Here is a 230,686-nt window from a genome sequence, read left to right on the forward strand (position 1 = left end):
ATCGCACGGTTCATGAGTCCGCTGGGACTCAAGGTTTGCATGCATAATCATGCTGCCGCTTATACCAAGGCGGAAGGGGATCTTCGCTCTGTCATTGATTATGCCGACCCCATCGTCGGGCTTTGTGTGGATACCGGATGGGCTCACACGGCCGGACACGATCCGCTCGAGTGGATGCTTCGATATCCGGACCGCATCACCGCCCTGCACTTAAGAAATCAATTCGGCTCCACGCCTGCCGAGGATTTGCTCGAGGGGGACATTGACATGTCCAGGCTGATCGGTACTCTGCAGAAGATCGGATACTCCGGTTGGATCGGGATGGAGCTATGGCACCCGCCCAAGACGAACCCTCAGCGCTCGATGTTGGAAGACGTTCAGCGGTCGGTTCAGTATTTGAAAAACTTGGTCCATTCGTTATAGTATCGCTTACCGGGGGGCGAGCGTAGTACGCAGAGCTTCGGCGAATTTCCGGATGCCCGTCTCGATCTCCTCTTCCCGAGGCCGGGCATACGATAACCGGACATACCCGGACTCGGAGCCGTACACGCTCCCTGGGACGAAGAGGACGCCTTGCTTGATGCCCTTCTCCAGTAGCTCGTAATCGCCTACCGGCTTGTTGACCTTGCACCATAGATTCAAGCCTCCGTTCGGCAATTCAAACGTGATCTCCTCGGGGAGCTCTCGGATCAGCGCATCCACGAGGAGATCCCTCCTGTGCCGAAGAGAGAGGCGAAGTCCATCCAAGTGACGGGCCAATTCGCCCGAATTCAAAAAATGCGCTGCGATCCATTGGGGAAAGATGCTCAGCCCGAAATCCATTTGTTGCCGGGCATCGGCCAGCCGGTGGATCACCGATTGCGGGGCGACCATCCAACCGATTCGCAGGCCGGAGGCGGCTATTTTGGAGAGCGATCCGACATAGATCACCGTGCCGCCATGATCCAGCGTTTTGAGCGGCATCGGGGGATCGGTTTCCAGAGACGTCATGCTGAAGGCGTCGTCTTCGACGATCGGGATGCCCAGCTGTTCGCAGCAGGCGACAATTTCCAATCTGCGGGCAGGTGCCAATACCGTACCGGTAGGGTTCTGGTAATTCGGATTCAGAAACACCATTCGAATTCGATGCTGACGATATAGCGTTCGAATCTCCTCCGGGTTCACACCATGCTTGTCAACGCTCAGCCCGAAGAGACGCAGACCTGCGGATTGAAACATGGGCAGGGAGTAGCAATAGGACGGATTCTCGATCGCGATGGCATCGCCCGGACTCAGCAAGCATTGCGTAATCAAGTACAACGACTGCTGCGATCCCGACGTGATGAGGATGGATTCATCGGTGGCTTGAATTTGCCGATACGTCCGCAGGAACGAAGCCAATTGCACGCGCAGAGGGGCGTATCCTTGCGGATCGCCATAACCGAGCGTCTCTTCGAACGGGTGCTGTGTCATAATCGTCCGGACCGCTTCATTCGGCGCCAATTCCGGGGCCAGCTCGCCGCTCGCGAAGTTTATGTGGTTCTCCCCGCTCTGAATACTTTCCCGGATCCTTCGCATGAACGGCAAGTTCGGCAAGAAAGTGCCGCCCTCCACATAACGGCTCCAGTTCGGCACAGACAACGGAGTCATCCCCCATAGATGTTTGCTAACCCGGGTTCCGCTCCCGGGCACCCTCTCAATGACACCCGAAGCGCGAAGTTCATCATAAGCCTGGACCGCCGTACTCCGATTGATCCCATATTGCTCCGCCAGCTTCCGTTCGGAGGGAAGGACGCTTCCCGGCGGCAGTTCGCCAATCGAGATCCGCTGCTCGATATGCTCCGCGATTTGCCGATATAGCGGTTTATTCGTACTGCGCTCCGGCTTCCACATCGGCCGACACCTCGTTTCTAGACTGGACAACACTCACTCTCAGTGTACCAATTGCTTCTGGGAGCGGTGAGCGGGGGTTGCGAACACTCCGTGACGAAATTGTTGCATTTCAATGAAAAGTGGATGGGGCAATTCCCGTCCAATTGGATGGTCCCATATGGAGTCTGTCCAACTATGATGAATTTACAACGATACGGGCTAAGAAGAAAGGGAGGCCATAACAATGGTATCGACTTCGGTTATTTTGATCGCGGTACTGCTACTTATAGCCATCGCAGCGACGATAGCGGTAGGGATGTCCAAGGAAAATCGAGAAGGGAATCCCGATTACGAGAAACGAACGAAAGGCAATTGGACCCGTCTCACGCTGCATTATGTCATTACCGGCATTGTTGGTGTAGTAGCGATCATTGTATTCGTTACATCGAGATAGGGGATCCCACGTTCGTACAAAAACGGCGTTGCTGGATTGCGATATCAGAAGAAATAAAGATGCAGCAGCCACCGACGTCGGCGGCCTGCTGCATCTTTATTTGTTATCCGCGTTTATAGCCATCGCATCACGCATGAATTCGGCTAGACCGTCTCCGAACTGGTCGATACTTTTCGTGAACCGGTCGTCTTCTACATACAACTGTCCTAATCCTTTGAAGGCTTCGAGCGAGTAATGATAGTCGCCGCTATTCAAATAACTATACCATTCGCTTATAGCAGCTTGAGCTTTTTGCGATTCTGGAGCAAGGTTGCGAACGGAGGCGAGTTTCTCGTAAATCCCAACCATTTTTTCAGCCATCCCTTTTTGTTCCTCTTTGGATAGGCGCTCGATTACATAGGCGACTCTATCAACAGCTTCGTACCCCCAACGCTCTCTGGCTTCCTGCTCGTAAGGGTTATGGCCGAAATCAAAGCCTTCAAATCTTTCTTTGGTGGACATTCGAATTTCTCCTTTCGTGTGCCGGATCGTCTTATCGATCGTTCTGATCATTCTATCAAGCCGCTCGCGTTTCTCCAGCATCAGCTTCCGATGCATCTCCAATGCCTCGATTCGATCGAATGACGGATCGTCGACGATCTCTTTGATTTTTTTCAATGGGAGGCCTCATCGGGGAAAGACCTCCTTCAAAACTGATAATAACGTATACCGCAACGTGAGGGTCAATACCTTGTTAATCGTAAAAAATACCATGCGTGTCATAAATAAACCAATATACAGTAATTTAGCCGATTGATTATGATGTTCTTGTAAGCGTTTACCATAATCCGAGAATGGTTTACAAGAGGAGGGATGGCATTCCAAAAAGCCTGCAAAATGATTCCATTCACAAAAAAAGAAGGAGGATTGTAAAGATGTTGCTGAAGCGGTGGAAGCCTCAAGCTCGAAAACAAGCATTAAGCCGAATTGTTTCATTTGCTCTTACCGTATCCCTGATTCCTTTGTCCGCTTTTTCCGTCTCCACGGTCCACGCAGCTGGCTCAGACGCCCAAATGCCTGACGCATCGGTAACGAATGCCGTCTACATACCGGCCGCGCCAGGCTCGGTCAATCTGGTGGATCCGTCCCGGTTCACTCCTCAGCCGGGCGTGAATCTGAAGGCAAGCTCGGAAGCCGCGGATCATCCGGGAGCGGACGCTTTTCGCACGGGGGGCAGCGGGTACTGGCGCAATTCCAGCCCGAATGTCTACATGACCGACTATTCGCCGTCTACCTTGGCCTTAACACTTGATTTGGGCGCCCCCAAAACGATCGATAAGCTGTACCTGGAGCTCCCTAACTCGATCTCCAACATCCAAAGCAACGCCACTAGATTCGAGGTCTATTATTCGAACGACCCCGCATCTTGGGCTAGTGCACCGACCGCTTCCGATTCCGCGTACAATTACGACTGGAGAGGGCACGGCTGGACGCTGGCCGGCGGGACGGAGACGGAAGGCTTGTGGTCATATGTCACGTACAACGGGCAGCAGTGGGGATACGACACGAAGACATTCCTATACCCGTTCACGGCCCGTTACGTGATGATCAACACGGTCCTGGTTGGTCCCCGCGACAAGCGGGTGAACGATAGCAGCTCGATGATAGGACTATCCGGCTTGGCCATCTATGGCAAAGACAAGGTGGCGAATGCAACCTCTCTGTCACCGGAGAAAGCCACTTACAGTACGTGGGATCAGTCCGCCCCTGTTTCTACTCAAATCAACCTTGCGGCCGGACAGATCCTAACGAGTGTGACGAAAGGCGAAACTACACTTCGTTCTAATGTGGATTACTCGGTTTCGGGCAATACGGTAACATTTGCTCACCCATACTTGGCCAAGCTGCCGCTCGGCACGAATGAGTTTGCCTTTCATTATAACAACGGCGCGCCTTCCATTTTCGCACTGGACGTTACCGCGCGCGGGTACGGAGACCATTACAAGACGATCAGGATGAATGCGATTGAAGGCGTCTCTCCCTACAACGTATTGGGCGGCGCCATGAGGACCGACGAGCCGGTGGAGGGGCTGACCAAGCGGATCCGGGACGCCTATCACGCATATTACGGTGATCAACCTCAGGCGACAGCCGCCGATAACCACATACAGAGTGTTTGGGACAGCACCTTGCAAAAACAAGTGTTCCAGATTACGGCACACGGCCGAGGCTTGAATAACGAATATCTGGATCGTGTGCGCGATGGAGAATATGGGCATAAAGGTGTGTTTGACTGGAATCTAGGCTATGTCGTCGACGGAGCGGCATTCAATGACCGGCAACGGATCGAAATTCGCCCTAGCGAAGATTCCACCGGTGATTTCGTAGCTTATGAAGGCGATCTGGTCTCCTACGGATGGCTCTGGAATATTCCGGACGGCAATCAATGGAATCAATCGAACTTCCGGCATCTTTTCCAGCTGAAGGCGGTGAACCGCCAATTGGCGGATACATTGCCCGGAGGCAACAGCGGCGGCGAGAACGGTGCCTATATCCTCGCGATGTCGATCTCCGGTACTACTAACCGGGATCTCGTCGTGAATCATAACCGATATGACGGCGACAAGACGCTGATGAGAATTCCACTCAAGGACATCGGCAGCCACTGGATTAAGGTGGAGCTGAACGCATTGATTTCCGACAGCGGCTGGTTAACGATTAAGATTACCGACATGGTAACCGGCAAAGTATACACCTATGACAGCCCGGACGTGTATCAAGTGTTCACGAATAAGGGCGCGACAGACGGAGTCAAAGACTTGTGGAGAAGACCGGAGCGAAGCGGAGGCTTCGAGACGGAATATCCGGCGGCATTCGATCAATATTTGCGGCCGAAATGGGGCATCTACCGCAGCTCAGCGAACGGCACGAATTCTGCGTACGACGCCGGACTTCAAATCGCCGACATCACCATAAGCAAGGTGGCGTCCGGACTGTCCTCCGTCAACCTGGCGCTGAATAAAAAAGCGTACAATGCAGGCTCCACCGCCGGTGCGAACCCGATTCAATTGCAGTCGGCTAGTGCCAATGAATTCGGCAACGCGAACAAGCTGACCAACGGCGTATTGGAAGACCCGACCAAATGGAATGTCACGAATGTGACCGCATTGGAGCAAATTGGAAATTATTCCTGGCTCGGTACCGACGGAGCGAGAAAAGGCAGCTTCATCCTCGATCTCGGTCAGGCGATGGATTTTAGCCAAATCCGGCTTTTCGCTAAATCCACCCGATTAAAAGGCGCCACCGTCTACGTATCGGACGACTACGGAACCCATACTGCGGCCGCCGAATTGGACGCGATGACGTTCAAGCAGGTGGATCGACGGACTGTTGAAGGCTACACGTTCGCAACGGGCAACACGAATGGAGGGGCAGATACGGAGGATGCCTCCTATCCGATCAATCTAGGGAAAACGTATCATTCCCGTTATATCAAAGTCACCGTGGAGAACGCGTCCGGCGGCAATGCAGGCACGGATTTGACCGGGCCCCCGCGCCTCACCCAGGTTCAAGTGTTCAATGCGCCGAGTCCTCCGCAAAATCTTGTTCTGGATACCAGTGGTCCAGCTAAAACGTTGAAGTGGGACGCCGACGTTATGAGCGAAGGCTACATGGTCTATAACGGCACTGCGGTCCTGTCCGATTTGCCCCAAGGCGCAACAAGCTATACGTTGCCCAGTACATTAGCCGATGTGTCCAAAGTAGCCGTACGCTCGAAGGGAACGGATTCGTATTCCCGCAAGGTTATGATTTCGGCGCCGGCCTTAGTGGCAGATCCGCAGGATACAACCTCTCCGGCGACGGAAGCACGCATCGATCCGGCTGTTCGGAACGGTTGGGTGAACAAGAACGCGTCGGTCACGCTGGCGGCTCATGACGCTCTCTCCGCCATAACGAAGACGGAGTATAAGGTAGGCGATACCGCGGATTGGCAGCTGTACACCGGGCCGATTGCTTTCCAGAATGACGGCGTCTACTCGTTGCTGTACCGTTCGGCGGATGGCGCAGGCAACGTCGAGCAGCCGAAGGAACTCGCCGTTCGGATCGACCAAACCAATCCGAGCTATGAATTGACGGCCAACGGGTCACCGCTGGCGGAAGGAGCAGTCTTTGCGGACGACCGAATGCTCACGCTGCTCTTGACGGCGAACGACGCGTTGTCCGGCATTGAAAGCCAGGAGTTGGCCTTGGACGGCCAGCCTCTAGCGAACGGAGCTCCCGTTGATCTTGCCGGCCGGCTAGGCGTCCATACGCTGAAGATCGTAATTACCGACAAGGCCGGAAATGTGACGGAGGCTTCTGTCGCATTCACCGTCGCGACTACCGCCGAAGGGATTGCGAGCCTGATGGACCGATATATCGAGACCGGCGCATTGAAGGGTCCGCTCGTTCCGCAATTGCGCAACAGCCTGGATCAGGCTCTGCACCAATTAGGCAAGGGTGATTCCGAGAAGGCGGCCAAACATATGGAAGATTTCCTGAAGCATCTGAATAACGAGGCGATGGGGGATCACGTTTCCGGCGCTGCGAAGGCTGTCCTCACGGCTGACGCCAACGCGTTGATTTCAGCTTGGTCGGCGAAGTAGAGAAGCCTGATAGCAGGCTGCATCGAGCAACAAGGAGAAGGAAGAGAGATGTCGAACTTCATAGTGAGGTGAAGTGCGATATGGTCAATAATGTCAACTGGGCAGGGAACTACAAGTATAACGCATCGCAACTCCAAGTGCCCGAGAGCATGGAACAAATTCAGGATCTGGTGGCGCGCCACAGTCAAGTGAAGGTGCTGGGCACGCGTCACTCGTTTAACAGCATTGCCGACACCAACGGCTGTCATCTGTCGCTTCAGCAGTTCAATCGGGTGACCGCCTTGGACCGCACGCATCATCGAGTAACCGTCGAAGCTGGTGTCCGGTACGGAGACTTGTGCCGCTACCTTCACGATCACGGCTATTCCCTTCACAATCTGGCCTCGCTCCCGCATATCACCGTTGCAGGCGCTTGTGCGACGGCGACGCACGGATCGGGGGATCGGAACGGCAACCTCTCTACCGCGGTTCATGCCCTGGAGGTCGTGAAAGCGGATGGAGCGTTAGTCGAGTTCTCCCGCGATCAACGGAACGAGGATATCGACGGTGCGGTCGTTGGGCTCGGGGGATTGGGTGTAGTCACCAAACTCACATTGAACGTGATCCCGGCATTCCGGATGAGTCAGCGTGTCTACGAGCAATTGCCGTTGACGCAGCTGGAACGGCACTTGGACGATATTTTCTCCAGTGCCTACAGCGTCAGTCTTTTCACGGATTGGAAGCACGCGGCGTTCAATCAAGTTTGGCTGAAAGAAATCATAGCCGATCAAGCCTCCGTCGAGGATCGGCCTGAGTTTTACGGCGCGACCCGCGCAAACGTGCATCTCCACCCGGTGCCCGGTCTCACGGCGGAGAATTGCAGTGAACAGTTGGGCATTCCCGGTCCCTGGTACGAACGGCTTCCGCACTTTCGCATGGAGTTCACCCCGAGCGCCGGAGAGGAGCTGCAATCGGAATATTTCGTTCCGCGCCACGAGGCGTATTCGGCCTTATGCGCGATTGACCGGCTGAGGGAGCGCATAGCGCCATTGCTCCATGTATCCGAGATTCGAACGATCGCCGGCGACCATTTGTGGATGAGCCCGTGCTACAAGCGGGACTCGGTTGGGATTCATTTTACTTGGAAGGCGAACTGGGAGGCCGTCCGGCAACTATTGCCGGTTATCGAGCGCCAGCTTGAACCTTTCCATGCCCGTCCTCACTGGGGCAAACTGTTCGCCATGCCGCCGGCTCATGTACAATCCCTTTATGAAAAGCTCCCAGACTTTCAGCACTTGCTCCTGCGCTGCGATCCCCGAGGCAAGTTCCGCAATGGCTTCTTGAGCCAATACGTGATGGGACAATAACGCATAAAAGCGCTGGCCGCCGATCACAATACTTGTTAGGCGCCGGGTCGGCGACCACTACGATCAGGAGGACGTATCCAAATGGCAAAGCCGGACAATCGCGCGGATAACGTAGAGCATCTGCAGGAGCATATTCAGAATACGCTGCAAAACCTGGACGAGGCCGAGGAGTATCTAAACGAATTCGGTTCCGAAATCAGCAGCGAGGAGAGCAGCCAGATTCAAGAGAAGAACGAGCGGCGCAAACAAAGCATAGAGAACTTCCGCGAGGAACTGAAGGACGAAGCGAATCGATAAATGCAAATAAAGGTTGATCTACATCCCAGTAGGTCAACCTTTATTGATGTTTTAGTCCTCCTGCGTTAGGTCCACATACAGGCGGGTCACCGACGTGGATTCCCCCCGCTGCACTTCTTCCTCGGATGCTTTCTCTTCCAGCTCGTCGTGCATGTTCATGCCTGGCGCGATTGTAGGTTCTTCATGTTTGTTCTCCAATGGGATCACCTCCGTGGATATCATTGGCCGAATGGCTGGAAGTCATACATGTTTAGCTCATAATCCCGGTTCCGACAATCCTCACGTTAATTTGAGGCTCGAACCGAACTTTGGGGTACTCCTCGTCCCACTTCATCCGTTTCCACTGCTTCGGGTGAAAAGCTTGCACGATCCGTCCGATGCCGAGTGCGTCGCATTTCCCGGCTTGCAGCTTTTCGAATATACGCTTCGCCCGGTCGGTCAGTTGTTCCTCATACTCCCGCTCCAATTTACGTTGCCGTTCTTCTTGTTCCAGTTTGTCCAACGGATATTCAAGCATTTGTAAATCCAGGTTCAGGCTGAGTTTGGCGGATACATGTCCGTTTTTCGAATCGACGTCCAAATCCCGCTTCATGTGAACCGTATTGGATGTCGCATACCCTTTGATCCCCGATGCTTCTCCGGTGTGAATTTTGAGTTGAACCGTGTCGGCCAGCTCCCCCTTCATCAGCAGGAGAAGCTCGGTATCGTCTTTCGAGAGCTTACCCGTATAATACTCCTGATGGAACATGGCGCTTCCGCCTATAACAATCTGTTTAGTGTCATCCATCGTTAAAAACGGAAGCAAGTTGTCTTGTCCGTTATCGAATAAGATCGTACACGTGTTCTGGACATTCGTTTTAGGGATCGAAGTCGACTTTTCCATGGATGTGAAGAAACCGTCGAATTTACGCATGGCGGGACTGTCGGCATATTGGTTCAGCATCTTTTCCACGGTTCCTTCAACAATTCCGATTTTCGCGTTCAAAGCGCTTTTAGGATCTCGGTATAGCACGTCCAAGTATGGATAGATCCCTTTTTTCGCCGCTTCTTCGGAGATCAGCACGACCCGATTTTTGGAGGAATCTATGTTGCCCGGCAACCGCTGGTTTGCATGCAGCTTTGTGTCCCTTGGCGTCTCGCCCTCGACGCTCGTAACGATTGTTTTTTTATTGCTTGTAACCAGCGTAAAGGTCGTTCTTACTTTCCCGTTCTCCGCCAGGTCCACGCCATACCCCAGTTGAATAATCGACCGGCTCAGCAAGTTTTGGTCCCAACAGCCCGAGAGCAGGGGAAGGATGAGCAGCCATAGCCATTTGCCTTCAGAATGATTACTCATAGGAGTGCACCTCCGTTCGCTTCCGGAACCGGGCTACGATGAGCAACAACGCCGGAATCCCGGCTAAAACGACAAAGGAAGTATATTCCAATATTTTCCTAAGGAGCTTCATTACATCTTGTCCGGTCGCGAATAATGCGATGAGATAGCAGGCGAGGCATATGGCGATAATCACCGGCTTGCGTTTCAATCCCAATAACCGATGGATCGCTGACGAAGCGAGAAACAAATAGCCCGCGCTCGTTCCCAATATGATGATCAACCACACGGAAAAGAACAGAAGGTCGGGCCGTTCGGCGATTTTGAACGAGACCGCCTTCAACATATACAGCACCGGCTCCGGGACAAGCTTGCTTTCCTCGGAGCTGAAAGCCACGGTGCCGGCAATGGCCAGATAGACGTAATAAAGCATAACGGCTGCGTTAGCAGAACAAATGACCCCAAGCTTCTGCGCAGCCGTCCCTCGCGAGAGGGCATACGTGACGAAGATCGATTCGAAGCCGAGGAAGCCGAAGAACGCTTCTTTAGCCCCTTTCATAATCGGAACGAATCCGGCATCTCCGACAGGAAGCAGATAGAGCCAATGCCCGTGCACCATAGGGATGAAGCCCAGTACTAGCGGGAAGAGGAGCAGCAGGGAGCTAAGCGTCAAAAATCGGGCTAGCACTCGAGCCGGTTCAACGGCCACATAGCCGATACATAGCACCGGGAAGAAGAGCAGAGCCCATTGAGGCGTTAATGGAAGCACCCAGACGTGTATCAGACGTGTGATCTCGATCAGCGTATACTGCACCAGAAGGCAAAAATAGAACGCGCACAGGACGATCGCCAGTTTGCCTCCAAGGCGTCCAAGCAGTTTTACCGCGATCTGAAACAAGTCCTGCCGCGGATATTGGCGCATCAGCAGCCAGATGAGGAGAATCAATAGCTGTGTAGCCACACCTGCCGCTAAAACGGACAACCATCCATCGTGCCCAGCATTTTTTCCCGTGATATACGAAATCCGAAGGGCCGCGAATCCGATCTGAATATTGATAGTAACGAAGAACAGCTGATGCAAATAGAGACTATTTGGTTTTGCGTTGCTTGCTTTCATGACCGGCCCACTTTCTTGTTGAGGCTTGGGAACGTTTCCGTCGAGTGCGCAAGAAACTAGGTCTTGTGTTCATGAGCCATTGAGGAAGCCGAACGAATGTATCCTTAATATCGCTCCACTTGAACGGTGCGGTGCCCGCCAAGAAGGGGGTCCCGAACGACTCCAGCTTACATAGGTGGATGCAAACCAAAGTAAATCCGAACGAGATGCCGAGAATCCCGAAGAGCGAAGCCAGAATCATGAAAGGGAAGCGGAGCAGTCGAACGGCCAAGCTCATTTCATTGGATGGTACGACGAAGGACGCGATCGCCGTTACTGCCACGACGATAATCATCACGCTGGAGACAAAACCCGCTTTTACAACGGCATCGCCGATGACGAGGCCGCCCACGATGCCGATCGTCTGGCTGATCGGGGTAGGAAGCCGAATCCCCATCTCCCGCAGCAGCTCGATTGTAATCTCCATCAGCATCGCTTCCACGATCGGGGGAAACGGGATGTCGCGCACTGCACTCTGCATAGGCAAAATAAGCTCATTCGGCACAATTTCGAAGTGATAGGAAATAACGGCTATGTAGATGGCGGGCAAAGAGAAGGCCAAGAAGAAACTGAACACGCGAATCATCCGGAAAAAGGAGCCGACCATCCATCTAGAGTTATAGTCATCCGGCGATTGATATAAGGCTGCGAACGTCACCGGCATAATAAGCGAAGTGGGCGAGCCCTCCATCAGGACGGCTACACGACCCTCCATCAAATTGGCGGCAACCCGGTCCGGTCGTTCGGTGTGCAAGATTTGAGGGAAGAGCGACCAAGGATTTTCCTCGATCAGATCCTCCGCATAGTCGGCCGAGAACGCATCGTCGCTATGGATCGATTTCAACCGCCGCTCCACCTTACGGACGAGACGGGGGTTTACGATTTCATCCATGAATATTACCGCGGTTTTCGTTTTTGTTTCTGTGCCTAAGAAATAATATTTGATCGTAAGCTTCTCGCTCGTAATTTTTCGGCGGATCAAATTCAGATTGATCGACATCTGTTCGACCATCCCCTCGTGCGAGCCCCGCACGACTTTCTCGTTCTGCGGTTCCATGATGCTGCGGGTGTATGTAGTGTCGACTTGTACGGCCGCCCCCAACGGCTCGGTTTCCGAACAAACCAAGCAATATCCGAGCAGAACGAGGTCTATGGCTTGTTTCAGGGTCGTAACCGGTGCGACATTCGTTCCCCCAAGAGCATGCAAGATTGGCATGCCTAATGCTTGGGACAGGGGAAGAACGATCGAATCTCGGATTTTGTCGGAATCGACCAAGGGCTCCAGATAGACGAGAACGGTTCTCGAATCCAGCGTACTCGACTGCAGAACACTAAGTACGAGATCGTCCGTGTGGTGAAAAGCCTCTTGCAATTGTTGCAGCCGTTGCTCCAGTCCGATAGCGGGGGCCGGTTCCATAAGATCCCTCCTTACGAGCATAGTTTCTCAGCGGTGGAAGGGAAATATGCAGGAGCAGCTGGATTCGCTGCATCAGACGAAAAAGACCGTCGATTGCATTCGACGGCCCATTCAGCCTGTTCACAGTGCAGCTACTTCACATCGACAACGATGCTTTCGATCAGGCGCCCGTTCACGAACGGCAACAATCGCCATAAACCGGGTTCTGGGAGTGACATCGAGGAAGGGAAGTGACGGTCGGCCCCATTATTCTCACCGGCAAGCGCATCAGCGGAGAAGACGTCGATCATCTGGTCGTCGCCTTGTTTCACCGCTTTCACGACGAATTTGCCGTTTAATTCCTCCGGCGGCCCCCAGAAATGCCACATGTATTTATTCGTCTTGCCGGCTAAAAAGCCGGGATCAATGAATCCCACTTTGTTCGCCACCCCCCTCATGAGATAGGTGCCGGATCGGAATTCCGGGCTGACTTCCCATGAAGGCTCCTGAACGGTCAGTTCGACGTTCGCATACGCTTGGCCGTCCAGCTCGAACTCATACCGCCATATTCCGCCGAGAGGCAGCGCGAACCGGGCGGTGAAGCGCCCCAAGCTCGGGTATCCGGGACTAGGCTCGGTGACAACCGTAGGGGGGATCGCTTGAACCGATTGTCCCGAACGCACATGGACGGCGCGGAGCGCCAGCCGCTTGCCTTGGAAAGCTTCGAACGGAGCCGTGAACGAGAACATATACCCTGCGGTTTTGCCGGCTTGCAGCTCCGGATCGGGAAAAGCGGAGAGCAGCAGCTTCCCGTGATCGTAGTATTGAGTCTTCTCTATAATTCTGGAGCCCGGGGGTGGTGAGTCTATACGGGCTTTCTCGTCATGAGGCAGCGCCAGCAAGGCGATCAGAAGCGAAGCCCCGACGGTGAGCAGGGAGGCGGAGATCAGGAATCCTTTTCGCTTGGACCGGCGCTTGGCAATCCGGCTTATCACCTTCGCTTGCCGGTCGGCAGTGAAACGTGTTTTGACGAATGGAGACGGCTTCATCCGCTCCGCCCATACCCATTGCGGCTGTTCGTTCGGCTCCATGGCTTCAATCTCCTTTCCGCGCATCGTCCATGTACTCGGCAAGCTTGTTTTTCGCCCGGTTCGCTCGGGACTTGACCGTACCTTCGGACACCTGCAGCATTCCCGCGATTTCTTTGACGGACAACCCATAATGATATGACAGGATGAGAACCTCGCGGAATTTGCGAGGCAGCTTCATCACTTGCGTCCACAATTCCCGGCTCTCCAGCCGGTCGAACAGCACCTGCTCCGCGGAGGGAGCCTGCTGCCCGGGGAAGAGGACGCCGAGAAGCGTTACTTTCCGGATAAACGAGCTTTTCATATAATTCAACGACTTGTTGCGTGTGATCGTGAGCAGCCAGCTTTTCACGGAGCAATCCCTACGGAAGGCGTAGAGCCGCGTATAGGCGATCAGGAACACATCTTGGGCAATATCATCGGCCAGATCGGACCGGCGCGTCAGGAAATAAGCGAACTTCCACACATCTTCGCCATACGTGACCATTAAGTCGCGGAGCACTTCATCCCGGTCGAACCCAGGCGCTAGATGCTGCAAGTAATGGGGATCGGAGTCCAAGTTGAGATCACCTCACCATATAAGACCACTCAACTCGAAAAAAGTTCCCGAAACTGACGAAGGAAGCATCTGGATTGGATAGGCTCGTTCAAGTGCTGCGGGCGTCGCCCGTCAAGGTGTAGGCTGATGAAGCACGGCATGAATACGCTCGCAGGCCCATTCGAGCTCCTCTCGCGTAATGACGAGCGGAGGGGCGAGCCGGATGATATTGCCGTGCGTCTCTTTGCAGAGTACGCCTGCCAACATGAGCTGCTCGCAGTAGGGTCTTGCCGGCACCGACAGCTCGAGGGCGATGAACAATCCGCGGCCTCGGACTTCGGTCAGGTGCGGGTTGCGAACGGCGGACAGCCGCTGCAGGAAGTAGGCGCCCAGCTCCGCCGAGCGCTCGGCGAGGTTCTCGTCTCGCATCACTTGCAGGGCGGAAGTCGCAACCGCGCAGGCTAACGGGTTGCCGCCGAAGGTCGAACCGTGTGAGCCCGGGTCGAACACGCCGAGCACTTCGCGGTCGGAGGCTACTGCGGAGATGGGGAATACCCCGCCCCCGAGCGCTTTGCCGAGGATGTAGACGTCCGGGACGACGTCTTCCCAGTCACAGGCGAAACGGCGGCCGGTTCGTCCGAAGCCGGTCTGGATCTCGTCGGCGACGGTGAGGACGTTATGGCGGCGGCACAGGTCGACGGCTTCGCAAACATAGCCCTCGCGAGGAATGCGGATGCCGGACTCGCCCTGGATCGGCTCGAACAGGAACGCCGCCGTGTTCGGACGAATCGCTTGCTGCAACGCTTGGATGTCGCCGAACGGGATGCTGGTGAACCCGGGTGTGAAGGGGCCGAAGCCGCGCCGGTACTCCGGGGACGATGAGAATGAGGTCACCGTGATCGTCCGGCCGTGGAAATTGCCGTCGCAGACGATAATTTCGGCCTGCCCCTCCGGGATGCCCTTGACATCGCAGGCCCAGCGGCGCACGGCTTTCAAGGCCGTCTCGACCGCCTCGGCACCCGTGTTCATCGGCAAGAGCTTCGGCTTTCCCGTATACGCGGCGAGCTGCTCCAGGAACGGGCCCATTGGCTCGTTGTGGAACGCCCGCGAAGTGAGCGTCACCTTGTCCGCCTGCTCCTTCAGCGCCCGGATGATCGCTGGGTGGCGGTGTCCGTGATTCAGCGCCGAGTAGGCGCTCAGCATATCCATATAACGCCGGCCGTCGGCATCTTCCACCCAAACCCCTTTGGCCCGGGAGATGACGATCGGGAGCGGATGGTAGTTAGAGGCGCCATAGATCTCCGTTTGCTTTATCGCACGGGAAGAGAGTGGCCCTGATTCAATTGGCTCTTCCATAGGTCATCCTCCACTTCTCACAAGATTTGCTGTCCCAGCAAAGAGCAGATAAGCCCAACGGCGAGGTGCGCCGTCTTCTCGTTCACATCCAGTGCGGGATTCACCTCCACGAATTCGGCGGACGTGACGATCCCGGCTTCGTACAGCAGCTCGAGGGCCAGATGCGCCTCGCGGAAGCTGAGCCCGCCGTTCACCGCCGTTCCGGTCCCGGGAGCTTCGAGCGGATCGAGGCAGTCTACGTCGAAGCTGAGGTGTACGCCGTCCGTTCCCGTACTAACACGCTCCATCGCTTCCTCCATGACACGGCCGATCCCTTTGCGATCGATGTCGTGCATCGTATAGCACGTGATGCCTTGGGAGCGGATGAACGTCTTCTCGGCAGGATCGAGCGAGCGCACTCCGATGAGAACGATATGCTCCGGCTTGATTTTGGGAGAGTCGCCTCGGATCCCGGTGAGAGCGGGGTGCCCCAACCCGAGACTGACCGCGAGCGACATGCCGTGTATGTTGCCGGAGGGGGTCGAATGCTCGGTGTTCAGATCGGAATGGGCATCGAACCAGATGACGCCCAAATTCCGGTAATGGTCCGCCAGGCCGGCGATCGTACCGATGGCGATGCTGTGGTCTCCGCCCAGCACGAGGGGAAATCGCTTGCCGGCCGCGGCTTGCGCGACCGATTCCGCAAGCGCCGCATTCACCTGCTCCACCTCCGCCAAGTACCGGAGCGTCGAGCTCGCTGCAGAGAGCGAAGCGTCGGGAGTGGCGAACGGAATGTGTCCCGGAACGGGGATGTCCCCCCGGTCGAGCATCGGGACGTTCAACTGCTGCAAGCGGCATTCCAATCCCGCCCGCATAATCGCACCTGGCCCCAAGCTCGCTCCACGGCGACCGGCGCCCAGATCGAACGGAACGCGGATCGTTTCGACCGTACCGACGTATGGCATATCGATCACTACCTCCTGATCATATTTTTCAATACGAACAACAGGTTGGCCGGCCTCTCGGCCAAGCGCCGGACGAAGTACGGATACCACATCCGGCCATAAGGCACGTAGCAGCGGATTTTGTAGCCTTCCCTCGCGAGACGCTCTTGCATCGTCGCCCGCACGCCATACAGCATTTGAAATTCGAAGGAGCTTCGCGGGATGCGCTCGCGGATCACCAAATCTTTCACCCAGTCGATGATGGCTTCGTCATGCGTCGCTATTGCCGTGTACCCCATCCGGCTGCGCAAGCGCGAGCCGATCATGCGCTTGAAGTTCGCGTCCACATCCGCCTTCAGCGGGTAGGCGATGTGCCTCGACTCCTTGTAGGCGCCTTTGACCAGCCGCAGATTGTAAGTGCGCAGTCGGCGTACATCTTCTTCGGTTCGGTACAAGCTCGCTTGCAGAACCGTACCCACATTGGTGAGACCTTCGCCGTGCAACCGGCGCATGATGTCGATCGTGGCGTCGGTGTAAAGCGAATTTTCCATATCGAGCCGGACAAAATTGCCGAGCGCCCGCGCCTTCACCACAATGCTGCGAATGTAAGCCAAGCATGCTTGCGGATCGAGCGCCAGCCCCATCTGGGTCGGCTTCAGAGATACGTTGGCGTTCACCCCGGAGTCGCGGATGCCGTCCAACAGGAGCCAATATTGTTCGCGGTACGAATCCGCTTCTTCCAAGCGGCGGATGCCTTCTCCCAGATGGTCGAGCGTCGCGACAATGCCTTGGGCGTTCAGCCAGCGGACTTGCCTCAGCGCTTCCTCCAGCGTCTCGCCGGCGACGAATTTACCCGCTCCGAGCTGCAGCCCGTACTTTAACGCCAACGACTCGATCGCCCGGTTCCCGGCCAATGCCAAGAGCGAGGAGCGAAACAGCTTATTGCCGATATTTCCGAGTTCCATCTTTTTTCATCCCCCTTACTTGTGACTGACCCGAGTGCGAATTGATCGGATATTTCAGATAATTCAGTGTATTAACGGGCGGCCTTTAAAGTGCTTCGCATGTTTGCCGTACCTTTCTCTTACAATGTTGTATGGACCAAAAACGTGAAACGACAAGGGAGGGCATCCTCATGCTGGAACCGTACCGCAATGAGCCGTTTACCGATTTTACCCTGGAGTCGAACCGACAAGCGTTCGCCGCCGCCTTGCGGCAAGTGGGTGCCGAGCTGGGCCGGGAATACGGCCCTGTCATCGGAGGAGAGCGGGTGTCCGCAGGCGGGCGCCGGGCGAGCTCGATCAACCCGGCAGATACGCAGCAAGTGGTGGGCATCGTCGCACAGGCAGATCGGGCCTTAGCCGAACGAGCGATTCAAGCGGCGGCCGGAGCGTTCGAGACATGGAAGCGAGTGCCGCCGAGTGCCCGGGCCCGCTGCTTGTACAAAGCCGCGGCCCTGCTGCGTCGCCGCAAGCACGAGTTCTCCGCCTGGATGGTGTACGAGGCCGGCAAGAGCTGGACGGAATCGGACATCGATACCGCCGAAGCGATCGACTTCATGGAGTTTTACGGGAGGGAGATGGAACGCCTTGCCGAGAGGCAGCCACTGACGCGCATTCCCGGCGAAGACAACGAGCTCACTTACATTCCGCTCGGCGTCGGTGTCATCATTCCGCCGTGGAATTTCCCGCTCGCGATTATGGCCGGCATGACGACGTCCGCAATCGTATGCGGCAATACGGTCGTCCTGAAGCCCGCCAGCCCTACGCCGGTCATCGCGGCGAAGTTCGTCGCGCTGCTGGAGGAAGCGGGCGTCCCAGCGGGGGTCGTGAATTATTTGCCGGGATCGGGGAGCGAAGTCGGGGATTACCTTGTGGACCATTCGCAGACACGGTTCATCAGCTTCACCGGGTCGCGGGAGGTGGGCCTTCGCATCAACGAACGGGCCGCCAAGACGAATCCGGGGCAGAAGTGGATCAAGCGGGTCATCGCCGAGATGGGCGGCAAGGATACGATTATCGTCGACAGCGACTGCGATCTCGACCTCGCCGCGGAAGCGGTCACCCTGTCGGCGTTCGGCTTCTCCGGGCAGAAATGTTCGGCTTGCTCCCGGGTCGTCGCCTTGCGAGAAGTCCACGATGCCCTGTTAGAGAAAGTAGTCGCGCGCACCCGCCAGCTCATCGTAGGTCAGCCGCTAGAGCCCTCCACCTACATGGGGCCGGTGATTGACGACAAGGCGATGGGCAAAATTATGGGCTACATCGAAATCGGGCGGGAGGAAGGAACCATCGTGCTGGGCGGCGGACAAGGCGACCCGCGCGGCTATTATGTCGAGCCGACGATTATAGCCGATGTCGCGCCTGAGGCGAGAGTGGCGCAGGAGGAAATATTTGGGCCCGTACTGGTCTTCCACCGAGCGGAGACGTTCGACGAGGCGATCGCGATCGCGAACCGGACCGAATATGGATTGACCGGTGCCGTGATCTCGCGGAACAGGGCCCACTTGGAGCGGGCACGTGACGAGTTCCATGTCGGCAATCTGTACTTCAACCGCAAGTGCACCGGTGCATTGGTCGGAGTGCACCCGTTCGGCGGATTCAATATGTCGGGCACCGATTCCAAGGCCGGCGGCCGCGACTATTTGCTGCTGTTCACGCAAGCCAAAGTCGTGTCTGAAAAGCTGTAGTTATCGCATAGACACCGTACGGAGAAAGCACTCGTCAGAGTGCTTATTCCTTTTGGAATGAGCTGCACTTGATTTCAATCGGAGCTATGGTAGACTTTTCCTAGCAGCAGGCAATAGGGAGGGAGCCGTTTCGATGAATTTTGAACTGAAGGAAGCGATTGAGGTTCTGGAGAGTACGCCCCGCTTGTTGGAGCAGTTTTTATCCGGTTTGTCCGAGGCTTGGCTGCAACACCATGAAAAAGAAGGAACATGGAACGTCTCCGAAGTGGTCGAGCACCTCTAAGCCCATCTGGAATTAACGGGCACCCACCATGCATTCGGGGAAGTGAGATTACGGGAATTGTTGTCCACCTGGGTTGTTCATGACCTAACACACCTCTCCCAAATCGTGAGAGTGATGGCCGATCGATATAGGGAAGACGTGGGACCATGGAAAGCATACTTAGGGATCTTGAAGAAATAATAGTTAGGAATGCATGTTGAACCGCAATAAACGATGGCAAAATGACCGAAAAGAAGAAGGAGTTACGATGACAAAAGCAATCATAGAGACCGGTTGGAACTTCGACAACAGCTATGCCCGACTGCCGGAATCTTTATTTTCCAAACTCAACCCTACTCCCGTTCGCGCGCCCAGGCTGATCATGCTGAACGAACCGCTCGCTGCTGCACTTGGGCTGAACGCGGAAGCCTTGCAAGACGACGATGGCGTCGCCGTGCTGGCCGGGAACCGGATTCCCGAAGGGGCGTTGCCGCTCGCTCAAGCCTATGCAGGACATCAATTCGGGTATTTCACGATGTTAGGGGACGGCCGGGCTCTGCTGCTCGGCGAACAGATCACTCCCAAGGGCGAGCGGTTCGATATTCAGCTGAAAGGTGCCGGCCGAACGCCATATTCCCGCCGTGGCGACGGCCGGGCGGCGCTTGGCCCGATGCTGCGCGAATACATCATCAGCGAAGCGATGCACGCGCTTGGGATCCCTACGACCCGCAGCCTGGCGGTCGTCGCGACCGGCGAATCGATCATCCGGGAAACCCATCTGCCGGGAGCAATCTTGACCCGAGTGGCAGCCAGCCATCTGCGTGTCGGCACGTTCCAATTTGTAGCCAAATGGGGCTCACGTCAGGATCTTCGCACTTTGGCGGATTACACGCTGCAAAGGCATTTTCCAGAAGCGGATGGCGAGGAGAACCGTTATCTAACTTTGCTCCGGGAAGTCATCAAGCGACAGGCGGCCTTGATTGCCCAATGGCAGCTCGTCGGCTTTATTCACGGGGTGATGAACACCGACAACATGGCGCTCAGCGGTGAAACGATCGATTACGGTCCGTGCGCCTTCATGGACGCCTATAATCCGGACACGGTATTCAGCTCGATTGACTCGCAGGGCCGGTATGCCTACGGCAATCAACCGCCTATAGCCGCGTGGAATCTCGCGAGATTGGCGGAAGCTATGCTGCCGCTGCTGCATGACGACGAGGAGCAGGCCGTCCAGCTGGCGCAAGATGCGATCTCGGAGTTTGCCGAGTTGTTTCGCCGCCACTGGCTCGCGGGCATGAGGGCCAAACTGGGCCTGCTGAACGAAGAACCGCAGGATGAATCTTTGATCGATGACCTTCTCGCGATGATGCACAAATATAGGGCCGACTATACGAATACATTCCGTGCCCTGACGTTCGATAAGCCCGGGGAGACCGTGCTGACCGGCACTCCGGAATTCGAGTCTTGGCATGCGCTGTGGCAGAAGAGACGGACTGATCAGACGGAACCGATGACCTCGTCCCATCAATTGATGCGCAACAGCAATCCGGCGATAATCCCTCGCAACCACCGGGTGGAAGAAGCACTGGAAGCCGCGGTTAACGATGGAGACTTCAGCGTGATGAAGCGTCTGTTGGAAGCGTTGGCGAGTCCTTACGCGCACACCCTGGAGCAAGAGGAATTCGCCGCCCCGCCCGAGAGCTGCGCCACTCCATACCGAACGTATTGCGGGACATAACCGTCCTTGAGGCCACTCCGTTGAGTGGCTTTTTTTCTGCGCTTCCATGCCCATTTTTCATATTGCTTTCATTTTTCCCTGCTATAGTTAGGTTATAAACTTACGGAGGCCGACTGGTTCGGCCGAGGAGGAATCGTACAATGCGAATTCTTCTGGCGGAGGACGACGAGACGCTGGGGGAACTGACGGAACACCAACTCTTGCGGCGGTATCATGTGGTCGATTGGCTGAAAGACGGGATGGACGCTCGGCAGGCGATGGGGTCCGGCCGATACGACGTGTATGTGCTGGATTGGATGCTCCCCGGCATGACGGGCCTGGATTTGGTTCGGGATATCCGGGAGAGAGAGGACCACACGCCGATCCTGCTGCTCACGGCGCGAGACGCCGTGCAGGATCGTGTGGAAGGTCTTCGCGCGGGCGCAGACGACTATATGATCAAGCCGTTCGCATTCGAAGAGCTGGAAGCCCGTCTTGAAGCGTTGTTCCGGCGTCAGGAGCGCGGCATTCAACCTGATACGCTGCGTTTCGGAGCGTTGACCGCTCATCTGAATCGATACGAAGTGACCCGTGATGGAGAGGCCATTTCGCTTACCCGGCGCGAGTTTCAACTGCTCGTCTGCCTGATGCGTCATGCCGGTCAGGTACTCTCGAGGGAACAGCTCTTGGACCAGGTGTGGGGACTCGGAGCTGACGTTACGCTCAATACTGTAGACTCGACGGTCCGCTTGCTGCGCAAAAAAGTGGACGGGCCTTACCCGATCAAATGCATTCAAAGCGTGTATGGCGCCGGATACCGATTGACGACAGGGGGCGGATCTGATGTTTGAGCGCACCCGAAATCAGCTAACACGATTATTCTCGCTTACGATAGGCATTATTTTAGCGTTATCCGCCATTTTCTCCTTGTGGATGGTGCAATCTATACTTACGTCGAGGGAGAATAATCAGCTCTCGACGCTTAGCCGCCAATACGCCCAAGATATGCAAGGATTTATCAACTCTCCGAAAGGAGCCATATTGCTAGATCCGGCCCAGGATTTGATGAAAAAAAGCGCCGCGTTCGTTTCGAACGGCATGCAGCCTAGCCAGGCCGCTTGGGTACTCAGTCCCCAAGGTCAGATTGTCGTACAATCCACCTCAGAATACGAGAAAGTACAGTTCCCGGATCCTTCGTTATTGCCCGAATTGTTTAAGAGGGCGGACGGCGAGTACCGCAATGTGAGTTTCGAAGGGAGGACGTTTCGAATCGGCGGAACGAAGATCCCTTGGAAGGCAGGCGATAGCTACTTTCTGATCGTTGGGCAAGATGTGACGAATGATGTGGCCCTACTCGTCAAATTGAGGTGGGCGTTCGCCGGATTCGCCGTCGTCTTGCTGTTGGCGGGCGCTACCGCCGGTTACGTGCTCGCCGGTCGGGCGATGGTTCCGATCTCCGACGCCTTCCGGCGGCAGGAACAATTCACCTCGGACGCTTCTCACGAACTGCGTACGCCGCTCAGCATTTTGCGGTCCTCCGTGGAGGTGCTGAACGAGCAGCGAGAGCAGCTTCCCGAGTTTCACCGAAGCGTGCTCGTCAAGACGGGAAGCGAGATTCACCATATGAGCCGGCTCGTCGACAATCTGCTGCTTTTGGCGCGCAGCGACAACGGCCGGATTGAGCTCGCGAAGTCGACGTTCTCTCTGCGTGCTACGGTTCGGCAAGTCATCGAACAATTGGAACCGATTGCAGTGTCCAAGCGCGTGTTGCTGCGCTGGTCGGACGGTCCCGGATGCGCTGACACGGACGATGCACCTGTTCATGGCGACGAGGTGCGGATACGTCAACTTGCCATCATTTTGGCGGAAAACGCCATTCAGTACAATCGGGACGGCGGCTCCGTCATGTTTTCTGTGGAAGCCGGCCCCGATGAAACCTCTCTCGCCGTAACCGATACCGGAATCGGGATCCCGAGCGAACATTTGCCTCATATTTTCGAACGCTTCTATCGCATCGACCAAGCCCGGACGCGCCGCGCGGAAGGCACCGGACTCGGACTGGCCATTGCGAAGCAGATCGCGAACTCGCACCGTGGCAAACTACAAGTTTGGAGCGAGCCACAGGTCGGTACTACCTTCCGCGTGACCTTCCCCAACGTTGCAGACTAGTTTCAGATTGTTCCGTTACAGTTAGTCTTGCAACCGTCGCCAGACGGAATTTTACTTGAAGGAAGGTTGGATTCGATGCAGAAAAAATGGAAAGTTGCCGGAGCCGTACTCGCCCTAGCCGTTGCCATTCCCGCAACCGCTTATGCGGCCGATAGCCTAAGCTCCAAAGGCCCGGGGAAGGAGGGGGCATCCGACAAGACGGCCATTGAGCAGAAGGCGGCCATCGCTCAAAAGGGCACTCTGCCGGCGAAAGGAAAGGAGCTGGATCCGGGCATTTCCGAGCTTGCGGTTAAACTCGGGTTGGACAAAGCGGCTTATGAGCAAGCGATCAAGGACGGCAAATCGCTCGCCGACATAGCCGAAGAGAAGGGGATAGCCGTTCAACCTTTGATCGACCAACAGACCGAGCAGATCATAGCCCAAATCGAGCAAAAAATGAATCCGCAGACTGATGAAGAGAAGAGCAACATAAGGAAGAAAGCTACGCTGGAAGCGGAACGCATTATGAAGACACCGCTGTCCCAGCAGCACCAAAAGAAACCGGTGCTTGATTATAACTTGAAAGCGGCGTTCGACCTGCTCGGACTTGAAAAAGCGTCTTTCATCGAACAATCCGAGTCCGGCAAATCGCTCGCCGACATAGCAGCCGATCGGGGCATTTCTCGTCAACAGCTGATCGAGGCCCTGAGCTCCGATCTGGATACGCAAGCGGCCAAGCTCGTGCAAAGCCAATTGTTGACGCAAGAGCAAGCTGACCAAGTAAAGCAAGAGTTGCTGCAGAACATGGATCGGTTCGTGAACGAAGTCGCGCGGAAGGTCGGTGAGCCTCCGAAAGGAAAAGAGCTTGAGCAACAAAAAAAGCCGGGGCTCGATTATAATATCAAAGCGGCTTTCGACCTGCTGGGTCTTGACAAGGCGTCTTTCATTCAACAAGTGGAGTCCGGCAAATCGCTCGCCGACATAGCGGCCGATCGAGGCCTTTCCCGCCAGCAGCTGATTGATGCCTTGAGCTCCGATCTGGATGCGCAAGCGGCCAAGCTCGTGCAAAGCCAAGCGTTGACCCAAGAGCAGGCGGACAAAGAAAAGCAAGATTTGCTTCAGTCCATTGACAAATTCATCGAGAGTAAAAATGAGCTAGTCCAGAAAAAATAGTTTTCGAGCGCAATTCCTTGATATCGCGCGAGACCGCCGGTCCGATTCGGCGGTCTCTTTTGCGTTTCGCTCGAATGGAGCCTTCATCCGGCTCATATAGTAGAGAAACGCGAAAATCGTCAAACGTTGTCCCCATTAGGCACCGTCAGAGCGGGGAGGGGTAGGATGCACTTTCGATTGGAGGAGGAACAGGAGATGACTCGCTCGGTTGTCCGGGAGTGGGCGGATCAGGAGTTGGAGCCGGGAGCGACGGAGCGTGACGAGGCGGCCCGGTTCGATCGCCGGTTGCTGGAACGGCTGGGGGCTCTGGGTTTGGCCGGTATCCCATGGCCGGAAAATGCCGGCGGTGCGGGAGGAGGTTATGTCGCCTTTGCCGTCGTAATCGAGGAGCTGTCGAGGGTATGCGCGTCGACCGCTGCGTCGCTCATCGCTCATACTCGCAGCAGCTACCCGGTGTTCCGATTAGGAAACCGGCAGCAGCATGAAACCGTCTTGAAAGCGATGGCCGGCGGGAGACTGCTGGGCGCCTGTCTCCTCCCCCTGGAGACGGGAAGGATCGGCGAGGCGGCTGCGGAAGCGGCCGGAGTGGCGGGGGTGCTCGAGGATGAAGCTTATGTGTTGAGCGGAAAAAGCCCTTATGTCGACCTGGCCGGGGAAGCGGACGTCGTCGTCGTATTCGCTCGTTTAAACCTGGGGAAGAACAGGCGGCGTAAGGAATGGTCGGCTTTTCTGTTGGATAAGGGGGCAGAAGGCCTTCAAATCGGAGAGCTGCAGTCAAAGCTCGGGTTGCGCGGGGTGCCAACCGGATCCGTTCGTTTAACGGATTGCCGCATTCCCAAAAGCCGGCTGCTTGGGCACGGAGCGGCCGCCTACGAATGCGCCTTGACCGCGATCGACATCGGCTGGCTCGGATCCGCTGCACTAGCGGTTGGCCTCGCCCAGCGCGCGATGGAGGAAGCGACCGCCTATGCCAAGCAACGGACCCAGTTCGGCAAGCCGATCTCTCAGCATCAGGCCGTCCTGTTCAAGCTGGCTGATATGGCGGTTCAAGTCGAGGCGGCTCGCCTCCTCGTCTATCAGGCCGCTTGGCTGGCGGACGCCGGACTCCCCTTCCGCAGAGAAGCGGCCCTCGCCGGGTCGTATGCGGGTCGGACCGCTGAGAGTGTGACGCTGGAGGCCGTTCAGGTGTTCGGCGGATACGGGTACATGCGGGAGTATAAGGTGGAACGATACATGCGGGACGCCAAATGTTTGGCGGCCGCCGCCGGTACGGGGGCGATGCGGCAGGCATTAGTCAATAGCTCGCTGGGGAGTCCAAACACGGTAGAGCCTTAGAGGCCCCTAGCTGCAACTAGAATCGTGGAAGGAGGGGCGGTATGCAGGAGACGGTCATTGTCGCCGGCGCCCGAACGGCATTCGGCAAGCTCGGCGGGATGTGGAGCGGGCTTACGGCAGTAGAGCTGGGCGGCGCGGCCATTCGCGGCGCGGTTGAAAGAGCCGGCTCAGAGATTGGAGCCGCGGAGCCGCTCCCCATCGATGCCGTGCTGATGGGGATGGCTCTGCAGGCGGGAGCCGGCCAGAATCCGGCGCGGCAGGCGGCTCGACAGGCCGGACTGCCCTGGAGCGTCACGGTGGAGACGATCAACAAAGTGTGCGCCTCCGGCCTGCGCGCGATTACGCTCGCCGATCAGCTGATTCGGGCGGGCGGAGCGGCGACGGTCGTCGCCGGGGGCATGGAGAGCATGAGCCGGGCTCCGCACGCGCTCCCCGCTGCCCGATGGGGGCAGCGGATGGGCGATGCCGCCCTCGTCGACCTGATGCTACGCGACGGCTTGCTGTGCGCCTATGACGGCTTGCATATGGCGGTCCATGGCAGCCGCGTCGCCGCCGAATACGCCATCGGCCGCGAGGAGCAGGACGACTGGGCGCTGCGCAGCCATGAACGGGCGCTCGCTGCCATACGTCATGGACGCTTCGCGGATGAGATCATCCCCGTTCTGTCCGCGCAGCCAGAGACGGATGAAGGTCCGCGCAGCGATACGGACGCAGGCAAGCTGGCCCGGCTGAAGCCGATCTATTCCCCGGCGGGGACGATTACGGCCGGCAATGCCCCCGGCGTGAACGACGGAGCCGCCGCCGTGGTGGCAATGGCGAGGGACAAGGCGATGGAGCTCGGATTGCCTGCGCAGGCGTCAATCATCGGACACGCGACGGTCGGGGCGGAGGCGCCGTATATCGCGACCGTCCCGGCTCTCGCGATTCGCAAGCTGATGCAGCAAACCGGGTATTCACTCCAAGACGTCGACTTGTTCGAGGTGAACGAGGCGTTCGCCGCCGTCGTCCTTACATGCGGGAAGCTGCTGGGTTGGGATGCAGAGAAGGTGAATGTGAACGGCGGCGCTATCGCACTGGGCCACCCGATCGGGGCGAGCGGTGCGAGAATCGTGCTGACATTGATTCACTCGCTGAAGCGCCGAGGTGGGGGACTCGGGATCGCCGCCATCTGCAGCGGCGGCGGTCAGGGAGATGCCGTGCTGATCCGCGTAGACGGCTGAAGGCAAGAGACAGTACGGGATTTGGAGGGAACGAGCATGAGCGTGCAGCCCATACAGACCATTCTGGTAGCCGGCGCCGGCCAAATGGGGAGCGGAATTGCCCAAACCGCCGCTATGAGCGGCTTCGCGGTCCTGCTTCACGATACGTCGATGCAGGCAGTCGACACGGGAATGGAAACGATACGGCGCAGCCTGGAGCGCTTCGTCAGCAAGGGGAAGATGACGAGAGAGCAGCTAAACGACACCTTGGGGCGGATAACCGGTCTTTCGGAGCTCGCCCTGGGGCAGCCAATGGAGCTGGTTATTGAAGCGGTGCCGGAGCGTCTCGAGCTCAAGAAAGCCGTGTTCCAGACGCTCGACCGCCTATGCCCGCCACACACGATTTTGGCCAGCAATACTTCGTCGCTGCCGATTACTGAGCTCGCGTCCTGCACGAACCGGCCGGAACGGGTAATCGGGATGCATTTTATGAACCCGGTGCCGGTCATGCCTCTCGTGGAAATCATTCGAGGGCTCGCTACGTCCGACGAGGTGTGCGATATGATCAAGGCGCTGGCGGAACGGTTCGGCAAGACGCCGGTCGAAGTGAACGACGCTCCCGGCTTCGTGTCGAACCGCATCCTGATGCCGATGATCAACGAAGCCGTATATGCCGTGTATGAAGGCGTAGCCGAACCGAAGGCCGTCGATCAAGTGATGCGGCTTGGGATGAGTCATCCGATGGGGCCTCTGGCGCTGGCGGATCTCATCGGACTGGATACGTGTCTCGCCATCATGGAAACGCTCTGCCAAGGATTTGGCGATTCCAAATACAGGCCGTGTCCGCTGTTGCGCAAATATGTGGCGGCCGGCTGGCTGGGCCGGAAGACCGGCCGAGGCTTTTACGTGTACGAATAGGCTAGACAGGCAGCCGGGAAGGAGCGTCGGTCCATGGAGCTCCGATTCACGAAGGAACAAGAGCAATGGAGAATTAGGGCGCAACGGTTCGCGGAAACGGAAGTCGACCCGGCAGTATCCCGTATGGAGTGTGCCGACGAGTTTCCCGCGGTGATCGTCGGAAGGCTGGCGGAGCTCGGTTTGATGGGCATTCCGATCCCCGCATGCTGGGGCGGCGCGGGCGCCGATTTTATCTCTTATGTCGCGGTCATTGAGGAATTGGCCAAAGCAAGCGCTACGGTAGGAGTGATCTTATCCGTTCACACGTCGGTAGGCACGATGCCCCTAATTCACTTCGGCAACGAAGTGCAGAAGGCCCGCTACGCCGCGAATCTCGCGTCCGGCCGATGGCTCGGGGCGTTCGCCTTGACGGAGCCGCATGCCGGATCGGACGCCGCGGCCATTCGTACTACGGCTCATAAACATCAAGACCACTATATTTTGAATGGAACGAAGGTGTTCATTACGAACGGTGGTGCGGCCGACACTTACTTGACGTTCGCGGTCACGGACCCGGACCGGGGAGCAAGGGGCATCACCGCCTTCCTCGTGGAGAAGGACACGCCGGGCCTCCATGTGGGCCCGCTCGAGAAGAAGATGGGGCTGCACGGCTCGAATACGCGGCAGCTCATCTATGAAGACATGCACCTCCCGGCTGCACAGCGGATCGGCGAGGAAGGGCAAGGCTTCGCCATCGCAATGGGCTCGCTCGACGGGGGCCGTATCGGCATCGCGGCCCAGGCGCTCGGCATCGCCCGGGCGGCGCTGGAGACCGCCTTCCGAGTGCTGGGCCTCAACGCTCCGGCGAGAACCGGTCGGACCGCCGGGCCCGCCAGGAAAGCCCTCGGCGTCCTGGCGTCCGAGTCCGATCGGCTGGCCGAGTTGGCCGCCCGGACGGAAGCGGCCCGCCTGCTCGTGTACCGAGCTGCCTGGCTGAGGCAGGAAGGGCGGCCCTGTACGAAGGAGGCGTCGATGGCGAAGCTGTTCGCCTCCGATACGGCGGTAGCCGTGGCGAGCGAAGCGATCTCGCTGCTGGGTCCCGAGGGCGTCGGGAATGAGCTGCCGCTCGAGCGGCTGTTCCGCGATGCGAAGGTGACGCAAATTTATGAAGGCACGAACGAGATCCACCGCGTTGTCATCGGCAATGCGCGGTTGAAGGAGTGATGGGCTTGAGCGACTCGCGGGGATGGCGCCTGCGTCAGGCGGTGAGCGGGGAACGCCCGCTTCAAGTGGTAGGAGCGGTGAACGCGTACTCGGCGATCATGGCCGAGCGGGTCGGATACCGCGCGTTGTATGTATCCGGGGCGGGCGTAGCGAACACCTCCTACGGCTTGCCGGACTTAGGAATCACTACCTTGAGCGATGTCCTGGAGGATGTCCGGCGCATCGCCGGCGTGACGGAGCTGCCCGTGCTGGTCGACGCGGATACCGGGTTCGGGGGCGCCTTCCAGATCGCCCGGACGATCCGCGAGATGATCCGGGCCGGAGCCGCCGGCGTACACATCGAAGACCAGGTGGCGGCCAAACGGTGCGGCCATCGGCCGAACAAGGCGATTGTCGGTACAGAGGAGATGGTCGACCGGATCAAAGCGGCCGTTGACGCGCGGACGGATCCGGACTTCGTCATAATGGCCCGCACGGACTCCATGGCGGCGGAAGGATTGGACGCGGCGATTGAGCGGGCACGCGCGTATGTCGACGCGGGGGCGGATATGATTTTCCCCGAAGCGGTCACGGAGCTGGATCACTATCGCCGATTCGCCCGCGACGTTCAAGTGCCGGTGCTCGCCAATATAACCGAATTTGGCCGAACGCCGATGTTCACGCTCGAGGAGCTGAAGAGTGCGGATGTAGCATTGGCGCTCTATCCGCTGTCGGCCTTCCGTGCGATGAATGCGGCGGCCTTGCAGGTGTACCGAACCATTCGACTGGCCGGGACGCAGCAGCCGGTCCTCGATCGAATGCAGACCAGGGCGGAGCTGTATGACTTTTTGAACTACTACGCCTATGAACGCAAGCTGGATGTACTGTTCGGTGCGGCGGGGGAAGGGGAGGATGAGGATGGCGGATAAAAAACCAGGCGGACTCGCCGATGTTGTGGCGGGGGAAACCGCGATCTGCACGGTTGGCCATGAAGGCGAAGAGCTGCACTATCGCGGCTACTCCGTCACAGATCTGGCGGAGCACGCATCGTTCGAGGAGACCGCTTATTTGCTTCTGTACGGCAGCTTGCCCCATGATACGGAGCTGAAGCGATACAGACGGACGCTTGCGAGCCTAAGACAGCTTCCTCCCGATGTGCTCGCGATTCTGGAGCGGCTGCCCGGCACCGCTCATCCGATGGACGTCGTGCGCACCGGATGCTCTGCGTTAGCCGTCTTCGAGCCGGAGGAAGCGGGCCGCAGCCAGACCGCCATCGCGGACCGCCTCCTGGCATGTGGGGCCTCAATGCTGCTGTATTGGCATCGGTATCATCGGACCGGCATCCGACTGGAAACCGCCTCCGATTCGGAAGAAGAGAGCGCAGCCGCCCACTTCCTCCGCCTGCTGCACAATCGCAGGCCCGACGAGCTGCATACAAGGGCGATGGACGTCTCGCTCATCTTGTACGCGGAGCACGAGTTCAACGCTTCCACGTTCGCGGCGCGAGTCACGGCTTCCACACTGTCGGATCTATACTCGGCGGTGACGTCCGGGATCGGGACGCTTCGCGGACCGCTGCATGGGGGAGCGAACGAAGCGGCGATGGAGCTGATCGAAGCATATGCGAATCCGGACGAAGCGGAGCAGGGCATTCTGCAGAGGTTGGCGGGCAAGGAGCGGATCATGGGCTTCGGCCATCGGGTCTACAAAGTACGCGATCCCCGCTCGGATATCATTAAGACGTGGTCCAGGCGGCTTAGCGACCAAGCCGGAGATCGCCGATTGTACGATGTGTCGGAACGGATCGAGCAAGTGATGATGCGGGAGAAGCGGCTGTTCCCGAATCTGGATTTCTACAGCGCCTCCGCATATCGCCTGATGGGCATTCCGACTGCGATGTTCACCCCGGTCTTCGTCCTGTCCCGCATCAGCGGATGGGCCGCCCACGTCTTCGAGCAGCGCGCCGGCAACCGTCTCATTCGTCCCAGCGCCGCCTATACCGGCCCGCCCCCCAGCCCTTGGTTGCCGATTGAACATCGGATGTAGCAGCATCGAAAGGAGAGAGGCGAATGTCGGGTAAAATTTCCACACAGGCAAGACCGGATCCCGATCCATTGCTCGTCCGGATCGCCGACTATGCGGCGGATGCCGTGATCGACAGCCAGGAGGCCTATGAGACCGCTCGTCTATGCTTGATGGATACGCTGGGGTGCGGGCTGCTCGCGCTCCGGTATCCGGAATGCACCAAGCTGCTCGGTCCGATCGTCCCGGGAACCGTCGTTCCGAACGGAGCTCGCGTACTTGGCACGCCGTACGAGCTCGATCCGGTCACGGCCGCATTCAACATCGGCTGTCTGATTCGATGGCTCGACTACAACGATACTTGGCTCGCCGCCGAATGGGGCCACCCCTCGGACAATCTGGGCGGCATCCTGGCCGCCGCCGATTATGCGAACCGGCAGCGAGCCTCGACCGGCCGTGATGTCATCACGATGCGGGATGTGCTGACCGCGATGATTAAGGCGCACGAGATCCAGGGCGTGCTCGCTCTGGAGAACAGCTTCAACCGGGTCGGACTCGATCATGTGATCTTGGTGAAGGTGGCCTCTACGGCGGTCGTCACCCACCTGCTGGGCGGCACGAAGGAAGAGATCGTGAACGCGGTCTCCCATGCATGGCTCGACGGGCACTCGCTGCGCGTATACCGGCAAGCGCCGAATACCGGCTCGCGCAAATCGTGGGCGGCCGGGGACGCCACAAGTCGGGGCGTGCGGCTCGCGCTAATGGCGCTGAAGGGCGAAATGGGCTACCCGACGGCTTTGACCGCCGCCATTTGGGGGTTTCAGGAAGTGCTGTTCAAGGGCAAACCTTTAGTCCTGTCCCGTCCATTCGGCTCCTATGTCATGGAGAACGTCCTGTTCAAAATCTCATATCCGGCGGAGTTCCATGCCCAGACGGCCGTCGAGTGCGCGGTTCAGCTCCACCCGCATGTAGTCGGAAGGCTGGATGAGATCGACCGGATCGTGCTGAAAACACATGAGTCCGCCATCCGGATCATCGACAAGACCGGACCGCTGCACAATCCGGCCGACCGGGACCACTGCCTGCAATACATGGTGGCGGTCGCACTGCTCCACGGCGGGTTGAATGCCGATCATTACGAGGACACGGCGGCGGCCGATCCGCGTATCGACGCGCTTAGGCGGACGATGCGAACGGAGGAGGTGCCGCGGTACTCGCGAGATTACCTCGATCCGGACAAACGCTCGATTGCGAACGCCGTTCAGATCCTTTTCAAGGACGGCACATCGACTGAAACCGTAGAAGTGGAATACCCGATCGGGCACCGCCGCAGACGACCGGAGGGCATTCCGCTGCTCGAGCGGAAATTCGAGGAGAATGTGGCGACGCGGTTTCCGGCGAAGCAGACGAAGGCGATCCTGGCCGTCTGCCGCGATCCGGAGCGGCTGGCGCACATGCCGGCCGACGTGTTCGTCAATCTGTTCGTCAGGGATGGAAATTGAAGATATGGCTTCTCCAATTGAAGGCATGTCGTGAACAACGGCTTTCCCCTACAATGAAGCTACTTGTTCTACATAAGGAGAGGAAGCCGTTGATAGGCATTAGAATGGAAATTCACGATTCGCAGTTTACGATTGACGCGGGTCGTTACCGAATGCGGATTATAAGGGATGGGTTCCGCTATGGATTCGAGCAGCCTGGCATTCCGAACACGGTAGTGCCGCATGCCGTATCCGGATTAAGTTTTGCAGCATCCGAAGAGGGAACGCCCCTTCCCGTGAAGACGTGCACACTGCTGTCTCATGACGAAGATGCCGCTTATTTTCAGGTGGAAAATACAGCAGGATCGGTTGCACAAGTCGCCATCCATTTCTACGAGCGGCATATTCGGTTCCAGATCACGCCCGTACTGGAGGGCAGCTGCGTCATCGAAGCGCGCGTAGGCCCGCTGTCGCCCATCTATGGCCTCGGAGACTACGGCTCGCAAGTCGATACGGTCATGACCGAAATGCCTCCTTCCAGAGGAAAGCTGGACATCCCCGCGAGGGAATGCGCCAGTCTAGTCGGCTATATGCGTCATGATATGGTCAATCAAGGGACGAACATGCGGTTTATTTCGAACTTCTCCGTCTGTCCCGCCCACCAATTCGCACAGGTGTTGTTCGAAGAGGGCTCCAAGCGCGTCGCCTTCACGGAGGATCAAACGATGCTGGGCGTCGGCCGGTCGGCCAAGATCGGGAGCCTGTATTATTTCATGGGCGCAATGAACGAGATTTATGCCGATTACAAACGCATTCGCGAGCTCGAAGGATACGTGGACAAGAAACCGAAATACTCGATGTTTCGCGTCGGGTGGGAGGCGTACGGCTCTCTCGGCTGGAACACCAACCAAGCGGAAGTTCAAGGCGCCATTGACGAATATTTGAACCGCGGCTACGAATTGGCCTGGGGCGTCATAGGCTCTGGCTTCTGGAAGGGGGACCGTACCAGCAAGTATGAAGGGGAAACGACGAGCTTCAACATTTGGGACAACGAGTTCGAGGCGGATCGCAACGATGGGCTGCCGAATCCCCGGTTTCCGGATGTGGACGGCCTGCTCACCTTTTTCGAGCAGCGAGGGGTAGAACTGATCCTCGGGCTGCGCAACCATTTCAAAGCTCCGGAAGGCGACGGCGGCTATCATCATGCGCTCTACAACGGCCCGTATATGGAAGAGGCGGCAGCCCGAGGGTACTTGCTCAAGCAAGCGGACGGTGAGCTCGTCCGAATTACAAACGCCCAGTTCCCGACCGGCACGCTGTATGTGCTCGACAGCCGCAACCCGGAGGCGCTCGGCTGGTTCGTCTCGAAAGCCGAGACTTGGAGAGTCAAAGGGTTCAAGGAAGATGCGATGATCTACACGAAGCATTATGCCGACGGCAATTGGAACAAGCTGAACGAAGAGCTGATGGATCGCGGCTATTGCGTCATCGTGCGGAATTCCGCCTATTCGGTGCCGGGCGATCTGATTCGCATTAACGATACGTATTATGGGACGGGGGCCGCCTATCATTTCGATCAAGACCGCGTGCCGATCAATCTGCTTAATATCGCGGCATCGGGCGCTTCGAACTTGTATCCGGATATAACCGGAGGGACGCCCAAAACCGACCCGGCTCTGCCTAGCTACCAGAACTATTTCGTACGGAATGCGATGCTGAACGCGGTCACGCCCGCTATGTCGATGGGGCGCAAGCCGTGGGATATGCAACATCCCGATTATGAAGCGTGGGTGAAGAAGGCGGCCGACTGGCACAACCGGTACGCGCCTTATATTTATAGCGCCGTTCTGGACGGCTATCGGACAGGCTATCCGCATGCGATGACGCCGCTGCACATTGCGTACCCGCATGACCCCGCCACTTATGGCCTGATCAATCGAACCACGCGGCAGTACGAGTGGCTGCTCGGGCCGTCCATGCTTGCCGCCCCGCTCTATGGCAACGACTTCGATACGGCGGAGAAGCGGGACGTTTATTTGCCGGAAGGAAAGTGGATCGATTATGAAACGGGAGAATGCTTCCAAGGGCCCCGGATCTTAAAGGATTATCCCGTTCCAATGTGGAAAATCCCGATCTTTATCGGGGGCCAAGGGGTCGTGGTGTTCATCGAACGCGGGGGAGGGGAGTACTACGCGGAGGTGTATCCGGTCGCTTCTCCAGGCACCGTGTATACATACACGCATGTGGACGGCCGTACCCAATCCTCGATTGTTCATCGGAACGAAGGATGGAATCCGGCCACACTGCGAATCCGTTGTCCCGAAGGTCAAGTGGAGTTCCGATATAGAGCTTTGACCGGCTCCTTTCGATTCCGGTTCAAACCGGGTCAACCGTATGAGATCGTGGGCGGGCTGTAGCACTCGAACCTCGATGCCGAACTCAGATTCGGTACGTACTCCGGTATTCGGTCGGCGGCATCCGAAACTGCTTGGTGAAAATACGGCTTAAGTAAAAGCCGTTCTCGTACCCGCAGCATTGGGCGATTTGATCGACCGTTAAGTATGTCTCGGTCAGAAGCGACCTCGCCTTCTCCAGCCGGAGCCGGGTTAAGTATTTGGTCGGCGTCTGACCGAAACTGGCTTGAAACCGTTTGGTGAGCTGCGCGGGGCTAATATGGAGCTCCTCCGCGATTTGACGAAGCTCGAACCCTTCGAACGCCCGATGCCGGATTCGCTTCTCGGCTTGCTTCATAAGCTCGTCCGCCTTTTGTCTCGCCGCAGCGGGGGAACCCGAGTCGACCGTTTCCTCTTCCAAGCAGTAGGCGTACCAAATATCGCGGAAAAAATGGTTGCGCCGGCGATCCTGCACGAACGTGGAAACGACTGGCATGCTGCGCTGCACGGCGTAATTGGCCGCTAATCGCTCCGTTCCCTGCAGCGTTAATTTCCCGTGCGGCAGCACGGAGGCGGGGTCGACATCGGCCCCTTGCTCATGCTCCCAGGTGACGCGGATAAAATGCAATCGGACCGGCTCGACGACAACCCGGCGAAAGACGATACCGGGCGGGCAGAGGAGCAAATCTCCGAAGGCCGCCGTACCTTTGCGGCCGCCGATCTGATAATAGATGACGCCTTCCTCGATCGCGAATATAGCCCACTCAGCATACCGGTCCTCGTATAGCAAAAATTTGCTCTTCCGCTCATGATAGTCGTAATAAGTGATCGTAGGAACGAATTCGGAAAGCCGGTAAATCTTCATGCGGTCGATGCCTCCTCAGTACCACGAGTTCCGCCCCTATTATAGCATCTCTATTATGGGTCCGTAGAAGATCTGAGCTGCGGTCCCGTTTTTTTGTTGAATGATGTCACAATGAACATGTCCATTAGCCTAAATCCCGAACCAAGGATACCCATATTAATTAGTTGTTTGTGCTCAAATTACCGTGATACGGACAAATTTACCGTTTATTCACGTCCAGTTTACGTTCGTCAAACAAAACTTCACTATTCTATTGCTGACTTCCAATCCATAAAAGGAGTGAGCAAGGATGAAACCCAGATTGTCGAAAAAGTCGGTTCCCGTGTTGGCTACGACTCTGCTGATGACCGCTGCCTTCACCGCACAAGGCTTGTCCGCAGGCGGATTCGGGATCCCGGATGCGCAAGCGAAGGATCAGGAAAAAGCCGAGCGGACATGGCTCGCCGGAGACCACCATATCCACAGCGAGTGGAGCGTCGGCTGGGATGAGACGAAAAATCCGCCGCAGCCGATCCGGGGCGGAGACGCGATCTATCCGATCTCGAAAAACGCGCAGATGGCCAGAAGCTATGGGCTGGAATGGATGGTGTCCACGGATCACGGCGGTCCTAATCACTCCAAGGTGAATCTCGAGCAAGCGTATCCCGAGCTTCTGAAATCCCGGCAAGCGGTTCCGGACCTGCTTCAATTTTATGGCATGGAGTTCGATACGCCTGCCGCCGACCACAGCTCGCTCATCATCCCGCAGAACAAGGAAGAGTCCCAGACCCTGTATAATATCGAGAGTCAATTCAACAAGCGGGACCCTTATCCTACGGATCCGAAACGGGATACCGAGGGGAACATGATCGACGCGCTCAATTACATGAAACAGCTTCCGGAACCTCCGCTCCTGTTCGCGAATCACCCGGCTCGTTCGGCCAAGGGCTTGGGAGCATGGGGTCAGGATACGCCCCAGGAATTCCGCAATTGGAATGATGCCGCTCCTAATGTATCCGTTGGGATGGAAGGGGCTCCGGGTCACCAAGCCGGCGCGTTGAATCGGGACGGTTCGATTGATCCGAATGGGGCTCGCGGCTCCTACAGCAGTGCGCCTACGATGGGCGGGTTCGATCAGATGACGGCCCAAGTCGGCGGGCTGTGGGATTCCATGCTGGGGGAAGGCAGACACTGGTGGATTACGTCGACCTCGGACTCGCATGTGAACTGGCGGGAAGGGGGGAGCGACTTCTGGCCGGGCGAGTATTCCAAGACGTATGTAAAGGCCGAGAAAACATATAGCGATGTGATGGACGGTCTGCGCAACGGACGGGTATTCGTAACGACCGGCGATTTGATCAATGAACTGGATGTCACCGCTTCCCGTGCCGGGAAAGCCCCTGCACACGCGCAGGCCAACGGGAATACGGCTTCCATCGGGGAAACCCTTGTGCTGCCTGGCAACAATGAGAAAGAAGTCACCGTTACGATTCGTCTGCGCGATCCGAACGCTAATAATTCCCATGGAGATAATCCGCAAGTAAAGCACGTTGACCTTATCGTAGGTGAAATCACCGGAGCCGCTGCAGATCGCTCAAGCGCGTCGAATCCGACTACGAAAGTGGTTAAGCGGTTCTACGAGGGGGACTGGCAGCAAGACGGAGAATACATCACGATCTCCTATACATTAGAAAATGTAGCGAAAGACAGCTATATTCGGGTGCGCGGAACGAATACGGACGAGTTGGAACCAAGCGTCGATCCGCGCGGCGAGAACCCGTGGTCGGACCTCTGGTTTTATTCGAACCCGATCTTTTTGAAGCAAAAGTAAGGCGGTTGGAGGTTCACCAAAACCTTTAGTACGGACGGGGAGTCCTCAACAGCTCCTCGTCTTTTCCATTAAAGATTAGTGCGGGGATGTGAATTGGAATTGGCTATTAAACAAGGGTTGGCCGCTCTGCTTTGCATGATCCTTCTCGGACTCCTGGCGCCTGCAGCCGATGCCCACAGCAATAACAGCGAAGGATTTTCAACGATTGTAGTGAAACAGGATGCGATAGATTATGAGCTTCAACTTGATCTGATTGAACTCAATCATGCAATCGATATGGGGATCAATGAAAATGAATCCACGGACACTGGAAAAATGGGCCAAATTGTTGATGCTCGCAAGAACGACATAGCGAAGTATTTGAACGACCGCCTTAAGCTATATGCGGACAGCTTGCCGATCGAGGGGGAAGTGTTAGATACAAGCGTGACGACAGTGAATGATCGTCCTTTTGTGATCCTGAATTTATCTTTCCCTGTGAACGGGATGCCTGAAAGCTTGATTGTGAATTACAATGTATTCTTTGATGAGAGCGACCCGAGTCACGCCAATTTGGCCAAGGTTCTGTTGAATGGAGAGCAGCAAGAGTTCGTCTTCTCCTATGAAGTAAGAGACTTGAAAATTGGAGAGATTACCTTTCTGAGCAAAGCCCGGCAGTTTTTGTCGCTCGGGATGAAGCATATTTTCACCGGCTATGATCATATTTTGTTCGTCATTAGCTTGCTGTTCGGCGCCAGAACGATCAAACATATCCTTTCGTTGGTTACGGCATTCACGCTTGCTCACAGTCTCACTTTGGTTCTGGCCACATTGGAGATCGTCACGCTGCCTGGCCGGTTAGTCGAATCCGCGATTGCCTTAAGCATCATTTACGTAGCGTTGCAAAATATTTTTAATCCCGACTCGAAGCACCATCCCCTCATTGCTTTCGCTTTCGGACTTATCCATGGGTTCGGATTCGCGGGAATCTTAGCGGAAATGCGGTTGGATGGCGGACATATGGCCACAACGCTATTGTTCTTTAACGTAGGGATCGAGATTGGGCAAATCCTAATCGTTTCCTTGATTTTCCCCATTCTCGTGTTGTTGAAGCAAAAATGGAATGTAAGGTGGGTCGTCCCCGGCGTATCCACGGGCGTATTGGTGTTTGGATTCGTGTGGTTCGTACAAAGAGCGTTTCAATAGTGGCGAACTAGAAGTCGCGAAACTCGCGGCTTTTTTACTTCCGTAAAGTAACGATGCCTCCCGTTCCCCCGATTCGCGGGAATTTACGGCTGTTGATCGAATTCGTCAGCACCAGCGACGCTCCGAATACGACTAACGCGGTCCCGATCGAGATCAGCAAGCTCCAGAGCGGCTGCATGCCGATCTGCTGCACATACTTGTACATGTACTGTCCGGCGAATGCCATCGCCGTCATGCAGAGCGCCACCTTCAAGAACCTTCTGAGATCAAAATAAAATCCGATCAGTCCCGAGATGGAAAAGAAGTTGAGAAACGTGATGAAGCAAATCCCGAAGTTAATGCCGAGCACGACTCCGGTAATGCCGAACTGGCTGCCAAGGAAATAAATCGCCGCCGCCTTCATGATCGTCGTCGCTATATAGTTCCACATGGTCGTGCCGGCTCTGCCAAGCCCCAGCAGGACGGCGTGAAGGGGCGCTTCGAAGTAATGCAGGAAGTAGATCGGGGCTAGCAGCCTGAGCAGCGGTCCTGCCTCCGGCGCATTGTAGATCAGCGTCGTCAGAGGCGTCGCCCAGATGTACAAAATGACGGTGGCCGGGGCTCCGACGAACAGCGCGATCCGCATCGCCTGATCCATCCGACGGTGTACATCCATGCTGTTACGGTTCGCCATCGCTTCGCTGACAGCCGGGATGAGCGCGGTCGATAACGAATGCGTGATGAAGCTCGGGAACACCAGCAGGGGGAAGGCGTACCCCATAAGCAACCCGTATTGCTTGGTCGCCATGGCGGTGCCGAATCCGAACAGGGCGAGGCTCTTCGTAACCAGCATCGGCTGGAATGCGCTGTAGATCGAATGGACGAAGCCGAGACCGGTGGTCGGCAAGCCCATCCGCATCAGCTCGGCAAACGTACGCTTGCCGTTCCGCAAATGCTCGGAAGCCTTCTGACGCAATCCGTCGTTCTTCCGATTCCACCTGTAGCTGGTCAACAAATAGAGGAGCCCGACCGCTTCGCTTGCGACTGCACCGGCCATTGCGCCCGCGGCCGCATATTCGATCCCGTACGGAAGCAACAGATGCACGAGGGCGAGCATGCACGCAATGTGGGCGATGTGCTCGAAGACGTCGGACAACGCGATCGACTTCATATGCTGCTTGCCGCGGAAATAGCCTTTCAACACCGCGGAGATAGCGACGATCGGCGCGATCGGCGTAATGGCCAGCATCGCATAGTAGGCTCTTTCATCGGTCAGGAACAGCGCCGCAATATACTTCGAGCATAGCAAGGCAATCAAGGTCAAGATGACGCTTAATGTCCCCGTAATGGCGAGGGAAACGGCGAGAATCCGCTTCTCCTTGAGCTTGTCGCCCTGGACGTCCGCTTCGGCGACCATCTTCGAGATGGCGACCGGCAGACCCAATTCGGTTAAAGTGATGACAAGCGGCACGAGCGGGTGGGCCATCATCAGCAGTCCGATGCCTTCCGCACCCAAGGAACGGGCGAGGAAGATGCCGCTGAGGAAGCCGAGAATTCTCGTGATCAAGGACGATGCCGTGAGAATAAACGTCCCCCGCACAAAGGATTGTTTTTGCATGATACGCCTCTTTTGCTTGGAATCCACATCTTCTCCTATATATATTCGGATAAGCCCGATACATGTCCGACAACTCCGAGCTTAAGAGAAAATGATCCATATGCAAGAAAGAGGGTTCAGCTGAAACTAAAGAAAGGTAAATGTAAAAGTAGTGCCTTTCTTACTGCTATCGACAGTGAGCCGGGCTTCGCCCGGCTAGCCGGCGGGATACCCGTCCAATCCTGTCTATGACAGCCGCATATGATGTGGGGAGTAAAGGAGGAGGAGGAGGAGAGGATGTTTCGTCGATCACATGAAAATGTCGAGCCGGTCAAGAAAAAGAAAAGAAATAAAAGCCTTCAGTCTCAGTCGCTCGTGTTCAAAAAAGTAACCATATTCGAAGGCGATCAAGTCACACGAAACGTACGGAATGCGAAAAAAAGGAAGGAAGCCGCGAAGGTTGGTCCTCCCGGACCGCAAGGCCCTCCGGGACCAGCCGGTCCGCAAGGACCAACCGGCGCGCAGGGACCTGCCGGCATTCAAGGGGAAACCGGTCCTCGAGGTCCTTCGGGGATCGTAGCTTCATTCGTCAACCAACAACTCGTTAACAATACGTTTCCGAACACGTCTGCACGCAATGAAAGCTTCGATCTCGCAGTAACCGTAGGGGAGAACGAAATCGTTAAGCTGGAAGGTTATGTATCCGGCGGGGGAGGGAACAGTATGGCAGGAGTAACCGAAGCCTCCGTTCGATTCGTCTTGCTTAGGGATTCGTCGGGGCTTAATGTAGTTTCGCAGGATTTTATGCGAACCTCAACGACGTTCTTCACTTTCAACGGAACGCCTTCCGTCAGTTTTATCGACAATCCAGGTCCGGGCACTTTCACTTACACGCTAGCACTGGAACAATTCGTCAATCCGATGCAAGCGAACAATTTTATCTCCCTCGATTTTGTCTCCATATCGGCATTAGTGTTCCGCCCTCAACCCTAAAGTACAAAAGCCTGAACCTATTGTGCGAGAGGTTCAGGCTTTTGTTTACATAACTAAATATATGGAAACTTCCGACTTGCTGACGGCGGCTTCTTCAGTTCCGCGTTTTTGCACCGCTGTTCATCTGAAGCAGTACGTGGAATCGATGGAGTTCGAATTCAGCCCGCTCGTCCCGGGGATCTATCAAGCGGAGATTGAAGTAAGCATGCCGTAACTATCTTAGTGGAAAAAACTAAGTGGGGGAATCGTTCCCAATTTGGGTGATGACCCATACAATATGGAAGCATCGAAACCCAAGGAGTGAATGAGTTGCTTACATTGGAAATGGCCAAACAATTGCTCGCCGTCGCGGAACAGAAAGCCCGGCAGATGGGACTCGCCTGCGATATCGCGATCGTCGACGCCGGGGCGAACTTGGTTGCCTTCCACCGGATGGACCATGCCCGGATCGCCGGGATCGAAATCGCCAAGGGGAAGGCGTGGACAAGTGTAGCCATGCAGATGCCGACTGCTAACTTGGCCCAGTCGGCGCTTCCAGGCGGTCCCACTTACGGGATCAACACGACGAACCAAGGGAGGCTCACCGTCTTGGGCGGCGGTATTCCGCTCGTCCGCGACGGCATGATCGTCGGCGGCATCGGCGTGAGCGGAGGTACCAGCGCGCAAGACATCGAAGTGGCCACTGCCGCCGTTCAAGCGTTCGCCGCGGCTCACACGCACCACTCGACAGGTGCGTCACGAACGATCCGGTAATCGCATTGTCGGAATCGAATAGCGATACCTATAGAGGCCCGCCTAACCGGCGGCTTCTTTTTTTCTAGTCTGCGGCGGGGGAGGATGGTATGATCGAAGAATGAACTAGATTCTTATCCGGCATATAGAGTTGGGGTGCACCTTCGTGGGATATGTCTTGCTATTGCTTGCTACGCTCTCCTGGAGTTTCGTCGGGATATTGGTCAAAGCCGCCTCGACGATGGTGGACAGCACGACGATTACGTTTGCTCGGTTCTCCATCGGCGTCGTGTTCCTGGGGCTCTTTCTCCTCATGAAACGCAGGGGGTTACCGCTTCAGTTCCGCATGAAATGGATTTGGTTGGGGGCCATTGGGAAGGCCGTGAATTACTTTTTTGAAAACCTGGGGCTGTCCATCGGGTACTCCTATGGGTATATCCTGGTAACGCCGGTCTCAACCGTCGCTCTGCTGCTAGCCTCCGTCTTCCTGTTTAAGGAGAGGATCACGGCCCGCGGCAAGATCGCTTCGGCGATGTGCGTGATCGGGGTGTTTATCATCAGCTGGAACGGGAAGCCGTTCGAGCAGCTTTTTGGTGGGAACTCCATTACGACCTTGCTATTCATTATTGCCGGCATCGGGGCTACCTTCCATGTACTGAGCCAAAAAATGCTGATAAAGGCTATGGATCCTGGAACGATGAACTACTCCGTCTTCTTCTGGGCTTCCCTCGTGATGCTTCTGCCGCTTCCCTGGCAGTTCGAGTTTCAGGGAACCGTTAGTTTCACGGCAATCGGAGCTTTGATCTTGCTGGGGCTCATTACGGGAACCAGCTTTTATTGGTTCTCGCAAGGGTTGGCCCGGGTGCCGTTCTCCGTTGCGGTTATCGTGAGCAATACGTCGGTGTTGTTCGCGATTTTGTGGAGCTTCCTGTTCTACCGGGATCCGATTACTTGGTATATCCTAGGCGGCGCGCTGTTGTTCTCGGCCGGACTCGTCGTGCTGAACCTCCCGGTGAAGCCGGTGCAACGGAAAGAGAAGCCGGTGAAGGCTTTGGAAGGGTGAAGTTGTTGGGCAATGGGGCTGCCGGTGTAATCGGCGGCCTGTTTTCGTTCTTGGTCGGATAATTCCGTTACACCCAAAGTCGGCACGATCAGCAAAGGATCCTTGTGCTATTCTACGAATGGATTGGAATTCGAAGCAGAGGCGGTGGAAGACCTGACGAGCGAAAAACGGGTTAAACCTCTATTTTTGGTAGTTCCGAAAAAGGGTTTAGAATCTTTGTCTAAAATTCCGCAACTGAATGAGGAGTATCTTTTGAGAACCTATGAACCAGGAGATGAGACAGTACTAGCAAAGCTGTTAGCATCCGAAGGTTGGGGATATGATGACGTGCAGATTAGCGGTTTTTTAGACCATGTTCTGCCGGAGGGTTTATTTTTCGTAGTACATAAACCCACGGGAACCGTTGTGAGTACGGCATCGGCGCTGCATCACCCGGCTTCACCTCATTGGCATTTTCGATTCGGCGGAGCGATCGGGTATGTGATTACCTTACCGGAGCATCGGGGGAAAGGGATTGGATACACGGTTTCGGCTGCCGCTGCCAGGCGTCTCATTCGAGCAGGATATACTAACATTCGTGTAGGGACGAATGACAACCGTCTGGCCGCTCTTAGAATATACCTTAAGCTTGGCTTTGTACCGTTCCTATACTCGGAGGACAGCGAATCGCGTTGGAGTGCTGTGTGCGAAAAGCTTAGTTGGCCCTTCACACCATACACTTGGATTAGACCCGGCGAGGAGGCGTTCCCATGAACGAGACGAACGAATGGGCGATCGACATATCCCTAGTGAAAAGGTTGATTGCCTCTCAATTCCCGCAATGGGCGCACCATCCCCTCCGGCCGCTCGCTTCCTCCGGGACTGACAACGCCATCTATCGGCTCGGAGCGGATATGGCCGTGCGGCTACCCCGAGTCGAGTGGGCGACAGGGCAGGTGGAGAAGGAGCACGTGTGGCTGCCGAAGCTCGCCCCGCTGCTGCCGCTGGCGATCCCAACCCCTCTGGCAATGGGGTATCCGGCCGAGGGTTACCCTTGGCACTGGTCGGTGTACCGGTGGCTGGAAGGCGAGAACGCCATTGTTGGGCGAATCGACAATCCGCGCCAAGCGGCGACCGCACTGGCTCAATTCGTAGCCGCCCTGCAGCGGATCGATGCCGCTGGGGGGCCGCCTCCAGGAACGCATAACTCGGGCCGGGGGGTCCCCCTGGCGATGCGCGACGCGCCGGCCCGGAACGCAATCGCAACCTTGAGCGATTGGGTCGATCCCGATAAGGCAACGGCTGTATGGGAAGAAGCCCTGCAAGCCCCCGTGTGGCACGATGCTCCCGTCTGGCTACACGGGGACCTGCATCCGGGCAACTTGCTGGTCGTACAAGGCCGGGTAAACGCGGTCATAGACTTCGGGACGCTCGGCATTGGCGATCCGGCGTGCGATTTGATGGTGGCGTGGACTATGCTATCCGCCGACAGCCGCGATTTATTCCGAGCCTCCCTTTCGGTCGACGACGCCACATGGACCCGTGGTCGTGGTTGGGCTCTCTCTTTTGGTCTAATCGCGCTTGCCTACTATATGGATACGAACCCCGTCCTCGCCTCGATTGCACGACGCACTCTAGAGGAAGTGCTCGCGGACGGGCAGGAGACTGGCCAAGATCCGAACTAAGCTGCCAAAGGCTATAGTCGTAAACTTGGGTGAGCGCGGGCGGAAAGATGACGTTCTTGTCTGGGAGGCCTGCACAACGATCAATTGCAGACTATTACGCTATTCTACGAGTGCGATTGAAATAGAAGAGGGAATCGAATCTATAAAAATTGTACGATTGATCTATTCCCGCCTTAATAAAATTACATATTTTAATATGGTAGAATATTTTATGAAGAGAGGGTTGATTAAGTTGCCTGAATTCGGTGATGTTCGCATAACAGGAAATTTAACAGTGGATATTGATGCACGAATTAATGGAAATAGCACGTTTCAAGGGAATACTCTAGTTAATGGAAATAGCACGTTTCAAGGGAATACTCTAGTTAGTGGAAATAGCACGTTTCAAGGGGATACATTAATTAATGGAAATAGCACGTTTCAAGGGGATACTCAAACTAATGGAAATACGACGACGCAAGGCCATGCTCAAGTGCTCAAGACTATAAGAGTTGGAGAAAATCTGATTGTGAACGGGAACGGCGCCTTTAGCGGAGGAATAAGCACCACGTCAGACTTTAATGCGGGCAACCGATTAATGGCAACTAAACAGCCAGCGACGAACCCTAATGATTTTATCGTTCAAGAAGTGAGATTCTACGAAATTCCCATTCCAGGGCAGCCAGGATTGGTTTTGAAAGGTACCGACGGACAAAATTATTTGATATTCATCGATAATTCCGGCGGTGTTGGAAATCCAAACATTGGGATTCAAAAAGCATAAGTTTTGTTGATCGTCATCCAGGCGTAATCGTCGGGATGACGTTTTTATTATTGCCTATAGGTCAATCGCAGCGAGTGACAACTAATAAAATAAGGCATTAAACCAAACCAAGCGTGAAAAAGGGACATATTGTAGACTAATGTTTTTTAAAAAGATTGGACCATTAAAGGATCAAGGAGTGGGAAGGTATGGGTGTGGTATTAGGCTTCCTGAAGGACCGCACTAAAATAAACAGCAAATTAAAGAACAACCGGCAGCCATCGACGAGGCCTCAAGAGCGCACAATAAGACTGCTAAGACCGGCCGACATGCCAACAAATGCGCCGATGAAACCGCTGCAAGCAGAGCCGAAAATCATCGCATTTTATCTTCCTCAATTTCACCGGATTCCCAAGAACGATCTTTGGTGGGGCGAAGGGTTTACGGAATGGACGAATACGCGTAAAGCAAAACCGCTCTTCCCTGGACATTATCAACCAAGGGAACCTCAAGGAGACAACTATTATGATTTGACCAACCCGGAAACAAAGCGTTGGCAAGCCGAATTGGCCCGAGAACACGGCATTTACGGGTTCTGCTATTATCATTACTGGTTTAATGGAGAGCTGCTGCTGGAAACGCCGCTGCAGCAATTACTCGAATCCGGTGAACCGGATTTCCCGTTTTGTATATCTTGGGCGAATGAGCCGTGGACCCGGGGCTGGGACGGAGCGGAGTATGAAGTGCTCATGCCTCAAGAGTATGGTAACGAGGACGACTGGAAGCTGCACTTCGAATACTTATTGAGGGCCTTTAAAGATCCGCGCTACATCCGGGTGGACAACAAACCGCTGTTCGCCATTTACCGCCCGGCCAGTATCGAGCATTGTGAGGCTATGATGAACTATTGGCAGCAGTTGGCCAAAGAGAACGGCTTGGAAGGGATTTATTTTGTCGAGACATTGAACGGATTTGATCACAAGCCTATCCGCGGCTTTCGAGCCAGCGTGCAGTTTGAGCCCTTATATACGACTTCGCACGATATTCCGAAGAGAGTCCTCTCCAAGTTCGATATAAGGGCGCGCTCAAAAGACAACAAGATGCGCAAATTGAATTTGTACAGCTATGACCGTATATGGGAACGCATATTAGCCCGGAAAATCCCCGACTCGAGTAAGCCGACGTATTTGGGAGCTTTTGTAGACTGGGATAATTCCCCGAGAAGGGGAGATAATGCTTCTTTTATTTACTGCGGGGCCACGCCGGATAAGTTTGGAGACTATCTTAAGAGACAGATCAGAAGGGCTAAACGGTCGGGAAGCGAATTTGTGTTTATCAATGCGTGGAACGAGTGGGCGGAAGGAACCTACTTGGAACCGGATAAAAAGTATGGACTTCAATATTTAGAAGCGGTAAAAAATGCTTTGAGGGAAGGATTAAAAACAACGCATAAGCGTTCGATCCCATTGAAAAAAAGAAAACCAAAACTGAAGCAATGGAAAAAAAAGGCTTCCGGTTCCGCCAAGAAGAAAAGTGGCACAAAAGTCAGAAAAAAACTTAACTGAGCACCGCCTGGGAAGCAGCCTGCAAGCCCCGTGTGGCATGTGCTCCCGTCTGGTTACACGGAGACCTGCCCTCGGTGAACTTGCTGGTCGAACAAGGCTGGCTAAGTGCGGTTATAGATTGCGGGACACTCAGCGTAGGCGATCCGGCGTGCGATTTGATGGAGGCGTGGACAATGCTGTCCGCCGACACCCGCGAATTATTCCGGGCCTCCATTCGGGTCGACGAGAGCCACATGGGCTCGACGCCGCGGTTTCGCTGTCCTTCGGTCTATTCGCACGCGCCTACTACCTGGAGACGAATCCCGTTCCCGCCTCGCGCTTGGTTTACGCTGGAAGAAATGAAAAACGATAAGCAGGTATCAGAGGTACTTAAGAGTCTGGCAGGAAAATAATGCAATTCTATCGAATTATCCTAACGTATGGAAAAAATAGCGGGAGGATGGTTTGACATGCGGAAAAACTTGAGGGTTTTAAGTATCACAGCAACGATTTGCGGCTTGCTAACGATGGCTTCAACCGCTTGGGGGGCCGATGTCGTCAAATCGGACATGAAGGTGAATGTGAATGGAAAACCGTCGGATTTGGCCTCCGTTTCTCAGCTAGTGGACAGCAGCTTGTACGCGCCTTATGAAAGCGTCGCCAAGTCGCTGAATGTAGAAGCGAAGTGGGATGCCGGGACACGAACGATGATTTTGAAAAAAGACGTGAATGTCATGGAACTCGCCGCGGATGCCGCCGAAGTGAAGCTGAACGGCGTCAAGGTAACCACGGCTACACCGCTGCAGGTCCTAAGCGGCAAACCCTTTTTACCGGTTCGACTGGTCAGCGAAGTGTTCGGCAATACGATCGGGTACGAGGACAAATCGCGAACCGTAAGCGTGTCGATCCCGGACAAGCCCGGCTTCCGACTATTCGGGATCGGCGACCGGCAGGCGCTCGCGGGCAGCGAATTGAGCGTTACCGCCATTACATACAATCACCTTCTGAAAGATTTCGCTCAGAATAAAGATCCGAAGGCAGGGGAAGGTCACGTTCATTTGTGGCTGGATACGGAAACCACTCCGCAAGCGGCGGTCAAATCGTTTAAAGGCGAATCGGTCGTGTTCAAAGATATACCCCCGGGCGAGCATACGCTGACCGTGCAGCTGGTCGGCAACGACCATAAGCCGATTCAGCCCGAAGTGAAGCAGGTGGTCAAGTTCCAATCGGCGAAGGTGTCCATCCTGGCCGATTTGGATCCCGAGAAAGCGACCGGCATGCGTATAGAAGGAGTGACCGGGGACGCGAAAGGCCAATTATACACGGTAGACTCCGATTCCCGGAAACTATTCCGCATCTCCTCCCAGAATGGGAAGGTGGAAGAACTGACCGTACTATCCAGAGCAGCGACGGGGATGGTGTTCGACAAAGCCGGCAATCTGTATATGGCGAGCGGATCGGGGACGGATGGCGGAGCGATCTTGCGGGTGCTGGCCAAGGATTTGGAAGGCGGATCGTTTGACGCGAGTGTCGTGGAAACGTTTGTGACCGGCGTGACCGGGGCGAACGGCATGACCTTTGACGAGAAAGGCAATTTGTATGTAAGCGGCGGCGCGAACGGAAACGTCTACATTGTCTCTCCCGAGGGATCGCTCATCAACACTTGGGGCAGCGGCTTGGTGGCGGAGCGTACGGACCAGCGGATCACCGTTAACGGTCTGGCGTTCGGCCAAGATAGGAAGCTATATATCGCGAATACGAGCTCGGGCGAGATCAGCCGGGTGGCGCTGAATGCCGACGGATCCTTCGGGAAGCCGGAGCTGTTCGTGCGGGATGCGCTGCTGTACGGTGCGGATGGCATTGCATTCGGCACGGACGGCACTCTGTATGTGTGCGCGAACGAGCGCAACGCGATCGTGAAGGTAACCCCGGACGGCAAGGTGATGGAGGTCGCTTCCAATGGAAATGCCGGCCTGCTGGAGTTCCCGGCCAGTGTTCATGTGATTGGGGACACGCTGTATATAAGCAATTTCGATGTCCAGCGGGGAGTGAACAACCCGAACACGCCGGGTATCGGCGCTTCGATCGCGCAAGTGGTGCTCAAGGAGAAGAAGTAACGGCATAGAACGGTCGAGCCTTTGGCTTGGCCGTTTTTCTATTCTCGTTAAATATGGACACCTTATCGACATGTATATGACCTGTTCCCGCGTTGACCATAAAACGCTTCCATGCTACATTAGCGCTGATAATTCCATACTGGCAACGGGAGAGGGTGCGAAATGAGCATTTGGAAAAGCTTGATCGCGGAGTTCGACGCGTCGCTGCCGAGGAGAACCGCGGTCCTATTGAAGGAAAACGAGACGACGACCGCCTATTACTATCCGATGGATTTTGGCAAAATCGGCTATCACCTGGACACCCGAATCACGACTTCTTACGAGGAAAAGCCGACATTCAGCTTTTACTTGGATGACTATGTCCGCGGCGATTTCGTTAACAATCCGGTGTTGGCGTTGAACGCTTTTTTTACGAAACAAATGCGAACCGCCCCTAACTGGCTCCGCCGCGACATCGGGTTCCCTAACGTCGGGCTGGACTTGGAGGAAACTGCGGCCGTTCCATCGGACCAAGGGGTGGTGTGGAGCCTGAACTTCAAGCAGCGCAACCTGCACAAAATCGCCGATCACCGATTTCATCTTGTTGTGACTGGACAAAGTGAGCTTCGGTTGGAAACGTCCGTCCCGCCTGAGCGTCCCGAGCTGAAGGTGCTGCGTCTCACGTCTGAACAGGGAGAATCGCTCGCGATCGCCGTACCGGCGGAAGCTGAGACCGGACTATTCGGCAGTGTGGTGGAGTACCGGGAAGTGATTGCGGGCGAAGCGATTCCTAGCGGTACGATTACCGGCCGTTACCTGGTTATCGGCTTTCGCATCCGTTTCGAAAAGGTGCTGAGCTCGAAGAACTGGAAGCAGCAACGGTTCTCGGTCGCCCTCAGCTCACTTGGCCCGACTGAAGCCGTTGAATCGTACGGAGATGATTACGAGGAGCGGACCGAGTCGCTCTGGAATGGCTTCTTCGACCGGATCCCGAAGCTCGGCTCGGACCGCGAGGATGCCGAGCGGATGTACTATAAGTGTTGGACGGTGATCAAACAGAACTACTACCGCCATCCGGAATGGGGGTTTATGGTTCTCGAAGCGCTGCCGGTGTACAAAGGCGCCTGGATGTGGGGGACGAGTGCGATCGTCTCGAATTCGATCCTCGATCCCGATCACCCTGCCGAATATGCCCGGAACTCGATCAACCTGTTCACCCAGAACATTAGGGAGGACGGGTACCTGACTCACGCCATCTACATCGATGAGAAGGAGCCGGGCGAACGCTGGGGGAGAGGCGAAGGCGTTATCCAGACGCCGCATTTGCCATGGGTGGCTTACTCCTACTACGAGAAGACGAAGGACGTAGAACAGCTTAAGATTTGGTACCCTCTATTCAAACGATTTTACGACTATATCGGCCGGACCCGCGACGAAGGGTTAGACCGCCTGCACCTCTGGGCGGCCAAAACGAGCTTTGACATTGGGCTCGATGTGTCTCCTCAGTTTACGGATATTACGTACTACGGGGAATCTCATGCGTACTCGGCCGTGTTCGCCGCAGAGCGTGTCCGTTACGAGCGGACGATGGGCGATATCGCCGACCTGCTCGGCCATCTGGAAGATGCGGTTGAGTGGAGGAACGCGGCCCAAGTGACCCTGGAAGCGGCGAACCGCAATCTATGGGATGAGGAAGCCGGCTGGTACGGCGCGCGCCGCGCCAATGGAACTCTCGATACGCGAGTTTCGGTAGACGGTCTTGCCTTCTTGGCGTACGGCCTCGTCGATCCGGAACGAGCCCAAGCGATGAAGCCGGGCGTCGAGAAGCTTATTGCGACTTACGGCGTACGCACCTTCGCCCCTGACGAGCCCGGCTATGAGCCGGACGTCTACTGGCGGGGGCCGTCCTGGCCGAAGTCGTGCGCCTGGGGCGCGCAGGCGGTGTGCCGGTATTATCCCGACCTGCGGGAGAGGACGCTGGATGCGCTCATCCGGTTCGCCTTCCGCTGGCCGAACATCTGGGAGTGCATGAACGGGGACAACGGCGAGATCGCTCGGGGCGACATTGGCGTGAAGGCTACGCCAGGAGTATCATCCAACGTGGGAGCCGGTGAGCTCATTACCGCCCTTCGAGCTTTTGGGAGGAAGAATTCCGGTGAGTTGGGTTGAAATTGTAAAATGGGCATGATATGATACACATAATTTCACGATTGGAGTTGAAAAGGCTGATGTAATATTTTCTTGCGCATTATAAATCAATAAAGCATCGCGATCGATTTTCGCCTGTTTTATTATTTATGAGCAAGAAAGTTACATCTTCTTTTCACTCAAACGATACATCCCTGCTAACCCGTAGTGGGTTGGTCCCGCCTGTATTCATTTGAGCTACAAGAAGGTAACTTTCTTGTAGCTTTTCTATTTTTTCAAGCGGGGAGGATTTGTTTATGTCATTAATTAATATATCGAACTTGACCTTTGCCTACGACGGCAGCTACGACAACATCTTTGAGAACGTAAGTTTTCAGATGGATACCGATTGGAAATTGGGCTTTACGGGAAGAAACGGCAGAGGGAAAACCACCTTTCTGAACTTGTTGCTAGGCAAATATGAATACAGCGGAACCATTTCGGCTAGCGTGAGCTTCGAGTATTTTCCCTTCCCGGTCGAGAATAGGGATCATAACACTCTCGACGTGATCGAAGCCATCATTCCGGACTATGAACATTGGCAGCTGATGCGCGAACTCTCCTTGCTCCAGGTATCCGATGATGTCCTGTATCGGCCCTTCGATTCTTTGTCCAATGGTGAGCAGACGAAAGTATTGCTGGCCGCCTTGTTCCTTAAGGACAATAGCTTCCTGTTAATCGATGAACCGACCAATCATCTGGACATGCAGGCCAGACAGCTCGTCAGCGAGTATCTCAGGACAAAGCGCGGCTTCATCCTCGTGTCTCATGACCGGGCCTTCCTGGATCACTGCGTCGATCACATCCTATCCATCAATAAGACCAACATTGAGATTCAAAAAGGGAATTTCTCCGATTGGTGGGACAATAAACAGCGGCAAGATCAAAACGAGCTGGCCGAGAACGATAAGCTGAAGAAGGACATTAAACGCCTGTCGGATGCGGCAAGCCGAACGAGCCATTGGTCGCATGAGGTCGAGAAAACGAAGAACGGGACAAGAAACTCAGGCTCCAAAGTCGATAAAGGGTACGTTGGCCACAAAGCGGCGAAAATGATGAAACGCTCAAAATCGATCGAGCAAAGACAGCACGCGGCGGTCGAGGAAAAGTCCCACCTGCTTAAAAACATTGAATCCTCGGAAGCCTTGAAAATTTCGCAATTAACCTATCATAAAAGCCGTCTGGCTGAATTGGACAAGGTATCGATTTTTTATGGAGACAAGGTCGTTTGCGAGGACATTAGTTTTACGATTGAGCAAGGGGAGCGAATTGCGCTTTCCGGCCGGAACGGTTCGGGCAAATCCAGTATTCTCAAACTCATCTGCGGCGAGCCTATCCCGTATACGGGCGCTTGCCGGATTGGAAGTCAGCTGAAAATCTCTTACGTCTCCCAGGATACTTCGCTTTTGCAGGGCAACTTGACGGATTACGCGAGAGAGCAAGGAATTGATGAAAGCCTGTTTAAATCGATTTTAAGAAAACTGGATTTCGCCAGAGTCCAATTCGAGAAAGATCTGTCCTCCTTCAGCGGCGGGCAAAAGAAGAAGGTGCTCATCGCCAAGAGCCTTTGCGAAAACGTGCATTTGCATGTTTGGGATGAACCGCTAAATTTCATCGATGTCATCTCCCGCATGCAGATTGAGGAGCTGCTGCTCGAATACTCGCCGACGATTCTCTTTGTGGAGCATGACCGTGAATTTTGCGACCATGTGGCAACGAAGATCATCGAACTCTGATGGGTTTCGTGAAGTCGAGCATGGACCGGGCTGGAGTTTTGCATAATAGCAACAGGAGTAATTCATCCATTCAAGCGGGAGTGATCCGATTGGCCAAATTAGATGCTGCCTTTTCCCTGAAAGGGCTTGAACTCAAAAACCGGATTGTCATGCCCCCGATGTGCCAGTACTCGGTGGATGCCGAAGACGGAACGCCGAATGAGTGGCATTATGTTCATTATGTATCCCGGGCTGTTGGGGGAGCAGGGCTCATCATTGTGGAAATGACGGATGTCGAGCCGGACGGCCGGATTACGAACCGGGACTTGGGCTTATGGTCTGATGAACAGATCCCTGCGTACAAGCGCATCGTGTCCGAAGTTCACAAATATGGAACGAAGATCGGCATCCAGATTGCCCATGCAGGACGCAAAGCCCAAGATGCGGAGCAGCCGGTCAGCGCTTCGGCGATCCCAGTAGCGGGTGAAGATTTAACGCCTCCACGAGCCTTGACAACGGATGAGGTGAAGGCGATGGTTATCAAATACAAAGAGGCGGCCAGGAGAGCGGTCGAGGCCGGTTTTGACACGATCGAGCTTCACGGAGCCCACGGCTACTTGATCCATCAGTTCCATTCCCCCGGCATTAATAACAGGACCGATGAGTATGGGCACGATTTGTCCCTTTTTGGAGTGGAGATCATTGAGGCGGTTCGCAGCGTAATACCTGCAGAAATGCCGCTGATCCTGAGAATTTCAGCCGTCGAGTATATGGATGGAGGGTATGGGCTCGAGCATTCCCTCGAAATCGCCAAAAAGTATAAAGCGGCCGGAGTCGATGTGTTCCACGTCTCGAGCGGCGGGGAGGCTCCTCCCGGGCAGGTGAAACCAGGCAACCACCCGGCGTATCAAGTTCCGTTCGCACGAGCTTTCAAGCAAGCGTTGGATGTTCCCGTTATTGCGGTTGGTAAGCTGGATGACCCGTTTGTCGCGGAAGCCACCCTCGCCAATGAAGATGCCGACCTCGTTGCCGTAGGCCGCGGCATGCTGAACGATCCGTATTGGGCTCTTCACGCGATCAAGTCCGTAGCCAGAAAAGTCGACCCGCCTGTCCAATATAAAAGGGGCATTTACGTACACTAATGGAGTTTCATAAAGTCGCTACCCTAGCGGCTTTATTTTTTTTTGTTCATGCGGATGAACAATATAGACGGAAGCGGAGTCCTTTTAGTTATCTCGACCACAAAGGAGACTCCGATATGAAGAAAATCATCGAATCGATCATGCAGCGAGCCGTGATCATCGTTATATGCACCGTTCTGATCCTGGCATGGGGGGCTGTATCGGCCTATCAAATGCAGCGGGATTACTTGCCGGGCATCAATAATACGACGTTAATGGTCTCCCTGCGGGCTTCGGCCTATCAGGCGGATCAAATCCGTCGCGATATTACGCCTCCGATCGAAGACGCCATCCATAAAACGGACGGATTAACGAACGTAGAGACAACCTCCTACGATGGGGGCTTGCTTATGAATCTGTATTACCCGATGAAGTATGATATGTCCAAGGCGGAGAATCAAATCAAACAAGCTTTGAACGACGCTGATTTGCCGAATGGCGTCAACAGCCCTGCGGTCACGCGACTGACGACGAGCACGTTCCCGATACTCAGCTACAGCCTGACGGCTAATGGCAAGCAAGTCGACGAGCTCGCCCTTCAGTCGACCGTTCAGACTGACATTGTTAAGCAGCTGAAGTCCGTCCCCGGTGTCGCCGATGTTCAGACGGTAGGGGGAGCCCAGAACGGGTATGTCATCACCCTTCGGATGAAGGATCTGGTCCAGAACGGGATGACGCTGGACGACTTCAACAAATCGATTGCGGCCGATCTGCCTAACCTGCAAGGCAATATTGCGAACGGGAAAGCTTCTTTCTCGGTTAGGGTGGAAGGCATGGATTTGACGGAGCAACAGGTGGTCAACCTCGCCATCAAGAATAAGGACGGGAAGAGCGTACCGTTATCGGCTGTGGCCGATGAGTCCAAGTCGTTGACTGACGTCAAGACGGTCTCGCGCACGAATGGCCAAGCAAGCGTCCTGATCAACGTAATCAAGACTCCTTCAGCCAATATTACGTCTGTAGCGGATAGCGTGAAACAAAGAGTCGACGCATTACCAGCCGTTCAGAGCGGAGATGTGTCCATGAATCTCGTTTTGGACCGTGCTCATGATCTGAACAACTCCCTGATGGGACTCTTAAGAGAAGGCATCTTGGGCTGTGTATTCTCGATGCTCTGCGTGCTGCTGTTCTTCCGTAATCTACGTTCCACGCTTATTATTGCCGTTTCTCTGCCGATTTCATTATTGGCCACTACGGCAATTCTGAAATCGATGGGCGTCACGCTTAACATTTTGACCGTTTCCGGACTTATTGTGGCCATGGGGCGGATCGTAGACGACGCCATCGTCATCCTGGACAATATGTATCGCAGGGCCCAGGACAATAAGGATAAGCCCATTCTCGGCGTGCTGAGCGCCGCTGCGATCGAGATGCTGCCGGCGATCTTCGCTTCCACAGCGACGACTATCGCCGTGTATGTGCCGATCGCCTTGGTCGGCGGCATTATCGGCGCTTCCTATTCAGGATTTGCGTGGTCCGTAGTAATCGCCCTTGTAGTCTCGTTCTTGGTGGCCATGGTGGTCATACCTACGATGGCTTTTATGGGCTGGAGAATGCCCAATACGAAGGCGGTAACGCTGGAGCCGGTTATGAAGCCGCTCTTGCAATCGGCCTTGAAGCATCGAAAATGGGTCATCAGTGTTTCCCTGATTGTCTTCGTCATCTCGGCGCTGCTCGCCGCCCGACTTCCGTTCAGTCTCCTCCCAAGCCCCGCGACGGGGCAAATTGCGATCCAATTGGAGCTGCCTAAAGGGAGTCCGCTAGCCGATGTAGACCGGGAAGTTAGACGAGTGGAAGGGGTCTTGCAGCAAAATCCACTCGTGGATTCCTATTCGTCCACCTTCGGTTCTTCCTTTACCCCGCAAGCGGACGATGTATTCGATCAAGGCGGAGGCTATATTCAGCAGCCGAACGTGGCGAATTTAGCGGTCTCGATTAAAAATAACGCCGACGTCGATTCGGCCATCGCTGCGCTTCAGTCTTCTCTCTCGGCCGGGTCGAATAAAGCGAAAGTAACGGTAACGAACCAGAGCTTGGCAGGCGACGATTCACAAATCAAAATCACGCTCAGCGGGGCGGATCAGCAAACCCTTGAAACCGCGGCCCAGTCCGTTCGAACCAAGCTGGCCGATGTCCCGGGCTTAAGCGTTGCCGGTAGAACCGATCTCACAAATGGCATTTCCAAATACGCCATCAAGCTCGATCGTACGAAAGTGGAGCAAGCGGGGGTGTCAACAGACGATATTAACCGGATTATGGCTCGATATATGGCGAAGGGGAGCGACTTCACGATCCCGGCTTCAACCGGAGCTATACCGGTAGACGTCTACATCAATCCTGTAAAAACCACAGCAGACGGTAGCACGGTAACGGATTATACACCGGACCAGGTTCTTGCGGTACTTCGTTCAGAGACGGTGACAGGTCGCAACGGAGAACAATACCGTCTCGCCCAACTCGGATCGATCCAAGCGAGCGATGCGCCATCGTCCATTCAAGAACGGGATGGTCAGCCCATTGCCGTTGTCACCGCCCAAATCATCTCCAAGGACATTAGCACCGTCTCCAAAGCGGTGGACAACAAATTAAAGACCGTTCCGTTCCCGGACGGCGTTACGTACTCGCTGGGCGGCATCACGCAGCAAGTGAAGCAGATGATCGTCGAGATGACGATCGCCGTAATCGTGTCTATCCTGCTCGTCCTCCTTATCACGAGCTTCGTGTTCAAAGGCTGGAAAGCGCCATTCTCGGTATTAATCAGCATTCCGCTTGCCCTGTCGGGTGTCGTTCTGTCGCTGTATGCGATCCACGGCCAGTGGAATCTCGCGGCGTTAATCGGCGTCCTGATGCTTACAGGCATCGTCGTCACGAACGGCATCGTGTTAATGGACACGATCGAACGGAACCGTAGAGACGGAATGAGCGTTCGAGACGCCGTTACGCAAGGAAGCTTGTCCAGAGTAAGGCCCATCTTCATGACGGCCGGGACAACGATTCTTACTCTGATTCCGCTAGCTTTGTCCCATAATGCCGACACGGTCGTCTCGCAAATCCTGGGTATTGTTGTGATCGGAGGGATGGTGACTTCCACCTTGAACAGCTTCGTGGTCATTCCGATCTTGTACGAATGGATGTTCAGGGATAAATCACCTCTCCCGCGCTCACAATACCTGATGAGGTGAGGGGTGTGAGTTTTTTAACGAGTTGGCTGGAGCACTATGGATACGTAGTGCTCTTCATAGGACTATTCCTGGAGATGCTTGCCTTGCCCCTTCCCGGAGAATTGTTAATGAGCTATGCGGGCCTGCTTGTGTTCGAAGGGAAGCTGAACACGCTTCTCGCTATAGGCTCTGCCGGCACAGGGGTAATGGCGGGCATTACGGTCTCCTACTGGATTGGTTATAGATTAGGAAAGCCGGTTATTATCAAGTATGGCTCCCGGTTTCATATGGGGGAAGAGAAGTTTGAGCGGATCGACCGCTGGTTCGAGCAATACGGGGATAAGCTGGTTGTAGTCGCGTATTTCATCCCCGGTGTCCGTCATATTACCGGATATTTCTGCGGCATCACGCGAATGCCTTTTAAGAAATATGTTTTGTATGCTTATTCTGGCGCTGTCATCTGGACCGGTTTGTTTATTTCGCTCGGGAAACTATTGGGACCCAAGTGGGAAGAGTATCACCGGACCGTGAACCGCTATCTAATCCTTTTCGCGATCGCATCTGCTGTGATTTCCCTTTTGGTGCTCGTCATCCGACGTTCTCGGCAATCTATTCTGGATACGGCTAATCGACTGCTTGTCCAAGGGATTCAGTATTTCAATTCGTTCGGGAAAGTCCGGTTTCTGGTGCTGGCCGCCTATACGATCTTTGTCTTGTTCGTATCCTTGATGTTGGGATTGATTCAGGATTTCTGGGCGCGGGAATTTACTTCATTCGATACGGTTGCTTCCTACCTTGTTCATGCCGGATTCAATTCCCGATGGGAGGAATGGATGTACTTGTTCCAGCAGCTAGGCACGTATACGTTCTACGTTCCGCTAATCGTGCTTACCGGGATCGGGATCATGATTCGGAGCAAGGACAAGGTACTCGAGCTGCTGTTCCTAGTGTGGGTTGTAGTCGGGGGCGAAGTGTTGGATGAAAGCTTAAGGGCTTTGTTCCACCGAGCAGGCCCTTCCGCCGCAGGCGCTCCCACATTCTACACTTTCCCGAGTGAAGAGACGCTCTCTTCCATTACGGTTAGCGGGTTTGCCGCCTTTTTATTGGTTCGTCATTACAGGAATGTCAGATTGCATGTGGCCGCCATTCTTGTAACGATCGCGTTATGTCTGCTGGTCGGAATTAGCCGGGTCTACTTCAACGTGCAGTATCCCAGCGATGTTATCGCCGGCTATGTGTTCGGCATGGTCTGGCTGAGCCTCAATGTCATCGTCCTCGAAATTCTAAGGAAACTGCAACGACCGACACCCATTATGGTATAACAGAGGGGGGACCGAGTATGACTGCACTTTTTCACAATTATCCGTTAATGGCAGCGCTGTTGGCTATCCTAATGGCTCAGTTCATCAAAGTGCCGCTGTTCCTGGTTATGCAAAGATCGTGGAATCCGGCCATTGCGTTAAGTACGGGAGGGATGCCCAGTTCGCATTCCGCCGCGGTCACTTCGCTCACGACAGCCATCGCATGGAAGGCCGGCGTCTCCTCTACCGGATTCGCCATCGGTGTCGTCCTGAGTGCCATCACGATGTTCGATGCCGCCGGGATCCGAAGACATGCCGGTATTCATGCCACATTTATCAATCGGCTGATGACGGTCATCCGAGATGAAGGACAAGATAGCCATAACCTTCCGGCGTTAAAAGAGATGCTGGGGCACCGGCCGATTGAAGTCATTGCTGGAGCTATATTCGGGATTGCGGTCAGTACGGGGCTTTACTGGTTGTGTTACCGGTAGGAGATGATCGAGTGTGGACGATGAACTGCATCTGATCCTTCAGCGTGCCCAGGATGGCGACCGGGAAGCTTTTGCCGAGCTCGTAACCAGGTATAAGCATCAGGTATACCGGCATGCTATGGGGATGCTGGGGGATCGGATGGAAGCGGAAGATGTCGTACAGGAAGCTTTCGTGAAAGTATTCTATTCGTTATCGAAATTGGAAAGCGCCTACGCATTCTCCTCCTGGATGACCCGGATCGTTTCGAATCTGTGTCTGGATCGCTTGAAGAAGCGCAAGATTACCGCGCCGGTCGCGGAGAGGTACCCTGAGGAGATGGAGCGTATCGGCTACAACGACTCGCATACCAACATGTCTATCGAGGAAGCGATGGATCATCTCTCGGAGGAGCATCGAGCCGCTATCGCGCTTCACGATATTCAGGGTTATCGGTATGAAGAAATGGCTGAAATGCTCGGGATTCCCGTAGGGACGGTCAAATCCCGTTTGTTCGCGGCGAGGCTCGCTCTACGAAAAGAGTGGAAAAAGGATGACTAACATGATAAACCATCCCGATGAACGACTGTCGGCGTATATGGATGATGAGTTGAATGAGACGGAGAGACTTGAAGTAGAGCATCATCTCGCTTCGTGTGAACGATGCCGGGAACTGTTGGAGGATCTGTTGGGCTTGCGACAGGCTGTAGTTGGGGCATATGAGCACATTCAAGCTCCGAATGAGCTGGAGAGTCGAATTCTACAAGCACTCGCTCAAAAGCCGACTCCAGAACCGGCCGCCAAAGGATGGCTTTCGATTCCGTTGGTATCGTTAGCGCTTCTAAGCGTCTTGTTGATTATGGCGGGGACCGTAATCGTGAAGATGTTATCGGGGGTCGTGAAAGTGCTGATCGCCCTCCTGTATTTCGTGTCCCATTTTATCGCAACCGCTCCGGTTTTATCCGGATTAACGATCCTGTTAGCGGTCGGGGTCCTGATGCTGTCGGGTTACTCGCTCCGGCAATTGCTTCTGAGCAATGAGTAGGGGGGTGAAGCTGTGAAAAAGATGCTAATTCCATTATTCGCGATGCTGTTCCTGCTGTTCAGTCCCCAGATGGCGTCGGCGAAAAGTCTGTTTGAACACCAGAATACGATCGTACCCGAGGGACAGACCGTCGACGATGTGTACGTTGTCGGCGGGGATGCGAATATCCAAGGTCATGTGAAGGGGATCGTAGTTGTGGTCAACGGCCATTTGCAATTGGCCGGCACCGCCCAAGTGGAGGGGTTGATTGTCGTAATCGGGGGTGAAGTGAAACAAGAATCGGGAGCCGTCCTTGGGGACGATCTCTATAATTTCTCGTTGGATTCGGCAACTCAGAACAGCTTGCTGCTCGGGGGAGGTCTGGTCCTGGGGTTGTGGATCTTGCAGCTAGCAGGCAGCCTGCTTCTCGTGCTCATTCCGGTGCTCATCTGTGTACTGGGCAGACAGAAAGCTGCTGCTTTCATGAAACGATATGGATCGGGGCCGTTAGGGAAACTGCTCAATCAAGGCTTTTGGAGCGGTTTGATCCTCGCTGCGTTAAGTGTGCTGCTGCTGGTCACAATTATCGGCATTCCGTTATTGGTGCTCGTCCTGCTGGTATTGATCGTAGCCCTGGTCATTGGCGTCACGGTACTCAGTACCCGTATTGGGGAGTGGTTGCCCCTGAACGAGCGGAGGGCCGATTGGTTCAAGGTCCTGACGGGTGCGGCCCTGATTACCGCCTTTGCCAATATCCCCGTCCTCGGGTGGATGGTGCTCGGCGTAGTGATTCTGCTCTCCTTGGGTGTTTGCACTCAATGGCTAACGGGCAAGGTGCGGAGAGGACAATCCAAATGAAAAAAGACACCGATGGTGTCTTTTTTCGCTTAATGGACGAGCACGCGCTCAGGAGCTTGGATGTGGTCCACATATTTCTTAGCCTCTTGCAGGAGGTAGTCATCTGTGGCTTGATCCGCATTGTAGGTTACGAAAGCAGGAAGATAAGTACCGTTGCATCTGGTGAGGGTGGTTTGGATCGGCCTTAGTAGTTCACTTATCGTAAACCAGTTGGAGCCGCCCGAACGGTATCCGTTTTCCGGCCCGCCCGTTGTTGTAGCGATTATATATTGTTTCCCTTTCAGATGATCCCCTCCGGGTCCGAAAGCCCAGCCATACGTTAACACATCGTCGAACCATTTTTTGAGAAGAGGCGGGCAGCTGTACCAGTAAAAGGGGAACTGAAATACGATCCGGTCGAATAGAAGGAGAGTCCGTTGTTCCCGCTCCACGTCGATCTCCCAATTCGGGTACTCCTGATATAGATCGCGGACATAGATGTCCGGGTAGTTATTCAACTCATGAGCCAACGCTTGATTGGCCCGGGACCCTTTCAGATTGGGATGTGCGACAATAACCATAATTTTCATGACTGTTCATCCTTTCTTGATTTTCGTAAAATCGCGATTTACATCCTCATTATTGGGGGGATTTTCATTTTTGCAAAGTACGCAGTTTATTCATACTAGGTCCTGTAAAGGGTACGATAGACCCCGCTTGGTTTCGACTCGCTTAGTACGGTTTACCGTACTAAGTACGAAAAATCCTCGTACTGTTGAAAATCCGGATACTTTGCTATTGTACAGGTAAGACGATCGTCAAAATCGGTCATGAAGGAGCTGGGCACATGCGGGAAGGAATGCGCGACCCGAATACGACACAAGGCATTATGGCTACTCTGCATGTGATCGGAGGGAAGTGGAAGCCGCTCATTTTGTTTATTTTGCTTAACGAGGGAACCAAACGGTTCGGCGAATTGAGACGTCTGCTTCCGAACGTCACGCAAGGGATGCTCACGAATCAGCTTCGCGAGATGGAACGCGATGGACTCCTCGTGCGCCGGGTTTATCAGGAGATTCCGCCCAAAGTGGAATATACTTTGTCCGATCACGGTAGAACGTTAAGCGCGGTGTTGAACGATATGTGCGGGTGGGGATATATGCATCTTGAATATATGGAGAAGCAAAATCAGCGTAAAACCCTGGAGTCATGAACCCACAAGGTGATCGCACACTCTTATTCTCACGTAACTCGAAGGACTCTCGGAAATAAAATGATGCGATCACCTTATTCCCGCGACTCTAACATGAAACTAGCCTTAGAGAATGGATAAGGCGATGCCACAACGTTATTCGGTGAAATTCGGCAAAGTTTCGGCGGATAGGATGATGGCATCACTTTATTGCCTTTACATGCGAAAGGCGCGGGTGAAAAAACGTTGACAGCTTAGTAGTAACGCTAAGGGTAGCAAAAAATGATGGAAAAGCTAGTTTTACAAGCGGGTGCATTCCTGATCCATGTGGATTTGATTGGTTTGTATGCGTGGCGGGGCAATCGATAAATACCCTTTTCAGGAACGAACACCTCCTGTAAGATTGAGGAAGTTCCACAGTAATTGAGGAGGGATCGGCCTTTATGCATACATACCCTGAAGACTTTCAAACATATACCGCTCGCGATGGTGCACAACTTCCATATCGATTTTTCGAAGGTCCCTCTGATGTTGTGCTTATTTTTGTGCACGGGATTACGGAACCGAGTCTATACTTGAGGGAATTCGGCCAATATGTAGCCCGACATCAGCTCGCCACCGTGTACCTGCCGGATCTGCGGGGATACGGCAACAATCCCATTCGCCGCGGCGACATTGACTACATCGGGCAACCGGACGATGACCTTGAAGATTTGTTCCGTTATGTTCAGAAGCGTCATCCCGGTGCGCGGATCCTAGTTGGGGGGCATTCAGCGGGAGGGGCAACGGCGCTTAGACAAGCGATACGACCGATCCATAAAGACATTTTTGCGTATTTACTCCTTTCACCTGCACTGAACCCCAACGGGCCACTGGATCGAAAAGACGGATCGGGCAACGAATCCAAGGTAAGCATCCCGCGATATGTGCTGTTAATGCTGCTCAATGCCCTGGGCATTCGCCGTTACAACCACACCGTTGTATACCGAAGACTCACACCCAGCGACAAGCTGCATGGAACGGAATCGTGCAATTTGAGCTATCGGCTCGCCTTATCGCGTATGGTGGGGAACGACTACGAGAGCTATTTGTCGCAGTTGACCCAGCCGACTTTCGTCCTGGTCGGAGCGGACGATGAGGTATTCGACGCGGCTGCCTATCAGCCCCTCTATGCTAAATTCTGCAAGGCGGAAGTCCGCATCATCCCGGAGCACAACCATGACTCGATCGTAAAAAAAGAAGATGCGCTCTCCAATGTGGGGGACTGGCTCAGAGGGATCCGGGGAGAACGTAAACAAATGGTGTAGAAAACCGGCCACGGCTAGCCTTCGATTGGACTAGTAGAATATTCCATTTTCGCAAATCTAGCAACTTTTTGCCTTTTCTGGACGTCTAATAGAGTTGACCCTCACAGACTGACAGAAAAGGAGACAGAGATGTTCAAGAAACTAATAGGAATGGCCGCCGTTCTCCTGTGCACAACAGCCGGAAACGCGTATGCTTACGACGTCCCTATGACGATTTATCAGGATGTGGCGGACCAGGCTTGGGAAAAAGAGTACGTGTACACTTTATCGGCGCTCGGTATTGTTGATGGGTATGAGGATTCCCGCTATCACTCCGAATTGGCTTTGTCCCGAGAAGCCTTTATCAAGCTGTTGGTCTCTACCGCCAAGCTTAATACGGCCCACACATCAGGCACCGTGCCTGCGGACTCTGCCAATCGCTGGTCGACTCCTTATATCGCCGCCGCTGCGGAGCGGCATTGGATCGATTTTATGGTCGATGAGGCCGGACAATTCAAGCCGGAGCAGCCGATCCTTCGTGAAGAAGTAGCCGCTGTGGTCGGGAAGTATCTTTTGGAGAAGGCCGGAACGAGCGGATCGCAGTGGACATCGGGCGGATGGACGCAAGAACGCGATCAACGAGCGTTTCCCGATAGCGGTCAGATTCGTGCCGATCTCGCTCCGTACGTATTCTACACCGTGAACCAGACCGTGATGGAGGGGGATTACGAAGGGTTCCGGCCCACAAGCGGATTGATCCGCAGCGAAGCCGCCGCCGTGATCTACCGTTTGATCGATCTCGAAGCCGCCACGAACGAGTTGGAAGTAAACGGATTTTATGCGATCCAATCGAGTCCTGCCATCGGCCGGATGCCGCTGCTCGATCACGTCACGATGGGCTGGTCCCATCTGGAATACGAGACGGCAGGGACCGCGAAGCTGGGTACGGATACGACCACCTTCAAAGTACCGGACGGATATTCGGACGTAGTGAAATCCGCAGATCAGGCGCGTGTGCCGAAAGATTTGATGGTGTTTTATAGCGACGGCAAGAAGCTGTCGCAATTTCTGCAGGATGCGCCGGCGCAGAAGGCGTTTATCGGCCAACTCGTCACGAGTCTTAGCGACCCTGCATTCGGGTTTTCCGGTGTTTCTTTGGATTTTGAAGGGCTGATGGATGCTTCGGACGCGCCGAATTACTTGCAATTCGTCCGTCAAGTCAAAGCAGCCATCGGGAATAAAAGCCTCACCGTTTCCGTACCGACGGATTATTATTACAAAGGCTACGATCTAAAAGGGCTAAGCGAAACCGCCGATACCCTTAACCTGATGGCCTACGACTTCACCCATGAAGCTTCGCGTCTCCCTTCAGCGCCATTGCCGCTCGTTCGGGACGGGGTGGAGAGAGCCCTCCGGTCGGGGGTGCCGTCGAGCAAACTCGTGCTCGGCATTTCCAAGCAAGCGAACCAGTGGATCACGACGAACGGCATCACGACGATGGCCGGTCCCGCGATTGATCTAGTGGAAAAACGCCTTGCGGATCCGAATGCTTCTCAAACATGGAGCATGCCGTACTTCCTGAAGTTAATCCGATACCAGAACGGCGGCACCGCGAACGAAATTTATTACGAAGACACGCAAAGCATCGCCAAAAAAATTTGGCTGGCCAAAGTGTATAACCTGAAAGGCATCTCCCTCTGGCACATGGGCAATTTTACAGCATCCGACTGGGAGACGATCGCACGAAGATAAGCATAGACGACACGTTCTTGACAAAAGAAGGTGTCGTCTTTTCTTTTGAGGAGCTTAGCGAAGGTAATCCTGAATTTTTTGCTCACCGGGTCCACAAATTTAACCGTAATTTTACCTAGCCTGTGCTATTATGATCGAATGGAATGCGGGGGTGATGGTGATGAAAGTACTGGTTGTGGAAGATGACTTATCGATGCAAAAAGCAATCGCCACGGGGCTCAAAAAATTCGGATACGCTGTCGATGTCGCCGCGGATGGAGTAGAAGCGTTGCATCGAGCCGATGTCAATCATTACGATGCTATCGTGCTTGATTGGAATCTGCCGAGAATAGACGGACTGGATGTATTGAGAGCAATTCGCAAGAACGACGAGGAAGTCAAGGTGTTGATCCTGTCGGCACGTTCCGAGGTGGAAGACAAGATCGCTGGGCTCGACACCGGCGCCAACGATTATATGGCGAAGCCGTTCCACTTCAAGGAGCTTGAAGCGAGACTTCGTGCGTTGCTTCGCCGAAAATTCATCCTGACGGATACGCGAATCGCACATGGAGAGTTGCAAATCGATACCGCGTTAAAGCAGGTATACGTTCGAAATCAGTCGATCGACTTAACTAAGAAGGAATACGGCATCCTGGAGTATCTGATGTTGCACAAGGATAAAGTCATAGGCGCCGAAGAGATGATCGAGCACGTATGGGATAGTTCAACCGATTTATTTTCCAACTCTTTTAAAGTTCATATCAATTCGCTCAAAAAGAAGCTTGCCGTACATCTTGGGGATCAAGAGATCGTCAAAAACATAAGAGGGCACGGCTATTTCATCGCGGAGGTGCAGCATGATTCGGTTTAATCAGCTTCCGTTGCGGTTGCGGCTGACGCTCTTAATGGCGCTGTTGTTGACCACCGCTTCCATCCTCCTGATGATGACCTCGGTCTTCGCCGCGCGAGATATTTATAAGCAAGATTTTCAGAGGATTGAGGGTCGTCCAGAGGAATTTTTATCGAGAAAACCGATTGTACCGCTTCGGCCAGGGGCCGCCGTGATTCAGAATGATAGGGAGTTTACAACCGTCGGCATTATAAGCACGATCATCGTCATTGTTGTTGGAACCGGCTTGACCTATCTCATTGCCGGAAGAGCCTTGAAGCCTGTAACGGATTTAAGCCAGGAGATTGAGGAAATCGGCGACAACAACTTGTTCCGGCAGGTCCGGGTGCCTCCGTCCAATGACGAGGTTTCCAAGCTGAGCCGTTCTTTTAACCGGATGATCCATAAGTTGGAGAAAATGTTTGACGCCCAAAAAAATTTTTCGGCCAATGCCGCCCATGAACTTAAAACGCCGCTAGCCGCCATGATCGCTAACATCGAAGTGCTGCAGCTTGACGATCGTCCTACGGTAGACGAATACAAGGAAACGCTGGAGGATACGCTCAAAAACGCCCAGCGTCTCAGCCATTTGGTGAACGACCTGCTCAAGTTGAACGCCGAACAGAGTGTCGCGATTTACGAGAAAATCGAAGCCAGGGATATGTTCGGGAGTATTATAGATGAGCTTCTGCAGCCTATTCAAAGTAAAAACATTCGCATCGACGATCGTACCGCCGACGTGCAGCTGTACGGAGACAAACCTCTTTTGTACCGAGCTTTTTACAATGTGATTCATAACGCGGTCAAGTATAATAAGCCGAATGGAGTCATTATCATCGCTGCGGCAGAGAACGCCGACAACACCCGAATTACGATCTTTGATACGGGGATCGGCATCCCGGAGGATCAGCTCGATAAAATATTCGATCCGTTCTATTGCGTCGACAAATCGCGCTCGAGGGAGCTTGGAGGCAGCGGATTGGGGCTATCCATCGTGAAGATGGTCATCGAAAAGCACGGCGGAGAAATCCAGGTACAAAGCGTGGCGGATGTGTCCACCACCATTGTTATTCGGCTGCCGAAACCGAGAAATAAGGATGACCGCTGATTTGCGTCAGGATGCCGTCGTATCTTAACCCTGATTTAACCTTCCTTGAAGTATAGTGAGTGCATACTTCAATTTGCAGGAGGGTTAAGGAACAATAATGAGAAGAAAATTAGCGATCTTGCTTATGTTTGCCGTATTTGCGGTTGGGATTTGGACAGGCTTCGAGCAATTGCGGCCGCCATCGCCGCCAGCTGAGTCCAATCCGGATTATTCGGCGTATCAACGAATGCTTGCCCACCTGCAAGCCATGACGGTAGCCCCCCACCCATCCGGTTCCAAGGAGCTAGACGAGGTACGAACCTATCTGTTGGCGCAAATCCGCGATATGGGGTTGGAAGCAACAGTAGATAGGGAAACATACACCGATGCGGACATTAAAGCCGCAAATCGTGACCAGGACGGCCCGCCGATGGGTGAACGAAGCGTTCGGAAGACACCTCTTTCGGGATCTCTGCCAGATGGCAATCCTAAGAGAGCCCCTTCAGAAGAAATCGGCGGATTGGTTTTGAGCAACATATGGGTGAAACTGGATGCGCCCAGCACGGACCGCGGAATCTTAATGCTCGCCCATTACGACAGCAAGGTCAACACCCCTGGCACCGCTGACGATATGGTGTCCGTAAGCGCGCTGCTGGAAGCCATGCGAGAACAAGCAAAAAATCCCGACTTGAAAAACGACCTTTATTTTTTATTCACGGATGGGGAGGAAGAAAGCGCGCTGGGTGCAAAGGCGTTTGTGAAGTCGCACCCGGAGCTTCAGAGCAAAATCGATCTTGTCCTAAACTTCGATGCACGCGGGAATCGCGGCGGACTGCTCATGTTTGAAACGTCTACGTCGAACTATGAGCTGTTGCAGCATTTTCAATCCGCGAGCTCACGCCCCGTGGCTTTTTCGTTCTTGTCGGGGCTTTATCGCAGAATGCCGAACGGTACGGATTTGACCAGTTTCTTGGAAGCGGGATATCCGGGGCTTAATTTTGCAGTGGCGGAGGGCGTAGAGCATTACCATCAGCCGTCGGATACCTTTGACAATTTGCATCGCGGTACGGCTTATAACTTCTTGCAGACGGTCTTGGAGATGGCCGACTATAGCGGGCAAGCGCAGTTCCGGGATAGCGGTTCAAACCGGGATAGCGTGTTTTTCACATTGCTGACCGGCAATCTCGTGGTATTGAGCGACATTGCAGCCTATCTCCTGTCGGTATGTGCAGGCTTGGCTTCATTGGCTTGGCTGATCATTCAGATTCGGCTGGGCAAGGTTAAGCTTCGCCAAATCGTCGGCGGCACGGGCTGGCTGCTGGGTACGATGGTCGCGATGGGCTTGCTGAGCTGGGGCGTCGTCTCGTTATTGACGCAAACGATGGGGTTGACCAAATCAACGAACAACGATACGGTTTTTCTTTGCATAGCCTTGGCGCATGGCTTGGGTGCTCTCGCTGTATGGTTCTTCCGGATGCGAAACCGATCGCTTGCCGAAGCCATTGCTAGTGTGCTGCCGATTCAGGTACTGCTGATTGTCGGAACCACGGTCTTGTTCTATGAAATCAGTTACTTATTCACGTTATCGACACTCGCGATTCTGATTGTCGCCCTAATGGATTGGTATCCGATTGGCCGAATGATCGCATCGAGTGTGCTAGGCGTTGGAATATGGCTGCTGTATGTCCCGTTATGCTGGCTGGTCTATGTGATGTTTATGCTGCCTGCTACACCGATCGTTGTCGCATTGAGTGTCGTTCCGGTTTCTATTGTTGCCGTATTTTTTGGAGCGAAGTACAGATTATCCGCGGTGTCGTTGCCCGAAGAGGGAAAGCAAACGATCCCGATTAGTACGGAGAGAGGATAGAGTACCTAGCAAAGGCAGTGGCAGTCGAACGACAGGTGAAGAAAACAGCCCTCATCTTGACGACAAGGTGAGGGCTCCTTTTGTATGTACGAGAGCATTGTCCGAACAAGGGATTTTTAATTCGCTGCAACTATATGGACCGTATACAAGTTATCGCCGCATAACATCTAAGTACACGCGATTCTGTCGAAGGAACGCTCTCGTATGCATTTGGGTTTCGGTCGGTCTTGGGAAGGAGGGACACCTATGGATTCGGGATCCAAGTATCGCCCTGGGAACAAAGTAAGATTCGTGACCGCCTCGGCACTATTCGACGGCCACGATGTGTCGATCAACATTATGAGACGGATGCTGCAAGCGAGCGGGGCGGAGGTTATTCATCTCGGCCATAACCGTTCGGTGGATGAAATCGTGCAGACCGCGATCCAGGAGGATGTGCAAGGCATCGCCGTGTCTTCCTATCAGGGAGGGCATCTTGAATTTTTCACCTATATGATCGATCTGTTGCGGGACCGCGGAGCCGACTCCATCAAAGTGTTCGGGGGAGGCGGCGGAGTCATCCTTCCATCGGAAATCAAGCGCCTGCACGAGTATGGAGTGGCCCGCATTTTCTCTCCCGAGGACGGCAGGGAGCTGGGGCTGCAGGGCATGATCGATCACATGCTCAAGGAATGCGATTTCAGTATGCTAGCCGGCTTTGTCCCGAAACCGGATGCTACAGCTATAGATCGGGAGGCACGGAACCTCGCCAAGCTCATAACGGCGGCCGAACATCTGAATAACGATGAATCGATCGCTGAATCGTTCGGGGATCTGTTCAACCAAATCCGGCTTGTGCAAGCGAACGTTCCGGTTATCGGCATAACCGGAACGGGAGGAGCCGGCAAAAGCTCGCTTACCGACGAGTTGATTCAGCGATTTCTAAGGCAGTATGAGCACAAAACCATTGCGATTCTATCAATCGATCCGACCAAAAAGCGTACAGGAGGCGCCCTGTTAGGCGACCGCATCCGAATGAACGCCATCCGTTCCGACCGAGTGTATATGCGAAGTTTGGCTACTCGCGGATCCGGCCGTGAGCTGCCGGAGGCGATCGACCATGCGCTGGCCATCTTGAAGGCCGCCGGCTTCGATCTGATCCTAGTGGAAACAAGCGGCATCGGACAGGGCGATCATCTCATCGCTCAATTGGCGGACGTCTCCCTCTACGTCATGACGAGTGATTACGGGGCGCCGTCCCAGCTCGAAAAAATCGAAATGCTCGATTATGCCGATCTGGTCGCCATTAATAAATTCGACCGCCGAGGTTCGGCGGATGCGCTGCGCGACGTGAAAAAGCAATGGCAGCGAAACGCCGGGACTTTCGACAAGCCCTACGAATCGATGCCGGTGTTCGGGACCATGGCGAGCCGATTCAACGATCGAGGGATTCATGATCTCTTCGAGGCCTTGGTCGAAACCGTCAATCGCAAATGTTCCCTGCAATGGCCGGCTCCCAGCTTCTCGAGCGAGCATCGTGCCGTCGATCAGGTGATCATCCCCAATGAACGAGCGCACTACTTGGGAGAAATCGTCCGGACGGTAAGGGAATACAACCGATTCGTCGACCAGGAAGCCGCGTTGGCCAGCCGCAGTTATCAAATTCAAGGAGTGCTGGAGTCTCTGCAGCACGAAACGGAAGCCAATCCGTCCACAGCGGCACTGGATCAGCTTAAGAAACGCGTTGAGAGCAGCATGCAGCCTTCTACTAGAGAACTGCTGTCCGAATGGCCGGAGCTGCGCAGGCGCTATACCGGACAATCGTTCGTCACCCGGATTCGAGACAAACCCGTTGTGACTGAGCTAACCACGACCAGCCTGGCGGGGCTGAGCATCCCGAAGGTGTGTCTGCCCAAATACCAAGACTGGGGGGATCTCGTCCGGTGGCTGTATCGGGAAAATGTGCCGGGGCGGTTCCCGTTCACGGCAGGGGTCTTCCCCTTTAAGCATACGGCGGAAGACCCGAAGCGGCAGTTCGCCGGCGAGGGGACGCCGGAACGCACCAATAAGCGGTTTCACTATTTGTCCCGTAACGATCCGGCCAAACGGCTCAGCACAGCTTTTGATTCGGTCACCTTGTACGGGGAGGACCCGGACTACCGGCCGGACATTTACGGCAAAATCGGCGAGAGCGGCGTCAGTATTTGCACGCTAGACGATATGAAACGGCTGTACCTGGGCTTCGACTTATGCGACGCGTTGACATCCGTTTCGATGACGATCAACGGCCCTGCGCCGGTACTGCTGGCCATGTACATGAATACGGCCATTGATTTTGCTCTTGAGGCATTTCGTGACAAGCATGAGAGAGCGCCTACCCCTGAAGAAGCGGAGCAGGTACGGAGAGAGACGCTGCAATCCGTTCGGGGGACGGTGCAGGCAGACATTCTGAAGGAGGATCAGGGCCAGAATACGTGCATCTTCTCCACCGAATTCGCCTTGCGTATGATGGGGGATATTCAACAATACTTTATCGACCACGGGGTCCGCCATTATTATTCGGTGTCGATTTCAGGGTATCATATCGCGGAAGCCGGAGCGAATCCGATCTCGCAGCTCGCCTTCACCTTGGCGAACGGCTTTACTTATGTCGAGTCTTATTTGTCCCGCGGGATGCGGATCGACGACTTCGCGCCGAATTTATCGTTCTTCTTCAGCAACGGGTTGGATCCGGAATATACGGTCATCGGGCGGGTGGCGCGCAGAATCTGGGCGATCGTTATGAAGATGAAGTACAAGGCGGGCGAGCGGAGCCAAAAGCTGAAGTACCATATCCAAACGTCCGGACGGTCCCTGCATGCACAAGAGATTGACTTTAACGATATTCGGACCACACTGCAAGCACTCATGGCAATTCTGGACAATTGCAACTCCCTGCACACGAATTCCTACGACGAAGCCATTACAACTCCGACGGAGGACTCGGTGCGGCGGGCGATGGCGATTCAGTTGATCATTACGAAGGAGCTCGGCTTTATCAAAAATGAAAACATGCTGCAGGGGTCATTCCTCATCGAGGAGCTAACCGATCTAGTCGAGGAAGCCGTTCTGCAGGAGCTGGAGCGCATCAATGAGCGAGGCGGCGTACTGGGAGCGATGGAGACGCAATATCAGCGCGGCAAAATCCAGGACGAATCGATGCTGTACGAACTCCGGAAACATAACGGCGAGCTGCCGATTATCGGAGTCAATACGTTCCTGCATCCGAATCCGTCGGCAGACCCGGAGCAACAGATTCCTGTCGCTCGTTCTACGGTCGATGAGAAAGAACAGCAAATCGCGAATTTACGGCAGTTTCAGCAGCGGCATCTCACGGAGGCGCCGGCCGCACTGGCGAGGCTGAAGCAGACGGCGCTGGACGGAGGGAATGTGTTCGCGGAGCTGATGCAGACGGTCCGAGTTGCCAGCTTAGGTCAAATCACGCGAGCCCTGTATGAAGTCGGCGGGCAATACCGGCGAAACATGTAGCGCGAAAGGAGAGATCCCATGTCCTTGCAGCCAAGCGCCAAACATCTTCAGCTCGGGTTGACGGACGACCAAGTGCTCCAAATGTATATCCTCATGAGGACGGCAAGAAAATTCGACGAAAGGGCGCTGCTCCTGCAGCGGTCGGGCAAAACGGCTTTTCACATCTCCAGTATCGGCCAGGAGACGGCGCAGGTTGCCGCCGCATTCGCACTGAAGAAGCAACATGACTATTTTCTGCCCTATTACCGGGATTACGCCTTCGTCCTTTCCGTCGGGATGACTGTCCGGGAACTGATGCTAGCGGCCTTGCTCAGGGCTGAAGATATTAACGGCGGGAGACAAATGCCCGGGCATTTCGGGTATAAGAAGCATCATATTGTGAGCGGCTCCAGTCCGGTCGCCACTCAGCTCTTGCACGCCGTCGGCATCGGGCTCACCTCGGTGATGAGGAAGGATGACCGCGTCGCCTTCGTCACGTTCGGCGAAGGCTCCAGCAGTCAGGGCGATGTGCATGAAGCGTTTAATTGTGCCGGCCTGTTCAAGCTGCCCGTTATCTTCCTGTGCGAAAACAATCAATATGCGATTTCGATCCCAGTACATCGCCAAGTGGCAGGGCGAATCGTCGATCGCGCTGCCGGCTACGGCTTTCCCGGCCACCGCGTGGATGGCAATGACGCTTTGGAAGTGTTCCGCGTCGTGAAGGAAGCCAGAGAACGCGCTGTCCGAGGCTATGGTCCGACGTTGATCGAGGCGATGCTGTATCGCATCCCCCCGCACTCAACCGCGGACGACGATATGCTGTATCGGACGAAGGAGGAGGTCGAGCATTACCGAGGGCAGGACGGCATCGAACGATTTCGCCGCTATTTGTTGGAATGCGGGGTTCTCACCGAGGAGTCTGATCAAACCATACTCGAGCAGATCATCCGGGAAGTGGGCGAAGCAACGAAATATGCGGAGAAAGCTCCTTATCCGGCCCCGGAGGATACCTTACGGCATGTGTATGCGGAGGAGGGGATGACGGATCATGGCGATCAACACCTACTTGCAGGCGATTCGCTCGGCGATGTCCGAGGAGATGGAACGGGATGACACGGTGTTCGTGCTGGGCGAAGATATCGGGAAGGGCGGCGTGCTGAACGCCACCAAGGGGATGCGCGACCGATTCGGGGAGCTTCGCGTGCTCGATACGCCGCTCGCGGAGTCGGCGATCGTCGGGATCGCGATCGGAGCGGCCATGGTGGGGATGCGGCCGATCGCCGAGATCCAGTTTGCCGATTTTATTTTTCCGGCGACCAATCAGATCATCAGCGAAGCGGCCAAAATCCGCTATCGGTCCAATAACGACTGGCATTGTCCGCTAGTTATTCGCGCCCCATACGGAGCTACAGGCGGAGGCGGACTGTACCACTCGCAATGTCCCGAATCGGTGTTTTTCGGCACCCCCGGGCTTAAGATTGTAGCCCCATCGACCGCGTACGACGCCAAAGGCTTGCTGAAAGCCGCCGTACGGGACGACGATCCGGTTTTATATTTCGAGCATAAAAAGTGCTATCTGTCCATTTCCGATGAGGTGCCGGACGAAGAGTTTACGGTTCCGATCGGCCAAGCCGAGATCAAACGTCAAGGGGACGACATTACGGTGATCGCTTATGGCATATGTGTCCATTATGCTCTTCAAGCTGCCTTCGAGCTGGAGCGGGAAGAGGGGATCAGCACGCACATACTCGATTTGCGTACCCTGCAGCCGCTCGATCAGCCCGCGATCTTAGCGGCTGCCGCCCGGACCGGGAAAATCCTGATCGTGCACGAAGATAATAAAACAGGCGGAATTGGAGCCGAAGTCTCGGCCATGATCGCCGAGCAGCTGCTCTATGATCTGGACGCGCCTATCCTGCGATGCTGTCCGCCGGATATTCCAGCCGTTGGGATGGCGCCTACACTTGAGAAGTTTTTCCTGCCCAACGCCGTTGTAGTGAAAGAGGCGATGCGCCGGTTAGCGAAGCTGTAGGGGAGGGGGTTGTCATGCAGCGGAACGAGGAGAAGGGCACCCAGGTTGTCGTACCCCATTTGGCCGAGAGCCTCGTATCGGCAACCGTCGGGAAATGGTTGAAGTGTCCCGGTGACGATGTAAAGGAATACGACGTGTTGTGCGAGCTGATCACGGATAAGATTACGGTGCAGATGCCTTCGCCGATCGAAGGGACGCTCTTGCAACTCTTAGTTGCGGAAGGTGAGGAAGCGGCCGTCGGTTCCACGCTATGTCTGATAAAAGAGCCGGAGGACCATGGACCGAATCGTACGGATGACTATAGCGGACGGCTGTCTCCAGTCGTTCAGCGCTTGGCGCGAGAGCTGAAGATCGAGTTGTCGGACGTGCGAGGCATCGGTCTGGGCGGGCGAATTTCCCGGAAAGACGTGTTGGCGTATGGGAAGAAGGCATCGTCTGCGATCGACTCTGCGGGTGACGAGATCAAGGCGGTCAGCCCTGCACGGAAGACCTTGGCTGCTCTCAGGCGACAGAGCGTTTCGGATATCCCGCACGCCTGGATGATGCTCGAGGCCGACGTCACCTCTATCGTGAAGCTGCGCCATCGACTGAAGGACCAGTTCCTGCGCGATGAGGGCGTGAAGTTGACCTATACGCCATTTGTGCTGAAGGCGATTGTTAATGCCATTAAGGATTATCCGATTGTCAATTCAAGTTGGGCTTCCGACAAGATTACGATCCACAAAGAGATTCATGTGTGTATTGCGGTGGGCTCGGGTCACGACGTCGTTACACCGGTACTCAGAAATCCGGACCGCAAAACGATCGCCGGGATAGCGATTGAACTGGAAGATCTGGCGGAGCGGGCGAGGGCGCAAAAGTTAACATTAACCGATATGCAAGGAGGCACGTTCACTTTCTTTAACACAGGAACATATGGCTCAATACTCTCGTATCCGATTATTCAAGATCCGCAAGCTGCCATTGTATCGTTCGAGTCCATTGTCCGCAGACCTGCGGTCATACACGAAGACTGTATCGCCATCCGTTCCATGGCGAATCTTTGCTTGTCGTTCGATCACCGCATTTTGGACGGGGTTGTTGCGGGGCGGTTTATGCAGAGGGTCAAACAATATTTGGAACAGTTCGACCCGAACATGGGCATTTACTGAATGAGATGGGACCGGGGAGAGGGGGAACCTTCTTGAAATTATATACAAGAACGGGCGACAAGGGGACCACTAGCCTCATCGGAGGACGTGTCGACAAAGACGATGAGCGGGTCGAAGCCTATGGGACGGTAGACGAAGTCAACAGCTTCATCGGACAATGTGTCGTATTGGCCCAAGAACACGGTCAGTTGCAAAATAGGCTGCAGACCATACAGCACGACTTGTTCGATGTAGGCGTAGACCTAGCCACACTCGCGCCCAAACAGTTGAAAGTAAGCTCAGACAAAGCGAAGCGGCTTGAAGGGTGGATTGACGAGCTTTCGGATTCTACCCCTGCCATCACCTACTTTATTTTACCGGGAGGAACCGCTCTGGCTGCCTCTCTGCATGTAAGCCGTAGCGTATGTCGGAGAGCGGAGAGAGCGGTGGTGAGCTTGTCCAAACTACATGCCATCAATCCCGAGGTCATGATCTACCTGAACCGGCTATCCGATTTTCTCTTTGCTGCGGCGAGATATTCCAATCACATGAATCAGGTGTCCGATATACGATATGAGAGCCAGCCTGCGCAGGAACCATCCAAGGATTGAGGGGAATCCGGCGCTGTTAAGCGAGCTCGAGAACTTGCGGTTGTCGGGGGGGAATATACCTCCCCTGGCAGCCGCTTTTTTCATACGCCGGTCACATCGGTCCGATTTCTTTCGTTATACTTATGAGAGCCTAAGAGAGAGGAATGTGAACCGATGAACGAACAAGATTGGCTGGTAGAGCAGTTTGAGTCCAACCGGCCCCACTTGCGGGCCGTGGCATACCGAATGCTGGGATCGCTCAGCGAGGCGGACGACGCGGTCCAGGAATGCTGGTTCCGGCTCAGCCGCTCCGATAGGAGCGGGATCGACAATATCGGCGGCTGGCTGACGACGGTCGTTTCCCGGCTGTGCCTGGACATGCTGCGCCTGCGGAAGGCGAGGCGCGAAGAGTCCTTAGAGGCTTATGCAGCCGAGAAGGTCGTGGACCGTGCGTCCGGGGGCGATCCCGAGCAAGAAGCGCTATTAGCCGATTCCGTAGGCCTGGCGTTGCTCGTGGTGCTAGGCACCCTGAATCCAGTCGAGCGTATCGCGTTCGTGCTGCACGATATCTTCGCCGTCCCGTTCGAGGAGATAGCTCCTATCGTCGGGCGTTCCGAGGCTGCGGCCAGGCAGCTGGCGAGCCGGGCTCGACGCCGTGTGCATGGTGCTGGGACTTCGTCCGGTACTGATCTGCAAGTGCAGAGGGCACTTGTAGACTCCTTCCTCGCCGCAGCGCGCACAGGGAATTTTGATTCGCTTCTTGAGGTGCTCGACCCAGATGTCGTGCTGAGGAACGACCACGCAGCCGTGTCGAATGACGCTTCAGGCGAGGTTCGCGGTTCACGGGACGTGGCCAAAATGCTCATGTTCGGGCGCGCCCAAGCGGCACGTCCGGCGCTGGTCGATGGATCGATCGGAGTCGTCGTGGCCCCGCGCGGAAGGCTGCTGCTCGTACTCGCTCTTACTTACGAACACGGGAAGATCGTGCGGATCGATCAAGTCTCCGATCCGGCACGCCTGCAACAGCTCGAGTTGTCTGTTCTGAGTGAATGAGGGCTCCTAATTTGATACGATTCTAAGGGAGGAATTCGAAATGTCCGTTTTTATTCTCGTTCTTCAATCTTTGCTGGTCTTGTATTTTGGCTTCTCTGGCGTCGCCAAGGTGATAGGGGCCCAGTATTGGGTGGACATGTTCACCCATCTGAGACTGCCTCAATGGTTTCGGGTCGTGACCGGCATCGTCCAATTAATAGGAGCCGGAGCGCTCATCGTCGGTTACTGGATGCCGGGAGCGATCGCAGGCGCCGGCGTCTGGCTCGGCATTACGATGCTGATCGCTTGTCTCACGCATGTCCAAGTCAAAGATTCGATCGGCAAGACGATGCCGGCTCTCGTATTTGCGGGTTTGAACGTCACTCTGGTTATCCTGAATGCAGGAATGTAGAACAAATAGCTGAGACAAGAAAGCCCTTCTTATTCCCCAGGGAACAGAAGGGCTTTTTATTATTTGTCCTGATTCGCTTCTTCGTCCTCCTGAAGCATTTGGTTTAAAAGCAACATACTCTTTGTCCAGTAATTTCGGTAAAACGAGACCCAATCCTCAATTTCTCGCAAGGGAGCGGCATTCAGCCGAAATCTCGTTTCCCGACCGGCTTTGCGGCTGATCACGAGACCGGCGTCCTTAAGAATGGCCAAATGCTTGGAAACGGCCGTGCGGCCCATCGGAAAATGAACCGTCAACTCGTTGAGCGGCAACTCTTCCGCATCGGCCAACAGACGCAGCAATCGACGCCGAGTGGGATCTGCAATCGCAGAGTAGACATCATTTTAGGATACCGGCGGACGTCCAGTCAACTCGAGCCTGACCCGTAATCAAGTACCGGACGGGGTGTTCTCCAATTTGGCCTTTTCCCGGTAAGCGGAGGGGGAGAGGCCTATTGTACGTTTGAACATCCGCGAAAAGAGCAGCGGATCCGCATAGCCGACCGAGCGGGCGATCTCGGCGATCCCCGGCAGCTGGCTGCGAAGCAGGCGGCATGCCTTGCGCATCCGTACATCGGTCAGGTATCGATAAGGCGACATGGACAGGCGCTGCTGAAAGAGCCGGCACACGTATTTGGGGTCGAGTCCCACATGGGCGGCTATATCTGCGAGCGCTATGGGATCGGCGTATCGGGCGTTGATGAAGGAGACGGCCCGGCGAACATGAAGGCCGACGTCGGGTTGCAGCGGAGGTATATCGTCCGGGACGGTGAGCGTGCCCAAGATCCGGTACAGCAGCCCGGTCAGCAGCAATTCCTTGGCCGGTTCCTCCCGAAGGGATAACACTTCGCTGAACAGCGGATCGACCGGGACCGAAGGATCGGGATTCCGCACGGGAGGGGAGCCGGTGAATCCGGCCTGCTTGCACAGACGGGCCGCCATTGTCCCGACGAAACCGAACCATGTATAATGCCAAGGCTCGTCCGGATCGGCCCAATAGGAATGGACGGTGTCCGGAACGACGAGGAACAGCCCGCCCGGTACGACCGACACGCTGCTCCCCTTCGCCGAATACGTGCCATGGCCGCTATGAATGTAATGAAGGATGTACATATCCCGGACGCCTGGGCCGAACTTCATCGTCGGGGTGCAGGCTTGGGTACCGACTTCGAGCACTTCGAGGTCGGTAAGGCCGATCGGATTCGTATAGATAAATTCCACCTGGTTCGAACCTCTTTTCCGCTACATAGAGAAGATATGACATAATGTGTGGAACTCTGGCTATTTCATTATATAGGAGGATCTCTACAATCAACAGTAGGAGGGATGGAAGAATGGAATATACCACATTTGGCCGAACGGGGATTCGCGTGTCGAAGCTCGGGCTGGGCGGCGCGCCGCTGGCCGGAGATTTCGGTCCGGCCGATGAGCGGGAAGTCGAGAAGATGATCCATGAATCGATCGACGGCGGCATCAATTTCATAGACACCGCACCGCGCTATGGCGGAGGCGAATCGGAGCGGCGAATCGGTCGCGCTCTGCGCGGCGGGAGACGCAGCCAAGTGGTGCTGGCTTCGAAGGCGGTCGGCCCGGACGAGCCGTTCACTTATGACGCGACGATCCGGTCCGTAGAGCAAAGTTTGACACGGCTCGAGACGGACTGGATCGATCTGCTGCAAATTCACGACGCCGAGCAGGCGCCGTACGAGACGATCGTGGGCGAGACGCTGCCGGCGCTCGAGAAGCTGCGGGAGGACGGGAAGATTCGGTTCATCGGCGTCTCTACCCGCGTCTTGTCGTTGCTCAAACGCTTCGTCGAGCTGAACCGGTTCGACAGCATCCAGTTCTACGCACGGTATATGCTGATCGACCATACAGCGAAGGATGAGCTGCTGCCGCTCGCGACAGAGGCCGGGATCGGCGTCATCAATGGCAGCGTGCTAGGCCTTGGGCTGCTCGCCGACACACCGGCGCCGTTCCTGAACAAGGCGATCGTGGAGGAGGCGGCGCTGCGCATCCAGCAGCTGCAGTTCCTGCGCAAGCGGGAACCACATGGACTCGTCGAGACGGCGATGCGCTTCAGCCTGTCGCAGCCGGCTATCCACGTGACGCTCACGGGGGCGGCGACGCCGGAAGTGCTCCGCACGAACATGGCGTACTGCGATGGGAAGGGCCTCGAGCAGGAGGAGCTTGAGCGGGTATACGCCCTGTTCCAAGGGAAGAAGCTTTTCAAGGAATAGGAGGAGCGCGTGATGAAGGAACAGGGAGGCGCACTGCCGCGGATCGAAGCGTCGGAACGCATCGTGCCGCCGGAGTGGGCGCTGCGGGAGCAGTGGCTGCTGGCGACGCTGAATCAGGCGGCGAAGGAATTTGTGGAGCACTATACGCATCCCGACGGGACCTTGATCTGGCAGAAGGAATGGCCAGGGATGGACGGCTCCGACGACCCGTACGAAGGGTTCATGAACCTGGCGCTGCTGTACGTGCTCGGAGGGAGCCGGGAGCTGTACGAAGTGTCGCGCCGGATCTGGGACGGGATCACTTGGCAGTGGACGGAATACGGTCAACTGCATCGGGAATTCGACGCTTACTACGATTGGATGCACCATGGGGAAGGGTATTTGTTCCTGTATTTCCTCGGGCTGGCCGGCCCGGCTACATTGAAGGATCGGCAGAGGGCGGTTCGCTTCGCCCGTATGTATACGGGAGAGGATCCGGACGCCCCGAACTACGATCGAGCGCTTCGGCTGATCCGCTCGCCGCTGAATGGGAGCAGAGGGCCGCGCTGGGAAGTGTCGAAGGAGGACTGGAGCACGCATCGCGGCATCCTCGACCACTATCCGGCCCCGTATGAGGATGTGCCCGGCGTCGACTATGCCAGCGGCAAATGCCCGTGGTCGGACGACGAGGTGTACGGGCGGCTCATCGCGATGATGAACGAGCGGATGAACCGCGGGGATGTTCCGCTGAATCTGAATGCTACGGGACTGATTGCGCATGCCTACATGCATACGGGAGTGGCACCGTTCCGCGACTGGGTGATTGAATATCTTGACGCCTGGGAGGAGCGAACCCGCCGCAATGGCGGGATTATCCCGGACAATATCGGCCTGTCCGGCGAGATCGGCGAATACAACGGAGGCCAGTGGTGGGGCGGCTACTACGGCTGGAGATGGCCGCACGGCTTCATGACGATCATCGAGCCGCTGACGAATGCTTGCATGAACGCAGTTCTGCTCACCGGAGAAATGAGCCGCCTGGAGCTTGCCCGGTCCCAGCTCGATGCTAACTGGGGGCTTCGCCGGGAAAAGAACGGGCAAGTGCTCGTGCCGAACAAGCACGGGGATCAGGGCTGGTGCGATTGGCGGAAGCCGCTGCTCAAGTACCCGATTTATCTGTGGACGATGTCGATGGCGGACGAGGATCTGGAGCGGATCGAACGGATACCCCGGGATCACGATTGGAACGAAGTCATCGTGCCGGTCGTATCGGGGCGAGACCGCCGGACCGGGCGGGAAACGAAGCACTACATCGGCAATACGGAGCCGTGGTTCCAGTACATACGCGGCCGCAATCCGGACTATCCGAGCACCATCCTGGCCGCGAATATGGAGCTCGTCGGGCGTCAGCTGGAACGGATGCGCTCGGAGGAAGGCGATCCTCGCAGCTGGAAGAGCGGCTTCCACGACGGGGACTTCTCCAGCATCCATATTTGGCAGGAGATGTGCCCGCTGTACTTCGAGGCGCTCGTGCAGCTGACCCTGGGCGGGCCGATGCACATCTCGCACGGCGGCCTGCAGCACGCGAGGGTTCGCTACTTCGACGCGCAGGAGCGCCGGCCGGGCCTGCCTGCTGGCGTATCCGCGCTCGTGGAGGGCCTCGCGGCGGATAGCGTCACGCTGCAGCTGTGCAACACCAGCCTGTTCGACGAGCAGGAGGTCGTCGTTCAGGCTGGCACGTTCGGCGAGCATCGGTTCACGGACGCCCAGCGGCTCGGGCCGGATCACGCCGCGCAAGGGCAGGCCGTCGCGGTCCAGGGCAAGTGGCTGGCGGTCCGCCTGAAGCCCGGAGCCGGGATCCGGCTGCGGCTCGGCATGGAACGATATGTGAATGCCCCGAGCTACGAGGCGCCCTGGGAGAATTGCGTAGCCACCGATCCGTTGCTGAACGGACGGAGCGGGCAGGGAGGCGAACCGTCGTGTACGTAGACAGCCACGTGCATTTCTGGCAGCCGGCGCGCGGCGACTATGGCTGGCTGAAACCGGAGAATGCGATGCTCTACCAGGACCACTTGCCGGATCGGCTGCTGCCGGAACTGCAGGCGCACGGCGTGGAAGGCCTGGTCGTCGTCCAGGCCGCCCCTACGGCCGCGGAGGCGGCGTATCTGCTCGAGCTCACGCGGAGCGGCCCGGTAGCCGCGGCCGTCAGCGGCGGGCTCGACCCGTTCGCGGAGCGTTTCGCCTCGCAGCTCCAGGCATTGCGTGCGCACCCCCGCTTCACAGGGGTGCGGATGGGCGGCAGCGCGTTCCGGGAGGAGCGGTCCGCGGATGACAAGAGCCGGCTGCGCGCGGCGCTCGACAGCCTCATGCACGCCGGCCTGACGCTGGACCTGCTCGTCCGCCCGGACGAGCTCGCCGGAGTCGCGGCGTACCTGGAGGCGGTGCCGACGCTGCAGGCCGTCGTCAATCATCTGGGCTGCCCGGACGTCCTGGAGCTGCATATGGAGCCGTGGGCGGCCGGCATGGAGCGGCTGTCCCGGCTTCCCGGCGTGGCGGTGAAGCTGTCCGGCATGATCACGATGGCCGGCGGTCTCCATGCGGACTTACTCCGGCCATACGTAGACCGGCTGGTGCGGACTTTCGGCTGCGACCGGCTGCTCTTCGGCAGCGACTGGCCGGTGGCTCTGCAGGCGGGCGGCTACGGAGACGTCATTGCCTTGTTCGAGGCGGTGCTGCCGGCCGACCTGACACCGGAGGAGAAAGGAAACATTCGTGGGGGCAACGCCCGCCGAATCTACCGGATCGAACCATGAGGAGACGCATGTACCGCGCACAATTGAAGGCAGGCACCCGAGACGCCTTCATTCGAGCCTTGGAGGAGGCCGGCTCTCCCTGGGGGCAGCGGTTAAGGCAGCGAGGGCTGCTTACAGGGACCTTGTTCGAGAGGGAGGGCGGTTTGTTCCTCTATCTCGAGACGGCAGATGAGGACTTCAAGTGGGATTGGCCCCTCAATTGCCTGGATTTCCTGGAATCATGGCCCGGGGAGAATGGTGGCCGACGCTTGGCGGTTCCCATGCTCGACATTTACCACGATGGGGAAGGGGAAGCGCTCGAATCCCGCCGCGACGGGCGGAATGTGCGGGAGCGAATCGGCTCGCTGGCGCGGCTGAAGCCGGAGATGTACGGCAGCTACATCTTTTATCATTACGCCCAGCAGGAGGAGACGCCTAACAGCTTCAACCCGACGTATATAATTGGCGCGCACGAGAACTGGATCTTCTCGTACCATGAACTACCGGCTCCGCAGGGCAGCCGCCAGTCGACGCGCAGGACGTGGCCCGCACCCATCGCGCCGACGAACTGGCACGAAGTGATGCAGCCGCACTTCATCCCATGGTCGATAGGGGAGCAGGGTCCAGTCCTGTGGGTCAGAATGACAGCCCTATGGACCTTCTAACCCAAAGAGCCGGCCCAACTTAAACGAAATTCGTCCTGCAGCAGATCGTGCGTCAAACGCAGGAAGGAACAAATTTTTCCTTGGAAGGGATGGAAGAGTATGCTCAACAAGAAAGCAAATCTTCTAGTGATCGTCGCACTTTTGATCAATCTCCTTGCATTGCCTGTCATTCAGGCCGAATCCGGGTCACCGGAAACGGTCTTCTACGTAGCGGTGAATGGAAGCGATTCCAATCCAGGCACAATCGAAGCGCCCTTCCGCACCCTGGAAAAGGCGCGCGATGCCGTGCGTCAGCTGAAGAGCAGCTCCGGACTGCCGGCGGGCGGAGTGACCGTCTATCTGCGCGGCGGCACGTACGACCGCACCGCGAGCTTCCAGCTGGAGCAGCAGGATTCCGGCACGGCGGAGAGCCCGATTACGTACAAAGCGTTTCCCGGCGAAAGCGTCACGTTGTCCGGAGGTCAATCGCTCGACAAGAGCTGGTTCACACCGGTCACGGACCCGGCGGTTCTACAGCGCATCATCTCGGCTGACGCCCGCACGAAGGTGCTGCAGGTCGATTTGCGCAGCCACGGGATTACGGACTACGGTGTGATGAGCCGCCACGGTTATTACAAGGCGAACGACGTCAGCCAGGTTCCCCCGATGGAGCTGTACGTGGAAGGGCAGGGCATGACGCTGGCGCGTTGGCCCAATACCGGCACGGTCCAGATGGGCGACATCATCGACCCGGGCCCGACACGCAAGGATCCCGATCTCCAGGATCGCGGCGGGACGTTCGGTTATACATACGATCGTCCACAATTTTGGACGCAGGCCGACGATATTTGGCTGGACGGCATTTTCGGCTATAGCTGGGAATGGTCGTACAACAAGATCGCGTCGATCGATACGGTGAACAAGCGTATTACGCTGCGCTACGGCGAGATGAGTGGGCTGTTCAAGAACTGGTACCCGGATTTCCACTTCGCGCAAAATTTGCTGGAGGAAATCGACATGCCCGGGGAGTACTATATCGACCGCACCCAAGGGCTCTTGTACTTCCTCCCGACGGCATCTTTCGAGGCGGAACAGCCTAACATTACCGTCACAATGCTGAAGATGCCTATGATCAATGCGGTCGGGGTCTCGCATGTCACATTCGAGGACCTGACGCTGGAGAACGGCCGCGATTCCGCTGTGGTCGTCATGGGCGGGGATCACGTGCTGATCAAGCAATGCGAGATCCGCAACTTCACGAACGGCGGCGTGCTGATCAACACTCAGAGCCGGTGGTTGTACAACGATTTCGCTACGGCGACAGGCGTCCATCACGGGGTGCTGAACAGCCACATCCATCATGTCGGCGGGACGGCGGTCATCCTGAACGGAGGCAGCCGAGACACGCTGGAGCCCGGGAACAACTATGTGGAAAACTCCCACCTGCACGATTTCGCCTACTACCACAAAGCGTACAACCCGAGCGTCATCTTGACCGGCGTTGGCAACCGCGTGTCGCATAATGAAATTCACGATGCGCCGCACCCCGGGATTCTGATCTTCGGGAACGATCAACTGGTGGAGTACAACAACATATACGATGTGTGCAAACTGTTCTCCGATCTAGGCGCGATCTACATGAATGCGGGCGAGACGCCGCAGCAGCGGGGGACGGTCATCCGGGGCAACTATTTCCACAATATCGGGGAATCGAAGGCCGGCGTGGAAGGGGTCTATCCGGACAATTTCACGATGGGGCTCACAATTGAGGGGAATATTTTCCACAAAATGGGCAATTCCGCGATCAAAAATAACGGCGGCGCGCACATCACAGCCCGGAACAATGTGTTCATCGACAGCAAGGTGCCTTACGATTATGCCGACCTGTATCTGGGTGACAATCCGAACGGGCAGATCGCCAAAAACTACATGCCGAAATGGCAGGCACTATTCGCGCAGAACAACAACTTCGTAGGTACGCCGTACTTGGTGAAATATCCCGAGCTGGCCGACTTCTTTACGGAGGACCGGTATTACCCGAGGACGAACGTCTATCAAAATAATGTCATCTATAACCCCACCAAGCCGCGCAGCAGCACCACGAACGCGCAAGGGGCGTACGACAAATTCAATTTACTGCAATACGCGAACAACTGGGTGACGGACCGCGATCCGGGCTTTGTCAACCTAGCGGGAGGCGACCTCACGTTGAAAAGCGATGCGGAGGTGTTCCGGCAGATTCCCGGGTTCCAGCCGATTGCGTTCAACGAGATCGGGATTGTCGGGAAGGCAGGGCCGTATCTAGCCCCCGATACGATTCCGGTGCAAGCAGTCCGGGCGTATGACCATCAAGTGACGGTCGGCATCGGGAAGTCGTACGACCTTCAGACCGCCGTGCTGCCCTGGAATGCGTCCAACCCTCAGCTTCTGTTTGCCTCGAGCAACCCAGGTGTGGTCAAGGTCGACGCCAAAGGGACGCTCAAAGGAGTGGAAGTCGGCCAGGCGGTCGTCACGGTTACTTCCGCCGAAAATCCGGTGCTCCAGGACCAAGTGCAAATTGACGTCGAAGTAGGGGACGGCATCTACGAATATACCGACTTCGAGACGGGCCGCAACAGCTGGCCGGTCGATCCGAACCGGGCTATCGTCGACGTGGGCGGCAACCATATGTATAAAGTACTGAAGGGCGCAACCGCCGTCTCGTCGAACGAATACGCCAATTACGAGCTTACGTTCAAGATGAAGACGCCGCCTACGTCGCCGAGCCTCGGGACGTTCTACATCTTCGACCGGCTCGGGCCGAACGGGGGCGACCGCGTGGGGTACCGCAAACTGGAGGATGGGACTTCGAAGTGGCTGCTTTATAACCCGGCATGGGCCACGGTCAAGGAAATCAATGTGCCGTACGAAGACTTGGCGCCGAATACGGAATACAGCGTGAAGCTGCTGGTGAAGGGGGCTGACATCAGCCTCTATGTTAACGGCGTGCTGAAGCTAAAGGCGACCGATCCGTCGCACAATGCGTCAGGTACGGTCGGCTTCTATGCTGGCGGCTTCGACTACTTGCTATTCGACGACATCCAGCTGTCGGTCCCGACGACTAAGGTCTCCGGGCTGCTGCTGGACCGGACCAGTGCGAACCTCGGAGCGGACGAACGGCTGCAGCTGCAGGTGAGCTTCGATCCTTCCGATGCCGCCAATCGCACGGTTACATGGACGTCTAGCAATCCGAGCGCGGCCGTTGTGGATGCGAACGGGTTGGTAACTGCTGTCGGGCCGGGAGAAACTCTTATCACGGTCACATCGGCGGACAATCCGCAAGCATTCGCGACAGCTCGAGTTGTCGTGTCCGACGTTCTGCTGCGGACCGACTTCGAATCCGGCGGAGGCGGCTGGCCCGTCGACCCGAACCGGAGCATCGTGAATGTGGACGGCAACCGCAAGTATCGTCTGCTCAAGGGGGCGTCCACCACATCGCCGCGTTCGTTCACGAATTATCAACTGAAGTTCAAGCTGAAGACACCGGCCGTCATCTCGAGCGCCGCGACGTTCTATATCTTCGATCGTCTGGTGGGTGGGAGCGGTGACCGGATCGGGTATCGCAAGACGGCGGACGGTGCGTCGCAGTGGATTCTGTACAACGGCGCCTGGGCGACGGTGAAGAAATCCGATCTGCCGTATGAGGATTTGGCGCCGAACACGGAATACACCGTCGAGCTGATCGTAAACGGTGCGGATATCGGCTTGTATGTCGACGGCAAGCTGAAGCTGAGAGCCGCCGACCCGGCGCATAATGCGACCGGGCAGATCGGCTTCTATGCCGGCGGCTTCGACAATCTGATCTTCGATGACATCGAGGTCACGCAGCTTCGCCTGCCGATCACGGAAGCGGCCGTCACTCCGCTGCAGCCGGACGGCACGAACGGTTGGTATGCCCACCCGATAACGGTGCGGCTGACGCCGGGCGCGCGCTCTTCCACTGTGACGGAGACCGTCTACAGCCTGGACGGCGGGGCGAGCTGGAGCCGCTACACGGCACCGGTCACGTTCGATCAGGACAGCGGGGGGATAGGACTCCTCTATAGGTCGACCGATCTCTCAGGAAACGTTGAGACGCCGCACACACTCTCGCTTCGTCTGGACCGGACCGCACCGGTGACGACGGCGACCGTGTACCCCGAGCAGCCCGATGGGCTAAACGGCTGGTACATCACCCCTGTCACGGTGACCCTGAACGCGTCCGATGCGACATCAGGTGTGACGGACACAGTCTACAGCTTGGACGGCGGCGCAAGCTGGCTGCGGTACACGTCTCCGATTCAATTAGCACAGGACGGCAGCTACACGATCGCCTACCGGTCAACCGATCGAGCCGGGAATGTAGAGGCGGCAAAAACGATTCAAGTCCGTGTGGACCGTACGGCTCCGAACCTAACCGTCGTGCAGCCGCTGCCGGATCAGTCGTATGCGGACAGCGAGGAGCTGGTGCCTCAGGTGCTGGTGGCTGATAGCCTGTCGGGAGCGGATCCGACACAGCTTAAGGTGCGGCTCGACGGGCAGGATGTCGCCGTAGGAGCCCCAATCGCGCTGTATACGCTCCCGCTCGGCACGCATGTACTCACTGCAAGCGCCCTCGATGCGGCCGGCAATAACGGAACGCTCGCAGTCTCGTTCCGCACCAGGGCCGATGCGGATTCGCTGAAAGCGCTCATTGAGCGGTTCCGGGCGATTGCCTGGATCGATAATGCGGGCATCGCGAGCAGCCTGCGAGAGAAGGTGGAGAACGGAAGTCTGGAAGCTCTTATCCATGAGGTGGAAGCGCAAAGCGACAAGCATATTACTGTGGCGGCAGCCCAGGTGCTTATACGGGATGCACGGTTTATCCTGCAGGCTCAGAGAAATTAAAGAAGAACCCTCATAAAGCGAAGCGACGGCTGCATCTGCGGCACGTCGCTTCGTTTTTTAAGCGCGCCATTTTCCAATTGCTCCACATAACGTCTGATTTATTTTTCCCGAAATGTAAAGCCTAAAGGATATCCTACGAAAGGAGTGAAGTTGTGAAAACATTAAAAATTTCATTAGCGACAGTTTGTTTGTCTGCCCTTGTGGTGTCGGGGTGCACCATGAATAGAGCGAATCGGACAACGGATCAAGTCCGTAACAATGTAGCTCAGAATCAATATCGAGGACTTGCTCTCCCTCATGCGCCTCATGTGACTCCACATGTTACGCCTCATGGGCTGGGAACCACTCACCATGGAATGGGGACTACTGGACTGGGAACTGTCCCTCATGGATTGGGAACGACTCCTCATGGATTAGGAACGCGAGATCATACTGCACGCATTTATACAGGTACTGGCACCGCTCCTAGTTATAGTGATGTCCCAACTACGGAATGGTATGCAGATTACATTAATTGGGGCTCCGGTTTGGGACTTGTTGACGGATATCCGGACGGCACGTTTAAGCCTGATAACCCCCTCTCACGTGCGGAAATCATGAAGATTATCCGCATGATGGCAGATAAGGGATACATCACGGTCCCGACGGGTCCGGCGCCTAGCCCAAGCCCTACGCCATCCCCATCGCCATCGCCAAGCCCAAGCCCTACAGCGACACCAGCGCCGACTGAAAGTCCTGCACCGACGCCGAGTCCTTCCCCAACTCCATAAGCTTTTGCCCTCATTCAGTCGAGCACGGCCTAACAAGCCGTGCTTTTCTTAACCCTTTATCAAAGAGGATATAGTAAAATGTACATAAATCTCATGATCCTGGGTGTAGAAGGGGGATTCCATGTCCATTATACTTTTGTCGAGGAGCCACTCGAGTCCCACTGCCTCAGCGGACCGGAGGCTTCTTCGTATCAGTCGGACATATCCGTATGGTAAAATAACCGTAATATGTGACTCCGGTTGCGATGTGTTGCAATCGGTCTGTATGGAAAATGGAGGTTACGCCTAAATGAGACGACTGATCGATCAATATATCCGCAATGAGAAGGAGCAGGAGCGCGCCGATCGGGTCGAAGCGATAGCCGCACGTTTCGCCGAACGGGCATCTGTTCATGACCGGGATGGGTCGTTCCCATTCGACAATTTTGCCGAGCTGCGCGAAGCCGGTTACTTGAAGCTGACCGTGCCGACCGACTACGGCGGAGACGGTATTTCGCTCTACGAGATGGTCGCGCTGCAGGAGAGGCTGGCCTATGGAGACGGTTCTACCGCACTGGCGGTCGGCTGGCATATTGGCCAGGTCATGCATATCTCGGCGACCGGCAAATGGCCGGACACGCTGTTCCGCGAGCTGTGCCGGGATATTGTGAGTAACGGGGCCATGATTAACACATTTGCCAGTGAACCCGCTTCGGGAAGCCCGAGCAGGGGCGGACGGCCAGAGACGACCGCCATACGTACGGAAGGCGGGTGGCTGCTGTCCGGACGGAAGACATTCAGCACGTTATCGCCGATCCTGGACCGGTTCGTCGTCTCCGCCTACATCGCCGAGGAGGAACGTGCGGACGATTTTCTGGTGTTCAAATCGGATCGCGTCACGGTGGTGGAGACATGGAACACGCTCGGCATGCGCTCTACCGGAAGCCACGACGTCGTCCTGGACAACGCGTTCGTTCCGGACAACGCCAGGCTCTCGGTTGGCCGCAGATCGACGGTCGATGATGGAGGCGGATGGCTGCTGCACATTCCCGCCTGCTATATCGGTATCGCCTTGGCGGCGCGCGATTATGCCGTTCGCTTCGCGAGCGAGTACCGGCCCAACAGTGTGTCGGGGCCGATCGCCGGGCTGGTCACAGTGCAGCAGCAGCTCGGACTGATGGAGGCGGAGCTGCGTACGGCTCGCAGCGTGCTATATGCGGCCGCCGAACGATGGGACCGGGTCCCCACAGAGGTCCGGACCGAGTTGAAACCGGAGCTAGGCTTGGCCAAATATGTGGCGACGAACGGTGCAATCCGGATCGTCGATCTGGCGATGCGCATCGTCGGCGGCGCCAGCCTGTCCAAGACGATGCCCTTGGAGCGGTACTATCGCGACGTTAGGGCCGGGCTGCACAATCCGCCGATGGACAACAATGTGCTTCAGTTGCTGGCCGCGGACGCCATGCGGGAGATGGCGGGAGGGGACCCTTCGTAATTGCTCCATATTGTTAACCGTTTGTGGACGAATTTTCCGTACGATTGTTTGAACAATGATAATTTTTTAAAAGCTCTTCAACCGGTATCCCATTAATCTTCATCCCTTCCAGTTCACAATCAAGGATCTCAATATGGCTAAGGTCACAGTTTGAAATCCGACTCCCCCTAAGATTGCAATGCTCGAATCGGGTCGGCTGACCTGCGGTTGCCGGATTGTAGTGGGGATCTCCTTCTTCAGGGATCCCTACGTTATGGAGGTAGGCACCGCCCATTTGTGCTCCGTCAATTTCAAGTTTGCTCAGGTTGGCATTCGTTATTTTGGTTCCCACGAGGGATACGTCCTCCGATGCCAAAGCACAACGAATTCTAACAACGATAAATCACAAGGAGCGTGTTCGCGAATGGAATATGTTAAACTTGGCCGCAGTGGACTTGAAGTTTCCCGAATTTGCCTGGGCTGCATGAGCTACGGGATCCCTAATCGCGGGTCGCATCCGTGGACACTGGATGAAGAGCAGAGCAGGCCGTTTATTAAGCGGGCGTTAGAGCTGGGAATCAACTTTTTCGATACGGCAAACGTTTATTCGGATGGTACAAGCGAAGAGATTGTCGGCCGCGCCCTGAAGGATTTCACATCCCGTGACGAGGTTGTAATTGCGACAAAAGTGCACGGGCGTGTACGTCCCGGACCTAACGGCGCCGGACTGTCCCGCAAAGCGATTATGAGTGAGATCGATCATAGCCTAAGACGGCTTGGCACCGATTACGTCGATCTATATCAAATTCACAGATGGGACAACGGTACGCCGATCGAGGAGACGATGGAGGCGCTCCACGATGTAGTGAAAGCCGGCAAGGCTCGCTATATCGGGGCTTCCTCGATGTATGCCTGGCAGTTCCTCAAAGCGCAGCATGTCGCCGAACGCAACGGCTGGACTCGGTTCGTCTCGATGCAAAATTATTTGAACTTGCTATACCGGGAAGAAGAACGCGAGATGCTGCCGCTTTGCCAGGAAGAGCAGATCGGGGTCATTCCATGGAGCCCGCTTGCGCGCGGCCGTCTAACTCGGGATTGGGAGGAGCAAAGCGCCCGGTCGGAGGCGGATGAATTCGGAAAAGCGCTCTATGCGAAAACCGCCGATGCGGACCGCAAAGTCGTAGAGCGGGTCGCCGAGATCGCCTCGAAGCGCGGGATTCCCCGAGCGCAGGTCGCACTGGCATGGGTGCTGCAGAAAGGGCCGGTGACGGCGCCGATCATAGGGGCGACCAAGGCTCATCATTTGGAGGATGCCGTCGCCGCCTTGTCGGTGAGACTGACGCCCAATGAAGTCGCAAGCCTGGAAGAGCCTTATGTGCCGCACCCTGTCATGGGCGGGTTAAACTGACCTGAGGTCTGAGAAAGGGGGGATCTAATGACTCTGCAGCAGTTGAAATATGTTATCGAGGTCGCGGGCCGAGGTTCGATCAATGAGGCGGCCAAGCGCCTCTTCCTGTCCCAGCCCAGTCTCTCCAATGCAATCCGCGACTTGGAAGATGAACTGGACATCGCGATTTTCGAACGCACTAACAAAGGTATCACCCTTACCAAGGAAGGGGTCGAGTTCTTAAGCTATGCGCGGCAGGTGGTGGAACAGGCGGAACTGCTGGAGAGCCGTTATTTGGGCGCCAAGCCTTCTCCCCAGCATTTCTCCGTCTCCACGCAGCATTATGCCTTCGCGGTCAACGCGTTCGTGAAGCTCGTCCAGGAGCACGGCCAGGAGGAATACGAGCTCGCCTTACGCGAAACGCAGACCTACAAAATTATTGAGGATGTCAAACATTTGCGAAGCGAAATCGGCATCCTGTATTTGAACGAGTTCAACCACAAGGTCATCGGCAAGCTGCTGAAGGCCGCCAATCTGCAATTCACCCGCCTGTTCACAGCGCGCCCGCATATTTTTATCAGCATCCGAAACCCGCTCGCCCGTCAATCGATCGTTACCATCGAGCAGCTCCAGCCGTATCCGTATTTGTCGTTTGATCAGGGCGAATTCAACTCTTTTCACTACTCGGAAGAAATTCTCAGTACGATGACCCATCGCAAAAGCATTCGCGTCAATGACCGAGCGACTCTCTTCAATCTGCTGATCGGGTTGAACGGCTATACGATTTCTACCGGCGTCCTCAGCTCAGACCTGAACGGCAATGAGATCATTCCCGTGCCGCTCGATGTGGAGGAGGCGATCCAAGTCGGATGGATCTCGCAGCGGAGCCTGGCGCTCTCCAAGCTGGGCCGAGATTACATCCAAGCGCTTAGAGAGGTGCTTCCACAGGACCGAATAGACACGCAATTATAGCCTCCGGCTATAACCAGATATAGGAAAACAGAGTTACGCTATATCCCTCGATCCGTGCTATCTTTCTGGTAAACACCGGAGAGGGGATGCTAGATGGCAAAGAACAGTGTATTGGGGTACCCGCGGATTGGGGCGGACCGGGAATGGAAAAAAGCGCTGGAGGCTTACTGGGCCGGCCGACTGGAGGAGCCGCAGCTGCACTCGGCGTTAAAGGACCTGCGCTTACAGAATTGGCGCAATCTCCAGGAGCGGGGGATCGACTGGATCCCGGTGGGCGACTTCAGCTATTACGATCAGGTGCTCGATACGGCGGTCATGTTCGGGCTCGTGCCGCCGCGCTTCGGCTATGAAGGCGGTACGGTTCCACTTTCGGTTTACTATGGCATGTCCCGAGGGACGAAGACGGCGGCCGCATGTGAGATGACCAAGTGGTTCAACACGAATTACCATTACATCGTCCCCGAACTGCAAGGCGTATCGCCGGTCTTGACCGAGAACAAGCCCTTGCTCGCTTATCGCGAAGCCAAGTCGGAGCTGGGCATCGACGGTCGCCCGGTCCTGCTCGGCCCGCTGACCCTGCTCAAGCTGTCCAAGGGCTATGACCCTTCGGAGATGGATGTATGGCTCGAACGCTTGCTGCCGCTCTATGTGCAGATTCTGCAGGAGCTGGCGGACGAAGGAGTGGCTTGGGTCCAGCTCGACGAGCCTATTCTCGTATTGAGCCTGGAGGAGCCCGATCTTCGGCGGTTAAAGTATGTATGCGAGACGTTTGCCGCATCCGTGCCGGGGGTGAATCTCATGCTCCAAACGTATTTCGAATCCGTGGACCACTACCAAGAAATGATCAGCCTGCCGGTAGGTGGAATCGGACTCGATTTCGTGCACGGTCGGTCCGGCAACCTGGAGGCGCTTCGGGCCTATGGATTCCCGGCGGACAAAGTGCTGGGAGCCGGCATCATCAACGGTCGCGGCATCTGGAAGGCGCCGCTTCGCGAGACTTGGGAGCTGCTCAAGGAGCTCCAGACGTACGTAACGCCGGACCGGCTGCTGCTTCAGACGTCATGCAGCCTGCTGCACGTGCCGGTGACGGCTCGGCAGGAGACGCAGCTGACACGGGAGCTGCGGGATGCACTCGCCTTCGCCGATGAGAAGCTGGACGAACTTGTTTTCCTGACGCAGGCGCTCGGCCAGGATCGCGAATCAGGCGTCATCGCGGGGAAGCTGGAGGAGAACGATCGCATCCACGCAGCGCTGGCGCAGGCCGAAGCCCGCAACCGCGGCGATGTCCAGCAGGCGGTGGCCGTGATACGGGAGCAGCCTCTGGATAGAAGCCTGCCATTCGCCGAACGATACAAGGCTCAGATGGCGCGCATGCAGCTGCCGCTGTTCCCGACGACGACGATAGGTAGCTTCCCGCAGTCTGCCGAAGTGCGTCGAGCGCGCCGGCAATGGCGCACGGGCGAACTGAGCGAGTCGCAGTATGCAGCCTTCATCCGAGAGGAGATCGACCGCTGGATCCGGCTGCAGGAGGATATCGGGCTTGATGTCCTTGTGCACGGCGAATTCGAGCGGACGGACATGGTGGAGTTTTTCGGGGAGAAGCTCGCGGGCTTCGCCTTCACCCAGAACGGCTGGGTGCAGTCGTACGGCTCCCGCTGCGTGAAACCGCCCGTCATCTACGGCGACGTCGCGTTCACGGGAGAGATGACGGTCGAAGAGACGAAACATGCGCAATCGCGGACCAAGCGGCCGGTGAAAGGGATGCTCACAGGTCCGATCACGATCCTGAATTGGTCGTTCGTGCGCGAGGATATTCCGCGCGAGCAAATCGCCTACCAGCTCGCCTATGCGCTGAGGCAGGAGGTTGAAGCGCTCGAGCGGGCCGGGATCGGGATTATCCAGGTCGACGAACCGGCAATCCGCGAGGGACTGCCTCTTCGGGAGGCGGAACAGGCCGCTTATCTGGCTTGGTCCATCCGCGCCTTTCGGCTCGCTACATGCACGGTGCGGGCGACCACGCAAATTCATACGCATATGTGCTATTGCGAATTTCACGATATGATCGATGCGATCGCCGCGATGGACGCGGACGTGATCTCGATCGAGACGTCGCGCAGCCACGGAGAGCTGATCGGCAGCTTTGAACGGAACACTTACACGCAGGGCATCGGTTTGGGCGTCTACGACATTCACAGCCCCCGAATTCCTGCCATCGGGGAAATGACAGCCATGATCGATCGCGCTCTGCGAGTGCTTGATCCCCGGCTGTTCTGGATCAATCCGGACTGCGGACTGAAAACCCGGAACAGCGAGGAAACGGTCCTCGCCTTGCGCAACATGGTCGAAGCCACGAAGCAATTACGCGAACAACACGCCTTCACCCGCTAAAAATAGTAGGTTGCCTGAAGTATAGTAGGTATAGCTCGTATAACCAAGTATGAATTATTTCACTACTTTCCGGATAAGCCATCCTTCCTTATGATAGAGAAGAGTTGATGCAGCTAGTAGCGGCAGCTCCAATCCTACGGAACGGGAGATGAACATCGATGCAATATCGGAATTTAGGCAAAAGCGGCGTGAAGGTAAGCGAGATCAGTCTGGGCAGCTGGTTGACATATGGGGGCTATGTAGAGCGGGAAAACGCGGTGAAGTCGATCGAGACCGCCTATAGCCTGGGCGTCAACTTCTTCGATACGGCGAACGTTTACGAGCGGGGCGCCGCCGAGGTCGTGATGGGAGAGACGCTGCGCTCCTTCCCCCGCGAATCTTATGTGCTGGCGACCAAGGTGTTCTGGCCGATGGGCGATGGGGTGAACGATCGCGGGTTGTCCCGCAAGCATGTTACGGAGCAGTGCCATGCCAGTCTGAAGCGGCTGGGGGTCGACTATGTGGATCTGTATTATTGCCACCGCCACGATCCGAATACGCCGATGGAGGAGACGCTTCGCGCGCTTGATGACCTGGTGCGCCAAGGCAAGGTGCTGTATGTGGGGGTTAGCGAATGGACGGCGGCTCAAATGGCGGAAGCGCATTCGATCGCGGACCGGTATTTGCTGGATCGCATCGTGGTGAACCAGCCCGTCTACAATATGTTCAACCGCTATATCGAGAAAGAAGTGATGCCTTACGGAGAGCGGAACGGCATTGGCCAAGTCGTATTTTCTCCGCTGGCACAGGGCTTGCTGACCGGCAAATACGCCTCCGTGCAAGACGTTCCGGCGGACAGCCGGGCGGCCAAGCTCGAAGGGATGCGCAAGGGCGTGACGGAAGAGAAGATCGCCAAGGTCCAGGAGCTGACCAAGGTCGCCGCTGAACTGGAGCTGTCCGTAGGGCAGCTCGCGCTTGCATGGATTTTGCGGAAGCCGAACATCAGCAGCGCTCTTGTCGGTGCGAGCCGTCCGGCACAAGTCGAGGAGAACGTCAAAGCCTCCGGCGTGCAGCTGTCCTCCGACGTGATCGAACGCATCGAAGGCATCTTGGCGTAAGCGGCGGTGCGAACTCGCACGTTATCCCGCTTCAGGGGAATCCCTGGGGCGGGATTTTTTCTGATGAATAAACAACTTCCCATAGCAATAATTGGCCTATAAAGATACATAAATGTCGCGATTACGGCTCCCACTTATGAAATACTGAGAGTAAAAACGAACGAAGAGGTGGATCCGGTTGCAAACCGTCGTTTCTGTTGAACAGTGGAGTAGTGGACGCCCGCACGAGGGCAAAGTGTTCGCGGCAGTTTTTCCGCATTCGGATGATTTTACTATTTTCGTAGGCGGGACCTTGTTGAAAATGATTCATGAAGGGTACAAGGGGTATTTTATCCGATTAACGAATGATGAAAAAGACTCGTACGATTTATCGATTGGTGAGACTATCTATCGAATAGAGCAAGAAACCCGGCAAGTGGCGGAGTTGTTCGGCATCGAGAAGGTGTACGATTTCAATTACAAAAATCATTATATGGATTACACCCAGTTAACCGAGATCCGCCATCGTCTAATCACTCTATTCCGATTTTTAAAGGTGGATACGGTCATTTCGTTCGATCCTTGGGGCCACTATGAGGAAAATCCGGAGCATTACTTGACCGGCAAGATCGTCGAAGCCGCTTGTTGGATGGCCGGCCGCCAGTCGGATTTACCCGAGCATAAAGACATGAACCTGCTTCCGCATTTTGTGACCGAGAAATATTATGTGGCCCGCGGCCCGCAGCTGACGAACAGAGTCATCGATATATCTCCTGTGCTTGATATTAAGCGGAAGGCGATCGCCCTGCATGCTACACCGATGGATAACATGTGGAAGGTGTATTTGGAGAAGCACCCGAATGGATCGGGAAGGATCAAGACGAAGGAAGCGTTTATGGAAGCGTTGTTTATCACGGAATTCTCCACCCCCTTAGAAAATTTGCAGTATAACGAAAAGTTTCACTATATCGGACCCTCGGAATATTGAAAAGGAGCCTTAGGCCATGGATGTTTACGAATCGCTTGGCATTAAGAAAATTATTAACGGTTGGGGTACCGTAACGATGATCGGCGGTTCGTTGATGGACCCTGAGGTAGTAAAAGCTATGAGTGAAGCCGCTCGCTCCTATGTGGACATCCGCATCCTCCATAAGAAGGCCGGCGATAAAATAGCGGAGCTGTTAGGCTGTGAAGCTTGCAGCATCACATCCGGGGCAGCGGCGGGAATGGCGATCTCTGCAGCGGCTTGCATGACCAAGGGAGATGCGTCGAGGGTGTTGCAATTGCCCGACACCACGGGCATGCCGAATGAGGTCCTGATGCTCAAATCCCATAGAATTCTGTACGACCAGGCGCTCTCGTTAACCGGTGCGAAGATTATAGAAATCGGGGTCACTTCCGCGGCCAATCTCAGGCAGATTGAAACGGCGGTATCCGAGAAGACCGCATGCTTCTTCTATGTAGCGGAAGCTGAACGAATGCGAGGCTCCATTCCGCTTCCGCTAATCGCAGAAGTACTCCGCAAATTCAAAATTCCTATTGTGGTGGATGCGGCGGCCGAGCTGCCGCCTAAGGCCAACATAACCAAATATTTGGATCAAGGTGCGGATCTGGCGATCTTCAGCGGGGGAAAAGAATTGAGAGGCCCTCAATCCTCGGGTCTAATCGTAGGGAAGAGGGAGTGGATCGAATCCTGCGAGGCCAACAATTACCCTTATTACAGCATCGGACGTAGTATGAAGCTCGATAAAGAAACGATTGTCGGGCTCGTAAAAGCCGTGGAGCTTTTCGTGAAGAAGGACTACGAGATTCAGATGGAAGCTTGGAATACGATGGTTGCGGAAATGATCGCTTCCTTATCCGTTCTACCAGGGTTACTCGTACGCCGGGGTTTTCCGACTGAGCCTGGCGTACAGCCCACTATCATCCCTAGAGTATATATAACCCCGTCCTCTCTTAGTGCGAGAGAGCTTCAGGCTCGACTAGCCCGCATGGATCCGGCGGTTTACATTGATGTACAGGGGGAGGAGGCCGTCGTGAATCCCCAATGCTTGGAACAAGATCAAATTCCTATAGTTATTGATTCTATACGAAATGTAATGAAGTCCCCGTTGTAACAAATTTATGCCGATGAGAGGAGTAGGGGGCATGGAGATCAAGGACTTGGAGCAATACAGCGGAATCTATGATTTCAAAGACCAGTTGAAGCGGTTGATCTATGAACGCTCCGCCCGTTCGTTCGATGCGGGTGATTTGGCGCGTGATGCTTTGACGTCTCCTGAGATGGTGGAACAGCGGCAAGCCTATATCCGCAGTCAATTTATTAATGGAATTGGCGGACTTCCTTCCACGGAGGATTCCGTTCATGCGGAAGTTGTGGGTACCTTACACTTTGACGGGTATAGGATCGAAAAGATTGTGTTCGATTCCCGGCCGGGTACGAAAGTCTCTTCGAATCTGTACATTCCCGATGATGTCGACTCTCCGTGCGGCGCCGTACTGTTTCTCTGCGGGCACTTCGAGCAGGCCAAGCATCATGAGGAATATCAGACCGTCTGCCAGTATCTGGTCAGGGCCGGATTGGTCGTACTAGCCATCGACCCGATCGGCCAAGGAGAAAGACTCAGTTACTATGAGCCAGGCATAGACGATCCGGTCATTCGATGGGGAACGACGGAGCACGACTATGTAGGGTGTCAATGCTTGCCGATTGGCGATTGCTTGGCTAGATATTTCGTACACGACGCCATGAGGGCCGTTGATTATTTGTGTACGCGTCCGGAAGTAGATCCCGCCCGGATCGGGGTAACGGGAAACTCCGGAGGCGGGTTGCAAACGTCCATGATGATGATGTGCGATCCCCGCATTGCCGCCGCGGCCCCCGCGACCTTCATCATGAACCGGAGAACCTATATGTACGCCGGCGGGGCTCAAGACGCGGAACAAATATGGCCAGGGTTCACGGCGGTCGGTTTGGATCATGAGGATCTTTTATTAGCCATGACGCCTAAGCCCGTTTTGGTGCTCGCCGTAAAATATGATTTCTTTCCGATCGAGGGGACGCGAGAAACGGTTGCCAGAACGAGACGGTTTTGGGAAATGTACGACAAAGGGGATCACCTCGAATATGTAGAGGACACATCCACGCACAAGTATACCAAACAGCTGGCTCGCGCTGCGGCCGAGTTCTTCTCTAAGCATTTGCTTGGTCGGGCTGTCTCTCCCAGCGACGAATCGATCCGTACAGTAGAACCTTCCCTGTTATGGTGCACCAAGTCCGGCCAACTGCAAAAGGAATATCAAGCAAGGACCGTCCACCATGAAAACGTGGATCGTGTCATCACCCGTGAGAAGGAGAGGGCTGCCCGTTCAAATGAGGAGAGAAGGTCACTGGCTCTCGACTGGCTGAGAGAACGTGTATTCGCGACTCGGACCAAATGCGAATTAAATCCGCGATTGGATATGCAAAAAGGGTTGATTGATAATCTCGCGGTTTACAATGCGATCTGGTGGTCTCAACCTGGGATATTCAACCACGCTTACCTGTTCCGGGACGTACGATATGAAGCGGAGAGGCTGCCTGTGACGATTGCCGTTTGGGACGGAGGAACATACGGCATTCGGGAACATATCGATTGGATTCGATCGACATGTGACGCTGGCAGAACCGTAATGGTGCTGGACGTTTCCGGTTCTGGATTGCTGACGCCCCATACACTCAACCAACGCGACCCTTTGGAGTTCTACGAGATTTTACATAAGTTGACTTGCGATCTATACTGGCTAGGCGATAGCTTAGCCGCCCTTCGCACCTTCGATGTGCTTCGTGCGATCGATGTGCTGGAGGAACTGCCCGATCTCGATACGTCCTCCATCTGCTTGTACGGCTACGGGCGACACGGGATGTATACGCTGCTTGCCTCGGCTCTTGATGATCGGATCGGAGACTTAGATTGGAACAAGTCAATTGCGAGCATCGGGGACTGGGTGAAATCCAAATACTATAATGCCAGTGACATTTCCAGTCTGATCATCCCCGGCATGCTGCACTACTTCGACCTTGCAGATTTGAGAGAGTGGGGCAGGGAGTGAAGCCAAACCCGTTCGATACGAAAGACCGGCATATAATACATGAATCACCCCAATAGGGGTGATTTTCATTTCTACTCTCACAATCGTACCTTCCCAAGGCCTAGACAGCAGGTTAATATTTGATTATATTGGAAAACTATGTTTTGCGAGGAGATATCGCATGTCCATCCGACTCCGATTATTGCTTTCTTACATTGCTATGATATTAATCCCTCTGGTTATTTTTGTGCTGTTCTCAGCTTTGCTCTTCACCATATTTTTCAAAGATATTAAAGGGCTTGGGGAAAATTCCAGCGGCGACGGCAGCAAAACCTGGTATCAATCGGTAAGGGATACATTCGATAAAAGGAACGAGCTGATGACCGGACTTAAATTTATTGCAGAAAATGACCCCGATCGTTTGGCCGATCATGGGTTTTTAACAAAAATCGACGAACCGTTAACTCGGCTGCGAGCAGGCTTCGTTGTCGTGACCGCTGATCATGTAACCTATGCTTCCTCGTTGGTGGATAGCGTTGATCTTTATGAGAAGCTACAGCAATTGGAAACAAACCGATCAGGTCAGAAGTTGAACAATGAATTTATGGTGGATCAACGTGATTTCATATTCAGCTCTCATCAGTCCGGGACCCTAATCTTATTGACGGACTCTACTCAGTTTATTGTTTTTGTTGAACGATTTTTTCCCGCTGTTGTTTTGTCTCTGCTGGTTGCCATCGGCCTTACGAACGGCTTGTTAACCTACCTCGTTTCGCGGCGCATTATCAAGCCCTTATATGCATTGAAACGAGCTGCCGAACATATTCAACAAGGAGATCTCGATCATGAGTTGGAAGTGAAGAGCAAGGATGAAATTGGAGAACTGGGCGCCGCGTTCGAAGAAATGAGAGGAAGATTGAAAGAATCGATCATGATCCAGCTTCAATACGAAGAAAACCGCAAAGAGCTTATTTCGAATATTTCTCATGATTTGAAAACGCCAATTACCGGTATTAAAGCCTGCGTGGAAGGGATTTTCGACGGGATTGCCAACACGGACGAAATGCGCGCCGACTATTTGAAGATGATCTATAAAAAAGCGACTGATATGGACCATCTCATTGAAGAGTTGTTTTTATTCTCAAAGCTAGATCTCAAGCGTGTACCGTTTCATATGGTAAGCTTCGATCTATGGGATTATTTGAGAGACTTCGTCGATGAGCTTCGGCTGGACCCTCGGCTGCAAGGAATCTCGATAAGCTTCCCATTCGAAGATGGTGATCCGGTCCAGGTCATAGCCGACAAAGAGAAGCTGTACAGAGTCCTTATGAATATCGTGGACAATAGCCTTAAGCATATGGACAAGGAACCTAAGCAAATGGGAATCGAACTTTCCGTCGGAACAGAGGACGTGACCGTCAGCTTGTGTGATAATGGAGCAGGGATTGAACAAGAAGCGCTTCCTCATATTTTTGACCGTTTTTATCGGGGGGAACGTTCCAGAAGCACGGCAACCGGCAGCAGCGGGTTGGGACTTGCGATCGTGAAGCAAATCGTGGAAGCCCATAGCGGGAAAGTATGGGCATCGAGCGAAATTGGGGAAGGGACTTGTATTTCCTTCACATTGCGAAAAAAAGCCGGATCGGATGGTGAACGGGAGTGAAACGGATCTTAATCATTGAGGATGAAGAGGTCATCGCCAAAGTGGTCAAAAATTATTTGGACGCTAATGGTTTTGCTGTCGATATCGCACAAAGTGGTGACGTTGGCTTGCAAAGAGCGATGGATGAAGATTACGACTTGCTCATTCTGGACCTGATGCTGCCCAAAAAGGACGGGTTTGAAATATGCAAGCGAGTCCGCGAGTCCAAAAACATTCCAATCTTAATTGTTTCCGCCAAAAAAGAAGAAATCAACAAAATCCACGGTCTGGGGCTCGGTGCGGACGATTACATCATTAAACCGTTCAGTGTAGGCGAGCTCGTCGCACGGGTCAAGGCTCATCTGGCACGTTACGAACGATTGACGGAAACGCAGGTGCTAAAAAAAGACGAGCTCCGCATCAGGGGAATCCACATCGACAAACGATCCCGAAAAGTGTTCGTGAATGAAAAGGAAGTCGCGTTTACATCCAAGGAATACGATCTTCTTCTTTTTTTCGTGCAAAACCCCAATCATGTATTTACAAAGGATGAATTGTTCGAGAAAATATGGGGCTGGGACTCGCTTGGGGATAGTGCCACCGTTACCGTACATATTAGAAAGCTTCGTGAAAAGATCGAAACGGATCCCGCAAAACCGCAATATATCGAAACAATTTGGGGCGTCGGATACCGGCTTAATGTATAACAACCGAACCGTGAAAATCAAGATTTCCTTGACTTTCACGGTTCTTCATTTTTCGGATAACAAATTTATACTTTTTTAAGAATTGATTTAGAGATGGTTTATAGACGGAACTTATGATAAAGCTCGAAAGCATATTCTATCATGAATAGTGAGAGCGAAGGGAGAACAACGAATTGAAAACCTTGACTCAAGATTGGAGATTTCATCGGATCGCCGCATTCTGTTTGATGCTCGGAAGTGTGTTTGTGTTGATTTTCAGGGGTATGCATGGGGACCTTCCGGCTGGGGATGCCCATGCCGCCATGCAGTTCATTTCTAACCATTCTTTTTATAAAGGTGTCCACCTGGGTGATGTGATCGGCGTCATGATTACCGTACTTGGCTTCGTCTCTTTCTCAAGCACGCTAACGAATAGAAATGCGAAAATCATTGGCTGGCTAAGTGTCGCTATCATCGTCTTGGGGGCAGCCGTGCACATCGTGGAATTCTCGATTGACGGCCACGCCGGTGAGACACTTGCTCACAGCTGGAAGCACGCCTCCTTATCGGAACAGGCATCAATTGAGCATTCCGCAGGCACCGTGTTCATTGCTCTTCATGGTCCGGCACTTGTTTCGATTAGTATGGTTTGGGCGCTGTCCGTTGTTTTACTGGCGTGGGCTATCAGGCATGAAAATTACCCCGCTTGGTTAAGTTGGGCAGGTTGGATTGGGGGTGCCTTGACCTTCCTCTTATGTATGACACAGTATCTCATTCAAGATTTTATTCCCGGCTTTCTGATTTTCGGTATCCTGGTGTTTCTATTACAACTATGGAACATTTCTCTGGGGATTACCGTTTTGCGAAGAATTCGACGATCTTAGAACCGCGATGATCTCTTAATTTTTTACTCCCGGATCTACCAACAGTCTGAACTTTGAATTAAGATGGATTTATTAACAGTCTCGAAGAGGCGGTAAAAGAATAACGGAGGCGCCTATGACCGCGAAAACTGCAATCCGATTCGGCATCATGGCCGATATTCATCAAGATTTCTCATACCGGGCGGAGGAGCGCCTCGAAACGTTCATTTCACATATGAACCGGTCCCAGGTGGATTTCATCGTGCAGCTAGGCGACTTTTGCTTCCCGGTGCCGGAGAACGAGCCCTTTTTGGAGATATGGAACCGGTTTGGCGGTTCCAAGTACCACGTGCTGGGCAATCATGACATGGATCGCAATGACAAGCAAACGGTCATGAATTATTGGGGGATGGAGCGAAGCCACTATTCTTTCGATTGCGGCGCGTATCACTTCGTCGTGCTGGACCCTAATTTTTTGCTGCTCGACGGTGTGTATCAGGATTATGCCTTCGGCAATTACCATCAGCATCGGGATGCGATCAACCACTTATCGCCCGAGCAGCTAGAGTGGTTGGAGCGAGATTTGGCTTCGACCGACAAGACGACGATTGTGTTCAGCCATCAAAATTTGGAGTCGCCCTACAACGATTTCAATTACGGTATTCAGAATTCGGAAGCGTTCCGAGCCGTATTGCGTGGAGCGAAGAAAATCGACGGGACCCGAAAGGTTATCGCTTGCATGAATGGGCACAACCATTTGGACGGGGTGAAGGTGATCGACGATACGTATTACATCCATATCAACAGCATGTCTTACTTCTACATGGGGCGCGATTACAAGCGGGTGCGTTATTCGGAAGAGGTATCGGAGCGATATCCGATCTTGGCGGTGTCTGCGCCTTACCGCGACCCGCTCTATGCGATCGTGACCCTAGAGCCGGGATGCTTGCGAATCGAAGGGCGAGAGACAGCATTCGTAGGACCTTCGCCGCTCGAGTGCGGCCATAAGAACTCGTCGGGAGGGCATCCGGTAACGTCCGTTATTTCCGACCGGACTCTGAAATATTGACAGGTTTAATCAGGGGGCTTTGTGGGCGACCGAGAGGTCGACTACGGGCCCTTTTTTGTCGCGAAGGATCCCCAACCACGTAACGATTCATTTCTATGGAACGGCATGGAAGGAATATGGGTTACTATTAGGGAACTCTAATGTAATTAGGTAGTGAAGCTACTTCTTTTGTTTAGGGGGCAAGTGCATGGAGAATGAAATGGTTTATAAAGTTACAGCCTATATAATCAGGTATAAAAACCACAAGAAGCAGTTGCTAGTCTTTAAGGAACAAGGGTTTGAACACCTTGGACTCCAGGTGCCAGGCGGGACCGTTGAAAAAAATGAAAACTTCTCGGATGCTCTTAGGAGGGAGGTTCTAGAAGAGGCGGGTATCACCGAATTAATTAACATTACTTTACTTGGTGATTTTACTTATTTTTCCGAGAATCGCACGGATAATGTCAAACGTTTTTATTATCAGATGGAAGCAAATTGTCCAGAAACGTTTACCCATATCGTGCAGAGTAATGACGAAGATAATGGATGGATTTATAACTATTTTTGGTGGGATTTAGATGAGAATGTGTCGCTATTTGGTCATTTAGGAGTTCATTTAGACAAAGTTAAGTAGAAAGGGCATTGCGTCATGGTTGGATACGAAAGTTATTGCCCATTACGAACAGACTGCCGAAGTTATCGGCAGCCTGCTCACGTCAGCGATCTTTCTTGCGGATTTGTTTATCGTGATCTTCTCCCCATTCTTTGGCTTTCGCCGTCGCAATAGCAATGGCTCGGCCTTCCTCGTAACCTTTCTCCAGCAGCTCGTTTCCGATTTCAATCGCCTTGTTGCGGATCGGAGCCATAAAGTTTTTCAACGATTGCGGGTAATCTTTTTTAGTCCACGGCATTGGAATCCCTCCCTTACTTATCACTTAGCCACCGACTGGCTCATTTAAACAGGTTGTAAAGTACCGAGGTAAAGTGAAGTCGTTAACTCTTCTAGAAGATTTGGAGTTTTACAGTAGTCATTCAGTCAAAAATGAAGGAGGGGATTGCTCTGATAGGAAGAATGATAAAAGTATTTGAACCTCAAATTATTGTGAGTATATACTTCCCAGCAATAAAAGGCACGTATATTCCGGATTTTTTGGACTTCTGTAATCCTTGTCAAACGGAGGCTGCTTCAGTACTAGACGGGATGGGTGTCAAAGCAGACAATCTCCGGGGAATAAGCAAAATGTTTCGTCAGTGGATCCATTGACAACACCGGTGATTCCTATCCTGTCCTCTTAATGTCTCCCGGTTTCGGCGTCGAGCGGGACATGTACTTGAAAATAATCGAAAGACTTGTGAATCAACGATACTGCGTAGTAACGATCGGTGCTCCGTATGAATCCATTTTCACGGTTTACCCTGACGGTCAGTTTATCCGACAAAGATCTGAGTACTCCAGCTTAGCCGGTAATGATTATATAGGGTGGCAGAAGTTACTTGACGACCGCTCCCAAGCTATTACTAAAGTGTTAGAGCATTTAGATACGTTTAATCGTACAGACAGTAGTTTTAAAGGTTTGTTAAACTTCAATAACATTGCAGCAATTGGTCATTCTTTGGGAGGTGCAGCTGTTTTTGAAGTTCTGAAAAAAATTAGTAACATCCGGGCAGCTGTCTTGTTGGATCCAAGCTTGCATCTGATTAAGACAGATGGGATTGAAATTACGACTCCTTCCCTTAGACAAGAAGCTTCCACGTATGAGGCGATGGTTGCAGGAATGAATAAACAAATTGCAAGTGATTATATCCAGGGTCAACGGTATGTGGCGGAAGTAATAAAGAACTTGCAAATCTATCGTGTGTCTGGGGCCCATCACATGTCATTCTCCGATGTACCTGTGCATTACGGGGATGTTCAAGCGATCCCAATTTATGACGCTATTGGAAACTGCATAACACATTTTTTGGATGAAGCGTTTAATAACAACCAGTCCGACTTGCAGTATAGCAGCGTCGATGGAGTTATTGCCATTAGCGGTGAAGGTCACACAATTACGCGATGATGAAAGAATGAAACGAAATGAATCCTACACTAACATACACAGTGAGAAGGTCATCGGTCATACGCCGATGGGGGCCGTGGATACACGTTTGAAGCTCTGTTCGAGCACATGAGGAAGCGGCTGTCGGATCATTCGACAGCCGCGTCAGTAATTCCCAGACCGAGCTAGTGTTTTTGCCAGATGTTACTCAGTTCATTGCCGTACTTCGAGACGTCGGCCAGTTGCTCATCGGCATGCCGCCTGCCTCCAGGTCTTAGATCCTGGAAGCTCCCACATGGTCCGATCGGGAGCACATCGACCACTGCCAGCGGGTCCGTATGTCGGATCCGATCGGTCCATTCCATCACCTCGAGCCGGTAGAGGATCACTTCCAGTGCATGCAACCCCTGCAATTGGGAGGTGGAGTCCTTGGCGATCCACTGAACACTTGTGCATTTCCTTGCCTGCAATACGGCCGCGACCGCTTCCGGTTGGGCCGTATGAATGCGCAGCCGACGCTTCCAATGAGAGTCCTGGAATCCGCTGGCCGACTTCAACAAAAACCATACCGATCCGCCTTCCTTCATCATGTCGCTTCCTCCTCTAATGGGGTCAATCCCGAGAAGCCGCCCGCTCCGTTCCTTGCTTCGCAGCGCTCCGGCCCATCCAGCCCAAGATCCGGGACATTCCGTTATAAATGTGTTTCGTTTCCTTCGTCAGCAAGGGGCCAATCACCGCCAGGAGGAGCACGTAAAGGGCCGCGAACGGCTGCACGATGGGGAGCAGCCCGCCGGCTTTGGCGACATTGGCCATGATGATCGAGAATTCACCCCGCGCCACGATCGTCAGTCCGATATTGACCGATGCTTTGGGAGACAGTCCCGCGCTCCGGCCGGCCCACATCCCGGCCGCGAAATTGCCTATTAATGTCACAACTACAGCGGCCAATGACAGCCAAACCGCACCGCCGAGGGAGAGCGGATCGATCGTCAGCCCGAAGCTGAAGAAGAAGATCGCGCCGAAAAAGTCGCGAAAGGGCAGGATGAGATGTTCGATCCGTTTCATATGCTCCGTCTCCGCCAAGACAAGGCCCACGAGCAGGGCACCGATCGCCTCGGCGACGTGGATCGTCTCCGAGAAGCCGGCGACGATGAACAAGAGAGAGAAGATGACGAGTAGGAACACCTCATTGGACCGGATGTTAAGCAGTCGGTTGAGCAAGGGGACCGCCCGCCGCCCGACGATCAAAACGAGCAGCATGAAGCCGAGAGCGATCAAGGCGGAGAGCGCGATTCCGCCCAGCGATGTCGAACCGCTCAGCACGAGCCCGGACACGATCGAGATGTAGATCGCGAGGAACACGTCCTCGAACATGATGATGCCAAGAATCATCTCGGTCTCAGGATTCGCCGTCCGCTTCAAGTCGACTAGCACCTTGGCCACAATTGCGCTCGAGGAAATGGTCGTGATGCCGGCCACCACCAGCATCTCAAGCAGCGGCAGGCCGGCCGCATACGCGAACAGCAGACCAAGGGTGAAATTAATCAGAATATAGATGGTGCCGCCGACTGCGATCGAGCGTCCCGACTTCACGAGCCGCCCGACCGAGAATTCCAGGCCTAGGTAGAACAGCAGGAACAGCACCCCGATTCGGCCTAAAAATTCGATCAAGGGCGCGCTGGAGATGAATCGAAAGTCGAGATGCCACCATTCGAAGGAATGAGGGCCAACCGCCATCCCTACGAGGATATAGAACGGGATGACCGAGAATCGCAGCTTCGCTGACAACAATCCCGCTAGCGCGATCAGCGCGACCGCCAATCCGATTTCAAACACTATATAGTCCATAGTTCACTCACATCCATTCTTGAGGATGGACTTGAACAGCTTCTGCTGCCTCCTCTCGCCGGCCACAACGAGCGTACAATCCGCCGTCAGAGCCACTTCCGGGCCGGGATTGATGTGCCGTGCCGCGTTGTGCTTCTCGATCAGAGCGATGATCGTTACCCCGCAGCGCTGCCGTACGTTCAATTCGCCGATCGTGCGGCCGACGCACCCCGAATCCGGGTCGACTCGATACCATTCGAGGATGAGCTCGTCGAGCGCCATCTCCATCGTTTCCAGCGCTTTGGGCTTATAGGTCATCCCGCCGAGAATACCAGCCACGAGACGCGCCTCATCGTCGTCTAGGGTGACCATCGACAGGCTTTCTTCCGCTACAGCGGAGTCGAAATGGTAGCATTCCCGGCGGCCGTCGTCATGGACGACCAACACGAGTTTACTGCCGTCTCTCGCGATCAGTTGAAATTTTTTTCCGATTCCCGGAAGATCGATTTCACGTATATTCATTAAGGTAGTTCCTCCTTAAGATGAGCCTTTTGGGCATCAACAAATAAGCCTTAGTTCATCGTTTTTTTGAACAAGGGTTAGGGGTGAGGCGGCAAAGGTTAAAGGTAACAGAGGGTGGAAGAGCAGAATGATTCACAGAGGGGTTAAACGTATTGGGAGTTGAACACGATCGTGGTTAAAAAAGTTATCCGCGCCATTAGGCGGGCAATGAGAGGATGCAGGACAAAGGGGACAGCGGGCTGCACACGGCGGGTGGCCAGCAGCAGGGAAGCGAACAGAACCGACATAGCTGCGAGATAGGCCGGGAACCGAATGGTATCGGCAGAGGACGCGATCTTGCGAACCGTCGACTTGTGGCTCAAAAACTCCATGCCTTGAACGACCGTGGCGGTGCGTCCGGATTCGGCGACGTTCCCTTCGATGCTCGGCGTCGGCGTGGCGAAGAGCATCATCACGGCAGCAATAATGAGCGCAAATAAACGATTCGAAGAGAAATGACGAGTCATCATCCGTATTCACCTCCTTTTCGCTCGAATTTAACTGAATTATACCATAAAATGCGCGATTTTTGAACGTGTATCGAAAAGTTACCAATGTTCGACGCGACCCGGCACACTTTGTAGAATGAATAAAACCAACCGGAAGGGCAAGGAGAGGATGGCAGTCTTTTTCCCATGCTAGCCGGATATACTTGTATTAACGATTGGAGCAAAGGAGGTAAGTTCATGGCAGACCCAAACAAAGTGACGATTAAAGTGAACGACAACGGTTCGCTTCGGGTGACGGGGCCGGTCGAACTGGTGGACGCGGAAGGCAACCCGTTCGAACACAAAGAATCGTTCTCGCTGTGCCGATGCGGAGGTTCGGGCAACAAGCCGTTCTGCGACGGAACGCACAAAACGATCGGTTTCGAGAGCGCGCCGAGATCAAAGTAAGAGCATCAGAAAAATACCTCAGCCGACAACAATCCGCAATGAGGTATTTTTTATTGCCTTAGCCTCTATTTATTTTTCATTTTCAGAAGTCCTTCATTCTGAATGATGGTATTGACCTGAAAGTTCACCTTCATTGTGGGATAATAATCCGTTCTCCAGCTTGTCAGACGATCACGGGGAATCTTGGTCCTGAATAATTGCCCCAGTCCCAAAATGTCGGCTTCCTCGGATTGAATTTTACGCAGCATCCGCCCGAACCTGTCGGTCAACAGCGACTCTGTATCCTGTTTGATCATCGCCTCAGTAGGAGATCCTTTGGTTTCCAGGATGGTGACCTTCAAGGTCAGCCGGCTGTTCAGTACGGGCTTGCCGTCGTTGAAACTACTGCTATGTGTAAGGTTCTCAGTGAGGATCATTACCGAAGCACGATCCATGACTTCGATTTTCCCTTGTGCGGCTAGTCCATTAAACGAGTTGAACAACAAGGTTTCGTCCGGAGTAATTCGGCCCACCATCATTCCGTTCTTGATCACAGCCGAACCGGTGCTTTCAATGGGCGTCGTTTGGCCTGCTTTGATTAGAGGTACGGCCACATCGCGTGTGAAGGAATCTAAGCTTCGGTAAATTTCCCATACCCGCGTTTGCGCTACATTGGGCGACCAGCCGGCGTGTTTCTGAAAAAAGTTATAAATCTCCATTCCACCGGAGGTAGAGGACGTTTTCAACTTTTGAAACAAGGTCTCCAGGTTGTCATCACTGATCGCCACTATGGTCTTGGGAGAAATATCCCGAGCCCGCATAAAGCTCGAAATGCTGTCCTTCATTCCGGCTTCCGCCACCGCCCGATGAAACACGAGAACCTTCAAATGAAGCAGATCTACATCGACCTCCAAATCTTTGGCGATCTTGTCCACGACTTGGTTGATAGTACTTCCTTCTTTGGTCACAATCCTCACGTCTGTCCGCCTTTGAGTAGTGTGCGGAATCAGAAGATACACTTTATAAGCGCCATTTTGATGATCCAGCCCCATCACAACCGGCAATGCGCGGTGGTTGATGTCTTTATTGTCCCAGCATCCGCACACAGCCAGCAGGATTGTTACAGTGAGCAGCAGTCTTAGCCCGAAATGAATTAGACCTCTCGACATCACGGACGAACCACGCCTTCACGCTGATGGCGAATACCCAGGACAAGGGTAACAAGCGGAATGACGATCGTCACGAATAGGCGCAGATAGGTGTTCCACCACAATAATCGTTCGACCGTTTTCCAATCCGGAATTTGCATACAGATGATCATTAAGGACAGGGCGAGCAAAAGCGTCACCGGGAGCGGCCGGAAAAACGGAAACCCGCGCCGAATGAGCAGCGTTAGCTTCCACATGGCCAAGGAAAGAAAGAGCACCACGAAACAAATCAGACTGATCATCAAGAACATGGTGATCCGGTCAAACATTAACCAACGGATATCCACCGTATCGACTGTCGTGATGAAAGGAAACACAAACTGGGAAGCCGACCGTTGTCCGAATGTCAAGATCGGGACATAGACCGAGATCAGAAACATGGGAAGGAGCAAGGCACTGGTCCACATCACCTTTCGATGTTTGTACGGAATGATGTGCGGAATAAACCCCAAAAACAAGAAACCGCCTGCAAAAGCAAACAAGCTTTTCAAATAGGGACGGCTGAAGACGTATGAAAACGAAGCCGCCTTGGAGTCCATTAGCGGTAATACATAACGCCAATCCGCATTTTGAAACGAAACGCAAAAAACTAGCAGAAGGAAGGGAAGCAACAGCGCGGCGGTCAGAAGCGCCGTTCTGAAAATAGCTTCAACACCGAGAGCGGAGATGAGCGTCGTGACCCCCAGAAGAAGCGCTATAATCGCCCACACCGGAGTACTGCCCAGAAAGACAAGCGCAATGATCTCCGAATAGGCCCGGATTGAGATGATGATAACCGCGAGCAAGTAAGCCGCTACGGGAAGCAGTAAGATCACGGCAAACCCTTTGCCCGCTCCCAGCAAAATATCGATTACATTCAGAGGCGAACTATAACTTAATCCTTTCATATAGATGCCGAGCAACACCACATGAGCTGCGAAACCGAGCAAGATGGCGCTCCAATGACCAACTGTAAGGCTCTCGATGATGTCTGTCGGATACATGAAAAAGATAAGCCCGATATGGGTCAGGTAATACATAGCCATCACCTGTAAACTCTTATCCATTAGATTTCTCCTTTATTCTCCACCGATACACATAGGGAATACCAAAACTGCTCACACTGGCCAAGTATGCGCAAACAACCAGAATCCCGATGAATAGTCCCAATATGCCATACATGGCCGAGAGAACAAGTAACAAATACTTGGGTAAACGGACGGAGAGCACATTGTGAAACCCGACCACTGTAAAACTTGCTATGGTGGTGGCGGATAAAATAATAATTAAAACGTTACTGACGAGATTGGCCTGTACGACCGCTTGACCGAGAATGATTCCCCCAACAAGCGTGATTGTGGCTCCAATGCTTTTCGGAAGACGGATGCTGGCCTCCAGCAACAGCTCCAGGATGATAAGCAGGAACAATGTCTCCACGATAGCCGGGTAAGGGATGCCTTCACGGCTTTGGGCGATCGACATGGCAAGCTCGATGCGCAGGGCGTCCGGATTAACCGAGATGAGCGCCACATACAATCCGGGCATCAACATGTTGGAGAGCACGCCGATGAAGCGCAATATCCGCACGGATATCATGAAGACGAGCGGATAATTCACATCGTTCTCCGCCGCGAACATGTCCGCTAATAAACTGGGCAGGACGAGGGCAAACGGAAAGCGGTCGAGGATCAAAACCACTTTGCCCTTCGTGAGCCCACTGGCGACATTCTGCGGCAGCTCGGTCGTGTTGAACCGGGTAACCAATGTCGATTTGGGGAACCCGAGCACACTGGATAACTTGCCTAGGTCGGAGACTTCTTTGTCCAAATTGGATTCGAGTCTACGGATAATCGAGTCCAGGAGCGAGGGATCCGCTTGTCCTTCCATATGGAGCAGCACCGCCCGTCTGTGTTGAACTTTCCCGAAGCAGTATGACCGGATCCGGAGTTGGTCTGAGAGCACGTGCTTTTTGATCATGCCCACATTGGTATCCAGATCTTCGACGAAAGCGCTGATGGAATCCCGCACGACGTTTTCGGTCGTTGGCGCTTCGATGGCACGGGTCAGTGTACGAGGTACCGGAATGATCTTCATGCACACGTCGGAAGATTCAGATATAACAATCAAATGGCCTTCGGACATGGCCTCCGTTACCGTTCGTTCGTCCGCACAGCTTATACATTCACCGATTCCGCTTCCAAGCGCAAATAAAGGCCGTTTAGCCGCGACCGCATTCTGAACCTGTTGTTGAAGCAACACCATGGTCTGGGGCAAATCGATAAGCGATTTGTACCCGGCCAACGTCACCTGATGATGGGTTAGAAGCAGGGGATGGAGAAACAGGTCGGCATCTTGCTGTTGTCTTTCCTGCAAACGAACCAATAGTTCCAAACCAGTCACTTCCTGGAATTCATAATGGTTCCCAGTATTTCCTCAAGGGTCTTATGGTAAACTCGGTCGATTTTTATCGTTAAGTGTAGTTACTATAAATTATATATCAAATACAATAGGGGTAATTATAGCAATAATAAATTCACTACTTACATTACAATATCGACTGAATTTATAATAAAAACAGTCAAGTGCTCCTGTTGAAGGTCTTCCTCGGGATTGCGTTCTGCCTACGGGACTGGTGGAGAGGGTGTGGGGAAAGTTGAGAAATAATGGTCTGGGAGATCTGGAAAAATCCTTTCTCCTCAATTGGGCCGCTATTCGAAAACAAGGAAAGGCTAAATTTATACTCACGAGGGGGAGCTTACTCGGATTTCTCATATTTAATTTTTGGCTTATCGTAACCATTGTCGAGATCTTTATGCTGTCGGATCTGGAGCTGGCCCAATATTCATGGGAATCCTTTATAAAAAAGTGTCTCCTATGGTTTACGCTTGAAATAATGCTGGGCTTTGCGTTAGCGGTAGGGAGTTGGAAAGCCAATGAAGAGAAGTACCATCATTATGTTCTCGGACATCTCTCTATGCTAGAAATTTTAGAGCTTAGTATGAGAAACGGAAACCTTTAGATCACCGAGTCGTACGACAGGAGGAATATATCCATGAATGTAGATCGCCGAGAATTTGTGAAAGTCGATAAGGGCAAGATGAAGAGCTTGGTGAGCACACTAGCACAAAAAGCCGGCATGCCGGAAGAAAAAGCGGATTTTCTAGCCGGTCTATTAGTAACAAATGACCTTCGTGGCGTATTCAGTCATGGGTCCAGACAAATCGCTACCTATGCCCGCATCATGCGAGACGGAATGATTAACCCGGATCCTCAGATAAGGATGGCAAATGAGTCGTCCGCAACGATTACGATTGACGGAGCCGGGGGCCTCGGCTATTTCGCCGCCTACCGGGCTGCGGAGGAACTGATCGACCGGTGCCGCCAATTCGGGATTGCGGCCGCGGTTACCCGCAACCACGGGCATATCGGTGCAGCGGGAATCTACTCCCGTATATTGGCCGAATATGGCCTGATTGGATATGTGACATCCGGCCATCAACTAGCTCTTCGACCGGAAGACTCCATCATGCAGGCTGCGGGAGGCTCGCCGATGTCTTTCGCTATCCCCGGCGGAGAAGAGGTTCCGATGGTGCTGGACTTCGGGACGATGCATGACTTGTATGCATCCTCTCCGCATGTGCCTGAGCTGTTCCGGCTGGCTCCCGGTCTAGTATTTCGCAGCATGGGCCTCGGTTTTATGTGTCAAGCCTTAGGTGGGTTTCTCGCTGGGGTTCCGGCAGAAGAAGAGAGAGCCGAACGCCGGTATCCGGGCGCCAATCAGGGTTCTTTGATCATAGCGCTGGATCCGGGATGCTTCATAGATCGTGACGTTTTCAAGAAAGAGATGGACACGTACATGAGATTAACTAGAGAAATGCAGCCGATGCCCGGGTATGAGAAGGCGAGCTTGCCCGGAGTCCTGGAAGCGGAACGCGAGGCGGACTGGGGCGTTACCGGTATACCTGTCGACGAGAATCATAGGGCTGTCTTATCCAAAGCTGCGGTTGAGTTTGGTGTGGAGCTTCCCTTCTAGTTTAAGACGGAACTGGAACGTCCAACCCACCGGCGACTTCTGTGATACAATGGGCTTATTACCGACCGGAAGGAAGCGTCATCATGCGCGAAGCACAACGGAAACAGATTCGGAACGTAGGCATCTTCGCCCATGTCGATGCGGGCAAAACGACAACGACCGAGCACATCCTGTACGAGAGCGGACGCATTCGCACACTCGGCAGTGTCGATGACGGCACAGCGCTGACGGATTGGTTGGACGTGGAACGAGAACGTGGGATCTCGGTACGAGCTGCAGTTACTCGGTTCGACTGGAACGGCGTTCAGGTCAATCTAGTAGATACGCCCGGACATGTAGATTTCCTGTCGGAAGTCGAACGTTCGTTGAGAGTGATGGACGGTGCGGTGTTGATCGTTTCCGCGGTTGAGGGCGTACAAGCCCAGACGGAATTGATTTGGCAGGCGCTTCGTGATCTCCGCATTCCGACCATAGTGTATGTCAATAAACTCGACCGAGTAGGGGCGGATCCGATGCGTACGTTTGACAGCATCCGCCGCTTGCTTTCGAACGGAGCCATACCGATACAGGCACCGATTGGGGTGGAAGAGGATTTCTCGGGAAGCAGGGATTTGCTCCGGGAAGAAATGGGCTCTCTCTCCAAGGAGACTGAGTTATACCGTCAGCTGCTTGTCGAGACGATCGCCGAACGTGCCGAAGACCTATTGGAACGTTATATCGAGAAGGGCGCCCTCACTACGGCAGAGTTACTACCGCACCTAGAGGCAGGGATTCTCCGATCGGAGCTATTCCCGGTACTCTTCGGGGCCTCGAATCGCGGGATCGGCATCTCAGAGCTTATGGACGGGATCTTGCGATGGCTGCCGGGCCCGACGGAGGATTGTGAGGCGCCGGTGGCCGGTATCGTCTTTAAGCTCGAGCGTGATCCGGACATGGGCAGAATCGCGTATTTACGATTATACAACGGCACGCTTCGCAACCGGGATCTCGTGCATAACGTTACGCAAGACATTCAGGAGAAGGTTACCCAGATCCGCAAAATCGATGTTCTTAAGTCGCAGGATGTTGGACTTCTGGAGGCCGGGGATATAGCAGCGGTTTTCGGGATGAGCCGGGCGCGAATCGGCGACATCTTCGGCTCGTCTTCAGGTGTACCCGGAGAGCGGAAGCTGGCCGTACCGTTATTGACAGTCCAGGTGCGCTGGCGGAATGAAGCTGATTATCTTAAGGTGGTGGCGGCGTTTCAGGAATTGGCAGACGAAGACCCTCTGTTGGATATACAGTGGCAGAAGGTGGATCGGGAGCTGCAATTGAAGGTGATGGGAACCATTCAGATCGAGGTGCTCACTTCGGTGCTGAAGAGCCGGTTCGGGCTCGACGTCGCCTTCGATCGTCCATCCGTCATCTATAAGGAGACTCCAGCCAAGGCCGGCGAAGGGTACGTTGCTTATACGATGCCGAAGCCGTGCTGGGCCATTCTGCGGTTCCATATTGAACCTGGGGCAAGAGGGAGCGGGCTGCAGTACAGCTCTATAGCGCGGCTGGAGCGTCTGCTCGAGAGCTACCAAAACGAGGTCGCGCGGCGGGTGCCCGAGGCGCTGCAGCAAGGCCTTCGAGGATGGGAGGTCACCGATTTGAAGGTTACGCTCGTGGAGGGCGAACACCATGTGTGGCATACGCATCCGCTCGATTTTGTAGTGGCGACGCCAATGGGCATTATGAGCGGTCTTGCGCATACGGGTACGAACCTGCTTGAGCCGATTCTGAATTTTCATTTGTCCGTACCGGAGGAATTCGGCGGCAAGGTCATGAACGAGCTCGTGATCATGCGCGGCGAGATCAACTCGCCACTTCTCCGCAACGGGCGGTTGGAACTGGAGGGACTGCTGCCGGTAGCGACGTCGCTTGATTTTCCCGCTCGGCTGGGATCGATGACGAAGGGGAGAGGCATCCTGTCAACGACATTTGCCTGCTACCGGGAATGTCCGCCGGAGGTGACTGCCGAACGCAAGCGCCAAGGCGTCAATCCCCTCGATCAGGCCAAATACATTTTGTCCGTACGCAATGCTTTGTGACCGTTTTTGAGTGAGGGATCCGCGCAAACCGCGGATTTTTTTCTTTTCTGTACTCGTTCTGCTGCCGCCGACATAAAAAAGCTAAGTGAATAGTCACTTAGCTTTTTATCCATATTGTTCGTGGGTACGATTCTTACTCCTGAGGCATAGCGCTCATGTCCATAAAGGCAATTTCCCACAGGTGCCCGTCCAGGTCCTCGAAACTTCTCACGTACATGAAGCCATGGTCTGCCGGTTCTTTGGACTGCTTGCCTCCAGCGGACAATGCCTTGTCCGCGAGCTCGTCCACATGCTCCCTGCTGTCGGCGGAGAGTGCAATAATCCCTCCAGCGGCGCTGGCGACATCGGCGACCGGCTTGTTGATAAACGTTCGGAAATACGACTCTGAGAGCAGCATCACGAACGTATTGTCGTTGATCACCATACAGGCCGAGTTATCATCGGAAAACTGCGGGTTGAATTCAAAGCCAATGCTGCTGAAAAAATCCTTCGTCCGGTTAATATTTTTCACCGGCAAGTTTACATACGTTTGGTTCGGTTTATAAGCCATCTTTGGTCACCTCATCTGTATTATTGAGTGCAGATGCGCGCATATCAACTGCATGAGTAAAATATACCTCATAAGGAATATTCCTGTCAACGCATATTTGAATTTTTTTATGGAGGATTAGGGGGGTTAATTCGAAACTAGAGCAGTATTACACATATATTGGCAGAGTTAAAGGATGGTATACTTTACCTACGGGGATGATTGTGTGTCATGGTGCAAGAGCAAAAACTAGCAAAAAAATGAGAGGGGCACTTAGTTGAGAAGAGTCGATGTGGCAAGTGCATTAATTTTTGATGATACCTTTCAAAAGGTTTTGATGGTAAGAAATCTGAGAGGGGATTCCTCCGACTGGAGTTTACCTGGTGGAGCGGTGGAGCCAGGGAAACATTGATGGACCTGTTGATTGTTCTGACCTAGACGACGAGATAGTGGAAGTTAAGTGGATTGATGTTGCAACTGCAAACGAAATTTTGCTAAGTTATCAGTTCCGCTGGTGATTAATACTGAAAATAAACACGTGATAAGTTATTCTTTTCATGGGAACGTTTGAACATTGCAAACCTAATCATCCATTGAAGAAGAGCTACAAAATGTGGGGAATCACAATCATAGTTACTAGTGAGGAAATGTATGAATATAGTTCTAGTAGGTATGTCTGGAGCCGGAAAAAGCACTTTAGGCGTGTTGCTTGCCAAAGCGTTAGGAATGGATTACGTCGATACCGATATTATGATCCAACAACAAGAAGGTAGGCTGTTACAAGAAATAATTGATCGTGGTGGTATCGATAAATTCATGGAAGTCGAAGAGAATATTGTGTCTGACCTAAAATTAAAAAATTGTATTATATCTACAGGCGGAAGTGTTATTTATTCAGAAAGAGCTATGAATATCCTTAAGAATGGTGGACAGATTATTTATTTACATGTCCCATACGAGGAAATTAATAAGAGACTAACAAACATAACTACCAGAGGCATCGTGATTAAGAAAGGAAATAGTCTTAAGGATGTTTACGAGGAAAGATTACCTCTATACAAAAAGTATAGTGATATTATGATTGATTGCTCAAATAAGGATATAGAGCATTGTGTTAGGGAGATAATCGAGAGAATACAAGAAAGTCATGGCGAAAATACCATGGACTGTCAGAACTTTGCCGGAAGTGATGCTTGAAAAAGAAATCGTTTACAAGGGAACAAATGTACGGTATTCTAGAAGTAGCTGGTAATATATTCAAGTGGAGGCGATCTTTGTTGAGCCAAAATCAAGCGGAAGTAGAACCGAAGTTAGAGGACATTACTGGAATTACATGTATCTACGTTCCTGTGCAGGATGTCTATGAATCGGTTCAATGGTATCGAAACAATTTAGGCTGTAGACAACCGTCCAGATTCAAACCCGTCGAGCAAGGGGACGGAATTGCGATTTTGCGTTTTCCTGATCAGGAAGATAAGCTGCCTGGTGCGGGTCTAAGAACTACGGTACCCGCGATGTTTCTGATCCAATCAAACGTAGAAGGCGGCCGATTGGGATTTACCAACAATAATGGTGATCGCGTCCCCGTCGGCTGTTTCATTACTCCTCGCATTCAGGAGCTGTTCGAGCGGTTTAAGGAAAACGGGGTGCGCATTGCGAGCGATATTCCGGAAGGACGAGAATGCGGTCCTAATTTTCAGTTTTATGATCTGGATGGGAACATGTGGGAAGTCTGGCAGCCCTAAAAGTGAATATAAGATAAGGACAAAACCCTCCACGAGGAGGGTTTTGTGCTGTGTTTCTAGTAGAATCTGCTCTCATCAAAAGATTGGATTAATCATCGTCCATCTTCGTTATTACTTTGTTGGGGAGGACTGCTTTTACCGTGGTTCTTGGGCTGCTGGGGCTGCCGGCGCTCTTGCTGGAGCTTTACCCTCTGCTCGTATCGTTGACGGATCTTCGGTATTGCCTCTTCGCGTGCCTTTTCGAGCCTCTCCTCGGCCAGACGAACGAGCTTCTCTTTTTGCACCGGACTGACTTTGTACACATGCGTCGTAATGATCTCGGCAGTCTCAAATATCTTAACCTCTTTCTCGTGAGCCTTTTTCTCCTTATCCAGGTTCGACACCTTCTCCCGCTTCCCTCGTTGGGTAATTTTGTTCATATTGTACCATGGGCTTAACCCAATTGGAGCCGCAGAAAGTCATTTTTTCGCCGAAAAAGATCAAATCAGAAGGCAAGAGTATTCATAACGATCGATTGACAGTTTAGGGATTGTAGAACCATAATGCTACATATAGCTTAGCGAAGGAGTTGTTGTCCTCTGTGCAAATAAATCCGAATGTCGTGCTCGTTGGGGAAACGGTTCGACTTGTTCCTATGGAGAATAGCCACAAGACGGAATTATCCCGGATCTTGTTATCCCCCGAAGTATGGGAATTCACCTGGAGAACGATCCATACAGCTGAAGAATTAGATCAAGTGTTGACGACTGCCATGGAGAATAAAAATAATGGATCGCAACTCCCATTTACGATTATCGATCAAACGACTGGAGCCATAATGGGGACTACCCGAATTGGTGATATCGACCTGAACAACAGGAATGTTGAAATCGGCTGGACTTGGCTGTCTCCCCCGTATTGGGGAACCGGCGCCAATACGGAATGCAAATATTTACTGCTCCGGCATTGCTTTGAAGAGCTTAAGTTGATTCGCGTGCAGTTTTCAGTCAGCGGACAAAATGTCCGGTCGCAGCGGGCCGTGGAACGAATAGGCGCCAGGAAGGAAGGAGTTTTCCGCAAGCACAGAGTAAAGCAGGATGGCTCGATTCATGACAACATCTTTTACGGTATCGTTGACGATGAATGGCCACAAGTAAAGGAAAACCTGCATTCCTTGTTATTAAAGAAATATACATGATTCAAGCTCGAGAGGAGAGTTTTACGTATGCTAATCGACTTAACCGGTAAAACCGCCCTTGTTACGGGAGCCACAGGCCAGTTGGGGAGGGTCATGGCTCGCACGCTGGCGAATTGCGGAGCGAATGTCGTGATTCATTATCATCACAATGAAGAAAGAGCCGCACAGCTCCAGCAGGAGATTGAATCATTGGACAGAAAGGCGATAGCGGTTCGAGCCGATGTCACGGATTGCGCTTCCGTAAACCAGCTAAAAGATTCCGTTTTGAACGCATTAGGTCCTGTAGATATTGTGGTGGCGAACGCCGTTGTTCAATATCCATGGACGACCATATTAAACCAGTCTCCGGAGGACTATCTGAGTCAGTTCGAATCGTGCGTCATGCAAAGCGTGTATTTGGCGAAGGCATTCGTCCCGCAGATGATTGAAAACAAGTTCGGCCGGATGATCGGTATCAACACGGAGTGCTCCATGCAAAACCTTCCGAAGCAATCCGCGTATGTGGCGGGTAAACGGGGGATGGACGGGGTATACCGGATTTTGGCGAAAGAAGTGGGCGAGCACCAAATTACGGTGAATCAGGTTGCGCCTGGCTGGACGATAAGCGATCGGGATCGGGAAAATAATACCGAGCGGAACGAATCGTACGAGAAGGGTGTTCCATTGCGGCGGAGAGGAACGGATCAGGAAATCGCGAATGTGGTGGCCTTCCTGGCGTCCGATCTGGCTAGTTATATTACAGGGGCCTATATTCCGGTAACCGGCGGAAACGTTATGCCAACGATCTAACTGCAGATCGCGCGGGACCGACAAGATGCGTAAACGGCGGTTCAATTGGATTTTGTACCATCGAAATTAAAGGAAATTTTGATTGTTCGGAGATGAATTTCGGGAGAAACATGTATCGTTACGGATCCGCGTATATCGCGGATTTTTTGTTTTAACTTCGTTTGCTGCGGCGATTATGGATACATTCATATCAATCTCCGGCTTTGTTGGGCGTACTACATTATCACCATTTTATAACCTAGTTATCAGACTCGGAATATTCCAATATGAGGAAAAGAGAGCTATGATGGAGAAATACAGAAATCGGAGGGAACTTAATTGGATACTTTCGCTTGCCTATATGTCATTCGGGGAGAGCCTTTCCGCTCCGGTACTTGCTTGAACCTGTTTTCAACGGAAACGTGCGTGGGCCGGTCGGCAGCCGGTGATTCTCCGGATGTGGCGTTCACGAACGCTTTTATCTCTCGCAAACATTTCGTCATCCGTAAAGAAGACGGGAAGGCTGTCTTATACGATCTCGGAAGCCGGCATGGCACCGAAATCAACGGCATCCCGGTCGTTCCGCACAAGCCATATCTGCTCCAGTCTATGGATATCATCAAGCTGGCGAAAGGAATGACCGTCATTCATTTCTCGTACCTATTTGCGGAACAAACATTGGAATTGGAGCCAATCACAATCACGCAGCAAGTGGAGGCGGCCAAGCTTCCGCTCACGATGGATTGGGAAAAGAGGGAATGTATAGTGGACGGTAGGCGCATTGGAATGTCGGAGAAGGAATATTTGTTGTTAAAGCTGCTATTCGATCACGCCAACCGGTTGGTCCCGATTCCGGAGATCAAGCATGCTGTATGGCCGGAACGGGTGACCAATCAGGGAGGCCAGCCCGACGTCCATATGGATGAATTGAATGCGCTTATGTACCGGATCCGCAAAAAGTTTGGGGCGAATACGTTCGTGCTGAACGCGGTCCGCGGAAGCGGCTATGTACTTGAGTCCGATTCGAAACCAAATCCAAACAAGAGAAGCGAGGTTAAACGATGAACCAAATTGTAGTAGAAGAGTTAACTAAAACGTTCAAGGTTGCAATAAAAGAGCCTGGATTGAAAGGGGCGATCAAGCACTTAATTCAACAAAAATATCAGGAGAAAACGGCTGTGAACGGGATAAACCTCACCATCCAAGAAGGGGAAACCGTTGCATATGTAGGACCTAATGGAGCCGGTAAATCGACCACTATTAAGATGCTTACCGGTATTCTGGTCCCGACTTCGGGCAAAGTCCTGGTAGACGGGATCGTACCCAACAAGAATAGAATGGACAATGCTAAGAAGATAGGAGTCGTTTTCGGTCAACGTACGCAGCTCTGGTGGGACCTGCCGATTCTAGAGTCGTTCAACCTCCTTAAAGATATTTATGAAATTCCGAATAACGTCTACAAAACAAACATGGAACGATTCGTCGAATTGCTAGGCTTGAACGATTTCATGCATTTGCCAGCTCGCAAAATCTCGCTTGGCCAAAGAATGAGAGCTGATTTGGCCGCTGCGTTACTGCATAACCCAAGTATTGTTTATTTGGATGAACCTACAATAGGACTCGATGTTGCGGTTAAGGAACGGATTCGCCGGTTTATTAAAGAAATGAATAGGGAACAAGGCACTACTATTATGCTGACCACTCATGATTTGGAGGATATAGAGGAAATCTGCAAGCGGCTGGTCATTATCGATCATGGAAAAGTCATTTACGACGGAGAGCTGCAAGCAGTGAAAGATATGTTCGCAAGAGAAAGAACGATGCATGTGCAGCTGGATCACGCAATACCCGGACTTTCATCGCTCCTTTCCCAACTAGAGGGAGTTGTACTTGAGAATGAAAAGGGAAAAGAGTTTTCCGTCCGGTTCGATCGGTTTCGGATATCGGCCAGCGAAATCATCGGTATCATGATGAATCACGGAAGCATAACGGATTTCCACATGGACGAACCGAAAATCGACCGGATTATCCGTAAAGTGTATGACGGTGAGCTCACAATAAGGAATGAAGCATACAAGGGGGCTTAGCCGTGGTTAAGCGGAAGTATATTACATTAGCGAAAATCACGATGCAGAATGTGATCGCCTACCGATCTACCTACTTTATCAGTTTGTTAGGAAGTCTTATTTTCGTTATGGCTACGTTTTATTTGTGGAAGGCAGTCTTTGAGAATCAGGATCAATTGTCGGGTTATTCCTGGGACCAAATGAAAGCCTACATATTCGTTACTTTCTTAACCAACTCCATCATCTCATGGTATTCGGAAACCAGGATTTCCAGGAAAATAATAAGCGGCGAAGTGGCGATTGATTTACTGAAGCCCCTCGATTTTCAGAAAGCCCGCGCATCGGAAACAGTAGGCTCGAGTTTGATGGAGGGCTGCATGGCGGCAATTCTCATTATTCTAGTTCTGTTGCTTACGAAGGGAATGCCGCAACCCAAATCATGGGATATGATGATTCTTTTCGTAATCAGTTTAATCGCTTCTATCTGGATCAAATTTAATCTGATTTATTTGGCTAGCTTACTCTGCTTCTGGACGACTAATGGGATGGGTATTGCATGGATGCGGGCCGCCATCACGAACTTTTTCTCAGGGGCATTAATCCCACTGGCATTTTTTCCGAATTGGCTGGAAATGACAGCGAAGCTATTGCCGTTTCAGGGGATCGTTTACATCCCGGCTTCTGTGTACCTTGGAAAATTGGAAGCGCTTGAAGCGATGGAGCAGATCGGACTCCAAATAATATGGATCGCGGTGCTCTGGTACTGCGGCAAATGGATGTGGAACTGGGCGGTGAAGCAAGTAACGATTAACGGAGGATAAACGGGGGACAGCCATGAGACCAAGTAGGTCAGTATTCATTTACTATCGATTAATGAGCCAACAGATCAAAGCCGTTATGTCTTATCAGACCGATTTTATTATTACCCTGATTGCAACGATGATCAAACAAGTGCTAGGGATTATTTTTTTATCTGTGATGTTTCAGAAAATACCTCATATTCATGGATGGACTTACTGGGAGGTTGCATTCATCTACGGAATCGTGATTTTGAATGAGGGGATTTCCGGCTTTTTCTTTAACGGTGTATGGGTCATAGGCGGATTGGTGAATAAGGGAGAGATGGATCGCATTTTGGTTAGACCTGTCTCCCCGCTCTTGCAAGTATTTACATCGACTTTGGGACTTGGAGGAACAGGCTCCATCTTGATAGGGATCTTAATCGTCGTTCAGGCCATCCACCATCTGCAACTGGAGTGGACAATCTTCAAAATAGCCATGTTCATTTTGCTAACTTTGTCGGCAGTCGTAATTCGTGTATCCATTCTCCTTGCGGCTTGTTCTCAAACCTTCTGGACCGGCAGCACGAATACTTCCTTCGCTCACACCGTGCACACGCTAAGCGAATTTTCACGATTTCCAGTTACGATCTACAACTTAGGTGTTCAAGCTCTAATCACGATTGTCGTGCCATACGCGTTTATTAGTTTTTATCCTGCTGCTTATTTGTATGGGAAGGAACCTTGGGGAGCGTATGGTTTGTTATCCCTAGTCGTTGCTTTATATACCGCATGCTTAGCCTATTGGATCTTTAGGAGAGGGCTGCGAAGGTACGAGAGCACAGGGAATTAATCCTGCTTGCATCATGGAGAAGTCGCGTTTACGCGGCTTTTTTTGTTTTTATGATCCGGGATCGCGATTGCTCTCACAGATACACAATTTTTTCTGCCGAACTATTTTCCACGCACAAATATGTCAATACAGATTCCGAAAATATTGCGCAGCTCATCAAATAATGTTGATTGCCTTCCTCTGAAATTCCCCATTATCATGAATCCATGCGGAAGCACGGGCCCGAAAATGCCGCAAACTAGCAAATATTTTTTGAAAGCGCTAACTGTTTTGCTTTGGACGAAAGGGGGGATCATGTCGAGCGTTCACCCGGAACAAGTAATAGATTTTAGTTTCAGGGATTTCCATACTCGAGCCTAACAAAGGAGCTGACTTAGATGAATTTGAATCAAAAATGGGGATCCGTCCTGATCGCAGCAGGATTGCTGATGGCACCGGTTTCTGCTGTGCAGGCGAAATCGCCAGTTCCGGCCATCAGTATCGCGCAGGCGGGAGTTGCAGACCAGACGAAAGGAATTGTTCCCGGAAATCCGGCCGCTGAGCAGACGATATTCCGCAATCTCGCGGCAGGCCTCTCCTATGAATGGTCCGAAGCGCCGGAAGCCTCGCATCCCGATGACGGGCACAAGCTGACGGATGGAAAATACGGCACATTGAATATGAACGACCCGGCCTGGGTGGGACATTTACGCGGAAAAACGCGCGAAGTCGTGTTCGATCTGGGTGAGGAGAAGTCGATCGGGAAGATTACAGCTCATTTCCTCCAGGATTATCCTGCCAACTCGATCCTTGTGCCGCTAACGGTATCGATGTATGTCTCCGACGATAAGGAGAATTGGGGACTGCTGTCCCACAACGCCACGCAGCTGCTCTGGGGGGAAGGGCCGCCGAGACAGGAGACCTTTGAATGGGACGGCAGCCGGGACGGAATCAAAGGCGCGAATACGGGCGGCAAGCTGGCATATGCCCGTTATGTGAAAGTAACCTTTACGATGCATCCTTCTCAGTGGGAATATATTGACGAAATTGAAATTGGGGGGACGGACGGCAAGGTCGACGGGGCTGTAAAGGTTCCTGCCGAGCAGCCTTATTTTCTGGAGCCGGGGGAAGCTACAGGCGGCATCCGGAATCTGAATCTGCTGTACAACGGACAGTATGCGAATGGCTTGGGGGATTGGAAGAAGGAACGGATCATCCCTAACATCAGTTACGTGAATAAGGATGGCGAGCCTACCGATTGGCTTTTTGACGGTGTATTATACCTGGGGCTGGCTTCTCCGGCCGGTCGTGATTTCGGTCTGGGGCAAACGAACCTGGACGACTGGAAATGGTATTTGGGCAAAACCTTTGCAGCCAAGGGAGATATGCAGCAGCTGAATGAGGCTACCCAGGAAGTCGGAGTCAAGTTGAACCAGCCGGATCATAAAGTCAAGGTTGTATTAATGATTCCGAATCCAGGGGAATCCTTAAACGAGTTTGGCGACGTTGACGGGGACGGAGTCTCGGAAAGCTTCAACGCCTCCGTCGTGGGCACTGAGAAGGCGCTTGAAAATAGAGAAAAAGCGGTGCAGTGGTGGCTGGATCAGGTCAGGCAAAAATGGCAGGCGGCCAATTATTCCAATCTGGAGCTGGTCGGTATGTACTGGCTGGAAGAACAAATCAGCACAAGCGATACGGGACCGGAATTGGTAAAAGCCGTAAGCGGCAAAGTCCATGACAGGAACCTGAAATTTTTCTGGATTCCACACTCTTTAGCATACAAAAGCTATATGTGGAAAGACGTAGGGTTTGACGCCGCGGCACTTCAGCCTAACTACTTCTTCGGCGGAATGGATCCCGACCGCTTGGAAGATGCCGCTAACCTGGCCAAACAGTACGGGATGTCGAACGAAGTCGAGTTTGACGACCGGATGCTCACGGACGGCGTATTCCGCGAGCGTTATATCGAGTACCTGAACAGCGGCGTCGAAACCGGATTGATGCAAAAAGGCTTTAGGGCCTATTACCAAGGCAATAATGCGGTTTACAACTTAGGGGTAAGCAAGGATCCAAGTTTGCGTTTGATGTATGACTGGCTGTACCAATATTTGAACGGAACGTACGTCATCCACAATACCCCGCCGCCGGAGGCAGACGTATTCCTCAACGGACTAACGTTACCTAACGATGCTGTCGTACCGGATACAGAAACCATCCAATTTACATGGAAAGTCAAAGACGACGACGGAAGCGGATTGACGAAGGTAACGGCTATGTTCGACGGCAAATCTTACATCTCGGGAACGCCGATAGATCTGACCGGAAAACCGGGCAAGCATCAACTGGTCGTCACCGTTGCCGCTGCCAAATCCAAGACGACAACTTACATCATCACAGCGGCATCGACCCCCGATACCCTGAACGCTCACGTGAATCGTTTCGCCGAACAAAAGCAGTTCACAACGGTGGAAGCCCCTCATTCGCTGAACAATTATGTGGAACTTATGAAGCGTTTTGAAGGAACGGATGCGTCCCAGTTTGACAAGTACCTGCAAGGCTTCAATGCACAGCTGGATCAATTGGCTGCGGACCATATCCTTTCGGATACGGCATTTGTCGCACTGAAAGAAGAGGTTTATCACCTCGTCGGTAACCTGGCGGAAGGCAAAGCGGCAACTGCGTCTTCCGTTGAGGGTTCGAGCTCGAAGTTGGCACCGGAAAATGCAGTGGACGGGTTCTCTTCGACAAGATGGTCGAGCAATTACGTCAATGACAGCTGGTTCCAGGTCGATCTTGGCGAAACCAAGGAATTCGATACGGTGAGAATCGACTGGGAATTCGCTCGAGCCAGAACGTACAAACTCCTTGTCTCCGACGACAAGATGAACTGGACCAGTGTGATCCAAGACAATAACGGAATCATTACTGCCCATGACGGAAAAGAAACGGTTCGGTTTAGTCCCGTAAAAGCCAGATACGTCAAATTCCACGGCGTGGAGAGAAATTCAGATTACGGCTATTCCTTCTACGAGTTCGGCGTATACGACCTCGCGGGAGGCGGTACCGTAACGCCGATCGACGGCGCAAGAGCCGTGGTGGATGCAGATGCTAAGACATTGACGATCGACGGTCTCGTAATGGACGGCAGCCAGTCCGAGGTAAATTTGAAAGTGCTCGACTCAAAAGGGAAAGTTCGTTATGACGGCCAGACGACAACCACGGAAACGGGAAGTTTTGAATTCACGGTTAAGCTGACCGGCGATTTAAAAGGGTCATGCGACGCCTATCTCTCTATGGAGGGAATGTCCGAACCCGTTAAGATTTCATTCGAATACGACAAAAAGGACTGATGTTAATTCGGCAACCTTGAAGGCAAATACCACCGTACAATCCGTCTGATCGAGGCATGTTCCCGGACAACTTCCCATATAGTTGCAAAGAGATGATGGGAGTTGTTAGGGAGGAGATCATCGTGTTTTCTCAATCCGCGCATCGGATTCAACTTAAGATAGGCGGGATGACTTGTGCAGCCTGTTCGGCACGTATAGAGAAAGTCGTGGGCAAATTGGAGGGAGTGAGGGAGGTATCTGTCAATCTGGCTCTAGGCCAAGCCGTCCTGGTCACGGAGTCCGACGGCGGACTTGAGGGCCGAGTGATCGAACGTATCGAGCGCTTGGGCTATAAGGCGACGCTGTTGGATGATGCGCAGCCTTCGTCGAAGGGGACACGCTCATTGGAGCTTCAGTTGACGGTTTCCCTTCTGTTGACTCTTCCGCTAATGTGGGCCATGGTTCGGCATTTCACATTCACTTCGGGCATATGGATACCCGAGCTGTTTTTGCAGCCATGGTTTCAATGGGTGCTGGCTACGCCAATCCAATTCGTGATCGGTCGAACCTTTTATTTCCGGGCGTTCCACGCCATACGGAATAAGACGGCCAATATGGATGTTCTAGTGGCGATCAGCACGACGAGTGCCTACTTCTATAGCCACTATATGACCATCCACATGCTTCGAATGGGAGAGAACAATCCGCACGCGGTCTATTTCGAGACTAGCGCCATGATCATCACAGCGGTCCTGCTGGGGAAATGGCTGGAGGCTTCTGCCAAACGGAGAGCACTAAAAGCGATTCATCAGCTGCGCCGGCTTAGTCCCGAAACGGCAACACTTGTGAAGGGAGACAGTAGAGTCACAATCCCCACGCAACATGTTGTGCCCGGCGATCTGTTGATCGTTCAGTCTGGACAGCCGGTCCCCGTCGACGGCATTGTCGTGGAAGGGCATTCTTTCGTGGACGAATCCTTCGTCACAGGAGAGTCGATCCCGGCGGAGAAGCGTGTCCATCAACGTTTGATCGGTGGTTCCAATAACTTGGAATCCCGGATACTCATGCGTGCGACAGCCGTCGGGAATGACTCGGCTCTAGGTAAGATGATCAGCCTGATGGAGAACGCTCAAGCGTCCAAAGTTGAGATCGGTCAGGCCGTCGATCGGATCGCTGCGGTTTTTGTTCCTATCATCTTGATCCTGGCTTTAGTCACTTTGTGTTTATGGTCTTTCGTTTTCACTCCAGGGAACTGGGAGGGAGCGTTGTTCAAGGCGATGGCCGTTCTCGTCATTGCATGCCCTTGCGCGCTCGGACTTGCTACGCCGACTTCGATCCTGACAGGTACAGGTCGCGCGCTGGAAGCCGGGATTCTGTTCAAGGACGGTCGTCTTGTGGAGCTGCTGCGCGACGTCCAAGTCGTGTTGCTGGACAAGACGGGGACGGTAACGACGGGTGTTCCGCGTGTAACGGATGTTGTTGCCGTCGATGTAGGCCGCCCGAATAAGCTGCTCCGGTATATGGCAGCCGTCGAGACGCCCTCCGAGCACCCGTTCGCCAAAGCGATCGTCGCAGAAGCTGAGCGAAGAAAGCTGCATATCCCTGGGGCGGAATCGTTCCAGGCGATCGCCGGTTATGGGGTAACCGCTCTAGTGGATCAATCTCGGATTTTAGTTGGCTCCAAAAGATTCTTGAGAGAAAACGGCATCCAAATGGACGCTTGGCTGAGAACCTGCGAAATGCTCGAAGCTCAAGGGAAAACGGTGCTGCACGCGGCTTGCGACGGACACTATGCGGGTCTGGTCGCTGTCGCCGACACCATAAGACCGACCACACCTCGCGCCATTCGCCGTTTGAGGAAGTTACGTCTTGATGTCATTCTGGTCACGGGCGATCAACGTATTACGGCCTCCACGATCGCTGCCAAGGCTGGGATCACTGAAGTTCACGCCAATATGCGCCCGGAAGAGAAGGTGCTCCTCATCCGTAAGCTTCAACGATCCGGTAAGCGGGTCTGCATGGTGGGGGATGGCATCAATGACGCCCCGGCATTGGCTGCAGCCGATATTGGCATGGCGGTCGGTACGGGAGCGGAGATTGCGAAGGAAGCGGCCGACGTGAATTTGCTCCATAGCGATCTCGGGGGAGTGGCAGATGCGATTGCCATCAGCCGAAGAACGATGCGCAACATCAAGCAGAACTTGACCTTTGCGCTCTTGTATAATGTTCTCGCCATTCCGCTCGCATTTATGGGGTGGCTGGCTCCCTGGATCGCGGGAACGGCGATGGCGCTCAGCTCCGTATCGGTGGTGACGAATGCTCTGCGGCTGCAACGGGCGGAATGGAACAAGTAGCTCCAACTTCTCAAAAAAATAGCCGGCCGCTATGGCCGGCTTTTGAGTATTCTTCTTTGTCTATTGATTGATGTAACCATTTTCAATAATATCCAATGCCCCAGTTTCTGGGTTGATCACTAGTCCATGTACTGGAACATCTTTGGGGATTAAAGGATGGTTACGGATCACTTCCACGCTCTGACGAACACTTTCCGAAACAGAATCAAATCCGCGCAACCAATCCTTAATGCGAATACCGGCATAGTCTAATGTCTCGATGGTCTGTTCGGGAATTCCCCGCTCGATCATTTTTTGGGTTGTTGCAGCCGGATTTACATGGGTCATCCCGCAGTCATGGTGCCCCACAACGCAAACCTCTTGGGCGTTCAGCTCATAAATCGCAACAAGGATGCTTCGCATAATACTTCCAAACGGATGGGAAACAACCGCACCGGCGGTTTTTAGAATTTTGGCGTCGCCGTTTCTCAGGTTCATCGCTTTCGGCAGCAATTCCGTCAGCCTGGTATCCATGCAGGATACGACGACGAGCTTCTTATTGGGAAGCTTTGACGTTTGATATTTCACGTATTCCTTGTTCTCGACGAAATTTTTGTTATACTCGATCATTTCATCTAACAGCATGCTAGCCACTCCTTTCGATCTATCTAGTATAAACCATTTGATTTCAATGTGACAAAGAAGCAGGCGAATGGCCTATTAGGTCGATGATTATAGGATAGAGGAGATCCAGAAACGAAACGAAACAAAATGAACTCCATTATGCAAAAATGGTAAAGGATCAATTCCTTGATTTGACCATTCAATCCGTCGAGTCGCTTGGGGAAGGCTTCAGGAACTACGCGATATTGGTCAATGGAGAATGGGTGTTTCGTTTTCCCAAAAGCCAACAGGGAGCGGAGGAATTGAACAAAGAAATTCGTTTGCTGCCTCACTTGCACGATTGTGTAAAGCTTAGGATTCCGGAATTTGTCTATATCGGAAGGCAAAGCGACGGAAGTTCTTTTGTAGGTTATCGAAAAATCCGGGGTGAGATTTTGGGGGAAGACGGAATGGCGAGTTTACCCATCGATGTAGCCGACCGACTCGCACTTCAGCTATCCGATTTCATGAATACATTGAACGAGTTTCCGGTCGAAACGGCCATACAGGCTGGAGTTCCTGTTCGAAACCTAAAAGATGAATTTCGCTTGCTTAAAGAAGCTGCCGAGAGGCAGGCGTTTCCACTTCTAAGTGAGCCATTACGGGACTATATCACTCTACGCATCGGATACTACCTAGAGCATCCTGAATACACGAATTATAAGCCGGCACTGATTCATGCCGACCTGTCCCCGGATCATTTCTTGACGGATTCAGCTCCGACCTCGTTATCGGGCATTATCGATTTCGGTGACGCCGCGATAAGCGATCCGGATTACGATTATGTGTATCTATTAGAGGACTGCGGTGAGCGGTTTACTCGGCAAGTGATGGTGTATCGAGGAGTTATTGACGTGGACGCGCTTATCGAAAAAGTCTCGTTCTTCGTAACGTTCGATCAAATCAGTTACCTGTTAGAAGCAATAAAGGCCGGGGATCCAGACTGGATTTCCGAAGGGTTAGAGATATTGGAAGAGGATAGGGTCAACAATACACTCTACTAGTTCGGGTTGGGGCGGACACGTGACACCCGTTTGGCATTACGAGTCCGCCCCACCGTAGAAAAAAGCCGGACAACTGATCCGGATCCAGCTAACGGTTTCGCCACTCGTGCCCCCATAAGGTTTTGCCGCCGCCCAACGCTTTCCGGTATTCGTGTCTCCAGACGTGGACATCGCGCAGGCCGATCTCGGGCATGTTTTGGCGTGCTTCCTTGCCCGGAAGCGCCGGAAGCGGCTTGTGCGGCTCGGACTGGTACCAGTAAGCGACCGTACACAGGTCGAGCGTCAAATTGTTGTTGTGCCCATGCTCGATGCTCACTTGCAGCGATTTGGAGAAATGGACCGGATCTTCGAGAAAAAAACGGTAGCAATGCGTCCTGCCCATAAAACCAAGCTTCTGCGGGATGCGGGCGTACCCGAAATACGGATGCGCGTACAGCTCGTTCGGCGACCAAGCGCTGTTGAAAAAATCCTCTGTCCCCGTCCCGTGCAGCGACCCTGGCCAGGCTTCGCCGTCGATCAGCCACATGTCGTCGCCTTCACCGTACCACATCGGCCCGGGGTTATCGACACACAGGAAAGAGGAACCGCTGCCGCGGTTCCTCTTTTCAGGAAATCGAGCAAGGGAATCCATTCGGAAAGATTTTTGCGGCATTCGTTAGCTCTCTTAAGAGCTATGCGTTGCGGCATATTGCTTAAGTTTTTGCAAAAAGCGAGTGATCTTCCTTTCGGACGAAAGCGCCCAATGCAGGTTTTTCTCCGTTAAAGGAAATCTTTCGTAAGAGGACAGGACCAGGCAAGACGTACGCGGGAATCGAAGCCAGACGCCGATGAGCTTGTAATCCGTTTTACTCAGCTTCGAGGCTTGACGATACCCGGTTAATATCGCCTTGGCGATCTTGAAATTCCATCGATGATCTTTGCATGAATTGTAAATGACACGGTACAAATCATAGGCCGGCAAATCTACATGCAGCGTTTCGAAGTCGAGCAGATAAGTTCCGCTGGCGTTCATAACAAAATTGCTCGGCCCTCCATCTCCGTGGCACAGCACTCCGCGCTTTCGCGGACGATGACGGTGCGAGAAATATCCGCTGCTTCGCAGCAGCGCTTTCGCCTGGTTGGCATACCGCAGCATTTCCGGCCCATGAAGCCGGACGAAACGGTTGATCGCCGTACGGGCGAAGCCGTTCCTTTTCGCTTTCGCGACCTTGTTTTGCAAATCTCGTTGACGCGCCCGAAGTATCGAGGGCCATGCCCCAGTCTGATTATATGCAAAATGACGTTTTATCGCTCCGCTCCCAGCCCTATGAAATCGGCCTAAGGCGACGCCGCAAGCGCGCATCTCGCTTAAAGAACGAGGCGAAGGCATTCTACCTGCAATCCAGGGGGTGAGAACATAAAGCCCCCCTCGAGGCGAAGCGGCATAAAGCTTCCTTCCTTCCGGCGTTTGCGGATTGCGCCAAGCCAGGCGGATCCCTTTCTTCCGGACGCCCCGAAGCACGCGATCGATCCAGCGCAACTGCGCCGGCGATTTTGGCATGCGTTTCAAACTGTAGACGACGCCGCCCGTGGATATGACACGGTAAACCCCTTTGCGGATTTTTTTAACGGAAGCGGGCTTAATCCCGAACTGATTGGCTATAGTCAAAATCAGTTGCTCGCTCATAACGTCCCAGCTCTCTTAACGCCCCTGAATAACGCCCTATAGCGTTGGGCGATTTCTCGCCATCTATAGCGGGCAGCGGTAGCTTTTGCACGGATTACCCGCTGCCTCGTACCTTCCTTATTGTTCCACATGTGCAATACGGCCCTGGCTATCGATGCGCCGCGTATGGAATGGATGATATGCGCATTGCGGGTATTGACGAATTCCTTCAGCCCGCCCGACAATGTCGAGACGAGCGGCACGCCGTTCGCCATCGCTTCCAATGCTACAAGGCAAAACGATTCCCTCTTGCTCGGAACAATGACCGCGCCGTAGGAAGCGTACATGCGATGAATCGCAACATGCGAACGGTTGCCTAACCATCGAATGCGTCCCGACACTCCAAGCCGCTTTGCATAGGCGCGCAGATGGTTCGTATAACGTTTATTGCCGCTGCCTGCGACGGTTAACACAACATTTTTGCGATATCGGGATAATAGGGCAACCGCCTGAATTAAAGGTTTTATCCCTTTTAAAGGAATAAGTCTGCCGACAAAAAGCAGTTGATTGGAAGCGCCGTTCGTAAACCTGGAAACGGACTTCACCCCATGCGGAATGACGACGATTCGGCCCGACGCGCCGCGGTACGTCCTCCTGGTTGCATTTGCTTGCCATCTGCTCGGAACGACGATTCTCTTTGCATGACGAATCAATTTTGCCTGGTTTTTTCTGTGATTAGAATGCCCCCCATCGGAAGCGATCGAATGGCATGTATAAATGATGGGCACTCGAAATCTGCTGCCGGCTTCCGCTGCGGCTTTGGCGAATTCCGTGCTATGGACATGAATGAGATCGGGTCTTCCAAACCCTGTGGCAGACGCGGTCCGTAATACGGCTTTAGCCTTGTAGGCGCGGGCGGAATGATGAAAATAGGGCGCCTTCTTGGGCAATCTTGCGGTGCGCAAGCCTTTTTCCTTGGATAAAAGAAGCAGGTTGGTTTTGCCGGAGCATAGTACGTTCACGTGCACGCCGGTTTTGCTTAGCATTCTGGTCAAGCGGGTGGCGACAATCCCTAATCCTCCGATGATATTCGGTTCAAATTCGTTCGTCATTACCCATACTTTCAGTTTTTTCCTGCTTCCCATGGGCACCCTCCTTAAAACGCCTCCGAATATGTGTATGTTAAGAAATTGTAAAAGGTACGTTATTTTACGGAAGATGTCCGCACCTACCGGTTCTAAAACATTCGGCTGGCATAACCTATATCGTCGAAGCTGGATTATGGGATCGCGGGAGGCTGCTGGACTTGAAAAGGATTCTGATCATGATTAGAAATTTGCGGGCAGGGGGAGGAACGGAAACTTACGTTTTGACATTGGCGCAAGCTTTAAAACAACAAGGCTGCCAAGTAGGGATATATACGTCTGGTGGAACGTGGTTAAAGTTTTTCCGCAAGAAAGGAATTCGCCTCCACATCGCTTCTTCGTATAAAGATTCCCAAAGGAAGTTAAAGCGGGTGTTAAACCAATGGCAATATCAAATCGTTCATGCCAACGACCAATATAGCGTATCGCTTCTGAAAACGTTGCGTGCGCGGCCGAGTCGTGTCATTGTCACCGTACATGGGAAATATTTCAAGCCTGCTGCGATCAGAAAAGCAAGTTCGCTCGCCAAGGCGATAATCGCGGTTTCGCCGCCGGTATACAAGTATGCCGTTCGATGTGGGGCCAGACGGTCTCAGATGCACCTAATCCCCAACGGTGTCGCCCTAGAGAAGTTTAGTCCGAGAGGGTCGGCTCCTTTTCGCGTTAAATATAAATTTCCATCGGACGCTTCCGTCATCGGCTACGCCGGCCGGTTTACGTCCCGCAAACTTCCGCTCGGCATACGGATCAGCCGGATGTTACGAATCTTTCAAGCCGGCAGGCCGAATGTGCGGGTTATGATTGCCGGCAGACGCGCCAAAAGTTACGTAAAAGCAAGCGGCCGGTGCGTTGTACCCGGACTTGTTACCAAGATGGCCGATTTTTACCGTTCCTGCGATATCGTGGTCGGGACCGGCCGCGTCGCCTTGGAGGCGATGGCTTGCGGAAAACCGGTCATTGCGGTCGGATGCGGCGGCTACATCGGGGAGGTCACCGTCAATAATTTTAAACGAGCCGCCAAAAGCAACTTCGGAGACCACAAGGACTACCCGGCAAAATGGACAGGCGCACGATTCGTCAAAGACTTGAACAAAGCGCTATGGCGTATAAAAAGAGGCAAGGTCCGAACCATTGGAATCCGAAAGCAGATGATCAATCGCTTCTCAGGTCGTACGATGGTTCGGAAAATTACCCATTTGTATGCAAAAACACGGATTCGCTCGGCTAAGTGATTAGGTCGGGCGATTTTGTGCCGCCCAAAAGGGTATTCAAACCCTCATCGGAATACCCCCGGTATAGGCCGCTTTGTCCAACTATTTGTATGATTTGTCCATTTCTGATGCTTTAAGAATAAGGTATGATCTATATTGTAAGCGCTTACCTAATTCTTAAGTTACAGGAGATGATCGTGGAGGTGAGGCCCATGTAGACCCAGATAAGTCTACTTTCGCTGGACATCAGAAAATGGATGCAAAGGAGATGATTGAAATGAAAAGACTGGCCGGAAGGAAAAAGCTGCTGCTCGTTCTCGTACTGGGGCTAATGCTAGGTATGATGCCGGTACATGTGTTCGCCTATGACAGCACGGCCACATGGAAGACCAGAATTGACGCGGCCATTGCGACCATGGATACCGCTTCGTATTATTACGGGTATACGGACACCCCGCGATCGGAGCTGCTCGCCTGGAACGGGTCCTACACGCTCGACGCCCTGCTCAGGATGTACCAGCTGACCAAAGACACTCAGTATATACAAAAAACGAGTGCCTACATCGATCATATGTACGACAACCTCGGGGACGTGAATGGCGATGGTTACCTGGGGTGGGGGACCGAATACTACACACCGGGCACGTATACGGAATACGTCGTGCATTATGGCATGATCCTGGTGCAATGGGCCAAATTCATTCTTACCGTGAAGGCGGACTCGACGCTGGCGGCTTCGCTCAACCCTCAGGGCATCACGTATGCGAGCCAGGTCGCGTCGCTGGAAAGCGTGATCGACAATCATCTGGTGGCCAGGTGGAATAAGGACTGGTCTGTCGTCTACAACACGTACCTGGACGAATACAATTCGAATAAATCGCTGCCGCACAATCAGTATTTGGCACTGGCCAATGCGCTCTACTTGCTGTATCAGGCGAACACGGCTAACAAGCATTATTTGTTATGGGCGGATCAGATGTGCGGCAAATGGAAAAGTTATGTCGTTGCCAATGGCACCGCGTACAAGTGGAACTATCACGATGTGATGATCCCTGCGGACGACAACTCGCCGGCTCTGGAGGACTGGTCCCATGCCGCCGTCGATATTCAGAACGCGATTCTGAACTACAACCGGGGTGGCTCATGGACGGGACCGGAAATGACGAAGCTGGGCAACACCATCTATTCCGTCATGTACGACGGCAATGCGTCAGATCCCGGGCTGTATCACAATGTGGGCGGGACCGGTGCGGCGGACGGGGAAATCACCGGCGCTCATCTCGATCTGGATCGATGGGTCAGCGGAATCTGGACGCGCGGAGAAAAGCACAGAAGCTTGAATTGGGGAGGCGCAGCCGCAAGACCATTAATGGACGCGGCGAAAATCTTGCAGCTTCATCCTTCCAATGCGGCTCCGGAATCGTTTGCGCTCAGCTCGCCGGTGGACGGTGCTACCGGCCGCGACACGACGACCGCCTTCACGTGGCAGCCTTCGAAAAACGCCAGCGACTACACGCTGCAAATTTCCACGAGCAGCAGCTTCTCCACATATACCGTTAACCGGCCGAGTATTACGGAGACGAGCGCCTCGGTTCAATCGCTCGCCCCCAATACAACCTACTACTGGCGGGTCATCGCCCGCAATAAGGCTGGGACGACGATCACGTCCGAGACCAGAAGCTTTACCACAAAGCCCGCGCCTACGTTTACATTAACATTCAAGCACTCCGACACCCGAGCATCGGGATCGCCAGCGGGATTTTTGTACAAACAGGTGCTTGTTGACGATGTGGTCGTTTGGGAACAGGATGTAACAGCAGACGCGGCGAGCACCTGGCTGACCAGCTCCGTGAACATTACGGCACAGAGCGGCTCCAAATCCAGCGTGAACATCAAGTTCCGATTGTACAACAAAGGCAACATTTCCAATTACTCCGCGAGTGCGTACTTTGACGATGTCGCATTGACCAACGCGGATGTGGTGAATGGCGGCTTTGAAAAAAGTGAGCTTTGGAGCTACCTGGAATCGGGCACCGCCTTCACCGGAGGATACGATTCGACCGTCGTGAGCTCGGGGGCCAAGTCATACAGGCTGTCGATTCCTTCGAACACGGCTTCTTCGGCCGGCCATTACGGCGCCGTTCAAAACAGGTGGGCGCTGATGCAGTAAGCCATACCGCAAGCCCCAAGGGGAGTAGGCGCGTCAGTTCAGACGGGCTGCATTCCGCCCTTTGGGGCTTTCGCTTTAACGCTGTTTCCCGGTGATGAAAATTTCGATTGATCGTCTCCAATTCCTATTTTATACTGATTGTGAGCAATCGTGAGTCAGATATAAATCAAAGAAAAGGAGCTGATCACTATCCATCGTTTTTTGCTTCGCTTGGTCTGCTGTTGTTTAACCGCTTGTCTACTGCTTTCTCTTCTTCCTGCACCTGAATCGGAAGCCTCATCAAGCCCGGCAGCACCTCCGGTCGTGCCGAATGGAGGCTTCGAGGCTTTTACTAGCGAACCTGTCATTCCGGGATGGACGCAAGTGTATGGAGCGGGGGAAGCGAACGTCCATTTTGAGGGTTCTCCTGCCGCTCCCTATGAAGGAGCCGGAAGCTTACTCTTGGACGACAATAATCCATCGGCCGGGCTTGGTTTTGAAAGCGCTTCGTTCGGCGTCTCCGCATCAGCGCGCTATTCGGTCTCCGCGATGATGAAGGTGGAACTCGGCTCACTTGGGATGTACGTCAGATTCTATGATCCATCCGGTGTTCAGATCGAAGAGAAGGGCGCATGGACACCTGGAACGGACGGACAATGGATGAAAAACGAAGTCACCGGCATCGTTCCAGCGAATGCTTTGACCGCCAAAGTTCTCGTGTACTCCAGCGCTTCCGGACTCGCACGCGGCTATACGGACGCTTTTCGGGTAGAGCTCGAGTCTATGATCGCGAACGCCGGATTTGAAACCGGAAGGAACGGAACGTCCATTCCGGACTGGACTCAAGTGTTCGGAGCCGGAGCATCAGGGATGCTTTACGATACTTCCTCGAACGCATCGTATGAAGGAAGCCGAAGCTTGCTTTTGGATGACAACAACACAACCGTTGCTCTTGGCTTTGAAAGCGCTGCCTACCCCGTCATACCCGGCAACAGCTATTTATTGTCGGTTATGACGAAGGTAGAACGCGGGACACTCGGCTTCTACGCCAGGTACTATAACTCGGCCGGTGTAAAACTAGGAGAGACCGGCAGCTTTGTGACGTTTTCGAATGGACAATGGGAGAACAAAACGCTCTCCTTCACGCCGCCTGCCAATACGACTAAGGCAACCGTTCTTATTTATTCTACCGCGGCAGGCAGAGGACGCGGCTATGCAGACGCCGTTCGGATCGTGCAAACAACCCAGGCCCTTACGAATGAGGGATTTGAGCAAAACGCAACTTTAACCATCCCATCGGACTGGACGCAAGCGTTCGGGGCGGGAGAGCAGAACGTGGTATTCGACGTGTCCGCTACGGAAACGTACGAAGGCGCAAGGAGCCTACTCTTGGACGATACGAGCCCGACGGCCCTGCTCGGATTCGAAAGCGCACCTTTTCCGGTTGTCACGGGCCTCAGCTACACAGCCTCCGCGATGATTAAAATAGAACGGGGTTCGATGGGGTTGTACATCCGGTTTTTCGACGCAGCAGGCGTTAAAATTGCCGAGTCGGGCAACTTCCTGACCCCTACGGCCGGAGAGTGGCAGAAGAACGCCACTTCGACCGTTGTACCGGTTAATGCCGTCACGGGAAAAATTCTTATTTATTCGACGGGCGTCGGGACCGCCCGCGGTTATTCGGATGCGGTCCGCGTCGAGCTTAATCCAATCGGGACGTTCGAGCGGATCGGCAGCGTAGTTGAAGGCATGATTAACGAAGACGGCGCCGTAGGAAGCGAGAACGGGAAGGCCGTCATCTATACGCTGTTTAAAGGACGGGGAGAGGTACCGGCGACCTTTGCCGTAATCGACGCGTTGAGCCGTGAAGTCGTGCGGTCCTATCCGCTGCCAGGTGTAGAAGCCGCATGGGGCGTGAAGGTGGCCACAGACAGTCGCGTCTACATAGGCACGCATTACGACGGCGGATTATACCGTTATACGCCCGGCACGAACAGCTTCGAGCATCTCGGACGCTTCGGCAGCGAGACGCACGTCTTCTCCCTCGTCGCAGGGCCTAACGGAACCATGTATGCCGGGACTTATCCTGGCGGAAGGTTATATGAATTCGATCCGGCGGACGGCCAAATCCGCGATATGGGCCAGCTGGATCCTGAGCAGCGGTATGTCCGCTCCCTGGCTTATGACGCGGCACGCAATACTCTGTATGCAGGGGTGGGAGGCTCCAAAAGCCGTGTGTTCAAAATCAACCTCACGGACGGAACGAAGAAGGAGCTGCTAGGAGAGCGCATTCCAGGAGGGGGAGATACGTACACATGGCCATACGGGTTATCCTTCGTCCAGGATCGTCTGTTCGTGAAAATGTCCAACGGCGACCTCCTGATCATCCGCGCTGAAGACGATGCTGTGGAATATTACAACCCGGCCGGGATGGATATCCATTCTGAGAGGGCGATTGAGATTCCCGGTCAGCCTGGGAAAGCTCTGTTCTCCTACGCCTCCGACTATTACGTCTACGATTCCGCCACCATCTCTTTTCAGAAGCTGACGGGAGTGGAGGACGGCACGAACTTCGCGGACGGCCGGTTTATCGATCTGGCCAGTCCGGAATGGCCCGGCTTAACCTTCGTTGCGGTCGGCAGGCATGGCAATATTGAATATTACAATCCGGCCACAGGAGCCGCGTTTGCGAAGCCGGCTTCCTACAGCGCCCCGACGCTGATCCAGAGCATTCACAACGGTCCGGATGGCAACATTTATGTGGCCGGATATATGTCCGGTTTCACGGCGTACAATCCGACGGATGGCACACTTTCCGAAACCAACACCCTTGGGCAAGTGGAATCGTCGGCGATTCGCAACGGGCATATGTTGATCGGCGCTTATGCAGGCTCGCGTGTCTTGGATTTTGATCCTGCCCTGCCTTGGTCAAATACGAATCCGGTCCAGCTGTTCGACCTTCGACCGTACGCTCAGGACCGTCCTTTTGCAATGGAATATGCGGCGGACCGGGATCAGCTTTTTGTGGGCAATGTTCCCGTTCCGAGCTCCCTGCAAGGGGCGCTCGCCGCCTATGACTTCCGGACGGGGCAGCTGGAAGTATTCAATAACCTGATTCCCAATCAAAGCATTGTCTCCCTGTTATACAAGGATGGTCTGCTTTACGGAGGCTCCACCATTTTTGGAGGGCTCGGAACAAGCGGGCCTACAGAAACAGAAGGGAAGCTGTTCATTTTCGATCCGGCGACGAAGAAGATCGTTTACCAAACCGTTCCCGTAGCTGGACGCAAGGGAGTAACCGGCTTAACCTTAGGACCCGACGGCCTGATCTGGGGCGTTGCGGAGGATAACATTTTCAAGTTTGATCCGAATACGAGGAAAGTCGTGTCCAAAATCGCCAAACTGCGTCGCTATAAAACGGACGGTACGGTTTGGACTTACGGATTTTTGCAGCCCGGCTTGGACGGTAACATGTACGGGACGTCGCGAGGTTTGTTCTTTATGGTGAAGCCGGCTACGATGGAGTTCATCCTTCTGAACGGAAGCTATGGCAATTATTTGAACCGCGACGAGTACGGCACGTTTTATTTCTCCGACAACAGCGCGGATCTATGGTCCTATACGCCGCCTTATGGTGAGGAGTTGACCGGTCTGCTGGATGCCCTTCGCGCCTCGAAGCTCAAGCTGGATCAGACACCTGTTGGGGACCAGCTCGGGCAAGTGCCTGCGGCACAGAGGCAAGTGCTGCTGGATGCGCGAGATGCCGCCAATGCGGTCAAAAACACAGTAAACGCGGACACGCAAACGATAGTAAATGCCACGAATGCGTTGAAAGCGGCTATGGCGCAATTTGACTCGGCGGTTGTCAGGCTGGGCACTATTTCCATTCAGGCCGAACAAACGGAGCTGAAGCGATTTGAAACAGTGACGTCATCGGTGTATGCCGCTACAAGCTTAGGGACGGCGGTCGATATTAGCTCGGTCGAACTTCGTTATTCCAGCAGCGATAACACGGTAGTCAGCGTTGATGCGCATGGCCGTGTAACGGCAAACGGGGAAGGGACCGCCATTGTAAGCGTGCTGGCGATGCACCCGGTTGCCGGGTCCGCCTCGGCCCAACTGGAGTTCAGGGTGAAGCCGGGATTGAAGAAGGGACACGATCCTGATAAGGATCGGGGCTCAGAGAAGTAATATTAGCCAAGGCGAAGGCCGTTTATCTCTCGAAGGGGATAGACGGCTTTTTTTCATACAAATAATTGTTGACAATATTACAAAACAATCGTTTATACTGTAGGTGAAATCAAACGGCTATGACTATGGCCGCTCAGGAGGGTTGAACCCGGGACGATGAAGATCGCAGTAGGCGGACTTATTCAGGAAAGCAACACGTTCAGTGAAGCAATCAGCACACTGGACGATTTCAAACGGTATTTTTATCGGATTGGGGATCAGATGGAAGAGACGCTTCAGGCGGAAAATGAGCTGGCCGGCTTCTATCGGGCGGCCCGGGAGCAGGAGGTCACTCTCATTCCGACCATATTCGCGCATGCGGTCTCCTCCGGGAAGATCGGCCGCCGCATGTTGGATGAGCTAAAGGCGGTTCTCTTCGAGCAGCTCGACCGCTATTCGTCGTACGACGGCGTACTGTTCGCGCTGCACGGCGCCTGGGTGGCGGAAGATTGCGACGATGCGGACGGCGAGATCTTGTCCGCTATTCGGGAGAAGGTCGGACGATCGGTTCCCGTCGTCATTACGCTCGATTCGCATGCGAATGTGACGCAATCGATGGTCGATCAAGTAGACGGTCTGATCGGCTATCGCACGTTCCCGCACACGGATTATGCTGAGACCGGCTACCGGGCAGCCAAACTGCTGTTCTCGATCGTGAGGGGCGAGATCCAACCCAGCGTCCGGCTAAAGAAAGTGCCGATGATCGTGCCTGCCGAAAATCATCAAACGTACCGAGGCCCTATGGCGGAGTTGTGGGCGGAAGCCCGCCAGGGTGAGGAGTGCGGCGTTTCGCTGGCGACCTCGCTGTTCGCGGTGCAGCCATGGCTCGATATCGCCGAGATGGGCTGCTCCGCCGTCGTGGTCGGAACCGATCCGAATTTAGCGGAGGAAGAAGCCGATCGGCTCGCCGCTATGATGTGGAGCAAGCGTCGCCAGTTCGAGGTTGCCCTGTACACGGTTCCGGCAATCGTCGAGCTGCTGGCGGACCCCCAGGCGAAAGGCCCGCTCGTGGCCTCCGATTCCGCCGACAGCCCTGGCGCGGGCTCGCCGGGCGACAGCAATTTCGTGCTGCGCGAGCTGCTGGCACTAGGGGCAGAGCGGCGTTACGACTGCTTGCTGTCGATGGTGGACGGCCCGGCGGCCCGCAAGGCTGTTTCGGCCGGAGCGGGCCGCGCCGTGAAGCTGCGGGTCGGCCACACGATCAGCACGTCCGTCGGCTCCGCGATCGATGTTGAAGGCGTTGTCGCGCATGTCGGTAATGGCGCATTCCGATTCGGCGGCGGCACGGTCGCCGGCCTTGTTGCGAACATGGGACAGTGCGCCGTCGTGCAGATCGGCCGACTGTCGCTTCTGCTGATGGAGAATCCGACGTTCACCGGCGATCCCGCCATGTACCGCAGTGTCGGGCTCGAGCCAGCCGAGGCAAACTTCGTGCTCGTGAAGTCCGCCAACCAGTTCCGTGCCGAATACGAGCGGCTCACAGATCGCATTTATATTTTGGATACACCCGGCGCGAGCACGGCCAACCTGACTCGCTTGCCGTTCCGGAACATTCCTCGGCCGATGTATCCGTTCGATGACTCGGCATTCGGGAAACCTGCCGCATCATGGGAGAGTACGTCCTGAATGGAACGGATGTAGCCGAAGGGAGAAAGTTCGGCGGCAGCGCTGTTCCGAACGGCCGGGTCCAAGGATATGCGGGCGCTCGATACGGCTCGCCTTCGCACAATGCTTAAGGAGCAGGGAGCTATCTTGGACGGCACGTATTGAACGCAGAAAGCCGATCGATTCATCTTGGAATCGATCGGCTTTTTTGCGTTTCAGGCTTATTGTTCCTCGGCGCCCAGCCGATAGATGTGAGCGGTCAATTCGCCGAGAATCTTCTCGATATCTCCACTCCTGATGACCGCGAGCAACGCTTCGTGTTCTTTCCACAAATCGTTCAAGTTCTTGTACATGAGCCCTTGTTTAATGAAATAGAGCCGGATCCGATTGCAGATGGATGTCCACGTATTGAACAATCCCGGTGTTTCCGCCAGTCCGATCAAATACTCGTGGAATTGGATATCCAGATCGACCATAACCGGCAAATTTTTAAGCTTGGCCGCTTCTTTCATCCGCTGCACGATGGAGGACAGCTTTTCGAGTTCCGCTTCCCCTACTTTGGGGAGCGCTTTACGGATCGCGTATTTTTCCAGCGTGAGCCGGATTGGAATGAGTACTTCCTGAACTTCCTCTCCGTTAATCTCCGCCACCGTCGTCTCTTTGTACGGATGGGACAGCAACAAGCCTTCCTGCTCGAGCATTCGTATCGCTTCGCGGATCGGACCGCGGCTCACGCCCATTTGCTGGGACAGATCCACTTCCCGCAGACGATCGCCGGGTCTCAGCTTTCCGTGGAAAATCGCTTTGCGGATATCGTCGGTAATCCGATGGCGTAAGGAGGTCGCTTTTTGCTCTTCAAATCGAAATTCGTTCATTCAGTCGGCACTTCCCTCTAATTAATGGAACATGAGGTAATAGTAATAGATCTGCAAGTAAAAGTAAACATCCCTACAATTTATTGTCGACAATTTGATAAAGGGCGTGAAAGGGATCGACTGGTCCAAGCGATGTCCCGCTGCTCAATGGCGCGATACACTCTTGTTCATCGGCTTTCCGGGCGCTATGATGAAAGTAAACAAACCCGCGAATGCGAGCGGCAATGGGCATGGCATGGGCTGTCGGCTGTATATAGAAGGAGGTTGATATAGTGAAGTTAAACTCTATCGTTCTAAATGAAATGAACAAACAGTTAAACCGAATAGAAGCCTGCTTATCCCTTTTGTCGGACGAACAAGTCTGGCACAGATATAAACCGAATATGAATAGCATTGGTAACTTATGTCTGCATTTGGCGGGAAACGAATATCAGCATTTTGTAAGCGGAATTGGGAAGGCGCCTTTCATTCGAGCGAGGTCAGAAGAGTTTACTATAAACGATGGTTTAACCGGTAATGAATTAATCCGTTTGCTCAAAGACGTCAGACGGCAGTCCTCAAGCATCTTAGAAGCTATTACGGAAAGCGATCTAACAACAAGCGTCACCATCCAATATACAGTAGAGGATTGGAACAAAATGATAATCCGTCCCGTTTTCGAAACTATGTCCAATTATTCGAGAGATCTGGAGACCCTGCTTATTCAAGTGTGTGAGCATTATAGTTATCATGCCGGACAAGTTGTAGTTCTTACAAAATTATTAATCGAAAAAGAAGACAATATAACGGGAACGTACCACTAAAAAACGGGTACCATTCAAGCCAAAGGACACCTTATTGGTGTCCTTTAATGTTTTATGGTCCAGGATTCAATTGAAAAGTAAACGAAGTAGTTATAGCTGTTTGGAGTCTGAGGTCTGATGCATCATAAGAGATGACTACCCTTGGCGTTTCTCCTAAGTCATTAAAGATTCGTACCTGAGTTGGTGATCTGAAACCCGCGGATTTTAACAACGCTCGCATTTGCACGACTCTTTTTTGCGTGCTTGTTTGGGTGTCGCCAATAATATCTTCAAATTTCTTTCTGAATGGCACGTCGCACGCCAATTTCCTCGATAATCTAGCAATTTGAAGTAATACTTGTTTAGCTGTAGCCGCCATATGATCCCTCCTCAAGAATGATGGGATATACTATGAACCAATGAATGACAGCGCTTGTACGAATGCCGTTGCTGGTTGTCCGGTCACACACAAAAGCTGTACGACATAGGTCGTGGGTCGAACGTCGAGAAGGGCAGGAATAGAAGTCAGTTTACCACATAGGATGTAATGATTTCCTAATAATATCCAATGGAGTGATGAAATGACTACGACTGCAGACGCAATCGATCAGATCGCGAAGGCCGCACAATTTTTCGCATCGGTCCCACCCGCCTCGGCGCCGCCGTCTCCTTCAACGGGAACGGCGAAGCAAAGCGCACCCCCGACGTCCCCTGGCTCCGGTTCCTCCGACTCCGACGGTCTCATCAATTTCGTGGTGATCGAACCGGACAACATGAGCAGCGGGTTAAAGGAGGAGCTTGCAAGCGTCAAACAAGATCTGCTTAACCTGGCGGGCATCGGAACTGCCTATGTCAAAAGTCTCGCCGCCTCGAAAAAAGACGATTCGATCGAGTATTCCCCCGACGTCTGGAGCGACGTGTTCAACCATCTGCCCTTGATGGGCGCCTCAAAATTCGAAAGCCAGACGTATTCGAACAAGGTAAAGGGTGTGGAAGTCGCCACGGAGTTGTTGAAGCTCATCCTCGACTCGATCAGCCCGTCCGAGACGACCCTCAAAGATTTCGCTCAATTCATCGCGAGCCAAGGCAAATCGCTCAAGTTCGAACATCATAACGACGCCGACGGTTTCCAGTTCGGAGCTATTGTCATTTTGATCGAAACGGTGATAAGCGGCAACACTCAAACGCTGGTGCCGAAGCTGAAAGGGTATTTCATGACATACGACAGCAAAGACAACAGCTGGGTGTCTGCGTGCGTCTCGTACTCCGAGGTCGATATCGATTTCTCCTACCAAAAGGCGGCGGCCGTCTTTAACTACGGTGCGCTTAGCGACAGCGACGTGCGGCAACAATTCGACCAGTTCGTCAAGAACAGCCAAATCGACGACATCAAGAAGTCGCAGGGCTTTTTTTCCGGGACCGCGGATCCGAAAAAGGGGTGAAATAATGAAACACGTGCAAGTCGGGATCAAGACGCTTACGACAAGCGGGTTTACATCACCGAAATCGGCGTCTTCGTATTATCCGAGTGCCGAGGCGTCGAGCCACATTCATCTGGGGACGTCGACCAGCTATATCGACGGGAATGAGCAGCATTATGCAGAGGACGACAATGTGTTCATCATGTTCGTTTCGTTCAAATGGAACGGGCAGCATTGGTTTCAGTTGAACCTTCGGGGCGATGGCATGTTTTCCTTCCCGAACCACGTCGATCCGAGCCGGCTGCCCCCTGATTGGTTGGACGCCCTGAAGGGTCTCTATATTATAAAATAATATATACTCGAAAAGATCGCCGATTCGGGCCGTAGCGCTCCGAATCGGCGATCTTTTGTCATCCCAAGTAAAAACGGAGCGCCCGGGCGTTCGTGCGATCAAGAAAGGCGTCGAATTACTTCATAATGGGAATCCATGCCTCGCAGCGATAATCCTCCGCCGTTGCATTCCCCGGGGGATACACCTCGATTTCGGGCAGCCCGGCGTGCTCGTATCCGGTTGCCGGAAACCATTGGTGGTATATTTGTCGAAATCCATTCTGCATCGAGGAGGGAAGCGATCCGACACAGGGGAAGATAGCCCAAGTAGAAGCAGGAATCGTTTGCCTCGCCAAACCGTCTGCAACGGAATCGTCATGCGCTTCCTTCGCGATCATGTAGGGGAAGGGTTCATCAAAATCCATTGTAATGCCAAGCCACGGCGTATCCGTATCCAGGCATGTGATCATGTCTAGCGTGCCATCCCGTTGGCACTCTCCCCAAAACCACGAACGGCTTCGGCCTTCATTCCCGCATGTTATTACGGCCGATTTGCCGACAACGGTAAATGCCTCTTTTTCCTCAATGTGATAGTCCACTTCTTTGTCTCCCTCCACCCAAAAGTGGAAGGAAAGGCGGGGAAACGCTTTTAAATACACGCCTGATTGACGGGCCTCCGATGGGGCAATACCGTGGATTTTGCGGAACGCCTTGGAGAATGCCTCCGGTGAATCATAGCCGTATTTCAGGGCAACATCAACTACTTTGGCGGAAGAAGCGGCCAATTCTTGGGCAGCTAACGTTAATTTCCGTTTCCGCACATATTCGCCTACCGTGATTCCGGTCCACATATGAAACATCCGATGAAAATGAAAGGAAGATGAACAGGCTGCTTTCGCGATGGCCTCGATATCCAGCGGTTTATCCATCGTTCGCTCAATGAATTCCAGAGCATGATCCATCCTTTTCAACCATTCCATGTCAACTCACCTCATGGCTATTATACATACTGCAACCTGTTCGGTAAAAGCAAGGAATGACAGGATTTCTCCCGGCACTGCCAATAAAATGAACTGGAAGCAGTCGAATATTCGAGTATAAACGATTGGAGGAGGATTCATCGATGAAACCCGTAATGCGTATCAAAGTTCAGCTAGCTAAAGTATTTATCGCGCTGGTTCTGGTTGTTGGAGTAGTGGACATAGGGTTGCCGGATACTTCAGCTCATGCGGCCAGCTGCACACCGACAGCGAAGTTTTATTGGCCGGATAAACTATGGGCAACGCTCTCGGGAATGGCTTACTGCAAGTCAGGATCCGGCTATGTTCGAGTGGCATTGACCTGCGTCAGAGAAGTCGATGGACGTTATCCCAGAACATACTACGGGCCTTGGGTATGGTCGGTAGCAGGCAACAAGGCGTCCACTACCCAATGTGGGCTTAAGGGTTACTATCCCATCAAGGTATGGGCACAAACGGGCTGATTCGCAGGGCTGTCGATTCACATATCGGCAGCCTTGTTCATTTCGACCGGAGTAACCGGATTTGTACGGCCTGTCATTTACCACATGCGTCTAGCGGCGAAATATGATTTAATATACCAAAGGAGTGTGATTAATGTGGACATCAAATCTTTTCTATATCCCAAGGACGAGGTCTCTTACATCACGACATCCTCCAATATGAAAGAAGCCCTAGACATGTTGGAGGCGTGCCAGTATACGGCCATACCGATCCTGGATGACAATGGAAAATATTTCGGAACGCTCTCTGAGGGAGATTTGTTATGGACGATGAAGGCTACACCCGGCCTCCATTTCGATACGATGCACGAAATTCCAGTCGTCTCTATCAAAAAACGATTGAAAATCGAATGCGTCGCGATCGGAGCCGATTTGGACGATATGCTGGCGCTGGCGGCAGATCAGAACTTCGTTCCAGTCGTTGACAGTAATCGCTACTTCCTTGGTATTATTCGCCGCAAAGACATCATCGAATACTATACACGGAATATTATGGATTAGTTTGGAGAGACCCGGTCATGCGAACATGATCGGGTCTTTCTCTTGCTTAGTGGTTAAGTTGATTGTTCTGTGCATCGTACCATATCCAGGAATTGGTAGTATCGGGTCGTCGAAGCAAGGCGGCGGCGTATTTCCTGACGAATATGATTGGAGTGCCAGGCGAGCAGGTCGAGCAGATGCAGATGACGCCCATATGGAGTTACTTTGAGGCCATTACGCATACATTGGCATTCGATGTCGTTCTAGTCGGCGACTCGTCATTCGTGACAAGATTACCCTCGATTACGGCGCCGACTCTTGTGATCTCCAAGCAGAACAACCATACATTCATGGGACAAGCCGCGCAGTCTATTGCCGATCGGCTTCCGCATGCGGAGCATCGTATCCTGGAGGGGCCGGCACACGCTGTCGATGTTCCCCCGGAGATTCTTGTCCCCGTGCTCGAAGCATTTTTCCGGGCATGACTTAGGAGCGGATCGCTTATCAATGCACGGCTTGATTACCATAATAAAGATTTGGATAATCGGAATAATAGTAATGTGATTAACCACGTCCACTAAGGACAAAACAAAAGGAGCCCAGTATGAAAGAAAGTGGACTTGAACCGATTATTGAATCTGAGGATCGAAACGAGCAGAAGGGTGATGAAACACCGATCGTTCTGGACGGCAAGGCAACTGAAAAGTTTCCAAGTGAGCCAACTCTAATGGAACGAACAAAAGAAGTAATGGAGAATATAGGAGTAAAGATTAACGGGATTTAAGGCGATTAAATTACTTGGGGAAGTATTGATGTCAAACCGGCTGCAAGTAAACGCAGCCGGTTTATGTTGATTTTGACAATCTGACAAGTTTTAATAGTAGTAGAAATCAACACTAACGGAAGGATGGTATGTATGAGCGAAACCTACCAAGAGTACATCGTTATCTCGGGTGCGAGAGAAAACAATCTCAAGAACGTATCTTTGCGTATTCCTAAACGGAAGATCACGATCTTCACCGGGGTATCCGGATCCGGCAAGTCCTCGATCGTCTTTGATACGATCGCCACCGAATCTCAGCGATTGCTGAACGAAAACTTCAGCACGTTCGTCCGCAACTTTCTGCCGTGTTTTCCGCAACCGGATGCCGACGCGATCGAGAACCTGAGCATGGCTGTAGTTGTGGATCAGAAGCGGCTGGGCGGGGGTTCCCATTCCACGATGGGCACGATTACCGATATTTCTCCCATTCTTCGTCTTCTCTTCTCCCGAGTGGGTCAGCCCTATGTTGGACCAGCGAACATGTTCTCGTTTAACGATCCGCAGGGCATGTGTCCCGAATGCAACGGGATCGGTCGTAGTCTATGTGTCGACATGAGCAAAGCGCTGGACAAGTCCAAGTCGTTGAAAGAAGGAGCGATATTGCTGCCGGGTTATACGGTAGACGGCTGGGAATGGAACATGATCGTGCAGTCGGGGTCCTTCGATCTCGACAAGAAGCTGAGCGATTATTCGGATGAAGAGCTGGATCAGCTGCTGTATGCCAAGGCGAGAAAAGTAGAGATGGATTTCGCCGGGAAGGCAATGAACATCACCGTAGAAGGTGTCATTGAGAAGTTCACCAACAAATACATTAAGCAGGATGTGAAGATGAAATCCGAGCGTACCCAACAAACGGTTGCGCCGTACATCTCCGAGGGTCCCTGCTCCAGCTGCCGAGGCGCGAGACTCAGTCAAGCCGCTCTGGGCTGCAGGATCAATGGACTGAACATTGCGGAACTTTCCTCGATGGAAGTCGGACAGCTCATCCGCGTCATCCGGGAGATTGATGATCCTTCCGCCGCGCCGGCCGTCAAGTCGCTAACGGAGCGGTTGCAGCATTTGGTGGATATCGGACTCGACTATTTGACGTTGGACCGTGAGACGGATACACTGTCCGGCGGCGAGTCGCAGCGTGTCAAGATGGTGAAGCACCTGAGCGGCAGTCTTGTGGATGTCACTTACATCTTCGATGAGCCCAGCGTTGGTTTGCACCCCCGCGATGTACACCGCTTGAATGAATTGCTTCAGAAACTGCGCGACAAAGGGAACACCGTGATTGTCGTCGAACATGATCCTGATGTGATCAAAGTGGCGGATCATATCGTCGACGTCGGGCCGCATGCCGGCAGCCATGGCGGTACCATCGTGTATGATGGAGGCTTCCAGGGCCTGCTCGAATCAGGAACGCTGACAGGCACCCATATGAAGCGGCCGCTCCAACTGAAACACGATTGTAGGCAGCCGTCCGGCAAGCTGTCCATCAAGGATGCTACATTGCACAACCTGCGGAACGTGAGTGTAGACATACCAACCGGAGTGCTGACCGTCGTGACAGGCGTAGCCGGCTCAGGCAAAAGTACACTGATCAACGAAGTATTCCTCAGCCAGCATCCGGATGCGATCGTCATCGACCAATCGGCGGTAGGCGTGTCAACCCGCTCAAACCCCGCGACCTACACGGGCATTATGGATGATGTGCGCAAGGCGTTCGCTTCGGCCAACAAGGTCAACCAGGGCTTGTTCAGCTTCAACTCCAAGGGGGCTTGCGAGAACTGCCAAGGGTTGGGCGTTGTGTACGTAGACCTCTCATACCTCGACAGCGTGAAGCTGCCATGCGAAGTTTGCGGGGGCAGACGGTTCAAAGAAGAGGTGCTCGCGTACAAGCTGAACGGCAAGTCCATTGCAGAAGTGTTGGAGATGACGGTGGAGCAGGCATTGGATTATTTTCAGCTAAAAGAAGTTGTGCGCAAGCTCCAGGCGATGAGTGACGTGGGGCTGAACTATATTACACTCGGCCAGCCGCTCAGCACGCTCTCGGGCGGGGAATGCCAGCGCATCAAGCTGGCCAGCGAGCTGCATAAGAAGGGCAGTATCTACGTGATGGATGAGCCGACGACCGGCCTCCATATGTCTGATATCGGTCACCTTCTGGAGATTATGAACCGGTTAGTGGATGCCGGCAATACGGTGATCGTCATCGAGCACAATCTCGATGTGATCAGCCAAGCGGATTGGATCATCGATATGGGACCGGACGGAGGCAGCAAAGGCGGCCAGGTGGTATTCGAAGGCACACCTCCGCAGATCATCGATGCGGAACAGTCGATCACGGGAAGATATTTGAGGTAATGGTTCAAATCCGAGAGATTGCAGGAAGGATGAATGTTCGCGTTCATCCTTTTTTTATTTGCCCACTATGTAAAAATATTAAAAGATAGCTTGACATTGGAGGTCACTCCAATGATAGTGTGAGTTCATGGAAAAACTTTATTCTATCCAAGAGGTTTCGCGGATACTTGGGATCCCGAAGGATACGCTTCGGTACTATGACCGGATCGGCATCGTATCGCCGTCTCGAGAAAACAATCGGTACCGCAGGTATTCGAAGAACGACCTCATCAACTTGATGAATATTCAAATCATGCAGTATGCGGACTTTTCTCTTGACGAAATCAAGGGAAAGTTCGGGTTTCACAGGATGGACAATGTTGACTCATCTTATTGCAAGGAGGTTGCTGCGTTTCTCGAGGCCAAGCATGCACAAACGCGAAAGAAGATTGCCCATCTGGAAAAAGTCAGTCAGTTGCTTCTTGTAGCAGCCGAAACGCTAAGGGATTTTAATCAGGAAAGCGACCAGCGGCTGGCAGAGTTCGTTCGTGAGATTTATCAAGATATTCGAAAAAAGGAACCGGAAATAACCGAGGAGGGATGTCATGGACATCAAGGTTAGGAATTTTTATTATTTGATTGCGGGCATTCTTGCGATACTGTTTGCGGTTACGCATGCATGGAACGGGCAATCCGCTGTGCTGCCGACGCTCGATGTGAGTGCCATTACCATGGAAACTCAGACCGTATTCTCGTATGTCTGGCACATCATCACCGCGGAAAATCTGATCTTCGGAATCGCATTCCTATTTATGTCCTTCCAAAGCGAACGATCGAAAATCCAGTTTGCCGCATGGATGATCGTGTCGCTTCTGATCATCCGATTGATGGTCATTGTTGGCATAACGGCATTTCATGACGTTTCGGCACTTCCGGACACGTTAATCGATTCGTTTGCCATCGCAATTTATATCGCCATCATCATACTGGGCATAAGAAAGAAGAAAAAAACGTTCGGAGGCCGCTCGCCACTGTCCAGTATGGGGGAGTGACGTGAATCACGCCGGGATAACGCATCCTGGCAGTGATTTAAATCAGGGATTCGTTCCCCTTATAAACCGATAACCACAATGCGACTTATTCTCGTGTTGTGGTTTCTTTTTTTTTAGTCGAACGAACCGACATTTCTGAGAATTTTGAACATAATGGATAGAGTTTGCTCTGTTATACTTATTTTCAAACGATGTTTTGGCAGGTGAGCACATTGAGTTATGCCGATTCCGTCCAGAGGGTGATTGACCTTATCGAGGAGCGCCTGGAGGAGGAGCTTGAGCTTTCATCTCTCGCAGAGGTCGCCTATATTTCGGTCGCTCAGTTGTATCGGGTGTTTTATGCGCTTACTGGGCATCCCATTAAAGATTATATCCGCAAACGGAGAATTAGTGTTTCCGCCAATCACCTTCGTAATTCAAAGCTCACCGTCGAAGAAATCGCTTGGATGAGCGGTTTTGAAACTTATCCTGCTTTTGCCAAAGTGTTCAAGAAAATCGTAGGACTGACACCTGCTGCCTATCGGCAAGCAAACATTTTCTTCAGCTTCGAACCGATTCGGCTTCACGAGCAGGTCGCTTATAAGGAGGACAGGGATCAGACGGAGCGTTTCCCGGACGTCAAGGTAGCCCGGTTAGTGCCGGGGAGGATGTACACATATCTTCATTTGTCCGATCAAGCAGAGGGAATGGAAAAAGAGGGCTTCCGGATTGCATGCGAGAAGCTTGCTGCACTGGCGGCGAACGGGAACGTGAAGTCAAGGGGCCGAATATTCGGTCATAATGTGGAAGTTCCCGATGAAGGAGGCGCACCTCGATATGGTTACAAAATGCTGATTGAGCTTCAAGAGGGGAAGTTTAACGATAACAGTCCGGTGTTTACGGAGGAGACGTTCAACGGGGGGCTCTATGCCATACGGAAGATTTCCGCCTTGTCACCCAGGACAGTTCAGGAAGGATGGAACCGGCTGTTGTCCGAATGGCTTCCGAGAAGCACATTCGAAATCGGAAACCATCAATATGTGGAAGAATTCATAGCGTATAACGGTAAACTAACACGAATGAACCTTTATCTTCCCGTTCAGCGGAAGCTCGAGAATAAACCGATTGAAATCGTGGAGTTAACAGGAGTGTATGCTTGGTATTATCGGGGACACGGGCCGGCGGCACAGGCGGATGCCGAGCAAAGACTGATCGATTGGTACACAAAGGGCACAGAAGAGTCTATACTTACAAATACCGGAAACTACTATATGTCTTATGCATACGGCCATTCTGCGGATTCGGACGATTATTGGTGGGAGAATGGGATTCTGACCCGCGTCCGGGAGTCAAAAGGACTAGCCGGCCCGGAGGGGAAACGAATCGGGTTCGGCACTTACGCCTGCTGCACCACCCGGACCTACGGAATGCTCGGCGGCGTACTCGATCATATGTATCGGTGGATCGCGGCCAGCGGGGGTTATTGGCTGGATGAAGAGCGGCAATGGTTTGCGGAATATTCCACACCGGATGGACGCGAAGTGGAGCATGAGACCATTGTAAAAGTCTATATCCCTATACAATCCAACTCATAGAGGAGAGTGCCGCAATTGAAAAAGTTAGCAAAGCCTAATCATGAAGAAAACTTTCAGCCACAACGGGTAACACAAGCCTTCAAGGTGCTTAAGGGTAACTCCGGCAACAACGAGGGCCTCCAACAAAATGAGCCAATCCTGCATTCAACCGGGCTTGAGTCCGCGATCGATCTGGTAACCTTGGTGCAGCTGCCCGCCAGGAAACTTGCCCAAACGGTCAGTTTCTATGCTAAGGTGCTAGGATTAGAGCTGGAATACCCGGAGCGACCGATTGAACGAAACACGTTTTTACGCACCGTACCAAGAACTGCACCTGGTCTGCACATCCTGGAAACCCCGGAAATGGAATTCCGCCATCTGCATGGTACGGTAAATGGAAGACTGCAAGAATACTTGGCCTTATACATCAAAGATCTGGCGGTGTTGAAAGAGAGTTTGTCCAAAGCAGGTGCCGACATACTGGTGGAACCGACCAACGGTTATATGTCCTTCTTCGATCCGGAAGGCCACCTGATCGGGGCTTACGAGAGGACCGAAGCCGGAATTGACAATTGTTTTGAAACTAACATTACCGGTTTCCGGCACGTCCAGATGCACGTATCGGATCCCGCAAGTACGGCCGTTTTCTTTGAAAATGCACTTGGTTTACGGCGTTTCACGGCGGAAGACGGTTCGATCAGCATGGGGACAAATAGCAATGAAAAAAATCAGCCCGTCATCCGGCTGGTACAACAGGAGGACCCGGCGAATCCGCTTCCCATGCACTGGATTCTTCACGGCCGTCCGAAGCACGCGTTAGAGTTGCATTCGAAGAACATTGGTGCATTGGCAGTGCGGGTGCTGGAGAATGGTGGGACCGTGAAAGAGGAGCTCGAATTCGGTGGTTGCGGCGGTTATTTGAAGCTTTACACGCCCGATGGCCATTACTTGTGGGTGAATCAGAATGTCAGGTACAGCGATGGCTACAAGCCGGAACGAGTACCTGCGCCGTTAATAATGATGCATCGTAAAACCAGAAGTGAGGTGCAGGCGATAGTGATGGAGGATATGAAACCCTATGTAGTCGAACATGGAGATTTAAAATTGATTGGCATTCCGTGTATCAGTTTGCAAGATATGAGCGGAAAATATCGCCATGCCAAGGAAGGTCTGCTGTCCTCTGCTAAGCATTTGCCGTCTGTCAAGAATCCCTTCATTCAATACGGAATTTGGCCGGAGGCGGATACGCAGGGGAGCGCCGACCTGCATGCCTATATTCTTTGTGTCGAGGTTGAATCATTCGAAGGCATTCCGGAGTGGTATTTCCGGACCACGTTGCCTCCCCAGAAGTGTGTTGTAGTGGCCAATAAACAAGGGGATTTTAACGCTGCCAGCCTCGCAGTAGATCAATACATCAGAGAAAGAGGTATGGAAGTTGGCTCAGAGGGCCGCAAGTACATCATATGTGAACGGTATAATGATAACGCTGAAGGGTTTGCCCGCTACTCGCTCCCGATCCAATAAAGCGTTTTTCCAACAAGACAAACCATCCCACGCCGACTAAATGCGGAATGGGGTGGCAACTTCTGCGGTTCCACCGAGAATTCTAGCAAATTCACTACACAGATCCGACCGCTAACGCGCTTATAAGGCATACCAGGCGGGGTGTACGATGCCATCCGTTCGGTTCGCAATAGTCCGAGGTTTATAGTATGCTATATACATAAGGGAGGAGAGGGAATATATGGTGAAACAATTGATCGTCGGAGACGCCATGCATGAGCTGGCCACTACGCGCCGCATCCTGGAAAGTTTGCCTGAGGAGCATATGACGTGGAAGCCGCACGTGAAATCGATGTCGTTGGGCGGGCTGGCCACGCACCTGATCAACCTGCTCAACTGGCAAATCGCGATTTTTCTTTACCCCGAATTCGATCTTTCTACCGTGCCGCTTCGGCGGGAAGCTTTGGGAAGACGCGAAGACGTGCTGGAGGAATTCGACGCGAACATCGTCAAGCTTGAAAAGCTGATAGCCGAATGCGACGAGAAAACGCTCGGCGAGGAATGGACTTTGCGGAACGGCGACCATATCATTTTGCGCCAACCACGGGCGATCGCACTCCGCACCTTCGGTTTAAGCCACATGGTCCACCACCGGGCGCAGCTCGGGGTTTATTTGCGGCTTCTCGATATTCCGGTGCCGGGCGTCTACGGTCCCTCGGCCGACGAGGAAGGCAAATGAACTAAGACGCGCCGAAAAGTCGCAGGGCATCGGCATGACCGCCGGCCTCTGCGACTTTTTTACACGGATGCTAAGACATTTATATATGGTTGACTGCTAGAAGAGAAAAATATAGATCCATATTGGCGCGCGCACAGCGCGGTTTTTTGTTTACTGAGGACATGAGGCAGGTCATAGTAGGTCAGAAAACCAGAGGAGGGTGATCAATGAAAAAGTATGTATTTGTAGCCGCGGCAATTACATGCTTGGTAATGGGTTTTTTCTTTCTAGTTGCTACAACAAATAAATATCCTCTTCATATTTACCTTGTACCCGAAAATTTTGTTGGAGAAGTAGAAGTAACTTTTGAACAAACGGCTTTCCCGCCACTTCCTAAAGAAAGAAATTCATACATTTATAACATACCTGCGTCAGGAAAGTTAAAAACCTCGAATAAAATGGAAAGCGGACCTGTTGAAGTATACTATGTTGATAACCAGGGACAGCGGAAGAAAGTAAGCCATGAAGAATTTCATGGGGTGTCTTCACATGGCGGCGACAGAGAAACAACTGCAACAACCTTTATTGGTAAAATCGAATAAACGAAATTGATGTGAATCAAAAATGATGTTGCCGGGGGGAAAGTAGTCGATGGGGACGAAAGAAACGAATAAGCTCAATCATGAAATAGTGGATCATATCCCGCTCATCTGGGAGGAGCCGGACGGAGAGCGGAACGGGCACCTAGTCATCTGGCTTCCGGGGCTGACCGGCGGCAAGGACGGACTACGACCGCATCTGCGCATGTTCGCCGACGCTGGCTTCGTAGCCGTATCGTACGATCCGTATGAACACGGGGAGCGGATGAGGGAGAGCCGCGAGCTGTTTATCGGGAAACTAAGGAGTAACAAGCGCCGTTACTTCTGGCCGATGATCGCAATGACGGCGGAGGAATATCCGCGAGTGATCGACTGGGCGGTAGAACGATTTGGACTGACGGGTGGCGTGATGGCCGGGGGCATCTCGATGGGCGGTGACATCGCCTTGGTCGCGGCAGGTTTGGACAATCGGATCACCGCGGTGGCGGCCTGCATATCGACGCCCGATTGGCTGCGTCCGGGCACGGATGAAGAAGAGAGCCATCCGGATACGTATGCCTGGAATTGTTACCACCGCTGCAATCCGCTCACCAATGCGAACAAGTATGAACATGCTCCCGCGATTCGCTTCCTGAATGGGGCCCAAGATGGTCATGTACCACCAGACGGAGCGCACAAGTTCAGGGCGGCGCTGTTGGATCATTATGCGGCCTGTCCCGAACGTTTCGAGATTACCGAATTCGACGTGGCTAACCAATTTACCGATGGCATGTTGAACGGGGCATTAGAATGGTTCGTCCGAAATACGAATTGAAAATAATTCAGATTCGCTACTTGTTATTTTTGTGTTTCTTTTTCAAACTAGGAAAAACGAAGAGAGTCGGCACCCCTCCCCAGTCGTAATAACCAGACGAACCGTATATCTCAGCCAAGCTGTAAGCGACTAATACTGGTAAGAGACCAATTGCAAAAATAGCAAACAATAATCCGAAGCTAATGGATTTTATAATGGCACTTATTTTCATGAAACTCATCTCCAAATCTAATGTAGGATATTGTTCACCTTTGATTTTATATCGCATTAAGATATAAATATGTAAAGGAGCACGTACTAATGCCAGATCAAAACTTCTCGAAGCCGTTATACGAGCAGTTGGCGGAGTTTAGATATAAGCTGCGCATTTTCATTCACTTCAGTGAAAATGCCGCCAGAGAGGTAGGATTAACCCCCCAACAACACCAATTACTTCTTGCCATCCAAGGGTATCCGGGACGTGATTACGCAACCGTCTCCGAGGCGGCCGAAAAGCTACAGATCACACATCATGCTTGTGTGGGGTTAGTAACCCGCTGCGAAAAATCCGATCTAGTCAAGCGACGTCCTAATCCGAACGATGCGCGAAGTGTTCATATTTCATTAACGGATAAAGGGATTGAGCTCTTGGGTCGATTATCGGCTGTGCATCTAAAGCAACTTCGAAATCTCCAATTGGATCTAACTTCGTTCGAAGATATCCAATAATCGAGTTAGTGAAACAATCATGACCGCTGGATTCAACATATCCAGCGGTTTTTCTTTATGGATTAAGTAATATCCATTATATAGAATGCATAATGTTGAATGAGCACACCACCACTAGGGAATGAGGTTATTTCATGAAGGATAGGGTAACGAAGCAGACGATTCTGGAGAACAAAAACATCAGCGAGGACATCGTAGAGCTGATCAAACAGCAAATCGTCGATGGTGAGCTTAACCCGGGAGAACGGATCGTGGAAACCAAAATGGCCAAGGAGCTCGGCATAAGCCAGACGCCGGTAAGGGAAGCGATCCGCCAGCTGTCGGGCGAGGGCATCATCAAGATCGTGACGAATAAGGGTCCCATCGTACGCGAGTTTCATATGCGGGACGTATTTGAAATCTACTCGCTTCGCGCCGTTTTGGAAGGGCTTTCAATCCGTTTGGCGACCTATAACGCAACCGAAAAGGATATCCGGCATCTGCAAGAATTTTATGAGGCGATGAAGGCAAAGCTGCACGACGATACCGTAGCATCGCTGCTAACGGAGTCGCTCTACATCCATCAATCCATCATCCGGTTGTCCAACCATGAACGGCTCGCCTCCATGTACAAATCGATTGCGTTCCAAATTACGCTGGTCAACCGCATCCTTGGGAAGAAATCGACCAAGGCCAAAGAAGTCGAGCAGCATTGGGAATTGATCGAAGCACTGATCGGCCGCGATCCGGATGAAGCGGAGAAGGTCATGCGCAGGCACATCCACCGCTCATACCGGGAGTTTGCGGAGCTGAACGCGGTGGACAGTTCCGAGTTTCAGGACGGAGTATGGTTTTAAAAAAGAGGGGAGGGGGACTGCACATATGATGCACAATTCGCTATTGATCCGCGATCGCCTTCGGCAAACGAATAACAACCCGCTGCACCAAGGCAGAAGAGACCCGCACCGATTTGTTCGCCAGCTGACATCGGAGTTTTCGGTAGGATCAGGAGAGATTGAGTTGAGCGGGAGCTGGGCCGTCATTCGTCGCGGCGACTATCCTGGCTTGCATGAAGCGGCAGAAGACCTTCAAGACTTTCTCGCGAAATGCGGCATTGATGTGATCGGCACTCCGGAGGACCGACAAATTGTTCTTCGTATCGATGACGAGGTTCCTTCCGGAGGGTTCCGGCGAACGGTGGATCCGCACAGCATCCAAATTTCCGCTGCCGATATGCGCGGGCTATGGGCGGGGGTCGTCGATCTGGAAAAAGAGATTTCCGTTCGGGGAGCGCCGGTGCTGAGTGTGGGCGAGGTCACAAGGCAACCGCGATGGAAGACGCAGATCAGTCAGGCTCCGTTCGGCTCCAATTACCTGGTGCCCGATTTGTCGCCGGAATACTTATCGGATGACGCTTTCCGAGTGCTCGCCCATTCCGGTGTGAACGGCATGACGATTTACGGCGATTGGCTGCTCTATGTGTGCAGCGACATTTATCCTGAACTCAATTGCCCGGATTATGAACAGAACATCGGCACTCTGCGGAATGCGGCGGAGAGAGCGATGAAGTATGGGATCCAGTTGTATTATGTCCCCGTTAGCCCTAAGCTGGCTTTCGACCATCCGTTGTTTATGAGGGTGCCGGAAGCAAGGGGGGCGAAAATATTCGCCGGCCTAAAACGCGACGCCAAACCGATCCATAACCTTTGCACCTCACACGAGGAGACGCTGGCTTTTCACGCTGAAGTGATGGCTAACCTGTTCAAGGAAATCCCGCAGCTCGGCGGCCTGAACCTCATCATCGGCGGAGAATCCTACTACCACTGCTTCATGCGGCCCGACAAAACTGGTCTTCTCCCCGGGATGAAAACGAACTGCCCTCGATGCTCGGGACGGACACCGGAAGATACGGTGAATGGGCTGCTGAAGGCGACGGCGGAGGCTGTGCACCGATATAAGCCGGATGCGCCTGTCGCGGCTTGGCCATACAGCGCGTTCATCTGGTCCAGCGACCCGGCCCAACTGGAGCTGCTTCAAGGCTTGGATCCTCAGGTCACGTGGCTGAACACGATCGACAAGGACGAATGGGCGCCCAAGGATGGCTACCGGAAAAAGATTTGGGATTACAGCATCGATTACACAGGACCGGCCAGCAATTTGTTGAAGCAGGCCGACATTCTACAAGAACGGGGCATTGATCTGTTCGTGAAGACGGAAACCGCGCTCGGCCTCGAATGTATTCAATATCCTTACATGCCCAGCCTGCACCGATTGGCGGAGAAATGGCGGAATGTCGCTTCCCTGCATCCAGCCGGCGTGCTGCAATCGTGGATGTTTTTCGGCTTTTGGGGATCCCGGGCGGAGGAGCTTGGCTGGTGGACGTCCTGGTACCCGGAGAAGCCAGTTGAGGAAGTGCTGTCTGCGATGGCCAAGAGAGACTTCGGGGCGCTCGGCACGGATATGGTTCGAGTATGGGCGAAGATAAGCGAAGCGGTCTCGCATCTGCCTTACATCGCCACTTACTTTACGGGGCCCGAGTTTATCGGACCGGCACATCCGCTATTCTTTGGCGACGAGGCTGAAAAAAGAGAGGAATTCCAGGCGCTGCTCTATTACCTGCAGGAAAACGAGGAAACGTTTTCGACGACAGTTAACGAGGTTAAGCATTCACTCGTGATGGAAGAAGTGCCGCACAATCAGATCAAGGCCGTTATGAGAATGGAGACCGAAGAAGACTACTGGTCCGTGTTCATGAGGGAGTACGAAAGCGCCGTGCAGCTCTCACAGGAGGCTCTTCATATTCTTGAGGCGCTGCCGGAAGGGGACGATGCGGTGATTCAAGCTTCACTTGCGGAAGAGAAGCAGTTATGTGAATTGGTTTACCGAACCTTCCGATCCACCGTTAACGCCTATACCTTTTTGACAAGCAAACAGAGCGGGGATATGCCGAGCATGCTGGAAACGGCGGAGAACGAGCTGGAAAACGCGAAGCTGGCGCGCCGCATCTATTCGGACTCGCCTTGGCTCGACTTGTCGCTTCGCGTAGACGGCAAATACCCCTCCAGCTTGCAGATGATAGACGTAAAAATCAGAATCATGGAGGAAGAAATCCGGAATGCAAAGGGGGGGGGTCAACAGATCAGGAAAAACTTAACGTCATGAATAATTAACGATGTCAACGCCCCCAGTCTGGTTAGATCAAACCGCTTCCACAACGTGTTAACCATTGGTTAGAGGAGGAGTTGGGCAAATGAAACGTGGATGGATAACGATGGTGGCTTTCCTTCTAGTGCTGCTGCCGGTACTCTCAGCTTGCAGCAAATCGACCGAGGAGCCCGGAAAGAATGGAAGCCCTAGTCCGTCTGCCCCTGCTTCACCGAGCTCGAATGCGAGTCCGAGTCCTGCAGGAAATAAAGACGGCAAGTACAATCCGCCGATCACGCTCACAACCGTAGGCAAAGTGTTACCCACGGTTAAGTACGCTTCAGGCGATTCAGTCGATAACAACCCCTGGACGCGGGCTTATGAAAGCGAATTTGGGGTTAAGGTGAAATATTTGTGGACGGTCGACCCGACTCAATGGGAGCAGAAGACGAACCTGATGATCGCCTCCGGCGACATTCCGGATTTCTTCTTGGCAAGCGGCGTTCAATTCAAACAGTTGGCCGACGCCGGCCTGCTCGCCGACTTGACGGACGCCTACAACACGAAAGCGCCCGACCGCGTGAAAAAGGTGTTGACCGAGGGCGGTGACCAGGCAATCAAGTCCGCCACGATAAACGGAAAGCTGATGGCCATTCCGTGGACGGGAGTACCGAAGGAAGGTTCACAAATGATCTGGGTGCGTACGGATTGGCTGCGAAAGCTGAACCTCCCGGAGCCGAAAACGATGGACGACGTGCTTAAGATCAGTGCCGCTTTTACGGCTCAGGACCCCGACGGCAACGGCAAGGACGACACATTCGGGCTTGCGCTCGACAAGGACTTCGCCTCCATTAACGGCTTTTTGAACGGCTTCCACGCTTACCGGGACATTTGGTTGAAGGACGCTTCCGGGAAGCTGGTCTACAGCACGATTCAGCCGGCCATGAAAACCGCGTTGCAGAAGCTGCAGGATATGGCAAAGCAGAAGCAAATCGATCCCGAATTCGGCACGAAGGCGTTCGCCAAAGCAGCCGAGTCCATCGCGGGCGGCAAAATCGGCCTGATGTACGGCTCCCCATACAGCGGTCTGTTTCCTCTGCAGTCCGGAATCGATAAAGATCCGACAATGGAATGGAAGGCGTTCCCGATCGTTTCGGCAGACGGCCAACAGGCGAAAAATCAGATCGATCTTGGTGTCGTCGGCTACTGGGTGGTGAAGAAAAGCGTCAAGCAGCCCGAAGCGTTGTTCAAAATGATCGATTTCTGGATCAACACGTTCTATGAAAATAAAGACGATGAGATCAACAAGAAATACGTCAACGACGGAAACGTGGAGATTTGGCAAATGAACTCGATTGCGGTCTATAAGGCGTTCAAGAATGCGGATCAGCGGCTGAAGGTCGTGAAAGCATTGGAGACCAAAGATACGTCCGCTCTGACAGGCGACGATAAGGCCGTCTATAACAACATTCTTAAATTCCAGGGCGGAGACAAGAGCGCTTGGGGATGGAACGCCATCTTCGGGAAGGACGGTTCCATGGGCGTGACCGATGCGTATCGCAAAAATGATCAGTTTATTTCCAACGAGTTCATTACTTCGCCTCTGCCGGCGATGGTGGAGAAGGGGCCGGCGCTCGACAAGATGAAGAATGAGCTGTTCACCAAGATCATCCTCGGGACGGCGTCGATCGACCAGTTCGACAAGTTCGTCGAAGACTGGAAGAAAAACGGCGGTGACGAAATTACAAAAGAAGTGAATGATTGGTATGCGAAAAACAAATAAAGACAGCTGCGGATAAGGGGAGGGCGACCGCTTTCCCCTGTTTGTCTCACTACGGCTAACAGAAAGGGCGTGCGTGTGTTGTGAAAAGGAAAGCGATATCCAACATCCCCCTCCACCTGATGCTCTTGCCGGCCGTCATTCTGGTGTTGATCTACAGCTACGGCCCGATGTTCGGGATCGTGATCGCCTTTCAGAAATACATGCCGGTCAAAGGCTTTTTTGAATCGGACTGGGTCGGTCTTAAAAACTTCCGGTACGTGTTCGGCCTGCCGGATACGTTGGAGGTACTGCGCAATACAGTTTTTATAGCCGCTATGAAAATTGCAGCCGGGCTTACGGTGCCGGTCGTCATCGCCCTGCTCCTGAACGAAGTATCGCTCACCTTCATTAAGAGAGGAATCCAGACGCTCATCTACTTGCCGCATTTCTTGTCCTGGGTCATTCTGGGCGGCGTATTGATCGACATCTTGTCCCCATCGCAGGGGATCGTGAATGCTTTTCTTGGGTGGTTAGGCATTGAGCCGATTTATTTTCTCGGGAACAACAGCTGGTTTCCTTACGTGCTGGTCGGCTCGAACGAATGGAAGGAATTCGGCTTCAGCACGATCGTTTATTTGGCCGCCCTTACGAGTATCAATCCTACGCTGTACGAAGCGGCCGTCGTCGATGGGGCGGGCAGGCTGCGGCAAACATGGCACATTACTCTGCCGGGCATGCGGCCGATCATCGTACTGATGGCTACGCTCAGTTTGGGAAGCATTTTGAACGCGGGCTTCGAGCAGGTGTTCAATTTATACAGCCCGCAGGTGTACGAGAGCGGCGACATCATCGACACGTACGTATACCGCATGGGGTTGATCGCGGCCCAATACGGGCCGGCTACCGCGATCGGATTGCTCAAGTCGGTCGTCTCGCTCTGCTTTATTTCCGTCGCCTATTTTTTGGCCTATCGCCTGGCTAATTACCGTATCTTCTAAAGGGAGGGAGGGCTGTGATTGTACCCGCATCGTTTTCGCGAAAGTTGTTTAACGTCATTAATTATTCGTTGCTTCTCTCGCTGGCATTCGCGTGCGTTCTGCCGCTGATCCACGTCCTTGCGATCTCATTCAGCTCCAATGCGGCGGCTACGGCCGGATTAGTGAAGCTGTGGCCCGTCGACTTCACGACGCAATCCTATCATTATGTGCTCAGTACGGGGAAATTTACGAACGCTTTCGGTATTTCGGTAAAACGGGTGGTGCTCGGCACGATCGTCAACATGATTATGACGATCTTGACGGCTTATCCGCTGGCCAAGGAATCCAGCTCCTTTCGTCCGCGAACATGGTACGCCTGGTTTTTCGTGCTCACGATCTTGTTCAGCGGCGGACTCATTCCGTGGTATATGATCATTCGTGCGACAGGGCTGCTCGATTCGATTTGGGCGCTCATTATTCCGGGTGCCGTGCCGGTATTCAGCGTGATCCTCCTGCTGAACTTTTTCCGGGGCATTCCGCGGGAGTTGGAGGAAGCGGCTTTTATTGACGGGGCCGGCCATCTCTCGACGCTGATCCGGGTCATCGTTCCGTTGTCCGTACCTGCACTTGCGACGATCATGCTGCTCACCGTAGTCGGACACTGGAATTCCTGGTTCGACGGGCTCATTCTGATGAATTCGCCGAACCATTATCCGCTGCAGAGCTATTTGCAAACGGTCGTGATTCAGAAAGACTTCACATCGCTCGGAGAAGAAGAGCTGAAGAACCTGAAACTAATCTCCGACCGGACGATCAAGGCGGCCGAAATCTTTTTGGGTGCGCTGCCCGTACTGCTCGTATACCCGTTTCTGCAAAAGTACTTCATGAAAGGGATCGTGCTCGGCAGCGTGAAGGAGTGAGAGAGGAGGAGCGTTATGTAAGACGGGGAGCTCATTCCGAACACACGATTAGGACTAAGGAGTGAAAGCTATGCAATCGCTCATAGACAAAAGCAGATTTATCGGACTCGAGGAGTGCACTTGGTTATACAGCGGGGCTGAAACTCCTGCTCTCAAGGTGGCGGCGGAAGCTGTGCAAACGTATATGCGCATCCGGTCGTTAGGGCCCGCCGGTCGCGAAAACAATGCCCGGATCGAGGCATCCTGCAAAGCGAACGTCGCCCGTCTGCTCGGCGGCAAGCCGGAGGAAATCGCCTTTCTGTCCAACAGCTCCGAGATTGTTTCGATGATTGCGGGGGCTATCGATTTCAAGCCCGGCGACAACGTGGTCATTCATACGCTGGAGTTTCCGGCGGGCGTGCTGCCTTGGCTGCTGCTGAAGGAAAAGGGCGTCACCGTGAGGGTTGTTAACCACACGCGGTGGCAGGTGACGCCGGAAAACATTATGGCGGAGGTCGATAGTCGTACCCGGATCGTAATGACGAGCCACGTCAGTTATTATTCCGGCGCCCGGCTCGATTATCGCAGCCTGTACGCTCGGCTGAAGCAAACGGATACGCTTCTGCTGCTTGACGCTACTCAGTCGTTAGGCGCCGTTTCGGTCGACATGTACGAAGCAGACTTCGTCGTCTGCAGCTCCTATAAGTGGCTCTTGTCTGTGCATGGCCTTGGCATTCTGGGCGTCAATCCGACACGTCTTTCTGCTTTTATGCCGAAGTCTACCGGTTGGCGGGCCGTAACCGACATGTTCAGCCCAAACCGGTTCGAGTCGTTTGCCTTTCTCGAGGATGCCCGCCGGTTTGAGACCGGTTATCCGAGCTACCCGACCGTGTATGCGCTGAATGAATCGGTGCAGGTGCTTCTTGATATAGGAGTCGACCGGATCGAACGGCATATTCTCGATTTGGGCAGTGAATTGATCGGGAAGCTGACAGAGCTCGGTTATGAGATCATGACGCCGGCCGAATCGGAGCGGCGCGCCGGCAATATCTGCATCTTGTCCGATAGTGGAGATGAATTGGCGGCCGAACTGCAGGAGCGAAACATTTATGTATGGGGAGGCGACGGGCGGTTCCGGGTCTCGATCCATTTGTTTAACGACAGTGAGGATATCGCGCGGCTTCTGCAGGCATTGGATTGTTGCCGACGCTCGTCGTCGGATAGGACGGAAGGAAAGAAGGAACCGTTATGAGAGCGCTCGTATGGAATGCAGTTGAGCGGATGGATATAGAGGAAACGGCAGTACCGGCACCCGAGTCTGGCGAGGTGCTTATACGAGTGCTTGCCGTAGGTATTTGCGGGTCGGAGATCGAGGGATATTTGGGCCATAACAGCTTGCGGGTTCCGCCGCTTGTCATGGGCCATGAGTTTTGCGGCATTGTGGAAGAGGCCTCCAGGACGGGAGGGCACCTGCAGGCCGGGCAGAAGGTTGTCGTCAATCCGCTGTTGCATTGCGGAACGTGTCCCAGATGCGTCCGCGGTTTCACGCAGCTATGCGATACGCGGCGTATTATCGGTATCCATCGCCCGGGCGCGTTTGCGGAGCGGGTAACGGTGCCCGAACGTGCAGTGCACGTCGTACCGGACTCGCTGTCGCCGTACCGCGCCTGCTTGGCGGAGCCGCTAGCCTGTTCGCTGCGTGCGACGCGGCGGGCGCTCGCCCGACACCCGCTAGCGAACGTGCTTGTATTCGGCGCCGGCGGCATCGGTCTGCTGTGCGCCAGAGTGGCCCGGCTCCTCGGGGCGGCCCGTGTGATCGTCGCCGACACGAACCCGGCAAGGCTGCAGATCGCGCTGCACGCAGGAGCGGACGGTGCCGTCAACCCCCGGGATCCCGGCTGGGCGGACACCGTGAAGGATGCCTGCGGCCCTCAAGGCTTGGACGTCGTCCTGGATGCCGCCGGGTTCCAGCCCACCCGCGAGCAAGCGGTCCAGCTCGTCAATCCCGGCGGAACCGTGATGAACATCGGCCTCGGCATTGACGGGACGATGCTGCCGGTGAACACGATGATTCGCCGAGAAATCGAATATCTCGGTTCGTTCTGCTACAGCGAGGAAGATTTCGCGCAATCGGTTCGCCTTTTGTCGGATGGGCGCATCACGGAAACGGGCTGGACGCAAGTCCGTCCGTTGGAGGAAGGCGGCGCGGCTTTTGCAGAGTTGGTGGCCGGTAAGGTTCACTATGGGAAAATCATTTTATCGGTAGGCGAAGAGGAGCGAAGATAATACGATGACAACGGTAAATGTCGGCATTATCGGTCTTGGCAGCTGGGGAGAATGCCATGTTGAGGCTTATCGCAGCTTACCTAATGTCCGGATCGCGGCCATTTGCGATACGCGCGAGGAACGACTGGCCGAAATCGGAGACCGCTTCGGCATCGAGACACGCTCACGGTATACACACTATGAAGAAATGCTGGAGCGGAGCGATCTTGATCTAGTAAGCGTCGTAACTTTCGAGAAGGATCACTTGACGCCAACGCTGGCGGCGCTGGCCGGCTGCAAACATGTCCTGGTGGAGAAGCCTATTACCACGAGGCTCAAGGAAGCCAAGGAAATGTACGACGCGGCCGTAAGGCATGACAGGCACTTGCTCCCTGGCCATCTGTTGCGTTTCGATCCCCGGTATATGGATATTCACCGGTCCATCCGCAGCGGCAGTCTTGGTAAGCCGGTCAGCATGTATTTCAAAAGGTCGCGGCAGCGATCTCTGTTCGATACATACTGCCGGACGAACACCGTATACGAACTGACCGTTCATGACTTAGACCTGGCGATTTGGTATGCGGACAGCCCGGTTAAGTCCGTTCAGGCATACGGTCGCCATGTGTCGGGAAGCACGGCTCCCGAAGTGCTGTGGGTCAATCTGGAATTCGAGAACGGCATTCTTGCGGTTCTGCACAGCAACTGGATGACCCCCGACAAGGCTGGAATCGCCATCAACGATGCGGTTGAAGTTATCGGAGATACCGGCATCGCCCACTTCGAAACGGCCAGCGGCGGCCTGCAAGTTTGGAACAATTCGGGGCGCTTCAATCCGGACTTTCATATTCATCACACGGCGGACGGGATCGTGTACGGCGCGTTAAGGGAACAGTTGCAGTATATATGCAATTGCATCGTACAGGGAACCGAGCCGAGCCTAATTTCGTTTACGGATGCGATCCGTGTAATCGAAGCGGCGGATGCGATCGTCCTCTCGTGCGAAACGGGCCAGAGGATCGAGCTCGGGTGCAGCTAATAAACCTACCGGAAGAGAGGACGATTGTCATGGAGATAGGGGTCATCAATTCGTTGACTAACGGCGGGGATTGTTTCGGCCTTGTAGCGAAGTTCGGACTGCATGTTTGCCAGCTCGTCAGCTGGGATCCGTCACTCGCTGTGCCGGAGGTGGCAGAGCGGGTCGTCCGGGAAGCCCATGCGGCCGATGTTCGTGTTTGCGCCATGTGGGCCGGGGTTCCCGGACCGGCCAAGTGGAACTTCACCGAGGGGCCTGTGACGCTCGGCCTTGTGCCGGAAGCGTACCGATCGGAGCGTATTGAAGCACTCAAGCTGTGGGCGGATTTCGCCGTACGGATCGGAGCCCCCGCGATCATCACGCACTGTGGGTTCATACCGGAAAACATGACCGATCCGGCCTATCCCGCTGTCGTTGAAGCAATTCGAGAGGTGGCCGAATATTGCAGCCGTCTCGGGATCGGGTTCTGGTTCGAGACGGGTCAGGAAACGCCGGTCGTGCTCCTGCGCACGATCGAACGTGTCGGCACTTCGAACTTGGGGATCAACTTCGATCCGGCGAATTTGATTTTGTACGGGAAAGGGAATCCGATCGACTCCCTTGATGTGATCGGCGGCTACGTCCGGAATATACATGTGAAGGACGGGTTATACCCGACTAACGGAAACGAGCTGGGTCGGGAGGTTCGGGCCGGACTCGGGAAAGTGAACTTCCCGCAGTTTATCCGTGCGCTTCAAGAGCGGGGATTCAATGGGGAGCTTATCATTGAGCGGGAAATACACGGCGACCAACAAGCCCGAGACATCCGGCAAACGGTAGACGATTTGAAACGATGGCTGGCAGGATGATCTATTGTGTATTGCAAAATGGTGTGAAAGGGGAAATGCAAAATGACGATTCGATTCGGGATTGCCGGAACCGGATGGGTGGCGGGCGAATATGTCCGCAGCATAGAGGGGCATCCGGACGCAGAGTTTGGGGGGATGTACAGCCGACAGCCGCAATATGCGGAGGGACGGCTGAAGGAATGGGGGGTTCAAGCCCGCTTATACGGAACGTTCGAAGAGATGGCCGAAGATCCTGCGATCGATGCGATCGTCCTTTGCTCCACGCCGGAAGTAAGGCCGGAGCAAGCGATTGTGGCCTCACGCCGCGGCAAGCATCTCGTCATCGAGAAGCCGGTCGCTCTCGAGCGCGGGAGCCTGGCCGCCATGGGGGAAGCCATTCGTTCGAACGGGGTCAAAACCGTGACCAGCTTCGTATTACGTTGGAATCCTCTGTTCGAAACGGTAAAGTCGCTTTTGAAAGATGATGCAATCGGCCATGTTTTCATGGCGGAGACGGACTATTGGCACGACATCGGGCCCCGTTATGTCCAATACCGGTGGAGCAGCCGCAAAGACTTGGGCGGCAGCAGCATTCTGTCGGCCGGCTGCCATGCGGTCGATGCCCTCCGCTATTTTGCAGGCGAGGTCGAAGAGGTCAAAGCTTACAGCGGCAGGACGTCACCGGCATCGGAATCCGGATATGAATTTGACCCCAATGTGATGGCCATTATGAAGCTGCGTAACGGCGGGATTGCTAAAGTGTCTTCCTCTCTCGAATGCAGAACCCCTTACAAAATGAACATCCGCTTGTTAGGCGACAAAGGAACCCTGCTCAACAATCAGCTGTTCAGCCACAAATTCCCCGGCCAGACCGATTATGCGACGATCCCTACTATTCTTCCTGACAGCGGGGATGTGACTCATCATCCGTTCGCATTCGAGATTGCCGATCTGATCACCGCCATCCACAGCGGGGGAACGACGCGGTGCGATTTCGAAGACGCTTGCCGGACGATGGAGCTTTGTTTCGCCATTGACGATTCTGCAGCCAGTGGAGAGACGATCCGGCTGCCGGAGGTGCGGAAGTGAGCGTTAAAGTCGGGTTTATCGGGATGGGTGGCATTGCCAAGGCACATCTATCGGTATTGTCCAAAATTCCGGACGTGGAGATCGCTTCGGTCTACGACGTCGATACGGCGAAGGCGGAAGCCGCGGCGGGGCCGCTCAGCGCCCGGGTATTCGACAGCACGGCCGAGCTAATCCAGTCGGGCGGCATCGACGTCCTGTTTATTTGCTCCCCGCAGTTTGCGCGGGACGATGCGGAGGTCGAAGCGGCGCAGCGGGGCATTCATCTGTTCGTGGAGAAGCCGCTCGGACTTCATCTCGATCCGGTCATCCGCAAGGAGAAGCTGGTGCGGGAGAGCGGTGTCATCCATTCGTCCGGCTACTGTCTCCGGTATTTGGACACGGTGCAGAAGGCTAGACAGTATTTGCAGGATAAGACGACCGACATGGTCCTTGCTTACCGGTTCGGCGGTCAGCATGCGCCCTCATGGTGGCGGCGCCTCGAGCTCTCGGGCGGTCAGCTTGTCGACCAGACGACGCACCAGATCGATTTGATCCGCTATATGGCCGGAGAAATAGACGAGGTGTATGCGCAGTTCGAAAGCCGCGCCATTCGGGAAGACGATCCGGACGCGACGATCTACGATATCGGCACATTGGCTCTTCGGCTTGAGAACGGAGCCGTAGGCAGCGTAAGCAATACGTGCACCCTGCCGCATCTGGGACGTTCGGAAGTCGAAATCATGGGAAGAAACTTCTATGTGCAAATTCACGGCTCCAGCCTGCGCATCGTAGACAACGAGAGGGACGTGACGGAAATTTCCCGTCAGAACTATTATGAGGAGCAGGATCGCCGCTTCATAGAAGCCGTTAAGAGCCGCTCTCAGCAGCTCGTGCTGGGAAGCTATACGGACGCGCTGCAGACCCTAGCCGTGACGCTGGCGGCCAACGAGTCGGCGGCGAAAGGCAAACCGTTAAAGCGAATCCCGGGAACGTACCGGTTCGACTAGTGATCAGATAGAACGGGAAGGAGAGTGACTAACGTGACGACCCATCTTAAAGCCAACCCCTGGTACAAAACCAGTTTTCGCCGGCATTTACTCGATATGCACATCCCGGATTGGAATCCGAAGTTTTTGTCGAAGCTCGACGCTGAGCGTTACATAGAGCTGCTCGTACAGGCAAGAGTCGACACCGCAATGGTATACACGAGTTCTTGTCTAGGCTTATGCTATTGGCCGACGCCGATCGGACACATGCATGCCGGCTTGCAGGGGCGGGATTTTATCGGAAGAATGGTTGAACTGTGCAAGGAGAACGGATTAAATGTCATTTTGTACCATAATTTTTGGTCGAAATGGGCGTACGACACTTATCCGGAATGGCGGTTCATCTCCGCTAAGGGGCAAGGCACGGCGGAATACTTGTGGCAGCCCGGCCGATACGGGGTATGCTGCCTGAACTCGCCGTACCGGGATTTTCTCATCCGGCAAGTAGAGGATTTGGCTCGGAATTATGACGCTGACGGCGTGTGGATCGACATGATCCATTGGCCTTATTCCGTCTGTTATTGTCCGCATTGCCGCAAGCGGTATCTTGATGAAACCGGGAGCGAACTGCCGAACTCGGTTGACTGGGGAGATCCCGACTGGATGCGGCTGCAGCGAACAAGGGAACGTTGGCTCGCCGAATTTGCGGCCGACATCACCGCAGCCGTCAAACAGATTCGTCCGGCGATGTCCGTCGGACATCAGTGTGCTTCTTGGCCGGTTGGCTGGCAGAACGGGCTGACGGCTGATTTTTTCCGGCAGACCGACTATACGAGCGGGGATTTCTACGGAGATGCGCTGTTCCAATCGTTCACCTGCAAGGCCCTTTATCATCTGTCGGAAAACAAACCGTTCGAGTTTATGACGTCGCGCAGCCCCGACCTGCACCATCATACGACCATGAAGTCACCTGAATTGTTAAGGGCACATGCTTATTCCGCCTTGGCGAACCACAGCGCCTTCCTGATCATCGATGCCATCGACCCGGAAGGAACGATGGATCCGACTGTTTACGAGGTGATCGGCGGGGTGTACCAAGAGCTGGAATCCTACCAAAGCTACTTCCGGCCGGATGCGGAGTCATGCCAAGACGTTGCCATCTACATAAACTTCGAATCGGAAATCGATTTCGCGGATAACGGCAAACCGGTAATGGAAACGGCCGCCGAGAAACGCTTTATTAAAAATGCGATGAAAGCCGCCAAAGTGCTGATCGAGCAAAACATTCCCTATGGGGTCTTGACGAAGAAAAATCTTGGTGAGCTATCCCGCTTCCAAGTGCTTGTGTTGCCGAATCTGGCCATGATGGACGAAGAAGAGGCCGAAGCGATCCGACAGTTTGTGCAGTTGGGAGGAAGCGTATATGCAAGCAAATCTACTTCCTTGACCGATAAGAAGGGAACCAGGCATTCGAATTTCATGCTCGCTGACGTATTTGGAGTTAACCTGCTCGGGGAGACAGAGGAAACGGTCACATATATGTCGCCTGCAGATGTTAAAGACGATCGGTTTTTGAGGTACTCCGGGCAAACGCCGCTTATGATTTTGGGGACGCAACTCAAGGTAGAGCCCCATCCGGACAGCCGCGTATCCGCAAGCTTGACTTTACCTTACACCCGTCCCGACGACCCGACGACTTGCGCTTCTGCGATCAGCAATCCTCCGGGCACCTCGACGAGCTTTCCGTCTTTGATCGAGCACCGCTTTGGAGCAGGACGATCCTTGTATGCAGCCGGCAATCTGGAGAGCATGGAGGAGTCCGAGCATAAGGAAATTTTCGCGGGTCTTATTCGGTCGCTTGCAACGAAACCGCTTGCCTTCGAATCTACGGCGCCTAAATCGGTAGAGCTGACCTTATTCCACGATCAAGACGAGCGGCGGTATTTGCTGCACCTGTTGAACTTTCAAAAGGAACTGCCGAATATCCCCGTTCATGACATTTCCGTGCGAGTACGATTGAACGGCAAGACCCCCGAATCCGTCTCTCTAGCACCCGGGGAAGAGCAGCTCGTTTTCACAACGGACGGCGACTACGTATCGTTTAACCTACCGAAGCTCGAGACCTATGCGCTCTGTATTGTGAAGTATACGATGTGATCAGGGAGAGAGGAACGAAATAATTTACAATTAAAAATAATAAATATTCCTTGACGAGTATATTCCTAATGAGATATATTAAAGGTGTTCGAACGGTTAGGAAGGCAAAAGCAATGAAAAGAACCTAATATTCTAGTGAGGTGGATCATTAAAATGGAAACAGGCAAAGCAGTAGCGATAACGGTAGAAACCACAGTACTTAAACCGGTTGGAGACGTGTGGGAGTATTGGAACGAGCCGCAGCATATTACTAAATGGTGTGCGGCTTCTGATGACTGGCATGCCCCAGCTGCCGAAAATGATTTAAGAGTGGGCGGCCGATTTACTACAAGAATGGAAGCTAAAGATGGCAGCTTTGGATTTGATTTTGGCGGTGTTTACGATGAAGTGAGAAGAAACGAGTTTATTTCATACACGATGGAAGATGGAAGAAAAGTAGCGATTACGTTCATTAGCGAAGGAAATAACACTAAGGTAATTGAAACTTTTGATGCAGAAACCACCAATTCCGTTGAAATGCAAAAAGCCGGCTGGCAAGCAATTTTGGACAACTTCAAAAAATATAGTGAATCCTCCAAATAAGAGACGGATTTCAACGACTGACCATGGCCTTCGTGAGGTGCTATCAAGCACTTTGACGGAGGCCGCTTTTATGTTCGTTTGAAATTAAGCAGAGGCAGAAGAGATAACGCTGAATATGAAAGGTCATGCCAAATCAAACAAACTGCAACAGATCCTAAAAATAAGTACTTTCTTCTCTTGAACGCAATCGCTTACAATTATTTAGAACGGGATGAGTCGCTAAACCGGGCGGCTGCCCATCCAAGATGAAACATTCAAGGAGAGGATATTACGCGATGCGGACTAAGCCTAACGTGATTTTGATTACGACGGATCAGCAGCGTTACGATAGTGTTGGTATTAACGGCAGCGGCTTTATTCGAACTCCGAATCTGGATCATCTCGGAAGAGAGGGGGCGGTATTCAGCCGGGCTTACTGTCCGAATACGGTATGTACGCCTTCGCGAGTCTCGATGTTGACCGGACAGCACATCTCCCGTCATGGCGCTTACAATGTAGGCACGTATGCGGAGGATTACTCCATCTTTTTAAGCCAAATCTTGCGTGATAACGGTTACCGGACCCATCATATCGGTAAGGCGCATTGGCACCCGTGGCAGGCGGACAGCCCGGAAACCGCTCCGGTTGACGAGAAATGCACGCCATTTCGCGATCTGGCTGGCTTTGAGACAGCGGAGCTAAGCTTGGGGCACGCGTCTTGGGGGGTAAAAGGCCATTATGCCGCTTGGATCAAGCAGAAAGGCCACCTTCCCGAACAATTCAAGGTCAAGGCATTGTTTAACGACGATCCGAACGAGACCGGGGACTGGGAAATGCCGACCGCTCTCCATTCCGGCACCTGGCTGGCCGAGCGGGCCATATCGTTCCTGGAGGAGCATCAGGAGGCTTCCCAAGGGCAGCCGTTCTTCCTGAACCTGGGCTTTCAGGATCCGCATCATCCACACATTGTTCCTTATGATTATACGAACAGGGTCAACCCGGACGAGATTCCGCTTCCCGACACGGATTTGACAGGCGAAAGCGGCCTTGTCGAGCATATTCCTATATTTCATAACGGGACCTTTTCCAAATCACGGTTTGTCGGCCCATTCGTGATTGCGGGCAACGGGGATCATGCATGGGTGCCCTACTTTAAAGATCCTCAGAAAAGCAAGCTGACGCGGGCGTATTACTATACCATGGTTCAATTGATCGACGAGCAGCTCGGTATCATTCTCGATCAATTGGATCGGCTTGGCTTGCGGGACAATACGATCGTCATCTTTACATCGGATCATGGGGAAATGCTTGGCGATCATTCGATCGGGATGAAGGGTCCGCTAGTGTACGAAGGCGTAACCCATATCCCGATGCTGATTCGCTACCCGGAAGGCTTCGCTCCTTGTCAGGTGACGGAATGCGTTTCACTCATCGACTTGCTTCCGACGATCTTGGATTTTGCCGGAATTGACGATCATGTGAGGAGAGATGGCATCAGTTTGAAGCCGGCCTTGCAGCAGGGAGCCGCATTGCCGCGGTCGGGAGTGCGCATCGAATACAAGGAAGAGCCGGAGCGGATCCGATTCAAATGTTGGGTGACACCGGCCTGGAAATTGGCCGTTTATAACGGGGAGACATTCGGGGAATTGTATGATCTGCGGAACGATCCTGGCGAAAAGATCAATCTGTTCGAGGCAGCCGAATATGCTGGCATCAGGCAGCAGCTCCTAATTGAAATGATCTCCGATATGGAACGAAGCGAACCGGTCAGCGTAAGACCCTGCAGGGTTTAGAGGAGGGAGTTGGGGGAGTTTGATGAAACGGTTTATCACCCGAACCATGTTTCTCCGATTATTCATTTATTCCCTGACGGTTATCTTTTTCTTGAACCTGACAATGGGAGCGCTTACATATTTTTATTTTAAACGTACTATTCAACAGCGCGAAACGAAGCAAAGCCAGGAAACGTTAAACCAAACCAAGCAGATGGTCGAGAGCACGATTCAGGAAATCCAAAAAGTGGCGATGGCGATCAGCGAAAATATTTCCGTCCGCAAAATTCTGGTGATGCCCGCCGGGCAGATCGGCTATTCCGACGCTCAGGCGGTCATCGGCATGCTGAATGAGAAGATCAGCTCATCGAATTATCTTCATTCGATCTATTTGTACAACGAGCATCTTGGAAAGATCATTTCCGGCGAAGGGATCATCAGCCTGGAGCAATTTTGGGACCGGGACGTGTTTGACCGGCTCAGCCACGAACCTCCATATGGCCGATGGCTGGAGCCTCACCCGATTCCTTTTACGAGCGGGGATGAAACCATGGTGATTACATACGCTCTGCGCATCCCGGTGGGAGAGAAAGCGGACAATTACGTCATGTTCAACATCAAGATGGATCTGTTCTACCAAACGTATATCCGGCCTAACCCAAATACCAGTAACGATGTGGCCATTCTGAACGAGCAGGGCAGAACGATGCTGTACAACGATAATTCCGCAAAATTCGGCCTCACGGAACGAGAGTTCACGAATCCGGAAGCGGTGAGCCCGCAGGGCTGGTTAACGAAGACGATGAACGGCCAGAAGATGTTCGTCTCCTATGTAAAATCGGATTTCAACGGGTGGTTATATATTAAAGCGGCACCGATGTCGGTGGTGTTCAAGGAATCCGATCTGATCCTCAAGGTCGTTCTCATCATCTCTCTCATATGTTTAGCGGCCGGAACGATTCTCGTCCTGCTCATGTCGGGTCGATACTACAAACCGATTTATTCTCTTGTCCAAGGCCTATCGGGCTTGAACGATGGTGTGGCCGCCAATGCGAAAACGCAGCGCCGGACGGATGATTTGAGTCTTTTGCGCACAACGTTTTATCATCTGATGAAAGAGAACGAACATGTACGGGAGGAAATGAGGCGCCACGAAGCGATATTGAGAGATCATTTTCTGCTGGGGCTGCTGCTCGGGCGCGAGAGCGATCCGCACGAAGTGGCCCGCTCGGTGAATTATTACGATTTGGCGCTTCCGGATACCGGATATGTCGTGCTTCTGCTTCACCTGTACTCGGTTCGGGGCGGATCGGATGCGTCGCGGGAGCAAAGCCATATATTGACGTTCCGAATCCATCAGGTCTGCGTGCATTTCTTGGGTTTGGCCGGAGGAGGTGCCGTCATTTCCCTGGATCATCGGCATATCGCGCTTATCATGCCGGCGGTCGTTGCTCAAGCATTGGATGCGGACCATTTCGCCAAGCAGAATGCGCTGCAGCTGACCGACCGGATTATGAAGGAGGTCGGCGAGCCGGTCTCGGTGGGGATAGGCGCCTATCGCGCGCATCTGTATGAAATTGAAGGCTCCTTCAATGAAGCGAAGGAAGCGTTGCTGTTCGAGAATTTGGCGGGAGAAGCCTGCATGATCAGCATCTGGGACATACGGCTCGATTATGGCGGAACAAGAATATGGATGGATTTTACCCGTAAAATCGAGAATTTGAAGGTGGAAATCAAGCTTGGCAACTTATCGAAATCTCTAGAAGGGTTAACGGAGATACTGGACGAGATCGGGGATCGGGAAGAGGTCAATTACCGGGAAAAGCAGCTGCTGCTCAGCCAGCTGGTGTATGCGGTGATTACGGCAATGATGGAATTGAATCCGAGCCTAAAGGGCATTTATGACGGGGACCCCTATTTGGAATATAACCGGTTGTCCACAATGGAGCAAATCAAGGACTGGCTGCGCGGCACTACGGTGCGTGCAGTCAAGTATGTCAGGGATAAACGGGACAACAAGAATGCGGATCTAATCCAGCAGATTTGCCGGTATATCGAGAGTAGCTATAGGGAAGAGCTGACCCTGCAGGAGATTGCGGAGAAGGTGTTGATGAATCCGCAGTACTTTTCCAAAATATTCAAGGAGGTTACAGGCAAAAACTATTTGGAATATTTGACGGAAGTCCGCTTGGCGGCGGCGGCGAGACTGTTGGAGTCCGGCGAATCGAAAATATATGAGGTCGCGGAAAAAACGGGCTTCGGCAATAAGACGAACCTGATTCGCGCATTTAAGAAGCATTATAGTATGACACCGACGGACTATCGAAATCGTCAAATTCAGGTCGGGAAGTAATGATGTTGTGGGATGCAAGACATTTCGTTTAATCGGAGCGTCTTGCATCTTTTTTCACGCTTTGGGTCCATAATGTGATGAAATGATACCGCTTGAAAAAGAAAAATAGCAACCAAACCTAAGATAAGATTCTAGCACTGAGGGTTGGAATCGCTTACACTCGATTCGAGAACTTGATAAAGGGGAAAATTCTATGGCAATGGAGCCTGTCGCTTCCTCGGCAAAGGTCACCCCGCGGTCCGGGCTTCGGGCGGAAAAGCGCGCGCCTTTATCCAAGCATGTGTGGATGAACCGATATTTGTACCTAATGCTTATACCCGGGCTTGCCTACTATTTAATCTTTCATTATTTGCCCATGTACGGAGCCATCATCGCGTTCAAAAATTTTAATCTGTCCAAAGGGATTCTCGGAAGTCCATGGGCCGGGCTCTACCATTTCCGCGAGCTATTCGGGCAAGACAAGTTTTGGGAGGTATTCCGGAACACGCTGCTGATCAGCCTGTACCGCTTGATATTCGGTTTTCCCGCTCCGATCATAGCGGCTCTGTTATTGAACGAAGTCCGCAAGATGGCCTTCAAGCGCACGATTCAAACCATTATTTATTTGCCGCATTTCGTTTCCTGGGTCATTATGGGCGGCATTCTCGTCAGCTTGCTTTCGCTCGATTACGGCATGATCAACCATTTACTTGCGCGAATCGGCATTGAGCCGATCCCCTTTCTTTCGAGCCCGAGCTATTTTCGCAGCGTGCTGGTCGGGTCGATGATCTGGAAGGAGTTCGGCTGGAACACGATCATCTATATGGCTGCCCTTGCTGGCATCAATCCGCAGCTTTACGAGGCGGCCATGATCGACGGCGCCAGCCGATTCCAGCGAATGCTCTATATCACACTTCCCGGCATCAAGCATACGATCGTTATTCTCCTGATCCTTCGTATGGGATACATGATGGAAGCGGGGTTCGAGCAAATTTTCGTGCTTCTCAATGCGACCGTCATCTCGGTAGCCGACATCATCGACACGTACGTGTACCAGTTGGGTCTTGAGGAAGGCCAATTCAGTTTGGCGGCTGCTGTAGGGCTGTTCAAGTCGCTCATCAATTTCAGCTTGCTGCTGATCGCCAACCGACTGGCCAAGGCCATGGGCGAACGCGGGCTTTACTAGGGAGGACTACCGATGAAAACAAGCTGGAGCAGCAAATGGTTCGATGCAGGGAATACAGTCTTTCTCATCCTCCTGGCCGTCATCACGCTTTATCCGTTCTGGGATTCGCTCGTCATCTCGATCATTCCGCTCGAGGAGTACATCAATGCTTCGATCCATTGGCGGCCTCATACAATCGATCTGGAAGCCTACGCCTACTTGCTTGAAATGCCGCTTTTATGGACGTCTTACGGGAATGCGATTTTCGTTACCGTGGTCGGAACCGCCATCAACATGCTGATTACCATTATGACGGCATATGCTCTGTCCAAGCAGCATCTGCGAGGGCGCGGACTGTTCATGATCCTAATCATTTTCACGATGATGTTCAGCGGCGGAATTATTCCAAACTATATCATTGTCAAAAATCTGGGGATGCTGAATTCGCTCTGGTCGCTCATCATTCCGAGTGCGATCAACACGTTCAATATGATCGTCCTGATGAATTTCTTTTTTACCGTACCGGAAAGTCTGGAGGAATCCGCCAAAATCGACGGCTGCAACGACCTCGGCATTTTGTTCCGAATCGTCATTCCTCTTTCCATGCCGGCTATCGCGACGATCACCCTGTTCTATGCAGTCGGACGATGGAACGAATATTTCAATGCCGTCCTCTACATTACCGAAGCCAAAAAGTGGACGCTGCAGGTGTTCCTGCGGGCGATGCTGTTCGAGAACCAGGCCGCAGCCCAGTCCGGCGGAGATTCGCCAAGCCTGCTCGGAGAGCCGATTAAAATGGCAACTGTCATGATTTCCACGATCCCGGTTCTGCTCATCTATCCGTTCTTTCAGAAGCATTTCGTCAAAGGCGTTACGCTCGGCGGTGTCAAGGAATAGGGTGAGCCGGCGATTCGCGAGAATCCCGTTACCGATATACGATCATTTAAAGGGAGGATTGCACATTGAGGGGAATACAAAAAGTTGGGACGGCCGTATTAACCTTACTACTGGCAGGCTCCGCCGTTTTGGCCGGGTGCTCCGACAGCAGCGGAAAGCCGTCGGGGTCGGGGGATTCATCAGGGAATCCGGTGCCGATTACGTGGCTGCGTGCTGGGGACATGGCATCCAAGGTCGGCGATGCGGACGATCGCATTATTCAGGAAATCAACAAAAGGCTGAATATCAAGCTTACGATTAAGATGGTGCCCCAGAACGACTTTGAAAAAGTAACCGTGGCGATGGCATCCGGCGATTATCCCGATGTAGTAACGATGGCTTATCCGAATGCTGCCGTCAACCAATGGATCAAGGACGGCATTTTACTTCCGCTTAACGACTACCTGAAAGACATGCCGACTGTGAAAGCATCGCTCGATAAAGAAGTGCCTTGGTCGGCGGTAAATGGAAACTACTACGGAAACCTGTTTATGACCTCGCAGGTGTATTCTAACCTGGCCCTCTCGTACCGCAAGGATTGGTTGAAAAAGCTCGGGATGAAGGAGCCGACCAGCCTGGATGAATTTTATGAAGTGCTGAAAGCGATGCGCACGAAGGATCCGGACGGAAACGGCAAAGAAGACACGTACGGCTTGAGCGCATTTGTAACCGACGCCTCGGCGCCGATGAACAACCTGGATTTCATTTTCTATGCTTATGGGATGCCATATGCGGATTGGGCACTGGATGACAAGGGCAATGTGATTCCACGATTCGAGCATCCCTCCTTCAAGAAGGGAATGGAGTATTTAATCAAGCTTTACACTGAAAAGCTTCTCGATCCCGAGTTTATGGTCAACAACACGATCCAGCTCGGGGAGACGAAGTTTTTCCAAAGCAAAATCGGCGTGCTTCCGAACTACTTGTTCCGAAATTTCTCCCGCATCCAATCGAGCCTGCAAAAGGCCGTGCCGACCGGAGAGCTGGGCTACATGAGCGCTCCGAAAGGGCCGGACGGCAAGAAAGGGATCAAGGGAGCGGACAAATCCGGCTACATCACCGGTGTGACGAAGGCGGCCAAGGATCCCAAGAAGGCGGCGCAGTTCATCGAATTCCTTCGTTCCAAGGAGGGCTTCGATTTGCTGACGCTTGGCATGAAAGACGTCCACTATAAGCAGCAGGGGGATAAAATCGAATATATCGAGGCTGAACGGACGAAAGACGGTTTCGCTGCGAACGGATGGGCTCACTGGCTCACCTGGGGCGCGCTCACGTGGCCGCTCGATTCGAAATACGTTCCGGCCACAGAGCCGAGCCGCGAGGATGCGCTCAAATCGGTCGAAGTCGCAACGGGGGATATGGTGCCGAATCTTGTCAGCCTGAAGCCGGATGCAGAAGTGAAGAACACGAAAATTCTGAACGGCATTTATAACGAATATTTCGCCAAGCTCGTATCAAGCCCTGGCAATACCGACCAGCTCCTGAAGGAACTGAGTCAAAAATGGCGCTCCCAAGGTGGAGACGAAGTGCTGAAGGCCGTGACGGAAATCTACAACAGCCAGAAGCAGGCTAAGAAGTAAGGAAAAGGGCGACCCGTTTTCGAGGAATGTCGGAAACCGGTCGCCTGCTCATTCTAGGGCGAATGCCGGGCCGAATGTCTCCGTTTCACTCGTATATAATCGTAACGAGTCAAAAGGGATGGGGGATGTCCGCAGCCGCCAGATCGCCGTCTATCGTTTTTGAGAACGTTTCTTTCCGTTATTCGGAGCATGGCGAATGGATCGTAAGAGTTATCGATATCAGCATTGCTCCCGGCGAATGGATATCTATCGTAGGAGGATACGGCTCGGGAAAGTCGACCTTCGTTAAATTAGTGAACGGCTTGCTGACGGCCGGGACGGTCGGCGTTACGGCCGAAGAGGATATCGCGTTTGGCGTTACAACGGGATCGCTCGGGCTGGCATTAGGCTTCAGCATTGCGCACTCCAAAAATCGGATACAGGTTGTCTTGTTTGCCGCTCTCGCTTTATGGGCCGGAATTGCTATGGTACTATATGCCTTTCGCTTTCCACTGCTCGGGCCTTCGGTCCCCCAGAGCTTTGATATCGCTAGTGTAATGTATATCTTTTTATTTAGTTTGCTCTATAGCGCGATATGGACGGAACTTAGCCTCCGGTTATTGGCGAGACTAAGAAAATCCGCACACGGATTATGAAGAACAAAACGACTCTGTAGCCTTACACAGGGCCGTTTTTTTGCGAGGGCGTCGCTAGATGCGATGCGTCTTGCGATACGCGGACGGGCTGAGCCGCATGGCACGCGTAAACACGCGGCTGAGGTAAAAACCGTTCGGGTAGCCGCACTGGTCGGCGATCGAATCGAGCGTCGCATCGGATTCGACCAGAAGGCGCCGGGCTCGCGCCAGGCGCACTTCGGTGGCATAGGCGACCGGAGCCGTGCCGTAGGCGGCTTGGAAGCGCCGCGTCAGCTGCGGGCCGGCAAGGCCGAGCTTGTCCGCCAGCGCGCCGAGCGTGAAGCCTGTGCTGCAGGCGTGCTGCTCGATATAGGCGGCCGCATGGTGCATCAGAGGCTCGGCGGTTCGCCGTTCCCTCAGGCGTTCCGCGGCGCTGCGCTCGTGCGCGATGACGAACAGCAGATCGGCAGCCAGATGCGCGATGGCCGCGTCCGGATTGGCGCCGCCATTCCGGTCATGAAGCTCGTTCATATAACCGAACGACGAACTGAGCCGCTGTACGTCGCGGATGCGCACTTTACCGCCGCGAGGAGGAAGGGCTCCGAAACGATCGTTATCTTCGAAGGCGTATTCGACGAAAACGAACGACAGCGGCTCCACCGCCCGCCGCCACAGCGTCGTGCCAGGCGGACACAGCAGCAGCTCGCCGAAACCTGCAACGCCCTCACGCTCCCAGCGATAGAATTCGGCTGAGTCAAGATTCAATTCTGCTTTGCTTGTCGCAGCTGCATCACCCTCCGCCGCAAGGCCTTCCACTAACGCCGCATTCACCGTCGCATTCGTCTCGTTTGCCTCGATCATCGCAAACCTGAACGACCCGGTCTGAGCGGCCAACAGGACCCACCCCTCGTACACATCCTCCTCCAGCGAAAATTTCTCGCGCGGCCCGCTGCACGTATATCGTTTGACCCTCGCTCCATTCATCCGATCGGCTCACCCCTCCACATTTGACTGATGCAAAAAAAGATATGAAATAGTATAAAACACGGCATGGCGTTTGGGAAGGGGCTGCGCTAGGATGAAGGTATCAGCCGAGTATGCCGGCAAAAACATAAAGGAGGGGCAACATTTATGAAACAGGCGTTGAATATTCTCACGAACGAGCAAATCGACTCTTATAACAAAAACGGATATTTAGTTCTGCGCAATGTGTTCAGCGAGGCCGAAGCGAAGGTGATGCAGCTGGAATGCGACCGGCTGCTGACGCCGAGTCCGTATGTCGATCCCTATAACGCCCGTGTCGCTTACCGTACGTATGCGCAGGGCCAAAAAATCGAGAAGCTCGATCCGGTTCATGACATTTCCCCGGTCCTGACCGCGCTGGTCCGCGATGAGCGGATTTTGGCGCCGCTGCGAGACATCTACATGGACGAACCGCTGCTGTTCAAAGACAAGCTGATCTTCAAGCTGCCGGGCACGAACGGCTATACGATGCATCAGGATGCCGCCTACTGGCAGGTGTTCCCGATGGAGGGACTGATCTCGGTGATGGTGGCGATCGACGGTGCGACCAAGGAAAACGGCGGGCTGGAATTGTTCCCCGGGTACCACGATCGGTTCCGCTCCGAACCGGGCGCCTTACGGAACATGAATGCCAAGGAAATCTCCGAAATCGACCTTTCCACAGGGGAGCTCGTCGAGACGAATCCCGGCGACATCATCCTGTTCCATTCGTTTACGCCGCACCAGAGCGGACCGAACCTATCGGACGTGAGCCGCAAACAGCTGTATTTGACCTATTCGCCGTCGAAAAACGGGCAGCTATACAACGCGCACTACCAGCATTACAAGCGGTATGCGCTGAAGGGCAAAGATATCTCGCAGTATTACTTCCTGTAAGCGGCCGCTAGCCGTCAAGTCCCTCCCGGTACATGTACCGGGAGGGACTTGACGTTGACAGCCGCGAGGGAGAGGTTCTATGCTTCACCTAGAGAGGGCGACGTGGGGAGGGTTCCGATGTATTCGCTTATAATCGTAGAAGATGAAGAGCTGATCCGCGAAGGCATGAAGAGCTGTTTGGACTGGCCGGCGTACGGCATCGAACTGGCCGGCGATGCGGCAGACGGCAAGGCGGCGTTGGAGCTGGCGCACCGGCTGCGGCCCGACATCATCTTGACCGATGTGGTGATGGCGGAGATGGACGGGATCGAATTCGTCCGCCGGCTGCGCGCCGAGATCCCGGACAAGACGATCCGCGTCGTGATGATCAGCGGCCATGAGGACGTGGACTACATCAAGTCGGCGCTCAAGCTGCAGGTGGTCGACTATTTGCTGAAGCCCTTTCACACCGAAGAGCTGGAGGAGGTGCTCGCCAAGGTGCTGCGCGATTGCGACCAGGAGCGGAGCGTGAGCGAACGGATCAGCAGCCTGGAGCGGCACCGCGACGTGTCGCTCACGCTGATGCGCGAGCGGTTCCTTCAGGAATGGATGGACCGTGAGCTGGACGAGGCGGAACTCGCGGGGTATCTGGAGGTGCTGGGCGGCGGTCCGGAAGGCGACACCGGACTAGCTCCGATCGGACCGGGACAAGCGGCGGAGGAAGCCGCCGTGCATTTGGCGCTGTTCGGGGAGGCGGCTCCGGAGGAGGCTCTAGCGGCCGACACCGCGTCCGGCGACCCCAGTACCGCGCTCTTCTACGGCGCCGCGTACATAGAAGCCGCCGGCGAGCGCCCGGACAACAGCTCGACGGCCGTTCCCGGCGAGCCGCCGCTCGTGCTGTTCGAGGCGGGCGGCGGCGCCCTCGGCGCGGTGTTCGCGGCCTCGCCGCAAGAAGGCGCCGCCGCGCTCGCCCGGCGCTTCGCGGGCACCGCCGCGCGTATAGGCGTCGGCGCCGCGGTGCAGCGGCCGGCGCACCTGCGCCAGGCGTTCCGCCAGGCGCGCCTGGCGCTGCTGGACGCGCGGCCGGCCGGAGCCGCTTCGGCGGCGGTCCTGTACGACGCCGGCCGCGCCTTACGCGAGGAGCCGCTCCTCGCCGACATCGCGCAGCACGAGTCCGCGCTGCTGGAGGCGCTGGAGCGGGGCGACCGCGACGCGCTGCAGCCGGCGCTGCGCGGCTTCACGGTAGCGGTCCGACGCGCCGGACCGCACGCGCTGCCGTACCTGCAGGCATTCGGCAGCATGCTGCTAGTGCAGATCGGCCGCCGGTTCCGCGCGCTGCTAGAAGCTACCGAATTTGCCGGCGGGGAGTCGGCGCTGGCCGCGCTTCACGACGCCCGCAGCGTAACCGAGCTCGAGCAGCGGCTGGCCGGCGCGCTCGAGGAGCTGGCCGACGTGATCCACAGCCGGCCGGACCAGCGCAAGGTCGTCCGCGCGGTGACCGAGTACATGCAGCGCACGTTCCGCGAGGAGCTGACACTGGCGCAGATCGCGGCGCATGTGCACCTGTCGCCCAATTATTTGGCTACCCTGTACAAAAAGGAGACCGGCACAACGGTGATCGATGCCCTGACGCAACTGAGGCTGGAAGAGGCGAAGCGGCTGCTGCGCGAGGAGTCGGGCCTGCTGATCGCAAGTCTGGCGGAGCGGGTCGGCTACAAGGACGGCAAATATTTCACCAAGCTGTTTAAGCGCGAGATCGGCCTGAATCCCAGTGAATACCGGGAGCGATGCCGATGAACCCGCACCCGCTATTTCACCGACTCCGGTCGCTTGACGCCCGCCTTAAGCTGCGCAGCAAAATGCTGATCGCTTTTATCGTCATCCTGTTCCTGCCTTCCGCAGTCATCGGCTTTTTCTCCTATCGCAAATCGTCCTCCATCCTGCAGGAGCAGACGAGCGGCGCCTATCTCGAGGCGCTCCGCCAGACGGCGATCAACATCTCGTACAGGCTGACGGAGGTGGAGAACATCTCCGAGATCCTTTATACGAACGTACAGCTGCAGGAGATTCTGCGCCGCGCGAACCGGAAGGAGCTATCGATCGGCGATATTATCGGCGACTACAAAGCGATCATCGAGATCATCCGCAATCTGGAGAAAAGCCGCAACATTTACCGCATTCGGCTGCTTGTGCCCAACAATCCGCTCTATGCGTCCGAAAACGCCAACCTGTTCCCCGTGTCCACCGCCGATCTGGCCGCGCTCGACAAGGAGCTGACGATGAATCCGGGGCTATGGAATGGCGTTACCTCGGCAGCACGACTTACATCGGCAACGTCCAGAAAAATATTGTCTCGCTGTACCGGCTGATGAAAAATTTCGAAGCGGTAAGCGAGGTGCTGGGCGTGGTGGCTATAGACGTAGACGAGAAGACGCTTTCCGGCGTACTGGAAAATATGAGCCTGGCGCTTCCTTACCGGGCGATGCTGTACAAGGGCGATTCTCTGGTGGCGTCCTATACTCGAATACCGGACCAATTCCCGGCCGGCGACGAGCAATGGGAGCGGGTCCGGAGGGAAGCGCCCGAGGCGGAACAAAGCTCGCGCACCGTGCGGCTCGGCGGCAGCCCGTACTTGTCGCTCTCCCAGGCGGTCGGGAATACCGGCTGGCGGCTCGCGGTGCTCGTTCCCTCAGTAAGCATTACGAGCCAGAGCCAACTGCTCGGCTGGTTTATTCTGCTGCTGTCCGTGTCGGTCGTCATGCTCGTTTTGGCCTTGTCCGTGCTGCTGTCCCGCATGTTCACCAAACGGATTTATGTCCTGGCGGATAAAATGAAGGGCATCGAGCTGGGGCACTTCGGGGAGGTGGTCGACGTGGCCGGCCATGACGAGATTTCGTTCCTGCAGCGGCGCTTCAACCAGATGTCGCTGCAGATCAAGAGCCTGATCGGGGAAGTCTACACCATCACCGTCACCAAGCAGCGCGAGGAGATGAAGGTGCTGGAGGGCCGAATCAATTCGCATTTCCTGTATAACACACTTGATACGGTCAAATGGATGGCGCTCAAATCGAAAGCGCCGGACATCGCGCATGTGGTGACGAACTTGTCCAAGTTTTTTCGCATCAGTCTGAACCGCGGCCAGGAGACGATCGCCGTGGAGAAGGAGCTGGAGCATGTCAAAGCGTACATGGAAATCCAAAACATCCGCTTCAGCGGTGCGATCGTCTGCCGAACCCGCATCGATCCGGCGCTGAACGGGGTGGGCATCCAGAAGTTGATTCTCCAGCCGATCGTCGAAAACGCCATCGTTCACGGAATTAACAAAAGCCCGGACAAAACGGGCACGATTACAATCCGGGGACGGCTGAGGGGCGAGACGGTCGAATTTTTCATCTTCGACGACGGCGCCGGTATGACTCGGGAGGCGACGGCCGCACTGCTGACACCAGATAGCCCTGGGTACGGGCTGCGCAACGTGCATCAACGGCTGCAGCTCGCCTACGGCACGGATTTCGGCGCGAAAATCCGCAGCCGGCCGGGCGGAGGAACGGCGGTTCGTCTGCAGCTTACGATTTTCTCCCGGGAAGCGCTTCCCATGAGCGTAAGATCCGACACCCAATCGTAGAGCTGCCCCGTTTTCGGGGCCTTTTTGTTTCTGTAGAATAAACAGTAGCCGCACTTGAAAGCGATTGCACAACAAGAGAGAGGAGGGGCTGCAGCATGGCCGACACCACCAAGCGAACCGCCGCAGCGCAGGCGACCATTGTCCGGCGCAGCGCATGGCGGGCTGTGATCCGGAACGATTATGACTTGTATTTGCTGCTTGTCCCCGGGCTGCTGGTGATGCTGATTTTTCGCTACCTGCCGATGGCGGGCGCCATCATCGCCTTCAAGGACTACAATTTGTTCGACGGCATTTGGGGCAGTCCCTGGGTCGGGCTGAAGCATTTTCAGGAGCTGCTGGAGCAGCCGAAGTTTTGGGAGGTGCTGCGGAACACGCTCCTCATCAACATGTATAAGCTCGTGTTCCAGTTCCCGCTGCCGATTATCCTGGCCCTTATGATCAACGAGGTCCGCAACCTGGCGTTCAAGCGCATCACCCAGAGCGTCACCTACCTGCCGCATTTTTTGTCCTGGGTTATCATCAGCGCGATCTTCATCAATCTGTTGTCTCCGCAGACGGGGGTGCTGAAGGGGGCGTTCGCCTTCTTCGGGATGCAGGATATCATGATGATCGCCGACGAGCGGTTTTTCCGCAGCATCCTTGTCCTGTCGACCGCGTGGAAGGAAACCGGCTGGTCCTCGATCATCTACCTGTCGGCCATCCTGGCGATCGATCCGGGGCAATATGAGGCGGCTCGCATCGACGGCGCCGGCAAGCTGCGGCAAATCTGGCACATCACTTTGCCCGGCATCCGCAACGTCATCATCTTCATTATCCTGCTGCGCATCGGCAGCGCACTCGGCAATGACCTGGAGCAGGTGCTCATGTTCTACAGCCCCTTCGTCTACAGCGTAGGCGACGTCATCGGCACCTATGTGTACCGCATCGGCCTGACGGAGATGAAATACAGCTTCACGACCGCGATCGGCTTGTTCCAGTCGGTCATCGGGATGACGCTGATCGCTTCGGCCAACTACCTGAGCAAAAAATTCGGAGAACGCAGCCTGTGGTAAGCGGCGAGCGAAGGAAAGCGGGGGACTCGACATGCGGTTGAGAACGAGAGGCGAAGCGATCTTCGAATGGTTCAATTACACCTTGCTCGTGCTGATTATCCTGACTTGCCTCATTCCGGTGCTGAATATCGCCGCGAAGTCGCTGAGCGACGAAGCGAGCGTGATGGCCGGCGAGGTGCTGATCTGGCCCATTCACTTCACGACCGATGCGTACGGCATCGTGCTGGGCAGCCAGAAATTTCTTACTTCGTTTCGAAACTCGGTGTACATCACGATGGTCGGCACGCTCCTCAATGTCATCCTTACGGTGTGCACCGGTTATGCGCTGTCCCGCAGCCGGCTGAAGGGGCAGAAGGCAATCATGATGCTCTATGTATTCACGATGCTGTTCAATGCCGGGATCATACCGACCTATCTCGTCGTCAAGGGCGCGGGGCTGATCAATTCGTATTGGGCGCTGATCGTGCCGGCCCTCGTCAGCCCGTTCAATATGATCATCGTTCGGCTGTACTTCATGAACTTGCCGGACAGCCTGGAGGAATCAGGCAAAATCGACGGCGCCAGCAACGTGCGCATCCTGGTCTCGATCATGGTCCCCCTGGCGATGCCGGTGATCGCTACCATCGCTCTGTTCTGCGCGGTGGAGTATTGGAACAGCTATTTCGACGCGTTGATGTATATCAATGACGCGAAGCTGATGCCGCTGCAAGTGTACCTGCGCGAGATGCTGCTGAATGCGGCGGACGCGAGCAACAACGTCGATATGCTGGCGCAGGTGAACGTCTCGCAGGAGTCGATCCGCGGGGCTACGGTGGTGGCGGCGACGCTGCCGATCGTAGTGGTTTATCCGTTTTTGCAGCGGTACTTTGTCAAAGGGGTTGTGCTCGGCGCCGTAAAAGGCTGAGATAGAAGCGAGCAGGGCGGGTTCGGCGGCTTCTCGACGCTGCCGTCCAAAAGAAAATCGATAATGGGAGGCGTCATCGATGAAAGTAAGGTATGGGAAAAAGATGGGGGCCACGCTGGCGGCGACGCTGGTGCTAGGGGCCGTACTTGCAGGGTGCGGCGGATCGGGTGGGGATTCTCAGGCTTCGCCCTCTGCCGCTCCGGCCGGTGGATCGAGCTCGGCGGCACCGGCGGGCAAAGTGACCCTTAAGGTGCTGGTGCCGAACAACGTGGAGGAGTTCCCGAGCGGGTCGGATATCAACAACAATGAAATCGCGAACGGGATCCGTGAGAAAACGGGCTTCGATGTACAGTGGGAGCTCTTACCCAAAGATGCGGAGGCCGCCCGTCAAAAGCTGAACCTCACCATGGCGTCCGGCGATACGCCCGATCTGATCATCATGAACGACAAGACGCTGTTCGGCAGCTTCGTCCAGCAGGGGCTGCTCACTCCGCTCGATACGCTGCTGAATGAGGTCGGGCCGGATATCAAAAAGATTTATTCGCCCGAGCAGATGCGATCGGCGAGCTCCGGCGGGAAGCTGTACGCGATCCGGGCCGCTTACTTCGGCACGCCGAACTCCGGCTTCCTGACGCGCAAGGATTTGCTGCAGGAGCTGGGATTGTCCGAGCCGAAAAATCAGGATGATTTCTATACGCTGCTGAAGACGGTAAAAGAGAAAAAGCCGGACATGATCCCCTATACGGCGAATTTGGCCCAAGGGCTGAGCGGGCTGGACGGGATCGCGGCGATGTTCATCCCTCCGGTCGATTATTCGATGAAGGACGGCAAAACGGTTTACAACCCGGTGTCGCCGGCGGCCAAGGACTTCCTCGCCTTCGCTAACAAGCTTTACTCCGAGGGCCTGCTCGATAAGGAATCGGTCGTCAACAAAATCGAGAACGTGAAGGAGAAGCTCGTCGGCGGCAAAGCGTTTATGACCACGATGGGCTGGGCGGACGCCAAAACGACGGGCGATGCCGTCAAAGCGAAGATTCCATCGTCCGACCTCGGCTACATCGATGCGGTGACGGGCAAAAATGGAGCTTACGGCATGGCCAAAAACAGCTCGGTGACCCGCTATATGATCGTGCCGCGGGCTAGCAAAAAGGCGAAAGAAGTCATGCAGTTCCTGAATAAAGTGGCGACGAATGAATTGATCGACTACATCTCCTTCGGGGTCGAAGGCAAGCATTACGAGAAGAAGAACGGCCAGTATGTCGCCACCCCGGCGGCGGATACGATCCGATTCCGCGTCTACTACAACATGTTCGATACGATCGAGCTCGGCCTGCAGCGCATGGAGCAAAAAGGGTTCGCGCCTTATTTCAATCCGCTGCTGAAGCCGTCGAAGTATGAAAACGTCATCGATCAGTTGCCGCCGGTTGAAGCCGCCGACAAAAAGAGCAAGGAAATTCTCGATTTGAAAAACGAGTATTTCCTGAAAATCATCACCGGCGCGATGCCGATCTCGGCCTTCGACGAATTCATCTCCAAGTGGCAAAAGGCGGGCGGTGAAGACGCGCTTAAGGCGCTCACCGACGCTTACAATGCGAAATAATCGGCTTTTCATGGAACCGTCCCCGTGGGTTGAGGGGACGGTTTTTCGCGTTTGCTGTTAGAAACCTAAAAAATGTTATACTGACGAAAGAATTCTTATTTTAGGAGGGAACAATATGGAAGTTTTTGCAGAGTATTTATCTCGAATTGATAACCCTGACCACCGTGACCGAACAGAGGAAATTTTGGCGTGGGTTGCTAATAAATTCCCGAATTTGGTACCGATCATCAAGTGGAATACGCCCATGTTTTCAGATCACGGAACATATATCATTGGCTTTTCCACAGCGAAGCAGCATTTGAGCGTTTCACCCGAAGAAGCAGCCATAGCGCACTTTGCCGATGACATTGCACAAGCTGGCTACAGCGCTACCAAAGGCTTGTTTCGAATCTCGTGGAATGAGCCGATAAATTACGAATTACTTGAGAAAATGATCGAGTTTAATATTTTGGATAAGGCAGGCTATTCAACTTTTTGGAGAAAATAGAAAAAAGATTTTACTTAACAAGCATTTTCTCAACTCAGAGGGTCACTTTCATCATTATAATGGAGTCATGGTCAAAAAGCTTCGGCATTCTCGCGCCGAGGCTCACGTCGTCGGTCGAGAAGGTTTGGTCCGGTCCGCTACGTGAATAGGGTTACATTACAAGGTCGCGAAATTCGCGGCTTTTTGCTTTTATTTCCCCATGTTTCTTGTCAAGAACTTGCCGACATTACCGAAATTATTTTCCAACATGTGGTACTATTGTGTTGTTAGATTTAGAATTGCTCAGACGGGGTGAATGGTATTGAAAGAATATTTTGGTGTAAAAAATTCGACCGGTTTAGCCTACTCGCAAGCCATTAGAGTGAACGATACTCTATATGTTGCCGGTCAAGGTCCCAGCACCCTCGAGTGTACCCCAGAAGAACAAGTTAGACAAACGCTAGAAAATGTACGAGCTGTTCTTGCTGAAGTGGGATTAGATTTAAGTGACGTAGTGAAAGTTACAGCGGTTCTTAACTATGATTATGTAACACCTCAACTCTTTGAGGGAGTTTATACCGATTTTTTCCAATCTCCTTATCCAGTACGAACCGTAATCAAAAGTGATATTGGTTTCAATGTTCAAGTTGATGTGGTTGCGGTTTTTAGTCGATAAACTTCGGACGAAAAGGATGATTAATCGATGACCGTGCCGGATGAATCGTTGGCGCCGGAACCGCTAAGCGACGAACAATTGGTTATCAAGGCCCGTCTAGGGGATCGCGAAGCGTTCGACGAGCTGCTTGCCAGACATAGGGACAGAGCATTCGCCTGGGCCAAGCAAGACGTTTCGGGCGATGCGCATATGGCCGAAGATATCGTACAGGAAGCACTAATTCGAGCGTTTATGAAGCTCGGGTCGCTCGTCAATATGCGAAGGTTTTTGCCTTGGCTGAGAAGGATCGTACGAAATCAGGCTCTGATGAAGCTGCGACGCGGCGGGCCTTACCGGAACGAACGTCCTTTCAGCAGCTACGAAAGTGGTGACGCGGAGCCGGATTACGGCAATCTGGAAACCGTTCTATATCAGCTGTCCGAAAAAAAACGCTCCACCCAGCCCTACGACAATGAAGTCACAAACGAAGTGCTGAACTCAAATTTGCCGGAGACTATGCTTTGGCTCATCCGAGGTCTAGGACCGCGCGAGCGCGAAGTTTTTGAGAAGCACTTCTACGAGCAGCTGACTCCGCAGGAAATTGCCGACTATTTCGATACGACCCTGAACAGCGTACATAAGATGATTTCCCGTATCCGCAAAAAGGTTGAGGATGAAAAAATCGAGCTCGATTTGCGCAGCCGAATCCAAGCACACTTCGCAACAAGCGGCTTACGGGCCGTATGCCTGCAAAAGCCCGGGTTATTCGGTGATCGGCCGATCCATCCCGATATGGCAATACCGACCTGTTTATATCATCTCCTCCCGTATGCTGGGCAGGTGCGGTCGATGGCGGACGTGATGGGAGTTTCCGGTTACGCGTTCCTCATTAACGTCCGAACCAAAAACATCGGTCCCGACAGCGCCATGCTGTGGGACTGGGATACATTCCTCGCCAATGCGTTCCGGAATCTCGGGCTGCACTCCCGGTATGTCGACTACCAGCATTACCGGCATGCACAGGATAGTCCACACAAAACACGCAAGTTGCTGTTTACGCTCGACATGATCCGGGAGTCGATCGATGCGGGGATTCCCGTTTACTTGAATAACGGCCTTCATTATGAAGGTTCACTAATATACGGTTATGACGACATCAACCTAACTCTGCAAGTAATGGATACACGGGCGGACAAGTCGATTCCCTATACCCATCTATACTACGGAAACAACCTGACCGGTTCGGTTCCCTCCAAAGAGCTATATGCGTACGCTTGCTTCAAAGCGGAGGAGGAGGAAGCGTCAGATATCATATTCCTACGGCTTCTTGAATGGATTGTCCGCCATTCCGCTGGCCAAGACTATACATTCGGCGCATGCACAAACGGCCTGCTGGCCTATGATGCGTGGATCGATGCATTCGAGAATAAAACGATCGACCCTCTCGGGAACGCATCTTGCCTGATGGTATATGGCTGGTGCCGCGATCATGCTTCCCTCTTCTTAAAGGAGCAGTCGCTGAAGTGGGCAAACGACACGCGCTTCGGAGGGCGAATGGCCGAACTGATGCGGTTGGCCCAACATCAGTACGAAGCTGTCGCCGAATCATTCCGTAAGCTGCGTGAGTATTTTCCTTTCCCCGGAGGCGGCGATCCGCATAGTGACGGGGAAATCCAAAGGGCAACAGAGCTGCTTCGATCGGCGAAGGCGCAAGAAGCGGCCGGCGTCCGGACAGCAGACGAAATGGCCGGCCTGCTGCGTTTCTCGCTCGCCACCGGCTCGGACGCCATACAGGCGTATATTCCGATCAGCCCGTTCTATTCGTTCGGAAGAGGGCGATTGGAGGTGGAGACGGCGGAACGCCCCACTTACCGGCTCGATGCGGCCGTCATGCAGTGCCACAATCTGCGGCGGTCGCTTCAATTTTATTGCCGACTTCTTGGGCTGCAGATCATCCCGGGAATGAAGGACGGCCCGATCGGGGTGCTGCGGCTGTCATCCGGTCCGGGACTCGTGTTAATGGACGCCCGGCTCGATTTGATGCATACGGACTGGCGTCCATCGCTCATCGTACAGAGCAGTCATATTGAAAGGACGTTCGAGGAAGCGATGCGGCAGCGTTGGGACATCGTTTATCGACTGGATCGCGGCGGTGTTCATATTCAGTTTTTCGTTGCAGCCGATCCGGACGGGAATCAAGTGCTGTTCACGAGCGGTCCTTTCCCGTATACGAGCGTAGACGACCGCCAGACGGATGCGGTTGTCGAGCCGGAAATCGAGCGGTTATGCTTCACAGTCAAAGATACGGCAGTTTCGAGTACCGCGTACAGTCAGTTACTACTCGTAGCATCGTCTGTGGAATCATCCGACATTTTTTCAGTGCAAGGGAGAGTCGCTTTCATCAATAAATTCCAGTCGAACCACGGAGATACCCGAATCAGGCTTCACACGAGAGATCTGGGCAAAACATGCAAGCGGTTAAAAGAAATGAACGTGCCCATCCTATTCGGACCCGGCGATTTGGGCAGCGGTATGACGGGCATCGTCATTCAAGATCCGGATGCGAACCGCATTGCGATCCGACTGCTTGAAAAATAAATGTTTTAGGATGTCAGTTTGCTGAAAGCCATTGGCATCCCTCTAAGTATCCCCTCACGAGGAGCGATGACTATGAAAACAAACGTACGTACACGCACATTCTTACCGACAGGAGGTTGTCTATGAATCAAATCCGATTAGTTTCTGATTTGCATACGAAATAAAGGTTGAGGATCAAGGCGATATGCTTTGGAAGGAGTTTGGAGTTCGCGATCCGGATGGATACGTCATCTTGTTCGGAGCGGGCATGTTTAAGTAATGGTTTAATTATAAGGGAGGAAGAAAGAGATGAATGAAAAGATGATGCCTGCTGCAACAAAGCTGGAACCGAAATTGCTAAATTTATCATGCATTTATTTGCCGGCTAAACACCCTTATCTGACTGCAAAATGGTACGGCGAGATTTTTGATTTAGAAGCAGCCGACTTCGCCCCGCTAGACCCTGAAGCAGATCTTGTTGTATTAAAATTTTCAAAAGATATTCCGGGCGGGGGAAGTTTATTTTTTGTACAATCCAACGATAAGTTTTCAATGAATTTTAATAATATACAAGGGTATAATCATGCGATTCTGATGTTTCAGGTGAAAGATATTGAGGAGATCTATGAAAGAATGAAAGAAAAAGGTGTGGAACTTGCCACAGATGGAATCAAAGATCGTGGCGGCTGTGGCAAAGAGATTGCTTTTTTTGATCCAGACGGGAGAAAAATTGAAATTAATGATTATGGTACGCGTTAATACGCGTGACGTCATTCCTTGTAGAACAAACAATAATAAGGGTGTGCATTCATGGAACTAATCGTCCATATCGATGAACCGTGGCAAAAAGAGGCTGTGGAAGCGATCGCTAACCGCTTCGAAACCCTTAACCCTGGGGTCGATGTAATTGTGCAAGTGCTTCCTAATGGTGAGATCCGAAATAGCCTCTACACCGGGGAATCCAATGCCGATCTTGTACAGTTGTTTAACGGCGACATTGTGGATTGCAGTAGGGATGGACTTTTGATTGATCTGAATACATGGCTTGGACAGCATGATCAATTGGATCGTCTGTTCCACCCTACTATCATCGGCATGGTTCAACCTGAAGGACGAACTGCTGTGTTGCCTCTAAGTGCCACTATGAAAGGCATTTTCTATAACAAGCAATGGTTTGATAAGGCCGGGATTTCATATCCAGACGAAGATTGGACGTGGGACGATTTTCTGGATATAGCAGTAAGGCTGCAGCGTGCCAATGTATTGAACGGAGATGAAGGTTTTGCGGCCCGGATTTCGTTTCACCGAGAGTATATCGGCCTTCTACTTCTGATCGCTGGAACAGACTGGTTATCACCTTCTAAAACAAGGGCTTCCGGCTATACCAATAGTGCGCAAGCTGTACATGCCATAAAGTGGGCAGCTGATCTTGTGCGCAAACACCAAGTTGCACGGGCGACCCAAGAGTATTTTACTAATCGCGATTTGCTTCGAAACAAAGCCGGGATGATTCTTGATTACTTTGTCATGCTGCATGAAATCCAACCACAGTAAAAAGAGAATCTTGGCATTGCAGGATTCCCGCAATTCAACAAAGGACAAAGAGTAAACGAACCATGGGTTTGCGGGTTAGGCATCTCATCCAAAACGGTTAACCCTGATTTAGCCTGGGCGCTCCTGAGAGAAATGACCTCTACTAGCAATGAGTTGACCCTGCTTGTAACTGAAGGGTCCATCGCTCCTCTTCGCTCGGTATATTCAGAGGTAGGGCATGATAATGATCCTTATCGCAATGCGGTGTTGATCGAACTCACAAAGAGCGCACAACTTCCAATCGCAGCAGGTACAGCTTTGTATAAATTATTGGATGATTATGTAAATCCTGCATTGGCACGTATTGTGTTTGAAGGTGCCGATGTCGAAGAGACCCTGAACGAACTAGCTAGTGTATTGGACGGCAAACTTCAAGACTTATATGCACCTTTGTCAAACTCCCTCGGGACACCATAGCACAACGAAGATACGGTATTACAAAAACTCAATAAAGGTTGCGATAAAATGGGCGAACAGGCGGTAGTAGCAAGTATTTCTGGATCCTCTATTGTTTTACTGGTTTCGGATCTAACAAGTGCTTCTGAGTTTTATAAAAATCTTGGATTCAAATATGAGGAAATTGGTGGTCCGAAAGTTCGACATGTTCACGTTTCTAGAGGTAATATTACTTTTATTTTACACCCTGCTATTAATAAAGAGGATGTAAGACCCGCTTCTTCATTAACAGGCGGTCTGTACTTTGATGTTTATGCCTATACAGATGCCGTGGACCTCTTAGTTGATGAATGTCGTGCTAAGGGTGTAGAAATAGTTGATGGTCCTCACTACTCCAAGCATTGGAGCGAATTCACAATTAAAGATGTCGATGGATACCGTATCACTTTTGGTGGTGGGGTGAGTAACACGTGAAATCTCCTGGAGAATTGAAGGCATATGCCGGCCCGGAATACGTCGACTGTGTTTATTTGCCTGCCGCCGACGTAGAAGCAACCTGCGAATGGTATGCAAAACACTTCAATTTGCCGGCGACCCGAGGGGATGTCTTATTGCCGGGCAACCGTGCGATGTTTTTGCTGAATCCAACCGAGCCGGGCCGCACATCCAATTTTCATACGACGGGAAGCCTTAATGAAATGTTTGCGCTTTGCTTCGAGACCAATCAGATCGAAGAGTTGTACGAAAAGTTGGTGAGGAGCGGGGTCCCTGTGGAATCGATGCAGGACGAAGGAGACGGTGGGCTTCAGTTCGTTTTTGTCGATCCCAACGGGAATAAGTTTCAAGTTCGGCAAAGTCCGGCTTCCGATACGCAACCGATGCAGGAAAACGTCCCTGCACTGCTAAGAATTTCCGGCATATCTGTACCAGTCACCGATTCAGAGGCATCGACCGACTGGTATATCAGGCATCTCCACATGAAGCGAAGTGCAGCCGGCAAGCCGATGACCAATGACGGGGTACTCTTATCTATGGAGGTCATGCGCGATTCCGGCACGACATCGAATTTCGCCACGACAGGATGGACCGAGGGCGGGGCGTATATGCCGTTGATGAACTTTAAGATTACCGGTCTTCGCATGCTCTTCGAAGAGCTGCGAGCGGATGGCGTCCGCACTACCGAGATCAACGACTTTGGCTTCGGGTGGGCATTCAAAATCTACGATCCGGACGGAAACATGATCGAAGTTTGGGAGCCAAAGCCGTAAATTCAAAAATCCTAACAGTGGTATCCTAGAGGAATACGGACCGTGCCTCCCGAATTGTATTCATAGGGCAAATCAAGGGGGAGGCACGGTTTTTCATTCTATGCATGCACTAGTCAAGGCTGCTTCCCACGGGGATGTCGAAGCTTTCGCAGAGCTCGTTCGCTCGTATTCCAACTCAGTCTGTGCCGTCGCTTACGGAATTCTGAGAGACTATCATCTGGCCCAGGATGTCGCCCAGGAGACGTTTGTGAAAGCGTTCTCCAGCTTGCACACGCTGCAGGATCCGGACAAATTCGGCAGTTGGATTTATTCGATCGCCACCCGTCTAAGCATTGATTGGAAGAGGAAGCAGGATCGCCAAGCTCGATTGGGGCAAAAGCTACTTTCCGACCAGCCGTTGCATACAACGGAAGAGGGTTTTAAACAAAAGGAAATGCGTATGGATATATGGAGCGCCCTCGACCAGCTGGACAAGAAGAACCGTGCCATCCTGCTGCTGTTCTATGTCTGCGAGAAACCGATGGCGGAAATCGGGAAGCTGCTCCATCTCTCCGTGAATGCCGTTGACAGCCGGCTTCGAAGAAACCGCAAGCTGATGCGGGATGAATTCCTGGCCGCGTGGGCCGATCAATTCGGGGCGGTCTCCTCGAGAGAAGCTATCGTGACCGAAGTCGTCAAGCGCATTATTAAGCAAGCCGGACAGTACTACATTCCCGTCACCAGTCGCAGCCGTTCTACGGAATGGTTCTCTGATCAATTTGGTCTCCCGATCGACACGAACGGACATCTTAAGCTCCCGATGGGTCATACGCTGTTCCTTATCCAGGTCGAGCCGGATGTGATGGCCGCCTGGACCGATTCGGACTTACCCGTGTTAGTGTTTCATGTCGAAAATGCAGTGACCATATCCGAAGTGCTGAGCGAGCAGGGAGTACGTGTCGAGATGGATGAGTCCGGAGGTTTTCCCGGGTGTCAAGTACATTTCTTTGATCCGGACGGCAATAAGTTCGGGCTTTTCTCTGAAAAATAAATTTTTTAACGAGACGACGGTTTTCAAAATGATCGTTCGTCTATATAAGGAAGTCAATCCAAATAGGAGGTTCCTCATGCAACCAATATCGTCCGAAACGGGCGCAACACGGAAACAAGCAACGAAACCGTTATTGAAAGGCGTACACTGCAACTACATTCCCGTAGCCGATACGGCTCGAGCCCGGGAATGGTATATGCGGGTGCTGGGGCTGCGAGCATTCAAGCCCGATGGCGGCATTATGATCATGGGAAGCGGTCAATGGCTATTTCTCATGGAGAGCAAAGACCGGCCCCACGCGAATTTCACTACCGATCATTGGGAGGGAGACAATTTCGAGATGTTCTCCCTGACGTTCGAGACCGAAGACATCATCACCCTGCATGAATCGCTCAGAGAACATGGAGCAAATGTAGAACCGATCAAAGATTACGGCGGTTGCAACCTGCAGTTCCGATTCAAGGACCCGGATGGCAACAAATTCAACGTATGGCAGCGCGAAGCGCCAAAAACACAGGAATAACAAAGTTGATTCTGGCTGGTAATATATTCAAGTGGAGGGGACTTAGATGAGTCAAAACCAAACGGAAGAAATTCAATTAGAAGACAAGCTGGAGGACATTACAGGAATTACATGCATTTACGTTCCAGTGCAAGATGTCTACGAATCGGTGCAATGGTATCGAACAAATTTAGGATGTCGACAACCTAAAGCACACGAGCCCGTCAAACCTGGATCGGGAATTGCGATCTTGCGTTTTCCTGATCAAGAAGATAAGCTGCCTGGTGTGGGCTTAAGACAAACGGTTCCCGCAATGTTTCTGATCCAATCCAATGCAGAAGGCGGACGATTAGGATTTACCGGCAATAATGGTGAACGTGTCCCTGTCGGCTGCTTCATTACACCACGCATTCAAGAGCTGTTCGATCGGTTTATAGAGAATGGAGTGCGGATCGCAAGCGAGATTCCCGAAAGCCGAGAATGCGGCCCAACTTTCAAATTTTATGATTTGGACGGCAACTTGTGGGAAGTCTGGCAGCCATAAACATAACGACTCAACCCTCCGAATGGAGGGCTTTTATATCTAAGTGAAAATTGAAACATCCTGGTATGCTGACTAATTTATATAATCCAAAGAAATAATGGAGGAAAATCGAGATGGCTATCCGTGTGAAAAAATTTTTGGTAGGCATTCCCGTTACTAAATCAGGTAGTAATACCGATGAATACGAAAAGGCCATTGAATGGTATGTGAATGTATTGGGATTTCAACTCGTTTGGAAAATGGGAATTGCAAGCCTTATGCTCGAAAACGGACAAGAAATATTGCTTTTTGGTGAAGAGGACGATGAAAACAGCCTTTGGTACACAGGTGATATTCAACAGAATCCGCATTACAGCATTCAATTTTCTACAGATAATATTGAGGAATTACGTACAGAATTAATTAAGAGCGGCGTAGCCGTAGGTGAAATTATTCCCAATGGAGGCGGAGGCGAACCCATAATGAGGTTCTGCGATCCGTATGGGAATAGGTTCTGGGCTATTGAAGATAAAAAAATAGATAGGGTAAAACAAGCCGCAAGCATATGATTAGACAACATGTGTAACTGTAGGAGGAAAATGAAACAACAAAGTATGGTGAGGTGGAATGGAAAATGAACTTTTCTTTTGATGAAATCATCGACATGAGCGAGACCGGCTCCATCAAATGGGGGATGATTGAGAAGTTTTTCGGGGAAAAGGGGTTGACTCCAATGTGGGTCGCCGACATGGACTTTCGTGGACCTGCTGCCGTTATCGAGGCGCTGAAACGCAGAGTGGAACTCGGAATTTTTGGATACACAGGACGAACTGATTCTCTGGTTGAAGCGGTTGCCGGCTGGATGTACCGTCGCCACCACTGGAGGGTGAAGAAGGAGTGGATCTGCTACTCTCCTGGTGTGGTGAGCGCCTTGAATGCTTGCGTCCAGTCGTACACGGTGCCGGGAGACCGCGTCATCATTCAACCCCCCGTTTATCCCCCTTTCTTCGATACGGTGAGAGCGAATGGACGGGAGTTGGTGTTGAATCCGCTCATACTCGCGAATGGAAGGTATGAAATGGATTTCGACGATTTACGGAAAAAAGCAAAAACAAGCCAGGCGAAAATGCTCATCCTTTGCAGCCCCCATAATCCGATCGGGCGAGTCTGGACCCAAGGCGAACTGGAGCAGCTCGCACAAATTTGCATCGAACATGATTTGATTATCGTATCTGATGAAATTCATTCGGATCTCGTATTCAAACCATTTAAGCATATTCCGCTCACAATGGCCGATCCCCGGATTGAAAGCCGGACGATTGTGTGTATGGCGCCAAGTAAGACGTTTAACATGGCAGGGCTGGCATCGTCTTTCATTGTCATTCCCGATCCGCAGTTGCGGGAGACATTCAATGCCTTTATGGAGAAGGCGCATCTCACATTAATCAACCCCTTTTCTCTAACGGCCGCCGACGCAGCTTACAGGTACGGGGATGAATGGCTCGAACAGGTGCTCAATTACATCAAGGGGAATGTGGATTACTTAATCGAATTTGTCAATCAGCAAATTCCGCAGCTGTCGGTTATAAGGCCGGAGGGCACGTATCTTGCTTGGATCGATTGCCGCGCACTCGGATTCACACCTGATGCCCTCCAGAATTTCATGTGGAAGCAAGCGAAAGTGGCGCTTAATGCCGGCACTGGATTCGGTGAGGAAGGCGGGGGTTTCATGAGGATGAATTTAGCCGCGCCGCGCCCCGTATTGGAAGAAGCGTTGTCGAAGATAGAAAGCGCCATTCGAACCTTATAGGAGTTAAGAAAAAATTATCAAATGGAGAATTGGAGGATTCGTGGTGGCTCCAAAACATATTGTTTCTGCGGCAACAATAGTACTTAACGAGCGTAACGAAATATTATTAATAAAAGGTCCTAGGCGCGGTTGGGAAATGCCAGGCGGACAAGTTGAAGAAGGCGAATCGTTGAAAGATGCAGCGATCAGGGAGACAAAGGAAGAGAGCGGAATAGATGTAGAGGTTACAAAATTTTGTGGTATTTTTCAAAATGTAAGTGCCAGTATTTGTAATACTTTATTCTTAGCAAGACCAGTCGGAGGAGAATTGACAACGACCCCAGAGTCCTTAGAAGTAGGATATTTTCCAATAGAAGAAGCATTAAAGATGGTAAATTGGGGGAATTTCAAGCAGAGAATCGAGTATTGTTTAGACGAAGAACTTCATCCTTTTTTTGTTGAATTTAGCCTTCCGCTATAAGAAACAATAACTCCCAACCTTTATACGAAGGCTGCCGACAAGCCATGCTCGGCAGCCTTCGCTCACCTAACGGACAAAATAACTAACGATGAACATGTCTTGACGTTCGTTTGTGCGCACCGAGGATAGAAATACAAGGGCGTTGGCATCTAATTAACGAATAGATGACAAGGAGTGTGGCGTTATGGAGAACAAGTTCAAGTTTAGCCGGATCGGGTATGTCTATGTTCCGGCTACCCGTATTGATGAATCCATTGAATGGTATACGCGCCATCTGGATTTCCGACTGATCGACAAGTTTCATGAACAGGGCTCGTACCTTGCGGTCCTGCATCATCCGCATCAGCACTCTATTGCGTTGCTGTTGGTCGAGACGGCAGAACACAAACCGCTGGCGATCGCACGTAACGGCACATCGTTTCCGATTATGGCCTTGAACTGTCCGGATATTGAATTTACCCACCGCCGGCTTTCAGAGGACGGGATCAACCCCGAGCCGTTGATGAGTATAGGTGACGGTGGGGAGGCGAAATATTTCTTCTTCCGCGATCCGGATGGAAATCTGCTCGAAGCGGCTTGGTCGATATGGGATCCGCAGGATGACTATAAGGAGGATTTTTTACGGAGCGGTGAATAACCGGGGAAGGCTGATGTGCAAATAGATTTTAAAAAAAGGAGAGTGTAGACTATGTTGAACAAAAAAACGAACGGTGCAGATGTGATCGGTTACTGCTGCATGAGATTTCCGGTCACAAATTTGAAAAAATCGGTGGATTTTTATTGCGAGGTGTTAGGCTATGAATTGATTTCAGCAGATTATTCGTTTGGTGAGGCACATGTTGCCTTGAAAAATGGAAACGGTCCGGGTATTTTTTTGATGGAGACCAAACCGGAGGATGTCACCCAATTGAAGTTTGTGTTTCCTCGTTCCTTCTTTATCACAAGCAGCACGGGGCACGTGACGATGGTTGAGCTATTAACGAATGATTTGCTTGCTTTACATGAGCGGATTAAACAAGCTGGAGCCCATATTGATAAAGAACCTGTGTTTACTAATGAATTCGGTTATTTTACCTTTTATGATCCGGACGGGCACTATATTCGGGCGGTCGAAGAAAGAGTCGGATTATGAAATTTTATTTCGTCTACATAAAAACTTAACTATACTTTCAAGCCTATTAATCTATTATAATGGAGGTGTCAGCCCGTAACTAAACCAATAGAGAGGAGGCCAATTAAGACACTTGCGGGTCATTTGCATGAAATAAAATTACATATTTCCGGCTGGGAGGTACTTGTAGGAAATGAGACCCTTGAAGCGTACGACGGCCTTATTGCTGAGTCTCAGTTTGATTCTGTCTCTTCTAATACCGATTCAAGCTGTGAAAGCGGCGGAAGTGGACACTGCAGCGCAAATCCTCGATACGAGGCAATTGGAGATCGCACCGGATACATATTATAACTGGTACAGTATGAAGGTGCCAAGAGGGCTGGAAAAGGTGCACAGCGTACAATTCAACCCTTCCAATCCGAATTTGGAGCTAATCGAAGGAACGAAAGATGGCAAGGTCTACGGAAGCGAAGGCGTTACGAAGATGGCCGCTTACTATGACAAGCCCGGTCAACGGGTTATTGCCGGCGTCAACGGCGATTTCTTTGATTTGACGAAGTATGGCACAGGCGTCCCGGGCGGTTTGTTCATGGGCGACGGAAAAATATTAAATACGCCGGATTCGAATTACGCCGTCTTTATGATGGATTTCGACGGTACGACGCGATATGTGCCGAATCCGACACTGACGAGAACGGTTACGATCAAGGGAACAACGAGCAACATTTCTCACATCAACCGTTATCGCGAACCTAACCAACTGGTGTTGTATACGTTCGATTATGCGGACACAACCAAAACGAATAATCTTGGTGACGAAGTAGTGCTGGATGTGCTGGAAGGCGATGTGAAGCCTGGCCAGACGATGAGGTTGAAGGTTGCGGAGGTCCGCAAGGATACGGGTAATTCGCCTTTGACTGAGGGGAAGGTCGTTTTGTCCGCAAGCGGTACGGCAAGGCCGATCTTATCCGGATTGCAAGCCGGAGATGAAATTACAGCCAGCTTCGCGTTCCCTCCAGGCTACGAGAATGTCAAGCTTGCAATGAGCGGCTATATGCTGATGCAAAACGGGGTTGTGCTGAATGACGTACCGCCGGCAGGAGTTCATCCGAGAACGGCCATCGGAACCAAGGCGGACGGAACGGTTGTCATGATGGAGATCGACGGGAGAGCACCTGGATTCAGCGAAGGTGTGGAAACGTCGGAGCTCGGTCAAATCATGAAAGACATGGGGGTTGTCAACGCGCTTAACCTGGATGGAGGCGGGTCTTCCACCTTCATAGCCAGACTGCCAGGGGAGTCGACCTTCCGGATGCTCAATCGTCCTTCCGACGGGGTGGAGCGGCAGACGGGCAACTCTCTGCTGCTCATCAATAAAACGCCTGCGGCGGATGCCTCCAAGCTGGTTATCCAACCGCAGTTTGAGCGGGTGCTGGCCGGCACTGCGTTGCCCATGCAGGCCAAAGCCGTAGATGCGACTGGCCATCCCGCCACTTTCACCGGAACCGTATCTTGGAGCACAAACGCAACTTATGGCACGATCGACGGAAATGGGACTTTTACTGCCGGATCGACAGCCGGAGTCGCGCCAATTCAGGCGACGAGCGCAGGCTTATCGGGATCGGGAAGCGTGGAAGTCGTTACGGCGCTGACGGAGCTAAAATTTCCCGATGCGGAGAAGGCAGTCGATTCCGGTTCGACTATTACGCTCAAGGTGCAGGCACTCCGGAACGGTCAGGAAATTGTTTCGAACAACCGTTTATTCCAATGGAGAGTGGAGGGTGACATCGGCTCGGTGGATGCGGCAGGTGTATTCCATGCGACTACAGAGAGCGGCAAAGCAGGCAAAATATTCGCGAAGTATGGGAATGTGGAAACATCCATGGGTGTAAAGGTAGGAACGCCGCCCGTAATGCTGGAAGACTTCGAAGGTGATTTAAGCCGATACCTGGTGACGGCCGGAGCCAGCTATAATAAATCGATCGCCAGCATCACCAATCAGGATGAGTACGTCCGCGCCGGTAATCAGGCGCTAAAGCTGGAGTACGATTTTACCGGAAAACCGAGCACTTCCGGCGCTTATCTACAGGCCAAGAACGCCGCTAACTATATTCAAATTCCCGGCTACCCGAAAAAAATAGGCATGTGGGTATATGGCGATAACAGCGGATACTGGCTTCGGGCGCAAATCCGCGCTAATGGTGGAACCGCAAGCGGAACACCCATCAACTTTACAGACGATGCGGTTGGCGTTAATTGGACAGGATGGAAATACGTTGAGGCCGATGTCCCGCAGGGATTAACGCTTCCGCTCACAATGGACATGCCTGTTCGCCATATGGCCACTGCAGCTAAGGTGAAGCGCGCTGGGGCCATCTACGTCGACAATATTCGGGCGATCTACGGCCCTACCGATGACGACTTCGAGCCACCGATTATTAAAAATATAGGGCCTGCGGAAGGAAGCACCGTCCGCACGAATCTGCCGACGCTTCAAGCCAATGCGGAGGATGCCGGGTATGATCCTTCCACGCATCCGGGCACTACACTTATAGACCCAAATAAAATTTTCGTCTATCTGGATGGTATTCTCGTACCGCATACGCTGTATCCTCCTGAGGGACGCATCTCCCATAGACACGACGTGCCGCTGGCAGATGGTGTGCATAAGGCCAAGATTCAAGTGCGCGATTTGTCCGGCAACCGGACGGAGAAGGAATGGACCTTCAACGTAGACACCGGATCATCCAAATTCGTCTACAATGCGCCTGTGGAGACGTATGCCGGCAACACTTACACGCTCGATATTAGTGGAAGCAAGGCTGCCGGGATTCATGCCGGCGAGCTTCAGTATTTGTTCGAGCCGGACAAGATTGAAGCGTTGCAATTTGTACCGGGCAGCAAGCTGGACGGAACGCTGACCCAAGCTGAGATCAATCAAGCTGTCGGCACGGTGAAGGTGACATTCAGCAACTTAGACAGCGTGTCGCTCACCGATCAAGACCTGCTGGGACAAATCCAGTACCGGGTCAAATCGAATGCGACGGAGAAGCACACGATTCGCTTCCAGTCGGGCGCGATTGAATTGACCGCATCGCCGGGTTCCCGATTGCCGTTTTTCGGCTTACCGATCGAAGCGACGATTAAGCACAATCTGCAGCTCAACTGGGATGAATATGGCGTCGTAGAAGGAAACCCGACCTCTTTCGCGGTTACCGATGAAGCTGGAAAGCCGGTCGACGGAGTGAAGCTGTTAGTCGACAACGCGGAACGGGGAACGACCGATAGCGCCGGCAAGCTCGTAATTGCCGATCTCACAAGTGCATTGAAGACCTACACGATCCAAGCCGTGAAGGGGACGATGTACAGTCCGGTCAAGGAGCTTAAAGTATCCAAACTGTACGGAACGGTTACCCCATACAATGTCAATGTGACGATGGGAGCCGACCCGACCAGCTCGAGAGGCTTTAGTTGGCATACGCATCCCAGCATTTCTCCGACCGTGGTCGAGATTGCGAAAAAAGAGGGCTTCTCCGGCTTTGAAAGCCCGTCTGTCATTAAAGTAACGGGCCAAGATTCCTTATTTGTCACATACGATATCGGAACTGTGCGCGTGCATCAAGCGATCGTGAATGGCCTGGAAGCCGGAACGGAATACGTGTATCGCGTCGGCGACGGGCAAACGAACTTTAGTCAGCAAGGCACCTTCACCACAGCGCCGGTCGATGGGGATCGATTGAAGTTTTTATTCTTCGGTGATTCCCAGGCGGCAGACGCTGCAGGCTTCAATCTATGGGGCAACACGGTGAGAAAGGCCATCTCAGAGAATCCGGATGCGGAATTTATGATGCATGCGGGGGACATGGTCGACTCGGGTCATCTGGAAGCCCAGTGGAACATGTTCTTCGACGCAGCTAAGGACCAGCTCATGAATACGACCTTTGTGGCCACGCTGGGCAATCACGAGGTGACCGGTTCGAAAGGGATCAGCGACTTTAACTATCACTTCATTCAGCCGTCGAATGGCGTGGACAGCATGAAAGGGACGAATTTCTCCTTTGATTACAAGAACGCGCATTTCGTCGTCCTGAATAGCGAGCCCAATAACTATGAGGCACAAAAAAATTGGCTTCGTCAAGATCTTGCGGCCACGGATAAGGAATGGAAGATCGTCGTGTTCCACCGCGGTCCGTATGGCAGCATTTACGATACGCCAGAGGTTCGTGATACTTGGACCCCAGTGTTCGATGAATTTAAGGTTGATCTTGTTCTAAACGGGCATGACCATGTTTATTTGCGCCAATTCATGAAGAACAATCAAAAGGTAGAGCAGGGAGAAGGTACGGCCTATGTCGTCGCCGGGTCGACCGGACCGAAGTTTTACGATATGATCCCAAGGCCTTGGACGCAGTTCTATGATAAGGAACAAAAGCAAATGTATGTGTCCGTGGAGATTGCCGGCAACGAATTAACGTTAGTGACGAAGACAGTGGACGGAAGAGAAGTGGATCGGTTCACGCTTTCGAAGGTTGAGCCTGACCTAACACCGCCGGTGACTGCGATTGCGGTAAATGGACAAACCGGAGCGAAAAACTTCAACAACAAGTCTGTTACGGTCAGCGTCTATGCCGAGGATGGAAACGGTTCTGGAGTGGAACGTACCGAGTATCGAATCAATCAAGCGGAGTGGACGGCTGTGGCCGAATCCTTCACCGTGCAAGATGAAGGCATAAACAACGTGGAATACCGTTCTGTGGATAAAGCAGGAAATGTGGAAGAGGCCAAGAAAGTCACCATCGGCATTGATAAGACGGGTCCCGTGATTAGTCCTCCGGGTATATCTGCGGTATTCCATACAGACACGTTAAATCTTCCCGTGGAAGTAACGGATGCCCTAAGCGGTGTGAAAGAGGTATCCGTTACATTGGATGGCAATCAGATCGATCTGCCGATTGTGAAAGCTCCGATTTCCTTATCCCTTGGTGAACATTCACTGACGGTACGAGCTGTAGATCATGCGGGAAACATAAGCGAGCAGACTTTCGGACTTAACGTGACTATCGATATCGCGCATCTCGATGAATTGGTGAATCTTGGAGCCGATTCAGGGGCAATATCGCATGACGGAATACTTAATAGCTTATTGGCTCAGGTGAGAGACATTCAAAGTACGACTGCCGGGGCTAATGTATCAGGGAAATTAAAAGAATTAAAAGATCATGTAAAAGCCCAATCGGGTAAGAAGATTGAGAAAACCTTCGCAACAATATTAGTCGATGATATTTCTTATATCGAAGCTCATTTGGGGAACTAATACGTAAAATTTCAGGCTGTTGGGGGGTATCCCTCGACAGCTTTTTTCTTCTGTGCCCAAAACAGGGACTCCTTTTTATGGCTCACAGACTTCGCTCTAACAATGCCCCGACTTGCTTGGCCATAACTTGAGGTGGATAGGGCATTCCATTCCTTAACCACCATTCAATTACACCTACATAAGCTGTTCCAGCATACAGCAACATTATCTCTTCACTTAACTCCGTATTCCGGTCGCTCTCTCTGTCAATCTCCCCTTTGAATCCTTCCATAAAAGAAGCAAGAAGCCGAGTTCGGAAAGATGATGGGGCCCCTTTAGCCTCTTTACTGGCTAACATGGTTGAAAAAAATAAATAATTCTCCTCAAAATACTCAAAATAGGGTACAAGAGCAGCACTCCAATCCATCTCACATGCCCACTTATCCATCTCCCCTAATTCATTTAAGTGAGTTTCAATGAGTTTATCCAATATATCATATTTGTCCTGGTAATGAAGGTAGATGGTGCCTCGGTTAATGTTTGCCCGGTCGGCAATATCCTGAATGGTAATGCAATCGAAGTTTTTTTCAGCCATTAGCTCGATGACAGCTTTTTTCAGTGCTTCTTGCGTTTTTAGAATTCTGCGATCCACCTTGGTCATTGTGGCTAACCACCCATCCTTCAAAGATAATTAACATTTCTTAATGCTGTGTTGATATATCAACATTTCGCAGGTTTTTAACCATTGAATGTGATCTTTTTAATTATATAATAATAGACATGAGTTGATTAAACAATCTAATTTGTTTATTCGCCACAATATCAATCATTTATTGAGGAGGATTTATATGATTCCTGCTAATGCACGTGCTGTATTCAATCCAGAAGGTCCGTTCCAATTGACCTCGATCGAACGTAGGGACCTCCAGCCATATGATGTCCTCATTGAGATTAAATACGCCGGTATTTGCCATTCTGACATCCATACCGCTTGCGGCGAGTGGGGACCGGTCCAATATCCTATCGTTCCAGGGCATGAGATCGCCGGAATCGTTACCCAGGTCGGTTCGGATGTGACCAAGTATGCCGTTGGTGACCGAGTAGGAGTAGGCTGCATGGTTGACTCGTGCGGGGAGTGCGTGAACTGCCATAAGGGAGAAGAGCAGTATTGTCTTAATGGAATGACCGGCACCTATGGGGCTGTCGACCGGTATGGGCAGTATACGCATGGCGGCTATTCTACCCACATTGTCGTAACGGAAGACTTCGTGGTTAAAATTCCTGACGGTTTGGAGCTTGACGTCGCCGCTCCGCTCTTGTGTGCCGGGATCACAACGTATTCGCCGCTGCGTCATTGGGGAGCCGCTCCTGGCAAGAAGATCGCTGTAGTGGGGCTCGGCGGACTTGGACATATGGCTGTGAAGCTCGCTCACGCCATGGGGGCAGAGGTTACGGTTTTATCGCAAACTTTGAAGAAGAAAGAGGACGGATTGCAGCTTGGGGCGGATTTTTATTATGCCACGAGCGATCCAGAGACGTTCAAGAAACTGGCTGGTTCGTTCGACCTCATCGTGAACACGGTGAGCGCGAAGATAGAAATTAATGCCTACCTTTCGCTATTGGCGGTGGATGGTACTTTGGTCAATGTAGGTGCCCCATCGGAGCCGTTGCCGGTTCACGTTTTCTCACTGATCCCTCAGCGTCGCTCGTTTGCCGGATCGTCCATCGGTGGAATTCGCGAAACGCAGGAGATGCTGGACTTTTGCGCCGAACACAACATTACTCCTGAGATCGAAGTTATTACCGCGAACCAGATCGATGAAGCCTGGGAGCGCGTGCTGGCATCGGATGTCCGGTATCGTTTTGTGATCGATATTAGCACGATGAATGAATAAAAACTGATTATACAGAGACCCACAAAAACTCAATGGAGGTATATAAAAATGGAAATCAAAAAAAACGGTTCGCAACCTTCCGGCAAGGGACCTTCTGAATATTTCACCGGAACGGTTCGAATTGATCCTCTGATCGAGGCCCCTGACCCTGCACGTGTAGCTGGAGCGAGCGTGACGTTCGAGCCTGGTGCAAGGACGGCCTGGCATACCCACCCGCTGGGTCAAACACTGATTGTAACTGCGGGGAGCGGGCGGGTTCAACGCTGGGGAGGTCCAGTTGAGGAGATTCGTCCCGGTGACGTAGTCTGGTTCCCGCCAGGTGAGAAACATTGGCATGGGGCTTCTCCATCCACCGCGATGACTCACATTGCCATTCAAGAACGTCTTGATGGTAAGGCGGTCGATTGGATGGAAAAAGTCAGTGACGATCAATACCAATCCTGATCGGAAAACAACGCGAGGATGATCTATATTGAGAGCTGAACCATATAAATTACTGATAGCTATTTTGACACTAGGCGTCTTTGGAATATTAAATACCGAAATGGGCGTTATCGGGATACTGCCGTTAATTGCGGATCATTTTCATGTCAGCATATCCAGCGCAGGTTTGATCGTCAGCCTCTTTGCACTTGCTGTTGCCATATCCGGTCCAACGATGCCTTTATTGTTTTCGGGTGTAAACCGTAAAACGACCATGGTACTCGTACTCGGTATTTTTATTTTGGGGAATATGATCTCCACGGTAACGTCAAACTTTACCGTATTATTAATTGCTCGTGTGGTCCCAGCCCTGTTCCACCCGGTTTATGTGTCATTGGCGTTTACAGTTGCTGCTTCGTATGTCGGCAAGGAGGAAGCCCCCAAAGCGGTTTCAAAAATATTTGTCGGCGTATCCGCAGGGATGGTGCTCGGTGTGCCTGTCACTAGTTTAATTGCGAGTGCAACCTCCTTGAGCATGGCCATGTTATTCTTTGCTGTTGTGAATGCTGTCGTTTTTATGGCAACCATTCTCTTTGTACCGTCAATGCCGGTCACTGAGAAACTATCCTTCGCTACACAAGTAAGCATATTAAAAAAATCGGTTACTTGGATATCCATAGTCGCCGTCATTTTCATGAACGGAGCCGTATTCGGCGTGTACAGTTACCTGGCCGAGTATCTGGAAACCATTACGATGATGTCTTGGAACACGATTAGTTTCCTGTTATTCATTTACGGTGCGGCCAATATTATAGGAAACATTCTTGCAGGGAAGCTCCTTACACAAAATGCCTTTAAATCCGTAGCGACTTTCCCTTTTGCGTTAGGAGGGGTTTACGTCATCTTGTTTTTCGTGGGACATCTTGGCATTCCAATGCTCTTCATTATTATACTCTGGGGAATAGTGGCAGGCGTTGGAGCGAATATCAACCAATACTGGATTACGTCCGCAGCTCCGGAGGCACCTGAGCTTGCTAATGGACTATTTCTAACATCCGCAAACTTGGGAACGACAATTGGCGCCACCGTATGCGGATTATTTATTTCAGGATTTGGCATTCAATATGTCGTGTTTGGAGGATTTCTATTTATGATCATGAGCATTGTAGCTATATTTCTAAGGAACCCCGCGAATAAAACCGCAAATCAGTTTTCATAAAGGTATAATCATATTATGGATGGAGTGCAGGTTGAGAAATAAAGGAGGTTGTATCCATGAATGCGAGGTTAAACTGGATTTCAGCGGGAAGTTTGGAAGCGCTTAAACAAGAGGGTGCCAAAGTTGTACGAGGCGGAATCGCGGTTTTTTATCATGAAGACCAAGTATATGCGGTGGACAACCGCTGCCCGCATCTCGGCTTTCCGCTCCATATGGGTAGCTTGTGCGGCGGGATTTTGACGTGCCATTGGCATCATGCCCGCTTTGACGTCTGCAGCGGAGGTACGCTTGATCCGTGGGCGGACGATGTTCCGTCGTATGAAGTGCGGGTGGACGGCGGTGAAGTGTGGGTAAATCCGGTGTCCAGAAGAGCCGAAGGGGCGGAAAAATATAAGCTGAGACTGAAAGAAGGACTCGAGCAAAATATCGGCATCGTCATTGCGAAAGCAGTCGTTGGACTGATCGAAGCAGGAGTTACGGAGCAGGAGATCGCCCGTATTGGCATCGAATTCGGCACAACATATGGTGCGGGCTGGAACGCGGGACTTACGATTCTTACTGCAATGGCGAAAATCGTCGACAAGCTGGACAAGAACGGCAAAATTCTCGCTTTGTACCAAGGCCTTGTCCATGTCGCTCGAGGCAGCTCGGGCAGAGGAACCCGCCACTTGCTGTCCCCGCTGCCATCGGCGAACGTGCCTTTTGAACGGTTGACCGAGTGGTATCGCAACTGCATCGAGGTGCGGGATACGCAGGGCGCTGAGAAAGTGCTGATCACTGCCATTTTGAAGGGCATCGACACGAAGAGGCTGTCGGAAATGATGCTAGTCGCCGCAACCGATCACTTTTACTTGGACGGCGGTCATGTGTTCGATTTCCACAACAAAGCTTATGAGGCGCTGGAGTGGGCGGATGTGTCGCAAAAGGAGCGGATTTTAACTGCGCTCGTGCCGATGATGGCTCGTCCGACACGGAGCGAGGAGTTGCACCAGTGGCAGGCACCGCTGAACCTCGTAGAGCCGATCAAGCAAGCGGTCGACGAGCTGGAGAACAATGCGGCGCAGGCAAAGCTCGCGGGCAGGTCTACTGATGCGCGGCAGCAGACCGCTCTGTCGGCTGATGAGGAAGAAAAAGTGCTGCAGCAGCTTCTGAGCGATACGCCGGTGCGGACGATCGCTTTGCTCCGCGACCTGCTCATCTCGGGAACGGCTCCGGCGCAACTCGCGCAGCTCGTCGCTTTGGCCGCCGCGGAACGGATCGTTCGTTTCCATACACAAAACGATTTCGGCGATTGGATTGCAGTGCTCCACACGTTCACGTATGCTCACGCCGTGCATGAAAGGCTGCTGCAATCGGATGAGACGCTGCTGCAGCGTGCGATTTTTCATGGAGCTGTCAGCGTGTATCTTGACCGCTTCTTAAACGTGCCTTCAGCCGCGCGTCCGAAGCCGTCCGGGACCGCCGCGCCGACCGACCATCAGGAGTTGCTCGATTTGCTTGATCTCCGCCAGCAGGTCGGACCGGCCGCGCAATGGGTGACGGACTACCTTTTGGGCGGTGGTGAGCCCGGAGCGCTGCTTAACACGCTTGGCCATGCACTATTGCGAGAGGATGCGGAATTCCATTCTTTCCAGATGTATGAAGCCGCTGTGGCCGAATACGACCGCTGGCAAGCGTCGACAGGCGCTTTTGCGGAGAAGGCCAAGGAAACGATGCTGCTCGCCTGCACCCGATATTTAGCGGCACACGCGCCAACCGCGCGTGAGCTCCCGCATACCGCTAAAATTGCCTGGAGGCTGCATAAAGGCGAACGGTTGTTTGAAGAAGAATAAATCTACAAGCCTGCAAAACACCCTGTAATGAGCCCCGGGTCACGGTAAATCTCGCCTCGACTGTGTGATCTATGCCAAACGACGTCTCATAATTCCGGTTAAATTAGGCATAGTAAAAGATGGGGAATCCCACAGGAGGTGAGAGACATGACGACAAGTCGCAAGCATCAAGGTGCGCACGGGATCGGACAAATTGAGGAGCAGTTAAATCAGCAAGCAGAGGCGGCGGACGCCATTCAAGGCGGTAATGATACCGACCACGAAATCGAGCAGGCGGTGAACCGTAATCCGAAAACATCGCTGGACGAGATTATTGATAATTGACAGACGTCTATATAATTGGTTAGTGAAAACATCGTCATTTTGAGGCGATGTTTTTTGTTGGTGCCTCTTTACATCCTACTAAACTTCATTACCGGTGGACTGCTCTAATTTTCAAAATATTCCTTGACCGGAATATTCCTTGCGTGGTATATTCAATTCAACAATTCATTTACCATTAATTATGAAGGAGTGTTGATCCATGAAGTGGTTTACTCGTATGCTGCAACTCACCATTCGTCCAAATGTATTCGCTCATTCCGCAAGGTAATATCAAAACAAGAATCCGTTAATCAGGAGGAAAAAATCATGAGTCAATTCGGAGCAAAAGCAACTTCACGGGTAGAAGATCTGTCACTCGTTGTTGAACGAGTCTTTCAGGCGCCGCGGGAACTGGTATGGGATGCATGGACGAACCCGGAGCATGTGTCGCGTTGGTGGGGGGCCAGCGGCCCGCTTGCCGTCTGCGAGATTGATCTTCGAGTGGGAGGCGACTATCGCTACGTTCAGCGCGGGGAAGACGGCACCGAATACCCATTCATTGGGAAGTACCGGGAGATCGTTAAACCCGAGCGGCTGGTTTATACGCAAATTTTTGACGTTGTTCCGTATAATGTACACGAATCGGTAACGTACGACAGATTTGAAATGGTCGAAGGCGGCAAAACAAAACTGGTTAGCCGAACCGAATTTGCAACAGCCGAAGCGTTGGAAGGTTCGATAGCCGCGGGAATGGAAACCGGCGCGATCGCATCCATGGAGCGGTTCGCCGACTATCTGGGGAGTCTTGACGGATAGACTTGCCGAAATGGTTATGATAAAATACGGGTGACACTTAACGTTAGGAGATGAAGAGGATAATGTAATAGGTCTTGCCTTTGAATAAAAGAATAAAGCGGATATGTTTTATTCTTTATAGGCAAGAAAGTTACCTTATTCTTTTCACTCAAAAGATATATCCTTTTCATACTCTGCACGGGTTTGAATTTGCCGTATTTTTTTGAGCTACAAGTAAGGTAACTTACTTGTAGCTCTTTTTTTATTGATAAAGGAAGTTAAAGTTCGGCAGGTCGCACCAAAGAATATAGAAATTGAATAACCAGTTAGTTCGAGGAGGATGAGTAAGATGTTGTTTGAGGTTGTAGATGATTGGGTGAACCGGTTCCCGTCAAACGAAGCGGTTCACCAAAAAACGGATCGATTGCCGGAGGTTTACCTATCTATCGACAGATGCACGTAGCGACCTGTCTGCGACGCATCGTGCATTTGCATAGTTGGCTAATGACGTATTAGGCGCCGGTTGGCGGTTGCTTATTTCGTTTTCTCCGGCAGTAAGGAGAAGACATGAAACCAATCTCAAAATATGAAATGATTCGGCGAATAGTGTCCGAATTCAATCAGCCTGCGTACCGGTATAAGCAAATTACGGACGCGATATTCAAGCAAAACGTTAGCGAATACGAGCGGATGACTATGTTGCCCTCTTTTTTGCGGGACGAGTTGATTCGAACACTCGGTCCGTACGTCTGCAGCATCGTTCCGGTAAAGGAACTCAAGTCCAGACAGGTCAGTAAGGTGCTGTTTGCGATTACGGGCAACGAACAAGTAGAGGCCGTGCGCCTTTCGTATGAGCGGGGATGGAAATCGTACTGTATTTCCACACAATGTGGCTGCGGGTTCGGGTGCAAATTTTGCGCTACCGGCACCATCGGCCTGAAGCGAAACTTGACCGCCGACGAAATTACCGACCAATTGCTCTACTTTCTCTTACACGGCCACAGTTTGGACAGCGTTGCTTTCATGGGAATGGGGGAGGCGTTAGCCAACCCGTATCTTTTTGATGCGCTTACGATCTTGACCGACCCCAGTCTCTTTGGGTTAGGACATCGACGAATTACGATATCCACCATCGGTTTGTTGCCGGGGATTGAAAAGTTAACTCGGGAGTTTCCGCAAGTTAATCTAACCTTCTCGATGCATTCGCCTTTCGACGATCAGCGAAGTGAGCTGATGCCGATCAACGATCGGTTCCCAGTCCGTGACGTGTTGAATACATTGGATCTCCATATCCGGCATACAGGGAGAAAGGTCTATATCGCGTATATTCTTCTTCGAGGAGTCAACGATTCGATCGCACATGCGGAAGCGGTCGCCGACTTGTTGCGGGGAAGGGGACCCGGAGAACATCTCTTCCACGTTAACCTGATTCCCTATAACTCGACCGAAGTTACGCCGGAAAGCTACCAACAATCGAACCGGGATCAGGTGACCATGTTTGTTCGAATATTAAAGACAAAAGGAATCCATGTCACTGTGCGAACGCAATTCGGGACAGACATCGATGCCGCCTGCGGTCAACTATACGGACAAGGGAGTGAACCTACATGAAATATACGAACGCGACCGATATTCTCCCAAAAGAACTGGTTGAAAAGTTGCAACAGTTCGTGCAAGGAGAATATCTCTACATTCCAGCAAGCAGGGATGAATCCACAGTAGTACCACTGAAAAAGATTTTAAAATGAGAAACTAATAAAGCTGGAACCAGTTATAGCGATTCTCTCCCTTGCAATTGTTGTCGCGGTGAGCTACATTGAGGATATCCTTATTGAGGAGAGATGTTTGTATGTTGGTGTCTGTTCTTAACTAACGAATTTCATATCGAAGTCAAGCTGGAGCGAAAAAACAACGTCATTCTCGACGTTTCTTTCTTATGCCTCCACGCCGGCTTCGGAAATTTAGTTAAGAACAGCGGATATCAAACAATGCCCATGATGCAGACCATCTGAGCGCCGATTCCGTGCTGATCCTACAGCACGTTTTTTTTCTTATCGGGACGCCCGGATCGGGCTGCTGCAACCAGGCAAAGAATGACGACTTCCGTCACTCTTTGCCTTTTTCTATTTTACAAAAGGAGAGATCCCTCATGAACGAACGAACATGGCACGCAATGGACTACAACAAAATCAAACAAAACGTGGAGACTTATGCCGTCACATATCTGGGTAAACAGCACGTCGAAAACATGCAGCCCTGGCTCCAGCTGAAGGCAGTCCGAACGGCGCTGGATGAAACCGAGGAGGCATGTGCCATCCTCCAAACCGGCGGCAGCGTGCCCCTCCCTTCCCTAAATGGAATCGAAACGGTAGGGTCGTTATTAGGGACGGGGTATGTATACGGCGAGCAGGAGTTGACCCATCTGCACCAGTTTCTTCACAGTTGCATGCAGCTCAAAAAGTATATGGCCGCCAAAACGGCGGTCGCCCCCCATATCAGCCGGTTTGCCGCCTCGATCGATGAGCTGCCGGCGTTGAAGGCCGAGCTGGAGCGGTGTTTGCACAACGGCCGGATCACAGACCAGGCCAGCAAGGAGCTCGGCAAAATCCGAAAGAAGCTGGCGATTGCGGAAGAACGGCTGAAACAAAAAATTAACGGCCTGCTCCTCAAGCACCACAGCCTTTTACAAGAGCATTTGGTCGGTATGCGGGGAGAGCGGTACGTGCTGCCTGTGAAAAAGGAATTCCGCAAACTGATCCAAGGCGCGGTGTTGGACGAATCCTCCAGCGGCCAAACGGTGTACATCGAACCGGCCGAAATCGCTCATCTGCAATACGAGCTCCAAGATTGCCGGGCGGAGGAACTCCGGGAGGAAGCGAAAGTGTTGAGCTGGTTAACCGGCTTGGTCGAGGAAGCAGAGCGAGAGCTTCGAATCAATATCGAAACGGTAGGGGAATACGACTTTCTGTTCGCCAGAGCCAAATATGCCCGCAGCATCGGGGGGCGAAACGTCGAGCTGAACGATCAAGGGGTGTTGGACATACATGGCGCGACGCATCCGCTGCTGGGTTCGGGAACTGTTCCATTAAACATCGCCATCGGCACCCCCTACAAGACGTTAGTTATCACGGGACCGAATACCGGCGGCAAAACGGTGGCGCTAAAAACGGTAGGTTTGCTTACGCTGATGGTGCAATCGGGCTTGCTCGCGCCCGTCCAATCCGGCAGCCGTTTTTCCGTTTTTACCAAAGTGGCGGCGGACATCGGGGACGGGCAAAGCATAGAGCAATCGCTCAGCACCTTCTCCGCCCATATCCAAAACTTGATCGACATCTTGAAGGTGGCCGATCCCTCCACGCTGGTGCTCATCGACGAAATGGCTTCCGGCACGGATCCCGGGGAAGGCGTGGGGTTGTCCATCGCCATTCTGGAAGAGCTCCATCGCCGGGGCGCGACCGTGGTCGCCACCACGCATTTTAACGAAATCAAGCATTTCGCAGCGACAACTCCCGGCTTTGAGAACGCCCGAATGGAATTCGACCCCGACACGCTTAAGCCGCTGTACCGGCTGCATATCGGAGATGCCGGCCATAGCTACGCGTTTGCCATCGCTCGGAATCTCGGCATGTCCCCGGACATCATCCGCCGATCCGAGGAGCTCACTAGAAGCCGCGGCGTGATGGACCATCCTCTGGAGGTGAAGCCCGCCCTTACATCTGAGCCTGGAGACACCCCTTCACTTCCAACCAGGAAGGAAAAAACGATGCAGGCGGCAGCATCAGTCAAGCGGTTCGAGATCGGAGACAGCGTGTATGTGTCTTCTCTGAAACGCACCGGGATCGTATTCCAAGAGCGGGACGCTCGCGGACAGGTCGGCGTTCTGATTCAAAAGCAGAGGTGCTGGATCAATCACAAACGGCTTTCCCTGCATATCGCCAGGGAGGAGCTGTATCCGGATGATTATGATTTCGACATCATTCTGGAGACCAAAGAAAACCGGAAGAAAAGGAAGCTGATGAGCCGAAAGCATGTGGAAGGGCTTATGATCGAGAAAAAGCCGGATGAACACTAACAAACAGGATATTGCCTTTGACTAGCATAGGTAACCAGTCCGTGAATAAGTGGCGACGCTAAATTACGTCTCCGTGCGGGCGATGAAAAGCAGAGCAGCACTGGTGCGATCCAGATTTGCCCTGCTTTTTGTTTTTCATGCCCCATGGGGAAAATTGGATTTGAATAACAGAAGACCCAATACAAATACTAACTTGGAATTCTGACAATGAAAGGAGACCCAGTATGACGGAAAAGCATAACGATTTTTTCGCGCCCGTAAACAGGAAGAACGAACAATACGATAACCGCAATATCGTGGAAGACCATACGGACCCGATCCAAAGCTCCGAAGAAGACGCCATAGCCGCGATTAAAGGCCATATCGAAAAACAAGACCAAGAAGGTCAATAAACCGGGGAGAAGGATACCAAGTGCAGATAGAGGTAGGGTGTTATGTCGCATAATTGTTATTATTGCGAAAAAGAGTCTGAGCAGGCACACAGTATAACCGTATATGGCAAAGACGGCGCCGAAGATCGTTTCGAGGTTCTATGCAGCGATTGCTATGAGGAATGGCTGTTATCGTTAAAAGGGTAACAGGCTTCGAACCCGCCAATATTCTAAGGGAGGCACACAATAATGGAAACGAACGCCATGTCCAAATTTTTAATTAAATGGGTAGTGAACGGGGCCGCCGCCATTCTGCTGCTCATGATGTTTACGAACATCTCCTTCTGGACCGCTTTTTTCGCCGCCACATGCTTGACGGTGATCGCTTATTTCGTTGGGGATCAATGGATCCTTAGGGCTACCAACAACACGATCGCTTCTATCGCGGACGGATTGGTCGCGTTTGTCTTCTTGTACGTTCTCGAGCGGATGTTCAGATGGGGCCTGTCGTTAACGGAAATCCTGACCATCGCCATCGTACTCGGAGTAGTCGAGGCGGTCCTGCATCGCTTTGTTTTCCAAGAAGCACGAGGGAGAGAAGCCAAATCATGAGGCGGGCCCCCACATGAGTTTAAATGTAACCCAAAAACTGATACAAGGGCATCTCCTGTCCGGAAAGATGAATCCAGGCGAGGAGATCGGTCTGAAGATCGATCAAACGCTGACGCAAGACGCCACAGGAACCATGGTCATGCTGGAGCTGGAAGCCATGAAGCTCGATCGCATCCGAACGGAAGTGTCCGCTCAGTATGTGGATCATAACATCATTCAGGAAGACAGTAAAAACGCCGATGACCATTTATTTTTACAAAGCGCGACAAGACGGTTCGGGCTATACTTCAGTCGCCCCGGGAACGGGGTCAGTCACCCCGTACATATGCAGCGATTGGCCAAGCCGGGGAAAACTTTAATTGGTTCCGACAGCCATACATGTGCGAACGGCTGCATGGGGATGCTGGCGATTGGCGCGGGAGGCATAGACGTGGCGATGGCGATCGCGGGAGAACCGTACTATATCAAAATGCCTCAAATTTGGGGAGTCCGTTTAACGGGTCAGCTGCCCGATTGGGTCAGCGCGAAAGATGTGATTCTGGAATTGCTGCGCCGGTATGATGTCAAAGGCGGAATCGGGAAAGTGATCGAGTACTACGGTCCCGGGTTAAATAGCTTGAGTGCGATGGATCGGCATGTTATCGCCAATATGGGAGCAGAGCTCGGCGCAACAGGGAGTGTGTTTCCTTCGGATGACGAAATCAAGCGGTTTTTAAGAAGCCAGCGAAGAGAGGAGGATTGGATCCCGCTCACTGCCGATGAAGGGGCGAACTACGATCTTCACGAAGAAATGGATCTTTCTTCCCTGGAGCCTCTCCTCGCCAAACCTTCCAGTCCAGGTAATGTAGTGCCTGTACGAGAAGTGGCCGGTCTTCCTATCTATCAAGCCTATATAGGCTCTTCAGCAAACCCAGGATTCCGGGATTTTGCAGTTGCTGCCCAAATCGTTAAAGGGAAAAAGGTCATGGAAGGCGTCTCATTGGACATTAACCCTTCTTCCCGGCAAGTCTTAACCGACCTTGTGAATGAAGGGCATATTACGAGTTTACTCCGTGCAGGGGCACGTTTACATCAGGCGGGCTGTAACGGATGCATCGGCATGGGTCAAGCTCCCGCAACGGGGCGCAATAGTTTGCGAACTACCCCGCGCAATTTCCCAGGTCGGTCGGGAACTAAAGAGGACAGCGTTTTCCTATGCAGTCCTGAGACTGCAGCTGCTTCAGCCTTGACCGGTAAGATTACGGACCCGAGGACTCTGGCAATGAGTCATCCCAAGATTCGGGAGCCGGAAGAGCCTACGCTTGATCTGGACTTGTTGGACGCTCCCTTACCTGTAGAGGAAGCAAGAAATGTCGAATTGGTAAAAGGGCCGAATATCGCTTCTATTCCGGAAATGGAAGCTCTTCCTGACGAGTTGCAGCTACCGGTCCTGCTCCAAATGAGGGATAATATCTCCACCGATGAAATCCTGGCCGGCGGCGCAAGGGTATTGCCTTATCGAAGCAACTTGCCTGAAATCAGCAAATTTACGTTCGAGATTATCGACCCTACTTACTACAAAAGGGCGATGGATATCCGAGCGGGTGGAGGTCATGCTCTCGTGGCCGGATTTAACTATGGCCAGGGCTCGAGTCGAGAGCACGCCGCACTTGCCCCTCGATATCTTGGATTACGAGTTGTGTTGGCCAAGGATTTTGCACGGATCCACTGGCAAAACCTCGTGAACTTTGGTGTGCTCCCGCTTACCTTTAACCAAGAATCTGACTTTGATCTTCTAAAGCCAGGCACAATCCTTCATTTTAAAAATATAAGACAGCAACTGCAGCAGGGAAGGGGGATCGCAGCATCTATTCCAGGTTCAAGCTCTGTGATCAAGTGTCATCACAATCTGTCGGATCGGCAAATTGACATCATGCTGCAGGGTGGATTGATTAATGTAGTCAGAGATAAAGCAAAACGGATGGCAATATTGACATAATTAGGAGGCATGCATGATCAACCGTAATCACATTTGTAAAGCTTGCGAAGGCAAAGGCCTATTGGCGGACGATGAGAATTGGCAGTACACATGCAGTGTATGCGGGGGAGACGGTATCGTAGCACCCGGGGAGAATACGGAGCCGAATGGGATTTTTGCCGTCGATGAAACCAACCGAACGTTAGAATAACGGGAGAAAACAACTTAGAGAGGGGGGATAAAGTTTGCATAAAGATGCTGAGTCAAATAAGTCCATCGAACAATCAGAGAGTAGGGAAGGGTTACTGAACGGTACGGAAATAACGCAGGAGCAAGTGTCAGATGTTTACGCGGCCGGAACGAGTGATGGTGTTCACCATACGGGCCATGCCTTCCCTTGCCGCCGATCTCCACGCGTCGCAAGTAATGTGCAAACACCCTACTACACTTTCTGATGACACAAACATCTACTTGCTGCGACGAGTACTATAGGCTGCTTTCGAAGTGTCTCATGACCGCTTTGCGGCCTTTCAGTCCAAGCTTGCCGTAGATGTTTTTACAATGGGTTTTGACCGTTTCCAGCCGGATCGCGAGTTTGTCCGCAATATCGATGTTTGATCGGCCTTCAATAAGCAACTGTAAGATCGCGTATTCCTTGTTCGTCAGTCTGGCGCGGACGAAACGGTCTTTGTCGGTGGACAGCCAGCGTTCATCATGAAGCTGTTGCAGCCTGCGACAAAAAGCGACGCTCTGCCCGGAGTGAGGCGTACTGAGCAGTCGCAGTTTTTTCGTCAATGCGACAACCAGCCGCGCAGTCTTGTCCCACTCCTCCAGATACAGCTGCACGTATCCTTGCTTGCTGCCCGTTTCCAGCGATTTTTCCAGCTTGTGTACAGCCGTGCTGTCGTCCCCGTCTTCCGCATGCAGCAGCGCCAGCAGCAAGTTGATTTCCGCCACGTAATAATGCAGATTCAGCGCCTCGGCATAATACGCCAGCCGTTCCCCGAACGCCAGTCCTTCGCGAACCATACCCAGACAAAAGCATGCGCGCAGCACGGCGATATATTCGTACCGCCAGGCGATATCGGGCAACACGCCTGTGTCTTGCCGCTGCTTGTTTAGCCACTCCCGAACTGCGTCGGTTTGGCCTGTTTTGATATGCAGCAGCGCCTGGCAGGCATCCAGCACAGCATCCGTATCTTCGCTGGCCCGAGCGGCGATCTGCAGCCGGATTTCCTCCAGCATGGCGCGTGCGACCTGCGTAGCTCCCGTAGCCAGGCGGAGCTGAACGAGCGTCAGAGCGGCGGGAATGACGATACCCGTATCGAGCAAGTCGAGTCCGATAAAGAGGCCGCGCTGCAAAGAGCGTTCGGCTTCTTCGAGTTGTCCGCGCAAGTAATAACATTCACCGAGGATCGTTTGGATGATGCCGTATCCCTGGTTGCTGCCAACCCAGAGCGGTTCGGCGTAGCCGTAAATCGCCAATGCCTGGTCGATCGCGCCCCAGAATCCGGCATTGCTTCTAAGCAACGAGCAACCGGCAGGTTCAATGGCGTTGAAATGTGTGTACAGCCGCCCCGGCCCCTGCAGGAGAGCGGCGGCTTCGTGCATCAGCGCGATCCCGCGCTCCGAGTCAAGGCGCAGCAACGCGATGCGCGAGCGGATTGTGGCGAAATAACCGCGCAAATTTTCGCCTGTCGGACTGAACGAGTAGAACTCGGCGGTCATGAGCCCATCAGCCAGGTCAATCACCTTCTCCGCCGCCGAGATGCGGTGATCGTTGATAAGCAGGAAGGCGTGCAGCAGGGCAAGCGACGGACGTCGCACCACTTCCTGGGAAGGGAATTGATCGAGCAACTCCAGCAAGCGGCTGTACGGCTGCGCCAACGTGATCTGAATATCGCCTAGAAGCAACCCGGCTGCGCGCTCCATGTCCGGCGTTCGCAGCGCATGCCACACAGCTTCAGCCAGCATGCCGCGCTCCTCGGCCCAACGGCTGACGAGCGCATGGATCCTCGCAGGTGCGCGTTCGTCCATTTCGTTCAGCCGGACCCGCAGCCAGGCGGCAAACAGCGGAACGTAACGAAAACGCCCACCCTCGCTACGGGTGAACAGCAAATTGGTCGCCAGCAGCCGTTCGAGCTTCTCGTGACAGTCCGGGTCTCCGGTGACCAGCCGTGCCAGAGCGGTATCGAAATAGTCGGGCACCGACGTGAACAGCATGACCGACAAAGTCTCCGGAGGTTGTTCCAGGAACACGTTGTCCAGCAGGATCCCGTACATCTCCACGGGCAAGGCTTCAAGCGCTGCCCGTTCGTGCAGCGGTTCGGCCCGGTTCTCCTTGAGCAATCCGGCATAATGCATGACAGCGAGCGGCCAGCCGTCGGTCAGCGCATACAGCCGTTTGGCCGGTCCGGCGGCCAGTTCGCGTCCGGTTTCGCGGCGAACGGCTTGCATCATTTCGCCGGGATTCATTCTCAGGTGATCGCAAGTCATCGTGAATGGACCGGGCTGACGGCTGCGCAGTCGGTGATAGAAGGGCAGCTTGACCCGGCTTGCGATATAGAAATGCACGCACTCGCTGGCATTTTCGATCAACTGCTCGAGCGCACGGAGGGAGCTGTCTTCGTGAATGGCCTCGTAACGGTCTATGAAAATATGTACATCGCGAGTCGAGGCTGCGATCGTCTCGGCGATTTGAGCGAGGAAACGGCCGTCCTTGTTGTTTTCCGGACCAAGCGACAGCCACAGGACGGTGCTTCCCTCGGAGAGCGTTTTCGCCCATGCCCGCAGCAGCATCGTTTTGCCGTAGCCGGTCGGTGCCGTGACCGCAATGAGCGGCCGCCCTGCTTCGCGTTTCAGCACATCAAGCAGCCGGGCAAGATGAGCGGCTGCCGGCGGTGGAAGGATGGAGTCAGTCACCGGATAACCTCCTGACGAATCGGTATGTTGCCATTTTCTGTTTTGTATTACCAACAGTATAGCCGAGAGTAAAGTAAAAGAGGTAGTGTTTTGTTCAAAAAGAGGGAGGTGAGGGAGGAAGATGATTTTCGAAAAGAGGGATGTGCGGTCACATAACGCCAAGCTATAATGAAATCGAGCTTGGAAAAATGGAAAGGATTGGAGGGAAAATGATGAGCGGATGGACGCATGAAAAAATGAATGAAGCGCTGAAGACGGTGTTTGCGAAGGCGGCGACGGACAAAGCGTTTCGCGCGCTGGTGCTGGAAAACCCGAATGAGGCGGTCAGGCAAGCGGCGGGCGTCGAGATCCCCCCGGGTATGACGGTGCGTTTTGTGGAAAACGACGGGGTGGACGCGACGCTTGTGCTGCCGGACTTTGTTGGAGACAGCGAACTATCGGACGAGCAGCTCGAAGCGGTAGCGGGCGGAAAGAGAAAGAAAAAGAACGACGATGACGACGACTCCGACAAAGGCGCCCCCAGCCCCGGCTACAGTCGGAGCAGTTCGGTAAGACAGTTTCATGGCGTTTGTGTCGACTAGGGACGAGGACAGCAGAGCTGGCGTCGAAAACCTTGTCGTATCCATAGCCGGTCAGATGCGGTAGGTGGCGACAAATGTATAAATACGGGAACGAGTGGCTGCGAGCAATTGTAGCGCGCTCGAGTGGGCTCGCGGAGCGGCTGACCGACCGGTTTGTGCCGAAGTTGGAGATAACGGACAACGCGGACCGTGCGGAAGTCTCGGCTGCGGTGGTCCGGTTGCGGCGGTGGAGCGAAGCGGTTGGCAAAGGTGACGCTGCGAAGTTCGCAGGCCGGCTGGCGCTGTCGGGCTGGACGGCAGACGATGCCGTGAGGGCGGTACATCCTGTACGACTCCGGGACGCCGCCGCCTTGCCGGAATGGGCGGATATGCTGCGTCTGTTTGCAGAGCAGCTGCAGCACCGAGGTGCCGTGCCAACTGTGGCATTGTCGGAGACCCTGCGGCAGCATCCGCTGCTCGAGCCGGGCAAGCCGCTTGCGTTCGAGCACGCGCTGTTGCCGTTTGCCGAAGCCGGTGCAAACTATGCGGCCGAGCAGGTCGGGGAGTTGTCGCATGTCCTCTCCGCACAGGCGTGGCGCGACGCGGTGCGAAGTTTGCTGCGTGAGCTGGTGGAAATCGCATGCAAGACACTGGATCTGGAATTCAAGCTGTTTCGCATTGGCAGTTTTCCGTTACCGGGCAGCACCGAGCAGTATGACCGGTTCGTTTGCCGGCTGCTCGAAGGCGACTGGTTCAGGCTGATGCAAGAATATAGTGTGCTCGCACGGTTGATGTCAACTGCCGTCCTCAGGTGGGCGGATTCTTTTCAGGAGTTTCTTCGGCGATATGAGGAGGATGAAGTTTGGCGCGACGGGCGGTTGAGAAGCGGCATTACCTCTTCCCGCGTGATCGAACGGCTTGCATTGGGCGAGTCCGATCGCCATAACGGCGGCCGAACCGTGATGATCGCCACACTGGAAGGCGGAGGCAAAATCGTCTATAAGCCGAAGCCGCTGCGGATCGATACCGCCTATGCCGCCCTATTGGCGTGGCTGCGGGAACATGGCGCGCCGGGCGAGCTGGCGGCGGCGTTTACGGTCGACCGCGGCGAATACGGTTGGCAATCGTTCGTCGCTAGCCGGCCTTGTGCGATCGAAGCCGATGCCGCGCGGTATTATCGCAGCGCCGGGGCGCTAGTGGCGATCAGCTGGCTGCTCGGCGGCTCCGATCTACACCGCGAGAATGTGATCGCGAGCGGCGTTGCGCCGATACCGGTCGACGTGGAAGCTTACGTGCAGCCCGATCCTGACTCGAATTGGCCGCCTGAGGAGGTTCCGAGCGATGCCGAGCGACAGACTCGCGAAGCGATTGCCCGCTCGGTGCTGCGCTCGTCACTGTTGCCGGAGTGGGTCAAACTGAAGTCGGATACCGGTGTGGACATCAGCGGCCTGTTTTCTTCGCTCGGGATGGACGCAGAGCAGCGTTCGGTGCGCCGTTTCAAGTTTGTCAATACCGATGCGATGAAAATCGGAGATGTAATCGACCCGGAATCGCGAGCAGACAACGATCCCCACACCGCCGGTTGCACGTTCGATGAAAGCCGGGATGTACCGGCGTTGCTCGGGGGATTCCGCGAGATGTACGATTTTTTGCTGGCGCAGCGCGAAGCGCTGTTGGCGGCTGAAGGGCCGCTAGCCGCATTCGGCGGTCAGGCGACTCGGTTTCTATTCCGTTCGACTTCCGTATACGGGCAGCTGCTGGAAAAAAGTTGGCATCCGGATGTCCTGAAGGACGGGGCTGACCGCGACATCCGGCTGGAAGCGATGTGCCGATATATGGCGTCCGACGAGGAGGAATACGATCGCTGGCCGATCGTAGAGCGTGAGCTGGAGGCGCTGCGAGTCATGGATGTGCCCTATTTTCGGCTGAACGCAGGAGATGTGCGGCTGTCAGACGAAAGCGGAGCGTACGGTCCTAATTTGTTCCGGCGAAGCGGCCGCGAGCGGCTGCACCAGCGAGTCCGGACGATGGGCACAGAGGACCGTCCCCTGCAGATTTCGCTTATTCGCGGCGCCCTATACACGAAGTTCGCCGGCGCCGGTCGCAGACAACACCCAGCATCGACAGCGGAACTTGCGGCTGACTGCGAATTGGTCGAGCCTGGCGGCGCCATAGGTGACGCGTTCGGAAGCCGGACGCAAGCTGCGGTGTTTGCGGCGACGAAGACGGAGAGCACCAGGCTGCTGCATGCGGCTGCCGCCATCGCGGACCGGCTCAGCCGCCGAGCGATTACGGCCGAGGATGGCACCCGGACATGGATTGTGCCCGGTCTCGGCAGCTTCATTCCCCGGCAGCGGCCGATGCCGTACCACCTGTACGGCGGCACTTGCGGCATTGCGCTGTTGCATGCGGCACTGTACCGATCGTCAGGCGACCGCCGCGCTCGGGAAGAAACGCTCGCGGCGCTGCGCCTGCTCCGACGACGCCTAGCGGAGCGCGATGCCGATGATGATCCGTTGGCGCGGATGACAATCGGGGGTTTCTCCGGACTCGGCTCGATCGTGTACACGTTGGTCCGCATCTCGCAGATGATCGGCGAGCCGTCATTGCTGCGGGAGGCGACCGCCGCTGCGGAGCTCGTGACGGACGTGAAGATCGCGGCCGATATTAGGTTGGATCTGATGGATGGCGCAGCCGGGGCGCTGCTCAGCCTGCTTGCGCTGCATCAGGCGACCGGCGAAGCGGAACATTTGCGCCTAGCGAAGCGATGCGGCGAACATTTGCTGACGAGCCGCACGAAGCTGCCGGCGGGACACGAGGTTTGGCAAGTGGACGGGAAAGCGCTGGCCGGTTTTTCGCATGGAGCGGCCGGCATCGCTTACGCGTTGCTTAAGCTGCATCAGGCGGCGCCAGA

Annotated in this window: 200 protein-coding genes and 4 pseudogenes (2 of these 204 only partly in view); 166 read left to right on the forward strand and 38 right to left on the reverse strand. The window is 53.4% G+C overall.

From position 1 onward, the window contains the following. A protein-coding gene (locus ACI5FR_RS07305; protein WP_405452373.1) for a sugar phosphate isomerase/epimerase family protein crosses the window boundary here: on the forward strand, positions 1–423 show its 3' portion. Its footprint begins 381 nt before the window's first position; 423 of the gene's 804 nt are visible here — the last part of the coding sequence; its start codon lies off the left edge, out of view; it ends in the stop codon at positions 421–423. 6 nt (positions 424–429) lie between these two features. On the opposite strand, the gene pdxR is transcribed toward ACI5FR_RS07305, so the two are convergent. Continuing rightward, complete coding sequence (gene pdxR, locus ACI5FR_RS07310) at positions 430–1,872, reverse strand: MocR-like pyridoxine biosynthesis transcription factor PdxR (protein ID WP_405452376.1); 1,443 nt, start codon at positions 1,870–1,872, stop codon at positions 430–432. 223 nt (positions 1,873–2,095) lie between these two features. On the opposite strand from pdxR, the gene ACI5FR_RS07315 reads away from it, so the two are divergent. After that, positions 2,096–2,305 (forward strand): hypothetical protein, encoded by a 210-nt coding sequence (locus ACI5FR_RS07315; protein WP_405452379.1) that lies wholly within the window; start codon positions 2,096–2,098, stop codon positions 2,303–2,305. Positions 2,306–2,401: 96 nt separating this feature from the next. On the opposite strand, the pseudogene ACI5FR_RS07320 reads toward ACI5FR_RS07315, so the two are convergent. Continuing rightward, positions 2,402–2,971 (reverse strand): annotated as a pseudogene (locus ACI5FR_RS07320) (MerR family transcriptional regulator); the annotation flags it as partial. A 248-nt stretch (positions 2,972–3,219) separates the two neighbouring features. Here ACI5FR_RS07320 and ACI5FR_RS07325 point away from each other — a divergent pair. The 3 genes from ACI5FR_RS07325 (at position 3,220) to tlp (ending at position 8,573) form a co-directional block, all read left to right on the forward strand. Continuing rightward, the gene (locus tag ACI5FR_RS07325) at positions 3,220–6,930 is read left to right on the forward strand and encodes an FIMAH domain-containing protein (RefSeq protein WP_405452382.1); all 3,711 of its coding nucleotides are present in this window, start codon (positions 3,220–3,222) and stop codon (positions 6,928–6,930) included. 80 nt (positions 6,931–7,010) lie between these two features. Then, on the forward strand, positions 7,011–8,276 hold the full coding sequence (locus ACI5FR_RS07330; protein ID WP_405452385.1) for an FAD-binding protein: 1,266 nt from the start codon (positions 7,011–7,013) through the stop codon (positions 8,274–8,276). Positions 8,277–8,357: 81 nt separating this feature from the next. Continuing rightward, positions 8,358–8,573: a small acid-soluble spore protein Tlp gene (gene tlp, locus ACI5FR_RS07335; protein ID WP_405452388.1), complete on the forward strand. Its 216-nt coding sequence runs from the start codon at positions 8,358–8,360 to the stop codon at positions 8,571–8,573. Between the two features lie 51 nt (positions 8,574–8,624). Here the strand turns inward: tlp and ACI5FR_RS07340 are convergent, their stop codons facing one another. From ACI5FR_RS07340 to ACI5FR_RS07380, 9 genes are all read right to left on the reverse strand, one after another. After that, positions 8,625–8,771: a hypothetical protein gene (locus tag ACI5FR_RS07340; protein ID WP_405452981.1), complete on the reverse strand. Its 147-nt coding sequence runs from the start codon at positions 8,769–8,771 to the stop codon at positions 8,625–8,627. 52 nt (positions 8,772–8,823) lie between these two features. Continuing rightward, on the reverse strand, positions 8,824–9,909 hold the full coding sequence (locus tag ACI5FR_RS07345) for a Ger(x)C family spore germination protein (RefSeq protein WP_405452391.1): 1,086 nt from the start codon (positions 9,907–9,909) through the stop codon (positions 8,824–8,826). Then, positions 9,902–11,005: a GerAB/ArcD/ProY family transporter gene (locus ACI5FR_RS07350; protein ID WP_405452394.1), complete on the reverse strand. Its 1,104-nt coding sequence runs from the start codon at positions 11,003–11,005 to the stop codon at positions 9,902–9,904. Before ACI5FR_RS07350 ends, ACI5FR_RS07345 begins: the two co-directional genes overlap by 8 nt. Continuing rightward, complete coding sequence (locus tag ACI5FR_RS07355; RefSeq protein ID WP_405452396.1) at positions 10,977–12,461, reverse strand: spore germination protein; 1,485 nt, start codon at positions 12,459–12,461, stop codon at positions 10,977–10,979. The genes ACI5FR_RS07350 and ACI5FR_RS07355 overlap by 29 nt, the downstream gene beginning before the upstream one ends. 131 nt (positions 12,462–12,592) lie before the next feature. Then, positions 12,593–13,531 carry a DUF4871 domain-containing protein gene (locus ACI5FR_RS07360; RefSeq protein ID WP_405452399.1) on the reverse strand — a complete coding sequence of 313 codons (939 nt, stop codon included), beginning with the start codon at positions 13,529–13,531 and terminating at the stop codon, positions 12,593–12,595. Between the two features lie 4 nt (positions 13,532–13,535). Beyond that, the gene (locus ACI5FR_RS07365; RefSeq protein ID WP_405452401.1) at positions 13,536–14,087 is read right to left on the reverse strand and encodes an RNA polymerase sigma factor; all 552 of its coding nucleotides are present in this window, start codon (positions 14,085–14,087) and stop codon (positions 13,536–13,538) included. A gap of 111 nt (positions 14,088–14,198) precedes the next feature. Beyond that, positions 14,199–15,422 carry an ornithine--oxo-acid transaminase gene (locus tag ACI5FR_RS07370; RefSeq protein ID WP_405452403.1) on the reverse strand — a complete coding sequence of 408 codons (1,224 nt, stop codon included), beginning with the start codon at positions 15,420–15,422 and terminating at the stop codon, positions 14,199–14,201. Between the two features lie 17 nt (positions 15,423–15,439). Next, entirely contained in the window at positions 15,440–16,366 is a 927-nt protein-coding gene (gene rocF / locus ACI5FR_RS07375) for an arginase (protein WP_405452406.1), read from the reverse strand. An 8-nt stretch (positions 16,367–16,374) separates the two neighbouring features. Next, positions 16,375–17,310 (reverse strand): proline dehydrogenase family protein, encoded by a 936-nt coding sequence (locus tag ACI5FR_RS07380; protein WP_405452409.1) that lies wholly within the window; start codon positions 17,308–17,310, stop codon positions 16,375–16,377. Positions 17,311–17,480: 170 nt separating this feature from the next. Between ACI5FR_RS07380 and pruA the strand changes: the two genes are divergently transcribed. The 14 genes and pseudogenes from pruA (at position 17,481) to ACI5FR_RS07450 (ending at position 34,885) form a co-directional block, all read left to right on the forward strand. Beyond that, on the forward strand, positions 17,481–19,031 hold the full coding sequence (gene pruA / locus ACI5FR_RS07385; protein WP_405452412.1) for an L-glutamate gamma-semialdehyde dehydrogenase: 1,551 nt from the start codon (positions 17,481–17,483) through the stop codon (positions 19,029–19,031). A gap of 133 nt (positions 19,032–19,164) precedes the next feature. Next, positions 19,165–19,494: pseudogene (locus ACI5FR_RS07390) on the forward strand (hypothetical protein). 67 nt (positions 19,495–19,561) lie between these two features. Continuing rightward, the gene (locus ACI5FR_RS07395; protein ID WP_405452415.1) at positions 19,562–21,031 is read left to right on the forward strand and encodes a protein adenylyltransferase SelO; all 1,470 of its coding nucleotides are present in this window, start codon (positions 19,562–19,564) and stop codon (positions 21,029–21,031) included. 140 nt (positions 21,032–21,171) lie between these two features. Next, on the forward strand, positions 21,172–21,861 hold the full coding sequence (locus ACI5FR_RS07400) for a response regulator transcription factor (RefSeq protein ID WP_405452418.1): 690 nt from the start codon (positions 21,172–21,174) through the stop codon (positions 21,859–21,861). Further along, positions 21,854–23,179 carry a sensor histidine kinase gene (locus ACI5FR_RS07405; protein ID WP_405452421.1) on the forward strand — a complete coding sequence of 442 codons (1,326 nt, stop codon included), beginning with the start codon at positions 21,854–21,856 and terminating at the stop codon, positions 23,177–23,179. Before ACI5FR_RS07400 ends, ACI5FR_RS07405 begins: the two co-directional genes overlap by 8 nt. 75 nt (positions 23,180–23,254) lie before the next feature. Continuing rightward, complete coding sequence (locus tag ACI5FR_RS07410) at positions 23,255–24,331, forward strand: hypothetical protein (RefSeq protein ID WP_405452423.1); 1,077 nt, start codon at positions 23,255–23,257, stop codon at positions 24,329–24,331. A 165-nt stretch (positions 24,332–24,496) separates the two neighbouring features. Next, positions 24,497–25,666, forward strand: a complete 1,170-nt coding sequence (locus tag ACI5FR_RS07415; RefSeq protein ID WP_405452426.1) for an acyl-CoA dehydrogenase family protein — start codon at positions 24,497–24,499, stop codon at positions 25,664–25,666. Between the two features lie 41 nt (positions 25,667–25,707). Further along, positions 25,708–26,886 carry an acetyl-CoA C-acetyltransferase gene (locus tag ACI5FR_RS07420; protein ID WP_405452428.1) on the forward strand — a complete coding sequence of 393 codons (1,179 nt, stop codon included), beginning with the start codon at positions 25,708–25,710 and terminating at the stop codon, positions 26,884–26,886. Between the two features lie 36 nt (positions 26,887–26,922). Further along, the gene (locus ACI5FR_RS07425; protein ID WP_405452431.1) at positions 26,923–27,783 is read left to right on the forward strand and encodes a 3-hydroxybutyryl-CoA dehydrogenase; all 861 of its coding nucleotides are present in this window, start codon (positions 26,923–26,925) and stop codon (positions 27,781–27,783) included. 33 nt (positions 27,784–27,816) lie between these two features. Next, a complete protein-coding gene (locus tag ACI5FR_RS07430) occupies positions 27,817–28,986 on the forward strand; it encodes an acyl-CoA dehydrogenase family protein (protein WP_405452434.1) in 1,170 nt (389 codons plus the stop codon). 5 nt (positions 28,987–28,991) lie between these two features. After that, positions 28,992–29,894: a methylisocitrate lyase gene (prpB, locus tag ACI5FR_RS07435; RefSeq protein WP_405452437.1), complete on the forward strand. Its 903-nt coding sequence runs from the start codon at positions 28,992–28,994 to the stop codon at positions 29,892–29,894. Beyond that, the gene (gene prpC / locus ACI5FR_RS07440; RefSeq protein ID WP_405452440.1) at positions 29,884–31,011 is read left to right on the forward strand and encodes a bifunctional 2-methylcitrate synthase/citrate synthase; all 1,128 of its coding nucleotides are present in this window, start codon (positions 29,884–29,886) and stop codon (positions 31,009–31,011) included. Before prpB ends, prpC begins: the two co-directional genes overlap by 11 nt. Before the next feature lie 23 nt (positions 31,012–31,034). Continuing rightward, positions 31,035–32,489, forward strand: a complete 1,455-nt coding sequence (locus ACI5FR_RS07445) for a bifunctional 2-methylcitrate dehydratase/aconitate hydratase (RefSeq protein WP_405452442.1) — start codon at positions 31,035–31,037, stop codon at positions 32,487–32,489. Between the two features lie 89 nt (positions 32,490–32,578). Beyond that, entirely contained in the window at positions 32,579–34,885 is a 2,307-nt protein-coding gene (locus ACI5FR_RS07450) for a hypothetical protein (RefSeq protein WP_405452445.1), read from the forward strand. A 22-nt stretch (positions 34,886–34,907) separates the two neighbouring features. Here the strand turns inward: ACI5FR_RS07450 and ACI5FR_RS07455 are convergent, their stop codons facing one another. After that, on the reverse strand, positions 34,908–35,726 hold the full coding sequence (locus tag ACI5FR_RS07455; RefSeq protein ID WP_405452448.1) for a helix-turn-helix domain-containing protein: 819 nt from the start codon (positions 35,724–35,726) through the stop codon (positions 34,908–34,910). 289 nt (positions 35,727–36,015) lie between these two features. Here ACI5FR_RS07455 and ACI5FR_RS07460 point away from each other — a divergent pair, with 289 nt between their 5' ends. Together ACI5FR_RS07460 and ACI5FR_RS07465 are read left to right on the forward strand one after the other, a co-directional pair. Continuing rightward, on the forward strand, positions 36,016–37,536 hold the full coding sequence (locus ACI5FR_RS07460; protein ID WP_405452451.1) for a CehA/McbA family metallohydrolase domain-containing protein: 1,521 nt from the start codon (positions 36,016–36,018) through the stop codon (positions 37,534–37,536). Positions 37,537–37,635: 99 nt separating this feature from the next. Beyond that, the gene (locus tag ACI5FR_RS07465) at positions 37,636–38,721 is read left to right on the forward strand and encodes a HupE/UreJ family protein (RefSeq protein ID WP_405452454.1); all 1,086 of its coding nucleotides are present in this window, start codon (positions 37,636–37,638) and stop codon (positions 38,719–38,721) included. 34 nt (positions 38,722–38,755) lie between these two features. On the opposite strand, the gene spoVB is transcribed toward ACI5FR_RS07465, so the two are convergent. Then, entirely contained in the window at positions 38,756–40,318 is a 1,563-nt protein-coding gene (spoVB, locus tag ACI5FR_RS07470; protein WP_405452457.1) for a stage V sporulation protein B, read from the reverse strand. Between the two features lie 276 nt (positions 40,319–40,594). On the opposite strand from spoVB, the gene ACI5FR_RS07475 reads away from it, so the two are divergent. The 19 genes and pseudogenes from ACI5FR_RS07475 to ACI5FR_RS07565 all read left to right on the forward strand — a co-directional run bounded on the left by ACI5FR_RS07475 (position 40,595) and on the right by ACI5FR_RS07565 (position 61,029). Continuing rightward, complete coding sequence (locus ACI5FR_RS07475; protein ID WP_405452460.1) at positions 40,595–41,290, forward strand: hypothetical protein; 696 nt, start codon at positions 40,595–40,597, stop codon at positions 41,288–41,290. A gap of 76 nt (positions 41,291–41,366) precedes the next feature. Further along, positions 41,367–41,504: a hypothetical protein gene (locus ACI5FR_RS07480; protein ID WP_405452463.1), complete on the forward strand. Its 138-nt coding sequence runs from the start codon at positions 41,367–41,369 to the stop codon at positions 41,502–41,504. A gap of 110 nt (positions 41,505–41,614) precedes the next feature. Continuing rightward, positions 41,615–42,043, forward strand: coding sequence for a GlcG/HbpS family heme-binding protein (locus ACI5FR_RS07485; protein ID WP_405452956.1), 429 nt, complete (start codon positions 41,615–41,617; stop codon positions 42,041–42,043). A 145-nt stretch (positions 42,044–42,188) separates the two neighbouring features. Next, on the forward strand, positions 42,189–43,085 hold the full coding sequence (locus ACI5FR_RS07490; protein WP_405452466.1) for a DMT family transporter: 897 nt from the start codon (positions 42,189–42,191) through the stop codon (positions 43,083–43,085). Positions 43,086–43,229: 144 nt separating this feature from the next. Further along, positions 43,230–43,838, forward strand: a complete 609-nt coding sequence (locus ACI5FR_RS07495) for a GNAT family N-acetyltransferase (protein ID WP_405452469.1) — start codon at positions 43,230–43,232, stop codon at positions 43,836–43,838. After that, entirely contained in the window at positions 43,835–44,749 is a 915-nt protein-coding gene (locus ACI5FR_RS07500) for an aminoglycoside phosphotransferase family protein (RefSeq protein WP_405452471.1), read from the forward strand. The genes ACI5FR_RS07495 and ACI5FR_RS07500 overlap by 4 nt, the downstream gene beginning before the upstream one ends. Positions 44,750–44,981: 232 nt before the next feature. Beyond that, complete coding sequence (locus ACI5FR_RS07505) at positions 44,982–45,512, forward strand: hypothetical protein (protein ID WP_405452474.1); 531 nt, start codon at positions 44,982–44,984, stop codon at positions 45,510–45,512. Between the two features lie 326 nt (positions 45,513–45,838). Then, positions 45,839–46,945: pseudogene (locus ACI5FR_RS07510) on the forward strand (glycosyltransferase WbsX family protein); the annotation flags it as partial. A 107-nt stretch (positions 46,946–47,052) separates the two neighbouring features. Next, positions 47,053–47,448, forward strand: a complete 396-nt coding sequence (locus ACI5FR_RS07515) for a phosphotransferase (RefSeq protein ID WP_405452959.1) — start codon at positions 47,053–47,055, stop codon at positions 47,446–47,448. Positions 47,449–47,505: 57 nt separating this feature from the next. Then, on the forward strand, positions 47,506–49,152 hold the full coding sequence (locus ACI5FR_RS07520; RefSeq protein ID WP_405452477.1) for a stalk domain-containing protein: 1,647 nt from the start codon (positions 47,506–47,508) through the stop codon (positions 49,150–49,152). A 162-nt stretch (positions 49,153–49,314) separates the two neighbouring features. Further along, positions 49,315–51,300 (forward strand): MGH1-like glycoside hydrolase domain-containing protein, encoded by a 1,986-nt coding sequence (locus tag ACI5FR_RS07525; RefSeq protein WP_405452481.1) that lies wholly within the window; start codon positions 49,315–49,317, stop codon positions 51,298–51,300. Between the two features lie 275 nt (positions 51,301–51,575). Next, on the forward strand, positions 51,576–53,054 hold the full coding sequence (locus ACI5FR_RS07530) for an Lsa family ABC-F type ribosomal protection protein (RefSeq protein ID WP_405452484.1): 1,479 nt from the start codon (positions 51,576–51,578) through the stop codon (positions 53,052–53,054). Positions 53,055–53,143: 89 nt separating this feature from the next. Continuing rightward, on the forward strand, positions 53,144–54,175 hold the full coding sequence (locus ACI5FR_RS07535; protein ID WP_405452487.1) for an NADH:flavin oxidoreductase/NADH oxidase: 1,032 nt from the start codon (positions 53,144–53,146) through the stop codon (positions 54,173–54,175). Positions 54,176–54,291: 116 nt separating this feature from the next. After that, positions 54,292–57,396 (forward strand): efflux RND transporter permease subunit, encoded by a 3,105-nt coding sequence (locus ACI5FR_RS07540; protein ID WP_405452490.1) that lies wholly within the window; start codon positions 54,292–54,294, stop codon positions 57,394–57,396. A 47-nt stretch (positions 57,397–57,443) separates the two neighbouring features. Next, positions 57,444–58,697 (forward strand): bifunctional DedA family/phosphatase PAP2 family protein, encoded by a 1,254-nt coding sequence (locus ACI5FR_RS07545; protein ID WP_405452962.1) that lies wholly within the window; start codon positions 57,444–57,446, stop codon positions 58,695–58,697. Between the two features lie 17 nt (positions 58,698–58,714). After that, entirely contained in the window at positions 58,715–59,170 is a 456-nt protein-coding gene (locus ACI5FR_RS07550; protein ID WP_405452493.1) for a divergent PAP2 family protein, read from the forward strand. A 13-nt stretch (positions 59,171–59,183) separates the two neighbouring features. Next, positions 59,184–59,708: an RNA polymerase sigma factor gene (locus tag ACI5FR_RS07555; protein WP_405452496.1), complete on the forward strand. Its 525-nt coding sequence runs from the start codon at positions 59,184–59,186 to the stop codon at positions 59,706–59,708. Next, positions 59,701–60,192 (forward strand): anti-sigma factor family protein, encoded by a 492-nt coding sequence (locus ACI5FR_RS07560; protein WP_405452499.1) that lies wholly within the window; start codon positions 59,701–59,703, stop codon positions 60,190–60,192. The genes ACI5FR_RS07555 and ACI5FR_RS07560 overlap by 8 nt, the downstream gene beginning before the upstream one ends. 12 nt (positions 60,193–60,204) lie before the next feature. Then, positions 60,205–61,029: a bactofilin family protein gene (locus ACI5FR_RS07565; RefSeq protein ID WP_405452501.1), complete on the forward strand. Its 825-nt coding sequence runs from the start codon at positions 60,205–60,207 to the stop codon at positions 61,027–61,029. Between the two features lie 29 nt (positions 61,030–61,058). On the opposite strand, the gene ACI5FR_RS07570 is transcribed toward ACI5FR_RS07565, so the two are convergent. After that, complete coding sequence (locus ACI5FR_RS07570) at positions 61,059–61,598, reverse strand: NAD(P)H-dependent oxidoreductase (protein ID WP_405452504.1); 540 nt, start codon at positions 61,596–61,598, stop codon at positions 61,059–61,061. A 257-nt stretch (positions 61,599–61,855) separates the two neighbouring features. Between ACI5FR_RS07570 and ACI5FR_RS07575 the strand changes: the two genes are divergently transcribed. From ACI5FR_RS07575 to ACI5FR_RS07635, 13 genes are all read left to right on the forward strand, one after another. Beyond that, positions 61,856–62,221, forward strand: coding sequence for a winged helix-turn-helix transcriptional regulator (locus ACI5FR_RS07575; protein ID WP_405452507.1), 366 nt, complete (start codon positions 61,856–61,858; stop codon positions 62,219–62,221). Positions 62,222–62,733: 512 nt separating this feature from the next. Further along, positions 62,734–63,507, forward strand: coding sequence for an alpha/beta hydrolase (locus ACI5FR_RS07580; protein WP_405452510.1), 774 nt, complete (start codon positions 62,734–62,736; stop codon positions 63,505–63,507). Between the two features lie 129 nt (positions 63,508–63,636). Next, entirely contained in the window at positions 63,637–65,238 is a 1,602-nt protein-coding gene (locus ACI5FR_RS07585; protein ID WP_405452513.1) for a glycosyl hydrolase family 18 protein, read from the forward strand. 160 nt (positions 65,239–65,398) lie between these two features. After that, complete coding sequence (locus ACI5FR_RS07590; RefSeq protein ID WP_405452515.1) at positions 65,399–66,088, forward strand: response regulator transcription factor; 690 nt, start codon at positions 65,399–65,401, stop codon at positions 66,086–66,088. Beyond that, the gene (locus ACI5FR_RS07595) at positions 66,075–67,214 is read left to right on the forward strand and encodes a sensor histidine kinase (RefSeq protein WP_405452518.1); all 1,140 of its coding nucleotides are present in this window, start codon (positions 66,075–66,077) and stop codon (positions 67,212–67,214) included. Before ACI5FR_RS07590 ends, ACI5FR_RS07595 begins: the two co-directional genes overlap by 14 nt. 97 nt (positions 67,215–67,311) lie before the next feature. Next, positions 67,312–69,060, forward strand: a complete 1,749-nt coding sequence (locus ACI5FR_RS07600) for a M20/M25/M40 family metallo-hydrolase (protein ID WP_405452521.1) — start codon at positions 67,312–67,314, stop codon at positions 69,058–69,060. A gap of 246 nt (positions 69,061–69,306) precedes the next feature. Then, the gene (icmF, locus tag ACI5FR_RS07605) at positions 69,307–72,567 is read left to right on the forward strand and encodes a fused isobutyryl-CoA mutase/GTPase IcmF (protein WP_405452523.1); all 3,261 of its coding nucleotides are present in this window, start codon (positions 69,307–69,309) and stop codon (positions 72,565–72,567) included. Positions 72,568–72,585: 18 nt separating this feature from the next. After that, positions 72,586–73,659: a thiamine pyrophosphate-dependent dehydrogenase E1 component subunit alpha gene (locus tag ACI5FR_RS07610; protein ID WP_405452526.1), complete on the forward strand. Its 1,074-nt coding sequence runs from the start codon at positions 72,586–72,588 to the stop codon at positions 73,657–73,659. Continuing rightward, positions 73,595–74,578 (forward strand): alpha-ketoacid dehydrogenase subunit beta, encoded by a 984-nt coding sequence (locus ACI5FR_RS07615; protein WP_405452529.1) that lies wholly within the window; start codon positions 73,595–73,597, stop codon positions 74,576–74,578. The genes ACI5FR_RS07610 and ACI5FR_RS07615 overlap by 65 nt, the downstream gene beginning before the upstream one ends. Before the next feature lie 14 nt (positions 74,579–74,592). Then, positions 74,593–75,729, forward strand: coding sequence for a dihydrolipoamide acetyltransferase family protein (locus ACI5FR_RS07620; protein WP_405452532.1), 1,137 nt, complete (start codon positions 74,593–74,595; stop codon positions 75,727–75,729). Positions 75,730–75,761: 32 nt separating this feature from the next. Then, positions 75,762–76,319 carry a cob(I)yrinic acid a,c-diamide adenosyltransferase gene (locus ACI5FR_RS07625; RefSeq protein ID WP_405452535.1) on the forward strand — a complete coding sequence of 186 codons (558 nt, stop codon included), beginning with the start codon at positions 75,762–75,764 and terminating at the stop codon, positions 76,317–76,319. 153 nt (positions 76,320–76,472) lie between these two features. Beyond that, entirely contained in the window at positions 76,473–77,351 is an 879-nt protein-coding gene (locus tag ACI5FR_RS07630) for a sigma-70 family RNA polymerase sigma factor (protein WP_405452538.1), read from the forward strand. 40 nt (positions 77,352–77,391) lie between these two features. Then, complete coding sequence (locus ACI5FR_RS07635; RefSeq protein WP_405452540.1) at positions 77,392–77,742, forward strand: DoxX family protein; 351 nt, start codon at positions 77,392–77,394, stop codon at positions 77,740–77,742. A 59-nt stretch (positions 77,743–77,801) separates the two neighbouring features. Here ACI5FR_RS07635 and ACI5FR_RS07640 read toward each other — a convergent pair. Together ACI5FR_RS07640 and ACI5FR_RS07645 are read right to left on the reverse strand one after the other, a co-directional pair. Then, positions 77,802–78,122 (reverse strand): annotated as a pseudogene (locus ACI5FR_RS07640) (ArsR/SmtB family transcription factor); the annotation flags it as partial. A gap of 48 nt (positions 78,123–78,170) precedes the next feature. Beyond that, on the reverse strand, positions 78,171–79,001 hold the full coding sequence (locus ACI5FR_RS07645) for an AraC family ligand binding domain-containing protein (RefSeq protein ID WP_405452543.1): 831 nt from the start codon (positions 78,999–79,001) through the stop codon (positions 78,171–78,173). Positions 79,002–79,114: 113 nt separating this feature from the next. Here ACI5FR_RS07645 and ACI5FR_RS07650 point away from each other — a divergent pair, with 113 nt between their 5' ends. From ACI5FR_RS07650 to ACI5FR_RS07680, 7 genes are all read left to right on the forward strand, one after another. Next, positions 79,115–80,020, forward strand: coding sequence for an aldo/keto reductase (locus ACI5FR_RS07650; protein WP_405452546.1), 906 nt, complete (start codon positions 79,115–79,117; stop codon positions 80,018–80,020). Positions 80,021–80,032: 12 nt separating this feature from the next. Then, a complete protein-coding gene (locus tag ACI5FR_RS07655; protein ID WP_405452549.1) occupies positions 80,033–81,988 on the forward strand; it encodes a DUF8034 domain-containing protein in 1,956 nt (651 codons plus the stop codon). Next, positions 81,979–82,812: an amidohydrolase family protein gene (locus ACI5FR_RS07660; RefSeq protein ID WP_405452551.1), complete on the forward strand. Its 834-nt coding sequence runs from the start codon at positions 81,979–81,981 to the stop codon at positions 82,810–82,812. Before ACI5FR_RS07655 ends, ACI5FR_RS07660 begins: the two co-directional genes overlap by 10 nt. 8 nt (positions 82,813–82,820) lie before the next feature. Then, on the forward strand, positions 82,821–83,456 hold the full coding sequence (locus ACI5FR_RS07665; RefSeq protein WP_405452554.1) for a hypothetical protein: 636 nt from the start codon (positions 82,821–82,823) through the stop codon (positions 83,454–83,456). A gap of 99 nt (positions 83,457–83,555) precedes the next feature. Then, on the forward strand, positions 83,556–88,340 hold the full coding sequence (locus tag ACI5FR_RS07670; RefSeq protein ID WP_405452556.1) for an OmpL47-type beta-barrel domain-containing protein: 4,785 nt from the start codon (positions 83,556–83,558) through the stop codon (positions 88,338–88,340). A gap of 356 nt (positions 88,341–88,696) precedes the next feature. Next, positions 88,697–89,110 (forward strand): S-layer homology domain-containing protein, encoded by a 414-nt coding sequence (locus ACI5FR_RS07675; RefSeq protein WP_405452965.1) that lies wholly within the window; start codon positions 88,697–88,699, stop codon positions 89,108–89,110. Between the two features lie 289 nt (positions 89,111–89,399). Beyond that, entirely contained in the window at positions 89,400–90,584 is a 1,185-nt protein-coding gene (locus tag ACI5FR_RS07680; RefSeq protein WP_405452559.1) for an acyl-CoA dehydrogenase family protein, read from the forward strand. 13 nt (positions 90,585–90,597) lie between these two features. Here ACI5FR_RS07680 and ACI5FR_RS07685 read toward each other — a convergent pair whose 3' ends face one another. Then, entirely contained in the window at positions 90,598–90,915 is a 318-nt protein-coding gene (locus ACI5FR_RS07685) for a pentapeptide repeat-containing protein (RefSeq protein ID WP_405452562.1), read from the reverse strand. Positions 90,916–90,987: 72 nt separating this feature from the next. Here ACI5FR_RS07685 and ACI5FR_RS07690 point away from each other — a divergent pair, with 72 nt between their 5' ends. The 12 genes from ACI5FR_RS07690 to ACI5FR_RS07745 all read left to right on the forward strand — a co-directional run bounded on the left by ACI5FR_RS07690 (position 90,988) and on the right by ACI5FR_RS07745 (position 105,330). Beyond that, positions 90,988–91,971: an aldo/keto reductase gene (locus tag ACI5FR_RS07690; RefSeq protein ID WP_405452564.1), complete on the forward strand. Its 984-nt coding sequence runs from the start codon at positions 90,988–90,990 to the stop codon at positions 91,969–91,971. 27 nt (positions 91,972–91,998) lie between these two features. After that, positions 91,999–92,922, forward strand: coding sequence for a LysR family transcriptional regulator (locus tag ACI5FR_RS07695; RefSeq protein WP_405452567.1), 924 nt, complete (start codon positions 91,999–92,001; stop codon positions 92,920–92,922). Positions 92,923–93,015: 93 nt separating this feature from the next. Further along, positions 93,016–95,310, forward strand: a complete 2,295-nt coding sequence (gene metE / locus ACI5FR_RS07700) for a 5-methyltetrahydropteroyltriglutamate--homocysteine S-methyltransferase (protein ID WP_405452570.1) — start codon at positions 93,016–93,018, stop codon at positions 95,308–95,310. A gap of 158 nt (positions 95,311–95,468) precedes the next feature. Continuing rightward, complete coding sequence (locus ACI5FR_RS07705) at positions 95,469–96,407, forward strand: aldo/keto reductase family protein (RefSeq protein ID WP_405452573.1); 939 nt, start codon at positions 95,469–95,471, stop codon at positions 96,405–96,407. Positions 96,408–96,642: 235 nt separating this feature from the next. After that, the gene (locus ACI5FR_RS07710; protein WP_405452968.1) at positions 96,643–97,374 is read left to right on the forward strand and encodes a PIG-L deacetylase family protein; all 732 of its coding nucleotides are present in this window, start codon (positions 96,643–96,645) and stop codon (positions 97,372–97,374) included. A 16-nt stretch (positions 97,375–97,390) separates the two neighbouring features. Then, positions 97,391–98,503 carry an aminotransferase class V-fold PLP-dependent enzyme gene (locus ACI5FR_RS07715; protein ID WP_405452575.1) on the forward strand — a complete coding sequence of 371 codons (1,113 nt, stop codon included), beginning with the start codon at positions 97,391–97,393 and terminating at the stop codon, positions 98,501–98,503. A 31-nt stretch (positions 98,504–98,534) separates the two neighbouring features. Then, entirely contained in the window at positions 98,535–100,478 is a 1,944-nt protein-coding gene (locus tag ACI5FR_RS07720; protein WP_405452578.1) for an alpha/beta hydrolase, read from the forward strand. Positions 100,479–100,638: 160 nt separating this feature from the next. Next, positions 100,639–102,120 carry a sensor histidine kinase gene (locus ACI5FR_RS07725; protein ID WP_405452581.1) on the forward strand — a complete coding sequence of 494 codons (1,482 nt, stop codon included), beginning with the start codon at positions 100,639–100,641 and terminating at the stop codon, positions 102,118–102,120. Next, complete coding sequence (locus ACI5FR_RS07730; RefSeq protein WP_405452584.1) at positions 102,117–102,806, forward strand: response regulator transcription factor; 690 nt, start codon at positions 102,117–102,119, stop codon at positions 102,804–102,806. Before ACI5FR_RS07725 ends, ACI5FR_RS07730 begins: the two co-directional genes overlap by 4 nt. Positions 102,807–102,979: 173 nt before the next feature. Next, complete coding sequence (locus ACI5FR_RS07735; protein WP_405452587.1) at positions 102,980–103,669, forward strand: hypothetical protein; 690 nt, start codon at positions 102,980–102,982, stop codon at positions 103,667–103,669. A 115-nt stretch (positions 103,670–103,784) separates the two neighbouring features. Next, entirely contained in the window at positions 103,785–104,717 is a 933-nt protein-coding gene (locus ACI5FR_RS07740; RefSeq protein ID WP_405452590.1) for a metallophosphoesterase family protein, read from the forward strand. A gap of 187 nt (positions 104,718–104,904) precedes the next feature. Next, positions 104,905–105,330, forward strand: coding sequence for an NUDIX domain-containing protein (locus ACI5FR_RS07745; protein ID WP_405452593.1), 426 nt, complete (start codon positions 104,905–104,907; stop codon positions 105,328–105,330). An 82-nt stretch (positions 105,331–105,412) separates the two neighbouring features. On the opposite strand, the gene ACI5FR_RS07750 is transcribed toward ACI5FR_RS07745, so the two are convergent. After that, on the reverse strand, positions 105,413–105,607 hold the full coding sequence (locus ACI5FR_RS07750; RefSeq protein ID WP_405452596.1) for a DUF2188 domain-containing protein: 195 nt from the start codon (positions 105,605–105,607) through the stop codon (positions 105,413–105,415). Between the two features lie 348 nt (positions 105,608–105,955). On the opposite strand from ACI5FR_RS07750, the gene ACI5FR_RS07755 reads away from it, so the two are divergent. Beyond that, positions 105,956–106,756 (forward strand): alpha/beta hydrolase family protein, encoded by an 801-nt coding sequence (locus tag ACI5FR_RS07755; protein WP_405452971.1) that lies wholly within the window; start codon positions 105,956–105,958, stop codon positions 106,754–106,756. Between the two features lie 164 nt (positions 106,757–106,920). Here ACI5FR_RS07755 and ACI5FR_RS07760 read toward each other — a convergent pair whose 3' ends face one another. The 4 genes from ACI5FR_RS07760 to ACI5FR_RS07775 form a co-directional block, all read right to left on the reverse strand. Continuing rightward, a complete protein-coding gene (locus ACI5FR_RS07760) occupies positions 106,921–107,325 on the reverse strand; it encodes a hypothetical protein (protein WP_405452599.1) in 405 nt (134 codons plus the stop codon). Between the two features lie 22 nt (positions 107,326–107,347). Next, positions 107,348–108,583: a cation:proton antiporter gene (locus ACI5FR_RS07765; RefSeq protein ID WP_405452602.1), complete on the reverse strand. Its 1,236-nt coding sequence runs from the start codon at positions 108,581–108,583 to the stop codon at positions 107,348–107,350. 3 nt (positions 108,584–108,586) lie between these two features. Next, positions 108,587–109,084 (reverse strand): cation:proton antiporter regulatory subunit, encoded by a 498-nt coding sequence (locus tag ACI5FR_RS07770; RefSeq protein WP_405452605.1) that lies wholly within the window; start codon positions 109,082–109,084, stop codon positions 108,587–108,589. 143 nt (positions 109,085–109,227) lie between these two features. Beyond that, positions 109,228–109,593 carry a hypothetical protein gene (locus tag ACI5FR_RS07775; RefSeq protein ID WP_405452608.1) on the reverse strand — a complete coding sequence of 122 codons (366 nt, stop codon included), beginning with the start codon at positions 109,591–109,593 and terminating at the stop codon, positions 109,228–109,230. Positions 109,594–109,809: 216 nt separating this feature from the next. On the opposite strand from ACI5FR_RS07775, the gene ACI5FR_RS07780 reads away from it, so the two are divergent. Continuing rightward, on the forward strand, positions 109,810–110,019 hold the full coding sequence (locus tag ACI5FR_RS07780; RefSeq protein WP_405452610.1) for a CDGSH iron-sulfur domain-containing protein: 210 nt from the start codon (positions 109,810–109,812) through the stop codon (positions 110,017–110,019). A gap of 65 nt (positions 110,020–110,084) precedes the next feature. Here ACI5FR_RS07780 and ACI5FR_RS07785 read toward each other — a convergent pair whose 3' ends face one another. The 3 genes from ACI5FR_RS07785 to ACI5FR_RS07795 are packed head-to-tail and all read right to left on the reverse strand — an operon-like array spanning position 110,085 to position 113,576. Next, entirely contained in the window at positions 110,085–111,167 is a 1,083-nt protein-coding gene (locus tag ACI5FR_RS07785) for a Ger(x)C family spore germination protein (RefSeq protein ID WP_405452974.1), read from the reverse strand. Continuing rightward, positions 111,167–112,252, reverse strand: coding sequence for a GerAB/ArcD/ProY family transporter (locus tag ACI5FR_RS07790; RefSeq protein ID WP_405452613.1), 1,086 nt, complete (start codon positions 112,250–112,252; stop codon positions 111,167–111,169). The genes ACI5FR_RS07785 and ACI5FR_RS07790 overlap by 1 nt, the downstream gene beginning before the upstream one ends. Beyond that, positions 112,245–113,576: a spore germination protein gene (locus tag ACI5FR_RS07795; RefSeq protein ID WP_405452616.1), complete on the reverse strand. Its 1,332-nt coding sequence runs from the start codon at positions 113,574–113,576 to the stop codon at positions 112,245–112,247. The genes ACI5FR_RS07790 and ACI5FR_RS07795 overlap by 8 nt, the downstream gene beginning before the upstream one ends. Positions 113,577–114,237: 661 nt before the next feature. On the opposite strand from ACI5FR_RS07795, the gene ACI5FR_RS07800 reads away from it, so the two are divergent. Both ACI5FR_RS07800 and ACI5FR_RS07805 read left to right on the forward strand, forming a co-directional pair. Then, complete coding sequence (locus ACI5FR_RS07800) at positions 114,238–115,218, forward strand: Ldh family oxidoreductase (protein WP_405452618.1); 981 nt, start codon at positions 114,238–114,240, stop codon at positions 115,216–115,218. A gap of 83 nt (positions 115,219–115,301) precedes the next feature. Next, the gene (locus ACI5FR_RS07805; protein WP_405452621.1) at positions 115,302–117,293 is read left to right on the forward strand and encodes a GTP-binding protein; all 1,992 of its coding nucleotides are present in this window, start codon (positions 115,302–115,304) and stop codon (positions 117,291–117,293) included. Positions 117,294–117,426: 133 nt separating this feature from the next. On the opposite strand, the gene ACI5FR_RS07810 is transcribed toward ACI5FR_RS07805, so the two are convergent. Further along, positions 117,427–117,843, reverse strand: coding sequence for a VOC family protein (locus ACI5FR_RS07810; protein ID WP_405452624.1), 417 nt, complete (start codon positions 117,841–117,843; stop codon positions 117,427–117,429). Between the two features lie 630 nt (positions 117,844–118,473). Here ACI5FR_RS07810 and ACI5FR_RS07820 point away from each other — a divergent pair. Both ACI5FR_RS07820 and ACI5FR_RS07825 read left to right on the forward strand, forming a co-directional pair. After that, positions 118,474–119,019 (forward strand): shikimate kinase, encoded by a 546-nt coding sequence (locus tag ACI5FR_RS07820; protein ID WP_405452627.1) that lies wholly within the window; start codon positions 118,474–118,476, stop codon positions 119,017–119,019. An 80-nt stretch (positions 119,020–119,099) separates the two neighbouring features. Continuing rightward, on the forward strand, positions 119,100–119,567 hold the full coding sequence (locus ACI5FR_RS07825; protein ID WP_405452630.1) for a VOC family protein: 468 nt from the start codon (positions 119,100–119,102) through the stop codon (positions 119,565–119,567). 92 nt (positions 119,568–119,659) lie between these two features. Here the strand turns inward: ACI5FR_RS07825 and ACI5FR_RS07830 are convergent, their stop codons facing one another. Further along, positions 119,660–119,950, reverse strand: coding sequence for a hypothetical protein (locus tag ACI5FR_RS07830; protein WP_405452633.1), 291 nt, complete (start codon positions 119,948–119,950; stop codon positions 119,660–119,662). A gap of 197 nt (positions 119,951–120,147) precedes the next feature. On the opposite strand from ACI5FR_RS07830, the gene ACI5FR_RS07835 reads away from it, so the two are divergent. The 8 genes from ACI5FR_RS07835 (at position 120,148) to ACI5FR_RS07870 (ending at position 130,872) form a co-directional block, all read left to right on the forward strand. Continuing rightward, positions 120,148–120,744, forward strand: a complete 597-nt coding sequence (locus ACI5FR_RS07835) for a GNAT family N-acetyltransferase (RefSeq protein WP_405452636.1) — start codon at positions 120,148–120,150, stop codon at positions 120,742–120,744. Positions 120,745–120,771: 27 nt separating this feature from the next. Beyond that, the gene (locus ACI5FR_RS07840) at positions 120,772–121,533 is read left to right on the forward strand and encodes an SDR family NAD(P)-dependent oxidoreductase (protein ID WP_405452638.1); all 762 of its coding nucleotides are present in this window, start codon (positions 120,772–120,774) and stop codon (positions 121,531–121,533) included. Between the two features lie 318 nt (positions 121,534–121,851). Next, positions 121,852–122,577 (forward strand): FHA domain-containing protein, encoded by a 726-nt coding sequence (locus tag ACI5FR_RS07845; RefSeq protein WP_405452641.1) that lies wholly within the window; start codon positions 121,852–121,854, stop codon positions 122,575–122,577. Beyond that, entirely contained in the window at positions 122,574–123,599 is a 1,026-nt protein-coding gene (locus tag ACI5FR_RS07850; RefSeq protein WP_405452644.1) for an ABC transporter ATP-binding protein, read from the forward strand. Before ACI5FR_RS07845 ends, ACI5FR_RS07850 begins: the two co-directional genes overlap by 4 nt. 2 nt (positions 123,600–123,601) lie before the next feature. Further along, positions 123,602–124,399, forward strand: coding sequence for an ABC transporter permease (locus tag ACI5FR_RS07855; RefSeq protein WP_405452647.1), 798 nt, complete (start codon positions 123,602–123,604; stop codon positions 124,397–124,399). Between the two features lie 13 nt (positions 124,400–124,412). After that, positions 124,413–125,210 (forward strand): ABC transporter permease, encoded by a 798-nt coding sequence (locus ACI5FR_RS07860; RefSeq protein ID WP_405452649.1) that lies wholly within the window; start codon positions 124,413–124,415, stop codon positions 125,208–125,210. A 377-nt stretch (positions 125,211–125,587) separates the two neighbouring features. After that, a complete protein-coding gene (locus ACI5FR_RS07865) occupies positions 125,588–128,539 on the forward strand; it encodes a DUF4855 domain-containing protein (RefSeq protein WP_405452652.1) in 2,952 nt (983 codons plus the stop codon). A gap of 122 nt (positions 128,540–128,661) precedes the next feature. Next, positions 128,662–130,872 (forward strand): heavy metal translocating P-type ATPase, encoded by a 2,211-nt coding sequence (locus tag ACI5FR_RS07870; RefSeq protein WP_405452655.1) that lies wholly within the window; start codon positions 128,662–128,664, stop codon positions 130,870–130,872. Positions 130,873–130,932: 60 nt separating this feature from the next. Here the strand turns inward: ACI5FR_RS07870 and ACI5FR_RS07875 are convergent, their stop codons facing one another. Beyond that, positions 130,933–131,496 carry a beta-class carbonic anhydrase gene (locus tag ACI5FR_RS07875; RefSeq protein ID WP_405452658.1) on the reverse strand — a complete coding sequence of 188 codons (564 nt, stop codon included), beginning with the start codon at positions 131,494–131,496 and terminating at the stop codon, positions 130,933–130,935. 146 nt (positions 131,497–131,642) lie between these two features. Between ACI5FR_RS07875 and ACI5FR_RS07880 the strand changes: the two genes are divergently transcribed. After that, the gene (locus ACI5FR_RS07880) at positions 131,643–132,518 is read left to right on the forward strand and encodes a phosphotransferase family protein (RefSeq protein WP_405452660.1); all 876 of its coding nucleotides are present in this window, start codon (positions 131,643–131,645) and stop codon (positions 132,516–132,518) included. Positions 132,519–132,606: 88 nt separating this feature from the next. Here ACI5FR_RS07880 and ACI5FR_RS07885 read toward each other — a convergent pair whose 3' ends face one another. Genes ACI5FR_RS07885 through ACI5FR_RS07895 form a run of 3 tightly spaced genes read right to left on the reverse strand, consistent with a single transcriptional unit; the run spans position 132,607 to position 135,308 of the window. Continuing rightward, positions 132,607–133,170, reverse strand: a complete 564-nt coding sequence (locus tag ACI5FR_RS07885) for a DUF2961 domain-containing protein (protein ID WP_405452663.1) — start codon at positions 133,168–133,170, stop codon at positions 132,607–132,609. A gap of 12 nt (positions 133,171–133,182) precedes the next feature. Next, the gene (locus ACI5FR_RS07890; protein ID WP_405452665.1) at positions 133,183–134,184 is read right to left on the reverse strand and encodes a phosphotransferase; all 1,002 of its coding nucleotides are present in this window, start codon (positions 134,182–134,184) and stop codon (positions 133,183–133,185) included. Beyond that, on the reverse strand, positions 134,181–135,308 hold the full coding sequence (locus ACI5FR_RS07895; protein WP_405452668.1) for a glycosyltransferase family 4 protein: 1,128 nt from the start codon (positions 135,306–135,308) through the stop codon (positions 134,181–134,183). Before ACI5FR_RS07895 ends, ACI5FR_RS07890 begins: the two co-directional genes overlap by 4 nt. A 161-nt stretch (positions 135,309–135,469) precedes the next feature. Between ACI5FR_RS07895 and ACI5FR_RS07900 the strand changes: the two genes are divergently transcribed. The 4 genes from ACI5FR_RS07900 (at position 135,470) to ACI5FR_RS07915 (ending at position 144,524) form a co-directional block, all read left to right on the forward strand. Then, positions 135,470–136,540 carry a glycosyltransferase gene (locus tag ACI5FR_RS07900; RefSeq protein ID WP_405452671.1) on the forward strand — a complete coding sequence of 357 codons (1,071 nt, stop codon included), beginning with the start codon at positions 135,470–135,472 and terminating at the stop codon, positions 136,538–136,540. Between the two features lie 256 nt (positions 136,541–136,796). Beyond that, on the forward strand, positions 136,797–138,689 hold the full coding sequence (locus ACI5FR_RS07905; RefSeq protein ID WP_405452674.1) for a fibronectin type III domain-containing protein: 1,893 nt from the start codon (positions 136,797–136,799) through the stop codon (positions 138,687–138,689). Between the two features lie 441 nt (positions 138,690–139,130). Further along, positions 139,131–142,859 carry an Ig-like domain-containing protein gene (locus ACI5FR_RS07910; protein ID WP_405452677.1) on the forward strand — a complete coding sequence of 1,243 codons (3,729 nt, stop codon included), beginning with the start codon at positions 139,131–139,133 and terminating at the stop codon, positions 142,857–142,859. A 156-nt stretch (positions 142,860–143,015) separates the two neighbouring features. Next, positions 143,016–144,524, forward strand: a complete 1,509-nt coding sequence (locus tag ACI5FR_RS07915; RefSeq protein WP_405452680.1) for a M81 family metallopeptidase — start codon at positions 143,016–143,018, stop codon at positions 144,522–144,524. A 200-nt stretch (positions 144,525–144,724) separates the two neighbouring features. On the opposite strand, the gene ACI5FR_RS07920 is transcribed toward ACI5FR_RS07915, so the two are convergent. Next, positions 144,725–145,378, reverse strand: coding sequence for a GntR family transcriptional regulator (locus tag ACI5FR_RS07920; RefSeq protein WP_405452683.1), 654 nt, complete (start codon positions 145,376–145,378; stop codon positions 144,725–144,727). Positions 145,379–145,650: 272 nt separating this feature from the next. Between ACI5FR_RS07920 and ACI5FR_RS07925 the strand changes: the two genes are divergently transcribed. Then, positions 145,651–146,181, forward strand: coding sequence for a DinB family protein (locus ACI5FR_RS07925; RefSeq protein ID WP_405452685.1), 531 nt, complete (start codon positions 145,651–145,653; stop codon positions 146,179–146,181). Positions 146,182–146,233: 52 nt separating this feature from the next. Here the strand turns inward: ACI5FR_RS07925 and ACI5FR_RS07930 are convergent, their stop codons facing one another. Then, entirely contained in the window at positions 146,234–146,539 is a 306-nt protein-coding gene (locus tag ACI5FR_RS07930) for a hypothetical protein (protein WP_405452688.1), read from the reverse strand. 202 nt (positions 146,540–146,741) lie between these two features. On the opposite strand from ACI5FR_RS07930, the gene ACI5FR_RS07935 reads away from it, so the two are divergent. Together ACI5FR_RS07935 and ACI5FR_RS07940 are read left to right on the forward strand one after the other, a co-directional pair. After that, entirely contained in the window at positions 146,742–147,602 is an 861-nt protein-coding gene (locus ACI5FR_RS07935) for a hypothetical protein (RefSeq protein ID WP_405452691.1), read from the forward strand. Between the two features lie 4 nt (positions 147,603–147,606). Beyond that, positions 147,607–147,933, forward strand: coding sequence for a hypothetical protein (locus ACI5FR_RS07940; RefSeq protein WP_405452693.1), 327 nt, complete (start codon positions 147,607–147,609; stop codon positions 147,931–147,933). Positions 147,934–148,048: 115 nt separating this feature from the next. Here ACI5FR_RS07940 and ACI5FR_RS07945 read toward each other — a convergent pair whose 3' ends face one another. After that, positions 148,049–148,891 carry an AraC family transcriptional regulator gene (locus ACI5FR_RS07945; RefSeq protein WP_405452696.1) on the reverse strand — a complete coding sequence of 281 codons (843 nt, stop codon included), beginning with the start codon at positions 148,889–148,891 and terminating at the stop codon, positions 148,049–148,051. 143 nt (positions 148,892–149,034) lie between these two features. Between ACI5FR_RS07945 and ACI5FR_RS07950 the strand changes: the two genes are divergently transcribed. From ACI5FR_RS07950 to ACI5FR_RS08005, 12 genes are all read left to right on the forward strand, one after another. Further along, positions 149,035–149,394: a hypothetical protein gene (locus ACI5FR_RS07950; protein ID WP_405452698.1), complete on the forward strand. Its 360-nt coding sequence runs from the start codon at positions 149,035–149,037 to the stop codon at positions 149,392–149,394. A gap of 135 nt (positions 149,395–149,529) precedes the next feature. Continuing rightward, entirely contained in the window at positions 149,530–149,934 is a 405-nt protein-coding gene (locus tag ACI5FR_RS07955; RefSeq protein WP_405452701.1) for a CBS domain-containing protein, read from the forward strand. Positions 149,935–149,996: 62 nt separating this feature from the next. After that, positions 149,997–150,398, forward strand: a complete 402-nt coding sequence (locus ACI5FR_RS07960; RefSeq protein WP_405452702.1) for an alpha/beta fold hydrolase — start codon at positions 149,997–149,999, stop codon at positions 150,396–150,398. 119 nt (positions 150,399–150,517) lie between these two features. Beyond that, positions 150,518–150,697 (forward strand): hypothetical protein, encoded by a 180-nt coding sequence (locus ACI5FR_RS07965; RefSeq protein WP_405452704.1) that lies wholly within the window; start codon positions 150,518–150,520, stop codon positions 150,695–150,697. A gap of 132 nt (positions 150,698–150,829) precedes the next feature. Further along, entirely contained in the window at positions 150,830–153,085 is a 2,256-nt protein-coding gene (locus tag ACI5FR_RS07970; protein WP_405452707.1) for an ATP-binding cassette domain-containing protein, read from the forward strand. A gap of 127 nt (positions 153,086–153,212) precedes the next feature. Beyond that, positions 153,213–153,686 (forward strand): MerR family transcriptional regulator, encoded by a 474-nt coding sequence (locus tag ACI5FR_RS07975; RefSeq protein WP_405452710.1) that lies wholly within the window; start codon positions 153,213–153,215, stop codon positions 153,684–153,686. Continuing rightward, positions 153,670–154,116, forward strand: a complete 447-nt coding sequence (locus ACI5FR_RS07980; RefSeq protein WP_405452713.1) for a hypothetical protein — start codon at positions 153,670–153,672, stop codon at positions 154,114–154,116. Before ACI5FR_RS07975 ends, ACI5FR_RS07980 begins: the two co-directional genes overlap by 17 nt. Before the next feature lie 203 nt (positions 154,117–154,319). Continuing rightward, positions 154,320–155,690 (forward strand): helix-turn-helix domain-containing protein, encoded by a 1,371-nt coding sequence (locus ACI5FR_RS07985; RefSeq protein ID WP_405452715.1) that lies wholly within the window; start codon positions 154,320–154,322, stop codon positions 155,688–155,690. Positions 155,691–155,705: 15 nt separating this feature from the next. Then, complete coding sequence (locus ACI5FR_RS07990) at positions 155,706–157,193, forward strand: VOC family protein (protein ID WP_405452717.1); 1,488 nt, start codon at positions 155,706–155,708, stop codon at positions 157,191–157,193. A 220-nt stretch (positions 157,194–157,413) separates the two neighbouring features. Further along, the gene (locus tag ACI5FR_RS07995) at positions 157,414–157,911 is read left to right on the forward strand and encodes a DinB family protein (RefSeq protein ID WP_405452720.1); all 498 of its coding nucleotides are present in this window, start codon (positions 157,414–157,416) and stop codon (positions 157,909–157,911) included. A gap of 206 nt (positions 157,912–158,117) precedes the next feature. Beyond that, positions 158,118–158,492, forward strand: a complete 375-nt coding sequence (locus tag ACI5FR_RS08000; RefSeq protein WP_405452722.1) for a DUF6843 domain-containing protein — start codon at positions 158,118–158,120, stop codon at positions 158,490–158,492. Positions 158,493–158,541: 49 nt separating this feature from the next. Continuing rightward, on the forward strand, positions 158,542–159,303 hold the full coding sequence (locus ACI5FR_RS08005; RefSeq protein ID WP_405452725.1) for a dienelactone hydrolase family protein: 762 nt from the start codon (positions 158,542–158,544) through the stop codon (positions 159,301–159,303). A 16-nt stretch (positions 159,304–159,319) separates the two neighbouring features. Here the strand turns inward: ACI5FR_RS08005 and ACI5FR_RS08010 are convergent, their stop codons facing one another. Beyond that, complete coding sequence (locus tag ACI5FR_RS08010) at positions 159,320–159,514, reverse strand: hypothetical protein (RefSeq protein ID WP_405452728.1); 195 nt, start codon at positions 159,512–159,514, stop codon at positions 159,320–159,322. An 89-nt stretch (positions 159,515–159,603) separates the two neighbouring features. Between ACI5FR_RS08010 and ACI5FR_RS08015 the strand changes: the two genes are divergently transcribed. The 20 genes from ACI5FR_RS08015 (at position 159,604) to ACI5FR_RS08110 (ending at position 184,089) form a co-directional block, all read left to right on the forward strand. Next, the gene (locus ACI5FR_RS08015; RefSeq protein ID WP_405452731.1) at positions 159,604–160,011 is read left to right on the forward strand and encodes a MarR family winged helix-turn-helix transcriptional regulator; all 408 of its coding nucleotides are present in this window, start codon (positions 159,604–159,606) and stop codon (positions 160,009–160,011) included. Between the two features lie 134 nt (positions 160,012–160,145). After that, positions 160,146–160,847, forward strand: a complete 702-nt coding sequence (locus ACI5FR_RS08020; RefSeq protein ID WP_405452734.1) for a GntR family transcriptional regulator — start codon at positions 160,146–160,148, stop codon at positions 160,845–160,847. Positions 160,848–160,872: 25 nt separating this feature from the next. Continuing rightward, positions 160,873–163,152 carry a beta-N-acetylhexosaminidase family protein gene (locus ACI5FR_RS08025; protein WP_405452737.1) on the forward strand — a complete coding sequence of 760 codons (2,280 nt, stop codon included), beginning with the start codon at positions 160,873–160,875 and terminating at the stop codon, positions 163,150–163,152. Between the two features lie 88 nt (positions 163,153–163,240). Then, on the forward strand, positions 163,241–164,917 hold the full coding sequence (locus ACI5FR_RS08030) for an extracellular solute-binding protein (protein WP_405452740.1): 1,677 nt from the start codon (positions 163,241–163,243) through the stop codon (positions 164,915–164,917). Between the two features lie 119 nt (positions 164,918–165,036). After that, on the forward strand, positions 165,037–165,894 hold the full coding sequence (locus ACI5FR_RS08035) for an ABC transporter permease (RefSeq protein ID WP_405452979.1): 858 nt from the start codon (positions 165,037–165,039) through the stop codon (positions 165,892–165,894). Between the two features lie 14 nt (positions 165,895–165,908). Continuing rightward, entirely contained in the window at positions 165,909–166,793 is an 885-nt protein-coding gene (locus tag ACI5FR_RS08040; RefSeq protein WP_405452743.1) for a carbohydrate ABC transporter permease, read from the forward strand. Positions 166,794–166,863: 70 nt separating this feature from the next. Further along, complete coding sequence (locus ACI5FR_RS08045; protein ID WP_405452745.1) at positions 166,864–168,024, forward strand: aminotransferase class V-fold PLP-dependent enzyme; 1,161 nt, start codon at positions 166,864–166,866, stop codon at positions 168,022–168,024. Then, positions 168,021–169,058 (forward strand): zinc-dependent alcohol dehydrogenase, encoded by a 1,038-nt coding sequence (locus ACI5FR_RS08050; protein WP_405452748.1) that lies wholly within the window; start codon positions 168,021–168,023, stop codon positions 169,056–169,058. The genes ACI5FR_RS08045 and ACI5FR_RS08050 overlap by 4 nt, the downstream gene beginning before the upstream one ends. Positions 169,059–169,062: 4 nt before the next feature. After that, positions 169,063–170,073, forward strand: coding sequence for a Gfo/Idh/MocA family protein (locus ACI5FR_RS08055; protein ID WP_405452751.1), 1,011 nt, complete (start codon positions 169,063–169,065; stop codon positions 170,071–170,073). Positions 170,074–170,102: 29 nt separating this feature from the next. Then, positions 170,103–170,918 (forward strand): sugar phosphate isomerase/epimerase family protein, encoded by an 816-nt coding sequence (locus tag ACI5FR_RS08060; RefSeq protein ID WP_405452753.1) that lies wholly within the window; start codon positions 170,103–170,105, stop codon positions 170,916–170,918. A 42-nt stretch (positions 170,919–170,960) separates the two neighbouring features. Continuing rightward, positions 170,961–171,986 (forward strand): Gfo/Idh/MocA family protein, encoded by a 1,026-nt coding sequence (locus tag ACI5FR_RS08065; RefSeq protein ID WP_405452756.1) that lies wholly within the window; start codon positions 170,961–170,963, stop codon positions 171,984–171,986. Beyond that, on the forward strand, positions 171,983–172,972 hold the full coding sequence (locus tag ACI5FR_RS08070) for a Gfo/Idh/MocA family protein (RefSeq protein ID WP_405452759.1): 990 nt from the start codon (positions 171,983–171,985) through the stop codon (positions 172,970–172,972). The genes ACI5FR_RS08065 and ACI5FR_RS08070 overlap by 4 nt, the downstream gene beginning before the upstream one ends. Positions 172,973–173,005: 33 nt before the next feature. Continuing rightward, positions 173,006–175,108, forward strand: a complete 2,103-nt coding sequence (locus ACI5FR_RS08075) for an alpha-amylase family protein (RefSeq protein WP_405452762.1) — start codon at positions 173,006–173,008, stop codon at positions 175,106–175,108. A 153-nt stretch (positions 175,109–175,261) separates the two neighbouring features. Further along, entirely contained in the window at positions 175,262–175,690 is a 429-nt protein-coding gene (locus ACI5FR_RS08080) for an SRPBCC family protein (protein ID WP_405452765.1), read from the forward strand. Positions 175,691–175,965: 275 nt separating this feature from the next. Next, complete coding sequence (locus tag ACI5FR_RS08085) at positions 175,966–177,462, forward strand: sulfatase family protein (protein WP_405452767.1); 1,497 nt, start codon at positions 175,966–175,968, stop codon at positions 177,460–177,462. A 22-nt stretch (positions 177,463–177,484) separates the two neighbouring features. Next, positions 177,485–179,794, forward strand: a complete 2,310-nt coding sequence (locus tag ACI5FR_RS08090; protein ID WP_405452770.1) for a helix-turn-helix domain-containing protein — start codon at positions 177,485–177,487, stop codon at positions 179,792–179,794. A gap of 193 nt (positions 179,795–179,987) precedes the next feature. After that, entirely contained in the window at positions 179,988–180,959 is a 972-nt protein-coding gene (locus ACI5FR_RS08095) for an ABC transporter permease (RefSeq protein WP_405452773.1), read from the forward strand. Between the two features lie 12 nt (positions 180,960–180,971). Beyond that, a complete protein-coding gene (locus ACI5FR_RS08100; protein ID WP_405452776.1) occupies positions 180,972–181,835 on the forward strand; it encodes a carbohydrate ABC transporter permease in 864 nt (287 codons plus the stop codon). Positions 181,836–181,900: 65 nt separating this feature from the next. Next, positions 181,901–183,454, forward strand: a complete 1,554-nt coding sequence (locus tag ACI5FR_RS08105) for an extracellular solute-binding protein (protein ID WP_405452779.1) — start codon at positions 181,901–181,903, stop codon at positions 183,452–183,454. A 125-nt stretch (positions 183,455–183,579) separates the two neighbouring features. Then, positions 183,580–184,089, forward strand: a complete 510-nt coding sequence (locus ACI5FR_RS08110) for an ATP-binding cassette domain-containing protein (protein ID WP_405452782.1) — start codon at positions 183,580–183,582, stop codon at positions 184,087–184,089. A 54-nt stretch (positions 184,090–184,143) separates the two neighbouring features. On the opposite strand, the gene ACI5FR_RS08115 is transcribed toward ACI5FR_RS08110, so the two are convergent. After that, positions 184,144–185,052 (reverse strand): helix-turn-helix domain-containing protein, encoded by a 909-nt coding sequence (locus ACI5FR_RS08115; protein WP_405452785.1) that lies wholly within the window; start codon positions 185,050–185,052, stop codon positions 184,144–184,146. A 147-nt stretch (positions 185,053–185,199) separates the two neighbouring features. Here ACI5FR_RS08115 and ACI5FR_RS08120 point away from each other — a divergent pair, with 147 nt between their 5' ends. From ACI5FR_RS08120 to ACI5FR_RS08235, 24 genes are all read left to right on the forward strand, one after another. Then, positions 185,200–185,967, forward strand: coding sequence for a phytanoyl-CoA dioxygenase family protein (locus ACI5FR_RS08120; protein ID WP_405452788.1), 768 nt, complete (start codon positions 185,200–185,202; stop codon positions 185,965–185,967). Between the two features lie 54 nt (positions 185,968–186,021). Then, on the forward strand, positions 186,022–187,743 hold the full coding sequence (locus ACI5FR_RS08125) for a response regulator (RefSeq protein ID WP_405452791.1): 1,722 nt from the start codon (positions 186,022–186,024) through the stop codon (positions 187,741–187,743). After that, complete coding sequence (locus ACI5FR_RS08130; RefSeq protein WP_405452794.1) at positions 187,740–188,315, forward strand: MCP four helix bundle domain-containing protein; 576 nt, start codon at positions 187,740–187,742, stop codon at positions 188,313–188,315. Before ACI5FR_RS08125 ends, ACI5FR_RS08130 begins: the two co-directional genes overlap by 4 nt. Beyond that, positions 188,240–189,571, forward strand: a complete 1,332-nt coding sequence (locus ACI5FR_RS08135; RefSeq protein WP_405452797.1) for a cache domain-containing sensor histidine kinase — start codon at positions 188,240–188,242, stop codon at positions 189,569–189,571. The genes ACI5FR_RS08130 and ACI5FR_RS08135 overlap by 76 nt, the downstream gene beginning before the upstream one ends. A 95-nt stretch (positions 189,572–189,666) precedes the next feature. Continuing rightward, entirely contained in the window at positions 189,667–190,623 is a 957-nt protein-coding gene (locus ACI5FR_RS08140; protein WP_405452800.1) for an ABC transporter permease, read from the forward strand. Between the two features lie 31 nt (positions 190,624–190,654). Beyond that, entirely contained in the window at positions 190,655–191,527 is an 873-nt protein-coding gene (locus tag ACI5FR_RS08145) for a carbohydrate ABC transporter permease (RefSeq protein WP_405452803.1), read from the forward strand. 79 nt (positions 191,528–191,606) lie between these two features. Then, entirely contained in the window at positions 191,607–193,127 is a 1,521-nt protein-coding gene (locus tag ACI5FR_RS08150) for an extracellular solute-binding protein (protein WP_405452805.1), read from the forward strand. Between the two features lie 115 nt (positions 193,128–193,242). Further along, on the forward strand, positions 193,243–193,614 hold the full coding sequence (locus tag ACI5FR_RS08155) for an iron chaperone (protein WP_405452808.1): 372 nt from the start codon (positions 193,243–193,245) through the stop codon (positions 193,612–193,614). Positions 193,615–193,915: 301 nt separating this feature from the next. Continuing rightward, a complete protein-coding gene (locus ACI5FR_RS08160; protein WP_405452811.1) occupies positions 193,916–194,269 on the forward strand; it encodes a RidA family protein in 354 nt (117 codons plus the stop codon). Positions 194,270–194,296: 27 nt separating this feature from the next. Continuing rightward, positions 194,297–196,846: a sigma-70 family RNA polymerase sigma factor gene (locus ACI5FR_RS08165; protein WP_405452814.1), complete on the forward strand. Its 2,550-nt coding sequence runs from the start codon at positions 194,297–194,299 to the stop codon at positions 196,844–196,846. Positions 196,847–197,134: 288 nt separating this feature from the next. Beyond that, on the forward strand, positions 197,135–197,584 hold the full coding sequence (locus tag ACI5FR_RS08170; RefSeq protein ID WP_405452816.1) for a VOC family protein: 450 nt from the start codon (positions 197,135–197,137) through the stop codon (positions 197,582–197,584). A 51-nt stretch (positions 197,585–197,635) separates the two neighbouring features. Then, positions 197,636–198,379 (forward strand): ABC transporter substrate-binding protein, encoded by a 744-nt coding sequence (locus ACI5FR_RS08175; protein ID WP_405452819.1) that lies wholly within the window; start codon positions 197,636–197,638, stop codon positions 198,377–198,379. Between the two features lie 132 nt (positions 198,380–198,511). After that, positions 198,512–198,835, forward strand: a complete 324-nt coding sequence (locus ACI5FR_RS08180) for a hypothetical protein (RefSeq protein WP_405452822.1) — start codon at positions 198,512–198,514, stop codon at positions 198,833–198,835. A gap of 48 nt (positions 198,836–198,883) precedes the next feature. Further along, positions 198,884–199,288: a VOC family protein gene (locus ACI5FR_RS08185; RefSeq protein WP_405452825.1), complete on the forward strand. Its 405-nt coding sequence runs from the start codon at positions 198,884–198,886 to the stop codon at positions 199,286–199,288. 14 nt (positions 199,289–199,302) lie between these two features. Beyond that, positions 199,303–200,082, forward strand: coding sequence for a VOC family protein (locus ACI5FR_RS08190; protein ID WP_405452828.1), 780 nt, complete (start codon positions 199,303–199,305; stop codon positions 200,080–200,082). 100 nt (positions 200,083–200,182) lie between these two features. Next, on the forward strand, positions 200,183–201,112 hold the full coding sequence (locus ACI5FR_RS08195; protein WP_405452831.1) for a sigma-70 family RNA polymerase sigma factor: 930 nt from the start codon (positions 200,183–200,185) through the stop codon (positions 201,110–201,112). A 76-nt stretch (positions 201,113–201,188) separates the two neighbouring features. Beyond that, a complete protein-coding gene (locus ACI5FR_RS08200; RefSeq protein WP_405452834.1) occupies positions 201,189–201,635 on the forward strand; it encodes a VOC family protein in 447 nt (148 codons plus the stop codon). Positions 201,636–201,681: 46 nt separating this feature from the next. Continuing rightward, complete coding sequence (locus tag ACI5FR_RS08205) at positions 201,682–202,158, forward strand: VOC family protein (protein ID WP_405452836.1); 477 nt, start codon at positions 201,682–201,684, stop codon at positions 202,156–202,158. Positions 202,159–202,271: 113 nt separating this feature from the next. Then, on the forward strand, positions 202,272–202,706 hold the full coding sequence (locus tag ACI5FR_RS08210) for a VOC family protein (RefSeq protein ID WP_405452839.1): 435 nt from the start codon (positions 202,272–202,274) through the stop codon (positions 202,704–202,706). Positions 202,707–202,771: 65 nt separating this feature from the next. Further along, positions 202,772–203,947, forward strand: a complete 1,176-nt coding sequence (locus ACI5FR_RS08215) for a MalY/PatB family protein (protein ID WP_405452841.1) — start codon at positions 202,772–202,774, stop codon at positions 203,945–203,947. Positions 203,948–203,987: 40 nt separating this feature from the next. Next, positions 203,988–204,407 (forward strand): NUDIX hydrolase, encoded by a 420-nt coding sequence (locus tag ACI5FR_RS08220; protein WP_405452844.1) that lies wholly within the window; start codon positions 203,988–203,990, stop codon positions 204,405–204,407. Positions 204,408–204,591: 184 nt separating this feature from the next. Beyond that, the gene (locus tag ACI5FR_RS08225; RefSeq protein WP_405452847.1) at positions 204,592–205,044 is read left to right on the forward strand and encodes a VOC family protein; all 453 of its coding nucleotides are present in this window, start codon (positions 204,592–204,594) and stop codon (positions 205,042–205,044) included. 51 nt (positions 205,045–205,095) lie between these two features. Continuing rightward, positions 205,096–205,539 carry a VOC family protein gene (locus tag ACI5FR_RS08230; RefSeq protein ID WP_405452850.1) on the forward strand — a complete coding sequence of 148 codons (444 nt, stop codon included), beginning with the start codon at positions 205,096–205,098 and terminating at the stop codon, positions 205,537–205,539. Positions 205,540–205,711: 172 nt separating this feature from the next. Beyond that, entirely contained in the window at positions 205,712–210,832 is a 5,121-nt protein-coding gene (locus ACI5FR_RS08235; RefSeq protein WP_405452852.1) for a phosphodiester glycosidase family protein, read from the forward strand. An 82-nt stretch (positions 210,833–210,914) separates the two neighbouring features. On the opposite strand, the gene ACI5FR_RS08240 is transcribed toward ACI5FR_RS08235, so the two are convergent. Next, positions 210,915–211,472, reverse strand: a complete 558-nt coding sequence (locus ACI5FR_RS08240; protein WP_405452855.1) for a TetR/AcrR family transcriptional regulator — start codon at positions 211,470–211,472, stop codon at positions 210,915–210,917. Positions 211,473–211,659: 187 nt separating this feature from the next. On the opposite strand from ACI5FR_RS08240, the gene ACI5FR_RS08245 reads away from it, so the two are divergent. The 14 genes from ACI5FR_RS08245 (at position 211,660) to ACI5FR_RS08310 (ending at position 224,745) form a co-directional block, all read left to right on the forward strand. After that, positions 211,660–212,706: an NAD(P)-dependent alcohol dehydrogenase gene (locus ACI5FR_RS08245; protein WP_405452857.1), complete on the forward strand. Its 1,047-nt coding sequence runs from the start codon at positions 211,660–211,662 to the stop codon at positions 212,704–212,706. Positions 212,707–212,754: 48 nt separating this feature from the next. Continuing rightward, a complete protein-coding gene (locus ACI5FR_RS08250) occupies positions 212,755–213,150 on the forward strand; it encodes a (R)-mandelonitrile lyase (protein ID WP_405452860.1) in 396 nt (131 codons plus the stop codon). A 28-nt stretch (positions 213,151–213,178) separates the two neighbouring features. Further along, a complete protein-coding gene (locus ACI5FR_RS08255; RefSeq protein ID WP_405452863.1) occupies positions 213,179–214,348 on the forward strand; it encodes an MFS transporter in 1,170 nt (389 codons plus the stop codon). Between the two features lie 56 nt (positions 214,349–214,404). After that, positions 214,405–216,180: a Rieske (2Fe-2S) protein gene (locus ACI5FR_RS08260; protein ID WP_405452865.1), complete on the forward strand. Its 1,776-nt coding sequence runs from the start codon at positions 214,405–214,407 to the stop codon at positions 216,178–216,180. A gap of 147 nt (positions 216,181–216,327) precedes the next feature. After that, the gene (locus ACI5FR_RS08265; RefSeq protein ID WP_405452867.1) at positions 216,328–216,504 is read left to right on the forward strand and encodes a hypothetical protein; all 177 of its coding nucleotides are present in this window, start codon (positions 216,328–216,330) and stop codon (positions 216,502–216,504) included. Between the two features lie 306 nt (positions 216,505–216,810). Beyond that, on the forward strand, positions 216,811–217,299 hold the full coding sequence (locus tag ACI5FR_RS08270; RefSeq protein ID WP_405452870.1) for an SRPBCC domain-containing protein: 489 nt from the start codon (positions 216,811–216,813) through the stop codon (positions 217,297–217,299). A gap of 546 nt (positions 217,300–217,845) precedes the next feature. Then, positions 217,846–218,889 carry a Cfr family 23S rRNA (adenine(2503)-C(8))-methyltransferase gene (locus tag ACI5FR_RS08275; protein WP_405452873.1) on the forward strand — a complete coding sequence of 348 codons (1,044 nt, stop codon included), beginning with the start codon at positions 217,846–217,848 and terminating at the stop codon, positions 218,887–218,889. Then, a complete protein-coding gene (locus tag ACI5FR_RS08280) occupies positions 218,886–219,026 on the forward strand; it encodes a hypothetical protein (RefSeq protein ID WP_405452875.1) in 141 nt (46 codons plus the stop codon). Before ACI5FR_RS08275 ends, ACI5FR_RS08280 begins: the two co-directional genes overlap by 4 nt. Positions 219,027–219,427: 401 nt before the next feature. Then, positions 219,428–221,350, forward strand: coding sequence for an endonuclease MutS2 (locus tag ACI5FR_RS08285; protein WP_405452878.1), 1,923 nt, complete (start codon positions 219,428–219,430; stop codon positions 221,348–221,350). Positions 221,351–221,574: 224 nt separating this feature from the next. Continuing rightward, positions 221,575–221,742: a hypothetical protein gene (locus ACI5FR_RS08290; RefSeq protein ID WP_405452881.1), complete on the forward strand. Its 168-nt coding sequence runs from the start codon at positions 221,575–221,577 to the stop codon at positions 221,740–221,742. A 228-nt stretch (positions 221,743–221,970) separates the two neighbouring features. Next, the gene (locus tag ACI5FR_RS08295) at positions 221,971–222,333 is read left to right on the forward strand and encodes a DUF2512 family protein (RefSeq protein WP_405452883.1); all 363 of its coding nucleotides are present in this window, start codon (positions 221,971–221,973) and stop codon (positions 222,331–222,333) included. A gap of 13 nt (positions 222,334–222,346) precedes the next feature. Then, positions 222,347–224,311: an aconitate hydratase gene (locus ACI5FR_RS08300; RefSeq protein WP_405452886.1), complete on the forward strand. Its 1,965-nt coding sequence runs from the start codon at positions 222,347–222,349 to the stop codon at positions 224,309–224,311. Positions 224,312–224,324: 13 nt separating this feature from the next. After that, positions 224,325–224,501 carry a hypothetical protein gene (locus ACI5FR_RS08305; protein WP_405452888.1) on the forward strand — a complete coding sequence of 59 codons (177 nt, stop codon included), beginning with the start codon at positions 224,325–224,327 and terminating at the stop codon, positions 224,499–224,501. 34 nt (positions 224,502–224,535) lie between these two features. Then, positions 224,536–224,745, forward strand: coding sequence for a YozQ family protein (locus tag ACI5FR_RS08310; RefSeq protein ID WP_405452891.1), 210 nt, complete (start codon positions 224,536–224,538; stop codon positions 224,743–224,745). A gap of 31 nt (positions 224,746–224,776) precedes the next feature. Here the strand turns inward: ACI5FR_RS08310 and ACI5FR_RS08315 are convergent, their stop codons facing one another. Beyond that, complete coding sequence (locus ACI5FR_RS08315; protein ID WP_405452892.1) at positions 224,777–227,212, reverse strand: winged helix-turn-helix domain-containing protein; 2,436 nt, start codon at positions 227,210–227,212, stop codon at positions 224,777–224,779. A 212-nt stretch (positions 227,213–227,424) separates the two neighbouring features. On the opposite strand from ACI5FR_RS08315, the gene ACI5FR_RS08320 reads away from it, so the two are divergent. Together ACI5FR_RS08320 and ACI5FR_RS08325 are read left to right on the forward strand one after the other, a co-directional pair. After that, a complete protein-coding gene (locus ACI5FR_RS08320) occupies positions 227,425–227,793 on the forward strand; it encodes an NHLP leader peptide family RiPP precursor (RefSeq protein ID WP_405452895.1) in 369 nt (122 codons plus the stop codon). A 74-nt stretch (positions 227,794–227,867) separates the two neighbouring features. Continuing rightward, positions 227,868–230,686, forward strand: the 5' portion of a protein-coding gene (locus ACI5FR_RS08325) for a type 2 lanthipeptide synthetase LanM family protein (RefSeq protein WP_405452898.1). Its footprint extends 520 nt past the window's final position; only the first 2,819 of its 3,339 coding nucleotides appear in the window; its start codon is at positions 227,868–227,870; the stop codon falls past the right edge of the window.

It is taken from the genome of Paenibacillus sp. HJGM_3 (assembly GCF_045062745.1).
Taxonomy (GTDB): Bacteria; Bacillota; Bacilli; order Paenibacillales; family NBRC-103111; genus Paenibacillus_AA.

Coding starts and splice junctions, on each gene's coding strand:
- pdxR (WP_405452376.1), bottom strand. CDS start 1,872: ATGTGGAAGCCGGAGCGCAGTACGAATAAACCGCTATATCGGCAAATC.
- ACI5FR_RS07315 (WP_405452379.1), top strand. CDS start 2,096: ATGGTATCGACTTCGGTTATTTTGATCGCGGTACTGCTACTTATAGCC.
- ACI5FR_RS07325 (WP_405452382.1), top strand. CDS start 3,220: ATGTTGCTGAAGCGGTGGAAGCCTCAAGCTCGAAAACAAGCATTAAGC.
- ACI5FR_RS07330 (WP_405452385.1), top strand. CDS start 7,011: ATGGTCAATAATGTCAACTGGGCAGGGAACTACAAGTATAACGCATCG.
- tlp (WP_405452388.1), top strand. CDS start 8,358: ATGGCAAAGCCGGACAATCGCGCGGATAACGTAGAGCATCTGCAGGAG.
- ACI5FR_RS07345 (WP_405452391.1), bottom strand. CDS start 9,909: ATGAGTAATCATTCTGAAGGCAAATGGCTATGGCTGCTCATCCTTCCC.
- ACI5FR_RS07350 (WP_405452394.1), bottom strand. CDS start 11,005: ATGAAAGCAAGCAACGCAAAACCAAATAGTCTCTATTTGCATCAGCTG.
- ACI5FR_RS07355 (WP_405452396.1), bottom strand. CDS start 12,461: ATGGAACCGGCCCCCGCTATCGGACTGGAGCAACGGCTGCAACAATTG.
- ACI5FR_RS07360 (WP_405452399.1), bottom strand. CDS start 13,531: ATGGAGCCGAACGAACAGCCGCAATGGGTATGGGCGGAGCGGATGAAG.
- ACI5FR_RS07370 (WP_405452403.1), bottom strand. CDS start 15,422: ATGGAAGAGCCAATTGAATCAGGGCCACTCTCTTCCCGTGCGATAAAG.
- rocF (WP_405452406.1), bottom strand. CDS start 16,366: ATGCCATACGTCGGTACGGTCGAAACGATCCGCGTTCCGTTCGATCTG.
- ACI5FR_RS07380 (WP_405452409.1), bottom strand. CDS start 17,310: ATGGAACTCGGAAATATCGGCAATAAGCTGTTTCGCTCCTCGCTCTTG.
- pruA (WP_405452412.1), top strand. CDS start 17,481: ATGCTGGAACCGTACCGCAATGAGCCGTTTACCGATTTTACCCTGGAG.
- ACI5FR_RS07395 (WP_405452415.1), top strand. CDS start 19,562: ATGACAAAAGCAATCATAGAGACCGGTTGGAACTTCGACAACAGCTAT.
- ACI5FR_RS07400 (WP_405452418.1), top strand. CDS start 21,172: ATGCGAATTCTTCTGGCGGAGGACGACGAGACGCTGGGGGAACTGACG.
- ACI5FR_RS07405 (WP_405452421.1), top strand. CDS start 21,854: ATGTTTGAGCGCACCCGAAATCAGCTAACACGATTATTCTCGCTTACG.
- ACI5FR_RS07410 (WP_405452423.1), top strand. CDS start 23,255: ATGCAGAAAAAATGGAAAGTTGCCGGAGCCGTACTCGCCCTAGCCGTT.
- ACI5FR_RS07415 (WP_405452426.1), top strand. CDS start 24,497: ATGCACTTTCGATTGGAGGAGGAACAGGAGATGACTCGCTCGGTTGTC.
- ACI5FR_RS07420 (WP_405452428.1), top strand. CDS start 25,708: ATGCAGGAGACGGTCATTGTCGCCGGCGCCCGAACGGCATTCGGCAAG.
- ACI5FR_RS07425 (WP_405452431.1), top strand. CDS start 26,923: ATGAGCGTGCAGCCCATACAGACCATTCTGGTAGCCGGCGCCGGCCAA.
- ACI5FR_RS07430 (WP_405452434.1), top strand. CDS start 27,817: ATGGAGCTCCGATTCACGAAGGAACAAGAGCAATGGAGAATTAGGGCG.
- prpC (WP_405452440.1), top strand. CDS start 29,884: ATGGCGGATAAAAAACCAGGCGGACTCGCCGATGTTGTGGCGGGGGAA.
- ACI5FR_RS07445 (WP_405452442.1), top strand. CDS start 31,035: ATGTCGGGTAAAATTTCCACACAGGCAAGACCGGATCCCGATCCATTG.
- ACI5FR_RS07455 (WP_405452448.1), bottom strand. CDS start 35,726: ATGAAGATTTACCGGCTTTCCGAATTCGTTCCTACGATCACTTATTAC.
- ACI5FR_RS07460 (WP_405452451.1), top strand. CDS start 36,016: ATGAAACCCAGATTGTCGAAAAAGTCGGTTCCCGTGTTGGCTACGACT.
- spoVB (WP_405452457.1), bottom strand. CDS start 40,318: ATGCAAAAACAATCCTTTGTGCGGGGGACGTTTATTCTCACGGCATCG.
- ACI5FR_RS07475 (WP_405452460.1), top strand. CDS start 40,595: ATGTTTCGTCGATCACATGAAAATGTCGAGCCGGTCAAGAAAAAGAAA.
- ACI5FR_RS07485 (WP_405452956.1), top strand. CDS start 41,615: ATGGCCAAACAATTGCTCGCCGTCGCGGAACAGAAAGCCCGGCAGATG.
- ACI5FR_RS07500 (WP_405452471.1), top strand. CDS start 43,835: ATGAACGAGACGAACGAATGGGCGATCGACATATCCCTAGTGAAAAGG.
- ACI5FR_RS07520 (WP_405452477.1), top strand. CDS start 47,506: ATGCGGAAAAACTTGAGGGTTTTAAGTATCACAGCAACGATTTGCGGC.
- ACI5FR_RS07525 (WP_405452481.1), top strand. CDS start 49,315: ATGAGCATTTGGAAAAGCTTGATCGCGGAGTTCGACGCGTCGCTGCCG.
- ACI5FR_RS07530 (WP_405452484.1), top strand. CDS start 51,576: ATGTCATTAATTAATATATCGAACTTGACCTTTGCCTACGACGGCAGC.
- ACI5FR_RS07540 (WP_405452490.1), top strand. CDS start 54,292: ATGAAGAAAATCATCGAATCGATCATGCAGCGAGCCGTGATCATCGTT.
- ACI5FR_RS07550 (WP_405452493.1), top strand. CDS start 58,715: ATGACTGCACTTTTTCACAATTATCCGTTAATGGCAGCGCTGTTGGCT.
- ACI5FR_RS07560 (WP_405452499.1), top strand. CDS start 59,701: ATGACTAACATGATAAACCATCCCGATGAACGACTGTCGGCGTATATG.
- ACI5FR_RS07570 (WP_405452504.1), bottom strand. CDS start 61,598: ATGAAAATTATGGTTATTGTCGCACATCCCAATCTGAAAGGGTCCCGG.
- ACI5FR_RS07575 (WP_405452507.1), top strand. CDS start 61,856: ATGCGGGAAGGAATGCGCGACCCGAATACGACACAAGGCATTATGGCT.
- ACI5FR_RS07585 (WP_405452513.1), top strand. CDS start 63,637: ATGTTCAAGAAACTAATAGGAATGGCCGCCGTTCTCCTGTGCACAACA.
- ACI5FR_RS07590 (WP_405452515.1), top strand. CDS start 65,399: ATGAAAGTACTGGTTGTGGAAGATGACTTATCGATGCAAAAAGCAATC.
- ACI5FR_RS07595 (WP_405452518.1), top strand. CDS start 66,075: ATGATTCGGTTTAATCAGCTTCCGTTGCGGTTGCGGCTGACGCTCTTA.
- ACI5FR_RS07600 (WP_405452521.1), top strand. CDS start 67,312: ATGAGAAGAAAATTAGCGATCTTGCTTATGTTTGCCGTATTTGCGGTT.
- icmF (WP_405452523.1), top strand. CDS start 69,307: ATGGATTCGGGATCCAAGTATCGCCCTGGGAACAAAGTAAGATTCGTG.
- ACI5FR_RS07610 (WP_405452526.1), top strand. CDS start 72,586: ATGTCCTTGCAGCCAAGCGCCAAACATCTTCAGCTCGGGTTGACGGAC.
- ACI5FR_RS07615 (WP_405452529.1), top strand. CDS start 73,595: ATGGCGATCAACACCTACTTGCAGGCGATTCGCTCGGCGATGTCCGAG.
- ACI5FR_RS07620 (WP_405452532.1), top strand. CDS start 74,593: ATGCAGCGGAACGAGGAGAAGGGCACCCAGGTTGTCGTACCCCATTTG.
- ACI5FR_RS07630 (WP_405452538.1), top strand. CDS start 76,473: ATGAACGAACAAGATTGGCTGGTAGAGCAGTTTGAGTCCAACCGGCCC.
- ACI5FR_RS07635 (WP_405452540.1), top strand. CDS start 77,392: ATGTCCGTTTTTATTCTCGTTCTTCAATCTTTGCTGGTCTTGTATTTT.
- ACI5FR_RS07650 (WP_405452546.1), top strand. CDS start 79,115: ATGGAATATACCACATTTGGCCGAACGGGGATTCGCGTGTCGAAGCTC.
- ACI5FR_RS07655 (WP_405452549.1), top strand. CDS start 80,033: ATGAAGGAACAGGGAGGCGCACTGCCGCGGATCGAAGCGTCGGAACGC.
- ACI5FR_RS07665 (WP_405452554.1), top strand. CDS start 82,821: ATGTACCGCGCACAATTGAAGGCAGGCACCCGAGACGCCTTCATTCGA.
- ACI5FR_RS07670 (WP_405452556.1), top strand. CDS start 83,556: ATGCTCAACAAGAAAGCAAATCTTCTAGTGATCGTCGCACTTTTGATC.
- ACI5FR_RS07675 (WP_405452965.1), top strand. CDS start 88,697: ATGGGGACTACTGGACTGGGAACTGTCCCTCATGGATTGGGAACGACT.
- ACI5FR_RS07680 (WP_405452559.1), top strand. CDS start 89,400: ATGAGACGACTGATCGATCAATATATCCGCAATGAGAAGGAGCAGGAG.
- ACI5FR_RS07690 (WP_405452564.1), top strand. CDS start 90,988: ATGGAATATGTTAAACTTGGCCGCAGTGGACTTGAAGTTTCCCGAATT.
- ACI5FR_RS07695 (WP_405452567.1), top strand. CDS start 91,999: ATGACTCTGCAGCAGTTGAAATATGTTATCGAGGTCGCGGGCCGAGGT.
- metE (WP_405452570.1), top strand. CDS start 93,016: ATGGCAAAGAACAGTGTATTGGGGTACCCGCGGATTGGGGCGGACCGG.
- ACI5FR_RS07705 (WP_405452573.1), top strand. CDS start 95,469: ATGCAATATCGGAATTTAGGCAAAAGCGGCGTGAAGGTAAGCGAGATC.
- ACI5FR_RS07715 (WP_405452575.1), top strand. CDS start 97,391: ATGGATGTTTACGAATCGCTTGGCATTAAGAAAATTATTAACGGTTGG.
- ACI5FR_RS07720 (WP_405452578.1), top strand. CDS start 98,535: ATGGAGATCAAGGACTTGGAGCAATACAGCGGAATCTATGATTTCAAA.
- ACI5FR_RS07725 (WP_405452581.1), top strand. CDS start 100,639: ATGTCCATCCGACTCCGATTATTGCTTTCTTACATTGCTATGATATTA.
- ACI5FR_RS07740 (WP_405452590.1), top strand. CDS start 103,785: ATGACCGCGAAAACTGCAATCCGATTCGGCATCATGGCCGATATTCAT.
- ACI5FR_RS07745 (WP_405452593.1), top strand. CDS start 104,905: ATGGAGAATGAAATGGTTTATAAAGTTACAGCCTATATAATCAGGTAT.
- ACI5FR_RS07750 (WP_405452596.1), bottom strand. CDS start 105,607: ATGCCGTGGACTAAAAAAGATTACCCGCAATCGTTGAAAAACTTTATG.
- ACI5FR_RS07760 (WP_405452599.1), bottom strand. CDS start 107,325: ATGATGAAGGAAGGCGGATCGGTATGGTTTTTGTTGAAGTCGGCCAGC.
- ACI5FR_RS07765 (WP_405452602.1), bottom strand. CDS start 108,583: ATGGACTATATAGTGTTTGAAATCGGATTGGCGGTCGCGCTGATCGCG.
- ACI5FR_RS07770 (WP_405452605.1), bottom strand. CDS start 109,084: ATGAATATACGTGAAATCGATCTTCCGGGAATCGGAAAAAAATTTCAA.
- ACI5FR_RS07775 (WP_405452608.1), bottom strand. CDS start 109,593: ATGATGACTCGTCATTTCTCTTCGAATCGTTTATTTGCGCTCATTATT.
- ACI5FR_RS07780 (WP_405452610.1), top strand. CDS start 109,810: ATGGCAGACCCAAACAAAGTGACGATTAAAGTGAACGACAACGGTTCG.
- ACI5FR_RS07785 (WP_405452974.1), bottom strand. CDS start 111,167: ATGTCGAGAGGTCTAATTCATTTCGGGCTAAGACTGCTGCTCACTGTA.
- ACI5FR_RS07790 (WP_405452613.1), bottom strand. CDS start 112,252: ATGGATAAGAGTTTACAGGTGATGGCTATGTATTACCTGACCCATATC.
- ACI5FR_RS07800 (WP_405452618.1), top strand. CDS start 114,238: ATGAATGTAGATCGCCGAGAATTTGTGAAAGTCGATAAGGGCAAGATG.
- ACI5FR_RS07805 (WP_405452621.1), top strand. CDS start 115,302: ATGCGCGAAGCACAACGGAAACAGATTCGGAACGTAGGCATCTTCGCC.
- ACI5FR_RS07810 (WP_405452624.1), bottom strand. CDS start 117,843: ATGGCTTATAAACCGAACCAAACGTATGTAAACTTGCCGGTGAAAAAT.
- ACI5FR_RS07820 (WP_405452627.1), top strand. CDS start 118,474: ATGAATATAGTTCTAGTAGGTATGTCTGGAGCCGGAAAAAGCACTTTA.
- ACI5FR_RS07840 (WP_405452638.1), top strand. CDS start 120,772: ATGCTAATCGACTTAACCGGTAAAACCGCCCTTGTTACGGGAGCCACA.
- ACI5FR_RS07850 (WP_405452644.1), top strand. CDS start 122,574: ATGAACCAAATTGTAGTAGAAGAGTTAACTAAAACGTTCAAGGTTGCA.
- ACI5FR_RS07860 (WP_405452649.1), top strand. CDS start 124,413: ATGAGACCAAGTAGGTCAGTATTCATTTACTATCGATTAATGAGCCAA.
- ACI5FR_RS07865 (WP_405452652.1), top strand. CDS start 125,588: ATGAATTTGAATCAAAAATGGGGATCCGTCCTGATCGCAGCAGGATTG.
- ACI5FR_RS07875 (WP_405452658.1), bottom strand. CDS start 131,496: ATGCTGTTAGATGAAATGATCGAGTATAACAAAAATTTCGTCGAGAAC.
- ACI5FR_RS07880 (WP_405452660.1), top strand. CDS start 131,643: ATGGTAAAGGATCAATTCCTTGATTTGACCATTCAATCCGTCGAGTCG.
- ACI5FR_RS07885 (WP_405452663.1), bottom strand. CDS start 133,170: ATGCCGCAAAAATCTTTCCGAATGGATTCCCTTGCTCGATTTCCTGAA.
- ACI5FR_RS07890 (WP_405452665.1), bottom strand. CDS start 134,184: ATGAGCGAGCAACTGATTTTGACTATAGCCAATCAGTTCGGGATTAAG.
- ACI5FR_RS07895 (WP_405452668.1), bottom strand. CDS start 135,308: ATGGGAAGCAGGAAAAAACTGAAAGTATGGGTAATGACGAACGAATTT.
- ACI5FR_RS07905 (WP_405452674.1), top strand. CDS start 136,797: ATGAAAAGACTGGCCGGAAGGAAAAAGCTGCTGCTCGTTCTCGTACTG.
- ACI5FR_RS07915 (WP_405452680.1), top strand. CDS start 143,016: ATGAAGATCGCAGTAGGCGGACTTATTCAGGAAAGCAACACGTTCAGT.
- ACI5FR_RS07920 (WP_405452683.1), bottom strand. CDS start 145,378: ATGAACGAATTTCGATTTGAAGAGCAAAAAGCGACCTCCTTACGCCAT.
- ACI5FR_RS07930 (WP_405452688.1), bottom strand. CDS start 146,539: ATGGCGGCTACAGCTAAACAAGTATTACTTCAAATTGCTAGATTATCG.
- ACI5FR_RS07935 (WP_405452691.1), top strand. CDS start 146,742: ATGACTACGACTGCAGACGCAATCGATCAGATCGCGAAGGCCGCACAA.
- ACI5FR_RS07940 (WP_405452693.1), top strand. CDS start 147,607: ATGAAACACGTGCAAGTCGGGATCAAGACGCTTACGACAAGCGGGTTT.
- ACI5FR_RS07945 (WP_405452696.1), bottom strand. CDS start 148,891: ATGGAATGGTTGAAAAGGATGGATCATGCTCTGGAATTCATTGAGCGA.
- ACI5FR_RS07950 (WP_405452698.1), top strand. CDS start 149,035: ATGAAACCCGTAATGCGTATCAAAGTTCAGCTAGCTAAAGTATTTATC.
- ACI5FR_RS07965 (WP_405452704.1), top strand. CDS start 150,518: ATGAAAGAAAGTGGACTTGAACCGATTATTGAATCTGAGGATCGAAAC.
- ACI5FR_RS07970 (WP_405452707.1), top strand. CDS start 150,830: ATGAGCGAAACCTACCAAGAGTACATCGTTATCTCGGGTGCGAGAGAA.
- ACI5FR_RS07975 (WP_405452710.1), top strand. CDS start 153,213: ATGGAAAAACTTTATTCTATCCAAGAGGTTTCGCGGATACTTGGGATC.
- ACI5FR_RS07980 (WP_405452713.1), top strand. CDS start 153,670: ATGGACATCAAGGTTAGGAATTTTTATTATTTGATTGCGGGCATTCTT.
- ACI5FR_RS07995 (WP_405452720.1), top strand. CDS start 157,414: ATGGTGAAACAATTGATCGTCGGAGACGCCATGCATGAGCTGGCCACT.
- ACI5FR_RS08000 (WP_405452722.1), top strand. CDS start 158,118: ATGAAAAAGTATGTATTTGTAGCCGCGGCAATTACATGCTTGGTAATG.
- ACI5FR_RS08005 (WP_405452725.1), top strand. CDS start 158,542: ATGGGGACGAAAGAAACGAATAAGCTCAATCATGAAATAGTGGATCAT.
- ACI5FR_RS08010 (WP_405452728.1), bottom strand. CDS start 159,514: ATGAAAATAAGTGCCATTATAAAATCCATTAGCTTCGGATTATTGTTT.
- ACI5FR_RS08015 (WP_405452731.1), top strand. CDS start 159,604: ATGCCAGATCAAAACTTCTCGAAGCCGTTATACGAGCAGTTGGCGGAG.
- ACI5FR_RS08020 (WP_405452734.1), top strand. CDS start 160,146: ATGAAGGATAGGGTAACGAAGCAGACGATTCTGGAGAACAAAAACATC.
- ACI5FR_RS08025 (WP_405452737.1), top strand. CDS start 160,873: ATGATGCACAATTCGCTATTGATCCGCGATCGCCTTCGGCAAACGAAT.
- ACI5FR_RS08030 (WP_405452740.1), top strand. CDS start 163,241: ATGAAACGTGGATGGATAACGATGGTGGCTTTCCTTCTAGTGCTGCTG.
- ACI5FR_RS08035 (WP_405452979.1), top strand. CDS start 165,037: ATGCTCTTGCCGGCCGTCATTCTGGTGTTGATCTACAGCTACGGCCCG.
- ACI5FR_RS08045 (WP_405452745.1), top strand. CDS start 166,864: ATGCAATCGCTCATAGACAAAAGCAGATTTATCGGACTCGAGGAGTGC.
- ACI5FR_RS08050 (WP_405452748.1), top strand. CDS start 168,021: ATGAGAGCGCTCGTATGGAATGCAGTTGAGCGGATGGATATAGAGGAA.
- ACI5FR_RS08055 (WP_405452751.1), top strand. CDS start 169,063: ATGACAACGGTAAATGTCGGCATTATCGGTCTTGGCAGCTGGGGAGAA.
- ACI5FR_RS08060 (WP_405452753.1), top strand. CDS start 170,103: ATGGAGATAGGGGTCATCAATTCGTTGACTAACGGCGGGGATTGTTTC.
- ACI5FR_RS08065 (WP_405452756.1), top strand. CDS start 170,961: ATGACGATTCGATTCGGGATTGCCGGAACCGGATGGGTGGCGGGCGAA.
- ACI5FR_RS08080 (WP_405452765.1), top strand. CDS start 175,262: ATGGAAACAGGCAAAGCAGTAGCGATAACGGTAGAAACCACAGTACTT.
- ACI5FR_RS08085 (WP_405452767.1), top strand. CDS start 175,966: ATGCGGACTAAGCCTAACGTGATTTTGATTACGACGGATCAGCAGCGT.
- ACI5FR_RS08090 (WP_405452770.1), top strand. CDS start 177,485: ATGAAACGGTTTATCACCCGAACCATGTTTCTCCGATTATTCATTTAT.
- ACI5FR_RS08095 (WP_405452773.1), top strand. CDS start 179,988: ATGGCAATGGAGCCTGTCGCTTCCTCGGCAAAGGTCACCCCGCGGTCC.
- ACI5FR_RS08100 (WP_405452776.1), top strand. CDS start 180,972: ATGAAAACAAGCTGGAGCAGCAAATGGTTCGATGCAGGGAATACAGTC.
- ACI5FR_RS08110 (WP_405452782.1), top strand. CDS start 183,580: ATGTCCGCAGCCGCCAGATCGCCGTCTATCGTTTTTGAGAACGTTTCT.
- ACI5FR_RS08115 (WP_405452785.1), bottom strand. CDS start 185,052: ATGAATGGAGCGAGGGTCAAACGATATACGTGCAGCGGGCCGCGCGAG.
- ACI5FR_RS08120 (WP_405452788.1), top strand. CDS start 185,200: ATGAAACAGGCGTTGAATATTCTCACGAACGAGCAAATCGACTCTTAT.
- ACI5FR_RS08130 (WP_405452794.1), top strand. CDS start 187,740: ATGAACCCGCACCCGCTATTTCACCGACTCCGGTCGCTTGACGCCCGC.
- ACI5FR_RS08135 (WP_405452797.1), top strand. CDS start 188,240: ATGGAATGGCGTTACCTCGGCAGCACGACTTACATCGGCAACGTCCAG.
- ACI5FR_RS08140 (WP_405452800.1), top strand. CDS start 189,667: ATGGCCGACACCACCAAGCGAACCGCCGCAGCGCAGGCGACCATTGTC.
- ACI5FR_RS08145 (WP_405452803.1), top strand. CDS start 190,655: ATGCGGTTGAGAACGAGAGGCGAAGCGATCTTCGAATGGTTCAATTAC.
- ACI5FR_RS08150 (WP_405452805.1), top strand. CDS start 191,607: ATGAAAGTAAGGTATGGGAAAAAGATGGGGGCCACGCTGGCGGCGACG.
- ACI5FR_RS08155 (WP_405452808.1), top strand. CDS start 193,243: ATGGAAGTTTTTGCAGAGTATTTATCTCGAATTGATAACCCTGACCAC.
- ACI5FR_RS08165 (WP_405452814.1), top strand. CDS start 194,297: ATGACCGTGCCGGATGAATCGTTGGCGCCGGAACCGCTAAGCGACGAA.
- ACI5FR_RS08170 (WP_405452816.1), top strand. CDS start 197,135: ATGAATGAAAAGATGATGCCTGCTGCAACAAAGCTGGAACCGAAATTG.
- ACI5FR_RS08175 (WP_405452819.1), top strand. CDS start 197,636: ATGGAACTAATCGTCCATATCGATGAACCGTGGCAAAAAGAGGCTGTG.
- ACI5FR_RS08180 (WP_405452822.1), top strand. CDS start 198,512: ATGACCTCTACTAGCAATGAGTTGACCCTGCTTGTAACTGAAGGGTCC.
- ACI5FR_RS08185 (WP_405452825.1), top strand. CDS start 198,884: ATGGGCGAACAGGCGGTAGTAGCAAGTATTTCTGGATCCTCTATTGTT.
- ACI5FR_RS08195 (WP_405452831.1), top strand. CDS start 200,183: ATGCATGCACTAGTCAAGGCTGCTTCCCACGGGGATGTCGAAGCTTTC.
- ACI5FR_RS08200 (WP_405452834.1), top strand. CDS start 201,189: ATGCAACCAATATCGTCCGAAACGGGCGCAACACGGAAACAAGCAACG.
- ACI5FR_RS08205 (WP_405452836.1), top strand. CDS start 201,682: ATGAGTCAAAACCAAACGGAAGAAATTCAATTAGAAGACAAGCTGGAG.
- ACI5FR_RS08210 (WP_405452839.1), top strand. CDS start 202,272: ATGGCTATCCGTGTGAAAAAATTTTTGGTAGGCATTCCCGTTACTAAA.
- ACI5FR_RS08215 (WP_405452841.1), top strand. CDS start 202,772: ATGAACTTTTCTTTTGATGAAATCATCGACATGAGCGAGACCGGCTCC.
- ACI5FR_RS08225 (WP_405452847.1), top strand. CDS start 204,592: ATGGAGAACAAGTTCAAGTTTAGCCGGATCGGGTATGTCTATGTTCCG.
- ACI5FR_RS08230 (WP_405452850.1), top strand. CDS start 205,096: ATGTTGAACAAAAAAACGAACGGTGCAGATGTGATCGGTTACTGCTGC.
- ACI5FR_RS08235 (WP_405452852.1), top strand. CDS start 205,712: ATGAGACCCTTGAAGCGTACGACGGCCTTATTGCTGAGTCTCAGTTTG.
- ACI5FR_RS08240 (WP_405452855.1), bottom strand. CDS start 211,472: ATGACCAAGGTGGATCGCAGAATTCTAAAAACGCAAGAAGCACTGAAA.
- ACI5FR_RS08245 (WP_405452857.1), top strand. CDS start 211,660: ATGATTCCTGCTAATGCACGTGCTGTATTCAATCCAGAAGGTCCGTTC.
- ACI5FR_RS08250 (WP_405452860.1), top strand. CDS start 212,755: ATGGAAATCAAAAAAAACGGTTCGCAACCTTCCGGCAAGGGACCTTCT.
- ACI5FR_RS08260 (WP_405452865.1), top strand. CDS start 214,405: ATGAATGCGAGGTTAAACTGGATTTCAGCGGGAAGTTTGGAAGCGCTT.
- ACI5FR_RS08265 (WP_405452867.1), top strand. CDS start 216,328: ATGACGACAAGTCGCAAGCATCAAGGTGCGCACGGGATCGGACAAATT.
- ACI5FR_RS08270 (WP_405452870.1), top strand. CDS start 216,811: ATGAGTCAATTCGGAGCAAAAGCAACTTCACGGGTAGAAGATCTGTCA.
- ACI5FR_RS08275 (WP_405452873.1), top strand. CDS start 217,846: ATGAAACCAATCTCAAAATATGAAATGATTCGGCGAATAGTGTCCGAA.
- ACI5FR_RS08280 (WP_405452875.1), top strand. CDS start 218,886: ATGAAATATACGAACGCGACCGATATTCTCCCAAAAGAACTGGTTGAA.
- ACI5FR_RS08285 (WP_405452878.1), top strand. CDS start 219,428: ATGAACGAACGAACATGGCACGCAATGGACTACAACAAAATCAAACAA.
- ACI5FR_RS08290 (WP_405452881.1), top strand. CDS start 221,575: ATGACGGAAAAGCATAACGATTTTTTCGCGCCCGTAAACAGGAAGAAC.
- ACI5FR_RS08295 (WP_405452883.1), top strand. CDS start 221,971: ATGGAAACGAACGCCATGTCCAAATTTTTAATTAAATGGGTAGTGAAC.
- ACI5FR_RS08300 (WP_405452886.1), top strand. CDS start 222,347: ATGAGTTTAAATGTAACCCAAAAACTGATACAAGGGCATCTCCTGTCC.
- ACI5FR_RS08305 (WP_405452888.1), top strand. CDS start 224,325: ATGATCAACCGTAATCACATTTGTAAAGCTTGCGAAGGCAAAGGCCTA.
- ACI5FR_RS08320 (WP_405452895.1), top strand. CDS start 227,425: ATGAGCGGATGGACGCATGAAAAAATGAATGAAGCGCTGAAGACGGTG.